197 protein-coding genes, 4 tRNA genes and 1 other RNA gene (2 of these 202 running past the window's edge) are annotated in these 230686 nt (G+C 39.3%); 120 read left to right on the top strand and 82 right to left on the bottom strand.

All coding sequences use genetic code 11. The features are described from left to right. Positions 1–325 carry the 5' end (the start) of a trimeric intracellular cation channel family protein gene (locus tag NYP54_RS09835; protein ID WP_283156359.1) on the bottom strand. Its footprint begins 344 nt before the window's first position, so 325 of the gene's 669 nt are visible here — the first part of the coding sequence; its start codon is at positions 323–325; its stop codon lies beyond the left edge, outside the window. A gap of 157 nt (positions 326–482) precedes the next feature. Between NYP54_RS09835 and metG the strand changes: the two genes are divergently transcribed. Beyond that, on the top strand, positions 483–2516 hold the full coding sequence (gene metG, locus NYP54_RS09840) for a methionine--tRNA ligase (protein WP_283156360.1): 2034 nt from the start codon (positions 483–485) through the stop codon (positions 2514–2516). Here metG and NYP54_RS09845 read toward each other — a convergent pair. Next, the gene (locus NYP54_RS09845) at positions 2513–3001 is read right to left on the bottom strand and encodes a retropepsin-like aspartic protease (RefSeq protein WP_117003319.1); all 489 of its coding nucleotides are present in this window, start codon (positions 2999–3001) and stop codon (positions 2513–2515) included. The two genes, metG and NYP54_RS09845, sit on opposite strands and share 4 nt — an antisense overlap. Positions 3002–3004: 3 nt before the next feature. Further along, positions 3005–3526, bottom strand: coding sequence for a ribosome biogenesis factor YjgA (yjgA, locus tag NYP54_RS09850; protein ID WP_117003318.1), 522 nt, complete (start codon positions 3524–3526; stop codon positions 3005–3007). Between the two features lie 91 nt (positions 3527–3617). On the opposite strand from yjgA, the gene glyA reads away from it, so the two are divergent. Beyond that, positions 3618–4895: a serine hydroxymethyltransferase gene (glyA, locus tag NYP54_RS09855; RefSeq protein ID WP_283157530.1), complete on the top strand. Its 1278-nt coding sequence runs from the start codon at positions 3618–3620 to the stop codon at positions 4893–4895. Between the two features lie 212 nt (positions 4896–5107). Here the strand turns inward: glyA and NYP54_RS09860 are convergent, their stop codons facing one another. The 7 genes from NYP54_RS09860 to NYP54_RS09890 form a co-directional block, all read right to left on the bottom strand. After that, a complete protein-coding gene (locus tag NYP54_RS09860; RefSeq protein WP_283156361.1) occupies positions 5108–6304 on the bottom strand; it encodes a polyamine ABC transporter substrate-binding protein in 1197 nt (398 codons plus the stop codon). A gap of 152 nt (positions 6305–6456) precedes the next feature. Beyond that, positions 6457–6531, bottom strand: a tRNA-Gly gene (locus NYP54_RS09865). 7 nt (positions 6532–6538) lie between these two features. After that, a tRNA-Arg gene (locus NYP54_RS09870) sits at positions 6539–6615 on the bottom strand. A gap of 147 nt (positions 6616–6762) precedes the next feature. Continuing rightward, positions 6763–8043 (bottom strand): aspartate aminotransferase family protein, encoded by a 1281-nt coding sequence (locus tag NYP54_RS09875; protein WP_283156362.1) that lies wholly within the window; start codon positions 8041–8043, stop codon positions 6763–6765. An 8-nt stretch (positions 8044–8051) separates the two neighbouring features. After that, the gene (locus tag NYP54_RS09880; RefSeq protein WP_283156363.1) at positions 8052–8855 is read right to left on the bottom strand and encodes a DUF1338 domain-containing protein; all 804 of its coding nucleotides are present in this window, start codon (positions 8853–8855) and stop codon (positions 8052–8054) included. 10 nt (positions 8856–8865) lie between these two features. Beyond that, the gene (locus NYP54_RS09885) at positions 8866–10356 is read right to left on the bottom strand and encodes an aldehyde dehydrogenase family protein (RefSeq protein ID WP_283156364.1); all 1491 of its coding nucleotides are present in this window, start codon (positions 10354–10356) and stop codon (positions 8866–8868) included. Positions 10357–10398: 42 nt separating this feature from the next. Beyond that, complete coding sequence (locus tag NYP54_RS09890) at positions 10399–11559, bottom strand: saccharopine dehydrogenase C-terminal domain-containing protein (RefSeq protein WP_283156365.1); 1161 nt, start codon at positions 11557–11559, stop codon at positions 10399–10401. Between the two features lie 260 nt (positions 11560–11819). Between NYP54_RS09890 and NYP54_RS09895 the strand changes: the two genes are divergently transcribed. From NYP54_RS09895 to NYP54_RS09915, 5 genes are all read left to right on the top strand, one after another. Then, positions 11820–13925, top strand: coding sequence for a DNA internalization-related competence protein ComEC/Rec2 (locus tag NYP54_RS09895; RefSeq protein WP_283156366.1), 2106 nt, complete (start codon positions 11820–11822; stop codon positions 13923–13925). Positions 13926–14143: 218 nt separating this feature from the next. After that, positions 14144–15058 (top strand): acyltransferase, encoded by a 915-nt coding sequence (locus tag NYP54_RS09900; RefSeq protein WP_283156367.1) that lies wholly within the window; start codon positions 14144–14146, stop codon positions 15056–15058. A 74-nt stretch (positions 15059–15132) separates the two neighbouring features. Next, positions 15133–15312 (top strand): rubredoxin, encoded by a 180-nt coding sequence (locus tag NYP54_RS09905; protein WP_117003344.1) that lies wholly within the window; start codon positions 15133–15135, stop codon positions 15310–15312. A 53-nt stretch (positions 15313–15365) separates the two neighbouring features. Next, positions 15366–16220 (top strand): 1-aminocyclopropane-1-carboxylate deaminase, encoded by an 855-nt coding sequence (locus NYP54_RS09910; RefSeq protein WP_283156368.1) that lies wholly within the window; start codon positions 15366–15368, stop codon positions 16218–16220. A 216-nt stretch (positions 16221–16436) separates the two neighbouring features. Further along, positions 16437–16874 carry a pilin gene (locus NYP54_RS09915; RefSeq protein WP_283156369.1) on the top strand — a complete coding sequence of 146 codons (438 nt, stop codon included), beginning with the start codon at positions 16437–16439 and terminating at the stop codon, positions 16872–16874. Positions 16875–16876: 2 nt separating this feature from the next. Here the strand turns inward: NYP54_RS09915 and NYP54_RS09920 are convergent, their stop codons facing one another. Both NYP54_RS09920 and NYP54_RS09925 read right to left on the bottom strand, forming a co-directional pair. Continuing rightward, a complete protein-coding gene (locus NYP54_RS09920; RefSeq protein ID WP_283156370.1) occupies positions 16877–18250 on the bottom strand; it encodes an O-antigen ligase family protein in 1374 nt (457 codons plus the stop codon). 430 nt (positions 18251–18680) lie between these two features. Next, complete coding sequence (locus NYP54_RS09925; RefSeq protein WP_283156371.1) at positions 18681–19169, bottom strand: DUF2062 domain-containing protein; 489 nt, start codon at positions 19167–19169, stop codon at positions 18681–18683. Between the two features lie 240 nt (positions 19170–19409). On the opposite strand from NYP54_RS09925, the gene aroK reads away from it, so the two are divergent. The 7 genes from aroK to NYP54_RS09960 all read left to right on the top strand — a co-directional run bounded on the left by aroK (position 19410) and on the right by NYP54_RS09960 (position 28754). Continuing rightward, positions 19410–19934, top strand: a complete 525-nt coding sequence (gene aroK / locus NYP54_RS09930) for a shikimate kinase AroK (RefSeq protein ID WP_117003305.1) — start codon at positions 19410–19412, stop codon at positions 19932–19934. Beyond that, positions 19931–21019: a 3-dehydroquinate synthase gene (gene aroB / locus NYP54_RS09935; protein ID WP_283156372.1), complete on the top strand. Its 1089-nt coding sequence runs from the start codon at positions 19931–19933 to the stop codon at positions 21017–21019. Before aroK ends, aroB begins: the two co-directional genes overlap by 4 nt. Before the next feature lie 151 nt (positions 21020–21170). Then, a tRNA-Leu gene (locus tag NYP54_RS09940) sits at positions 21171–21257 on the top strand. A 111-nt stretch (positions 21258–21368) separates the two neighbouring features. Then, entirely contained in the window at positions 21369–22367 is a 999-nt protein-coding gene (locus tag NYP54_RS09945; RefSeq protein ID WP_283156373.1) for a RelA/SpoT domain-containing protein, read from the top strand. A 104-nt stretch (positions 22368–22471) separates the two neighbouring features. After that, positions 22472–23233 (top strand): class I SAM-dependent methyltransferase, encoded by a 762-nt coding sequence (locus NYP54_RS09950; RefSeq protein ID WP_283156374.1) that lies wholly within the window; start codon positions 22472–22474, stop codon positions 23231–23233. Between the two features lie 96 nt (positions 23234–23329). Further along, positions 23330–24808 (top strand): ribonuclease G, encoded by a 1479-nt coding sequence (gene rng, locus NYP54_RS09955; RefSeq protein ID WP_224742223.1) that lies wholly within the window; start codon positions 23330–23332, stop codon positions 24806–24808. A 25-nt stretch (positions 24809–24833) separates the two neighbouring features. Further along, the gene (locus tag NYP54_RS09960; RefSeq protein ID WP_283156375.1) at positions 24834–28754 is read left to right on the top strand and encodes an AsmA-like C-terminal region-containing protein; all 3921 of its coding nucleotides are present in this window, start codon (positions 24834–24836) and stop codon (positions 28752–28754) included. Here NYP54_RS09960 and NYP54_RS09965 read toward each other — a convergent pair. The 5 genes from NYP54_RS09965 to NYP54_RS09985 all read right to left on the bottom strand — a co-directional run bounded on the left by NYP54_RS09965 (position 28748) and on the right by NYP54_RS09985 (position 35793). Further along, on the bottom strand, positions 28748–29485 hold the full coding sequence (locus NYP54_RS09965; protein ID WP_283156376.1) for a 16S rRNA (uracil(1498)-N(3))-methyltransferase: 738 nt from the start codon (positions 29483–29485) through the stop codon (positions 28748–28750). The genes NYP54_RS09960 and NYP54_RS09965 overlap by 7 nt on opposite strands. An 18-nt stretch (positions 29486–29503) precedes the next feature. Next, positions 29504–30718 carry an aromatic amino acid transport family protein gene (locus NYP54_RS09970; RefSeq protein ID WP_117002563.1) on the bottom strand — a complete coding sequence of 405 codons (1215 nt, stop codon included), beginning with the start codon at positions 30716–30718 and terminating at the stop codon, positions 29504–29506. A 134-nt stretch (positions 30719–30852) separates the two neighbouring features. Continuing rightward, complete coding sequence (gene ffh, locus NYP54_RS09975) at positions 30853–32253, bottom strand: signal recognition particle protein (protein WP_283156377.1); 1401 nt, start codon at positions 32251–32253, stop codon at positions 30853–30855. A gap of 23 nt (positions 32254–32276) precedes the next feature. Then, complete coding sequence (locus tag NYP54_RS09980) at positions 32277–32849, bottom strand: sel1 repeat family protein (RefSeq protein WP_283156378.1); 573 nt, start codon at positions 32847–32849, stop codon at positions 32277–32279. 229 nt (positions 32850–33078) lie between these two features. Then, positions 33079–35793 (bottom strand): Rne/Rng family ribonuclease, encoded by a 2715-nt coding sequence (locus NYP54_RS09985; protein WP_283156379.1) that lies wholly within the window; start codon positions 35791–35793, stop codon positions 33079–33081. A gap of 738 nt (positions 35794–36531) precedes the next feature. Here NYP54_RS09985 and clcA point away from each other — a divergent pair. The 7 genes from clcA to NYP54_RS10020 all read left to right on the top strand — a co-directional run bounded on the left by clcA (position 36532) and on the right by NYP54_RS10020 (position 44418). Continuing rightward, complete coding sequence (gene clcA / locus NYP54_RS09990; RefSeq protein ID WP_283156380.1) at positions 36532–37938, top strand: H(+)/Cl(-) exchange transporter ClcA; 1407 nt, start codon at positions 36532–36534, stop codon at positions 37936–37938. Positions 37939–38127: 189 nt separating this feature from the next. Further along, positions 38128–38352, top strand: a complete 225-nt coding sequence (locus tag NYP54_RS09995) for a lipopolysaccharide assembly protein LapA domain-containing protein (RefSeq protein WP_157968244.1) — start codon at positions 38128–38130, stop codon at positions 38350–38352. After that, entirely contained in the window at positions 38349–39362 is a 1014-nt protein-coding gene (gene tsaD, locus NYP54_RS10000; RefSeq protein ID WP_283156381.1) for a tRNA (adenosine(37)-N6)-threonylcarbamoyltransferase complex transferase subunit TsaD, read from the top strand. Before NYP54_RS09995 ends, tsaD begins: the two co-directional genes overlap by 4 nt. A gap of 123 nt (positions 39363–39485) precedes the next feature. Next, entirely contained in the window at positions 39486–40670 is a 1185-nt protein-coding gene (locus NYP54_RS10005) for an aromatic amino acid transport family protein (RefSeq protein ID WP_283156382.1), read from the top strand. A 277-nt stretch (positions 40671–40947) separates the two neighbouring features. Next, on the top strand, positions 40948–41631 hold the full coding sequence (locus NYP54_RS10010; RefSeq protein ID WP_283156383.1) for a DNA-binding protein: 684 nt from the start codon (positions 40948–40950) through the stop codon (positions 41629–41631). A 10-nt stretch (positions 41632–41641) separates the two neighbouring features. Then, an RNA gene (rnpB, locus tag NYP54_RS10015) (RNase P RNA component class A) lies at positions 41642–42043 on the top strand. A gap of 167 nt (positions 42044–42210) precedes the next feature. Beyond that, positions 42211–44418, top strand: a complete 2208-nt coding sequence (locus tag NYP54_RS10020; RefSeq protein ID WP_283156384.1) for a bifunctional (p)ppGpp synthetase/guanosine-3',5'-bis(diphosphate) 3'-pyrophosphohydrolase — start codon at positions 42211–42213, stop codon at positions 44416–44418. Positions 44419–44556: 138 nt separating this feature from the next. Here NYP54_RS10020 and trxB read toward each other — a convergent pair whose 3' ends face one another. Together trxB and NYP54_RS10030 are read right to left on the bottom strand one after the other, a co-directional pair. Further along, positions 44557–45507, bottom strand: a complete 951-nt coding sequence (gene trxB, locus NYP54_RS10025) for a thioredoxin-disulfide reductase (RefSeq protein ID WP_283156385.1) — start codon at positions 45505–45507, stop codon at positions 44557–44559. A 108-nt stretch (positions 45508–45615) separates the two neighbouring features. Then, positions 45616–46212: a hypothetical protein gene (locus NYP54_RS10030; RefSeq protein ID WP_283156386.1), complete on the bottom strand. Its 597-nt coding sequence runs from the start codon at positions 46210–46212 to the stop codon at positions 45616–45618. A gap of 272 nt (positions 46213–46484) precedes the next feature. Here NYP54_RS10030 and NYP54_RS10035 point away from each other — a divergent pair, with 272 nt between their 5' ends. The 4 genes from NYP54_RS10035 to dnaJ all read left to right on the top strand — a co-directional run bounded on the left by NYP54_RS10035 (position 46485) and on the right by dnaJ (position 51499). Then, positions 46485–47306, top strand: a complete 822-nt coding sequence (locus tag NYP54_RS10035) for a hypothetical protein (protein ID WP_283156387.1) — start codon at positions 46485–46487, stop codon at positions 47304–47306. Between the two features lie 158 nt (positions 47307–47464). Further along, entirely contained in the window at positions 47465–48052 is a 588-nt protein-coding gene (gene grpE, locus NYP54_RS10040) for a nucleotide exchange factor GrpE (RefSeq protein ID WP_283156388.1), read from the top strand. A 282-nt stretch (positions 48053–48334) separates the two neighbouring features. Further along, on the top strand, positions 48335–50275 hold the full coding sequence (gene dnaK, locus NYP54_RS10045; protein ID WP_283156389.1) for a molecular chaperone DnaK: 1941 nt from the start codon (positions 48335–48337) through the stop codon (positions 50273–50275). A 96-nt stretch (positions 50276–50371) separates the two neighbouring features. Continuing rightward, positions 50372–51499 (top strand): molecular chaperone DnaJ, encoded by a 1128-nt coding sequence (gene dnaJ, locus NYP54_RS10050; RefSeq protein ID WP_283156390.1) that lies wholly within the window; start codon positions 50372–50374, stop codon positions 51497–51499. On the opposite strand, the gene NYP54_RS10055 is transcribed toward dnaJ, so the two are convergent. Further along, entirely contained in the window at positions 51474–52427 is a 954-nt protein-coding gene (locus NYP54_RS10055) for an FUSC family protein (protein WP_283156391.1), read from the bottom strand. The two genes, dnaJ and NYP54_RS10055, sit on opposite strands and share 26 nt — an antisense overlap. A gap of 184 nt (positions 52428–52611) precedes the next feature. On the opposite strand from NYP54_RS10055, the gene NYP54_RS10060 reads away from it, so the two are divergent. Then, on the top strand, positions 52612–53292 hold the full coding sequence (locus tag NYP54_RS10060; protein WP_151193283.1) for a response regulator transcription factor: 681 nt from the start codon (positions 52612–52614) through the stop codon (positions 53290–53292). Here the strand turns inward: NYP54_RS10060 and fabV are convergent. From fabV to NYP54_RS10075, 3 genes are all read right to left on the bottom strand, one after another. After that, a complete protein-coding gene (gene fabV, locus NYP54_RS10065; RefSeq protein ID WP_283156392.1) occupies positions 53289–54482 on the bottom strand; it encodes an enoyl-ACP reductase FabV in 1194 nt (397 codons plus the stop codon). The genes NYP54_RS10060 and fabV overlap by 4 nt on opposite strands. Positions 54483–54554: 72 nt before the next feature. Further along, on the bottom strand, positions 54555–55613 hold the full coding sequence (gene dinB, locus NYP54_RS10070; protein WP_283156393.1) for a DNA polymerase IV: 1059 nt from the start codon (positions 55611–55613) through the stop codon (positions 54555–54557). A gap of 3 nt (positions 55614–55616) precedes the next feature. Continuing rightward, complete coding sequence (locus NYP54_RS10075; RefSeq protein ID WP_283156394.1) at positions 55617–56840, bottom strand: multidrug effflux MFS transporter; 1224 nt, start codon at positions 56838–56840, stop codon at positions 55617–55619. A 232-nt stretch (positions 56841–57072) separates the two neighbouring features. On the opposite strand from NYP54_RS10075, the gene tig reads away from it, so the two are divergent. The 11 genes from tig (at position 57073) to groL (ending at position 70379) form a co-directional block, all read left to right on the top strand. Beyond that, positions 57073–58389, top strand: a complete 1317-nt coding sequence (tig, locus tag NYP54_RS10080) for a trigger factor (RefSeq protein WP_283156395.1) — start codon at positions 57073–57075, stop codon at positions 58387–58389. Between the two features lie 146 nt (positions 58390–58535). Continuing rightward, positions 58536–59147, top strand: a complete 612-nt coding sequence (gene clpP, locus NYP54_RS10085) for an ATP-dependent Clp endopeptidase proteolytic subunit ClpP (RefSeq protein ID WP_117002513.1) — start codon at positions 58536–58538, stop codon at positions 59145–59147. Positions 59148–59228: 81 nt separating this feature from the next. Continuing rightward, positions 59229–60539, top strand: coding sequence for an ATP-dependent Clp protease ATP-binding subunit ClpX (gene clpX, locus NYP54_RS10090; protein ID WP_283156396.1), 1311 nt, complete (start codon positions 59229–59231; stop codon positions 60537–60539). Positions 60540–60550: 11 nt separating this feature from the next. After that, positions 60551–62902, top strand: a complete 2352-nt coding sequence (gene lon, locus NYP54_RS10095; protein WP_283156397.1) for an endopeptidase La — start codon at positions 60551–60553, stop codon at positions 62900–62902. Between the two features lie 133 nt (positions 62903–63035). Further along, the gene (locus NYP54_RS10100) at positions 63036–63341 is read left to right on the top strand and encodes an HU family DNA-binding protein (RefSeq protein ID WP_263478727.1); all 306 of its coding nucleotides are present in this window, start codon (positions 63036–63038) and stop codon (positions 63339–63341) included. 17 nt (positions 63342–63358) lie between these two features. Then, positions 63359–63434 (top strand) — tRNA-Val (locus NYP54_RS10105). A 138-nt stretch (positions 63435–63572) separates the two neighbouring features. Further along, on the top strand, positions 63573–65303 hold the full coding sequence (locus tag NYP54_RS10110) for a SurA N-terminal domain-containing protein (protein ID WP_283156398.1): 1731 nt from the start codon (positions 63573–63575) through the stop codon (positions 65301–65303). 19 nt (positions 65304–65322) lie between these two features. After that, positions 65323–66243: a tRNA (adenosine(37)-N6)-dimethylallyltransferase MiaA gene (gene miaA, locus NYP54_RS10115; protein ID WP_349293387.1), complete on the top strand. Its 921-nt coding sequence runs from the start codon at positions 65323–65325 to the stop codon at positions 66241–66243. 118 nt (positions 66244–66361) lie between these two features. Continuing rightward, complete coding sequence (locus NYP54_RS10120) at positions 66362–68140, top strand: hypothetical protein (protein ID WP_283156400.1); 1779 nt, start codon at positions 66362–66364, stop codon at positions 68138–68140. 158 nt (positions 68141–68298) lie between these two features. Beyond that, on the top strand, positions 68299–68586 hold the full coding sequence (locus NYP54_RS10125) for a co-chaperone GroES (protein WP_117002498.1): 288 nt from the start codon (positions 68299–68301) through the stop codon (positions 68584–68586). 146 nt (positions 68587–68732) lie between these two features. After that, positions 68733–70379, top strand: a complete 1647-nt coding sequence (gene groL / locus NYP54_RS10130; protein ID WP_283156401.1) for a chaperonin GroEL — start codon at positions 68733–68735, stop codon at positions 70377–70379. A 250-nt stretch (positions 70380–70629) separates the two neighbouring features. Here the strand turns inward: groL and NYP54_RS10135 are convergent, their stop codons facing one another. After that, complete coding sequence (locus tag NYP54_RS10135) at positions 70630–71865, bottom strand: MFS transporter (protein WP_283156402.1); 1236 nt, start codon at positions 71863–71865, stop codon at positions 70630–70632. A 285-nt stretch (positions 71866–72150) separates the two neighbouring features. On the opposite strand from NYP54_RS10135, the gene mraY reads away from it, so the two are divergent. The 13 genes from mraY to NYP54_RS10200 all read left to right on the top strand — a co-directional run bounded on the left by mraY (position 72151) and on the right by NYP54_RS10200 (position 92983). Further along, positions 72151–73242 carry a phospho-N-acetylmuramoyl-pentapeptide-transferase gene (mraY, locus tag NYP54_RS10140; RefSeq protein ID WP_283156403.1) on the top strand — a complete coding sequence of 364 codons (1092 nt, stop codon included), beginning with the start codon at positions 72151–72153 and terminating at the stop codon, positions 73240–73242. A gap of 12 nt (positions 73243–73254) precedes the next feature. After that, positions 73255–74799, top strand: coding sequence for a UDP-N-acetylmuramoyl-L-alanine--D-glutamate ligase (gene murD, locus NYP54_RS10145; RefSeq protein ID WP_283156404.1), 1545 nt, complete (start codon positions 73255–73257; stop codon positions 74797–74799). Positions 74800–74803: 4 nt separating this feature from the next. Continuing rightward, positions 74804–76009: a putative lipid II flippase FtsW gene (gene ftsW, locus NYP54_RS10150; protein WP_283156405.1), complete on the top strand. Its 1206-nt coding sequence runs from the start codon at positions 74804–74806 to the stop codon at positions 76007–76009. A 136-nt stretch (positions 76010–76145) separates the two neighbouring features. Next, the gene (locus NYP54_RS10155; RefSeq protein ID WP_283156406.1) at positions 76146–76706 is read left to right on the top strand and encodes a cytochrome b/b6 domain-containing protein; all 561 of its coding nucleotides are present in this window, start codon (positions 76146–76148) and stop codon (positions 76704–76706) included. A 31-nt stretch (positions 76707–76737) separates the two neighbouring features. Further along, the gene (locus NYP54_RS10160) at positions 76738–77802 is read left to right on the top strand and encodes a 3-deoxy-7-phosphoheptulonate synthase (RefSeq protein WP_283157531.1); all 1065 of its coding nucleotides are present in this window, start codon (positions 76738–76740) and stop codon (positions 77800–77802) included. Between the two features lie 18 nt (positions 77803–77820). Next, positions 77821–79329 (top strand): UDP-N-acetylmuramoyl-L-alanyl-D-glutamate--2,6-diaminopimelate ligase, encoded by a 1509-nt coding sequence (locus NYP54_RS10165; RefSeq protein ID WP_283156407.1) that lies wholly within the window; start codon positions 77821–77823, stop codon positions 79327–79329. Then, a complete protein-coding gene (gene murF / locus NYP54_RS10170) occupies positions 79322–80701 on the top strand; it encodes a UDP-N-acetylmuramoyl-tripeptide--D-alanyl-D-alanine ligase (protein WP_283156408.1) in 1380 nt (459 codons plus the stop codon). The genes NYP54_RS10165 and murF overlap by 8 nt, the downstream gene beginning before the upstream one ends. Further along, on the top strand, positions 80698–81216 hold the full coding sequence (locus tag NYP54_RS10175; protein WP_283156409.1) for a lipocalin family protein: 519 nt from the start codon (positions 80698–80700) through the stop codon (positions 81214–81216). The genes murF and NYP54_RS10175 overlap by 4 nt, the downstream gene beginning before the upstream one ends. Positions 81217–81371: 155 nt before the next feature. Next, positions 81372–83753 carry an AAA family ATPase gene (locus NYP54_RS10180; protein ID WP_283156410.1) on the top strand — a complete coding sequence of 794 codons (2382 nt, stop codon included), beginning with the start codon at positions 81372–81374 and terminating at the stop codon, positions 83751–83753. A gap of 35 nt (positions 83754–83788) precedes the next feature. Further along, entirely contained in the window at positions 83789–85036 is a 1248-nt protein-coding gene (locus tag NYP54_RS10185) for an exonuclease SbcCD subunit D C-terminal domain-containing protein (RefSeq protein ID WP_283156411.1), read from the top strand. A 43-nt stretch (positions 85037–85079) separates the two neighbouring features. After that, positions 85080–86291 carry a hypothetical protein gene (locus tag NYP54_RS10190; RefSeq protein WP_283156412.1) on the top strand — a complete coding sequence of 404 codons (1212 nt, stop codon included), beginning with the start codon at positions 85080–85082 and terminating at the stop codon, positions 86289–86291. Beyond that, a complete protein-coding gene (locus NYP54_RS10195; RefSeq protein ID WP_283156413.1) occupies positions 86288–89518 on the top strand; it encodes an SbcC/MukB-like Walker B domain-containing protein in 3231 nt (1076 codons plus the stop codon). The genes NYP54_RS10190 and NYP54_RS10195 overlap by 4 nt, the downstream gene beginning before the upstream one ends. 60 nt (positions 89519–89578) lie before the next feature. Beyond that, on the top strand, positions 89579–92983 hold the full coding sequence (locus tag NYP54_RS10200; RefSeq protein WP_283156414.1) for an AAA domain-containing protein: 3405 nt from the start codon (positions 89579–89581) through the stop codon (positions 92981–92983). 30 nt (positions 92984–93013) lie between these two features. Here the strand turns inward: NYP54_RS10200 and NYP54_RS10205 are convergent, their stop codons facing one another. From NYP54_RS10205 to purH, 3 genes are all read right to left on the bottom strand, one after another. Further along, positions 93014–93400 (bottom strand): type II toxin-antitoxin system VapC family toxin, encoded by a 387-nt coding sequence (locus tag NYP54_RS10205; protein ID WP_283156415.1) that lies wholly within the window; start codon positions 93398–93400, stop codon positions 93014–93016. Further along, a complete protein-coding gene (locus tag NYP54_RS10210) occupies positions 93401–93637 on the bottom strand; it encodes a type II toxin-antitoxin system Phd/YefM family antitoxin (RefSeq protein WP_151193431.1) in 237 nt (78 codons plus the stop codon). A gap of 81 nt (positions 93638–93718) precedes the next feature. Continuing rightward, entirely contained in the window at positions 93719–95290 is a 1572-nt protein-coding gene (purH, locus tag NYP54_RS10215) for a bifunctional phosphoribosylaminoimidazolecarboxamide formyltransferase/IMP cyclohydrolase (protein ID WP_283156416.1), read from the bottom strand. A 388-nt stretch (positions 95291–95678) separates the two neighbouring features. Between purH and vapB the strand changes: the two genes are divergently transcribed. Both vapB and NYP54_RS10225 read left to right on the top strand, forming a co-directional pair. Beyond that, positions 95679–95921: a type II toxin-antitoxin system VapB family antitoxin gene (gene vapB, locus NYP54_RS10220; RefSeq protein ID WP_283156417.1), complete on the top strand. Its 243-nt coding sequence runs from the start codon at positions 95679–95681 to the stop codon at positions 95919–95921. Next, on the top strand, positions 95921–96340 hold the full coding sequence (locus NYP54_RS10225; protein WP_283156418.1) for a type II toxin-antitoxin system VapC family toxin: 420 nt from the start codon (positions 95921–95923) through the stop codon (positions 96338–96340). The genes vapB and NYP54_RS10225 overlap by 1 nt, the downstream gene beginning before the upstream one ends. 197 nt (positions 96341–96537) lie before the next feature. On the opposite strand, the gene ettA is transcribed toward NYP54_RS10225, so the two are convergent. From ettA to NYP54_RS10255, 6 genes are all read right to left on the bottom strand, one after another. Beyond that, entirely contained in the window at positions 96538–98214 is a 1677-nt protein-coding gene (ettA, locus tag NYP54_RS10230) for an energy-dependent translational throttle protein EttA (protein ID WP_283156419.1), read from the bottom strand. A 142-nt stretch (positions 98215–98356) separates the two neighbouring features. Continuing rightward, a complete protein-coding gene (gene nhaA / locus NYP54_RS10235; RefSeq protein ID WP_283156420.1) occupies positions 98357–99496 on the bottom strand; it encodes a Na+/H+ antiporter NhaA in 1140 nt (379 codons plus the stop codon). A gap of 66 nt (positions 99497–99562) precedes the next feature. Next, positions 99563–100165 carry a TetR/AcrR family transcriptional regulator gene (locus NYP54_RS10240; protein WP_283156421.1) on the bottom strand — a complete coding sequence of 201 codons (603 nt, stop codon included), beginning with the start codon at positions 100163–100165 and terminating at the stop codon, positions 99563–99565. A 90-nt stretch (positions 100166–100255) separates the two neighbouring features. Continuing rightward, complete coding sequence (locus NYP54_RS10245; RefSeq protein ID WP_117003179.1) at positions 100256–100525, bottom strand: hypothetical protein; 270 nt, start codon at positions 100523–100525, stop codon at positions 100256–100258. A gap of 63 nt (positions 100526–100588) precedes the next feature. Next, on the bottom strand, positions 100589–101761 hold the full coding sequence (locus tag NYP54_RS10250) for a D-alanyl-D-alanine carboxypeptidase family protein (protein ID WP_283156422.1): 1173 nt from the start codon (positions 101759–101761) through the stop codon (positions 100589–100591). A gap of 81 nt (positions 101762–101842) precedes the next feature. Beyond that, entirely contained in the window at positions 101843–103585 is a 1743-nt protein-coding gene (locus tag NYP54_RS10255) for a TolC family protein (protein WP_283156423.1), read from the bottom strand. Between the two features lie 259 nt (positions 103586–103844). Between NYP54_RS10255 and NYP54_RS10260 the strand changes: the two genes are divergently transcribed. Further along, the gene (locus NYP54_RS10260; RefSeq protein ID WP_283156424.1) at positions 103845–104468 is read left to right on the top strand and encodes an NAD(P)H-dependent oxidoreductase; all 624 of its coding nucleotides are present in this window, start codon (positions 103845–103847) and stop codon (positions 104466–104468) included. Here the strand turns inward: NYP54_RS10260 and tsaE are convergent. Beyond that, positions 104465–104899, bottom strand: a complete 435-nt coding sequence (tsaE, locus tag NYP54_RS10265) for a tRNA (adenosine(37)-N6)-threonylcarbamoyltransferase complex ATPase subunit type 1 TsaE (RefSeq protein ID WP_283156425.1) — start codon at positions 104897–104899, stop codon at positions 104465–104467. The genes NYP54_RS10260 and tsaE overlap by 4 nt on opposite strands. A 153-nt stretch (positions 104900–105052) precedes the next feature. Here tsaE and NYP54_RS10270 point away from each other — a divergent pair, with 153 nt between their 5' ends. Then, positions 105053–105376, top strand: a complete 324-nt coding sequence (locus NYP54_RS10270; RefSeq protein ID WP_283156426.1) for a DUF4286 family protein — start codon at positions 105053–105055, stop codon at positions 105374–105376. Positions 105377–105529: 153 nt separating this feature from the next. Here the strand turns inward: NYP54_RS10270 and NYP54_RS10275 are convergent, their stop codons facing one another. Together NYP54_RS10275 and accD are read right to left on the bottom strand one after the other, a co-directional pair. Then, positions 105530–106750: a Mur ligase family protein gene (locus NYP54_RS10275; protein ID WP_283156427.1), complete on the bottom strand. Its 1221-nt coding sequence runs from the start codon at positions 106748–106750 to the stop codon at positions 105530–105532. A 2-nt stretch (positions 106751–106752) separates the two neighbouring features. Next, positions 106753–107616 carry an acetyl-CoA carboxylase, carboxyltransferase subunit beta gene (gene accD / locus NYP54_RS10280; RefSeq protein WP_117003185.1) on the bottom strand — a complete coding sequence of 288 codons (864 nt, stop codon included), beginning with the start codon at positions 107614–107616 and terminating at the stop codon, positions 106753–106755. Positions 107617–107755: 139 nt separating this feature from the next. On the opposite strand from accD, the gene NYP54_RS10285 reads away from it, so the two are divergent. After that, positions 107756–108775, top strand: coding sequence for a tryptophan--tRNA ligase (locus NYP54_RS10285; RefSeq protein WP_283156428.1), 1020 nt, complete (start codon positions 107756–107758; stop codon positions 108773–108775). 6 nt (positions 108776–108781) lie between these two features. Next, the gene (locus tag NYP54_RS10290; RefSeq protein ID WP_283156429.1) at positions 108782–109501 is read left to right on the top strand and encodes a phosphoadenosine phosphosulfate reductase family protein; all 720 of its coding nucleotides are present in this window, start codon (positions 108782–108784) and stop codon (positions 109499–109501) included. Positions 109502–109608: 107 nt separating this feature from the next. Here NYP54_RS10290 and NYP54_RS10295 read toward each other — a convergent pair whose 3' ends face one another. Both NYP54_RS10295 and NYP54_RS10300 read right to left on the bottom strand, forming a co-directional pair. Next, the gene (locus NYP54_RS10295) at positions 109609–111066 is read right to left on the bottom strand and encodes a MetQ/NlpA family ABC transporter substrate-binding protein (protein ID WP_283156430.1); all 1458 of its coding nucleotides are present in this window, start codon (positions 111064–111066) and stop codon (positions 109609–109611) included. Then, the gene (locus NYP54_RS10300) at positions 111044–112096 is read right to left on the bottom strand and encodes a methionine ABC transporter ATP-binding protein (protein ID WP_283156431.1); all 1053 of its coding nucleotides are present in this window, start codon (positions 112094–112096) and stop codon (positions 111044–111046) included. Before NYP54_RS10300 ends, NYP54_RS10295 begins: the two co-directional genes overlap by 23 nt. Before the next feature lie 196 nt (positions 112097–112292). Here NYP54_RS10300 and NYP54_RS10305 point away from each other — a divergent pair, with 196 nt between their 5' ends. The 6 genes from NYP54_RS10305 to NYP54_RS10330 all read left to right on the top strand — a co-directional run bounded on the left by NYP54_RS10305 (position 112293) and on the right by NYP54_RS10330 (position 119154). Further along, complete coding sequence (locus NYP54_RS10305) at positions 112293–112934, top strand: LysE family translocator (protein WP_283156432.1); 642 nt, start codon at positions 112293–112295, stop codon at positions 112932–112934. Between the two features lie 336 nt (positions 112935–113270). Continuing rightward, complete coding sequence (locus NYP54_RS10310; protein WP_283156433.1) at positions 113271–113906, top strand: DedA family protein; 636 nt, start codon at positions 113271–113273, stop codon at positions 113904–113906. Between the two features lies 1 nt (position 113907). Next, complete coding sequence (locus NYP54_RS10315) at positions 113908–114216, top strand: PilZ domain-containing protein (RefSeq protein WP_117003192.1); 309 nt, start codon at positions 113908–113910, stop codon at positions 114214–114216. A gap of 51 nt (positions 114217–114267) precedes the next feature. Further along, positions 114268–115623 (top strand): DNA repair protein RadA, encoded by a 1356-nt coding sequence (gene radA, locus NYP54_RS10320; protein ID WP_283156434.1) that lies wholly within the window; start codon positions 114268–114270, stop codon positions 115621–115623. Positions 115624–115709: 86 nt separating this feature from the next. Next, positions 115710–117881: an AMP-binding protein gene (locus tag NYP54_RS10325; protein ID WP_283156435.1), complete on the top strand. Its 2172-nt coding sequence runs from the start codon at positions 115710–115712 to the stop codon at positions 117879–117881. 19 nt (positions 117882–117900) lie between these two features. Continuing rightward, positions 117901–119154 carry an MFS transporter gene (locus NYP54_RS10330; RefSeq protein WP_283156436.1) on the top strand — a complete coding sequence of 418 codons (1254 nt, stop codon included), beginning with the start codon at positions 117901–117903 and terminating at the stop codon, positions 119152–119154. Positions 119155–119292: 138 nt separating this feature from the next. Here the strand turns inward: NYP54_RS10330 and NYP54_RS10335 are convergent, their stop codons facing one another. Further along, complete coding sequence (locus NYP54_RS10335) at positions 119293–120819, bottom strand: DHA2 family efflux MFS transporter permease subunit (protein WP_283156437.1); 1527 nt, start codon at positions 120817–120819, stop codon at positions 119293–119295. Positions 120820–121023: 204 nt separating this feature from the next. Here NYP54_RS10335 and NYP54_RS10340 point away from each other — a divergent pair, with 204 nt between their 5' ends. From NYP54_RS10340 to rpmE, 4 genes are all read left to right on the top strand, one after another. Beyond that, positions 121024–121779, top strand: coding sequence for a VacJ family lipoprotein (locus tag NYP54_RS10340; RefSeq protein WP_283156438.1), 756 nt, complete (start codon positions 121024–121026; stop codon positions 121777–121779). Beyond that, positions 121780–122349: a Maf family protein gene (locus NYP54_RS10345; RefSeq protein WP_283156439.1), complete on the top strand. Its 570-nt coding sequence runs from the start codon at positions 121780–121782 to the stop codon at positions 122347–122349. A 186-nt stretch (positions 122350–122535) separates the two neighbouring features. After that, positions 122536–123273, top strand: a complete 738-nt coding sequence (locus tag NYP54_RS10350; RefSeq protein WP_283156440.1) for a ferredoxin--NADP reductase — start codon at positions 122536–122538, stop codon at positions 123271–123273. A 135-nt stretch (positions 123274–123408) separates the two neighbouring features. After that, complete coding sequence (rpmE, locus tag NYP54_RS10355; protein ID WP_117003200.1) at positions 123409–123627, top strand: 50S ribosomal protein L31; 219 nt, start codon at positions 123409–123411, stop codon at positions 123625–123627. Positions 123628–123827: 200 nt separating this feature from the next. Here the strand turns inward: rpmE and NYP54_RS10360 are convergent, their stop codons facing one another. Further along, on the bottom strand, positions 123828–124577 hold the full coding sequence (locus NYP54_RS10360) for an endonuclease/exonuclease/phosphatase family protein (RefSeq protein WP_151193179.1): 750 nt from the start codon (positions 124575–124577) through the stop codon (positions 123828–123830). 2 nt (positions 124578–124579) lie between these two features. Further along, positions 124580–125971, bottom strand: coding sequence for a cardiolipin synthase (cls, locus tag NYP54_RS10365; RefSeq protein WP_283156441.1), 1392 nt, complete (start codon positions 125969–125971; stop codon positions 124580–124582). A 188-nt stretch (positions 125972–126159) separates the two neighbouring features. On the opposite strand from cls, the gene putA reads away from it, so the two are divergent. The 3 genes from putA (at position 126160) to NYP54_RS10380 (ending at position 131724) form a co-directional block, all read left to right on the top strand. Then, positions 126160–129621, top strand: a complete 3462-nt coding sequence (gene putA, locus NYP54_RS10370; protein WP_283156442.1) for a bifunctional proline dehydrogenase/L-glutamate gamma-semialdehyde dehydrogenase PutA — start codon at positions 126160–126162, stop codon at positions 129619–129621. A gap of 2 nt (positions 129622–129623) precedes the next feature. Continuing rightward, positions 129624–130346: a class II aldolase/adducin family protein gene (locus NYP54_RS10375; RefSeq protein ID WP_283157532.1), complete on the top strand. Its 723-nt coding sequence runs from the start codon at positions 129624–129626 to the stop codon at positions 130344–130346. A gap of 73 nt (positions 130347–130419) precedes the next feature. Continuing rightward, on the top strand, positions 130420–131724 hold the full coding sequence (locus NYP54_RS10380) for an MFS transporter (protein WP_283156443.1): 1305 nt from the start codon (positions 130420–130422) through the stop codon (positions 131722–131724). A gap of 215 nt (positions 131725–131939) precedes the next feature. Here the strand turns inward: NYP54_RS10380 and NYP54_RS10385 are convergent, their stop codons facing one another. Both NYP54_RS10385 and NYP54_RS10390 read right to left on the bottom strand, forming a co-directional pair. Next, a complete protein-coding gene (locus NYP54_RS10385; protein WP_151193184.1) occupies positions 131940–132359 on the bottom strand; it encodes a type II toxin-antitoxin system VapC family toxin in 420 nt (139 codons plus the stop codon). Beyond that, positions 132360–132623, bottom strand: a complete 264-nt coding sequence (locus tag NYP54_RS10390; protein ID WP_151193185.1) for a type II toxin-antitoxin system Phd/YefM family antitoxin — start codon at positions 132621–132623, stop codon at positions 132360–132362. It lies immediately after the preceding gene. 230 nt (positions 132624–132853) lie between these two features. On the opposite strand from NYP54_RS10390, the gene nadB reads away from it, so the two are divergent. Next, entirely contained in the window at positions 132854–134428 is a 1575-nt protein-coding gene (gene nadB / locus NYP54_RS10395) for an L-aspartate oxidase (RefSeq protein ID WP_283156444.1), read from the top strand. 18 nt (positions 134429–134446) lie between these two features. After that, positions 134447–135106: an HAD-IB family phosphatase gene (locus NYP54_RS10400; protein WP_283156445.1), complete on the top strand. Its 660-nt coding sequence runs from the start codon at positions 134447–134449 to the stop codon at positions 135104–135106. A 35-nt stretch (positions 135107–135141) separates the two neighbouring features. On the opposite strand, the gene NYP54_RS10405 is transcribed toward NYP54_RS10400, so the two are convergent. Further along, entirely contained in the window at positions 135142–136506 is a 1365-nt protein-coding gene (locus NYP54_RS10405) for a transposase (RefSeq protein WP_283156153.1), read from the bottom strand. 124 nt (positions 136507–136630) lie between these two features. Between NYP54_RS10405 and NYP54_RS10410 the strand changes: the two genes are divergently transcribed. From NYP54_RS10410 to NYP54_RS10450, 9 genes are all read left to right on the top strand, one after another. Beyond that, positions 136631–137473 carry a GyrI-like domain-containing protein gene (locus tag NYP54_RS10410; RefSeq protein WP_283156446.1) on the top strand — a complete coding sequence of 281 codons (843 nt, stop codon included), beginning with the start codon at positions 136631–136633 and terminating at the stop codon, positions 137471–137473. A 43-nt stretch (positions 137474–137516) separates the two neighbouring features. Further along, positions 137517–137807: a VOC family protein gene (locus tag NYP54_RS10415; protein WP_283156447.1), complete on the top strand. Its 291-nt coding sequence runs from the start codon at positions 137517–137519 to the stop codon at positions 137805–137807. 116 nt (positions 137808–137923) lie between these two features. Next, entirely contained in the window at positions 137924–138235 is a 312-nt protein-coding gene (rplU, locus tag NYP54_RS10420; protein ID WP_151193440.1) for a 50S ribosomal protein L21, read from the top strand. A 17-nt stretch (positions 138236–138252) separates the two neighbouring features. After that, a complete protein-coding gene (rpmA, locus tag NYP54_RS10425) occupies positions 138253–138519 on the top strand; it encodes a 50S ribosomal protein L27 (RefSeq protein ID WP_283156448.1) in 267 nt (88 codons plus the stop codon). A 248-nt stretch (positions 138520–138767) separates the two neighbouring features. Continuing rightward, on the top strand, positions 138768–139787 hold the full coding sequence (gene queA, locus NYP54_RS10430; protein ID WP_283156449.1) for a tRNA preQ1(34) S-adenosylmethionine ribosyltransferase-isomerase QueA: 1020 nt from the start codon (positions 138768–138770) through the stop codon (positions 139785–139787). Positions 139788–139799: 12 nt separating this feature from the next. Continuing rightward, a complete protein-coding gene (locus NYP54_RS10435; protein ID WP_283156450.1) occupies positions 139800–140336 on the top strand; it encodes a hypothetical protein in 537 nt (178 codons plus the stop codon). 330 nt (positions 140337–140666) lie between these two features. Then, complete coding sequence (locus tag NYP54_RS10440) at positions 140667–141542, top strand: DMT family transporter (protein ID WP_283156451.1); 876 nt, start codon at positions 140667–140669, stop codon at positions 141540–141542. Between the two features lie 2 nt (positions 141543–141544). After that, entirely contained in the window at positions 141545–142015 is a 471-nt protein-coding gene (locus NYP54_RS10445) for a MarR family transcriptional regulator (protein WP_117003217.1), read from the top strand. A gap of 102 nt (positions 142016–142117) precedes the next feature. Beyond that, positions 142118–142441, top strand: coding sequence for a helix-turn-helix domain containing protein (locus NYP54_RS10450; RefSeq protein WP_151193396.1), 324 nt, complete (start codon positions 142118–142120; stop codon positions 142439–142441). 137 nt (positions 142442–142578) lie between these two features. Here NYP54_RS10450 and NYP54_RS10455 read toward each other — a convergent pair whose 3' ends face one another. After that, positions 142579–143199 carry a sterol desaturase family protein gene (locus tag NYP54_RS10455; protein ID WP_283156452.1) on the bottom strand — a complete coding sequence of 207 codons (621 nt, stop codon included), beginning with the start codon at positions 143197–143199 and terminating at the stop codon, positions 142579–142581. A 323-nt stretch (positions 143200–143522) separates the two neighbouring features. Between NYP54_RS10455 and NYP54_RS10460 the strand changes: the two genes are divergently transcribed. Both NYP54_RS10460 and NYP54_RS10465 read left to right on the top strand, forming a co-directional pair. After that, positions 143523–144131: a MarC family protein gene (locus NYP54_RS10460; RefSeq protein WP_283156453.1), complete on the top strand. Its 609-nt coding sequence runs from the start codon at positions 143523–143525 to the stop codon at positions 144129–144131. Positions 144132–144250: 119 nt separating this feature from the next. After that, positions 144251–144997 carry a hypothetical protein gene (locus NYP54_RS10465; protein WP_283156454.1) on the top strand — a complete coding sequence of 249 codons (747 nt, stop codon included), beginning with the start codon at positions 144251–144253 and terminating at the stop codon, positions 144995–144997. A gap of 12 nt (positions 144998–145009) precedes the next feature. Here the strand turns inward: NYP54_RS10465 and ychF are convergent, their stop codons facing one another. The 10 genes from ychF to NYP54_RS10515 form a co-directional block, all read right to left on the bottom strand. Continuing rightward, positions 145010–146101, bottom strand: coding sequence for a redox-regulated ATPase YchF (ychF, locus tag NYP54_RS10470; protein ID WP_283156455.1), 1092 nt, complete (start codon positions 146099–146101; stop codon positions 145010–145012). A gap of 30 nt (positions 146102–146131) precedes the next feature. Continuing rightward, positions 146132–146737, bottom strand: coding sequence for an aminoacyl-tRNA hydrolase (gene pth, locus NYP54_RS10475; protein WP_283156456.1), 606 nt, complete (start codon positions 146735–146737; stop codon positions 146132–146134). A 104-nt stretch (positions 146738–146841) separates the two neighbouring features. Beyond that, positions 146842–149568 (bottom strand): bifunctional [glutamate--ammonia ligase]-adenylyl-L-tyrosine phosphorylase/[glutamate--ammonia-ligase] adenylyltransferase, encoded by a 2727-nt coding sequence (gene glnE / locus NYP54_RS10480; RefSeq protein WP_283156457.1) that lies wholly within the window; start codon positions 149566–149568, stop codon positions 146842–146844. Positions 149569–149642: 74 nt separating this feature from the next. Beyond that, a complete protein-coding gene (lnt, locus tag NYP54_RS10485; protein WP_283156458.1) occupies positions 149643–151130 on the bottom strand; it encodes an apolipoprotein N-acyltransferase in 1488 nt (495 codons plus the stop codon). Positions 151131–151145: 15 nt separating this feature from the next. After that, the gene (locus NYP54_RS10490; protein ID WP_283156459.1) at positions 151146–151994 is read right to left on the bottom strand and encodes a transporter associated domain-containing protein; all 849 of its coding nucleotides are present in this window, start codon (positions 151992–151994) and stop codon (positions 151146–151148) included. 6 nt (positions 151995–152000) lie between these two features. Beyond that, positions 152001–152474, bottom strand: coding sequence for an rRNA maturation RNase YbeY (ybeY, locus tag NYP54_RS10495; protein ID WP_283156460.1), 474 nt, complete (start codon positions 152472–152474; stop codon positions 152001–152003). Further along, entirely contained in the window at positions 152474–153454 is a 981-nt protein-coding gene (locus NYP54_RS10500; protein ID WP_117003669.1) for a PhoH family protein, read from the bottom strand. The genes ybeY and NYP54_RS10500 overlap by 1 nt, the downstream gene beginning before the upstream one ends. 4 nt (positions 153455–153458) lie before the next feature. Further along, a complete protein-coding gene (gene miaB / locus NYP54_RS10505; protein WP_283156461.1) occupies positions 153459–154814 on the bottom strand; it encodes a tRNA (N6-isopentenyl adenosine(37)-C2)-methylthiotransferase MiaB in 1356 nt (451 codons plus the stop codon). A gap of 211 nt (positions 154815–155025) precedes the next feature. Further along, positions 155026–156033 carry a thioredoxin domain-containing protein gene (locus NYP54_RS10510; RefSeq protein ID WP_283156462.1) on the bottom strand — a complete coding sequence of 336 codons (1008 nt, stop codon included), beginning with the start codon at positions 156031–156033 and terminating at the stop codon, positions 155026–155028. Positions 156034–156209: 176 nt separating this feature from the next. Then, positions 156210–156704: an FKBP-type peptidyl-prolyl cis-trans isomerase N-terminal domain-containing protein gene (locus tag NYP54_RS10515; RefSeq protein ID WP_283156463.1), complete on the bottom strand. Its 495-nt coding sequence runs from the start codon at positions 156702–156704 to the stop codon at positions 156210–156212. A gap of 176 nt (positions 156705–156880) precedes the next feature. Here NYP54_RS10515 and rlmD point away from each other — a divergent pair, with 176 nt between their 5' ends. The 9 genes from rlmD to NYP54_RS10560 all read left to right on the top strand — a co-directional run bounded on the left by rlmD (position 156881) and on the right by NYP54_RS10560 (position 166748). Then, positions 156881–158227, top strand: a complete 1347-nt coding sequence (gene rlmD / locus NYP54_RS10520; RefSeq protein ID WP_283156464.1) for a 23S rRNA (uracil(1939)-C(5))-methyltransferase RlmD — start codon at positions 156881–156883, stop codon at positions 158225–158227. Between the two features lie 125 nt (positions 158228–158352). Continuing rightward, positions 158353–159300 (top strand): anthranilate phosphoribosyltransferase, encoded by a 948-nt coding sequence (trpD, locus tag NYP54_RS10525; protein WP_283156465.1) that lies wholly within the window; start codon positions 158353–158355, stop codon positions 159298–159300. 265 nt (positions 159301–159565) lie between these two features. Beyond that, a complete protein-coding gene (gene aroA / locus NYP54_RS10530; RefSeq protein WP_283156466.1) occupies positions 159566–160846 on the top strand; it encodes a 3-phosphoshikimate 1-carboxyvinyltransferase in 1281 nt (426 codons plus the stop codon). Between the two features lie 53 nt (positions 160847–160899). Next, positions 160900–161499, top strand: a complete 600-nt coding sequence (locus tag NYP54_RS10535) for a class I SAM-dependent methyltransferase (RefSeq protein ID WP_283156467.1) — start codon at positions 160900–160902, stop codon at positions 161497–161499. A 125-nt stretch (positions 161500–161624) separates the two neighbouring features. Continuing rightward, positions 161625–162062 (top strand): hypothetical protein, encoded by a 438-nt coding sequence (locus NYP54_RS10540; protein WP_283156468.1) that lies wholly within the window; start codon positions 161625–161627, stop codon positions 162060–162062. Between the two features lie 185 nt (positions 162063–162247). Continuing rightward, positions 162248–163423, top strand: coding sequence for a hypothetical protein (locus NYP54_RS10545; protein WP_283156469.1), 1176 nt, complete (start codon positions 162248–162250; stop codon positions 163421–163423). 180 nt (positions 163424–163603) lie between these two features. Further along, positions 163604–163786 carry a hypothetical protein gene (locus tag NYP54_RS10550; protein WP_283156470.1) on the top strand — a complete coding sequence of 61 codons (183 nt, stop codon included), beginning with the start codon at positions 163604–163606 and terminating at the stop codon, positions 163784–163786. A gap of 14 nt (positions 163787–163800) precedes the next feature. Further along, positions 163801–166014, top strand: a complete 2214-nt coding sequence (locus NYP54_RS10555; protein WP_283156471.1) for a hypothetical protein — start codon at positions 163801–163803, stop codon at positions 166012–166014. Between the two features lie 398 nt (positions 166015–166412). Continuing rightward, positions 166413–166748, top strand: a complete 336-nt coding sequence (locus NYP54_RS10560; protein WP_283157533.1) for a zinc ribbon domain-containing protein YjdM — start codon at positions 166413–166415, stop codon at positions 166746–166748. A gap of 100 nt (positions 166749–166848) precedes the next feature. Here NYP54_RS10560 and NYP54_RS10565 read toward each other — a convergent pair whose 3' ends face one another. The 10 genes from NYP54_RS10565 to acpP all read right to left on the bottom strand — a co-directional run bounded on the left by NYP54_RS10565 (position 166849) and on the right by acpP (position 176324). Further along, entirely contained in the window at positions 166849–167844 is a 996-nt protein-coding gene (locus NYP54_RS10565; protein ID WP_283156472.1) for an NAD(P)H-dependent glycerol-3-phosphate dehydrogenase, read from the bottom strand. A gap of 21 nt (positions 167845–167865) precedes the next feature. Further along, positions 167866–168732 carry a bifunctional chorismate mutase/prephenate dehydrogenase gene (gene tyrA / locus NYP54_RS10570; protein ID WP_283156473.1) on the bottom strand — a complete coding sequence of 289 codons (867 nt, stop codon included), beginning with the start codon at positions 168730–168732 and terminating at the stop codon, positions 167866–167868. Positions 168733–168736: 4 nt separating this feature from the next. Next, positions 168737–169174, bottom strand: coding sequence for a D-aminoacyl-tRNA deacylase (dtd, locus tag NYP54_RS10575; RefSeq protein ID WP_283156474.1), 438 nt, complete (start codon positions 169172–169174; stop codon positions 168737–168739). Positions 169175–169532: 358 nt separating this feature from the next. Next, entirely contained in the window at positions 169533–170531 is a 999-nt protein-coding gene (locus tag NYP54_RS10580; protein WP_283156475.1) for a malate dehydrogenase, read from the bottom strand. 119 nt (positions 170532–170650) lie between these two features. Next, the gene (locus tag NYP54_RS10585) at positions 170651–171253 is read right to left on the bottom strand and encodes a CDP-alcohol phosphatidyltransferase family protein (RefSeq protein WP_283156476.1); all 603 of its coding nucleotides are present in this window, start codon (positions 171251–171253) and stop codon (positions 170651–170653) included. Positions 171254–171377: 124 nt separating this feature from the next. Beyond that, positions 171378–172250: an IS982 family transposase gene (locus NYP54_RS10590; protein WP_283155809.1), complete on the bottom strand. Its 873-nt coding sequence runs from the start codon at positions 172248–172250 to the stop codon at positions 171378–171380. Continuing rightward, positions 172247–173680, bottom strand: coding sequence for an FAD-dependent oxidoreductase (locus NYP54_RS10595; RefSeq protein ID WP_283156477.1), 1434 nt, complete (start codon positions 173678–173680; stop codon positions 172247–172249). The genes NYP54_RS10590 and NYP54_RS10595 overlap by 4 nt, the downstream gene beginning before the upstream one ends. Before the next feature lie 2 nt (positions 173681–173682). Then, positions 173683–174402: a TVP38/TMEM64 family protein gene (locus NYP54_RS10600; RefSeq protein ID WP_283157534.1), complete on the bottom strand. Its 720-nt coding sequence runs from the start codon at positions 174400–174402 to the stop codon at positions 173683–173685. Positions 174403–174491: 89 nt separating this feature from the next. Continuing rightward, on the bottom strand, positions 174492–175745 hold the full coding sequence (fabF, locus tag NYP54_RS10605; RefSeq protein WP_117003413.1) for a beta-ketoacyl-ACP synthase II: 1254 nt from the start codon (positions 175743–175745) through the stop codon (positions 174492–174494). Between the two features lie 342 nt (positions 175746–176087). Next, complete coding sequence (gene acpP, locus NYP54_RS10610) at positions 176088–176324, bottom strand: acyl carrier protein (protein ID WP_117003414.1); 237 nt, start codon at positions 176322–176324, stop codon at positions 176088–176090. 367 nt (positions 176325–176691) lie between these two features. Here acpP and NYP54_RS10615 point away from each other — a divergent pair, with 367 nt between their 5' ends. Then, positions 176692–177417, top strand: coding sequence for a response regulator transcription factor (locus NYP54_RS10615; protein WP_283156478.1), 726 nt, complete (start codon positions 176692–176694; stop codon positions 177415–177417). A gap of 79 nt (positions 177418–177496) precedes the next feature. Further along, positions 177497–178330 (top strand): 3-deoxy-8-phosphooctulonate synthase, encoded by an 834-nt coding sequence (gene kdsA / locus NYP54_RS10620; protein ID WP_117003416.1) that lies wholly within the window; start codon positions 177497–177499, stop codon positions 178328–178330. A gap of 85 nt (positions 178331–178415) precedes the next feature. On the opposite strand, the gene NYP54_RS10625 is transcribed toward kdsA, so the two are convergent. Both NYP54_RS10625 and dusA read right to left on the bottom strand, forming a co-directional pair. Beyond that, the gene (locus tag NYP54_RS10625; RefSeq protein ID WP_283156479.1) at positions 178416–179987 is read right to left on the bottom strand and encodes an ATP-binding protein; all 1572 of its coding nucleotides are present in this window, start codon (positions 179985–179987) and stop codon (positions 178416–178418) included. A gap of 57 nt (positions 179988–180044) precedes the next feature. Then, positions 180045–181022 carry a tRNA dihydrouridine(20/20a) synthase DusA gene (dusA, locus tag NYP54_RS10630; protein WP_283156480.1) on the bottom strand — a complete coding sequence of 326 codons (978 nt, stop codon included), beginning with the start codon at positions 181020–181022 and terminating at the stop codon, positions 180045–180047. Positions 181023–181184: 162 nt separating this feature from the next. Here dusA and gltS point away from each other — a divergent pair, with 162 nt between their 5' ends. Further along, positions 181185–182381 carry a sodium/glutamate symporter gene (gene gltS, locus NYP54_RS10635; RefSeq protein WP_157968304.1) on the top strand — a complete coding sequence of 399 codons (1197 nt, stop codon included), beginning with the start codon at positions 181185–181187 and terminating at the stop codon, positions 182379–182381. Positions 182382–182557: 176 nt separating this feature from the next. Here the strand turns inward: gltS and dacB are convergent, their stop codons facing one another. Beyond that, the gene (dacB, locus tag NYP54_RS10640) at positions 182558–183967 is read right to left on the bottom strand and encodes a D-alanyl-D-alanine carboxypeptidase/D-alanyl-D-alanine-endopeptidase (RefSeq protein WP_283156481.1); all 1410 of its coding nucleotides are present in this window, start codon (positions 183965–183967) and stop codon (positions 182558–182560) included. A 157-nt stretch (positions 183968–184124) separates the two neighbouring features. On the opposite strand from dacB, the gene NYP54_RS10645 reads away from it, so the two are divergent. The 7 genes from NYP54_RS10645 to fba all read left to right on the top strand — a co-directional run bounded on the left by NYP54_RS10645 (position 184125) and on the right by fba (position 192865). Next, complete coding sequence (locus NYP54_RS10645) at positions 184125–184490, top strand: dihydroneopterin aldolase (protein ID WP_283156482.1); 366 nt, start codon at positions 184125–184127, stop codon at positions 184488–184490. Beyond that, positions 184478–185785 carry a dihydropteroate synthase gene (folP, locus tag NYP54_RS10650; RefSeq protein WP_283156483.1) on the top strand — a complete coding sequence of 436 codons (1308 nt, stop codon included), beginning with the start codon at positions 184478–184480 and terminating at the stop codon, positions 185783–185785. Before NYP54_RS10645 ends, folP begins: the two co-directional genes overlap by 13 nt. A 77-nt stretch (positions 185786–185862) precedes the next feature. Then, positions 185863–187878 (top strand): transketolase, encoded by a 2016-nt coding sequence (tkt, locus tag NYP54_RS10655; RefSeq protein WP_283156484.1) that lies wholly within the window; start codon positions 185863–185865, stop codon positions 187876–187878. 37 nt (positions 187879–187915) lie between these two features. Further along, positions 187916–188929: a type I glyceraldehyde-3-phosphate dehydrogenase gene (gene gap, locus NYP54_RS10660; protein ID WP_283156485.1), complete on the top strand. Its 1014-nt coding sequence runs from the start codon at positions 187916–187918 to the stop codon at positions 188927–188929. Positions 188930–188987: 58 nt separating this feature from the next. Beyond that, positions 188988–190175 carry a phosphoglycerate kinase gene (locus NYP54_RS10665; protein WP_283156486.1) on the top strand — a complete coding sequence of 396 codons (1188 nt, stop codon included), beginning with the start codon at positions 188988–188990 and terminating at the stop codon, positions 190173–190175. Next, positions 190172–191605: a pyruvate kinase gene (gene pyk / locus NYP54_RS10670; RefSeq protein WP_283156487.1), complete on the top strand. Its 1434-nt coding sequence runs from the start codon at positions 190172–190174 to the stop codon at positions 191603–191605. The genes NYP54_RS10665 and pyk overlap by 4 nt, the downstream gene beginning before the upstream one ends. Positions 191606–191800: 195 nt before the next feature. Beyond that, positions 191801–192865, top strand: a complete 1065-nt coding sequence (gene fba, locus NYP54_RS10675; protein WP_151193359.1) for a class II fructose-bisphosphate aldolase — start codon at positions 191801–191803, stop codon at positions 192863–192865. 214 nt (positions 192866–193079) lie between these two features. Here the strand turns inward: fba and NYP54_RS10680 are convergent, their stop codons facing one another. After that, positions 193080–193934 carry a transporter substrate-binding domain-containing protein gene (locus tag NYP54_RS10680; RefSeq protein WP_283156488.1) on the bottom strand — a complete coding sequence of 285 codons (855 nt, stop codon included), beginning with the start codon at positions 193932–193934 and terminating at the stop codon, positions 193080–193082. Between the two features lie 27 nt (positions 193935–193961). Then, entirely contained in the window at positions 193962–195983 is a 2022-nt protein-coding gene (locus tag NYP54_RS10685) for a glycosyl hydrolase family 18 protein (protein ID WP_283156489.1), read from the bottom strand. A 413-nt stretch (positions 195984–196396) separates the two neighbouring features. Between NYP54_RS10685 and acs the strand changes: the two genes are divergently transcribed. The 3 genes from acs (at position 196397) to asd (ending at position 200374) form a co-directional block, all read left to right on the top strand. Then, positions 196397–198310 (top strand): acetate--CoA ligase, encoded by a 1914-nt coding sequence (acs, locus tag NYP54_RS10690; protein WP_283156490.1) that lies wholly within the window; start codon positions 196397–196399, stop codon positions 198308–198310. 6 nt (positions 198311–198316) lie between these two features. Beyond that, the gene (locus NYP54_RS10695) at positions 198317–199105 is read left to right on the top strand and encodes a beta-ketoacyl synthase chain length factor (RefSeq protein WP_283156491.1); all 789 of its coding nucleotides are present in this window, start codon (positions 198317–198319) and stop codon (positions 199103–199105) included. A gap of 177 nt (positions 199106–199282) precedes the next feature. Beyond that, positions 199283–200374, top strand: a complete 1092-nt coding sequence (gene asd / locus NYP54_RS10700) for an aspartate-semialdehyde dehydrogenase (RefSeq protein ID WP_283157535.1) — start codon at positions 199283–199285, stop codon at positions 200372–200374. Here asd and NYP54_RS10705 read toward each other — a convergent pair. Together NYP54_RS10705 and NYP54_RS10710 are read right to left on the bottom strand one after the other, a co-directional pair. Then, complete coding sequence (locus tag NYP54_RS10705; RefSeq protein WP_283156492.1) at positions 200348–201304, bottom strand: LysR family transcriptional regulator; 957 nt, start codon at positions 201302–201304, stop codon at positions 200348–200350. The two genes, asd and NYP54_RS10705, sit on opposite strands and share 27 nt — an antisense overlap. Positions 201305–201586: 282 nt before the next feature. Continuing rightward, a complete protein-coding gene (locus tag NYP54_RS10710; RefSeq protein WP_283156493.1) occupies positions 201587–202276 on the bottom strand; it encodes a TerC family protein in 690 nt (229 codons plus the stop codon). Between the two features lie 173 nt (positions 202277–202449). On the opposite strand from NYP54_RS10710, the gene NYP54_RS10715 reads away from it, so the two are divergent. The 5 genes from NYP54_RS10715 to NYP54_RS10735 all read left to right on the top strand — a co-directional run bounded on the left by NYP54_RS10715 (position 202450) and on the right by NYP54_RS10735 (position 208144). After that, entirely contained in the window at positions 202450–202893 is a 444-nt protein-coding gene (locus NYP54_RS10715; RefSeq protein WP_117003434.1) for a ferritin-like domain-containing protein, read from the top strand. Between the two features lie 102 nt (positions 202894–202995). Beyond that, on the top strand, positions 202996–204027 hold the full coding sequence (locus NYP54_RS10720) for an SIS domain-containing protein (RefSeq protein ID WP_283156494.1): 1032 nt from the start codon (positions 202996–202998) through the stop codon (positions 204025–204027). 3 nt (positions 204028–204030) lie between these two features. Next, positions 204031–205179, top strand: a complete 1149-nt coding sequence (gene nagA / locus NYP54_RS10725; RefSeq protein ID WP_283156495.1) for an N-acetylglucosamine-6-phosphate deacetylase — start codon at positions 204031–204033, stop codon at positions 205177–205179. After that, the gene (locus NYP54_RS10730) at positions 205179–206375 is read left to right on the top strand and encodes an NAD(P)/FAD-dependent oxidoreductase (protein ID WP_283156496.1); all 1197 of its coding nucleotides are present in this window, start codon (positions 205179–205181) and stop codon (positions 206373–206375) included. Before nagA ends, NYP54_RS10730 begins: the two co-directional genes overlap by 1 nt. A 266-nt stretch (positions 206376–206641) precedes the next feature. Beyond that, positions 206642–208144, top strand: a complete 1503-nt coding sequence (locus NYP54_RS10735) for an APC family permease (protein ID WP_283156497.1) — start codon at positions 206642–206644, stop codon at positions 208142–208144. Between the two features lie 44 nt (positions 208145–208188). Here NYP54_RS10735 and NYP54_RS10740 read toward each other — a convergent pair whose 3' ends face one another. The 3 genes from NYP54_RS10740 to rbsK all read right to left on the bottom strand — a co-directional run bounded on the left by NYP54_RS10740 (position 208189) and on the right by rbsK (position 211873). Continuing rightward, positions 208189–210060 (bottom strand): APC family permease, encoded by a 1872-nt coding sequence (locus NYP54_RS10740; protein WP_283156498.1) that lies wholly within the window; start codon positions 210058–210060, stop codon positions 208189–208191. 152 nt (positions 210061–210212) lie between these two features. Beyond that, the gene (locus NYP54_RS10745) at positions 210213–210962 is read right to left on the bottom strand and encodes a Nif3-like dinuclear metal center hexameric protein (RefSeq protein WP_283157536.1); all 750 of its coding nucleotides are present in this window, start codon (positions 210960–210962) and stop codon (positions 210213–210215) included. Then, positions 210962–211873: a ribokinase gene (rbsK, locus tag NYP54_RS10750; RefSeq protein WP_283156499.1), complete on the bottom strand. Its 912-nt coding sequence runs from the start codon at positions 211871–211873 to the stop codon at positions 210962–210964. Before rbsK ends, NYP54_RS10745 begins: the two co-directional genes overlap by 1 nt. A gap of 140 nt (positions 211874–212013) precedes the next feature. Between rbsK and NYP54_RS10755 the strand changes: the two genes are divergently transcribed. The 4 genes from NYP54_RS10755 to NYP54_RS10770 all read left to right on the top strand — a co-directional run bounded on the left by NYP54_RS10755 (position 212014) and on the right by NYP54_RS10770 (position 214834). Beyond that, a complete protein-coding gene (locus NYP54_RS10755) occupies positions 212014–212298 on the top strand; it encodes a BrnT family toxin (protein WP_151194339.1) in 285 nt (94 codons plus the stop codon). Next, positions 212270–212605, top strand: a complete 336-nt coding sequence (locus NYP54_RS10760; RefSeq protein ID WP_283156500.1) for a hypothetical protein — start codon at positions 212270–212272, stop codon at positions 212603–212605. The genes NYP54_RS10755 and NYP54_RS10760 overlap by 29 nt, the downstream gene beginning before the upstream one ends. Positions 212606–212978: 373 nt before the next feature. Next, a complete protein-coding gene (gene trmL / locus NYP54_RS10765; protein ID WP_283156501.1) occupies positions 212979–213440 on the top strand; it encodes a tRNA (uridine(34)/cytosine(34)/5-carboxymethylaminomethyluridine(34)-2'-O)-methyltransferase TrmL in 462 nt (153 codons plus the stop codon). Further along, positions 213437–214834: an MFS transporter gene (locus NYP54_RS10770; RefSeq protein WP_283156502.1), complete on the top strand. Its 1398-nt coding sequence runs from the start codon at positions 213437–213439 to the stop codon at positions 214832–214834. Before trmL ends, NYP54_RS10770 begins: the two co-directional genes overlap by 4 nt. Here the strand turns inward: NYP54_RS10770 and NYP54_RS10775 are convergent. The 3 genes from NYP54_RS10775 to NYP54_RS10785 form a co-directional block, all read right to left on the bottom strand. Continuing rightward, the gene (locus NYP54_RS10775) at positions 214822–214992 is read right to left on the bottom strand and encodes a hypothetical protein (RefSeq protein ID WP_283156503.1); all 171 of its coding nucleotides are present in this window, start codon (positions 214990–214992) and stop codon (positions 214822–214824) included. The two genes, NYP54_RS10770 and NYP54_RS10775, sit on opposite strands and share 13 nt — an antisense overlap. Positions 214993–215446: 454 nt before the next feature. Beyond that, positions 215447–215914 carry a hypothetical protein gene (locus NYP54_RS10780; protein ID WP_283156504.1) on the bottom strand — a complete coding sequence of 156 codons (468 nt, stop codon included), beginning with the start codon at positions 215912–215914 and terminating at the stop codon, positions 215447–215449. A gap of 205 nt (positions 215915–216119) precedes the next feature. Beyond that, on the bottom strand, positions 216120–217775 hold the full coding sequence (locus NYP54_RS10785; RefSeq protein WP_283156505.1) for a hypothetical protein: 1656 nt from the start codon (positions 217773–217775) through the stop codon (positions 216120–216122). Positions 217776–218487: 712 nt separating this feature from the next. On the opposite strand from NYP54_RS10785, the gene purF reads away from it, so the two are divergent. The 4 genes from purF to NYP54_RS10805 all read left to right on the top strand — a co-directional run bounded on the left by purF (position 218488) and on the right by NYP54_RS10805 (position 222949). Next, positions 218488–219999, top strand: a complete 1512-nt coding sequence (purF, locus tag NYP54_RS10790) for an amidophosphoribosyltransferase (protein WP_283156506.1) — start codon at positions 218488–218490, stop codon at positions 219997–219999. Positions 220000–220235: 236 nt separating this feature from the next. Then, positions 220236–220841, top strand: a complete 606-nt coding sequence (locus NYP54_RS10795; RefSeq protein WP_283156507.1) for a tRNA-(ms[2]io[6]A)-hydroxylase — start codon at positions 220236–220238, stop codon at positions 220839–220841. 162 nt (positions 220842–221003) lie between these two features. Continuing rightward, positions 221004–221204 (top strand): hypothetical protein, encoded by a 201-nt coding sequence (locus tag NYP54_RS10800; protein ID WP_117001638.1) that lies wholly within the window; start codon positions 221004–221006, stop codon positions 221202–221204. Between the two features lie 164 nt (positions 221205–221368). After that, the gene (locus tag NYP54_RS10805; protein ID WP_283156508.1) at positions 221369–222949 is read left to right on the top strand and encodes a peptide chain release factor 3; all 1581 of its coding nucleotides are present in this window, start codon (positions 221369–221371) and stop codon (positions 222947–222949) included. Between the two features lie 336 nt (positions 222950–223285). On the opposite strand, the gene NYP54_RS10810 is transcribed toward NYP54_RS10805, so the two are convergent. Then, complete coding sequence (locus NYP54_RS10810; protein WP_283156509.1) at positions 223286–223858, bottom strand: tetratricopeptide repeat protein; 573 nt, start codon at positions 223856–223858, stop codon at positions 223286–223288. Between the two features lie 30 nt (positions 223859–223888). Beyond that, the gene (gene folD, locus NYP54_RS10815; protein WP_283156510.1) at positions 223889–224746 is read right to left on the bottom strand and encodes a bifunctional methylenetetrahydrofolate dehydrogenase/methenyltetrahydrofolate cyclohydrolase FolD; all 858 of its coding nucleotides are present in this window, start codon (positions 224744–224746) and stop codon (positions 223889–223891) included. A gap of 339 nt (positions 224747–225085) precedes the next feature. Between folD and NYP54_RS10820 the strand changes: the two genes are divergently transcribed. From NYP54_RS10820 to NYP54_RS10830, 3 genes are all read left to right on the top strand, one after another. Beyond that, on the top strand, positions 225086–226132 hold the full coding sequence (locus NYP54_RS10820; protein WP_283156511.1) for an efflux RND transporter periplasmic adaptor subunit: 1047 nt from the start codon (positions 225086–225088) through the stop codon (positions 226130–226132). Next, on the top strand, positions 226133–229195 hold the full coding sequence (locus tag NYP54_RS10825; RefSeq protein WP_283156512.1) for an efflux RND transporter permease subunit: 3063 nt from the start codon (positions 226133–226135) through the stop codon (positions 229193–229195). Between the two features lie 128 nt (positions 229196–229323). After that, entirely contained in the window at positions 229324–229602 is a 279-nt protein-coding gene (locus NYP54_RS10830; protein ID WP_117001632.1) for a peptidylprolyl isomerase, read from the top strand. A 3-nt stretch (positions 229603–229605) separates the two neighbouring features. Here NYP54_RS10830 and NYP54_RS10835 read toward each other — a convergent pair whose 3' ends face one another. Both NYP54_RS10835 and NYP54_RS10840 read right to left on the bottom strand, forming a co-directional pair. Continuing rightward, entirely contained in the window at positions 229606–230340 is a 735-nt protein-coding gene (locus tag NYP54_RS10835; protein ID WP_283156513.1) for a hypothetical protein, read from the bottom strand. Beyond that, positions 230307–230686, bottom strand: the 3' portion of a protein-coding gene (locus NYP54_RS10840; protein WP_283156514.1) for a hypothetical protein. Its footprint extends 292 nt past the window's final position; the window shows 380 of its 672 coding nt (coding positions 293–672); the start codon falls outside the window, past its right edge — the gene reads right to left on this strand; its stop codon occupies positions 230307–230309. Before NYP54_RS10840 ends, NYP54_RS10835 begins: the two co-directional genes overlap by 34 nt.

The raw sequence follows: 230686 nt of genomic DNA on the forward strand, positions 1-230686 counted from the left end.
CAAAAGTAACAAGTCCTAATGCATCAACAATTAAGAAAAATTTATGACGCTTAACAATGTGGCGCGCGATAAAAATAGCTAAGATCGAGGCTATAAAAGTCACCAGAATATATTCCGGATACATCACCCAAGTCAAAGGGTAGTAACCTAGAAGTACATCACGCACAGTACCACCACCTAGTGCGGTAATGGTTGCAATGGTGACAATGCCAAAAATATCCATGTTTTTCTTGCCGGCTGAAATTGTGCCAGACATGCTTTCAGCGGTGATCCCGATCACATAAAGGATTTGAAAGACGATTACTTTATCAACAAGGAAGTACATTATTTGCTAAAGAGTTGTTTATGCCTAAATTGGTTTGCCATAATAAACCTAGATAATAAATAGGCAAAGCTTTTTTTAAATGCAAGAGAACAGCTCTGTAAAACATTACGCAAGTGGTATATAATCACCAGCACTTTCAGTATTCTATACAATTAATATGAGAAATATTCTAGTTACTAATGCATTGCCATATGCCAATGGTCATTTGCATTTGGGGCATATGCTTGGTTATATTCAATCAGATATTTGGGTGAGATTCCAAAAAATGCGTGGTAATCAATGCCACTTTGTCTGCGGTAGTGACACACATGGCACACCGATCATGCTTAAAGCAAAAAAAGAAGGGATTAAACCTGAAAAGCTAGTTGAGCAAATGTCGCAAGCACATCGCGATGATTTTATTGATTTTGAGGTTGAATTTGATAACTATCATTCCACTCATCATCCATTAAATCAGGAAATTGTTGAAGATATTTATTTAAAGCTTAAAGCAAATGATCTGATTAGCACGCGTGAAATTGCGCAAGCTTATGATCCAAAGGCTGAGATGTTTTTGCCGGATCGTTTTGTTAAAGGGACGTGTCCTAAGTGTAAGGCAGAGGATCAATATGGTGATAGTTGTGAAGTCTGTGGCGCAACCTATTCGCCAACGGATTTGATTAATCCCAAGTCGGTGGTTAGTGGTGAAACACCGATTCAAAAAAACAGTGAGCATTTCTTCTTTAAGATCAGTGAATTAAGCGAAGATATTCAAAAATGGATGAAGCACAACAAGGCATTGCAACCTGAAGTGCAGAATAAACTCAAAGAATGGTTTGAGTCAGGCTTGCAAGATTGGGATATATCACGTGATGCACCATATTTTGGTTTCCCAATTCCAGGCACGGATAATAAGAAGTTTTTCTATGTATGGCTTGATGCGCCAATGGGATATATTGCAAGCTTTAAAGACTTATGTAATCGCGCAGGCATTGACTTTGATGCCTATTGGCGTCAAGACAGCAAGGCTGAGCTTTATCACTTTATTGGAAAGGATATTATTTATTTCCATGCGCTTTTTTGGCCGGCAATCTTAAATGCCGTAGATTATCGAACGCCTACAGGTGTTTTTGCCAATGGATTTTTAACGGTTAATGGCAAAAAAATGTCAAAATCGCGTGGTACGTTTATCGCAGCCAGAACCTATTTGAATCACTTAAAAGCAGATTATTTGCGCTATTATTTTGCCAGTAAATTAACGCCTAGAATTGATGATATTGATTTGAATTTAGAAGACTTTGTGCAAAAGGTGAACTCAGATGTGGTCGGTAAAGTCGTCAATATTGCCAGTCGTTGCGCGGGCTTTATCAATAAGCGCTTTGATGGCATGTTATCTGAGCATATTCATGATCAGGAGCTGATTGAGCGCTTTCATGCGGTACATGAAGAAATCACGATGCTTTTTGAAAAACGTGATTTTTCACAAGCATTACGTGTGATTATGCAGCTTGCTGATCAGGCGAATCAATATGTTGATGCCTATAAACCATGGCAGTTGATAAAAGAGGAAGCTCAACTGCAAACCGTGCATGAAGTTTGCAGTTTGGCGATTAATCTCTTTAAAATCATTATTGGTTATTTGAAGCCAGTAATGCCAGAGTTAGTGTTGAAAGCCGAGCACTTTTTAAATATCAATCAATTGCAATGGGCGGAGATTCCAAACGTGTTATTGGGGCATAAGATTAATCTCTTTAAACCATTAATCGCACGCGTTGAGCCAGAAAAGATTGAATTAATTATTGAGGAGACAAAAAAAATGCAGTCAGAAGCAGAACAAGTAACAGAGGTTGCGCCTGAGACTGAAGTGAAAAACAGTTTAAATATCGCCAATGAGATTAAAATCGATGATTTCTTTAAAGTGGATTTACGTGTTGCTAAAATTATTGAAGCGGAGCATGTTGAGGGTTCTGATAAATTATTGCGTTTGAAGCTTGATTTAGGGCAAGAACAAAGACAAGTATTCTCAGGCATAAAAGCAGCCTATAATCCAGAGAATTTAGTAGGTAAATACACGGTAATGGTGGCAAACTTAGCACCACGCAAAATGCGTTTTGGACTATCAGAAGGAATGGTGTTATGTGCAGGTGATGGTGATTCTTTATATCTACTAGAGCCTGATCAAGGGGCAATTCCCGGGATGCGTATTAGCTAAATTTTCTGCTTTAAAATCAGCGTGTTGTTCTTTTGGATCATCTCAAGTTGTTTTAATGCGCTCATGCCCAAAAGAATGAAATCATCATCTGTTTGAGGGTTGATGCTAGCGCGAACATTGCTCAATGTGATATTGCCAATACGCAATTGATCAATCATTGTCTGATAAACGGTGATATTGCCATTAGCAGTACTGGCGCTATAGCCCAAGCCTTTTTTAAGTCCAATTTGCTTGGCAATATGCTCTGGAATGGAGACGGAACTCGCACCTGTGTCGACCAAAAATTTGACTCTGATGCCATTAATAAAGCCAAAGCTGACATAGTGATGATTGTAAGCATTTAATACAACTGTTTTTTCAAGCGCGTTTTGTTGTGATGTTGGTGTTAGATTTACTTTTTCTTCATGTTGTAAATAAGAATGCGCAAGATAGGTGATAAGAATAAAAATGACAATCCAAAAAGCATAGATAAAGCGCTTTTGCATTGTTTAACCTAGGGTTTCTTTTAGTAGTTGAAAAATCTGGCGATAGGATTTCCCGGGGTTTTGTTGAGATACTTCTTTGTGGTGATTACGAATCAGTTGACGTAATTGCTGAGTGTCAGTATGTGGGTGATCACTCATTAGTTTATCAAGTGCTGCCTTCATTGTATGATCATTCACAAGTGCATCGCGCAATTGCTCTAAACGATGAATCTTAGCAATTTCAGCCTGGTTTTTTTGTGTGTAACCATCGTAAGTGGCATAAGCTTCATGAAGATCAGCATTGCGCATTAGTTTACCAATGTATTGCAACTGACGTTTCAAGGCGATGCGTTGCATGGATTTTGCTTTGATGATTTCATCAATGATTTTTTCATCTAGCGGCATTTTTTTAATGCGTTCTTCACTTAGTTCAGTTAATTTCTTACCGAAGTCGGTGATATCATGCGCTTCTTTTTTTATTTTTGTGCGACTTTTTTCTTCAGTGAAATCATCACTGTTATGATCTTGGTAATATTCTTCAGTCATTGCCGTTTTTCAATAGGATTTTGTGATAATGATGTGTAGAATGATACACCAAATTCCTAAGTTATATAACCTTATCTTGGAGGATACATCGATGTTTGATCGCCACGTTACCGTTGCCCAATTTGATCCGGAATTATTTCAAGCCATTGAAAATGAAAATAAGCGTCAACAAGAGCATATTGAACTGATTGCTTCAGAGAATTACGCAAGTCCCGCAGTGATGGAAGCGCAAGGCTCACAACTTACCAATAAATATGCCGAGGGCTATGCTGGTAAGCGTTATTATGGCGGCTGTGAATATGTCGATGTCGCTGAGGAGTTGGCCGTTAATCGCTTAAAAGAGTTATTTGGTGCGGATTATGCTAATGTGCAACCGCATTCTGGTTCGCAAGCAAATGCTGCCGTTTATTTTGCGCTTTTGCAACCAGGGGATACCGTGCTTGGCATGTCTTTAGCGCATGGTGGACATTTAACACATGGCGCTAAGGTCAGTTTCTCAGGGAAATTATTCAATGCGATTCAATATGGTTTAGATCCACAAACTGGTGATATCGATTATGCAGAGGTGGCGCGTTTAGCGAAAGAGCATAAGCCCAAGATGATTATCGCGGGATTCTCTGCATTTTCAGGCATTGTTGATTGGGCGCGCTTTAGAGAAATCGCCGATGAGGTTGGTGCTTATTTAATGGTTGATATGGCGCATGTTGCAGGTTTAATTGCCGCAGGTGTTTATCCAAATCCTGTTCCTTTTGCTGATGTAGTCACCAGTACAACACACAAGACATTGCGTGGACCACGTGGCGGGATTATTTTAGCTAAATCAAATCCAGAGCTTGAGAAAAAATTCCAATCAATTGTTTTCCCAGGCACGCAAGGTGGACCATTGATGCATGTTATCGCTGCCAAAGCAGTTGCCTTTAAAGAAGCATTGCAACCTGAGTTTAAGTTTTATCAGCAACAAGTGGTTAAGAATGCTAAAAAAATGGCGGAAGTATTAATGTCGCGTGGTGTGGATGTTGTATCAAAGGGGACTGAGAATCATTTGATTTTAATTGATTTAATCAGCAAAGATATCACCGGTAAAGATGTTGAAGCAGCTTTGGGGCGCTCGAATATCACTGTTAATAAGAACTCAGTGCCGAATGATCCGCGTTCTCCTTTTGTCACCAGTGGGTTACGCATTGGCACACCTGCTATTACTACGCGTGGTTTCAAAGAAGATGAATGTGCGCAAATCGCACATTGGATGTGTGACATTATCGATGATCTTGGTAATGAAGCAAAAGAGCAGGAAATCAAACAAAAAGTTGTAGCACTTTGTGCTAAATTCCCTGTTTATTCAGAAGCTAAAGCAACTGAATTGGCTTAGGGATTGTCATTGTTTTTCTGTAATCCCTTAATTGTGTTGGCTAGGACTAATATTTACCCATAAATGCTCACCGTACCCTGAGCATCAGTTAAAGCGATGCACTGAGCATCCGTCGAAGTGGGTAAACTTGGGGAAATCACACGCTCATAGAGGCTTCGACTTACGCTCAGCCAACGTTTACACAATCAAAGTGGGCAGAATGGTTATAGTCATTATTTTTTATCAGGATGATAATACTTGGGGGTAAAGTTAATCCCATATTTTACATACATCCACATTTTGGAGACAAAGGCTTGTAGCTCAGGTGGATGCATACTTAATACATACATTTTCTTAATCATGGCCTCTGTTGGATTGACGTTGGGGTCTTTGAATAACTCATTCAAATATTGACTGTTATCAACAACACCATTGGGTTGATAAATATAATTACTATTCATTGCCGCAACATAAGGATCCATATTAAAGTTCAAAAAAGCATAGGCAGCATCAAGATTTTTGGCACCCTTAGGAATCATCAGCATATCAAACCAAATATTCGTTCCTTCTGCGGGTAATACGTATTTTAAGATTTGATCGGGATTAATGTCTTTAGCGCGCTCAACTGAACGGACAACGTCACCTGAGTAGCCCATAACGACGCATAAATTACCGGCAGTAAAGTCATTTTGATATTTGTTGCTGTCAAAATATTTGATATAAGGGCGCACATTTTTTATTAAATACAGCGCTGCTTTTTCATAAGCTGCCTTATCGGTAGTATTAGGATCAATGCCAGCATAGTAAAAATAATTACCAAATACCTGCTCGGGCTCATCAAGCAGTGAAACACCACATTTGGATAGTGTTTTAAGATAAATGGGATCAAATAAGTATTTCCAGCTGTTTGGTACAACAGGATGACCAAAGACTTTGGCGACTTCTTTGACGTTATAGGCAATGCCTGTTGTGCCATAGGTATAGACAATAGCATAATTATTACCTGGATCATTAATCTCAGAAATCTTATCATAAATGGCTTTATTGCGATGTGCCCAGTTGGGTAGTTTGCTTTTATCAAGCTGAATGAGCGCATGTGATTTGATCTCACTTGGTAGGTAAAGTGCACCTTGTTCAATAACATCAAACCCAGAGGCACCAGTCATGACCTTGGCGCGTGTCATATTGTCATCGGTGGTATAGCTTAAACGCACACGGGTATTAGAAAGCTTGCTAAAGCAGGGGATAAGATCCGGTGACATATAATCTGCCCAATTTGTAAAATTAAGCGTTTGTTTGGTTTTAAATGGGGTGATGGGTGAGCTTAATAATTTTTCATTACATTGAAAATCAGCAGCAGATAGTAAGCCAGAACAGCCAACAAATAGTGCAACAATATATGAAGTCTTTTTAAGTTTCGTCAATAACATAACAAAGCCCGTAAAGTTATAAAATTAAAATATTAGGCTATTGTAGCGATAAGTGATAGCACTTGATAGAACTTATTGTTTGTTATGCTGTTGAGTGAAAACATTTAGCAACTAAGTGATTTCAGTGGTGCTAATTAGGAAATTAATCTGATTGGAGCGGGAAACGAGGTTCGAACTCGCGACCCCAACCTTGGCAAGGTTGTGCTCTACCACTGAGCTATTCCCGCTTGAATATGGCGCACCCGGAAGGATTCGAACCTCCGACCGCCTGGTTCGTAGCCAGGTACTCTATCCAGCTGAGCTACGGGTGCGTATTGAGTTTTCAACTGTTTCGTGAAAACGAGGTGCATGATAGTGCTTTGCATCACCCCTGTCAATGTCAAAGTAAAGATAAATTAAAAATATTTGGCTTTTTTTGCTTTGAAATTAACAGCTGTTTTATTGTTGATCATTGCTGTTTAAACTTGCGCCACTAAACGCAGTTGATTCAGCACTTTGGTCATAATACTAAGTGCCTCTGTTAGTTCATGCTCACTAATATTTAAAGGACATAATAGACGCAAAACATGTTTATGACTTCCCGAGCTTAATAAAATCAATCCATGATGTAATGACTGATCAATAAAGCGCTTTAGCATCGTTGGGTTGGGTTGATTATTATGATCAACAAATTCAATACCAATCATCGCACCAAGCCCTCTGATATCACCAATAAAGTCACAGGTTTTCTTATGTTCATTGAAAAAGTCACGTAATACTTGACCAAGATGCATAGCTTGATCAGCAAGATTTTCTTCTTTAAATATTTCAAGAGAAGCAAGTGCTGCGGCACAAGCAATAGGATTGCCTGAATTAGTACCTCCCAAGGAGGCTGTGGGCATGTCTTTGAGCAGGGATTTTTTGATGGTTAGTGCACTTAATGGTAAGCCTGAAGCCAGTGATTTACCCATTACCAAAATATCGGGTGCACAATGATAATGCGACATCGCAAAAAACTTGCCGGTGCGACAAAAGCCACTTTGGATCTCGTCAGCAATCATCACGATGCCATGCTCATTGCAAAGGTGGCGCAAATATTGCATAGCTTCAATACTTGCCGGCATAAAGCCACCTTCGCCAAGCTCAGGCTCGATAATGACCGCAGCAATATCCTCTAACGCAACCTGATTAGCAATTAAATCATTGATTAATGATTTAAAGTGATTAAGATCACAATGCGTGTCAGGGTAGGGCAGACGATAGATGTTATTAAAAAGCTCACCAAAACCCTGTTTATAAGGTTTGACTTTGGCAGTTAAAGACATGCTCATAAAGGTTCGACCATGGAAAGCACCATCAAAGCAAAGCACGGCTTGGCGTTTCGTGGAGAAGCGCGCAACTTTAATCGCATTCTCAACTGCTTCAGCACCACTATTGCAAAGCATTGTCTGCTTTGCAAAGTCACCAGGCGTTAAGGTATTTAAGGCTTGTGCAAGCTTTAAGTAAGGTTCATGAATCATCACATGAAAGCATGGCTGGATGAATTCATGTGTCTGCTTGGTGATTGCTTCAACCACTTTGGGGTGATTATGTCCGATGTTCATAGCACCAATGCCTGCGGCAAAATCGACATAGGTTTTACCATCAACATCAGTTAAGGTCGCGCCTTGTGCCTTTTTAACACATAGCTTGGTATTATTACCAAGTGCTTGAGGAATCTCGCTTTCACGTAGATGCCATAATGACTCGTTATTCATCATAACCTCGATTATGCATTGACATTGGTGCTTTCAAAGATCTTATCCGCAGAAGCTGCTACAAATCCTTGATAAAGCTTACCGGTATGATCTGGGTAGCGTTTAGCAAATTCATAATAGCAGCATGGAATTTCTTTCGTGCCCTCAGTAAACTCCACTTTAATCATGCCTGATTTAGTACTTGATTGCTCAAGCAAATCGCGTGGTGTGCCTTTGACTTCACCGCCTGAGCTATTTAAATCAAAGCCGTGTTTTTTAAGGAAAGTATTGACTTCATGGACTTCATCAAATTGATCTAATGCATTGATGAAAACGGTAAAGTGATTCGCTCTAAAGCCAAAGACATAGAACCATGCTGCATATTCGGATTCAGCTAATAGCTTTTGGTAAACTTCATGACTTGGTTTGCCCCAAGAGTTGCCAGATAGTAATAGCTTTTGAGGATGATCAAGCAAGTCTTGTGGGATTTTGTTAATGCATTCATTAATGGTTTTTTGTGCGAAAGGACTTAACTCTTCAAGTAACAACTGGCTGATAAATATCTTGGGCTGTGATGTGTCGCTACATTCATAATGCTTGGCATAAAGTTTCTTGGCTTCAAAATGATAATCACCATTTTCAAAATAACCTTCATCAATAAAAGGTTTAGCTAATACGTCAAGATTAATGCGCGGGTCATTAATCGTGCGTAGTGCGATGTGGTCATTAATCACTTGTGCATTATGATCACAAAAAAGATCATAAATTTTTTGCACATGTGGGTTTGTGTCAACGTACTGTTGCCATAAGTCTTCTAAAATGATGATATGTGACATAGTTATTCTCCTACTCTGTAAGTGAAAATTTGATTCCTTGCGCAAGAGGTAACTCCTTGCTCCAATTCATAGTAACGGTTTGGCGACGCATGTAGGCTTTCCATGCATCAGATCCAGCTTCACGCCCGCCACCAGTGTGTTTTTCGCCACCAAAAGCGCCACCAATCTCAGCACCTGATGTACCAATATTGACATTGGCAATACCGCAATCACTACCGGCATAAGATAGAAATTGTTCAGAATGATCAATACGTTGCGTGAAAATGGCAGATGATAAGCCATGATCGACTTGGTTGTTGATTTTAATTGCATGCTCAATATCATCAAATGGCATCACAAAAAGGATAGGGCAGAAGTTTTCTTGATTAACAATATCCCAGTCAGGTTTAGCCTCAATGACTGTCGGCTCAACATAGTTGCCTGGCTTATTAATCACATTGCCACCAAAAAGGACATTGCCACCCAACTCTTTAGCGCGAGCAACTGCTTTTTGATAAATACCAACAAGATTTTGATCAATCAAAGGTCCCATAAGGTTTTTAGTATCTAATGGATCACCAACAGTGATTTGCTTGTAAGCATTTTGTAAGCGCTTGATAACATCTTGATAGATGTTCTTGTGCACCAATAAACGACGTAATGATGTACAGCGTTGTCCTGCTGTGCCAACTGCACCAAAGACAACGGCAGGAATCGCTAATTTTAAATCAGCAGACTCATCAATGATTGCGGCATTATTACCACCTAATTCAAGCAGTGATTTACCAAAGCGCTCAGCAACACGCGCGCCAACCTCGCGTCCCACGGCAGTAGAGCCGGTGAAAGACATAAGGGCTATGCGCTCATCAGCAACCAGTGCTTTAGAAACATCAACACTTTTTGAAACCACTGATGTGAAGACATTCGGGAAGTCATGTGCTTTGATTACGCGATCACAAATCTCTTGAATTGCTAAGGCACAAAGTGGTGTTTTTGGTGAGGGATTCCAAACAACTGTATTACCACAAATTGCGGCAATAAAGGCATTCCATGACCAAACAGCAACAGGGAAGTTGTATGCTGAGATCACACCAACAACACCAAGTGGGTGCCATTGTTCAAACATGCGATGATCTGGGCGCTCTGAATGCATTGATTTGCCATAAAGCATGCGCGCTTGACCAACCGCGAAATCAGCCATATCAATCATCTCTTGTACTTCGCCATCACCTTCTTGTTTGGATTTACCCATTTCAAGGGATACAAGGCTGCCTAATTGGTCTTTATGCTTTCTTAGCTCTTCACCAATTAAACGTACCAATTCAGCGCGTTGTGGCGCTGGGATCTTACGCCATTTTGTAAACGCATCTTGTGCTTCACTAATGGTTTGCTGTAAATGTGACACACCTAAGCTTGGCACTTTAGCCAATAACTTATTATTGGCAGGGTTGAAGCTTTCAATATATTCGCCGGTGTTGTGCTTGGCAGCATATTGGCTTAGTTGTTCTGTGTAGCTTGTCATGCAAGTCATTGTGTTGTGTTCTCCGATTTTCGTTTATTACATTTAGATATATTCTCTTTTGCTTGGATTAGTGCCAAGCTCAGGCTTTGGGTTGTCAGCGCAGTTATCTAAAAAATTATAGCGATAGTAGTGCCCGAAGCGATTATCCATCATTTGCGTTAAAGTGATATCTTCTTGCTTAGCAAAACCTGCTTTAAAATGCCCTTGTTTTAATGCAAGGTCAATAGTAACACATAGACCGCATGCTGTTGTTAGTTGCAAAGCACTCCACTTTTGCCCAAAGGCTTCTTGTGAGTGGTATTTCTTAGCAAAATGACGCTCACTATAAACGCCATTAATTGTGCCCTCAACAGAAACATAGACTAAGACCACATCGTCTTCAACGCGCGGAATAGCATTGTTGAATATCTCGCATAAAAGCTCTTGTTTGTCCTTAAGCTTAAGATCGTTGATTAAAAAGCGTAACTTCTCACAGTGCCCTGGGTAACGCACACTTTTATAGTTAATATTGCGCACTTTGCCTTTGTAGGTGTCTTTGAGTGAACCAATACCACCTGAGGTATTAAATGCTTCATACGTTAGCCCATCAATTTTAATTGTCTCAAGATCATCAAGTGGCTCGATCGTGACATTTTTGAAATCTTCAATCGCTTCACACGGCTTGACATATTCATTGATCAAGCCTTCAGTTGACCAGGTCAGTGCATATTGCAATGGATGACTGATATTAACCGGTAATGCTCCTACACGCATTTTGACCGTTTCAGCTTCATCGAAAAGCTTAACGAGATCATTAGTGACAACGCTGATAAAGCCAGGCGCTAGACCGCATTGTGGCGCAAAAACTTTGTCGCTATTTTGCGAAAGTGTCTCAACATATTTTGTTGTTTCGACATCTTCAGTTAGATCAAAATAGTTAGTATCACAAGCTTTTGCCATTTCAGCTACTTTTTTGGTTAAAAAGTAAGGAAGAGCTGCGGCTAGTGCCGTAATATTGTGCTCTTTGATATACGCTTTAACATTGTCTTCCTTCATAATGTCCAATACGCAGTGCGTTAGGTTATGCGCATGCTTACCAAGGGTTAAAGGCTTTCTATCGGCTTGAATATCAGCAATATGCACATGATAATCACCGCTTGATGCAAGCATAGCACCTGTAAGTAAGCCTACTCTACCACTACCAAATATAAGTATATTGATCATTAGAATCCTCCTTTTGCTTTGTATTTACGTTGCTTACCTTGAGTTTAAAGATAGGCTGTTTTAATGTTTTTGGTTAATAAATTTCATCTAAGCGCATCCGTTTCGCTGAAATAGTTATTAATGATACCTAAATGATGAAGTTATTTTACATATTGATAGTATTGTTGCAATCAAAATCCAGCAGAATTTTATAAGCTTTTTTCGTAAAAGCGCCTTATCTTCACTATGCTAAGAGCAGTGTTTGTTATTTGAACTTTTTTATGCATAGACGTTTGGGTTTTTCTTTGGTCATTATGTTGCTGTTGCTTATCACAATACATGGGCTTTGGGTGCTTTATGGCTATGCTAAGAAATATCCTGAGAATCAATTAAATAAGAAAATCATGATTGAGGGTGTTGTTGCTAGTTTGATTGATCGTGATAAAGCGGTCAGTAAATTTCTGTTTGCAACAAAGGATGGTTTGATTCGCTTGAGTGTTTATCCAAATAAAAACCTAAAACCATGGCAGTTAACGCCCGGTTCGCGTTGGCGCTTACATGTTAAATTACAAATGGCAAAAGGCTTTAGTAATCCGGGTGTTTTTAACTATGCCAATTGGCTTAAACGTCAGCAAGTTAAGGCAGTCGGTTATGTGAACACAACTGAAAAAGCACAATTTCGCGGGATAGATTATCGCTATTTTGTTGAGCGCTTGCGTTATCGGATTGAACGCATATTGCAAAAAACGATTAAAGATACACAATCAAGAGCATTGGCTAGTGCATTATTAATTGGCAATAAAAATGAGCTTACGCTTGAGGATAAGCGCCTTTTTCAGCAAACAGGCACATCGCACTTGATTGCGATCTCAGGGCTTCATATCGGCATGATTGCATTATTTGCTTTTTGTTTATTACGCGTTTTATGGTCTTGCTCAGTGCGCTTATGCCAGTGGTTGCCAGCGCAAAAGGCAGGATTGATTGCCGCTGTTATCAGTGCCTTTGGTTATAGTTTATTAGCCGGTTTTGCAATCCCTACGGAACGCGCTTTTATTATGGTGCTTGTTTTTTCTGTTGGGCTTTTTATCAATCGCAAGATCAATAGCTTTTATTTATTGCTTGTGGCGGGTGTTATTATTATCTTGTGGCAGCCTTTGTCGTTATTTGAACCAGGATTTTGGCTGTCGTTTATGGCAGTTTTCTTTTTAATTATAATTAATCGCAGCTTACTATCACTTGCTAAATTTAAGCGCTATCTTTTGATTCAATTATTATTAATGATTCTGCTAATTCCGCTGACTATTTTCTGGTTCCAAGGTTTTAGTATGGTTGGTGTTATTGCCAATTTGCTTGCAATTCCGTGGGTGAGCTTTCTAGTGGTGCCAAGCTTGTTTATTAATCTGCTGTTATCATTATTCGGCATAAATCTTTGGTTTATCAGTGCGTATTTAATTCAACTTTTAGTGCTATGGCTTAATTTCTTACCTATTGATATGTTGTTCTTTTATTGGCATAGCATCTCAATGTTAGCGGTGATTAGTGCAGTTATTGGCTTAACGTTGCTGCTTTTCCCTTTACCATGGTATTTGCGTGTATTAAGTATTGCACTCTTTCTGCCGATTTTCCAAAAAGCGCGCTTATCTTCAGATGTGGCGTTTAAAATGACCGTTCTTGATGTTGGGCAAGGTCTGGCAATTGTGATTCAAACGCCAGAAACGGTCGTTGTCTATGATACCGCGGGAAGTGACGGCAAAAAGTTTATCGTTGCTGAGCAAACACTTATCCCTTATCTTAAACATAAAGGTATTCATCATATCGATACACTCATTATTAGTCACAAAGATAAAGATCACAGTGGTGGTTTGCAGCATGTGCTTAATGAATTTACGGTAACGAATATATTCAGTAATGAAAAAATCAGTGATGTGAATGCAGAGATTTGTCACGAGGGTTTACAGTGGCAAGTTCATGGTGTGAGTTTTGAATTTCTGACTGCCAATCATCTTAAGGGTAACAATGGTTCTTGCGTGTTAAAGGTGAGTTTTAATGATCAATCCGTTTTGTTAACGGGTGATATTTACAAAACAGCTGAGCGTTATCTACTTAATAATCATCGCAGATTACTGCCATCGACTATTTTGCTTGCACCGCACCATGGCAGTTCAAGTTCGTCATCTAAAGTTTTTATTGAAGCAGTGAGCCCTAAATATGTTATTTTTAGCAGTGGTAAGCATGATGGCTTTAAACATCCGCATAGTGAAGTGGTGCAAAATTATCAAACTGCAGGTATAAAAATATTAAATACCGCACAAAATGGTGCAATCACGGCTATATTTAAAGATAATGGCGAGTTGGTGATAGAAACAAATAAAACTGAAGAAGAGTAAATAAGTGGAGTTGCGCATTTTTTAAAAAACTATGATTTAGAAACACCCCGTCAGTCTGCGACTGCCACCCCTCTTGCAAAGAGGGGAATTGGGCAATCGTGATTTTATATTCCCCTCTTAGAAAGAGGGGTGCCGAACTTGTGAGGCGGGGTGTTGAAATAGAAAAAATGTGGGGCTCCAGATAAAACAAAACTAAAATAAAAAACTGGAGAGCAGGTGTGAAAAGAATATGGCATATTGCAGTTGGGGTCGTGCTGTTGCTATTGTTAATCATTAATACGATTATTTTTGGGGCACCGGTGATTATATTGTCATTGTTAAAGTTAATTCCGCAAAAGGCATGGCAAAATACGGTGGGAAAAGTGTTAATGTTCTTGGCAACGTCATGGATGACAATTAACAATAAAGTCAGTTTATGTCTTTTACCAACAAAATATATTGTCAGTGGTTATCAAGATTTTAGTATGTGTCGCTCATATTTGATTTTAAGCAATCATCAAAGTTGGCTTGATATCGTCGTATTACAGCAGGTATTTTTAAATAAAATTCCCTTTGCCAAGTTCTTTATGAAAAAAGAGCTTATCTATGTGCCAATCATTGGTATTGCTTGTTGGGCGTTGGATTTCCCGTTAATGAAACGCTATTCAAAACACTATCTTAAAAAGCACCCTGAGAAAAAAGGTCAAGACCTGCTTGAAACAAGGCGTGCTTGTCAACGCTTTAAAAATCGCCATGTATCGGTTGTTAACTTTGTTGAGGGAACGCGTTTCACGCTACAAAAGCATGTCAAAGGTGGTAAGCAATTCAAGCACTTATTACAACCTAAAGCAGGTGGAGTGGCGCTTGCGTTAGATGTCTTGGGTGATAAGATCAAAGGGGTTTTAAATGTGACGATTGTTTATCCTGACAATTTCCCGAGTTTCTGGGATTTCCTATGCGGTATTATTAATGAAGTGCATATCCATATTGAATTGATTGAGCCAGAGGATATTCCGTATCAAAATTATTACCAAGACGATATAGCCAAGATGCGCTTTCAAGCTTGGATTAATGAGTTATGGCAGCAAAATGATGTCATGATGAGTAAAATATTAGAAGATAAATCACTTAACATTAACAACACAAAACAGTAAGATGTGCGCCATAATTTGGACGAACCCACTGTTACAGGTGTCAAATGTTAATTAGTAAGCCAAAGAGTCAAGAGATGTCAGAATTAGAATACAAAAGATATATGTGTGTGGTATGTGGTTGGATTTATGACGAGGCAGAAGGCTGGCCAGAAGATGGTATCCATCCAGGCACCAAGTGGGAAGATATTCCGGATGACTTTGAATGCCCTGATTGTGGCGTCGGTAAAGAAGACTTTGAGATGATGGAGATCTAATCATCATTCATTTCAATAAGCCGATCTTTGAGGAAGTCGAGGTTGATGGCTTAGTGTTTATTATTAAACGCGATGATTTAATTCATCCGCTGTTCTCAGGCAATAAGGCTTATAAGCTTTATTGGCTTGTTAAGTATATCAAGCGCAATCCACATATCAAAAAAATCGTATCGTTTGGCGGTGCGCAATCCAATTATATGTTGGCATTAGCGCAATTTTGCGCTTTATATAAGTTATCTTTTGAGTATTGGTTAAAACCATTGCCCAAAACACTGAAGAATATGCCGTTTGGTAATTATAAAGAGGCATTGTCACTTGGGATGACAGCACATTGTACTGATCAAGCATTAGCTTTAGCAAACATCAAAAGTCATTATAAAGAAGATTCAGATACCTTGTTTTTAGCACAAGGTGGTGCAGATGCTCGTGCTGAAGAAGGCTTAAAACTCTGTGCCATGGAAATTAATGATTATCTTACATCACGCAATATAAGCCAAACAAGTCAAGCGAGTATTGTTATTGCTTCTGGTACGGGAGTGAGTGCCTTGTATTTACAACAGCATATTGATCAGGCTTATCAAGTTTATACCGTGGCTTGCGTTGGTGATAAGGATTATTTATATGATCAAATGAATGCGTTGTCTCAAGGAAAATGGCGTTTACCAACAATACTATCACCTTTAAAGAAGTATCACTTCGGCGTTTGCTATCCTGAGCATTTGGCAATGTATTATAAGCTTAAAGAACAAACGGGCATTGAGTTTGACTTGTTGTATGACCCATTAACGTGGCAGGTAATGCTTGAGTGTTATCATGAATTGCCCCAACCCATTATCTATCTGCACTGTGGAGGTGTTAGTGGTAATGAGAGTATGCTTAAACGTTATTATCGATTATCTGTGCAATAATCAGGCTGTTGTTGTTAACGGATTATGGCTAATCTCGCACATTAGATGAGCTTATTTCGTTTTTTACTAAATTAAGCTTAAAAAACACTATTTTTTTCGATAACGTACTTGCGCAAAAAGCAACTGTGGGCTAGCTTTCTAATTACAAAAAGCTCAAGCGCTTATTGTGCCACCAACCAATATGAAATAATAAAGATAAAAAAGAGGAGAATAGTTATGGATATTAAGCAAATTAAAAAAATGAGAAAACAAAAAGGTTTCTCGTTAATTGAATTATTGATTGTGATTGCGATTATTGCGATTTTAACCGCAATTGCAATTCCAATGTATACCAGTTATACAGCTCGCGCAAAAACAGCTGAAGCCTATTCATTTATCGGTTCAGATAAAACGTATGTCGCTGAGCAGATTAACGCTAAAGGGATTACGAGCGGTACTATTTCAGGATTAGCGACAACAGGTGGTACCAAGACGGGTAAATATGGTGAAGTAGCATCAAATGCAGCAGGCGTGATCACCTATACATTTGGTACAGCTGCAGGTAGTTTAAATGGTAATACATTATTCTTTACCCCGTCAGTCGGAAGTGCAGGTGTAACTTGGGCATGCTCTTCAACAGGGACTTATGACTCAGCTCCTTGTGATGGTATCTAACTTTAAATAGCCGTCTGATATAAAAACGGTAAGATAAATAATAAAATAATCAACACAAAACAAAGTGCCATCACTAATAGATGGCATTTTTCTTGTATTCTATTTTTATTCTCTTGAGCATTCTTCATAAGCTCAGGCATAAAGGATAGTAACAGTCCCATAGCAAACACTAAGCTAAATTGACTTAATTGTAGTTTAAATATATTGCTTACTAGCGCATGCGTCATCCCGGCTAATACACTGGCAAAGGCAACAAAATATAAGGCCGATTGTTTATGACTCGGCATATATTCACACGCACGACGAAAAGCACGCAAACCAACGAGTAGAAAACACATCAGTCCAATAACACCCCACTGGCAGGCAATGGTGAGGATAATATTATGCGGATAGTCTTTAAGATAATACAACGCATTTAATTCACCAACACCAAGTAGTGGGTAATGTGCAGCTAATGCCAGCGATTTTGCCCATAAGCTCCAGCGATCCTGGTTGGCAAAAATATTGCGTGCGAGTACCGTCTCACCACCAACAATGTTGTGAATTATATAAAACAGTAGGGCGCCAATAATAACTGCCAAGACTTGCCAACCAAGAAAACGTATCAGTATTTTATGATTTAAAATGCCAAGTATAATCGTGATAACAATGTACTCGAGAATTAAAGCGCGTGAGCTATGTGCGATAACGACAAACCAAAGAGACGCCATGGCAATTAAGCTTAATACTTTAAATCCACGACTATAATTATGACTTAATAACGGCAAACATAAAATTGGCAAAAACCAAGTAGCAAAGTGATCGAAAAAACGTGGATTAGCAAAGTTAAATTGACGCAAGAAAAACTCAGGAAAGTTAAACTGTGCAATTTTCGGTGGGAAATAAAAGTGTGCCAGTAACACATTGAGTATCAGCACAAATAAGTAGCTAATAGCACAAATAATCACAACGCCAATAAGCCAACGAACATGATCGGGAAATCGACTAAAATAATGCGCTAAGAATAGCACGCTAAGTAGCAGTGTGATGTCGATTGATATGCCTTTAAAAGCAGTCGCCGGATGAAATGCTAAGCTTGCTGAGATAATACCAATGCAAAAGAATAAGATGATCAGACTTTTAATCCAAGTAGAAAGTGCATTAAATGTCGCTAAAATGCCATTTCGTGCATCATGACTTGCGGTAAATACAATTAAAATCACAATCCAACAAAAAAGTGCGGTAATCCCACGCCACACATAGAGCATTAATGTGTTTGCCATTGAGATCTTCACCATGCCAATTGGGTTCCAAAACACCAGAATGAGTCCAATAAGCATCACGCCATAGATGAAATGCTCGGTGTTATTGGATGAAAGAAGCTTTTTGTTTAGCATATTGTATATTTCCTGTCTTATGTTCCTACTTGTTTTTACTTATTGGAGTTACGCACTTTTTCTATTTCAACACCCCGCCTCGCAAGCTCGGCACCCCTCTTGCAAAGAGGGGAATATAAAATTACCGTTGCCTAATTCCCCTCTTTGCAAGAGGGGTGGCAGCCGTAGGCTGACGGGGTGTTTATAAAGTCATAGTTTTTCTAAAGTGCGTAACTTCAGTTACTTATTTAAAATTGTATATGCCTTGACTTAGGTGTAAGTTGGGGCCTTTATAAGCTAAGCTTTCTAATAATGATGAGTTAGTACCTATCCCCTTGCGGGATTGCTCGTACAGCTTAAGCTGTACGGGTGAGGGGCGATTAAAGCTCAACTTATTCCTAATCCTTTACCTTAAATATACCCTTCGACTTACGCTCAGGGTACGGTTATTTTAATTATGTTTACTGTTTTTGGGCTTAAACAAAGCAAATCCGAACCAGCTAATGCTTGCCAGTATGATTCCAAGGATCAAGCCGATAATCACGCACCCGGTAATTAATGGCATAAAAATACTGTGGATATGTGTGATCATCTGATGCCACTCAAAATGATCTTCATGAAAAAGTGGTGTTTTACCTAAAATAAAGCAACCAAACAAATAGGCACCATACATCATTGGCAACATAGTAATGGGATTGCTGATCCATACTAATGCAACGGCAATAATCAAGTTAGCACGTAGAAAAAGTGCCAAAATGGCGGCAGGCACCATTTGAAATGGCATCGGCATCATACACATAAAGCCACCAATAACACAGGCTTTGCTGACACTGCTTTTATCAAATTTCCATAAGAAATTATGATGCATGTGTTTGTGTAAAAAGCGCAACCATTTATGTTCTTTCAATTCCTCTTTGCTGGGCAGCCATTTGCGCTTCACGATGTATTTCCATTATTCATAAACTTCGGAAATCATAGCAAAAAGTGATGATAAAAGCTGTTGAACACCGGCAAAAAAATAAAAAATCTATCCGCGATGCCAAGATCTCTTTCGTGCAAAAAATCTTGATTAAAATGACTTTTTTGTGTATTTTGTTTTGGTTTTTTGAAGTGGATCATGCAAAGTTATGATCGTGTTGTGGGTCTATGTGTTAAACACATTAACGTAATGTAGAGAAAAATGATTATTACTCAAAATGTTTTCTTGATTGGGCCAGTTGGTGCTGGCAAGAGTACAATAGGTCGTCAATTAGCAAGCGAGCTTAAGCTTGATTTTGTCGATTCAGATCGTGAAATTGAGCAACGTTGTGGCGTTGATATTGATTGGATTTTTGATATTGAGGGCGAAGAGGGCTTTAGAAAAAGAGAGCAGGAAGTGCTAGGTGATTTAGCGACTCGTCAGGGTATTGTTTTGGCTACTGGTGGGGGTGCGATTATTCTGCCTGAGAATAGAACGCTTTTGTCATCACGTGGCAAAGTAGTCTATTTGCAAGCCTCAATTGAGCAACAATTAGAACGTACAGCCAAAGATAAAAAGCGTCCATTATTACAAGTCGATGATAAGGAAGCGCAATTGAAGAAATTAATGGCAGAGCGTGAGCCGTTATATCAAGAGATTGCCGATATTACCATTGAGACAAGTGAAACGACCGTGCGCAATGTAGTGCAAAAAATCACAAATCTATTAATGGAAGAGGCGGTGTGATCACCGAGGTTGTAGTTTCTCCTAAGGGTAAGCCAAGTTACCCTGTCATGATTTCGCCTAATATTGACTTTACAAAACTTATTTCCTATATCAACAACAAAGAAGTGTTGGTTGTCACCAACGCCACACTTGCTGATTTGTATTTATCACAATTGGATAAAGCCATTAAAGGTGAATGTTTTAAATATGCGCATTGTATTTTAGCCGATGGTGAAGCGTATAAAAACAGTGATTCTTTAGATACGATCTATCAACATTTGCTTGAGCGTAATTACACACGTAACTGTGTGCTTATTGCGTTAGGTGGTGGCGTTATCGGTGATATTACAGGCTTTGCAGCGGCTACGTATCAGCGCGGTACCAATGTTATCCAGATTCCAACGACTTTGTTATCACAAGTAGATTCTTCGGTTGGCGGTAAAACGGCAATTAATCACCCACTGGGTAAGAATATGATTGGCGCTTTTTTTCAGCCGCAATTGGTGATGACGTCAACGCAATTTTTAAAGACTTTACCTCAACTTGAATTTGCCGCAGGCATGGCAGAAGTGATTAAATATGGCTGTATTATTGATGCGGATTTCTTTGCATGGCTTGAGCAAAATGCTCAGCTATTAATAGCGCATGATCCAAATGCATTGATCTATGCGATTGCCAAAAGCTGCGAGCTTAAAGCACATGTAGTTGGTCTTGATGAAGAAGAAAAAACGGGTGTGCGTGCACTTTTAAATCTTGGGCACACCTTTGGACATGCCATTGAATGTTGTCAAAACTATCAAGGGTTAAAGCATGGTGAGGCGGTTGCCATTGGCATGGTAATGGCGGCAGAATTATCACAATCTTTAGGGTTTGTTGATGAATCGGTTGTTCAAAGAATACGCGCGCTACTGCAGTGCTTCTTACTACCTGTGGCGTTACCAAAAGGATTAAGTCAAAAACAGTTTATCGCCACAATGTTACGTGATAAGAAAAATACCACAGCAGGTATCACACTTATTTTGTTAGATGCGATTGGTCAGGCAAAAGTAGATAAATCTGTCTCGGAGAGTGATTTATCAGAGTTCTTATCAAGATATGTTGATTGATTTGTATTCTGGATGGCTTTGGATGCTGTCGTTAGGCTATAAATTATTAGAAAAGCCTTAAATAATATTTGACATCAGGTGTCCTTTAGCTAGAATAGCACCTGTTCTCGCGATGCGAGAAGCTCAATTTATCATTCACACGAGTTTGTGTGCCAGAGTGGCGAAATTGGTAGACGCAGTGGATTCAAAATCCACCGGTGGCAACACTGTGCCGGTTCGAGTCCGGCCTCTGGTACCAAAAAGATTTGCTAAATTAAAATTTTGAATATCCGTTATGCCATTAGACTATTTGTTATTTACTGTCATAATGGTTAAAAGAATTTGATATCATCAGTAAAGTCAGGACGTTATGGTTACAGACGAGCAAACAATCTCAAAAAGCCAGGCTGATAAGGCAGGAAAAATCCTGAGAAATCATGTAACAGATGAAGCTTTACAAGCACTATCTAACTGGAGGGCAATGCATGCACAGCCACTAAGTGTCGCCTATAAATTGCTAAAGCAGAAAGCTAAGATTTTGAATAAAGGTGCTATTTTGAGCCAACGACTTAAGAGGACTCCTTCTATTACTGCAAAGCTGCAGCGCTATTTAGAAATGAAACTCAGTAGAATGCAAGATATAGGTGGTTGTCGATGTGTCTTAGCAAATAAAGAACAAGTATTAGTGCTTGCTAATGAACTTACAAAAAAAGTAATGAAAATTGAGAAAAACTACTTCGACTCGCCAAAGAAATCAGGTTATAGAAGTTTGCACTTAAGCTATAAATATAACCCAACAAAAGAAGAAAATGCTAAATATCAAGGTTTGACGGTAGAGGTTCAATTAAGAACAAAGGTGCAGCATGCTTGGGCAACTGCTGTGGAAATTGTAGGGCTTTTTAATCGAGAGATGTTAAAAGCAAGTACAGGTAATGAAAAATGGTTAGAGTTTTTTGCCCGAGTATCGGATGAGTTTGCCAAGATGGAACAATTGCCAACGACAGGACTGTTTGGTGATAATAATGTTGATCAAATAATTAAACTTGACAATGAACTTAATGCACTAGCTACTTTATCAAAATATAGAGTAACGACACAATTTATAGACAAAAAAGCACCAAGTATTGGCGAGTATTATTTACTTATTTTGCAGGATCAAGAAATTAAAATTCAGCCTTTTACAAAAAATGGTTATCAAAGGGCGGTTGAAACTTATTTAGCTCTTGAAAAACAATTTAATGATGATCGAAACACAGATATTGTTTTAATTAATGCGCAACCTCTGAAGGAGCTTAAGAAAGCTTATCCAAACTACTTTGCCGATAGCCATGAATTTATTAGACTGGCAAAGCAAACCATCAAAAGGTGAAGGTTGTTGGGCTAAATCTTATAAGGAAGTTTGCTTGTCATTTTTGACGAATCTTGCGTTATTCATAATAATGAAACCTCAAACGGTCAGTTGAGGATAAAACAATGACAACACAATGGGATGTTAAGCGCTATACAACACAACATAATTTTGTCACCAATTATGGGTATGAGGTGGTTGAGTTATTGGCGCCTCAACAAAATGAAGTCATATTAGATTTAGGTTGTGGTAATGGTGAGTTAAGTTACGAAATTTCCAAAAGAAGTCATAAGGTTTATGGCATTGATTTTGCGCAGTCAATGGTTGAGCAGGCAAATAAAGATTATCCACATATTGAGTTTACACAGCACAATGCCGAGTTAGCTTTTCCTTTTGCCAAAGAAAGTTTTGATGCTGTTTTTTCTAATGCCGCCCTTCATTGGATGCACAATGCCGACGCGGTGATTAAAAATATCAAAGAAGTGTTAAAGCCAAATGGACGCTTTGTTTTTGAGATGGGTGGTAAAGGTAATGTTAATAATGTGCTGACTGCGATTGAAAAAGCTGCTAAGTCATATGGCATAACAAAGTTTAGTGCCTTTAATTTTTATCCCTCAATCGCTGAATATGCGACATTACTTGAAAGTAACGGTTTTCGTGTGAGTTTCGCTGTTCATTTTGATCGCCCGACCTTACTGCAAACAGCTGAGGGCCTACGCAATTGGGTAAAGATGTTTCGCAATGATGTCTTAAGTCAGATTCCAAATGACAGTCATGAAGATTATTTAAGCGAGGTTGAGTCGTTGGCAAAAGGCGCACAATATCAGGATGGTCAGTGGTATGCTGATTATGTACGCTTACGCATGGTGGCAATCAAACTTAAGTGATTAAAGTCCAAAAACACCGTAAAAACTACTGCTGTACCGAGTTAAATCCAGTAAACTGTGCATGGATAAATTATTTTGATTTTGGTAGTGGCTGTTATGGTAAAAGCAGAGATTTTAATGAATATAGCAGCACACGAAAAGCGGGTTGCCGTGATCGAAAACGGTGTGTTGCAGGAAGTGCATTTTGAGCGTGAGAATCAGCGCGGTATTGTTGGCAATATTTATAAAGGGAAGATTACGCGGGTTTTACCTGGAATGCAGGCTGCGTTTGTTGATATAGGGCTTGAGCGCTCGGGCTTTTTGCATGTTTCTGATGTTATGCCGATTGCTTCAGATGAAAGTGCCGGCATTGACTTAAACAGCAAAGAAGCTGATGTGCGTCATTGGCTGAGAGAAGGGCAAAGTATCTTGGTGCAAGTGCTTAAAGACCCATTAGGTAGTAAAGGTGCACGTTTAAGTGCGCATTTGTCATTAGCGTCGCGCTATTTAGTGCATATGCCAGATTTAGATCATATCGGTATTTCTTTGCGCATCGAAGCCGAGGAAGAGCGTGAGCGTTTGCAGCAAGTCATGAAAGAGGCGATTGGCTCTGATTATCCACGCGGATTTATCATTCGCACGGTTGCTGAGGGCTTATCTTCTGAGGAGCTTAGAAAAGATATTAATTTCTTGCAAAACCTATGGCAGGACGTCGTCGATTCAGCCAGTACTGTGACAAAGCCTGGTGTTGTTTATCAAGACTTAAGTCTGCTTATGCGTGCTTTAAGAGACTTTGCCAATGATAAGGTTGAGCGCATTCGCATTGATAATATCGATATGTATAGTGAGCTATGTCGTTTTAGTGATAAATTTGTGCCTGGAGTACGTGAGAAACTGGAGTTATATAGCTCAAATACACCAATCTTTGATATGTATGGTGTTGAAGAAGAGTTATCACGTGCGCTTGAGCGTAAAGTACCATTAAAATCTGGTGGGCATATTGTTATTGATCAAACTGAAGCTATGACAACGATTGATGTCAATACCGGTGGTTATGTCGGTATGGTCAATCTTGAAGAGACAATTTTTAAAACTAATTTAGAGGCCGTGCGCGTTTTAACAAGGCAATTAAGACTAAGAAATCTTGGCGGTATTATTATTGTTGATTTTATTGATATGTCTGAGGAAGAGCATAAAGCTCAAGTTTTAGAAGCACTTGAAAAGGCGTTGGAGCTTGACTATGCACGTACGACATTTTCACCGCTATCAGAGCTTGGCTTGGTTGAGATGACGCGTAAGCGCACGCAGGAAAGTCTGGCACAGTTTTTATGCGAGCCTTGCCCAATGTGTCAAGGAAAAGGTCGCATTAAATCAGTACAAAGCATTTGTTATGAGATTTTTCGCGAGATTAATCGTGAGGCAAATGCCTATCAAAGCAATGGCTTTTTAATTGTTGCTGCAAACTCGGTAATTGATGCTTTGCAGAATGATGAATCATTTGGTTTGGGTGAGTTAGAGATTATTATTGGTAAACCCATTAAACTTCAGCCAGAATTAAGCTATGCTCAAGAAATGTATGATATCGTGCTAATGTAATTATGGATCTAATGAGCAGCAATTTATGAAAAGAAGAATATTTATATTATGGTTAAGTTCAGTATTTGCTACTTTTCTTATTGTTGCGTGTATTGTTGGCTATGGTGTTTTAAGACTTTTACCTGCTTATCAAAGCTCGATTGAAGATGTGTTGTCAAAGGTAACGGGCTCTAGTGTTTCTTTAAAGGTAGAGTATGCCAGTTGGCATGGGATCAATCCTGTGATTGAAGTCAGAGATGTCAAGGTTAAAGATAGAGGGTTTTCTCTTAATATTCCTAGAATGACTGTGCATATTAATGCGTGGCAGTCGTTAATGAGTTGGCGCTTTGTGACCAAAAACGTCACTGTGGCAGCACCCAAGCTTGTCTTTTATTCCAGTGACAAAGGCTTCGATTATCGAATGTTGCAATCTTTATCAGTCGCGGAGATTGATGAAGTAGGCACTCGCTTGTCAAGTATCTTGGATTATCTATTACAGCAAAATAATCTTGAATTGCAGAATATGCGCGTTGATGTTTTTAAGAACGATAAGTCATTAGCAGAGCTTATTGTTAATGCAAATTATCAGCAGAGAACGCAAGCAAAGGGTGTTTTACGTTTGACACTACAACCGCAAAAAAAGCGTGATGAAAATAGTCAGCCTAGTCAAATTGATATTGTTTCTGTTGTTGAAGAAAAAGACGGAAAATACTATTTCGATAGTACCTTAAATGATAAGCATAATGTCTTGGCAACCTTAATTGATAACGTGACACAACAAGTAAAAATATCTCAGCTAATCGATCATCAGTTGGCATTGTCAGTGGTCAGCTCAGTTAAAGGATTAGATTCAGTGATGATCATGGGTGAATTATCAAAAGCTGAGTTTAAAACCAGTCAATTAGATGAGTCAATATACAGTAATATCGTATTTAATCTTAGATTATTTCGTTATCAAAATCGTTTTGTATTGGGTGCTAATCCGTTGTCTTTTGTGACGAATCATAAGCGATATACCTTCAGATCAGCTCTTTTTTCATTAGATCAACACCGTTTAGTGATGAATATTCCACGGCTTGATTTAGCGGATTTCTCGTCATTAGTACAGATGGAAAGCAGTGATTGGCGTAAAAACATAGTGCTCTCTGGCGTACTAAGCGATGTGAGCTTTAGTTTTGATCTTCAGGACTTTAGTTTAAGTGGTATGCAATTAAAGGCGCATTTTAATGATCTAGGCATCGCTAATAGCGATCATAATGTTGACTTTAAAGGTTTAAGTGGCAACGTTTGGTGGCGTGAGAATCATGTAAAACTAAGCATAGACTCGCCAAATTTTGATATGGCAGAGAATCATATATTTAGTCGTGATTGGCCTGAGCTTGCAGTTAAAGGAAATGTAGATATTATCAAAGAGTCTTCAAAAATCCGCTTTGTGATTGATAATTTAGCATTAACAAATGCGAATATTCATTTTACGACTAAAGGTTCCGTTGACGTGCCATTAACTGATCCTAAAGACTTTAATCTTGACCTTAAGGGTGAGGTAAATGGACAAAACCTCACAACTGAATATCAAGCCTTTTTGCCGCAAAAAGGAATCCCTAAACCGTTGTATGATTGGTTAATGCAGTGTTTATATGGTGCTAAAAAACTAGATGCAAGCTTTGCAATAAATGGCATTGCACGCAAAATTCCATATCCCAACAATGATGGCATATTTAAGATTGATGCGACGATTCAAGAGGGTAGTTTGTCGCCTTATTTTGGTTTAGGTGTCGCTCATCAAGTTATGGGGGCTTTGCATTTTGATAATGAGGTATTTACTGCTAAGGTTAATGGGGGATTTTTAGCTGGCATTCCGATCAATAATGTTGATTTGCAGATTGATAATATTGCGCCGGATGTGCCAGCGACTTTTGATATCAATGCAGATGTTGCCACCAATAGCCAACATGCCTATGCATATTTAGCGCAAACGAAATATGGAACCTTGGCACAAGAAATTAATCAATATGCTGAGTACCAAGGGGACATTAATGCCAAGCTTAATATTGATATTGCTCTGGGTGATCATACAAAAAAGGATCGCTTTACAGGTAAAGTTGAGCTTAAATCGGGTGTTGTTGATATTAAAAAACCGCTGTCTAAATCACTTTATGATGTTAATGCTGAAGTGCTGATTAATAATCAGACGCTCAAAATTCAAAATCTTTCAGGATTTTTGAATAGGAATATACCTTTTAATGTCAAGGGTATGGTAGATGTTGCGGATATTGACAATCCGAGTATTAAACTTGAAGGTGGAGCATCTATCGCATTTTTGCCTAGATTCAGTGCTGAGCGATTAGATTATGGGATATATCATGTGATGCAAGGCGTGTTGCCATTTGACTTTGCGATTAAAGGCAACATCAATGAAGGTATTTTGCAAGTGAGCTCTAATTTACTGGGTTGGCAAAATAACTTGGGTGAACCACTAACGAAAAAAAGTTTTGAATATACGCCATTGTTGTTAAAAAGCACATGGCAAAAAAATCAATCAGCAAAGAAGATAGCCTCATGGCATCTTAGTAGCAAGTTGGATATCAAGCATCAGGACAAGTTAACCATAAGTCTTAATGTCAATGATAAGGGTGTTGTATCTGATGTTGGCTTATATGGGCAGCTATCAACAATAAGTAGCCAGCTGATAGTCAATGCAATGCAAAGTATCAGTAGTGCTGATATTCTAAATGTAGCAAATAAAGAACAATGGCAGCAGGTTTTGCACTTAGATGTGCCGGTGGTTGATAAAGAATTGAGTCAAACAGGATGTTTTGTGATTGCAAATTATAATGACTGTGTTTATCGACAGCTTAATCAGTTACTGCGCCCAAAAGTGAGGCTCAGCATTGATCAGTTAAACCTTTTTGGGAGCAATTACCAAAATGTCACTTTGCAGACCAATAGGGCGCATAACTATACAAACTATATTGCACATGGAAAGCCGCAAAAATCATTGGTTATCAGTGTGCCTGATGCGTTAAGTGAACCGATTGAAGTCAGTGCAGATAATTTATTTTTTGCCTTGCCACAGAAGGAAAAAGAAACTGAAAATAAAAATAATAAAAGCAATGTAAATAATACGAATGACTTTATGACGATGTTAAACACATTATTATCATCTGATGTGCTACGTAAAACGCCCGATATGAATGTCAAGCTGACCAACCTGCAAGTAGGTGGTTACTCGATCCCAAATTTTCTAATGGCAACAACGGTTAGAGGAGGGGCGTTATTGATTCCGGTATTATCTGCCTATGATCCAAATGCCAAGTTATTAGCGACAGCGAAGCTTTCCTCGTATGGTAGTTATATTCATGCCAATGTCTTTTCATTAAATTGGGGTAATATGCTGCATAATTTTGGCTATGATGACTTCTTAAAAGGCGGATCTGGCAATGTCCAAGTGCAATTAAGCTGGTCAGATCTCATGCCAAACGTTTCGGCTATTTCAGGTAAGGCAACGGCTGATTTACTCAACGGTGTTGTGTTGTCGATTGATTCAGGGATTGCTAAATATATTGGTTTATTAAGTTTGGATTCATATTTCAAACGTTTATTTATGCCTTATGATGATTTTGAGCATCGTGGGATGGCGTTTAATAGTGTGATTGGTGCTTATACGCTTGATAATGGTTTAGCAAAAAGTAACCCTTCAGTGATTATTGATACCCCTAGCTTTGCGTTGGTGGTGACAGGTGATGTTGATATAACTAATAAACAGTTAAATCAGCGTATTAAATATCAGCCGCATTTCTCGGGAACAACCGCGGCAGTGGCAGGTGCTATTGGTGGTCCTGTTGTGGCTTTTGCGACTTACTTAGGCACAAAGCTTTTAGGCAATACGGTCTTTAAAAATATTGGTTTAATAAGTTTTGATGTGACGGGTAGTTGGGATAAACCAAGTCTTAAACAGGTTCAGTAATCACCCCATAAAGCTTGTAATATGGCGATAATTGCCAAAGGTGCAGTTTCTGTGCGTAGTATTCTTTTACCAAGTCGTATGCTGTGGCAGTCGTTTTTTAGTGCAAGCGCCTCTTCATCATCGCTAAAACCACCCTCAGGGCCGATATAAATAGCAAAACGTTTAGCATTTGATTGCTGTTGATAGCGATGGCTAATTGTCTCATTGCTATAAGGCGATAGAAATAACTTAATATCCGCATCGATCGTTAATGCATCAACTAAAGTTTGAGGCGTGTTAACTGTAGGCACAAATACACGAGCTGATTGCTCACTGGCACTTATGGCAATTTTCTGCCAATGATCTAGTTTATGCGCTATCCGATCCTGATTAAGCTTATAATCAACGCGTTCAGTCAGCATTGGCGTAAGTTCATTAACACCAAGCTCGGTGGCTTTCTGAATGACTGTTTCTAACTTATCGCCTTTAGACAGAGCCTGAAAAAGATGGATATGAATGGGTGATTCATTGTGCTTTTCAGTTTTAGATAATATCTGAAGTATCGCTTTTTTAGGATCTGCATGACTGATTTCAGCAAGATACTCAAGCCCATCAGTATTATTGAATAAAATAACTTGATGACCCTGTTTATGCCTTAATACACGAATAAGGTAATGACTTGTTTCAGCAGAAAGGGTGATCGTTGCGGATTGCGCCGAAATCTCAGGGTAAAATACACGAGAAATTCTCATATAATAACTCGCTTACGGTTAGGCAGAAAAATGAATCACAATGATGGCAATACCAGCAATAAATGAGATAAGCCACAATAGCGAGAACTGACTGATTTTATAATGAAAAACATGTCCTGATTTATTAAGTTTATAGGCAATAACAGCAGGCATCATGAGCAGTAAAACAGCAATACACACACCAACATAACCAATGGCACTAATAAATAGATTAGGGTCAAGCAAATTAACCAATAGCGGAATAATAAAGGTAAGAATAATTGCAATAAGAATCTTAAATTGAGCAGGCAGACGGTTTAAGCGATAGCTATCAACATTAAAGTGATAAAGTGCCAAGCTGACACCTAAGTAGGATGTCATCACTGAGATATCAGTAAAGACATTCATGCTGATATTAGCAGTTGTTGTTGTGATTTTTTCTTTTAACGCATGCAGGATATTACCGACATTCGCCTGATCAATGCTCATATGATCAAAAATAGAGCTCATAAAGCTGATCGGTCCATGCAAAGGTAATACGCCAAGTACTGCAATGAGCCACAAGAAATAAAGTATTAGCGGGATTAAGCTGCCGATAAAAATCACGCGGAATAATGCTTTAGCATCTTGATTAAGATAATCACTTAAAGTTGGCACAATAATGTGTGATGTGAATGAAGTAATAATAACGGGGATCGCAATTAATAATGTTGGTACTAAATCTACTGGGGAAACGGCTAAATTGCTAAAGTCAACGAAGTGCAAGAAAATCAAACAAACGAGTACTAGAAAAATAAGCTTAGCTGAGAGCAGTATGCGATTGATAACATCTACAGCGGATGTGCCAACGACAACGATTGCACCAAAAACAACGACGAAGATTAATGACCATGCGCTAGAGGAAATACTAGGTAGTAATGAATTAAAAGCAGAAGCAGCGCCTGAGATATACGCCACACTGATGCAGTACATCAAAAGTAAAAACGAAATCCAAGTGATGATAACACCAGGCAAACCTAATGTGCGCTTAGCAATAGAGGCGAAGCTCGCACCTTTTGGCATTGATAACGAGATATCAGCAATCAAAAGTGCGGTATAGGTCATAATGCACCACGCAATAAGCATGACAATGCTACTGATAAAAAAGCCAAGCTTGGCGGTGATTATGGGGAGCGCTAAAATACCAGCACCGATCTCAGTACCGGTGACAATCATCATGCAGCCAAGCTGCTTTGCCAATGAGTTATTTGCCATGAAAAAGTTTCCAGAAATTGAAGGTTTTGATTACTAAAACGTTACAGTACCTGATTTTCCTGCTGCATAAAAGTGAAAATAGTAGATAATTTATTTTTGAAGTTGATCAAATGAAGTTGAGTCAAACAAGCTATTTAGAATAGCTTGCCACCTTTGCCACCAGGAGGCATCATGCCTGGCATGTTTTTCATTTGCTTCATTTGGCGCATAGTCCCCATCATTTTGCCCATGCCGCCTTTGCCACTGATTTTCTTCATCATTTTTTGCATTTGTGTGAACTGCTTTAATAGACGATTAATATCTTGCACTTGTGTGCCAGAGCCTTTGGCAATACGCAGTTTACGCGATGATTTGATAAATTCAGGTTTGCGGCGTTCAAAAGGCGTCATCGAGTTGATGATTGCTTCCATTTGTATAAACATCTTATCGTTGACTTTATCCTGAAGATTAGCAGACATGTTACCCATGCCTGGCAGTTTATCGAGCATTGAGCCGACGCCACCCATTTTCTTCATTTGCTGCAACTGATTTTTGAAGTCTTCTAAGGTGAATGATTTGCCTTTTTTAAGTTTTGTTGCAAGCTCTTTAGCTTCTTTTTGATCGACTTTATGCTCAACTTCTTCAATCAAAGAAAGCACATCACCCATACCTAAAATGCGTGAAGCGATACGATCTGGGTGAAAGGGCTCTAACGCATCGGTTTTTTCACCCATCCCGATAAATTTAATCGGTTTGCCAGTAATCTCACGAATAGAAAGAGCAGCTCCTCCTCTGGCATCACCATCGGCTTTAGTCAGCACAACACCGGTTAACGGCAAAGCATCATTAAATGCTTTGGCTGTATTTGCCGCATCTTGACCGGTCATGCTATCAACGACAAAGAGCGTCTCTATAGGTTTCATCGCATGATGTAACGCTTTGACCTCATCCATCATTTCATGATCAATATGCAAACGTCCAGCAGTATCGAGTATTAAAACGTCACATACTTGTTGCTTGGCAAGTTGCAAGGCTCTTTGTGCAATATCAATCGGCTTTTCATCAGCTGATGATGGACAAAAGCTGATATCTAAAGACTCGGCTAAAGTTTGTAGCTGCTTAATCGCTGCTGGTCGGTAAACGTCGGCACTGACCACCATGACTTTTTTGTTTTGACGTTCTTTTAAGAACTTTGCAAGCTTTGCCGTAGTCGTTGTTTTACCAGAGCCCTGTAAGCCTGCCATTAAGATAACAACAGGTGGTTGAGCGCTTAGATTAAGTGTTTCATTTTTCTCACCTAATGTGCGTTCAAGCTCTTTTTTGACCATCGCAATAAAGGTCTGACCAGGTGTTAAACTTGTGCGGATTTTCTCACCCAATGCTTCTTCTTGAATGCGACTGATAAACTCTTTGACGACGGGGAGGGCAACATCAGCCTCAAGTAATGCCATACGCACATCGCGTAAGGCACTTTTGATATTGTCTTCGGTTAAGCGACCTTGACCTTTAAGTTTGTCAAGTGAGCCACCTAAGCGTTCGGATAAACTTTTAAACATATGTTTTACCTGTTTATTGTGCTTTAAGCATCTTTTTGTAATTCATGTTGATAAATGAGTTTCATGGCCGCAATGTTGCCATAATTAGCAGCCTTATTAAGCCAGATAAAGGCTTGGTGAAGATCGGTTTTTGTATAATACGGTTGATCTTTGCCAATATATGATCGACCTAATAAATACATCGCTTCAGTATTACCTAGCTTGGCTGAGTCAATAAGATAAGCATGGGCTTTTTCTGGTTGATTTTTAGCGTTGTAAATCAGTGCTAAAGCACGATAGGCATTGGCGCGATAGTCCCTGGGTTGTGCCAGATTTTTCTTATCAAGGAACTTATCAAAATATTTGATCGCCGTATCATAATTAGGTTTAACGGCAATGCCATAGGTGTAATAAGTCCCTAGAAAGTAAGGAGAGGTTGGGCAGCCGTTATTATAGAGATTGGTAAATGCAGGCACCGACTGGCTATATTGACCATGTTTAAACAATGCATATGCATCGTTATAGGCTTTGGAAAGACAAGCATTTGCTGTTTGAATGCTGAAACTTGCTAATAAAATACCACCAATAAAAAGTGCTTTAGATCTAAACTTAATCATCATTTGTCCTCACTTGTTTAACTTTATCGCAATCTAAAAAGAAAGTAATTATTTTAAGCATTCATGTTGCTTAATTTGCTCATTTCAACACCCCGCCTCGCAAGCTTGGCACCCCTCTTGCAAAGAGGGGAATAATACCAGTCCTTACTCAATTCCCCTCTTTGCAAGAGGGGTGGCAGCCGTAGGCTGACGGGGTGTTTTAATTTCTAAAGCACATAACTCCAATGAATTAGGTTTTAGTGATATAGCCTTGAGCGTTAACATCAACCGCAGGAGAGTATTCCATGTGCGCCGGTTTACGCGCTGATTTGCGAGGGCGCGGTTTTCTCTCTTGTTTGTTGTTATCGTCATGATCACTTGCTTCAACTGTTTCAAGTTCGCGATCATCAGTAGTGCTATCATCACTTTGCAGCGTGGTTTCGCCAATGATAATTCCAATTTCTTCAGCTTCTGCTGTTGATTCCTGTGCTTCTTTAGCCTGTTTGGCAAGCTCTTTTTGCTTAAGCTTTTCTTCTTTGGCAATTTGAGCAGTTAATGCTTGCGTATCCACCACTTCAAAGTTTAAGTATTTAACTTTGCGAGTTTGCGAAGCATGTGTTTCAACCTGAACAGCCTGATCACTGGTCAGTGTCGTAACTTCGGCTAAGACCTCTTTAACCATCACTGAAATTTTCTCTTCAGGTGTGGTTGAAATCGTTTTCATAATCGCTTTTTCTTTCGCTGCTTTTTGTGCTTCAGGTGAATCCTTCTTCAGGGCAGCAATGTCAACCATCTCTTCGCTTTGATGAACTTGTAGGCGTTGATTATTGCGGTTATTACTACGGTTGCCCTTATTGCCTCTATCACGATCGTTTCTATCATTTCTATCATTACGATTGTTGCGGTCATTACGATCATTCTTATTACCACGATCATTGCGATTGTCGTTGTTATCGCGTGCGTCACTAGATTTGTTGTGATGATCGTTACGCTCATCACTTTGTTGCTGATGACGTGGCTTATTCTCGTGCTGATTTCTATTGTTATTGCGATTATCGCGACGATTGTTATCACGGTCATTATTGCGTCCATCACGAGATTGAGGCTTATCGCGTTGATTATTACGCTCATTATTTTTGTTATCAGCTTTATCTTGCTGACCTTTTTTAGGTTGCGTAGATTTCTGTGATGGTTTTTGATCACGTGCATCACGCTCAGTGCTGGCTTCTTTATCGCTGAAGAAAAAAGCGCTTAATTTTGCCCAGAAACCCTTGGTTTCAGTCTTGTTATGCTTGGTTTCTTTGCTCAATTCTTTGTTAGCTTGTGGCTTATCTTCGGTTTTTTTGCTGTCACTATTGTGAGATGAGTTAGAAGGCTGATTATAATCAGCTGATTTTAACGCAGGTTGTTTTGATTTATCTTGTTTTGGTGCTTTATAAAGTTCAACATCTTTTTTATCTTCAATCAAATCATAGCTTGGGCGACTTGCCGTATAAGCATCACCCCAAATGCGTTGCACACTGTAATGTGGCGACTGCAAGTTAGCATTAGGGATTAAGGTAACCTTCGTGCTTGTACCTTCTTCAATCTGAGATAACTCATCGCGCTTCTCATTCAAAAGGAATGTCGCAACATCGATTGGTAATTGTACGCGTAACTCATTGGTTTTTTCACGTACTGCCTCAGCATGGACATTGCGTAAAATAGATAAAGCAAGTGATGGGATTGAGCGAATAAAACCGTGTCCTGCGCAACGTGGGCATGAGTGCATCACTGATTCACCAAGAGATGCTTGTAAACGCTGACGTGAGATTTCCACTAAGCCAAACTTAGAAATACGCGTCATTTGAATGCGCGCACGATCATGGAACAACGCGTCAACCAACTTTTGCTCAACGGCTTTTTGATTCGGGAAAAATGCCATATCAATAAAGTCAACAACGATCAAACCACCAAGATCACGTAGACGTAATTGTCGCGCGATTTCCTCAGCAGCTTCCAAATTCGTCGCAAAAGCGGTCTCTTCGATATTATCACCTTTGGTAGAGCGTGCTGAGTTAATATCGATTGCAGTTAATGCTTCTGTGGTATCAATCACGATTGAACCACCCGATGGCAATTGCACTTCACGTTTAAACGCGCTTTCAATTTGCTTTTCAATTTGGAAGGCGTTAAATAATGGCAGATCTTTTTTGTAAAGTTGTAAACGCTCAACAAAGCTAGGACGTAGCATACTTAATTGGCGCTTAAGATCTTCGTAAGATTCCTCATCATCGATAATGATTTCTTTGATATCTTCTTTTAAATGATCACGAATGGCGCGAATAGTAATGTCACTTTCTTTATGAATTAAAAAAGGCGCTTTACGCTGATAGGAAACACGCTTAATCGCATCCCAAAGTGTTGTCAAAGTGTCAAGATCCGCTTGGATTTCATCAGCAGAGCGATCAACACCTGCTGTGCGGATAATAACGCCCATATTGGCAGGGATGGTTAGTGAATCAAAAAGTGCTTTGAGTTTTTGACGCTCATCACCTTCGATGCGGCGAGAAATTCCACCAGCACTTGGATTATTTGGCATCAATACCATATAGCAGCCGGCAAGTGTGATAAATGTTGTTAAAGCCGCACCTTTTGAACCACGCTCTTCTTTAGCGATTTGCACAATCAACTCTTGACCGACATCAAGCAACTCGTTTAAAGATGTATCTTGGTCTTTAGCCGTTTTCTTGAAGTATTCAGGGGAGATTTCTTTAAACGGTAAAAAACCATTCTTATCTTCACCATAGTTAACGAAAACAGCATTTAAGCTTGGCTCAATGCGTGAAATTTTTGCTTTGTAGATATTGGCTTTTTTCTGTTCTCTGTCAACACTCTCGATGTCTAAATCCATCAGTTGCACGTTGTCGACGATTGCAATACGCGTTTCTTCTGCTTGACGCGCATTGATTAACATTTTTTTCATGTGTTGTTATCCTTTTAAATTCAGGTTGTTTAAAAGGTACAAAGGATGAAGTTAAGTGTGTAGATGATGTGTTTGCATGAAATAAAGCGCATGCTTGGCTAGTTAAAGCCCAATAAAAGCACGCTGTTATTGTTATTATTGTTATAAAAACAACCATCTTTTTTTGTGATTCCTATAGTTTTCTCATCTTGCGTTTGCGCCTATATGACCAAAAACGCAAATATTCTGCTATGGTCACTTATGCTCTTTGTCATAAGTGCTTACACAAATTAAGGACACTTAAACCTTGTCCTAATACCTTTGTGTGATTTAACGTTTAATGTGTGCAACCTTTGTAGGCAGACGCCCCAAGGTCGCTTGCAGTTGCCTTAGATAACTGCAGTTATTAATCATCTAAATCTGTTTTGCATATTTTATGCTTTCTCTTAAAAACACATAACAAAGACCCAAAGGTCAATACACTATGTGTGGCTGGATTTTAAAGCGTCATGTAGATGAATGAGTCATTGGCTAATTGCGCTAACGCAATTGACTTCTCCCAGTCGATGTACAATCGTCAAAATCCATATCAAATTGTCGTTTGTTATTGCGCTATAAAACTATTGAGCAAAAACAGCGGTATTTTAGCAAAAGGTCACTGTGAATGAAAGTTAAATTGTTGAATGCTTGTAATAATCTTAAAGAGTTTCTATGCTAATGCCTAGGATATAGAAAAATGAAATCATTTTAAGGACGAGGATGAATAAAATTCATTACCCAAAGGATGTATTGCGATCAACCGTCTATGGCGGTATTGTCGGTGTGTTAGTGGGAAGTATTGGCGCACTTTTTCAGTTATGTATCCATTGGATATTGGCAGGGCAGCAAGCAGCTTTTATTGCGCTACAAGACCATCTGTTCTTGCTGTGCCTATTTAGCATGTTCTTCTCCAGTGTATTTTTGATTTTATCGTTAGTTATTGTCAGATACATGGTGCCTGAGGCTTCAGGTAGTGGAGTCCAAGAAATTGAAGGGGCACTTGAAGGCGTGCGCGAGCTTCGATGGTGGCGTGTGTTGCCAGCTAAATTTATTGGTGGGGTGATGTCTTTATCAAGTGGTCTTGTCTTAGGAAGAGAAGGTCCCACGATTCAAATGGGTGGTGCGATTGGTCAGTTGGTTAAAAGTATCTTTAGACTGAATAATGATTATGCGCATGTGCTTATCGCGGCAGGTGCAGGCGCTGGTCTTGCAACGGCATTTAATGCGCCTTTAGCAGGGATTTTGTTTGTGATTGAAGAAATGCGTCGGCAATTTAAATACAGCTTTCAATCATTGCAAACGGTGATTGTTGCCTGTGTTGTTGCAGATATTTTGCTTGAAGCATTACTGCAAACAGGAGGGTATAATATTCGCCAGATGATGGATATCGATATGACGGCGTACAATGCGCCACCTTTGTCAAGTTTATGGCTTTTTGTCGTTTTTGGTGCAATTTTTGGTGCTTTGGGTGTGTTGTTTAATAAATATCTAGTGCATTCATTGAACTTTTTTGCTAAGCGTTCAGGCTTTGATTTTTGGAAGTGGATCATTCTCATTGGTGCGGCAACGGGCTTGCTCATTGTCTTTTTGCCGCATGTGGTTGGCGGTGGTTATAAAGTGATGCCCGATGCATTGCACGGTGAGATTGCTTTGTCAGCCTTAATTGCTTTATTTATTTTGCGCTTTGTCACGACTTTGGTTAGCTATGGCACAGGAGTTCCTGGTGGGATATTTGCCCCCATGCTAGCATTGGGGACGATTTTTGGTATGTTTTTTGGCATTGTTGCGCATGCGCTTTTTCCAGAGCTTATAACCAATCCACAAGTTTTTGCTGTTGCTGGCATGAGTGCACTTTTCACCGCAACGGTGAGCGCGCCATTGACAGGAATCGTACTTGTTGTTGAGATGACGATGAATTATGCGCTGATCTTGCCATTGATTGTGACTTGTTTTAGTGCAACGATTGCTGCAATTTTTATGGGAGGAAGCCCTATTTATAGCACGCTGTTGAGTCGAACACTTGTATTGGCAAAGCGTAAAAGGCTTTATTTGTCATTTAAGAAAAGAAAAATTGAAAAACATCCTGTTTATGAGCCGTCCCCTGAGCGAAGTCGAAGGGGTGGATAAAAAATGGCTTCGACTGACGCTCAGCCAACGTTTGTAAATTTGAAGTTATCGAAAATGGAAAGTTTGCTATAGCTGCATGCGCTATAGGTTTAGAACAAACAGAGAAGTTTTTAGGGGCGTATTGCATACGCCCACAAAGATATACTATCATGCACGGCATGAATTAATGCATATGCTATAGGAGATATGATGCGTTTATTGGGATACATAATCTTAGTGATTATATTTGTTTTGGTTGCGGCATTAGCAGTATTAAATGCGCAGGAAGTGACTTTTAATTATTTGATTGGGACGTTTCATTTGCCGTTGATATTGCTACTGTTGGTGGTTTTTGTCTTGGGGCTTGTTATCGGTATGGTTTTGATGTTACTGTCACGCAAAAGAAAACTGCGTGATAAGGCAATCAAGGAATGATTGTCCTTGGCATTGAAACATCATGTGATGAAACGGGCATTGCCATTTATGATGGCTCGAAACACAAACTTCTTGCCAATGCATTGTTCAGCCAGATTGATTTGCATGCGCAATATGGTGGGGTGGTACCTGAGCTTGCTTCGCGTGATCATGTAGCTAAACTCATTCCACTGACTAAAGAAGCATTAGCGCATGCAGGACTGACACTTGAGGATATCGATACCATTGCTTATACGGCAATGCCAGGGTTGGTTGGTGCGCTAATGGTTGGCGCAACATTTGCCAAAACATTAAGCTATATGCTTGATGTTCCTGCGATTGCGATTCATCACTTAGAAGGGCATCTATTGGCACCGTTATTAAGTGAAGAGGCTAAGCCTGAGTATCCTTATGTGGCATTATTGGTTTCAGGTGGACATACCCAGTTAATTGCCGTTAAACGCTTTGGGCAATATGAACTATTAGGTGAGTCGATTGATGATGCCGCAGGTGAGGCTTTTGATAAAACGGCTAAATTATTGGGATTGCCTTATCCTGGTGGTCCGCATTTGGCAAGCCTTGCTGAACAAGGGCGAGCAGGTGTTTTTACTTTTCCGCGTCCGATGTGTGATCGCCCTGGGTTTGATTTTAGTTTTAGTGGCTTGAAAACAGCCGTGCTTAATACTTGGCAGGCGCAAGGTGATAAAAGTGAACAAATTAAAGCGGACATTGCCTATGCATTTCAAGAGGCATTGATTGACACGATTGTCATTAAATGTAAGCGTGTATTAAAACATACCAGCATGAAAAATTTAGTCGTTTCAGGTGGCGTTAGTGCTAACAAGGGATTGCGATCAGCGCTTAGTGAGTTAGCACTTAAAAACCATTGGCAGGTTTATTATCCGCCTTTGGCGTATTGCACAGACAATGGGGCAATGATTGCTATAGCGGGCGCTTATCGTTTAGCAAATGGCTTTGTTGATCAGGATATGGTAATCAATGTGAAGCCAAGAGCATCTCTTAATCTATAGAGAATTATGAAACTATACAAGAAAATTAGTTGTCAGTTTGAATGGTAATGATAAGATGAGGCTTCGCTAATTTTTTGATTCAAAAACATGTTGGAAAATCATACACCGCATACGGTTTCAAGGATGAAAAAACTTGGGGGTATTTTGTTAATTGCCGGTACATCGATTGGCGCGGGAATGCTCGGTATTCCGTACGCTGTTGCTGCAGTTGGTTTTAAAAGCGCGTTGATCTTGTTGTTTATCAACTGGATTATTATGTTAGCAACAGCCTTGTTGATCGTTGAAGTCAATGTGCGCCAGCCATTAACGGCAGATCTAAATACCATGGCGTTTGCTACTTTGGGACGCTTTGGACAAGTTGTCAATTGGTTGGCTTATCTATTACTACTATATGCATTAACCACAGCATATATTGCGATGGGTGGCGGGTTGCTTGATCAATATGTGCTAGGGGTGAGTAACTCGGGCGGTTACGGGGCGCTGTTATTTACCGTGATATTGGGAGCGGTTATATATTTTGGCACCTCAGCAGTTGATCAGTTAAATAAACTGTTCTTTACCCTTAAAGCACTTTGTTTTGTTGGGATTATTGTGGTCGTCGTGCCATATGTGCAAACCAGTTTATTAAGCACGCAAAGCATGGGTGTTGGCTATGCGTGGTATGCTTTCCCTATCTTGATTACCTCTTTTGGGTTTCATATTGTGATTCCAACGATCCGTAATTATTTTAAAAATGACCATGAGTTAAAGCGCATTGTTGTTATTGGTGCGAGTGTGCCATTTATCGTCTATGTGGTATGGGTTATTGTTACTTTAGGTGTTGTCCCTGTTTTGGGTGAGTATGGGTTTAAATATCTGATGACACATGGTGTTGATTTAGGTAAGGCGTATCATCATCTACTGAATGTGCGTGCAGCCAGTGGCTTTATTGTTGGATTTTCTAATATTGCAGTCACAACATCTTTTCTTGGCGTGACGTTAGCACTTTTTCACTTTAATCAAGATGCTTATCGCTTGAAGAAATCGACGAAATCAAAGCTTTTAAACTTTGTGATCACCTATGTGCCACCATTGATATTTGCTGTTTTTTTCGTCAATGGCTTCTTGGCTGCATTAGGCTATGCCAGTATTTTTGTTTGTATTTTACTGATTATACTGCCGGCGTGTATGGCATGGTCATTAAGAAATAGTGAGGGGCGCAATACGCTACCCAGCAAAATATATTTATCATTATTGATCCTATTGGGTGCATTTATTATTGTGCTGCAAATATTAAGTAGTGTTGGTCTTTTAGCAGTATTAGCATGATTTCTCTTGAGCTTGAGCATATTTTTAGTCATAATTCAGCCGTTTTCATTTACCTTTAAAATGATTTTCTGCTAAAACTAAATTGTACGTATTCGATGGGCGTACATTTTTCATTTGCTATTAGGTGACTTGTTTAGGGATTGTTTCTATTTATTGGAATATCGAAACCTTTGGTGGGATTGAGTTAAGCTTAAAAGTAAATGCTAAGTAAGAAAAAATAGAAAAAGTTTAAAAAATTAAAAAATAAAAATATGAAATATCTTAATTAAGGGAATTCATGTCGGAAGATAACCAGATAACTTATGATGAACTTGCTGCAGTTGCCGAACGCCTAAGTTGTGAGGGGCGCAAAGTCACACTTGAATATGTGCGTCGCGAGTTAGGTAAGGGCACGCATGCACAGATCGCGATCCTTCTTGGTAAGTGGCAAAAAGAAAATGCGCAATTAATGCATGAAAATAAAAATGCAAGACCTAAATTTTCACAATCAAGATCTGATGATGAGAGAAATGCAAGCACTTCTTCTCTGCGTAGACCAGATATGAATGGCTTTAAATCAAAGAAATCTGTGCGTCAACAGCAATCTGCTCATGGGCAAAGCGAATACAGAAAATCTTATTCAAGAACGCAATTTATCGGTAATGGGAATTCTGATGAGTCTTATGAGGCGATTGCACCGCGCGAGTCATTAACCACGGAGCGCTTGCAGGCGGAGCCTGCGATTATCCAGAAGCTTTTTCAGGCATTAGCCATTATTAGAAGTACACGTTTGTTAGCACAAGAGCATTATCAAGCAGCACAAAATGAGTTACTTAATACGCGCATGACCTGTGATCAAGAAGTGCGTGATTTTCAAAAAAAGGCGAATGAGCAATTATTGGCATTGCAAACCGAGTTTAGTCGCTTGAAAACAACTTATGATCAAGAGATTATTGCCACTCGTCGTCAGTTAAGTATATAATTCTGCCCGCTAAGTTGATCAGACAGTCGCGTCTTACCACTTTTGGCAAATCAGAGTTTTTATAAAGAAAAAGCCTAGAGTTGCCAAAAGTGGTAGGACGAGGAAAGTCCGGGCTTCAAAGAGCAAGATGCCAGGTAACGCCTGGGAAGCGTAAGCTTACGGAAAGTGCAACAGAGAATAGACCGCCTGTGTTTTTAATAGACATAGGTAAGGGTGAAACGGTGTGGTAAGAGCGCACCGCGCTTTTGGTAACAAAAGTGGCATGGTAAACCCCATCTGAAGCAAGGCCAAATAGGGTTGTAATAGTGTGGCTCGCGCTGCAACCGGGTAGGCTGCTTGAGCATTATGGTGACATAATGCCTAGATAAATGACTGTCCACGACAGAACCCGGCTTATCGATTGACTTAGTATTTTTTTACCTTTTTTTACCTAACGCAAGATGTTTGATATTTATCATACTTTCACTAGGGTTTTTCACTGATTTTCGTTATCCTTAAATACAGCTTTTATTGATAGTGCATGCTTGAATCCCAAGCGTGGACTTCAAGTTTTTTAAGATGATTTTTGGATAGATAAGAATGGTGCAAGTAACGGACAAATATGCCTTAACCGATGAAGGGTTGATTGATTTTCAAAAATGGTTACCTTTGTTAGAAGACTTTTATCCAAAACAACGTTTAGCAACGATTGCCGGTGCAATTGATATTTTAGCGCAATACGGTGTTGATGAGCCTTCGGTGCATGGTGGTACTTGTTTTGGTTATGGTGTTGAAATGGCGGCAGTGCTTTTTGATTTGCAGGCGGATGAGGAATCCATCGCTGCCGCATTGCTGTTTGAGCTTCATTATAATCAAAAAATTTCGCCTGAGCTTGTACTTCAAGCTTGTGGTGAAGCGGTCTTGAAGATTCTTGATGGTGCGACAGCTATGTCGGCAGTCAGAGCATTGCAAAATGACAAACCTAACCAGGCGCAAATTGATACCTTTCGTAAGATGCTATTAACCATCGTTGAAGATGTACGCATCGTGTTGGTTAAGTTGGCAGATCGAGTATGCACGATGCGTGCGGTTAAGAACTGGACGGAAAGTTATAAGCAGACAATTGCTAAGGAAATCCTTGAGATATACGCACCATTGGCAAATCGTTTGGGCTTGTCAAAGACAAAGTGGGAGCTTGAGGATCGTGCTTTTGCCTGTTTATATCCTGTTGAATATAAGAAAATCGCCAGAGGACTAAAAAAGAAGCGCTTGCAGCGTGAGGCTTATATTCATGATGCGATGGAGATGCTTGCAGCTGAGCTTAAGAAAGAAAATATCCATTTTGAATTATCTGGTCGGGTAAAGCACATCTATAGCATATGGCGCAAGCTACGCAAGAAAGAGCGTAATCTTGATGAGCTATATGATATTCGAGCGATGCGTGTTTTGGTTGATTCGGTTGATGAATGTTATCGCGCGTTAAGCATTGTTAATCAATTATGGGAACCAATAGCCAGTGAATTTGCTGATTATATTGCCACACCTAAGCCTAATGGTTACCGCTCTGTGCACACCGTTGTTTATGGACCTGAGCATTTAACACTAGAGATTCAAATTAGAACACATCAAATGCATAATGAATCGGAGATGGGGGTGGCGGCGCATTGGCGTTATAAAGAAGGGGTTAAGCATGACCCAAGTTACGAGGCTCGCGTTAATTGGTTGCGATCGTTACTTGACTGGGAGACTGAGCTTGCCGATGAGTTAAAAAGCGAAGAGCTTAAAAAGGAGCTTGCCGGAAATCGGGTGTATGTATTCACTCCTAATGGTGATGTGATTGATCTTGAGTTAGGATCGACTGTCCTTGATTTCGCCTATATGGTGCATACGATGATTGGGCATCGCACTAAGGGTGCTAAAATCAATGGCAAGATTGTGCCGTTGACAACGAAACTTAGCACAGGGGATAAGGTTGAGATTCTCACTCACAAGGAGCCAAGCCCTAGCTTGGATTGGTCAAATGCTGGTAGCGGCTTTATTCATTCAGCGAAGATTCGCGCACGTGTGGCGCGTTGGTTTAAGCAGCTTAATAAAGAGCAAAATGCGGCCTTGGGTCGCGAGCGTCTTTTGGATGAGTTAAAGCATCATCGCTTAAAGTCCATTGATTATGCTGAAGTTGCTTCACATTTTAATATGGCAGATGAGGAAACATTGTATGCTGGTATTGAAACGGGATCTCTGCGTTTTAATCAGGTGGTTAATTATATCGTTGAACATTACAAGCTTATTGAAAAGTCAACGGTTGAAGAAGTGGCGATTAAAAGTGTTAATGTCACACAAAGTTTAAAAGACAATGCACGCAAAACGGATTTGACGATTTATGGTGTTGATAATTTATTGTCACATATGGCCGGATGCTGCAAACCGGTGCAAGGTGACGATATTGTCGGTTATCTAACGCATGGGCGAGGGGTGACTGTGCATAGAGCGGTGTGTCCTAATTTCTTACGTTTAAGCTTAAGCTCGCCTGAGCGGGTGCTTGATGTGCAGTGGGGAAAAAAGGATTTAAGACGTTATCAGGTTGATTTATTGTTGATTTGTAGCGATGTTGAAAAGGCGGTACACGAAGTTACCAGTATTTTGACGATTGAAAAGATAACGATTGCAGCATTACAGCCTTCGCATTCAGATAAACATAAAACGATCAAACTAAGCTTGATTTTGATGGATATGCAAACCTTAGATACGCTGGCTAAAAAGATGAGTTCAACAGCTTATGTTGAAAATGTCACACGTGTGATCGCGTAATCTTGTTGTTTAAGTACGTATGCAAATATGATTAGGTATTTTTTGGATTCTCGGATCAAGTCCGAGAATGACCGCAAATCGTCATATTCGGGCTCGCCCTGAATATCCATTGTTACTAAAAAACTATTGTTTAGCTGTTTACTTCAGCGCATCAAGATATTTCTCAGCATCAAGTGCTGCCATGCACCCCGTGCCAGCTGAAGTAACCGCTTGTTTATACACATGATCCATCACATCGCCTGCGGCGTAAACGCCTTCGATAGATGTTTGCGTGGCATTGCCAGCAAGACCGGATTTAACCGTAATATAGCCATTTTCCATTTGAAGTTGATCATTGAAGATCTGTGTGTTTGGAGTGTGACCAATGGCGATAAATACGCCATCAACGGCAAGCTCTTTGGTAGTATTTGATTTGACATCTTTGATACGTACACCAGTTACACCTGCATCATTACCTAAGACTTCATCAAGGGTGTGAAACCATTCAAAACGAATGTTGCCTTCTTTTGATTTTTTTATAAATTGATCAATCAAAATTTTCTCTGCTCGTAACTCATCACGACGATGAATTAATGTTACAGTTTTAGCAATATTTGATAAATAAAGAGCTTCCTCAACGGCAGTGTTACCTCCTCCAATAACCGCGACATCTTTGCCACGATAGAAAAAGCCATCACATGTGGCGCACGCAGAAACGCCTTTGCCCATAAATGCTTCTTCAGAGGGAAGTCCCAAATATTTGGCACTTGCTCCTGTGGCAATAATCAAGGCATCACAGCTGTATTGATCATTATCCCCAATCAATTTGAAAGGGCGATTCTTAAGATCTACTTGATTGATGTGATCGTAAATCATCTGAGTGTTAAAGCGTTCAGCTTGGGCTTGCAGCTTTTGCATAAGTTCAGGTCCTTGAATACCATTTTCCTCACCTGGCCAGTTATCAACGTCAGTTGTTGTAGTTAATTGCCCACCTGGCTGCATACCAGTAATAATCACTGGGTTTAAATTAGCGCGTGCGGCATAGATAGCTGCTGTATAGCCCGCAGGACCGGATCCCAAAATAATAAGTTTATGATGATGTTGTGCCATCTTTTTTGCTCCATAATATCAAACAATCAAACGATAACATGGTAAACGGAAAGCGCGCTGGAAGCTATTGCCGATTTGAAATTAGTTGATGTTGGGGAGTGGTGTGCTTTATTGTATTGTTAATGCATTACTGCAACCTTCAAATTGCCAGTAGACAAAGGGGAAATCATTGGAGTTTTCACTTTGGCTTTGATTACTTTTTTGTTTAGCATTAGCTTGTAAAATTCGTGGGTAGGTGGAGCTATTCACTCTATATGGCGTGAGTATAATTGTACCTTTTGGGTTATCCAAAGTAATACTCAAAGGGGTATATACGATAGTAGCGCTAAATGTCATTGAGAAATCAGATGAAATAAATTGCCTGCCATTATGACCGTCATCCTTGGCGTTTTGAAAACAAATTTTTCCACTATTACAGTCTTCTTGACCATTGTTATAAACACCTTCTATGGCATTTGAGTGAATGCTTTCCATAATTGCTTTGGATTGGCTAATATCAAGATAGAGTGTCGCCTGTGAGACATCAAAGCTAATGCTACCATTTTTAGCATTGCCTGGATCAAGGGTTGTACTTTTCCAAATCGAGACTTGGTTGTCTGCACATAAACTTACAATGCCTCCTTGCTGGTCTGCGTAAGCATGATTTATTTGGAAAAAGGCTAAGCAAATCAAGGATAAAGAGGTAAATTTTGTTGTTATATTCATAGATATATTCCTTTGGGTTAGTTGATCATTGCTAGGTATAGCAAAGGACAATAGATATATCAAATATCATGCAACTATACATGTTGATTGATCTTTGCAGTAACAAAACTAAGTGAAGTTATATTGCGATTGAAAATAATGTTTTTGCTCAAAATTTATTTAAATTTTATTTGACTGGATATGTTTTATGCGTTAATTTATTGCGCGAAAATAATACAAATTGTTTTCATTCCCCCTTCGATAATCAAATAAAATAGGAAGCAAACGTATTTATGACATTCCATAAAAAAACGATTCTTAAGGCATTTTCATTATTAGGTATATCTGTTGCAGCCTTGACACTAACTGCTTGTGGCGGTGGTGGCTCTGATGCTGGCACCGGTGGTTCTGTTACCCCTTTAAGTGTGAACCTAGATGCAGCATTTGCGCCTGGCGAGTCAGGACAAATTAGTCTGCAAACTTCATCTGATGTATCAAAAGTAGGTGTTAATTATCAGCCTGTAAATATTGCGCAAGTGATATCAAGTATCAAAACCTTAGCAGGCTCCGACTTTACGCAGCATTTTACAATTAGTAATGGTAATTGTGGTACTGAATTGCAGGCACAAGGTGGTGAGTGTCAATTGCAAATCACAAGGAATAATATTCCTAATGAAGGCATATCTACACAGTCATACACAAGCACAATTACGATAAATGGTGTTGAACAAAGCATAAGTATTAAATATGAATTAATTAATACGCGATTTACTATTCAAAGTGGTAATAATCTAACGGTGAATTTACACACAAATCCAGAAGTAGAAAGTGCTCCAATGTATTTTGCGCTAGACAATACGACAGCGCAGCTGGCTTTATCGCTAGGAAGCCAATCTTTTTGTTCGTTGTCAACCGTAAGTCAATCAGGCAACCCTATATACAAGCTAGTTAATAATTCTCAGAAGGATGAGTTGTGCACCTTGGTGGTAACAAATGCCCAAGATGGCACACAAATGCAAGCGTATTGGCAGTATCAAAATAACACGCCAGCAAGTTCGGTAGTTAATGGCAAATTTGTCATCAATAATAACGTTTTAACGCAAGAGACAAATTAAGCTTTCCCTAGTAAGAGCACAATGGATAGATCAGGATAGGGATGTCTTCTAGTAATAGCTAGATGATAATTTATTAAAATAATTTCTTGAAAAGCGCAAAAGCGCCCGCAATTGTTACGCCGTAATAAAAAACTTAAAAAATAATTTAAGGTGTATCAATGTCACATAAACATCCAAAACAGCACGAAGAAGATTTTGAGTTGATGGCAGGGGAAGCTGCTGATCAGGAAACTACTGAATCTCAAGATATGATTGATGAGGTCATTACACTTCGTAAAGAAAATGAATCCCTCAAAACAACGATTGACAATATGCAAGAAACTGTTGCTACTGCCGATGATAAAGTATTACGTGCCCATGCTGAGATGGAGAATATTCGCCGTCGCGCACAAAAAGATGTTGAGAATGCACATAAATTTGCTTTGGAAAAATTCGCTAATGCATTATTGCCTGTGCTTGATAGTATGGAGAAGGCAACTGAAGTTTCAGCTGAGTCTGAGGAAGCTAAAGCAATGTCTGAAGGCGTGATCTTAACGATGAAGATGTTGGTCGACACACTTGAGAAATTTGGTGTGACACAGCTTGATCCAGAGGGTGAAGTATTTGATCCAAATAAACATGAAGCGATGGCAATGTCACCTAATCCTGAGATGGATGACAACATGGTGATGAATGTCTTTCAAAAGGGCTATGAGCTGAATAATCGTGTCATTCGTCCGGCACGTGTTTTGGTTGTTAAAAACTAAGACCCTATATTCCCTACTTTGCAAATGGTGTAAACGTAGGGGCATATTGCATAGTAATCAATAGGAATTAAGTTGAGTTTTAATGATTCCTCTCACCCGCGCAGCATAAGCTGCAAGGCCTCTCCCGCAGGGGGAGAGGTGAGAAATGGAGCAACTCATTTCTTCATTGTTAAGTGCAAAAAGTGGAAAACTTAAGAAACAAACAAAATAAAAACAAATAAAAACTTGAAAAATAAAAACGCGTCAACATATTTTTGAGCGTTGAAATAAAAGGAGATCATAATGGGTAAAATTATAGGTATAGATTTAGGTACAACCAACTCTTGCGTTGCAGTAATGGATGGTAAAACAGCTCGTGTTATTGAAAATGCAGAGGGTGCGCGTACAACGCCTTCAATCGTAGCATACACTGAAGGTGGTGAGATTTTAGTAGGGCAAGCGGCTAAGCGCCAAGCAGTAACGAATCCACACAATACACTATTTGCTGTTAAGCGTTTAATTGGACGCAAGTTTGACGAGAAAGTGGTTCAAGAAGACATCGTTAAAAAGGTACCTTATAAAGTAATCAAAGCAGACAATGGTGATGCTTGGGTTGAAGTACTAAAAGATAAAAAGATGGCGCCACCGCAAGTATCTGCTGAAGTATTGCGTAAAATGAAAAAAACCGCAGAAGATTTTTTAGGTGAAACGGTAACAGAAGCGGTAATCACTGTTCCTGCTTATTTTAACGATGCTCAGCGCCAAGCAACAAAAGATGCAGGTCGCATTGCTGGCTTAGATGTTAAGCGTATTATTAATGAGCCAACAGCAGCGGCACTTGCTTATGGTATGGATAAGCAAAAAGCAGATCAAACGATTGCTGTTTATGACTTAGGTGGTGGTACATTTGACGTATCTATTATTGAGATTGCTAACGTTGATGGCGATAGCCAAATCGAAGTATTAGCAACTAATGGTGATACTTTCCTAGGTGGTGAAGATTTTGACGTCGCATTAATGAACTATTTAATTGATGAGTTCAAGAAAGACAGTGGTATTGATCTGCATAATGATACTTTAGCGCTTCAGCGTTTACGTGAAGCCGCTGAAAAAGCGAAGATTGAATTATCATCTGCGCAACAAACAGATGTTAACTTGCCATATATCACAGCGGATGCAACGGGTCCTAAGCATTTAAATATCAAAGTAACACGTGCTAAATTTGAATCATTGGTTGAAGATCTAGTTAAGCGCTCAATTGAGCCATGCAAAAAAGCATTACAAGATGCAGGTCTTAAAGTCTCTGAAATTACTGATGTATTATTGGTTGGTGGTCAAACACGTATGCCTAAAGTACAAGAAGAAGTTAAAGCATTCTTTGGTAAAGAGCCACGCCGTGATGTAAACCCTGATGAAGCAGTTGCAATGGGTGCTGCCATTCAAGGTGGTGTATTAGCCGGTGATGTGAAAGATGTATTGCTTCTTGATGTAACGCCATTATCTCTTGGTATTGAAACAATGGGTGGTGTGATGACTAAGTTGATCGAGCGTAACACGACGATCCCAACAAAGAAATCACAAGTTTTCTCAACAGCAGAAGACAATCAGCCGGCGGTAACCATTCATGTATTACAAGGTGAGCGTGAAATGGCGTCTGCAAATAAATCACTGGGTCGCTTTGACTTATCAGACATTCCACCAGCACAACGTGGCATGCCGCAAATTGAAGTAACTTTTGATATTGATGCCAATGGTATTTTGAATGTATCAGCAAAAGATAAGGCAACTGGCAAAGAGCAAAATATTGTGATTAAAGCATCAAGCGGTTTATCTGAAGATGATATTAACAATATGGTTCAAGATGCTGAAGCCAATGCTGAAACAGATAAGAAATTCCATGAGCTAGTTTCAGCACGTAACACAGGTGATAATTTATTACATAGTGCGCGTAAGTCATTAAAAGACTTAGAAGGCAAAGTCTCTGAAGATGAAAAAGCAAAAGTTGAGGCGGCATGTACTGATTTAGAGGCTGTGTTAAAGACAGATAATAAAGATAATATCGAAGCAAAAACTAAAGCATTAGAAGAAGCGTTTGCACCGATTGCACAAAAAGCCTATGAGCAAGCACAAGGTCAAGCGAATGCTGAAGCAAGTGCTTCATCTGAAGAACCAAAACAGCAAAAAGCAGATGATAATGTGGTTGATGCTGAGTTTGAAGAAGTTAAAGATGACGACAAAAAATAGTTAATCTCAAGAAACTATAACTTTTAACTTGAAAAATGCGGGCATGTCCCGCATTTTTTATAGCGTTTTGAATTGAACTAGAATAATGGTAGTACTATGCCTAGAGATTATTATGAAATATTAGGGGTATCCAAAAGCGCAACAGAGCAAGAGCTTAAGCGTTCATATCGTAAATTGGCGATGAAATATCACCCAGATAGAAACCCTAATGATAAGGATGCCGAAGCTAAATTTAAGGAAGCATCTGAAGCTTATGAAATTTTAAGTGATGCACAAAAGCGTGCCGCCTATGATCAGTTTGGTCATGCGGGTGTCAACCAAGGTGCTGGACATGGCGGCTTTGGTGGTGGACAACAAGGCTTTGGCGATATTTTTGGTGACATATTTGGAGATATTTTTGGCGGCGGTGGCGGTCAAAGATCTGGGCGTTCGTCACGCGCGCAAAGCAGGCGTGGTAATGACTTACAATACAATCTAGAAATCACACTTGAAGAAGCAGTACACGGTACAACCAAGAAGATCAAGGTTCCAACCTATGTTTCATGTGATAGCTGTCATGGCTCAGGAGGTTCTGGTAAGCAAACCTGTGGTACATGCCATGGCGCGGGTGCTGTGCGTATGTCACAAGGTTTCTTCTCCGTTGAACAAACCTGTCCAACATGTCATGGTAGCGGGCATACCATTAAAGATCCGTGTCGTGTTTGCCATGGTCAAGGACGCAAGCAGGATGTTAAATCACTTTCTGTGAAAATTCCAGCAGGTGTTGATACCGGTGATAGAATCCGACTATCAGGCGAGGGTGAAGCCGGTGAAAATGGCGCGCCAGCGGGTGATCTGTATGTCCAAGTACATGTTAAACAGCATGCGATTTTTGAGCGTAATGGTTCAGATCTATATTGTGAAGTACCAATTAGCATTATGACAGCGTGCTTAGGTGGTGAGCTTGATGTGCCAACGATTGATGGCAAAGTCAAGCTTAAGATTCCAGCTGAGACACAAACAGGCAAAATGTTTAGGCTAAGAGGCAAGGGTGTTAAAGCCTTGCGTGGTAATAGCATGGGTGATTTGATGTGTAAGGTCACGGTTGAAACACCGATTAATCTTAATAGCAAACAGCGTGAATTGTTAGAGGCATTTGGTGATTCAATTGGTGAGCATCAAACACATTCACCAAAATCAAAATCTTGGTTTGACAATGTTAAAGAGTTTTTTGCCGGGAATTGAGATAGCTTAAAACAGCGCTGCTTATCAAACCGATCAAGCCGCCAATAAACACATCAATGATTCGATCACTGCTGGTGTATAAGTAATGTGCGCCAGCAAAAGTGACAATAAAAAAACAACGGGTTGCAAAGGATGCTGTATAGTTGTTAATGCCTCGTAAACTGAAAATAATACCGATAAAGCTCAAGTTAAAAATCAATGGGCTATTAAGGTTAAACAGCAGTGTGACGATGATCCCTAATGATAAGCCAATACATGCGCCAGTGATGCGTTTTTGAATTTTATCTCGTGCTTTTTTAAAGCTAAGACTGGCGACGGATAGTGATGACCATAGCAGCCATTGTGGTTCAGATAGCTGCGAAAAATGCCAAACAAGCATGCTGATCAAAAGTGGCAGGAAATAAACACAGTAATGAATGCTGTGTTGTGACTGTAGCTGTAATGTGAAGTTTTGATAGCCCTTGGTTGCTTTTGTTGTGAGGCTCATAATAAAAACAATGGCAACACTCAACAGGCTAATGCCAAAAAGCTTAGCGATGATCGTAAAAGTGACCAGATCACCATATGCTCTTGTTTCAAAGGCCGTATAAATAATACCGATAAATAAATAAGCACCCATCGATTTGAAGCTTGGATTATAGGTCTCAACAATGCCGATCATAATCGCAATGATGGAGACGACACTGATAAAATAAAAGTCACTATGCATCAGCAGTTTGACTAAAACAAAGGTGATGACAAATAAAAAAATAAGCATCGCCAAGGCAATGCGCTTACTGGAATGATCACAAAAAGGAATAATTACTGCAGCAGCATATAAACCACACAATAGATAAATAGGTTGTGAAAGCAGGTAACTTAAAATAGCAGCAGGCAAAACCGCAATAAGCATTTTAATGATGGATGAATAATTGAAAATTCTATGCATATATACATCCTTTTTGTTATTGATGCTGAGATTATATTACAGCTCAATTAAACCTTACATTCATTTAGTCTAGTTGGTTGTTTAGAATATCTAAATTGATGAAAAGTTGGCGAAACATATCAACCTTTGGCATTGATAATGCTACTATTTCAAGCATTGTTGAGTAAATATAAGTGAATATTTCATGCGAATATTAGTCGTTGAAGATGATGAAATGTTAGGTGATGGTATTGTTGAGGGTTTAAGGCAGCACAATTATGCCGTTGATCTAATGCGTGATGGCAAAATGGCTGAGCTTGCCTTAGATACTGAGCCTTATGATGCCGTAGTAATGGACATTGGTTTGCCGCATAAGGATGGTATTGCCATTGTTAAGAGTATTCGAGCGAAAGGCAATGCGGTTCCCGTATTACTATTAACAGCGCGTGATGCGGTTGATGATCGGGTGCGCGGACTGGATTCAGGGGCGGATGATTATTTGACAAAACCTTTTGATTTATCTGAGCTTTTGGCAAGAATGCGTGCATTGGTGAGGCGCTCTGTTGGGCGCAGTGAACCTAAGATTAAGTTTGAAGCACTTGAGCTAGATCCTGCTGCACAAACACTAACGATTAATGGCGAGTTCGTTAAGCTATCTCGGCGCGAATTTGCGCTACTGGAGTGTTTATTAGAGAACATTGGTAAAGTGGTTTCTAAAACAAAGCTGCTTGAGAAGCTCTATGGTTGGGATGAAGAAGTTGACTCCAATACCTTAGAAGTGCATATTCATAACTTGCGTAAGAAAATCCAAAACAAATATATCAAAACATTGCGTGGCGTTGGCTATATTATTCAAAAACCACCGCAAGAAACATCAAATGGCTAAGGCTGCTTTGACTTTAACGTGTCAATATCGATAGAAGCGTCATAATCAACACCCGTAACATTAAAGCCATTGAGCTCTAAAAAATCCTGATAAAATCCCGCAAAGTCACTAATCTCTTTAAAGTTTTCAGAAGTCATTTTTGACATGATCGCATTAGTTAGGATTTGCGTGTTGTCATCCATTTCAAGGTTATCAGGACGCACACGCCCAACCTCATCGGTAATACGCTTATTGCCATACAGCATATCACGCATAAAACGATCGATTTGCTCGATAGTGTTCTCATGTGTGCCAAGTTCTTTCATGACCTTGAAAAGTGCGCAACCATAGAGTGGGAATAGCGGGATAAAGGCGCTAGCCTTAGTAACTAAGGCTTTGGCAACGGTAACAAATGCTTCACCTTGCAAATCATGTAATTCATTGTTAAGCGTTAACGCAGTCTTTTCTAAATGACGCTTAGCAGCACCAATCGTGCCTTTTTTATAAATAGCATCAGTGCCATCAGCACCATCATAGGAATAAGCGGTGGTTTTAAAGCCATCGGCTAAAACGCCTGCCTCTTTAAGTGACTCAATCCAAAGCTGCCAATCTTCACCACCCATGACTTTAATTGTTTCATCAATATCATGCTTTGTTGCTGCCATCATCTTGCCATCAACAATGATCTGTTTATTCAGATCAAGGGTAGGGGCGGCAATTTCACCAACAGTACTTTTCAATACGGAGCTATGTGTAATACCAGTTTTTGGATCTGTGCGTCTTGGTGAGGCAAGGCTGTAGATTAATATATCAATCTTGCCGTCAAATTCTTTTTTGATCATATCGATGGTTTGTTGTCTCACCTCATCAGAAAAAGCATCGCCAATAATGTTTTTAGCAATGAGTCCGTCCTTTTCAGCTTGCTCTTTAAACCAGATATTATTCCACCAGCCAGCACTGCCTAAGCGTTTGTCGTTAACGCCGGGTTCAAATGATACGCTAATCGTATCAGCATCAGCACCATAAGCAAGGGCAATGCGTGAAGCAAGACCATAGCCGGATGAGCCGCCAATAATTAGTGCACGCTTTTTATTAGAGAACTTTGGTAAGCTTTTCATATAATTAATTTGTTTTTCAACAACCGCTTTACAGCCTATTGGGTGAGGGTTCTTGACTAATCCGCCACGCATAATTTCAGGTTTTACAATCATGATATTTCCATGAGTTGAGATCTTAAAGTGTTGTTGATGATATTCAGCAGCTCTTAGCGAGTCAAGAGCTTATCACAAAGCCAAGGGAATTTGTTTAACAGGTTGTTCACTGAGTTTGACGCCAAGTCCAAGTAAACGAATAGGTTTAGTTTGTTTGTGATATAGGTTGTCAAAAAGCAGTAAATAGAGGTTAAGCTCACTGCTTTCTGTGTGGCGTTCAATACTGGTTTTATGAAATGTGTTATCAGTAATTTTAATAAAAATACCCTCAATACATAGTGTATGCTCAGGCTTGAGTCTTGCTAAAAGCTCTTGATGCAATTGTGTTAATGCCTTTAGACAGTCATCTTTTGTGGTTAGATCGTGTTGATAGGTGTGCTCAACGCCTAATGACTTGCGGATGCGTTTTGGGTTTACCAAACGTCGATCAATGCCGCGGCAATAGTCATATAGATTCGTGCCAAGCCTACCGAAATGATGCTCAAGTGCTTTGATATCAAGCTTTTGTAAATCAGCGCAGGTGTTAAGTCCCATTTTTTGCATTTTATTTTCCGTCACACTGCCAACACCAAAAAGCTTACCAACGGGTAGATCTTGAATAAATTTATCTACATCCTGGGGGCGAATAACGTATAAGCCATTGGGCTTGTTGATGTCACTTGCGATTTTGGCTAAGAGTTTGTTTGGCGCGACACCGGCTGAGGCGGTAAGCCCTGTTTGTTTCAGAATCTCTTCTTTAATAGCTTGTGCCATTAATGTCGCACTATTGGCGTGGCTTTTGATATTGGTTACATCAATGTAGGCTTCATCCAATGATAAGGGTTCAACGAGTGGACTGATGCTTTTAAAAATATCGCGAATAATATTTGAAATACGCTTATATTTATCAAAATCAGTGGGCAGCAAAATTAACTCGGGGCATTTTTGCAATGCAATACGTGTAGGCATTGCAGAATGCACACCATAGCTTCGGGCAATATAATTGCAAGTGCACAGCACACCACGCTTGATATTGTTTCCTCCAACAGCAAAAGGCTTATCACGAAGGGAGGGATTGTCTTTTTCCTCAACTTGCGCAAAAAAATAATCCATATCGATATGAATGATTTTACGCGCGGCAAAGTCACTCATGTTTTACGTCCTTGCTATGTTTTTGTTCTTTTTATTTAAAGAAAGAGTTAAGGCAACTAATAAGATTAAGCTAGTGATTGACGTTGCGAGCATTGTTAGTGCCAGCGGGTAAGAGGTATTTATCGCAAAGAGTGTTGCCACTGAGCCAACAACTGAACTACCACCTAATTCAAGTGCGCCAAACATTGCTGATGCTGCTCCTGGATAGGCGCCAAAAGGCTCAAGCGCGCCACTGGCACCTGAGCCTGCGGTTAATGCGCAGCCAAAAGTTGCAAGCATGCTTGGACCAAAGAATCCCCAAAGACTTAAACCAAAGAGTTGATAAATAACAATAAGTAAAATGCCTGAAAATAATATCAATATGGATCCAAGGATAGATGTCTTTAAAACGCCTAGTTTATGCACAATGGCGCCAGAGATGATTGAGCCAACTAAAAAAGCACCACCTGCCATGCCAAAGAAAACGCCGATTTGTGAGCGTGGCTCACCAAGCGTTTGAATAATGTAGGGGGTCATTGAGAAAAGTGTGAAAAAGGCAGAAACACCCGCGATCGCAGGCAAGGTATATGCCCAGAAGGTCAGACTCTTGCAAATGCTAAAATAACGACTAAATAGACTTAAATTAAAAGGTTTGCGATTATTAGGATGTGAGCTTTCTTTGACAAACAAGATGGTTAATGTCAGTGTGAATGCACCAAGTCCCGCTAGAAAATAAAACACGGCGTGCCATGGAAAATAAGCTGTTAATAATACACCGATAATGGGGCCCAAAATAGGTGAAATAGAGATCATGGCATTTAGAAAGCTATAAATCATCGCACTTTTCTTGCCGGAGAAGGCATCGCGAACAATCGCAAACGCGCTCACGGACATACCACAAGCGCCAAAGCCCTGAAGAATACGAAAGGCGATAAGCCAGCCAATATTATTTGATAGTGCGCATAATAATGAGCCGATAAAAAATAAGCTCACTGATATAAAGAGTATTTTATGGCGCCCAAATTGGTCTGAGAGTGGTCCTAAGATCAATTGACCAAATCCAGTAACAAGAAAGAATAAAGATAAGGTTAATTGCACCATTTCCTGAGAGGTGTTTAAAATGGCTTTCATTTCAGGAATCACCGGCATATAGGTATCTAATGCCAATGCAAAACTAAATACAACGGGTGCTAGTAAAAAGACCGTAATAACTGGTGAGTAAGGCCATTGGTAAGTTTTATGTGTCATGATATCTGTTTTGTTGTGGTGGGTGCTTGTCTTAATTTTGTTTTGTTGACAAGCATTTAATGCAAATTATTGTAGCTATTCTTAAGCTAAAGTCGAGCGCTTCTAATGACAAAATAAGCGGGCGCTTTAAATTCGAGCATTAAAGCGCTAGACAATTGAGCGGGCAAAATATAAACTCTGACCCTGAATTTTAAACCTTGAAAATATTAAAGAGTACAAATAAGGATTAGTAATGCAAGTATCTGTTGAAAAAAAAGAAGGCATTCATTGCGTTTTAAATATTGAGCTGCCAGCAGCTGAGATTGACACAGAGGTATCAAAGCGTATTCAGCGTATCGCTAAAACAGCGAAAGTAGATGGTTTTAGACCGGGTAAAGTACCTGCTGGTATGATCAAGAAAAAATACGGTGAGCAAGTACGTTTTGAAGTATTAGGTGATGTTTTACCTCATAAATACAGCAAAGCAATCCAAGAACAAAAGCTAAATGCAGCCGGTGTTGAAATTGAAATTCTAAATAACAAAGAAGGCGAGGCGCTTAAGTTTAATGTTAATGTTGAACTTTTCCCTGAAGTAGTTGTTAAAGATTTAGATAAAATCGCTGTTGAAAAGCCAGTGGTTGAACTAGGCGATGCGCAAACGGAAAAAATGATCAGTAACCTACGCAAGCAATTGGCAACGTGGAAAGATGTTGAGCGTGAAGTAAAAGCGGATGATCGTGTCACAATTGACTTCGTTGGTCGTGTTGATGGTGAAGTTTTTGAAGGCGGATCAGCTAATGCTTCTGAAGTGACGATTGGTTCAGGTCAGATGATTCCAGGATTTGAAGATGGCATCATCGGCATGAAAAAAGATGAAGAAAAAACCATCGATGTGACTTTTCCTGAAGATTATCAAAATGATGAGTTAAAAGGTAAAGCAGCACAGTTTGATATCGTCGTTAAAAACATCAAAGAAGCAGAATTGCCAGAGATTGATGACAAGTTCGTTGAGCAGTTTGGTATCAAAGGTGGTGTTGATGAGTTTTATGCTGAGATCAAGCAAAACATGGCGCGTGAGCTAAAAAACGCGATTAATAAAACGGTAAAAACACAAGTGTTTGATCAGTTGGTTGATATTATTGACTTTGATGTGCCTAAGTCTCTAGTCCAACGTGAAATCGATCGCTCTAAGCATGATCTGATTGAGCGTATGGGCGGTGCTAAGTCAAAAATGAAAGCTGAAGATATTCCTGATGAATTATTCAAAGCTAAGGCTGAGAAATCAGTCAAGCTAGGTTTAATTTTGCAAGCGATTGTGCGTGATCAGAAGTTTGAAGCGGATCAAGAAGGAATTGATGCTGTGATTGAAGAAATGGCATCTGTTTATGAAGATGCGCAAGAAGTACGTGATCACGTTAAAAATAATAAGAAAGAATTAGAAAACATCAAAAACGTTGTTGTTGAAAATAAGCTAGTTGATTGGGTGGTGGAGCAAGGTCAAGCCACTGAGAAAACAGAAGACTTCTTTGATTTAATCAAGAAAGTTTTACCACAAGGTGGCATGTTTTAATCAATGAATTAAAACAACGCAATTTGTGCCAGTAAAGCACTGGAGAAAATGAAATAATCAACTTAAACTAAGAGCCACGTTTGTGGCTTTTTTGTTATTAACTTGTCAGTGTAAACGCACTTGCAATATGGATATAAGGTGAAAATATGATTACAAATAATTTAGTTCCTATGGTTGTTGAACAAACATCGCGTGGTGAGCGCTCTTATGATATTTATTCGCGTTTATTAAAGGAACGCATCGTGTTTTTAAATGGCGAAGTCAATGATACATCGGCTAATTTAGTTATTGCTCAATTATTATTCTTAGAATCTGAAAATCCTGATAAAGATATTTATTTCTATATCAACTCACCAGGTGGCTCAGTCACTGCAGGGATGGGTGTTTATGATACGATGCAGTTTATCAAGCCTAATGTAAGTACGATTTGTATTGGTTTGGCAGCAAGTATGGGTGCTGTTTTATTAGCAGCAGGTGAAAAAGGCAAGCGCTATAGCCTGCCACACTCACAAATTATGATTCATCAGCCGTTAGGTGGTTTTAGAGGTCAGGCATCTGATGTTGAGATCCATGCACGCAATATGCTAAGAATCAAAGAGCGCTTGAATCATGTGCTAGCGCGTCATACCGGTCAGTCTTATGAGCAGACGGTGAAAGATACGGATCGTGATAATTTCATGATGGCGGAAGAAGCAAAAGAATATGGCTTAATCGATCAGGTGATTGAGTCAAGAGCGCATATTCCAAGTGCTAAATAAAAAATAAAAGCTTGAATTTCTGCATAATCGCCCGCAACTCGATGGGCGTTTATAATTTTGATTGTTTTTAGAGAGGAAAATATGCCAAGAAAAAGACGTGGCGATGGTGATAGTGGCAGTGGTCGCACGCTGTATTGTTCATTCTGTGGAAAGTCACAACAAGAAGTGCGTAAGTTAATCGCAGGACCTTCAGTTTATATTTGTAATGAGTGTGTGACCTTGTGTGAAGGTATCATTAAAACAGGTGGTTCACAAGCTTCAACACAAGAACCAGATTTATCAACAGCTGAAGGCAAACAAAGTTTACCTAAACCTGTTGATATTAAAAAACACCTTGATGAATATATCATCGGTCAAGATGCGCCAAAGAAAGTGTTATCAGTAGCGGTATATAACCATTACAAAAGAATTTATAACAAACAAAAGCAAGATGATGATGTGATGTTATCAAAGAGCAATATTTTGTTATTAGGACCAACAGGGTCGGGTAAAACCTTGCTTGCACAAACCTTGGCAAAAATGCTTAATGTCCCTTTTGCTATTGCTGATGCCACGACCTTAACCGAAGCAGGTTACGTCGGTGAAGATGTTGAAAATGTGATTCAAAAGCTTTTGCAAAATGCTGATTTTGATGTCAAAAAAGCGGAGCGTGGCATTATTTATATCGATGAGATCGATAAAATTGCGCGCAAATCTGAAAATCCATCAATTACACGTGATGTCTCAGGTGAAGGCGTTCAGCAGGCTTTATTGAAGTTAATTGAGGGTACCGTTGCCTCTGTTCCGCCAAAAGGTGGTAGAAAGCATCCTAATCAAGATTTAGAGCAGGTTGATACAACGAATATTTTATTTATCTGTGGTGGTGCATTTGCTGGTATTGAATCAGTTATTCAACAACGAACTGAGAAGTCAGGCATTGGTTTTGGTGCTGATGTTTTCGGTAAAAATGATCAAGCGTCACATAACCGTTTACTTAAGCAAGTTGAACCAGAAGATTTGGTTAAATTTGGTTTGATTCCTGAGTTGATTGGTCGTTTACCAGTAATGGCTATCTTGGAAGAGTTGGATGAAGAAGCGTTGGTCAAGATCTTAACTGAGCCGAAAAATGCTTTGATCAAGCAGTATACTAAATTATTTGAAATTGAAGAAGTGAGTGTTGAGTTTACGCCTGAAGCAATTAAAGCAGCAGCTCATAGAGCAGTTAAGCGCAAAACAGGTGCGCGTGGCTTGCGCTCAATTTTAGAAAATGCGCTGCTTAATATTATGTTTGAAGCACCATCAATTGAGAATGTTGAGAAGGTCGTGATTGATGAGGCAGCAATTAATGGCAAAGAAGAGCCATTAATTGTATTAAAAGATCAGGCGCAATTTAGATTAGCTTCAGCTCAATAAGGTTAACATGCATGCAATTATATTCTAATGATAAACAAAGTGTTGAAGAGTTAGTGCCGGTTGTGCCATTAAGGGATATCGTTGTTTATCCTTATATGGCTGTGCCACTTTTTGTCGGTAGAGAAAAATCGATTGCTGCGATTAGTGAAGCGCATGCAACAAGACAAAAAGTCTTACTGATGACACAAAAATCAGATGATATTGATAATCCAAAAGTTAAGGATTTACATACCACGGGAACTTATGCCAAGATTCTGCAATTGATGAAGCTACCAGATGGCACGTGTAAGGTGCTTGTTGAAGGCATTCGTCGTGCTAAGGTGCTTAAGTATTTTGAAGATACACCGTTTATCGCTGCTCAAATTCAGTTGATTGAGACAAAAAATGACTTAAATGATGTTGATGAAAGTGGATTTATCCGTGCGATTTTGTCGAGCTTCAAAACCTTGGCAGATATGAATGGGCAAATTCCCAAAGAAATTTTATCGTCAATTTTGTCAGATACTAATTTAACGCGGATTATTGACACCGTCGTGGCGCAAGCACATGCAACTGTCTCCAAAAAACAGGAAGTACTTGAAGCGGAAGGCTTGCAGCAACGCGCGTCACTTTTGTTAAAGCTATTAATGGCAGAAACCGATGTATTGGAGCTTGAGCGTAACATCAAGGATCGTGTAAAGTCGCAAGTCGAGCGTAATCAACGTGAATACTATCTTAATGAACAGATCAAGGCGATCTATAAAGAGATGGGTGATGCTGATGAGGCGGAAGAATTTGAGCAATTAAAAGGAAAAATTGATACGGCGAAAATGTCAAAAGAGGCGACTGAAAAAGCGTTGTCTGAGCTTAAGAAGCTTAAAACTATGCCGCCATCTTCGGCTGAGTCCTCCGTGTCACGTAATTATATTGAGACTTTAACGTCGCTGCCATGGTCAAAGCGCAGCAAAGTTAAAAAAGATTTAACGCAAGCAGAAGATATCTTAAATACGGATCATTATGGTCTTGAAAAGGTCAAAGAGCGTATTTTGGAATATCTAGCAGTGCAGCAAAGAATGCGTAAGCTTAAAGGACCTATTTTGTGCTTAGTCGGACCGCCTGGTGTTGGTAAAACATCCCTTGGGCAATCGATTGCTAAGGCGACAGGACGTAAATATGTGCGTATGGCATTGGGGGGTGTTAAAGATGAAGCGGAAATTCGCGGTCATCGACGTACGTATATTGGTGCGCTTCCTGGGCAAATTATGCAAAAAATCAATAAAGTACAGGTGAATAACCCATTATTTTTATTAGATGAAATCGATAAGATGTCAGCTGATTTTCGCGGCGACCCATCCTCTGCGATGCTTGAGGTATTGGATCCCGAGCAAAACAATACATTCAATGATCACTATTTAGATGTTGATTATGATCTATCTGATGTGATGTTTGTCGCCACAGCCAATAGTTTAAATATTCCTGATGCCTTAAGAGATCGCATGGAAATTATTTATCTATCGGGTTACACCGAAGATGAGAAAAAGAATATTGCTAAGAACTATTTATTGCCACGAGCAATTAAAGACAATGGTTTAAAAGAAGCTGAAATTGCTGTTACCGATAAAGTGATCGAGGATATCATTCGTTATTACACGCGTGAAGCTGGCGTGCGTCGTTTGCAGCAGGAGCTTAATAAGATTTGCCGCAAAGCGGTTAAGCATATTTTGTCTGCTAAAGATGGTAAGAAAGTCTCGGTTAACAGTAAAAACTTAGATAAATATCTTGGTGTTAGACGCTATGATTTTGGCTTAGCACAACAAGAGGATAAAATTGGACAAGTTACGGGACTTGCGTGGACTGAAGTTGGTGGTGATCTATTAACCATTGAAGCGGTAACAACGGCAGGTAAAGGTAAGCTTAAGACCACGGGTAAACTCGGTGAGGTGATGCAAGAGTCGATTCATGCTGCACTAACCGTAGTGCGTACGATGGCAAAAGACTATGGTTTGGATGATGACTTCTATGAGAAACGTGATTTTCATATTCATGTACCAGAAGGGGCGACACCCAAAGATGGACCAAGTGCAGGTATTGCGATGTGTACGGCGGTTTTATCTTCTTTAACTGGTATTGCTGTTAAAAAAGATGTGGCGATGACGGGTGAAATTACCTTGCGTGGTGATGTATTACCTATCGGTGGCTTGAAAGAAAAACTCTTGGCAGCACTTCGCGGCGGTATCAAGACAGTTCTCATTCCATTTGAAAATAAAAAGGATCTGCAAGAGATTCCACAAAACGTAAAAGATGGTTTGGAAATCATTGCAGTGAAGCGAATTGAAGAAGTTTTAGCGCATGCGCTGATGTCAAAAAAAACCAAGAAAAGCTAAAAAAAAGCTAAAAAAAATGGGAAAACATCAAAAAAACGTTAAAAAATCATGAATTAGCAATAAACCGTGTTGACGTGAGTTACTGTGCTTGCTATAACTTAGGCGAGTTAAGCGGCGGCAAGCCGCTTAAACAGTGAGTTATTCAACAACGAAAGAGGAAAGCATCGTGAATAAAAGTGAACTAGTAAAAGCAATCGCAGAAAAAGCTGACGTAACAAAGGATGTCGCTCAGCGCGCATTGGACGCGACAACTGAAGCGGTAACTGAAGCATTAAAAGCAGGTCAAACAGTGACGCTTGTTGGATTTGGTTCATTCCAAGTTCGTGAAAGAGCGGCGCGTGAGGGGCGCAATCCTAAGACAGGTGAGAAAATGAAGATCAAAGCTTCTAAATCACCTTCATTTAAAGCAGGAAAATTATTGAAAGATGCGGTGAACTAATATATAGTTCAGCTCGCGGGTGCTTAGCTCAGCTGGGAGAGCATCGCCCTTACAAGGCGAGGGTCGGGGGTTCGAACCCCTCAGCACCCACCACATCTTTAAAGGCATGCTTTTAGCATGCCTTTTTTGTTTTGGCTATTAAACACCGCAAAATGATTCACGAGCGGTATATCCCATGCTAAGATGTGATAATTTAATTTTAAGCTCAATGGAAGTAGGTAGTAGTGTCATATGTTGCAATCGATTAATGATAAATTTAAAGGTTGGATTACGTGGATTATCATCATCGCAGTGAGTGCGGTTTTTGTGTTAACAGGTATCAGTTACTTTTTTGTCTCAGGTGGTGTTTCACCACAGTCTGTGGCAAAAGTAGGAGACGTACAAATCTCGCAAAATAGCTATCAGCAATCCTTATCTCAAAATATGCAAGCGCAACCTTCACTTGATCAAAAAGCACTGCAAGAGAAGACATTAAATCAATTAGTCGATCAAGCACTATTGCAACAAGATGCTACGGCATCGCATATTGCCATCACACAATCTGCGGTATCCACTGCGATTTTCCAAAATCCGGCGTTTATTGAAAATGGACAATACTCGGCGAAACGTTTTGATGAGTTGGCTAAGCTATACGGTGGTGCCGGCAATATCAAAGCGCTGATCGCTAATAGCCTTTTGACCTCAAGTATTGTGACACCACTATTGCAAAGTGAATTTGTATTAAGTGATGAGCAAAAAACACTAAGTGCATTAATGGGGCAAAAGCGTGAAGTCAGCTATTATGATTTTGCTGCGAAAGATTATGCTAGTAAGATCAAGCCAACAGACAAAGAACTTCAAGCTTATTATGATGAACACAAAGTGCAATATGAGCAGATTGAGCAAGCCGTTGTATCTTATGTCAAACTATCATCTCAAGATTTTGTGAGTAAAGAGTCTGTATCTGAGAGTGAGATCAATAGCTATTATCAAGCCAATAAAGATGCACTTATGTCACCTGAGTTAAGATCTGGTGAGACAATTACTATTGATAAAAAGGCTAAAGATAGCAAAGCAATTGCTGAGAAGCTTAAAGCCAATCAAGCATTAACGGCTGATGAGTTAAAAGAAGTTAAAATTGAACAGATAAAGCCATTATCACAAGCAGATGCTTCAGGTTTTGCGCAGTTTGCGTTGTTTAATTTAACGCTTGAATCACCTGTTAAAGAAACATCGGATAATGAATTTGTTAAATTAACAAAAATCACAGCACCTGCTGAGATGTCACTGTCAGCGGCAAAGCCCGTGATTGAAAAGATTCTTAAAAATCGTGCGGCATTGACTAAGTTTAATGAAGTGTTAACAAGTATTAATAGCAATAGCTTTGACCAAGTAGTGAAAGCTAATAAATTAACGCCTGCCACGACAAAGGCATTTGATAAAAAGACGACAAGTGCAAATGTTGAAGGCAATGCCAAATTACAAGAAGCAGTATTTGATCACAATAAAACGCAAGGCTTTATTGCTCAGGGGCAAACCGATGGCATTATCTACAAAGTTGACAAGATGATTCCGAAACATACCTTAAGCTTTGCTGAAGTTAAAGATAAGGTCAAAACGGCGTATATTGCGACAGAGTCATTAGCGCAAGCGCAAAAAGCAGCACAAGATGCGCTTAAAGCTTTACAAGATAAAAAAGAAGTTAAAACGGTGAAAGCAAAAACCGAAACTATTTCACGCAGTGACTTCACCCTTGATCAAGACTTAAAAACAGCTATTTTCAGCGATGGTTTGAAGTCATACAAATTGGCAAAAAATGGCGAGTCTTATTGGGTATATGAAGTAGCAAAAGTCATTGATGGCACGGATGAGTTGCCAACGCAAGTGCTGCAAAACAACTATAGCAATATCGAGCTAAATGACTATTTGGCTGCATTAAAGAAACAATATAAAGTTGAGATTAATCATCAACTGATTCAATAATTATTTCCCCATGTCTGTGATTTCAAAAAAAGTCTATGCCTTAGCAGGTCCTACTGCCTCAGGAAAAACGTCTCTTTCCATTGAGCTTGCCAAAGAAATGAATGCTGAAATTATCAGTGTTGATTCAGCGTTGGTATACAAGCGATTAGATATCGGCTCAGCTAAGCCAAATCTCTTGGAAATGGAGGGTATTCCCCACCATTTAATTGACATTATCGAGCCGTGGTTTAATTACTCGGTCAATGATTTTATCAATGATACTAAGCGATTGATTCAAGATATCCATGCACGTAACAAAGAAGTATTACTTGTTGGTGGCACGATGATGTATTTTAAAGCATTGCAAGAAGGTATATCTAAGCTACCTGAAGCAGATGATAAAGTGCGTGACACCATAAAGTTACAAGGTTTGGCGTATTGGTATGACTTCTTGATGCATAAAGATCCTCTCACAGCCAACAAGCTTAATCCAAATGATCAACAACGGATTGAGCGTGCCGTTGAAGTGATATTACTTACTGAGCAACCTTACTCGCGCGTTATTGCTGAAAATGCCAAAGAGGGTGGTTTAGGTCAATCACTTAAGCTATGCGCGTTAGTTCCAAATGATCGTAAACATTTGCATCAGATGATTGAAAAGCGCTTTATGCAAATGCTAGATAATGGTTTTTTAAAAGAAGTTGAAGGGCTTAAAAATCTAGCGCTTATGCATGCTGATCTGCCATCGATGCGCAGTGTTGGTTATCGTCAAGCATGGCAGTATCTTGATGGCGAGTATGATTATAGTGAATTTATTGCCAAGGGAATTGCAGCAACACGCCAATTAGCCAAGCGCCAGTTAACGTGGATTCGCAATTGGCATCAACCGATATTTACGATTGATGCTAATTTAGAGTTTGATGAGAAGCTTAATCAAGCGTTGCGAGTCTTTAATTGCTAAATTACTCTACCCTTGCCTTTCTGATAAAGAGAGCTAAGCATTAAGCGTATCAAGCTTGAGTGAATATGCTTTTTAGACTACAGTTTGTTTTGAGAGTCGATTTAGAAAGGATATCACGATGAAATTTATCAAAAAGCTTATAGCGATTATTACGGGGCAATCCAATCCAATGCAGCTATTTTTAGCGGCGTTATTTGGTTTTTTATTAGGGTTTATGACAGGATTTCAATATTCGCCATTTATCTATCTTGTTGCCGTTTTGCTTTTGTTGTTATTAAATGTCAATTTGGTCGTAGCAGCGATTATTTTTGCGATTGCTGAAATTTTATCTTTTGTCTTAGAGGCGTTATCTTATCATCTGGGGGCTTGGTTATTAGATGGTTTCTTGCAACCTTTATTTAAATGGATGATTAACGCGCCAGTGTTAGCGTATGCTGGGTTTGATTATTATCTGGTGACGGGTAGCTTCATCTTGGCAATTATTCTTGGTGTGATTGTGGGCTTTGTGCTTACGCGATCTGCCAAAAATATCAAAGTTAAGATGGCTGCATTACAGACTGAAAAAGAAGCGTACAATAGAGTCATTAATAAGCGATCTATCAAAGTCATATCATGGGCTGTCTTTGGTAAATCAGCACATAAAATTGATTGGGTTCAGTTGCGTGATAAAAAACTCAAGCATCCGTTTCGTTGGTGGGGTGTGATTGTAACGGTTGTGATCGTTGTTTTGTTATTTGTTATGAGTAGCTTTATGCAGTCGCAAGTTGTCAAAAATATTTTAGTTACACAGCTAACCAAAGTTAATGGCGCGACAGTAGATATAGGTCAACTTGATATTGATGCTTTAGATGGAAAAATAGTGATCAAGGATTTGGCTTTTGCGAACCCTGATGATTTATATCAAAATAGTTTTTTTGCAAAAGAGTTGAAAGCTGAAGTCAATGTAAGCGCACTGTTGGCAAAACGCCTTGAGTTAAGTGATGTGGTTGTCGATAATGTATTAACAAATAGTAAACGTCAAAGTAAAGCGTCATTATATGCTAATACAAATACAGAAAGTGATACTATAACTCCAGTTGATGATAAATCAAAAACAATGGACTCAGCGGGAGATGTGAGCAAAGAGAATAAAACACAACAATTTGATGTGCGTCATTATCTTAAAAATGCCAACGAATATTATGATTATCTTGCTAAACTTGTGCGCGTGATTAAATGGCTGGCACCTGAGCCGGTTGCTCAGGAAGATAAAGCCATCAGTAAAAAAAATAACGATGTTATCCCCGTCTATCAATATGCACAAAGGCAGGCATTGCACCTAATTGAGCAATCACCAACGCTTGTGATTGCTAGGCTTATGGTCAACAATATTCGTTATAATGACGCCTTAGCGTTAAATGTCACGGCAAGCAATCTCTCAACGCAACCGTGGCTGACCATTGCACCGACAAAAATCCATATTGTCAGTGTCGATAAAACCATGAATGTTGATTTTGTTAGTGCGAATAACAGTCGAATTGCGCCAAGCTTTAGTTTAATGCTTAAAAGTATGCCTGCGGATAAACTCTTAAGTGATATCAAGCTTGGCAATAATTTCAATCTCACGGCTAAGACATATGATATTAATATGCAGGGGTCTTGGGGGTGGCAATCTGGTGATATTGAACTTAATGCGCCAGCAAATATTACATTTTATGATGCGAAGATTAACGCCGGTGGTGTCAATCAGTCATTGGCGAAGCTGCCATTTAAATTTACTGTTAGAGGTAGCCTTGGTAATCCTATGATTGAGATGGATAATGCTCAGCTGCAGAATATCTTAATCGAGTCAGGCAAAAGGGCTGTTAAAGATCGGTTAAAAGATGAGTTAAAAAACAGGTTGCCGATTGGTTGGTAACTCTTTGCTGTATATAAATAAATCAATTGTTCTGCTCTTAAAAAATAAATCAAAAAACTTTTAAAAAAATTCTTGAAATGCAAATTGCTATCACCATATTTTTGCCTGCAATAAACAACTAATGTTTAACAAATAGGTTAAAAAAAAGGAGTCTAAATATGGCAATTCGCCCTTTACATGATAGAGTGTTGGTTCGTCGCGCTGAGGAAGAAGAAAAATCAGCAGGCGGGATTATCCTAACGGATAGCGCTAAGGAAAAACCAATGCAAGGTACGATTATTGCAGCAGGTCACGGCAAGATTTTAACAGATGGCGGCATTCGTGCGCTTGATGTTAAAGTGGGTGATAAAGTATTATTTGGTAAGTACGCAGGCAATGAAGTTAAAGTTGATGGTGAAGAGCTATTAATGATGCGTGAAGAAGATATCATGGGTGTGATTGAATAATCTTTGGCGTGGTAGTGTTCTTGGTGAGCTTCTGTAGGGGCGTATTGTATACGCCCGATGCTAAGGATGATGCCACATCATATGATTGATTTTAAAAGCGAAATTTTTAATTAAGAATAAACAAAGAAATTTAAGAGGAAAGAAACATGGCCGCTAAAGAAGTAATGTTTTCAGATGACGCACGTGCTCGTATGCTAGAGGGCGTTAATACATTGGCTAACGCAGTAAAAGTCACTTTAGGTCCTAAAGGACGCAATGTCGTACTTGAGAAATCATTTGGCGCTCCTGCAATCACTAAAGATGGTGTATCTGTTGCTAAAGAAATCGAATTAAAAGATAAGTTTGCCAACATGGGTGCGCAAATGGTTAAAGAAGTTGCCTCAAAAACTGCTGATATCGCAGGTGATGGTACAACAACGGCAACTGTTTTAGCGCAAGCTTTATTAACAGATGGTTTGAAGGCAGTAGCCGCTGGCATGAATCCTATGGATCTTAAGCGTGGTATTGATAAAGCAACCATTAAAGCGGTTGATGCATTAAAAGCACTATCTAAGCCATGTGCTGATAACAAAGCGATTGAGCAAGTTGGTACGATTTCCGCAAACTCTGATGCGACAGTTGGTGAGCTAATTGCTAAAGCGATGGCTAAAGTTGGTCCTGAAGGTGTGATCACTGTTGAAGAAGGCAAAGGCTTTGAAGATGAGCTAGACGTGGTTGAAGGTATGCAATTTGATCGTGGTTACTTGTCTCCTTATTTTGCGACTAATCAAGAGAATATGACGGCTGAGTTAGAAAATCCATACATTTTAATCGTTGATAAGAAAGTCTCTAATATCCGTGACCTACTACCAGTATTAGAAGGTGTTGCTAAGTCTGGCAAGCCATTATTGATTATCGCTGAAGATGTTGAAGGTGAAGCATTAGCAACATTAGTTGTGAACAATATCCGTGGTATTGTTAAAGTCGCGGCTGTTAAAGCCCCTGGTTTTGGTGATCGTCGTAAAGCAATGCTAGAAGATATCGCTATCCTAACAGGTGCGACAGTTATTGCTGAAGAAGTTGGTTTAACACTAGAAAAAGCAACAGTTGAGCATTTAGGTACGGCTTCACGCGTGCAAATCACCAAAGATGATACAACAGTGATCGATGGCGCTGGTCAAAAAGGCAATATTGAAGCACGTGTTTCTCAAATCAAAAAGCAAGTTGAGGAGTCAACCTCTGACTATGATCGTGAGAAGCTTCAAGAGCGTTTAGCTAAATTAGCAGGCGGTGTAGCCGTAATCCGTGTAGGGGCTGTGACTGAAGTTGAAATGAAAGAGAAAAAAGACCGTGTTGACGATGCGCTTCATGCAACGCGCGCTGCGGTTGAAGAAGGTGTTGTTGCGGGTGGCGGTGTTGCACTACTTCGCGCACAAGCTGCTCTTGAGACGCTAAAAGGTGACAACGAAGATCAAGACCACGGTATCGCATTAATGCGCCGTGCGATGGAAGCGCCTTTGCGTCAGATCGTTAAAAACGCAGGTGGCGAAGCTTCTGTTGTTGTTAATAACGTTCGTGCTAAAGATGGCAGCTATGGCTACAACGCTGCAAATGATACTTATGGCGATATGATCGAGATGGGTATCTTAGATCCAACGAAAGTAACGCGCTCAGCACTACAACACGCGGCATCTGTTGCTGGTCTTATGATCACAACAGAAGCAATGGTTGGCGAGATCAAAGATGATAAAGCTGACGCAGCAGCTGCAATGGGCGGTATGGGTGGAATGGGCGGTATGCCTGGCATGATGTAATCATCAGTTATCCACAACTATAAATAATAAAAAAGGGGCGCAATACCCCTTTTTTATTGTTATCGTTTTTTAGGCTATGATCATATTCCTGCCCACTTTGATTGTGTAAGCGTTGGCTGAGCGTCAGTCGAAGCCTCTATGAAGTGTGATTACCCACTTCGACTGATGCTCAGTGCATCGCTTCGACTTACGCTCAGGATACGGTGAGCACTTGTGGGTGAATATTTAGTCTTAGCCTTTTTTTATTTTTTTATTTATCTAGTGTTTTGATATGCATTTTACTCGCCAGTAGAGCAATAATGGCGATAATAAAAACAGCGCTCATTAGATAAGCTGGTGAATTAGTATTTCCCGTGTGATGAATCATGTAAGTGGCAATCGCTGGTGTTAAGCCACCAAATAATGCGAAGCCGACATTATAGCAAAATGATATACCAGAATAGCGCACATCAGTTGGGAATAGCTTTGTTAAGTAGGCGCTGACAGCACCAGCAATGCCACCGGCAAAAATAGATACCAAGGTGTATGAGAACATCACAGCACCATGTGTTGACAAGCTATGATAAAAATAGATACCTGTTGGGATGAGCAATAGGGCGCTGATTAAAATAACAAGTTTTTGACCAATGCGATCCGAAATGGCTCCAGCAATAGTACAGAAAACTGAAAAAGTGAAAAGGTTAATAATTGTTGTATAGGCGATGACAGTATTATCATAGCCTCTTAATTGCATAAATGAGGTGATATACAAATAGAAAATACTGACAACAGCAGCTTGCGAGCCAACAATAAAAATCCCTAAAATGGCATTGCGCGCATGGTTCTTAAATAATGCCAGTATCGGTAATGTATGGCGTTTGCTTTCATTTAGGAAAAGTTCAGACTCCTCCAAACGTTTACGCAAGAAGTAGCTAATCACAGCAAGCACACCGCCAAAGATAAAGGCAATACGCCAAGCAATCGATAGGTCAACATGAATGAGTAATGCATGAGCAATATCCGCTAAGAAAATTCCAAGATTGATAAATAAGAAGATCACCCCACAGACTAGACCTGGGTGTTTGGGAATATGTTCACAAACAAAGGTAATAGCACCAGGGATCTCGCCACCAATAGCAATGCCTTGTGCCAAACGCAGCAAAATAAAAATAATAGTGGCAGTAACTCCCAATGTGCTAAAGCCAGGCAATAATCCCATTAATAGTGTTGCTAATGCCATAATGCTGATTGAGAGTACAAAGACTTTTTTGCGTGTGTATTTGTCGCCAAAATGACTAAACAGCATGCCGCCAAAAGGGCGCGCCAAATAGCCAATCGCAAAAGCAACAAAAGCACCAAGCATACTAAGCACGGGCGATGATGAAGGGAAAAAGGTCTCGCCGATAGCCATGGCAAAGACGGCAAATATCACAAAATCATAAAACTCGAGTGCGCCACCAAGGCTTGAAAGTAAAATGATTTTCCATTGTTTGCTATTTATGGGCATTTTTATTCTCCATTTGAGTCTAACCTTGCTCTTTATTCCTAATTGTTTTGAGCAATTAATATTGCGTATTTTTCCAGCTAGATGCAACTTAAAAAGTTCAATAAAATTGCAATATAGCGAATATAAAAAATATAGTAGCTTGCTTTAGAAAGGAAAACGCCAAAAAAAGTAATTTTAATGCAGCTTTGGTTGTGTTCTGCAATTAGGCTTACTAGAATACGTTGCATTTGTGGTGCACTGTTTTTCAACCGTGCAATTTAGGTAGTTAAGGCAAGGTTTTTTTAGATGTTATTATGGTTAACCGGTTGGTTGTCACAATATTTTACGTTTATGCATATTTTTAGCAGTTATGTGACTGTGCGTTCACTCATGGCAGCATTAACGGCACTTTTAATCAGTTTGTTTATTGGTAAACCGATGATTAATTGGCTAAGTAAAATGCAGATTGGGCAAGTGGTGCGTGATGATGGGCCGCAAACGCATCTGGTGAAGAAAAACACACCAACAATGGGTGGTTGCTTAATTATTTTTTCCATTGTTGTATCGATTTTATTATGGGCAAAGCTTAATAGTCCTTTTATATGGGTATTACTTTTTGTGCTTGTGAGCTTTGGCTTGATTGGTTTTTTAGATGATTTTCTAAAGCTCGTGTTAAAACACCCTAAAGGTTTGCGTGCCAAATACAAATACTTGATGCAGTCGGTTTTTGCAATCGTGGCAATGCTGTGGGTTTATGCCTTGTTGCGTAACTATATGGACTTTAGCTTGTCGATTCCCTTTAGCAAAGACTGGGTTATTCCGCTAGGTGCTTGGGTTATCCTGTTGGGATATTTTGTGATAACAGGAAGTAGTAATGCGGTGAACTTAACCGATGGCTTAGATGGTTTGGCTATTTTACCGATTGTGCTGGTGGCAATGGGGCTTGCTGTTTATGCCTATGTCATTACCAATAGTGCCTTTGCCGGACACTTGCTTTTTGATTATATGCCCAATGTTGGCATTGATGAGATTGTTGTATTTTGTGCTGCGATTGCTGGTGCGGGCTTTGGTTTCTTGTGGTTTAACGCGTATCCTGCAGAAGTATTTATGGGGGATGTTGGTTCGCTAGCATTGGGGGCAACACTTGGCACGATTGCGGTGATTATTCGTCAAGAGTTGGTGTTTTTTATTATGGGCTTTTTGTTTGTGATGGAAACGGTTTCAGTTATTCTGCAAGTTGGTTCATATAAACTAAGAAAAAAGCGTATTTTTAGAATGGCGCCACTTCATCATCATTTTGAATTAAAAGGTTGGCCTGAAACCAAAGTGGTGGTGCGTTTTTGGATTTTGACGGTTATTTTTGTATTAATCGGGCTTGCTGCGCTTAAAGTGCGTTAATGTGACGATGCAATGATCGAGTCAAAGCCTTTTTTCTATTATCAATCACAACACATCAAACGAGTCTTAGTCGTGGGCCTTGGTGTTTCAGGGATTGCGGTTGTTGATTATCTAAAAGCTTATGCGCTAGAGATCGATATCTTCGATCAAAACCTTAAAAACGTGAGTGTTATAGTTGATTACCAAAACTTTGATGAAATCAACCTTGAAAGTTATGATTTAATTGTCGTAGCTCCGGGCATTCCCGTCAATAAAGCACCATTTAATCAACTCTATCATCATTGGCATAAAGTCGTTGGTGATATTGAGCTATTTGCATTAGCTATCGCATCAGGCAATGACGAGAAAAACCATAAGCAAAAAAGGCAAAAAGTGATTGCGGTAACGGGTTCAAATGGCAAAAGTACCGTTGTCTCTTTGCTTTTTCATGTGCTTAAAAGCCTTGGAATGAATACTGCATTAGGCGGCAATATTGGCACACCTGCCTTAAGCCTTATCGATGAAAAGGTTGACGTTTATGTGCTTGAGATCTCAAGTTTCCAGATCGATTTATTAAAATACGCGCAGTTTGATGTTGTGGCAGTGCTTAATTTATCTCCTGATCATTTAGATCGTTACGCTGATTATAAGGCATATTGTGATGCGAAGTTGGAATTGTTCGCGCGTGGTAAATATTGTGTGATGAATGCCAAACAAAAAGATTTATTAAATCATAGAGTGGACGCTACTTTTTCATACTTTAATAATGAAGCTACTTATGTCGATGATGATAAAGCGATATTTCATCACGAGGTATTTTGTCGGCAGTCTGAGTTGATATTACAAGGTAAGCATAATCTTGAGAATATATTAGCAGTGCTGGTCGTTTTAGAAATGATGGCAAGTGCTTTAGTATATTCAAGGCAAGCTTGTGATTTTAAAAACACCACGCCAGTCTACGACGGTCACCCCTCTTATAAAGAGGGGAGTCAAGTAGACTCAGAGGTAGAAGTTCTCCTCGTTGCAAGAGGGGTGCCGAGCATGCGAGGCCGGGTGTTGGGAGAAGGCAGAAGCTTAGAACAAACTATAGGGTTGTCAGATAGTGAAAAAGCCAAGATTAAATCAGCGATTGCTACATTTAATCCGCTTGCGCATCGCTGCCGTTTGGTTAGAACGTTTAAAAATATTCTCTACATTAACGACTCAAAAGCTACTAATATTGCATCAACTGAAGCAGCTCTTTTCGGCTTAGGTAATCAAGAGACTAAAAATATTATTATTTTGTTAGGTGGTTTAGCAAAAGGTGCTGATTTTAGCGAGCTAGTGCCTGTGCTTAAAACCTATGTTAGAAAAGCAGTCGTTTATGGACAGGATCGTATGTCAATTTATCAAGCTATTGCTAATGAGGTTGATTGTACACTTTGTCAGAGCTTTGATGAGGCATTTAATGCTGCTACAACCCTCGCTTGTCAAAATGATATTGTGTTATTATCACCGGCATGTGCAAGCTTCGATGGTTTTTTAAGCTATGCTCATCGTGGTGAATATTTTGAAGAATTGGTTAATAAGCTAAGGTAACAGCGTGCTTTTTTTTATTCGTAATTTTTTTAGTCAGCGCAATAGCAAAAAGGTGCGCGTTCGAGCGACCATTGAGCTTGATATGGCATTTGTTTTTTTGGTGTTGGGATTATTAGCGTTTGGTTGGATTATGGTGACTTCGGCATCGATGGTTGATGCCAATTATGATTATGGCAATCCTTATTTTTATTGTGTGCGTCAAGGCTTCTTTGCCGTGCTTGGTATCGGTGCGATGATTTGCGCATTATTGGTGCCAACGGATAATTATCAGAAAATCTATAAACTATGGCTTATTATTGCCTTTGTTTTGCTCGTTGCTGTATTGATTCCGCATATTGGACGCGAGGTGAATGGTTCACGACGTTGGATTCCTTTGATTGTGATTAATGTGCAGGTTTCGGAAGTTGTTAAGCTATGTGCGATTATGTATTTTTCATCTTATCTCGTGCGTTTTGGAGATGTTGCCAGAGAAACATTCAAAGGTGTTGTTAAGCCATTGATTATTCTTGCAGCAATGGCAGGACTTCTACTTAAAGAGCCTGATTTTGGTGCGTCTGTTGTAATGTTTACCTGTGTTTTTGGCATTATGTTTATGGCGGGTGTCAAATTAAGATGGTTTATTATCTTGATTGTATTAGGAGGTGTGGCAGCAACGTTTTTAGTGCTGTTTGAACCATATCGTTTAGCGCGTTTAAATGGCTTTATGAATCCATGGGCGGATGCCAATAATACCGGTTATCAGCTAGTGCAAGCACTTATTTCATATGGTCGAGGTGGCTGGCTTGGTGATGGCTTAGGCAGTGGTATTCAAAAGCAGTTCTTCCTACCTGAAGCGCATACGGATTTTATTGTGTCAGTGGTTGCTGAAGAACTCGGTGCGGTTGGTGTTATTGTCCTTTTGATGGTTTATGCTTATTTAATCTGGAAAGGTATGCGAATTGCGAGTCTGGCTTATGTTCTCAATCGTCACTTTCAAAGCTATGTTGCCTATGGCATAAGTTTTTGGGTAGCTTTTCAGGTGATCGTTAATATTGGTGTAAATATTGGTGTTTTGCCAACCAAAGGCTTGACATTACCATTGATTAGCTTTGGAGGTAGCAGCTTACTTATTATGTGCTTTGCCTTGGGTATTTTGCTTCGGATTGACTTTGAGAATAAGATTACAGCGGATGAAATTATGCCGCGTTATGTTTATAAAAAGGCATCTTAAATAATGTAATGGTGAAAAAATAAGTTGCATCAACTATTACTTCTCCGCTTGTGGGAGAGATAGTGCAGCTTAAGCTGCGCGGGTGGGGGAATAGTTGCAACACAACTTATTTCTTATTCATTACTATGGAGTTTTTATGAAAAAACAAACACATCATGATGTATTGGCACATGTGATTCATTGGTTGTTTGCTTTAGCCATTATCTTTCAGATGCTATCAGCACAATGGATGCATCATAAAATAAAACCAGGTGTTGAACCGTGGACATTAAAGTTATTTCTATTTCATGAAATTTTTGGTGTCACTGTATTTTTCTTGTTATTAGCTTATTTATTACGTGCTGCGAGTTTAGTAGAAAAGGATAAATTCGGGCATCTTTTTCCTTACAATAAAAAAGGTTTGAGTCTCGTGATAGAGGATATAAAGATGTTGTGTCGTAGGCAATTGCCTGATCGCGATTTTGGTGGGTTAGCTGGGTTGGTTCAAGGCTTAGGATTTTTATTACTTTTCTTGGTTGCTTTATTAGGGACGCTTTGGCTTGTGATTCCTGCCAATTATATTGGTGCTTCATTGCTGCATGATATCAAGGAGCTACATGAGTTCTTTGCGCAAATTGTTTGGTATTATTTAGCAGGACATGTTGGCATGTTCTTAATTCATGTTATAGTGGATAAAATTTCAAAAAACAAAAAGTAAAAAAACAGTATAAAGTGGAGTAGAGAGCGTGATAGACATACACGATAAAACAGATAATACACGTATCAAAGACAAGCGCACCTTAGTGCCATCAGGGGTTATTCATGAAGAGCATCCGATTACCAAAGAAGCCACGGCAACGGTGATTGCTGCGCGTAAGGCAGTATCCAATGTTTTGCAAAACAAAGATGACCGTATGGTTGTCGTTGTTGGACCTTGTTCAGTACATGATATCAAGGCTGCGAAAGAGTATGCAGGGCTTTTGTTAAAAGAAGCGAAAAAGCATGCTGATGAGCTTGTAGTGATCATGCGTGTGTATTTTGAAAAACCAAGAACGACAGTGGGTTGGAAAGGTTTAATCAATGACCCTGATTTAGATAATAGCTTTAAAATCAACAAAGGCTTACGCATGGCACGCCAGTTGTTATTAGATATCTCAGATATAGGATTACCGTGCGCGACTGAGTTTCTAGATGTGATTAGTCCACAGTATATTTCAGATCTTATCGCATGGGGAGCTATTGGTGCGCGCACGACTGAGAGTCAGGTACATCGCGAGTTAGCCTCAGGTTTATCTTGCCCAATAGGCTTTAAAAATGGTACCAAGGGTAGTATTGGTATTGCGGTTGACGCAGTAAGAGCAGCAAAATCAAAGCATCATTTCTTAGGTGTGACCAAGCAAGGCACAACAGCAATTTTTGAAACAACAGGTAATGCTGATGCGCATATTATTTTGCGTGGTGGCAATGATGGACCAAACTATGCCAAAGAATATGTTGATGAAGCAGCTGGTGCGTTAAAAGAGCATCACTTGCCACACAAAGTGATGATTGATTGTAGTCATGGCAATAGCAGCAAAGATTACAAAAAACAATCATTGGTGATTGATGATATTTGTGAGCAATACAAAGCAGGTAGTCAGGATATTCTAGGGGTGATGATTGAGAGTAACTTAAAAGAAGGCAATCAATCAATTTTTGTAACACCACTAGAGTATGGCAAAAGTATTACTGATGCTTGTGTTGGTTGGGATGAAACGGTTGAGATGCTTGATAAACTAGCATCTGCTGTTAAAGAAAAGCGTCAATCAAAATAAACTTACTCCGTAATAATCGTGAAAACTATTGCTCAAATCAGAGCCTTTCTAATTGAAATTAATGCATTAAAACTAACTTCTTATCAAACAATAGATCTTAATCCTTTTTTTCTCATTGAAAACCTTTATCAAGATCATCGATTGGTCACAAAAAACGATGGCTTTATTGCGCTTAAAGGTCAAGTGCATGACGGGCATCGTTATGTCAATCAGTTGCGAGCCCAAGGCGTTCAATTGATCTTGGTCGAAGATATCGACTTAATTGATCCAAAGGATGTCCCTTTCGTTATTGAGATTCGGAATTTAAAATCAATTCTCGCAAGCTTGGCAAGTTGGTTTTATGATTACCCATCCGAGCAACAAAATATCTTTGCAGTGACTGGTACTAATGGTAAAACTTCAATTTGCCATTTCTTGGCGCAAAGTTTATCAAGACTTAAGCATAAGGTCGGTGTGCTTGGAACCATTGGTAATGGTATCTTTCCAACACTTGAAGATTCCGCTTTAACAACTTTGGATAATCTAAGCTTACAGCGGATGCTTAAGAGCTTTTATGATCAAGATGCTGATACGGTTGCCATGGAAGCGTCATCACATGCCATTAGCCAGCGACGTATTCTCAATGTCAATATTCAAACGGCGATTTTTAGCAATCTTGATGTCGATCATTTGGATTATCACCAGACGATGGAGCAGTATTTCCAAGCCAAGCGCCAGTTATTTAGGTTGGCAAGTGTCAAGAAATGTGTGATTAATATTGATAATGACTATGGCAGTCGTTTGTATGCTGAGTTGACTGAACAACAAGAAAAAGAGATTTTTAGTTTTAGCCTTATCAATAGCCAAGCTGATTGTTATATGCCAATAACATCGATATCGCCACAAGGTTTTGTGGTTGATGTGTTTTTTAGAAGTAACAAGGCAATAGATATTACGATCCCGATTATGGGTGAGTATAATGTCAGCAATATTGCCGCAGTCGTTTGTGCTTTATTGGCAAACGATTATCCTTTTGCCGAAACATTGAAAACTGTGAATGATTTACATAATCCCAAAGGACGGCTTGAAAAGCTCATACATGATGGAAAATCAACTGTTGTTATCGATTACGCACATACCGCAGATGCTTTAGCCAAAGCCTTACAAGCCGTGCGTGTGCAAACAAAGGGCAAGCTTTATTGCGTGTTTGGTTGTGGTGGTTCGCGCGAGCATAGCAAGCGCCCATTAATGGCAAAAGCAGCGCAGCAATATGCTGATTTTGTAATTGTCACAGAAGATAATAGTCGCACGGATGATATTAAGGATATTGTTCAAGATATCATCTCAGGATTCGATGATGAATTCACTGAATTTATCATAATTGAAGCGCGTAAAGAGGCAATAGAGTACGTGTTAAGCATTGCAAATGCTCATGATGTTATTTTACTTGCTGGTAAAGGGCATGAAACCTATTTAGATAAAAACCATCAAAAAACACATTTTGATGAACGTGAAGTGGTATTGGAGTTTTGGAGAAAAAATGATTAAGTCATTAAAGTCATTGGCTTTGCAATTAAATGATAGTCAATACATTGGGCAGGATGTAGCAATTACTGGTGCGCATATTAACTCAAAAGAGATTAGTCAAGGGCAACTCTTTGTCGCACTACAAGGTGAGCGTGATGGGCATGATTTTATTGAACATTCCATACAAAATGGGGCTGTTGCCGCTCTAGTGACACAGCAACAAGCTGATCTTAACGTGCCGCAAATTATCGTCAAAGATACGCGTAAAGCGCTGTTTGATTTAGCCCTTTTATATCGCAAGACACTTAATATGCCGGTGCTATCAATAACAGGAAGTTGCGGCAAAACGACCACCAAAGAAATGCTAGTATCCATGCTTAAAGCATTTGGTAAGGTGCATTATAGTCATGGTAATTTTAATAATGATCTTGGTGTGCCGATGACAGTGCTATCAGCTCCGCAGGATGCTGATTTTGTGGTGATTGAAGCGGGCACCAATGCCCCAGGTGAAATTCCGCATTTAACACAGTTAATCAAGCCAGATTATGCCGGCATTACCAATGTTTCAGCATCACACTTGGAAAAGCTAAAATCTTTAGATGGTGTAATGATTGAAAAGGGTGCTTTGCTCCAAGGGATACAGCCACAGGGTAAAGCGATTATTAACTTGGATGATCCAAGAATTAATGCTTTTGCTAAAGCTTTAGCGGTTGATCAAGTGACATTCTCGATGAATAACACGGCAGCTGATATTTATTTATATGCGCAACAAGAGTCAATAACCGCATTGAGCTTTACAGTGAGCGTGGCAAAGAAATGCTATGAAGCACAGTTGAATGTCATTGGTCAGCATAATATTCAAAATACATTAACAGCACTTTCGTTTATCTATGCCTTGCAATTAGATATTCAGTCATCACTTAATGCATTAGCAAATTATCAACCTTATAAAGGACGCTTCTCTTTAGTAACTTTAAATGATTATGTGACACTCGTTGATGATACTTATAATGCCAGTGTCCAATCGGTGAAAGCGGCAATTAATGATTTAGCGACATTTAAGGGTGACAAGTATCTTGTGCTTAGCAATATGGGCGAGCTTGGCGAGCATGCGGAGCATTATCATCAAGAGGTTGGGCGCTTGATTAAGCAATCAAGTATTGACTATGTCTATTTGTATGGCAATAAAGCATGGATGACATTACTGGCTAAAGAAGCAGGAGATCATGCACGATATTTTGAGCACAAGAATGCGTTAATTGAAGCGTTACAAGCGGATCTTAATAAAAATCAAAGTACATTTTCGCGCATTTTAGTTAAGGGATCACGTGCTAATCAGATGGAAGATGTGGTTGGTGCGTTGAAAAAGTATTATAAGGAAGCGGCATTATGAAAAGGATAAAGCAGTGGTGGTTGGTCTCAATGGTATTGTTAGTTGCCGGATGTGCGACGTATAACCCCATGCAGACAGCAAAGAGTGTTGATCTGCAAAAGTATATGGGTAAGTGGTATGAGATAGCTCGCCTGCCTAATAGCTTCCAAAAAGGTTGTCATTGCTCTACTGCTGAATATAAGGTACTAGATAAAGATACAATCTCAGTTACCAATACGTGCTATAAAGATGGCAAGTTAAAAGAAGCCACAGCAACTGCTTGGCGATCCAATGCCGATGATAATAGTAAGCTTAAGGTTAGGTTCTTTTGGCCATTTACTAGTAAGTATTGGATCTTATACGTCTCTGATGATTATCAGTATGCTGTGATTGGTGAACCCTCCAGAGAATATCTGTGGTTTCTAAGTCGCACAAAAAATATTAGTCAACAGCAGTTAGATTTGATGAAAAAGATAGCCATTCAACAAGGTTATAATCTAGATCAGCTGATTGTTGCTAATAATTTCAACTGCTAATAGCTGCTATTACCTACAAGCTGATCACTTACCTAAAAGCATCAAAAATTTCTTCGATACTAGACTCTAGCTATGGGCAATCATAGCTATAAATAATCGTTATATGTGATAGAATTGTTATCGGAAACTAATTGTAAAGGGAGTTCGTTGAGTCTATGACGTTGATAAAAAAGTTTAGTCATATCAATATGGCAATCTACCAAGATTTCGACTGGGATAAGATATGTGTTAATGAAAATAATGAGCCACTTGAGTTTAAGCAAGTTAATATCCTATATGGTAGAAACTACTCGGGAAAGACAACGTTATCTAGAATTGTGAGGGCATTTGAAACAGGGAAAGTATCAGACAAATATGAAACCCCAAGTTTTTCATTGTTATTAGATAGTGGAAATGAACTTACTCAGGCTAACCTTGATACAGCTTATAAATTTAGGGTTTTCAATGAAGATTTTGTACGGGAGAATCTTAAATTTATTCATAATCCTGAGGAGTCCATTGAGTCATTTGCAATTTTAGGTGAGGATGTAGAGTTAGAAGCAAAGATCACGAAATTAAGGACGACTTTAGGCAAAGATGATAAAGAGACTCCTACAGGTCTGTATAGTGATTTGGCAATTAGTGAAACAACTTATAAAGACCGTGATCGTCAATATGAAGAAGCAAAAAAGCGATTTGAGAAATATTTAACAAAAAAAGCAAATTCAGAGCACACCGGCATTAAGCATAACCCTTTGTACAGAGTTGCAACTTACAACAAAAGTAGGCTAGTGAAAGATTGTGATTATGTGATAGATCAAGAGTTAGAAAGGCTAAGCGAGGTAACAAGAGAAGAGAAAAAGCAAACGATTAAAGAGGATAAAAAAGACAATATTACATTTACCGAACCATCCCTTAGGTTAGATGAATTGATAATCAGAAGTCAGTTATTGGTTGAAAAAGATATTACTATCTCTGAACCTATACAAGAGTTATTGACCAACTCGTTACTCAACGAATGGGTGAGGGAGGGGGTGCATCATCATAAAGAGCGCGAAACTTGTGCTTTTTGTCAGCAAACTTTACCCAATGATCTTTGGGATAAGTTAAACAAACATTTTAGCCAAGAATCCGAAAAATTGCGTAGTGAAATTGAGGAAATCATTAAAGAAATTAACACTGAGAAGAATAATACAACAAATGGCTTAACTCTTGAAAAAAATCAGTTTTATAGTGCATTCCATGACCATTTTGAGAGCATGCAATCTGACTACACACGAGAAACTCAAGTATATAGTGAAGCTTTGGGGCTGCTATTTGATCAGCTTGAGAAGCGAAAAGATAATATTTCTCAGAAGCTAATTTTTGAGTCTCCTCAGTCTAATGTGAATCAAATAAAACAAATATATGGCAAGTTTCAAGCGTTATGCAAGAAATCAAATCAATATACGAATGACTTGAACGATAAACAAAAAGAGGCGCGTGACGCATTAAGATTGGATGAGGTTTGTAAGTACGTTGTAGACTCTAATTATCAACAAATAAAACAAAATATAAGCACCTTAGAAGAAGGGGCGGCTAGTGCGCAGGAAGCTAAGGATAAGGTTGAAAAAGAGATTAATGATATTCTTAAACAGATTGAAAAACTAGAAGCACAATTGGGTGGCGAAGCTGAGGGCGCTAAAAAAATTAACGAGTATTTAAATCATTTTTTTGGTCATCAAATGTTATCCCTTCAGCCAGTTTTAGGAGAAAGGTCGGTTCAAAAAAGTTATCAATTTGAAGTACAAAGAAATGGGATCAGAGCTCATCATTTGAGTGAGGGAGAATGTCGATTAATTGCATTTTGTTACTTTATGGCAAAATTGCATGATGCAAATACTAAAAATGAAAAGCCTATCATTTGGATTGATGATCCAATATGCAGTTTAGATGCGAATCATATCTTTTTTGTTTTTAGTTTGATTAAAGCAAAGATTATTAAAGAGAAAAAATATTCCCAACTATTTATTTCAACGCATAGCTTGGAGTTTCTAAAGTATTTGAAAAAACTTTCTGATGATTATAAGGGGAGAAAGCCCAATCAGGTATTAATTAGACAGTTCTTTGTTGTTGAGCGCTTAAATAATCAAAAATCGAACATATCGATAATGCCAAGTTATTTGAAAAAATATATTACTGAGTTTAATTACTTATTTGATAAAATTTATCAGTGTGCAAATAATTCAAACCTTAACCATGATCACGATACTGTTTATAACTTTGCTAATAACGCGCGGAAGTTTTTAGAAATATATCTGTATTATAAGTTTCCTAATGGAGAAGATAGAGACAATAAACTAAGTAACTTTCTTGATGAAAAAGATTCAATTGCTGAGAATACACTAAATCGAGTAAACAATGAATATTCTCATTTATGTGGTCTGTTTGAGCGCGGGTCATTACCTATTGATATTCCTGAGATGCAGAAAGTAGCGCAAAAAATTCTAGATAAAATCAAAGAAAAAGATTCTGAGCAATATCAAGCGTTATGTGAAAGTATTGGCGTATGTGAATAAATTAATGTTCAAAGCAAATCATTGGAAAAAACACCATGAAAATCCTCCACACCTCTGATTGGCATTTAGGGCGCATGCTTTATGGCAAGAAGCGTTATCCTGAATTTGAAGCCTTTTTAAATTGGTTAATTGATACTATTAAAGCTGAAGGTATTGATATCTTATTAATAGCCGGTGATATCTTTGATACCACAACACCGAGCAATTATGCTCAAGAGCTGTATTTTCAGTTTTTAAGTGATGTCGCTAGAAACACGGATTGCCAACATGTCGTAGTGATTGGTGGTAATCACGACTCGCCTAGTTTGTTGGAAGCGTCCAAAAGTGTGTTAAAAGCGCTTAACATCTACGTTGTAGGGGCGGCTAGTGAAAAACCACAAGATGAAGTCATTGTCCTTAAAAATGACAGCAGTATTCCACAAGCAATCATTTGTGCAGTACCTTACTTACGTGATCGTGATATCAGAAAGGTTGAAGCTAGTGAAACGTTGGATGATAAAAATAAGAAATTAATATCAGGCATTAAGCAGCATTATCATGAGGTGTGTCAGTACGCTAAAGAGAAACAGGTTGAGTTTTGCAAAACACATAAGCTTGAATATTTGCCAATGATTGGTATGGGGCATTTGTTTGCCGCCGGAGGCAAGACTGAAGTTGATGACGGTGTGCGTGAGCTATATGTTGGTTCGTTAGCACATGTTGATGCGAGTATATTTCCTGATTATCTTGATTATGTTGCCTTGGGGCATTTGCATGTGCCACAAATGGTGGCTAAAAAAGAGCATATTCGCTACAGCGGCTCACCGATTGCTATGGGCTTTGGTGAGGCTAAGCAGCAAAAGCAGGTGTTAATGATTGACTTTAAAGACGACAATAGCGTCATTACATCTATTGCTGTTCCGTGCTTTCAACCGTTAGTTAGTATTAAAGGTAATCTGGAAGGTATCTTGGCATCCTTGTCACAGCTAACAACTGATAAAAGTAATAGCTGGCTTGAGATTGAATATATAGGTAAAGAAATCATCAGTGATCTGACAGAGCAAATTAATGCTCATATTCAAGGCAGTGAGCTTGAGATCAGACGTATCAAAAACAAACGCATAATTGATAAAGCGATAAGCCAATCTCAAAGTAGTGAAACACTAGAGGATCTCGATGAAAGAGAAGTATTTGAGCGCTGCTTAGCTGTGCATGATATTCCAAAAGATCAGCAAGCTGTTTTGATGGATTGTTATCAAGAGATTATGATGCAGCTTGTTGAGGAAGATATGCAGGCAGAATAGAAGTTAATTGCCTAAGAGAGTGATATTTACGGAGTATGCATAAATGGCTGATGGTAAAGAGTCAAAAGAAACGATTCAGAATTGCAAAAGTAAAGACAAGAGTAAAAATAGCTCTTTTTTACCAAGGGAGATTGTATCAATTCAGTTTTTAGAAAAACTATGGTTAATTGGAAAGATTATTTTTATTTTCTCAATAGTTTTAGGCTCTTTAGTCGTCTTCCCCTATATTTTGATTACTGGGGTAAATGTAGGTAAGCTTGAGCTTTCAGATGTTTGTTATCTTATTGGAATATCCATGTGTATGGGGTTTTTATTGTTGCTGTTAATGTATTTGATGTATGTATTTATACAATGGCCACTTTATTTGTTGGGGTACTATTTTAAAAATTATCGGTATACTGATTTGTTCCTAGGGGAATTGGGGTTTGATAAGGGGCTATTATTTCTTTCAACATTAGTTTGTTTTATTCCATATCTAACTTTTTTATTATTTGGGGTGTTCTTTGCCTATAACGCTGATGTAGATCTATTTTATAGATGGTTTGTTATATTTATAATGATTATCCTTGTAGCTTTGGTTTTATGGGTAGTTTTCGTGTTTGGACTTAAGAAAGGACCCTATTGTAAAATCAAAAGACGAAGGAAGAAAATTTACCAATATTCTTTTGTTATTGTTTGTATTTACATTTTTATTTCTTTAGTTGCACTATTTGTCTTAATATTTGTGCTAATAGAGTCTTTAAAACAAGTAGATATGGTTACGTCTTTGGTTTTAACTGGTATTATTCTGTTTGCCATGTTGTTATTTACTTTGTTTTCTATATCTCCAAAAAGACTAAATCAAAATTTATTAGGTAGTATAAATATAAGGAGATTTATTGTATTTTTGCTTCCATTTAGCTTTATTTATTTGCTGTTTGTTACAGGTGTTGGGGTCCAACTGTTAAGTATTAAGCAAAGTAAGGTTGATGTTATTATAAAAAGAAGCGTATTAATACCCCTGATTAAAGTGGGAACCATAGAGAAAGAGGGGGTATTAAAAAAACATTTAGATTGCTCAAATAACTCACAGTTTTGTACACTGGTGAGCGTTGATATTCTATTTCAAGGTATTGGCTCTAATACTAAAATCAGAGTCCCTTTATTAAAAGATCGAGACATTGTTGTAACACTACCAAATTCCTCAATTATTGCTATTTATGATGCGCCTATAAAAGCTCATAATAAGACCGACACTAATAAGGACAAACCATGAAAATCCTCAATTTACGATTCAAAAATTTAAATTCTCTGTATGGTGAATGGTCAATTGATTTTAATGATCCTGATTACATAGATAATGGCTTGTTTGCAATTATAGGCCCAACTGGAGCGGGTAAATCAACCATATTAGATGCGATTTGTTTGGCGCTTTATGGTCAAACGCCACGTTTAGAAAAAATTACCAAATCAACTAATGAAGTGATGTCGCGCCAAACTGGGGAATGTTTTGCAGAAATTACATTTCAAACAAATGAAGGTGTCTATCAATGCCATTGGAGTCAGCGTAAAGCTCGCCGTAAAGCAGATGGTGATTTGCAACCATCGAAGCATGAGATTTCAGATGTTAACAAAGGAAAAGTATTAGAAACATTGGGCACAGAAGTCAAAAAACTTGTTGCTCAAAAAACAGGAATGGACTTTAAGCGCTTTTGTAAATCGATTTTGTTAGCACAAGGCGGCTTTACTGCCTTTTTAAAAGCGTCATCAGATGAGCGCTCTGAAATCTTAGAGCAAATGACGGGTTCTGAAATTTATAGTGATATTTCCAAAATGGTGTATGCGCGTGATAAGCAGGAAGCAGATAAAGTCATATTACTACAGAAAGAGCTAGAGGGTATTCAGGTATTATCACAAGAGAAGCTGACACAGCTAAATAATGATCTTGTCATTAATAAGTCATTGATTGAGCGATTAGATATTAGCGAAAAAGTCTTAAGTGATAAAGTGAATTGGCTTCAAACCATTGAGAAGCTTCAACATGAGGTGTCGCAACTACAAAAGCAATATGAGGATATACAGCAACAGCAAGACGCATTCAAACCAAAACAGCAGCAATTGATCCGTTTACAGCAAGTCAAAGAGATTAATCCAATTTATGAGGCCTATCAGAGTGTTTATGCTGAGCTAAACAAAGTGAAAGATCAGATTGATACTTTGCAGCTTAAGCGTCCACAGTTACAAAAAGATGCGGATAAATTTGTAGAAAAATCTAATGAGGCAAAAGCAGCTTGGCAGCAAGCTAAAGAAGCTCAAGGAGAACAAACTCCAATCATTAAAGACGTGCGCAAGCTTGATCATAATATTCAATATAAACAAGATCAAATGAATCAGCTTGAAAAGAGAGTTAATGCATTAAATACTGGCTTGACGAACCAACAGCAGCAGAGAGAAAGTATCCAACAAGATATCATTAAGCTTGATAAAGCCAATCAAACCAATACGCTATACACTCAGCAATATGCGGTAGATGAAGATTTAATCGCTGATTTTCAAGGTGTTCAATTACAAATCAGTTCAATTACAGATAAGCACAATGCACTTAATGGTTATTATACTGAAGTTGAAAAGACGCAGAAGCAACTAGATCAAGCTGTGCAGCAACAAGAGCAATGCCAACAAACGGCGAATATTGCTAATAATGATTTAGATCAAGCTAAGCAGTATTTGGCAACATTAAATCTTAATCTTGAAAGTATATTGGCAGGTAAGCAGCTTGAAGATTATGAGGAGACTTTAGAGCTTAAACTGCATATCCAAGAGCAGCAAAAAGTCATTATTCATTTAGAAAAAGAGCGTCACAAGCTCATTGATGGTGAGGCTTGTCCTTTGTGTGGTGCATTGGATCATCCTTATACACAGGGCTTACCAGTCTTTGATGCCGATGATGACATTAAAGCATTAAAATCACAGATTAAAAAAATAAAAGCATCGCAAAAAGAAGTTGCTGAACAAGAGAAGCAGGTCGCTCAAAAGGGGCAAGTGCATGGGGATTTAACGACACAGTTACGTGTGGCAGATGAAAAAGTAACAAATGCCAAATCAGCATTAGCTAAAGCAAAAGAGCAACTGTCACTAGCGCAAGAAAGCGTATCAAAGGCAATGTGTCAATTTAATGAAGTGTTAAATAAATATGGCATGGTAGTAACACATGTTAAGCAACTCTCTGAAGTCAATGATCAGCTGCAACAACGTTTGAATCAATGGCAAAAAACGCAACAGGCACTGCAAAACTATGAACAACAAAAACAACAGTCTACTGAGCAACTAAATCTTGTTGAACAGCAAATTAAGCAGAGCAATATGTCTATACGACAAGAGCAAGAAGCAATAGCTAATCTCAGTGAAGAAAAGAAAGTGCTTGTCCAAGATCGGCAACAGTTATTTGCAGATAAAAATCCCGATGATTATGAGCAGCAATTGCAACAAGCAGTTGATCAGGCTCAAAAGCAATATGATCATTTTGCTAAAGAGGTAAAAGCGATTGATGATAAAATACTTGAATTGAATACTCAATTAAGTACCTATCAGGCATTGCAAATAGAAAAAGATAATGAGTATAGGCAGCGGCAACAAGATTTTTATGAGCAGCTAAAGTCATACAATATGATGGATGAAGAGGCCTTTGAAGAGCTTTTAAAGCAAATAGATCAAATCAAGCCATTGCAACAGCAAGCGGAGCAATTACAAAATCATTGGCGTGAGATAGATAGTCAATTAAATGTTAAAAGGAATGAGTATAACCAACTTCATAATGCGCCATTGACAGAGGAAAAACTGGAAAATTTGCTGCAGCAGCAACAGTTTATCCAAAATGAAAAGCAACAAACGTATGAGAGCTTAGGGTCATTAAACACACAATTACAAGCACATGATAATGCCGTTCGGGCATTTGAAAATAAGCTAGCGAGTGTTGAGAAGCAAAAAACACAAGCGCAAAAATGGGCAAATCTTAGAGTGTTGATTGGTTCACAAGATGGCAAAAAGTATCGCAACTTTGCCCAAGGCTTAACGTTTGAGCTGATGGTTAATTATGCCAATCAGCAATTACAACAGATGAGTGATCGCTATTTGTTAGTGCGTGATAGCAATGAGCCTTTAGAATTAAATGTAATTGATAATTATCAAGCAGGAGAAATACGCACGACAAAAAACCTCTCAGGAGGTGAGAGTTTTATTATGAGCCTAGCTTTGGCACTTGGTTTATCCAAAATGGCAAGTCAAAAAGTTCGTGTTGACTCTTTATTTTTAGATGAAGGTTTTGGGACATTGGATGAAGATGCGCTAGAGATGGCATTGGAAGCATTATCACATTTGCAGCAAGATGGTAAATTAATCGGTGTGATTTCGCATGTCCCAGCACTTAAAGAGCGTATTAGCTCGCAGATCAAGGTCACTCCAATTTCAGGCGGGAAAAGTGTATTAAGTGGTGTGGGGTGTTGATGTGGTTAATAATTGGCAAGATACCCCTCATTTTTTGATGGATTTGAGTAGATAATCAATATGACAAAATTAGTAGATGTAACAAAGCAAGAACAAATTAATAATGCAATAGCAATATTAAGGGCGTGGCATAAAGTTGAGTTTTTTCAACCTTATAAAATTCCAGATGATAGTAACTACGAAAATAAAGGAGTTAAAATTACATTTGATGAACTACAAAGGCAGCAGGATGCTATTTTACCTTGGTTAGATACAAACGCCAGACTTCAGATAGGTCTTTATCCAGAACAGCATGCAATGTATACACTACATATCAATCTATTTGATTTAAACGAAATAAATACGATAGTTGATAATGTGTTTAATGAAGTATCAGATGGTTATCAAGAAGTAGAATGGGAAGAGCGCAAAGATGAAAATTTAACAGAAGGTTTTAGCTGTTATGCCAAGTTAACCGTTGATCAAAATGGAACGCCTTTGTTTGATACTATGTCAGTAAGTACATTGCCTTGGGCTTTGGGTAAGCTTTGTCAAAATGCTTTAGATCAACTTGTAATGACAGAGTTTGAAAAAAGTTGTGAGAAATTGCAAGAGGGCTTGTGTCGTATAGAAAATGAGCTTCCACTACATCCTGATAATGAGGGTTTAAAAGTTTTAAATTCAAGTTCATTATATAAACTTAGTAAGTTGCTAAATGATTGGGCTAATTTAAATCTGGAAGATAATCTTTGGCTTTTTAAAATTGATTGGAAAGAAATTAAAAGTAACAAAAAAGAAGAACAGCTAAAACTATTAAGACATGATGGTATGGAAGACGGTTCATCTCGAGATAACCTGTTATCTGATAGACGTGAGGAGGAGGAAGAGGAAGGTGCTCAAGAAGCTGATGAGGAAAATGATGCAAATGAATTTGTAATGCCTATTCTCAATAGCTTTTATATAGAAGATATCGAAAGAGTAATTTGCTTTTTATCAGCAGGCTTTGACCATAAGCCATTAATGAGCTATTTAAGCTTTGTTGATGAAAAACATGTTGATTTATACACTCCAAATGCGTTACCACTAATTGCAGATAAGTTGTCACCAGATATGACGCCAAGAGCAAGATGGCCTTCAAAAATATCACATCAGATGTCTTTAATGCAGCAGTTTGCTATCAATACGGTTTTTGACGAATTGCATAATGAGGGAGTGCTATCAATAAATGGACCGCCTGGAACCGGTAAAACAACGCTGTTGCGTGATATTGTTGCTGAAAATTTGGTTAATCGATCGAAGGTATTGGCTTCTTTTGATGATGTTAGAAAGTCATTGGATGAGCAGTTTTATCCTAAATCAGAGCTTTTTGGCTTTGAAATGGTTGTTGCATCATCTAATAACAAAGCAGTGGAAAATATTTCAAAAGAGCTCCCCTTGAGGAAAGACATTGATGGTTTATTTAGTGATTTATCCTATTTATCATCAGTTGCTAATCAAGTAAACGCTAAGAAAAGGAAAGGGCACTTGCAAGCAATGAATGACCAAGAGCATTGTTGGGGCTTGATTTCAGCAGCAGGTGGAAGCTCACGTAATAGAAAGAATCTAGTAGATAGAATGTTTTATACAAAGCATTACCAACCATATTCAGAGCAAGAAAGTAAACGTCCAATAGGATTTGATTACTTAAACTTTTGGCGCTGGCGAGATGTGGAGCAAGAAAAAATAGAAAGCTTTTCACAAGCAAAATATAAATTTAATAAGAAATATGATGAACTGGAAAGATATCGAGATAAGATTAAAAAATTTCAGGAGTTACAAGCATATTTTAAAGAATATAATAAAGATAAGGCAACGATAGAACAGAGGCAGGCACTAGATGTTGCTAAATTGGCTTATGAAGATTATGTTGCACTAAATGAGTCTATTGAGGAGAAATGCAAACGTTTTGAAGAAAGAATTAAGTTTATAGAGGACGAGCTTAGCCTTTATAAAAAACCTCATTGGTTATCATATCTTTTTAAAAGAGCAAAAGTTAAAGCCTACCAAAATCAGTTAAGCACCATAACCAAAGAGTTGCTTGAGCAAAGAAAATTGTACCTATCATTTAAAGATACGCATGTGGACTTTGATAGGAAAGTGAAATTAAATCATCTAAAAAACAATCTTGAAAAAGCTCAAGAAGCGCTTGGTAAAGCGGTTTTACAATTTAAAAACAAAGAAGCTTTATTTGAGGAATTAAATCAGTCATTAGTGGATTTGCGTATACCCTGTCATGCTCATAGTATTTATGATGTAGACACCCAAAGACAAAGTTATTGGCAAAGTGAGTATTTAAATTGTTTAAGATCTGAACTATTTGTTTGTGCAATGCATTTACATCAATCTTGGCTTTATGAAGCCAGTTGCTATGAACTATTTAGGCAAAATGTTTTGTTTGGGTTAAGTCAACTTTTGCAAGGAGGATGTCAAATAAGGCAGGAAACCTTATGGAAATCTCTGTTTTTGATGGTTCCCGTTTTATCTACGACATTTGCATCTGTTGGAAATATGTTTAGATCAATTGGATGTGCGCAGTTGGGTTGGTTAATGATTGATGAGGCTGGTCAAGCAGTTCCTCATGCAGCAGTAGGTAGTATTTGGCGTGCGAAGCGAACAGTTGTAGTTGGAGATCCTTTGCAAATTGAACCTGTTTTTACGACACCACAAAAATTAGTTGATAAGCTCATGGATAGTGTCTTGCCAAACTCATATCAAGATTGGTTACCCTACCAGTATTCTGTTCAGCAGGTAGCGGATCGAGCAAATCAATATGGCTGTAATATATCAATTAATAATCAGAAAACTTGGATTGGTATTCCTTTGTGGGTGCATAGAAGGTGCATTGATCCTATGTTTAGTGTGGCAAATAAAATAGCGTATGAAAGCCGGATGATCCATGGCTTTGAAAATGAAAAAATACAACCACAGCTTCATTCTAGCTTGGGGCAGAATAAATGGATTCAGGTCAGCGGTGTTTGTACGGTTAAGCAATATGTGCCAGAAATTGGAGAGCGAGTATCATATTTATTACAGGAGGTTACTAAAAATAGTAAGAGCGCACTGAGTAGTATATATGTGATTACGCCATTTAAGGCAGTAAAGAAGGAACTACAAGCATTGATGTATCGACTTATGAGTCAGTCTAGTATCTTTAATAATGTGGGGTATAAGGAATTGAGTTTTTGGATTAAGAATAATATTGGTACAGTTCACACTTTCCAAGGCAAAGAAAATGAGACGGTTATTCTTGCTCTGGGTTGTGATCAACAAAATGAAGGGGGTGCTTGGTGGGCTTCAGGTAAACCAAATTTACTCAATGTGGCAATTACTCGAGCAAAGAGGAATTTATATGTGATTGGGGATTGGAATATTTGGGGGCAAAAGAAATACTTTAAGGAGTTGTATCAGCAATTGGAGAGGAATAAACGCATCGAAAATGTTTGCTAATTGCTAGCTTAAAGTTTGGAAGGAACCCGTTCACAAATCCTTAATATGACGAAGCACATTGCTATATTCTAAAATCAGTCGATCTTGCGTGATTAAGGTGATTCCTTCAACAGCCGATTGAGCGATTAAAGCACGATCAAATGGGTCTTTATGAATATCAAGTGTTAACGTGCGTAACCAATTGGCGTGATCAGCTAGAAAGGGCAAAGATTGTAATCCGGATTCTTCAAGATGATTGGTAAAATCAGGAGCAACTTTGAGTTTGCCAATAGATTCTTTAATAGCGATTTCAAAGATACTCATTGCACTGAAAAAGATATCATTATCAGTGTTTTCAATGATTTTGGTCAGTTTGGCTGATAGTTTTTGAGGCTCATATAATAGCCAAATTAAATAATGGGTATCGAGTAAATACATTTATTCACCATAAAAGAGTTGGTCAATAGCATCATTGGGCGCGTCAAAATCTTCAGCCATGTAATATGCTGTGTTAGAAAGCTTTCCAATAATGCGTTTTTTCTTTTCCACAGGAATAATTTTAGCGACTAATTTTTTGTCGCGTGTAATTAAAATCTCCTCACCAGAGGTTGATACTAAATTAATCAGCTTGGGGAAGTTTTGTTTGGCATCGCCAATACCATAGATATGATGCATAAGACCTCGCTAAATTAAGTTATTCATTTGATCTTTTGCTAATATAGTTGAATATTCCCTACTTGTCCAAGTGTTTGTTATTTAATGCCTAAAATGCCTAATGCCAGTAAACACCATAGCTATACCATGCTCGTTAGCTGCATCTATGACTTCTTGATCGCGCATGGAGCCACCTGGTTGGATAATGGCGCTAACCCCTGATTTGGCAGCGGCATCTATGCCATCGCGAAACGGGAAGAAGGCATCTGATGCCATCACTGAATGCTCAATGCTTAAGTTAGCATCGTGCGCTTTTTCAATGGCAATTTTTGAGCTAAATACGCGACTCATTTGTCCGGCACCTATGCCGACAGTCATATTTTTTTTGGCGTAAACAATGGCGTTTGATTTAACAAATTTCACCACTTTCCATGCAAATAACAGGTCTTGTAACTGTTCATCAGTCGGCGCTTTATGAGTGACGATCTTTAATTCATTTTGATCTAGCTGATAAATGTCTTTATCTTGGACTAACAGTCCACCTTCAATTTTCTTCAATTCAAGCTCAGCAAGATTTGGTTTTTGATCATAACCACAAGCCAATACACGTACATTGGGCTTAGCTGCGAGTGCTTTTAGCGCTAAATCATCCACTTCAGGGGCAATAATAACTTCAACAAATTGTTGATTAATAATTGTTTGTGCAGTTATCGCATCAAGCTTTTGATTACAGGCAATAATGCCGCCAAAGGCTGAGGTTGGATCGGTTTGAAAGGCTTTTTGATAGGCTTCGGTTAATGAGCTTGCCACGGCAACGCCACAAGGATTGGCATGTTTAACAATAACACAAGCAGGTAAGTCAAAGCTTTTGACACACTGTAAAGCCGCATCGGTGTCAGCAATATTATTATAAGATAATGCTTTGCCTTGTAATTGTGTCGCCTGTGCTACTGAGGCATTAGGGTAATCAGGTTCAATATATAAGGCAGCTTGCTGGTGTGGGTTCTCACCATAGCGCATCACTTCGGCTTTGTTAAACTGTAGATTGATTGTATTGGGGAAGCTCTGTGCTTTCTCTCCAGTTGCTGGATTTAATGTGCCTAAATGATTAGCAATCATGCCATCGTATTGTGCGGTGTGTTCAAAGACCTTACATGCCAAGCTAAAGCGTGTCGCAAAGTCTAAAGCACCATGATTGTCATTTAGTTTTTGTGTAATGCCATTATAGTCATTAGGATCACAAATCACGGTAACATCTTGATGGTTTTTTGCCGCTGAGCGCAACATTGTCGGACCACCAATATCAATGTTCTCAATCGTTTCGCTGAAACTGACATTCGGTTTTTCGATCGTTTGTTTAAATGGGTATAAATTGACAACAACCAAATCAATATTCGGGATATCATGTTGCTGCATAACCGCTTGATCGATATCGCGTCTACCTAGAAGTCCACCATGGATTTTAGGGTGCAGAGTTTTGACACGCCCATCCATCATCTCAGGGAAGCCCGTGTAATCTGATACTTCAATTACGGGAATATTAGCGTCTGCTAATAGCTTGGCAGTGCCGCCGGTTGATAATATTTCAATATTGAGTTTTTGCAGTTGCTTGGCAAAGTCAACAATCCCTGTTTTGTCAGAAACACTAAGCAAAGCGCGTTTAATTGATCTCACGAGATTTCGCTCCAAAAGAGTACGTTAAAAGCGAGGTGATTGTATACTCATCACAAATCATTTTACAGTGTTTTTTGCGTTGTATAGCTAGTGCAAACCACTTTATAGTATTTCTGTCTTTAGACTTTTAGCGCTTTGACTTTACTCAGGGGGTGATTGGCATTATTGGCTGAGCGTTAGTCGAAGCTATCCAATGTCTTTGTATTTCCCTTCGACTTCGCTCAGGGTGCGGTAGAGCTTATTGGTTGAGCATTAGTCGAAGCCTCTTGTTGTTTTTATCCTTACCTTTTGACTTTGCTCAAGGTGCGACAAATAATGTAATATATCTTGATATATATCAATTTCGGCTCTATGCTTTATATAGGTTACTCATTAGAGGTGTTTTGTGATGATTCATACAGCGAAATTATTCATGAATGGGCGTAGTCAAGCCGTAAGATTACCTAGTAGTTATCGTTTTGACTGCAAAGAGGTTTATATCAGACGTCATCCTGAAACGGGTGATATTATTATTTCTAAAAAGCCAGGCTCGTGGGAGGATTTCTTTGAGATGAAAGAAGGCAAGAAGATCCCTAAGGACTTTATGGCTGATAGAGATGATGAAATGCCATCACAGAGAGATTTGTTCTGATGGTAAATACAAAGCGCTACATGCTTGATACCAATACAGCAAGTTATATTATTAAAGGTGATTATCCTGCACTTAAAACACATCTTATCAATGTGCCTATGTCGAGCATTTGCATCTCAGCGATTACTGAGGCTGAATTGTTATTGGGTGTGGCTAAAAAGCTGAGTGCAAAACATTTGCCGATGATTGTTAATGAGTTTCTACTGCGTGTCGAGATCTTGCCATGGACATCACAAGCGGCAAAAGTTTACGCAAAATTACGCGCAACCTGTGAAAAAGAGGGTAAGACATTATCATGCATGGACATGCTCATTGCAGCGCATGCAAAAGCTGAAAATGCAGTATTAGTGACAAAAGATGGAGCCTTTTATCATTTGTCAAAGCACCTTGAGCTAGAAGATTGGACAAACGATGAGTGAAAAAAATAGAGAATGAATAATGTGGTGAGCCTTACCGTGAAAGTGGGTCGCGGTAAGATATTCAGCCAACAATGCCAATTGCACCATGAATCCAGTCGAAGGTGAACGCAAAGGCAATAAGTGGCTTCGACTAACGCTCAGCCAGCGTATACAAGGTAGGGAAGAGAAGAGAAGAGATTATGTTAGTAGCCTGAGAACTACGCTGTAATTTTCTTGTACTTAATGCGATGTGGGTCAACTGAGTCATCGCCGAGGCGTTTTTTCTTATCTTCGATATAGGCCTCGTAATTTCCTTCAAACCATATGACATTACTTTCACCTTCAAAGGCTAAGATATGCGTTGCCACACGATCTAAGAACCAGCGATCATGCGAGATGATCATCACTGAACCTGGGAAGGCAAGAATGGCTTCTTCAAGTGCGCGCAATGTCTCGACATCAAGGTCATTCGTTGGTTCATCAAGTAATATGACATTGCCACCCTTGCGCAGTAACTTCGCTAAATGCACACGATTGCGCTCACCACCGGAAAGTTGGTGAATAAATTTCTGCTGATCAGAACCTTTAAAGTTAAAGCGTCCAACGTATTGACGTGAGGGAATCGTGTACTTGCCAACAGCGATGACATCGAGTCCATCAGATATCTCTTCCCAGACGGTTTTATTACCATCTAAGGTATCACGGGATTGGTTGACATAGGCAAGCTCAACCGTTTCACCGAACTCAACATTGCCCGCATCAGGTGTTTCAATGCCTGATACCATTTTAAAGAATGTTGATTTACCCGCGCCATTTGGTCCAATAATACCAACAATAGAACCCGCTGGGACTTCAAAGCCAAGCTGATCAATCAATAAGCGATCACCAAAGCCTTTGCTAATACCGTCAATATTAATGACCTTATTGCCTAAACGAGGTCCAGGTGGGATGTATAAGTCTTGCGTGGCATTACGCTCTTGGAACTCTTGAGAGCTTAACTCATCAAAGCGCGATAAACGTGCTTTTGATTTGGCTTGGCGACCTTTGGCATTTTGACGTACCCATTCAAGCTCTTGTTGCAATGCTTTTCTATGTGCTGTTTGTTTTTTCTCTTCTTGAGCTAGACGTGCTTCTTTTTGCTCTAACCAGCTTGAGTAATTACCTTTAAAAGGAATCCCTTCACCACGATCAAGCTCAAGAATCCATTCAGCAACATTATCTAAGAAGTAGCGATCATGGGTAATCGCCACAACAGTGCCTTTGTATTCTTGTAAGAAGCGCTCAAGCCAAGCGACACTTTCAGCGTCTAAATGGTTTGTTGGTTCATCTAGTAGCAGAATATCAGGAGATGATAATAGTAGTTTACATAGTGCAACACGACGTACTTCACCGCCTGAAAGCTTTGATACATCAGCATCCCAAGCCGGTAAACGTAGCGCATCAGCTGCAATCTCAAGTTTGCGATCAATCTCCCAAGCACCAGCTGCATCGATTTTGTTTTGTAGCTCACCTTGTTCGGCAAGCAGCTTGTTCATTTCATCATCGGACATTGGCTCGCAAAATTTCATGCTAATTTCATCAAAGCGTGTAACCAGTGCTTTTAAGTCAGCTAATGCTTCTTCAACATTGCCCTTAACATCTTTTGTTGGGTCAAGTTGTGGTTCTTGCGGTAAATAGCCGATTTTAACCCCCTTGCGAGGTGCCGCTTCACCGACGATCTCAGTATCAAGCCCTGCCATAATACGCAAAAGTGTTGATTTACCTGAGCCATTAAGTCCCAAGACCCCAATCTTGGCACCATCAAAAAATGATAGCGAAATATCCTTTAGAATATAGCGATTGGGTGGTACAACCTTACCAACGCGATGCATTGAATAAATATATTGTTCAGACATTTAAGAATCCTTAGTTTGTTTTGTAAGATGGATATAGACATAAACGCAGGCGATTGTATCAAAAAACAAATCGCCTTGGTATAGTGCTTGCAAACTGTTTTGAAATTCAAATGGAATTAAATCAACAACGATGGTGAATATGTTATTTACAGCATTTTCTAAGCACAAGATAGCCGGCAAATCCTGAAATTAATGAACCACCTAAAACACCAACTTTGACCATATTCATAAGCTCTGGTGTTGCAAAGGCGAGTGTGCCGATAAAAAGGCTCATGGTAAAGCCAATCCCACAAACCAAGCCAATGCCGTATAGTTGCCCCATAGAGAGTTGGCGTCCAATTGTGAAATATTTGGTTTTGCTAAAGAGATAAAGACTAATAAATATTCCGATTTGTTTTCCTAAGAATAATCCTAAGATAATCCCAAGTGATACCGGATGAACTAAATGAGATAAATTCATGCCACTAAAACTAATTCCTGCGTTCGCAAAGGCAAATAATGGTAAAACCATGAAGATGATCCACGGATTTAGACTATGCTCAAGTTTTAACAGCGGGGAGTTTTTCTCAGTGTGTGGAATGGTGAGTGCCAAAGCGACACCTGCAAGGGTAGCATGTACGCCTGATTGTAAAACACACAACCACATGATGACACCAACAATCATAAATGGTGCAAGTTTTCTTACACCTAAGCGATTCATGCTAATAAGTACTACAATACAGATTAGAGCGGCAAATAGTGATATAAGCGACAAGTTGCTAGTGTAGAATACGGCAATAATCACAATCGCGGCAATATCATCAAAGATAGCAATAGTGGTTACGAGTATTTTAAGTGATGTCGGAATGCGCGAACCAAGCAGTGCTAATATCCCTAAAGTAAAGGCAATATCTGTGGCTGTTGGAATTGCCCAACCATCGATATAATTTGGATTATGCTGGTTGATGAGAAAGTAGATAAGTGCAGGTACCAATAAGCCAAATAAAGCAACAATAGCAGGAATGATAATATTGGACTTACTGGAAAGTGTACCACCAACAAACTCGCGTTTTATTTCTAAGCCAACTAATAAGAAGTAAAGCGCCATAAATCCATCATTAATCCAATGGACTAGATTCTTCTGTAAAGCAAAATTACCAATGGATACGCCGGCATAAACGGTTTCTAACATATGATAATACGGACTAAGCCATGAGTTATTGACAACAATAGCAGCAACTGCCGCGGTAAATAAAATAATACCACCAATGACCTCAATGCTGAGCTTTCTCTCTTTGCTCATGAATGATTTTCCCCTTCTTGTTTTCGGATTTTTTAAACTGCTCTTTATGGTAGAGTGTTTTGAAAATTACTCAATGCGCTTTATAGCAAGTGTTTGAATAAGTGTTGATGTGATGGTGTCTTTATAAATGGAATATTCATCGTTGTTTTTAAAATACGCCTGACCTGTGCGCACGAATGGACCCAAAATAAGACCAAATACCATGCTGGTTACCGCCTCATCACTAAGTGTGCTGGTAATCTGACCTTTATTGCGATAAATCTCTAAGTAATCTAAGAGCGTTTTCCATTTACTACCTTCTGGTGCGTTACCCAGACCAAACAGCTGATTTTTACCACTTTCAAGGCGTTGCCAATCAAAAAGTCTTACAATATCAGGGTTCGCATATAATAATTGCAAGCGCATATTGATAAAGTGTTCTAGAAATTCAGCAAAATTACGGTCTTTATCCAGGTTGTGATCGCCCATCCAGCCACTATCAATCAAGAGACTAACTTTGACCTCTTGCCATAAGTGAACCTTATTCTCAAAGTAATGATAGATCAAAGATACAGGGACATTTGCTTTCGTCGCAATATCACGTAGTGATGTTCCATCATATCCTTTTTTTACGAATAATTTTTTGGCAGCATTAACAATCTTCTTTTGCCCTTTTTGTTTTTCTGTCACACATAAGCTCCTTGACGGCAATTAGAAAGCATTATACTTCTAATGGCTGGTTTTGCGAAGTCATCAAAGCATTTGGCATTCAATCTTTTTTCAATTAGGGTATAAAAACAAAATTTTATCGAGATTGATATTCATAAATTCACATTCGTTAATTGGTGAGCTATTTTCCTGTAAGTAAACTTTGACATTGCGTAAGGCAATAAATTTACCTGTTATTTCGCTATTGATGTGATCTGTTAGACGCACTCCTGTGCGTATTGATATTTCTCCTGTTATGATGTATTGATCTGTATGCACGGTAACCGGTACAAAATTACGTGTGCTATTTTTTGAGTCTGCTGCATTGTAATAAAACGGCATAATGTCATCCTTGAAAAATGTTATTGCACCTTGAGTATATACTACAATCTTGAAAAAGCGAGTTTAGCCAAACCAACGGCTAAAGAATCCAGCGCGTTCAATAGTATTATCGGCATAAACGGGAATTTCAATCACTTGGTATTCTCCCGCACTAATGACAAGTGTACCTACTTTTTGTCCTTTGTTGATGGGTGCTTTAAGCCCCGGTAGGAGTACAATTTTTTGAGTCAAGTGATTAACAAACGATTTAGGAATTGTTTTGGTGATGGTGTCTTTGCCAATGACGGTGAGTTTAGCATCTTTAGCGGCATCAGTAATAACAGTATCATCAAGTGAAATAACACTATCTTTGGTGTGCAGTAGTTGATCAGTGAATTTGCTGAAACCAAAATTCAATAGCTTTTCAGACTCCTGCTCGCGAACATAAGCGCTAGGTGAGCCAAGAATCACACTGATATAGCGCTGGTTATTCTGTACAGCAGAGGCAACTAGATTATAACCTGCTTTTTCGGTATAACCTGTTTTGATGCCGTCGGTTCCTTCAAACGTACGCAGGAGCTTATTGCGATTATGTTGAATAATGCCATTAAACGTAAACGTTTTTTCAGAATAGAGCTTATAAACTTTAGGGTAATGTTCAATAAAGCTGCGCGCTAAAATAGCCATGTCATAGGCTGTGGTGTATTGATTATCTCCAGGCAATCCATCAACTGTGGCAAAATTGGTATCGTTCATGCCAAGTGCTTTGGCAGTTTTGTTCATAAGATTAACAAAATTACTATCAGAACCGGCAATAAACTCAGCCAATGCAACGGCAGCATCATTGCCAGATTGAATGATCATACCTTTTAATAAATCATCAACGCTAACACGCGAGCCTTGCTTGACAAACATTTTAGAACCGGGTGTTTTTGCGGCGGTTTCACTTATTTTCACTGTTTGATCTAGCTTTAATGTGCCTTGGTTTAACTCACCTGCGATAATATAAGCCGTCATGATCTTGGTAAGACTTGCCGGCGCGCGTTTTTCATGCATGTTGTGATCGGCAATAATGTCGCCTGTTTCAAAATCCATCAGCAACCAACTCGCGGCATTGAGTTGAATTGGATGTGGTTTGATGATAATTACAGGTGGACTGCCTAGTGTGTTAGCAATTGAAAGTGCTGGTGTTCCGGCAAAAGCAAATATTGCGATAAAGGTACCAAAGAGTATTTTTTTAAAGTAGGTTAATTGCATTACAAGGTGTTTCCATTTCTCATGACAATGCTAGAAAGATAGCAATGAGTCTGAGCTATTTCAAGGGCTTATAGCGAAAGCTTATTTGGTATTCGTCGTATTTGCTGTTTTTCCTGCTTTTACTGATGAAGAACTTGTTGCAGGAGTAGTGTTACTAACCTTATTATCTTTACTGTCCTTGCTGTTAGCCGCTGGCGTTACATTAGTGGTCTTTGCAGCTTTTGTTGTTTGTGCTTTTTCTTCTGCCAGCATGTTCGCTTTAATTTTGTCTAAGGTTGGCTTGATATCGGCATATGCTTTATTAATTTCACTATTAAATTCGCCTTGACTTTGTGCTTTGAGCACTGTTGATACTTTTTTCTCAAGCTCAGCTAGCGGCATATTGCGCGCCTCAGCGGGCATAATGTCTAAACCAATGGATTGATAGAGCTTGGATAATGCCTCATGCGCACGCGCTAACGTGACATCTTTATCAAACTGTGCGGAAATCGCTTCAATACCGCGGCGGATGGTAATCTGCTCATTACCTTGATTGGCTTTTTCAAGCTTCTCAGCATGATCAAATAGCGCCATGGATACTTTGGCTTCCTGCACTGCATAATGTGCATCTTCTTGCCATAATAAATAGTTAGTATAGGCAATACGCACTTGCGTTAATACGGTAATGGTTGTGGCAATTTGCTTTAATTGTTCAAAACTATGGGTTTGATTGGCAAGACTAATGGCATATGGTCCGGTTAATACCGTTTGAATCAAGTTAAGAGATGCGCCGATATTGCCACCCCACCAGTATTGATTTTTCATAAATTCATTATTTGTAGCATTATAGCCAAAGGTAAAATCAATACCGGGCAGCATATTAATGATTGCTGCTTGAATGCCTTTTTTGGCAATTTCAGCTTGATATGATGCTTGGCGTAACTCTGGGCGATAAATCAACGCTAAGGTATCCATTTTTTCAAATTGTGGATTAATATCCGGTAGTTGCGCAAGATCCGTACCAGGGTTTGTCAGCTCAAATTTGCTATCAGGAGAAGCATTCATCAACCGCGCTAAGGTTGCTTTAGCATCGGCAATTTGTGCATTTAATTGATTGATTTTACGGATAGCTTTAATTAAAACTTGTTGATAATCAAGTTCAATTTGTGGTGTGTTTGCTTTGCTGCTTGCTGCTTCTTTGGAGCGTTTGAGTGCTAGCTCAGCCTTTTCTTTAAAGCGAGTTACCTCAGAGATCATCGTTTGTGCTGTCCATGCCTTCCAATATGCTGAAACGACTTCTTGGATAAGTTGTTGCGTGATTTTACGACGCTCTTCTTCAGCAATCATCACGCGATTGGCTTGTTGTTGCGCTCTGGTGTAGCTTAAACCAAGGTCTAATAAGCTCCACTGCAAACCATATGATTGATTAATCACCTCGCGTGGTGTGAAACTTTGCTCACCTGAAACCACCTGTCCATCTGAATTAACCAGGTTTTGGATTAAATCATTATTCCTAAAACTATAATCCACCCCAGCATTCAACGCTGGTAGCATTTCCATGTAGGCAGCTTTTAAATTGCCTGACTCGAGCATTAGCTGTGCTTGCTGTACCTTATGGTCTAGATTATATTTTAGCGTGCGCGCAATGGCTTCAGATAATGTGATCTTATGATCTATTGCTTGCTGCGCATTAAATGCATTATGCAAACCTTTGTAGGTGTTGTTAAGTTGAGTTTCATGATCAACTGCCTTTGGTGTAATGCTGCACCCCGTGATTACCAATGCCGCAAGTGCTATTGGTAAGAGCTTGATTGATCGAGTTAGTTTGTTTGCCGGATTATCCATAATTATCTCCACTCATTAATGTTGAATGCTGGGCATATAAGTTTTGCTTAATTAGAAAGCTAGTTGATAATTTTTAAAAAGCAAATATTTAAGAGATAAAGTTTTGATCAATTAACAAGTGCGGAGATGTTATAAAATAGCATTGACTGTGCTGAAAAAGGGCGGATCAAGCTGTTTGCTAAATTTTGCTATTTTGGCTATTTAGTGCACGCAGGAAATTGCTGTATACTATGCAAACTATTTCTCACTGTGAAAATCAATGAAAAAAATCTTAATTATTAATGCCAAGAAGCAGTTTGGACACTCCAAAGGGGCATTAAATCAATATATGTCTGATGTTGCGCAGTCACATCTTAGCGCTTTAGGGCATGATGTTCGTGTGACGACAATTGAGGATGGTTATAATATTGAAGATGAAATCAACCATATTCTGTGGGCAGATGTTGTTATTTATCAAATGCCTGCTTGGTGGATGGGACCACCGTGGACGGTGAAGAAATATATGGATGAAGTATTCACACATGGGCATGGAAGACTTTATGTTAATGATGGTCGTAGCCGTGATGACGTATCTAAAAAATATGGCTCAGGTGGGTTGTTGCATGATAAAAAATACATGCTATCTGTGACTTGGAATGCGCCAGCTGAAGCTTTTGAGGATCCTAAACAGTTCTTTCAAGGCGCTGGTGTTGATGGCGTTTATTTGCCGGTGCATAAGGCAAATCAATTTTTGGGTATGCAGCCGTTACCAACCTTTATGAGTAATGATGTCATTAAAGACCCACAAATTAACAAAGATGTTATACGTTATAAAAAGCATTTAGATAGCTTATTTTCCTTAGAAAGTGTACAAGCAGCGCAAAATGTTGTCGTAGAATATTAATCTGAAATAGTGATAGCACGTCCAGTATTTGCATATTGGATGTAAATTTCTTTTGTTGGGCGCGGTAGAAAATCCCCGCCTTTTTGAGGCCATTCGATTAGTGATATTGTGTCATTGGTAAAGTAATCACGAATACCAATCCACTCAAGCTCCTCAGGGTCGCTCAAACGATATAAGTCAAAATGTTGGAGAGTGATGTCATTAATAGGGTAGGTTTCAACGAGTGTATAAGTTGGACTTTTGACACTTCCGGTGAAGCCTAATCCTTGTAAAATGCCTTTGGTTAAAGTTGTTTTGCCCGCACCTAGATCACCGTGAAGATAGATCACATCACCTTTGTTTAAGCCCTGGCTAATTTGTTTGCCGAACTTAAGCATTTCAAGTTCATTTTCAATAACATGCTGTTTGGCTTTGTTTTGCTCTATCGTCATAGTGTGTAAATGGCTCGATTATGGTGGCTATTAATTATATGGCATTATGCGCCAGCTACTTAAAAGCTGCAATAAACGCACTGAGTTATTTTAAACATTAAGATGAAAGTGTTACTATTTGCCTATCATTTGTTGGTGATTTAAGGATTTAGAGTGGTCAAATATGAAGTAACACTTTATGTGAGTAAGGAAATTGATACTGTATTTTTTCAATGGTTAAAGCATCACGCTGCCGAGATGTTGAAATATAACGGGTTTATCAGTGCGAAACTGTATCAGCAACTTGAGTGTGAAGATAATAACAAGGTATTTGTTGCCTGTTATGAACTTGAAACGCTAGAGCATTTAAATGACTATTTGAAAAACCATGCACAAACTATGCGTGAAGATGGCGTGCGAAAGTTTGGAGATCAATTTAGTGCAACAAGACGAGTCTTGGCTTTAGAGGAAGCGCTAATTGCTCATACTTCAGTCTAAGACTAAGTATTCATCCATAAGTGCTCACCGTACCCTGAGCATAAGTCGAAGGGTAAACTTAGGAAAGTTACACATCACAGAGGCTTCGACTTACGCTCAGCCAACGCTTATGTAATCAAAGTGGGTGGAAATATGATCATAGCCATACTTCAGTTATTGAGAGGCAGTGATTTTATCCATATATTTATTGAGTTCGCCAATTAATACAAATGACCCAAAAACAATAACAAGATCATCAGCGTGGGCATTTGCTGTAATGTAATCAAATGCAGCAGTAGCATTATCAAAAAAGATACTGTTATTTGGAAAGCACGTATTTTTATGCTGATTAGTTAATGGCGAAAAACGCGGATCAATTATGCTTAAATCAGGAATAAGCCATTGATCAACAAATCCATCCCCGCATTCAAGAATATTGGTTATATCTTTATGCTGATTGGCGCTAAAAATAGCAAGTACGCGTGTTTTAGGTGTCTGCATTAATAAGGATTTAACCTGAGTGAAAAAGTGCGCCACAGCCTGTGGATTATGAGCAACATCGGCAATCATTAAGGGCTTATCTTGAATTATCTGAAAGCGTCCAGCAACGCGATAAGATCCTAAGTCATTAGGTAGCAAGAGTGTATTGTCAAAGTGTTTAATGGCAGTTAATGCGCAGTTCATGCTGTTAGGATGAATAAACGCATTATTTATATTGCTATCATGCTTGGCGTAGATAACTGTGGCATTAATCTGATGTAAATAATCAAGCGCACTTTTAGGGAAATTATCACCAATAATAACGGGTTTCTTCGCTCTAGCAATATGTGCTTTCTCAAGTGCAATTTCCTCAATTGTGTTGCCAAGCATTTCACAATGATCTAATGCAACAGTAGTAATAATGGCAATATCTGCATCAAATAGGTTGGCTGGATCTAATCTGCCACCAACGCCAACCTCAAGAATTGCGTACTTGGGTTTTTGTGCTTGAATATAAAGCCATGTACTGACAAAGCTAATGAAGTGGTAATGCAGTTTGATCTCAAGCGCTAAACACAAGCTATAAATTTGCTGTAAGTAGTTTAGTAAATCGTAATTACTAATGGGCTGTTGGTTGTAACTAATGCGCTCATTAAAAAAACGAATATGTGGCGAGGTATGACAAATATGATCAATAGCATTATGCTGCAAAATATGTGACAAGATGGCAACGGTTGAGCCTTTGCCATTGGTGCCTGTTACAGTAATAATATGTGGTACATAGTTAATATTTAAACGCTTAAGAAAAAGCTTTAAATCATTAAGTGTTGCCTGCGGAAAATCTAAAGAAGTAATTTGATCAATAGCTTGTTCAATACGCTGAGATAATTGAGTATAAACAATGCCGTTATGCACGGTTAACCCGCGTGGTTATGCTGCGTTGGCAGCAATTTATCCAATAGGTGACTAATGTCTTGTGGTAGGTGATGACGGTGAACGATGCGATCAACCATGCCTTTTTCAAGCAAAAACTCACTGCGCTGGAAACCTTCAGGCAGCTTCTCGCGCACGGTTTGCTCAATAACTCTGGGACCTGCAAAACCAATCAATGCATTAGGCTCAGCAATATGAATATCACCAAGCATTGCCAAAGATGCTGAGACACCACCCGTGGTTGGATCTGTTAATACCACGATATATGGCAGCTTATGTGCAGCTAATTTGGCTAGAGCGGCACTGGTCTTTGCCATTTGCATTAATGAAAACAATGACTCTTGCATGCGTGCACCACCACTGGCGGTAAAGCAGATAAGTGGTTCTTTCTTTTCAATGGCAAGATCAACAGCACGTACAAATTTCTCACCAACAACCGAGCCCATCGAGCCGCCTAAGAAGCTGAAGTCAAAAATAGCAGCAACGGCAGCTTTACCTTGAACTAAACCTTCAAACACTAAAAGGGCATCATTTTCTTTGGTTTTCTTTTGCGCTGCAGATAAGCGATCTTTATAGGATTTAGTGTCTTTGAATTTTAAAACATCTTTGGGTTTAACATCATTGAAATATTCAACGGCACTATCTTTATCAAAGAAATAGCTCGCACGTTGACGCGCATTTAAACGCATATGATGTTCGCAGTTAGAACAAACCAACATGTTTTCAATCAAATCGGGTAAATACAAAACGGCATTACAAGAAGGGCACTTGTGCCATACGCCTTCAGGAAGCTCTTTCTTTTGTGAATCTGAGCGTAATTGTGGAATAATTTTCGTTAGCCAACTCATGGTGTGGTTTATTACCTTGGTGCTTACACATAACGCATCATTTTATACTACAGTCATGCGAATTTACCAGTGTTTATTTAGTTTGAAGGAGGTTTTCTGTTACACTAGTGCCTCATTTTAGTATTTAGTTATAGAAAATATGAATAAAGCAAATAATCAATCAAAAAAGATCGTTTTAACAGGCATTACGCCATCAGGCACCCCGCACATTGGTAATTATATTGGTGCGATTAAACCCGCCCTTGAAATGGCAAAAAATCCTGAGTTTGATGCCTATTTTTTTATTGCCGATTATCACTCACTGATTAAATTGTGGGATAGTAAGCTAAGACAGCAATATATCTATGAAATCGCAGCCACCTGGCTGGCTTTGGGACTTGATCCCGAGCATGTCATGTTTTATCGCCAGTCAGATATTCCTGAGATTATGGAGCTTAATTGGATATTAACTTCAGTGACTGCTAAAGGGTTGTTGAATCGTGCGCATGCCTATAAGGCCGCAGTAGATGCCAATATTGCTGAAGGTGAAAAAGATGAAGAAGCGGGTATCACCATGGGGCTTTTTAATTACCCGATGCTGATGGCGGCGGATATTATTATGTTTAATGCGGATTTGGTGCCTGTTGGTAAAGACCAGATTCAGCATATTGAAATCGCGCGCGATATTGCTAATCGTTTAAACCATATCTATAAGTGCAATTTGCTTAAAGCGCCTGAAGCGATGGTTGATAAAGAAACGCAAACAATTCCAGGCTTAGATGGGCGTAAGATGTCCAAAAGTTATAACAATACGATTCAGCTATTTGCACCAAGCAAGCAATTAAGAAAACAGGTGATGAAGATTGTGACCAATTCTCAGCTACCAGAAGAACCAAAAGACACAGCAGAGTGTACGGTGTTTGCATTGTATAAGCACTTTGCCAATGAATCTGAGGTGGCAGCGTTAGCAGAGCGTTACCAGCAAGGTATTGGTTGGGGGGAAGCCAAACAGGCTCTGTTTGAAAAAATGGATGAAATATTAATGCCAATGCGCGAGAAGTATAACTATTTGTTAGCGAATAAGCATATTATTGATGAATACTTGGCAAAGGGTGCTAGCAAGGCACGCGTTGAAGCAAAGCACTTATTGGATAAGCTTAAACAACAAATTGGTATGTAATTTACGATGCACTGTATTATTGCAAACTTTGGTGATGATAGTGTCGCACTCATTCAGCAAGCTTATGAGCTTGGTTTACAAGAGGTGATTGTCTTGTCTGTTGATACAGGTTGGCAGGCAAGTGCTTGGCAGACGCGTGTTAATAGGGCAAGGTCATGGGTAGAAGAACTTGGATTTGACTCTGTGCATTTAAAACCTGAGCATGATTTTAGTGCATTGGTTAGGGCACGCAAGCAATTTCCATCACAACAGTTTCATTGGTGCGCGGGCTTTCTAAAGGGGATGGCAATTTTAAACTGGCTTGAGGTGCATGATGAGGATCTTGAGGCCGTTGTGCTATTAGCAAATCGTCGTACGATGAGTAAAACGCAAGCTGATTTACCTGATAATATTTTAGAATCTGAACGTTATGATGACCGAGAAGTACGTTATTTATTGGCGGATTGTGATGAAGTAAAGCGTAATAACTTAATTGAGAAAACACCCTTTAAAGCACCGTTAAATCATCGATCACTTGAATGTCAGCCATGTATACACTTAACCAAAAGAGATGTTGTTGCTTTGTCAGAAGACGATATTAAGCGGACGGTTGATCTTGAGCATGAGATTGGACAGGCGATGTTTGATAAAAACTTTGTTGAATATTTAAAGATTCTCGAAAAAAACACAAACTATTATGATGAGTTTGCCAAGACCTGCAGCTGGGATTATGGCTGCGGGTTATAGGTGTTTAGTTATGATGAAGAAATAAGTTACACGACGTTTTACTTCTCCCCTTGTGGGAGAGGTTGTGGAGCAGAAGCTGTACGGGTGAGGGGTGATTAAACTTGTGTTTACCACGCAGGAATAGCCGCATCATCAGGGTATAATTTCTCAGCCAGTTTTGCCACTTGTGGTGATTGATACGCTTTGACAAACTTCAGTAATAACGGATTGTTTTTGTCATTATCGCGAACAACAATAATATTGGCAAAAGGAGAGTCTTTTGGCTCAACAAATAAGGCTTGCTTTAAGGTCATATGTGCTTTAGGCAAGAAGTCATTATTAATCACCGCAAGGGTGACACTATCGAGATTGTTAGGAATCTGATCTGCTTGCAGTGGAATGATTTGTAATTTAAGTGGATTATCAATGATATCGTTTAATGTCGCTTTCCAAGTGACATCCGGCTTTAATTTTATTAAACCCGCATCCGCTAAAATCATCAAAGCACGTCCACGATTGGTAGGATCATTTGGAATCGCAACTTTAGCACCGATTGGTGTTTCTTTAAGCGATTTAATTTTCGTAGAGAAAATCCCCATCGGATATATAAATGTCTTACCAATTTCCATGATTTTGTAGCCAAATTCTTTGATTTGATTTTCTAAAAATGGAATATGTTGGAAAACATTGGCATCGATATCACCATTGTTTAGCGCGCGATTCGGCAGATTATAATCACCAAAGGAAATAAGCTTAACATTAAGCCCGTATTCCTCTTTGGCAACTTCCTGCGCCATTTGCATGATTTTCTGCTGTTCAGGCGACTGGGTATAACCCACGGTAATCATATTGGTATTTTGACTTGCTTCATAAGTGTTATACGTCACTTGAGCTGCCGATCCTGCCACTAAAATAACGACCAATGCCCAAATGCTGGTGATTTTTTTGCTGCCACTTAGATACTTGCCATAGGATTGGCATAGTTGTACTAAGATGATTAACAATACAACGCCACCGTAAAGTAGGAAGTAGTTGCCGTTGTTATAGCCTTGGAAGTAGGTTAGATCGCCAAGACCGCCACCGCCAACGATACCTGCCATGGCTGAATAGCCAATAAGACCAATTGTCGTCAAGGTCGCAGCATCCACCAATAAGGTTTTGGCTTCAGGTAATAATACCTTAAAGATAATCTGCCACTTTGTCGCACCCATGGCATTAGCTGCCTCAATCAAGCCTTTATCGACTTCTGAGATTGCTGATTCCGCGAGACGCGCGTAGAAAGGTAAAGCAGCAATGGCAAGAGGAACAATGGATGCAGTGGTACCGATCGTTGTGCCGACAATAATCTTGGTAAGCGGATAAAGCAAAATTAGCAAGATAATATAAGGGATAGATCGGGTGACATTGACAATAAAGCCAACAACCTGATTAAAAAGTCTTATGCCAAGGTTCTTTTGATTGTGAGATAGATGTAGTAATACACCCAAAATCAAACCACCAATAACCGCAATCACTGTTGCGATAAATACCATGTAGATTGTTTGCCATGTGGCAAGTACTAGATTAGAAAGCATCGATTGTAGCATAACCGATCACCTCAATTTTGATTTGTTGTTGATGTAAGAAGCTTAATGCTTTTTCCCAGTGTTCTTTCTCGCCAAGCATGTGGCAAATGGTGACCCCAACGGATTGTGCCTGAATACGCTCAATGTTGGCTTGGATAATATTGCAAGCCACTTTGAATTTGCTATTAAGCTCAGCAATAACAGGTGTGGTAATGCTATCCCCCAAAAAAGTCATTTTAATGACAGGGGTCAGATGCGGCGCGGTATATGGATCTTTGTGTAATTTATCTTTTATTTCATCCGGTAGATTTAAATGCATGCTTTTTTCAGTAAAGCTTTTGGCAATGGTTGTTTTTGGATTTAAGAATAGCTCAGTGACGGTACCTGTTTCTTGAATCAAGCCATCATCGATAATCGCTACTTGATCACAGATCTTGCGAATTACATCCATCTCATGGGTAATCAAAATGATTGTCAGATTAAGTTTGTGATTGAGCTCTTTTAATAGCTGCAAGATCTGATCAGTGGTCTCTGGATCAAGAGCAGATGTCGCCTCATCACACAGTAATGCCACGGGATCACACGCCAAAGCACGCGCGATAGCGACACGCTGCTTTTGTCCGCCGCTTAACTCATCAGGATAGGCTTGCGCTTTTTGCTCTAATCCAACAAGGTTCAGTAGCTCATTGACTTTAGCTTGGATCTTGGCTTTGCTGGCATGTTGTAACTCTAACGGGAAAGCAATGTTATCAAACACCGTACGCGATGAGAGTAAATTGAAATGCTGAAAAATCATGCCAATTTTCTGGCGCGCCTTTCTTAGCTTGTCTTGAGAAAGCTTGGTAATATCCTCAGCATTAATGAAAACATGACCCTCTGTTGGCTGCTCTAGTAAATTAATGCAGCGAATAAGCGTGCTTTTGCCCGCACCACTTTTGCCGATAATGCCAAAGATCTCACCATCTTTAATCGAAAGATTGACGTTCTTTAGGGCAATATGGCGAGCATGCTTTGATAGATACTCTTTTTTGAGGTTCTGAATCTCAATCATATTATTGTTCCCACTCTTAGTGCAGTAGTGCATCAGAAAAAATATAGTAACAATATTTTCTGCTACTCGTAAATCACTTTGCGTAAGTTTCATTGGATTGAATTCAAACGTATGAAAAATCAATTCTTTAGTTTGCTTTTAAAGCCTATGTGATAGAATTTTTGCTCTATTTTCTATCAAAGTGAGTTGTTATTAGATGTTGATTGCTGCGTTATTAAGTTTGTTACTATTGCAATTGTTAGGGTTGATGTTACCGGGTCCTGATTTTTTCATGGTGTTAAGATCATCGATTCGGTATGGGCGAAACCCTGCAGTACTTGTCGCACTTGGGATTGCTACAGGTGTGCTATTTTATGCAACCCTTGTGGTGCTTTTATTGGATTATCTGAGTGATAATTTTTTGATTATTGTGCATTGGATTGCTTTGTTCGGCGGATGTTATTTATTATATATCGCTTATAACTGCTTTAAGGCATCCAAAGGCAAACACTCATTAGAAGCAAATGTCAGTGAAGTCGTTAAAATATCAAAGCGTCATTTATGGCTTACGGGTTTTTTGTGCAATTTATCTAATCCCAAAGTGATTGTATTCTTTGTTAGTTTGTTGCCATTGTTTGTTTTGAAGTCCTCAGCGCTTTGGTATCACTTAAGCATTCTTGTTGTGATGTTTTTAAGTACGTGGATTTGGTTTAGTTTTGTTGCTTATGTTATGGGCTCTGAGCGCGTTAGAAATGTCTTTGTTAAACATATGGCAAAGCTTGAAATTATCTTCTCAGTCATTTTAACGATCTTTGCATTGTTACTTATTTATTCATTTGTAGAGTCAGTGATTTTGTAGTGACGATCTAATAAGCAAACTACTGGATTATTTAGATTAATTCCGTTATTTAGCTGTTTCACTTTGGCATATATGGCATCGATACGTTAGAATTTAGGCGTATTGAGGAAAATTGAGTAAGTAACTCTAGTAAATAACTTAAGTTACGCACTTTAGAAAAATTATGACTTTATAACACCCCGTCAGCCTGCGGCTGCCACCCCTCTTGCAAAGAGGGGAATTGGGCGACGGTGATTTTAATTCCCCTTTTTGCAAGAGGGGTGCCGAGCGTGCGAGGTGGGGTGTTGAAATAGCAAAAGTGCGTAACTCCAGTAAATAAAAATAAATGAGGTTTACATGTCACCAGAACATATTGCATTAATTCAACAATGGGGCTATTGGCTTATGTTTGGTGCGGCAATTATCGAAGGTGAAACTTTTTTAGTGCTAGGGGGTGTTGCCGCCGCCGCTGGTATGCTTGATTTTGGGTGGATTGTTGTCCTATCGATTATTGGCTGCTTGATCCATGATTGTTTCTTGTTTTATTTAGGGCGCTATTTGGGGCCTAAGATTTTAAAGCGTAAACCCAATTGGCAACCGAAGATTGATCGTATTAGCCTGATGATTGATAAATATAATTTTTGGCTCATTTTAGGCTTTCGCTTTGCTTATGGCTTAAGAACGATTATTCCTTTTGCTTTGGGCATGAGTAAGATTAGCAATATTAAGTTTATGGTGTTTGATACCATTGGTGCCATTATCTGGGTGCTGGTGTTTTTACTAGGAGGCTATTACTTTGGTAATGCACTTGAGGTTATACTGCATAAACTATCGCTCACACATTTAGTGAAAGAGTATTGGCATATCTCAATTATTCTCTTGTTCCTCGTTCTATTTACGGTGAGCTTTTTACTGGTAAGGCTAAGGAAAAGGCGTGCACGTAAGAAGCAAGAAAAGCAAAGTAAACAATTAAAACTTGATATGGAAGTATAATATGGCAGCAATTGAAATCACCTTAGCCTCCAAGCAGGCAGCATTAGAAAGTTACTTACCTTTTGTTAAGCAAGGTGCACTAACTGTTTATCATAGTAATGCGCTTGATTTTGGGCAAGAGACCGAGCTTGTAGTGCGTTTGCCTGAGTTAAAACAAGAGTTAACTTGTAAATCAAAAGTGATCTGGATTTCGGCAGATGACTACCAAAATGACAAAAAATATGGCTTTCAGCTATTGGGTGATGCTGGCTTTGAAATCAACCAGATACTTGAGAATTATTTGGTGGGTATGATAAAGCATGACGAATAAGGAAAGTAAGATAGTTCCACTCAGATAAATAAAATAAATAAAGGTGTGTGCATGGCAAAGCCAAAAACAAATTATGTCTGCCAATCGTGCGGTGCAATATCACCAAAGTGGCAAGGACAATGCCCTGATTGCTTGGAATGGAATACTTTAGTTGAAACTCAAATAAGCATCAAAAAATCAATAACCAACAAAGTGGGCTATGCCGCCGTTGAGGCAAAAGTGCAAAAGCTCAATGAAGTCGCTTTAGCGGATTATCCACGCATCCATAGTCCATTTGCTGAATTTGATCGGGTGATGGGTGGCGGTATTGTGCCGGGCTCTGTAACCTTAATTGGTGGTGATCCAGGAATTGGTAAATCATCGATTTTATTGCAAATTATGACGGTGTTATCACAGACTCACACAGCGCTTTATATCACAGGTGAGGAATCACTAGAGCAAGTTGCACTGCGTGCGCAACGCATGCAATTACCTAATGATAAACTACTGTTGATGAGCGAAACCAATGTAGAAGTGATTTGTCAGTATATCGAGACGCATCGCCCGCAATTAGTCGTTGTTGACTCGATTCAAACGATGCAGATTGAAGCCTTGCAATCCGCTGCAGGGGGTGTCGCTCAAGTCCGTGAATCAGCCAGCTTATTAACGCAAACGGCTAAACGCTTAAATTGCGCGGTTTTTTTGGTTGGGCATGTGACCAAATCAGGTGAAGTTGCAGGTCCTCGAGTGCTTGAGCATATTGTTGATAGTGTCATTTTTATCGAAGGGCAAACCGATGGGCGTTATCGTATGGTCAGGGCGATGAAAAATCGCTTTGGTGCGGTAAATGAACTGGGTGTTTTTGCGATGACCGATAAGGGCATGCGCGAGGTTAAAAACCCATCAGCAATCTTTCTTAATCGCGCTGAGGATGATATCTCAGGCAGTGTGATTATCGCAATATGGGAGGGCACACGCCCCATACTTGTTGAGGTTCAGGCGCTTATTAGTGAAAACGGCTACGCTCAGCCCAAACGTTTAGCATTAGGACTTGACCCTAATCGCTTAGCGATGTTATTGGCAATTATGCAGCGCCATTTAAGTGTGCAACTAAGTGATCACGATGTCTTTATCAATATCGTTGGCGGTATTAAGGTCAATGAACCCAGTATTGATTTAGCAATTATTGCCGTCATTCTCTCAAGCTTATATAACCGACCGATTGCCAAAGATTGGATTATCTTAGGTGAAGTAGGGCTCTCAGGTGAGATACGCGCGATCCCCTATGGGCAGGAGCGTTTAAGTGAAGCACAAAAGCATGGCTTTAAACAAGCAATTGTGCCACAGGGCAATATGCCAAAAAAAGATATTGGGATTGAAGTGCAAGCCATTAAGAAGCTTGATGAGTTGAAGGCAGTTTTGTTATAAATCACCATTAGACTTTTTAAGGCATTTTTTTTACTATACTGTTTTCTGCATATAAATGGAAAATCGCCAATGATGAGGTGGTATAGATGTTAATAGTATTAGGTGTGATTATTCTACTGATAATCGTTATTTTGGGTTCGCTGTATATCTGGCCAAATAAAACCTTAATTGCCGTTATGCAGTTAAAAGAGCGCCAGCGTTATATGTGTAACTTTCACCATGTCAACTATGTGCCAAATTTCAAACCGGCAGTGGTCATTAGTAATAATGTTAATTTATTTCTAGCGGTTTTATTGCAGCGAATTGCTCGACAAACAGTAACGGTGGTCATGGAGTGCCAAAACCCACCATCAAAGTTAGTGGATTATTTGTTGAAAAGAACGAGTGTTACGATTATTTCACAATCCTTTTTAACCTCATGGAATAAAGAAGGGGTGCTTTTGGTATCTCAAGAGCTTTATGCGGATGTAATAAAACTCAACAATGAAATTATCCCCATGCAGGTTTGTGGCTTTGAGTGTATTAAATATACGCGTGGACGCAATGTGCCGCAGTGGCTGCATCTAAGCTTTTTCGAGCCAATTGGTATCGCGCTGACTAAAAAAGAGCTATCGGATCTTTTAGCAGAGAAGAATATCTATGCGTGGGAGCGTTACATTTCCCTGATGCCATCGATTCCAGAGGTTTGGATCAAGCAAGCAAAGGCACGTAAGGGTAAAAAAGTCATTGCCGATTCAACGGGAGTTGAATTAAGCTCTGAGCGTTTATTGGTTGCAACGCTTGCGCTATCAAAATTACTTGAGCCAATTTTACGTGAACAGGAGCGTGTTGGTATTTGCTTGCCTCCAAGTGTTGGTGGAGCGATGGCAATGATGAGTGGCTTTGTGCTTGGTAAAACGCTGGTGAATTTAAATTATACAGCGTCTAAATCAGCACTTGATGCGGCTATTTCTGAGTCTAATATCAAAACGATTATCACATCAGGGCGCTTTATTGAGCAGTTAAAGAAAAAAGGCTTTTTCTTAGAGGAAGTATTTAGCAATTCAAAAATTATTCTTTTAGAAGATATGCGTCAGCAATTAGATAAATTTACTTTATTGAAGACTTTATTGCATGTAAAACTATCCTCTGCCGAGCAGTTGATTAATCACTATGTTACACGCGTGGCGACTGACCACACCGCAGCGATTTTGTTTAGTAGTGGTAGTGAGGGTAAACCTAAAGGTGTCGTGTTAAGTCACAAAAATATTCTAGGCAATGTTAAGCAATCGATGATTATCTTAGGCGCTAAATCGGATGACTCTATTTTAAGTATTCTGCCGATTTTCCATGCTTTTGGTTTAACAGCGACAACGATTTTACCTTTGCTTGAGGGCGTGTTTATGGTTTGTCATCCAGATCCTACCGATGCGGCGATGTTGGGTGAGTTAGCAGATAAATATAAACCAACGATTCTCTGTGGTACATCAACATTCTTTAGAATTTACTCAAAAGCACGTCAGTTGACAGCCGAGCAATTCTCATCATTAAACTTCGTTGTTGCAGGGGCTGAGAAGCTTTTACCTGAAGTCAGAGCTATGTTTGAGAAAAAGTTTGACAAGATTATTTACGAAGGGTACGGCACAACTGAGTTAAGTCCCGTGGCAAGTGTCAATCAGCCAAATGAAGGCGATAAGATCAATAATAAGATTGGTACCGTTGGCAGTTCGGTGCCTGGTGGGCGCTTTATGATCATTGATCCTGAGTCAAAAGAAGAGTTGCCGATTGGCGAGGCGGGTATGATTACTTTTGGTGGAGTCAATGTTATGGAAGGTTACTTGCATAACCCACAAAAAACAGCAGAGGTTATTTTCAAACGTCATCGCATTCGTTGGTATCAAACAGGTGACAAAGGCATGCTTGATGAAGAGGGCTATTTGACGATTTTAGATCGCTACTCACGTTTTGCTAAACTCGGTGGCGAGATGGTCAGTTTATCTGCAGTTGAAGAAGAGGTTATGTCATTGTTAGGTGCGGATAATGAAGAGAATGAGATATTAGCTGTGGCTACACCTGATCAGAAAAAAGGCGAATGTATATCGCTTTTATATACCATGGCAATGGACGCTAGCGATATTAAGCAGCAAGTCAATAGCGCTAAGATAAATAATTTATTGAAGCCACAAAACTATTTCCAAGTCGATGCCATTCCAAAGTTAGGTTCAGGCAAAACTGATTTTAGTGCGGCAAAACACAAAGTATTGGAGCTATTAAGGTAGTCTCAAAAATGGAGAGCTAATGAAAGCAAAAACACTGACTGTTGCATGGCTTATATGGCTTGTTGCAGCAATATTCTATGCGCTAGATTATTTCCAGCATACCGCACCTAGTGTGCTTCTGGCACCAATTGCACATTCACTTAACTTAGATATCAATCAAGTCGTTTCGGTGATGGCAATTTATTTTCCAATCTATGCAATCGCTCAAATTCCTGCGGGATTGATGCTTGATCGCTTTGGTTGTAAGTGGACATTATCATTATCCTGTCTTGTCATGAGTCTTGGGATCTTGGTATTTATCTGGGATCAATCGCTTAGCATGATGTGGATCGGACGGATATTGATAGCAATTGGCTCGGCATTTGCTTTTTTAGGTGCCCTTAAAGTCGCATCTGATGTGCTACCGAATAATGTTTTCCCGATTGCAGTTGGTTTAACAAATACGATTGGGGTGTTAGGGGGTATCTTTGGTCAGGTGCTATTGGCTTATTGGATTGAAAAGCTTACTTGGGAAGGAGCACTATGGCTTATTGGTTATATTGGCGTAATATTTTCACTGGTAATTTATCTTTGTGTGCGACCACGTGAGTTTGTCACACATAAGGCAATCTCGAGAAAACTATCAAAAGCGCATTTATACGTACTAAAGTCTAAAGACTTATGGTTGATTGCGATATATGCCGGCATTATGGTTGGTACTGTAGTTAATGCTTTCTCAGAGCTTTATGATGTGGTGTTTTTACAATATACCTATCAGTTTGATGCAACGACTGCAGCATCGATCAGTGTAATGATTTTTATTGGTATTGCCGTGGGCGGTCCCACGCATGGCATCGTTGCACGTCTGACAAATTCAAAAAAAGCATGGATGGTTATCACGAATGTCATGACGATTATTGTCTTTAGTCTGATTGTATTACTGCCTGATGTTTTTAGTATCAGCATGCTTTATGTGCTTTATTTTTTACTTGGATTTTTTGTCTCAAGCATGCTACTAGCCTTTGCTGTTGTCGATGATATTTTCCCCAGCAAAGTGCATGGTACTGTTCTGGCGGTGGTCAATATGACGATTGGCTTATCAGCTGCCCTTTTTCAGCATCTGGTTGATTATGTCAGCATGTGGATTAATGGTGGCGATTTAAAAGAAATTCATAACCCAAACGTTTTTACCGGTGCTTTTTTAGTGCTGTTGTTGCCTCTTTTCTTAAGTTTGATCTTGCTGATACTAACCAATGTCAAAGCAGGATTTGTGATGTTTCCTTTGAAAAAGTAAGCGATGATTGTATTTCTTACGAGCTTTACTGCGTGAGCGTTGGCTGAGCTTTAGTCGAAGCCATTTGCTACCAATAAACTTCCTTTTGACTTTGCTCAGAGAATGGTTGCTATTTTTTAATGATAATCAAAGAGTGCATTAATGATCCATACTAAGTCCCGTGTTAGCTGGTTTGCTTAGGAGCAAAATAAAAGGAATTGAAATGGCGAGCAATAGATAAGATAAATAAGCAACGTCATTAAAGGCAATAATATTCGCTTGAGTATTAATCGTTTGTGCGACAACGCCTAATGTTGTTGGATCTTGCGCGTGCCAGCCGGTATTTTGTAACCAAGTTTGATAATTTTGGTTAGCGGGGTTAATATATTTGATCATATTATTCCAAGCGACTTGCGCTTGCTGACTTAGTACGGTAATCATTACGGATGTGCCAACAGATGTACCTAAATTTCTAAAGAAACTAAACATACCACTGCCTTCGGCGAGATCTTGAGGGCGTAAGGTTTGCAAAGCCATTGTTGACACGGGCACAAAGAAAAAGCCCATGCCAATACCTTGGATAATGCCAGGATATGTTAAATTCCACGGATCACTCATTAGCGGAATCTGACCATATAGATAGTTGCCATAAGCAGTAAAAATAATGCCCAGAAAAATGATAATGCGTAAATCAATCCGTTTTGCTAAGGGAGCTATCAACATCATCGCAGCTGCTGCGGCAAGACCGCGAGGCATCATTAATTCACCTGAGAGTGATGCCGAGTAGTTCATAAACCCTTGCATTACTAATGGTTGTACGGTCATAAGACCAAATATGCCTGCAGTGTAAAAGACTAATAACATGCAGGATGCTGCATAATTGCGATCTTTAAATAAATGAAGGTTTAAGATGTTTTTTGGATTAAACCAACCACGGATAATGAAAATTAGACCCGTAATAACCCAAAATATTAGCATGGCAAGAATAAAGTGTGATGATAGCCAACCGTCGTTGTTACCGCGATCAAGAAAGATCTGTAAGGCGGCAATGGTTAATGCCATAAGCCCAAGACCGACCCAGTCAATATTCAGTTTCTCCCGCTTTGTTTCACGAATAAACATCAGTGCCATAACGATTGCGATAAGGCATACAGGAACGTTAATATAAAAAATCCAGCGCCAATTAATCCAGTCAGTAATGTATCCCCCTAATGTGGGACCCAATACAGGCGCTGCCATAATGCCAACACCCCAAACTGCCATGGCTTTAACTTGCTCTTTAGGTGGGAAAGTGTCACGTAAGACATATTGCGATAGAGGGACTAAAGAGGCGCCAAAGATTCCTTGCATAATTCTAAAAAATACCATCTCGCCAAGAGAACTTGATAGACCGCAGAGCATTGAGAAAATCAAAAACCCAATGATGTTGATCAAAAGCAGTCGCCGCCGTCCAATAGTGCGCACGAAAAACCCAGTAAGTGGCATGCAAATCGCAGAAGATACGATATAAGAAGTCACAACCCAGGATATTTCTTCAGTGCTCGCACCAAGAGATCCTGCCATGTCGGGTAGGGCGACGTTAACAATGGTTGTATCAATAATCTCAATCATTGCTGCGAGCATCACGGTAATGGTAATTAACCATTTGGTTGTAGGAGAGATTGTTTGTTGTGTGGTGTGTGTCATGGGTATTAGCTTAAATCAAAAATCAGACTTCATTGTAAAGTGCTTTATTCTTGTTGTATAGCATGGAGCATGTTAATTAAAAAAAACAAAATTTGCTGAATTTAGCGCTTGCAACAAGCATGTTTGCTTTTGTTTAAACAACTACTGACGACTTTTTGAAAAATCCGCTATACTTGCCAGCAACAGGAAAAAATCACATGAAAAATGAAATATAAAGTAATTGCTCTTTTAGCAGTCGTCGTTTTAAGTGGCTGTGCCACCCAACAGAATCGGGATCCTTGGGAAGGTTATAACCGTGCTGTCTTTAAATTTAACCAAGTGACTTATGATTATGCCTTAATTCCAATGGCAAAAGGCTATGATTATGTCGTGCCTGATCAGGTACAGTTAGGAATTGACAATGCCTATAATAATATTCTTGAGCCTGGACGCATTGCAAATGATTTGTTGCAATGGAATTTTGATTATGTATGGCGCGATACCGCGCGCTTTGTCGCCAATACCATTTTTGGTGTATTTGGTTTGTTTGATGTTGCTAAAAATATGGGATTACCACGTCGCGTACAAAACTTTGGTTTCACGATGGCAAAGTGGGGCTATCGTTACTCGCCTTATTTTGTGGTGCCAATTTTAGGGCCTAACACTTTTGGTGGTTCAGCAGGCGATCTTGTTGATACTGTTTTTAATCCATTAAGTTATAATGCTGTTGCGCCAAGGCTGGTTAGTTGGAGTGCTTATGGTGTGTATAAGGCAAACGAAGGTGTTCAATACCTATCTTTATATGAAAAATTAATGAATAGCTCAATTGACCCGTATGTCGCGGCACGTAATGCGTACTTACAAAATTATGATTATAACTTGGATAAAACCTTGCAAATTAAGCCAAGCAATACTGCAAAAACTCAACATTTTGATAGTGATGCAGAAGTTTTAGATCTTCTTGATCAACCGAGTAACTAAATGATTTATTTAGCATCACAATCTCCAAGGCGAGCAGAATTGCTGCGTCGTGAATCCATTGAGTTTAGCAAGTTTGCTGTAGATATTGATGAATCTTCGTTAGCTAATGAAAAGCCGTTGATGTATCTAGAGCGAGTCGTGAAGGCAAAGCTTAAGGCGGCGTTAAGCATAAGGTCACTAGATATACCTGTTTTAGTTGCTGATACCATTGTTGTGATTGATGAAGAAATATTGCAAAAACCGATAAATTTTAAGGTGTTTTGTGAATATATGCATAAGTTAAGTGGATGCTGGCATCAAGTAATTACTGGTTTTGCCGTTGGTGATGGCGAGTCAGTATGTTATGAATATAGAATAACCGATGTACTGTTTGCGTCATTGACTAATGAAGAAATAAAGGATTATTGGCAGACGAATGAACCATGTGATAAAGCCGGTGGATACGCCATTCAAGGAATTGGTCAGCGTTTTGTCAAAGAGATAAAAGGTGATTTTGATAATGTTGTTGGCTTGCCAGTTAAAGAAGTCAAAAAAGTCTTAGCCAAATTTACATTTCCGCATAGTAATTAATCAAAAGTAAGTTGCGTTTTAACTCCCCCTCACCTATACAGCTTAAGCTGCACGAGCAATCCCACAAGGGGAGAGGTACTAGCTGATGCAACTTATTTATACATCATTACATACAAAGTAATGGATTATTGATAATAACACTCGTAAACTGTTGCCCATTATTGATAAATGATCATTCTAAATTTTATGGCAATTGAAAAATTTGAAGCAGAGTTAGTTGAATCAAAACAAATTGCACCTAATGTTAAGCACTTAACGTTTAAAAAAGCAGATGGCAGTGCATTTAACTTTGTTCCTGGGCAGTTTATTACCTTCTTATTTGATCATGAAGATGGCAAAGTAAGGCGCCGTAGCTACAGTGTCGCAAGTATTCCTGAAGATACAGACTTGATTGAAATCGCCATTTCTTATGTTGATGGTGGGATTGCTTCAGAGCATTTGTTTAATATGAATGTTGGTGATAAGTTCAATGCTATGGGTCCTGCCGGTCGCCTAGTATTAAAAGATGGCGAGAAAATCCGTAAGCTTATATTGGTGGGCACTGGTACGGGTATTGCGCCATATCGTGCGATGTTGCCAACGATTGAAAAAGCTTTAGCTGAAGATGTCAAAGAGGTTCATATATTGCTTGGTGTGCAGTATAAGGCAGATGCGATTTATGCAGAAGATTTCCGTCAGTATGCAGACAAGATAAATTCGCTACACTTCAAAGCATGTTTGTCTCGTGAGCAAGAAGCTTTAGCTGCGGATGAGCAAAAAGGCTATGTGCAGCATGTGTTTGACCAATTGGATTTAATGCCTGAAGAAGACGTTGTCTACCTGTGTGGTAATCCAAATATGATCGATGATGCATTTGCTTTATTAACAGATAGTGGCTTTGATGCTAAACGAGTACGTCGTGAAAAGTATATTTCATCGAATTAGTAAATTAGCTAATTTAATCAAGCTAAAAGCTTGAGAGATGATACGCTTTGCGCTATGATGTGCAACGTTTTTACTCTGCGGTGCTTAAGATGGGCTTAGGTGGCGGCAAGAATATATTTAAAGAGGTAAATAAAGATGAATTTAGAGATTCAACCAAAGTATGAAAAAGTTTCAGTAAGCTGCAGCTGTGGCAATACATTTGAAACGCGTTCAACGAAGTGTCAAGATATTCAATTGGATGTGTGCTCAATGTGTCACCCATTTTATACTGGTAAGCAACGTGTGGTTGATACAGCTGGACGTGTGGATAGCTTCCAGAAGCGTTTTGGCAGCTTAAAGTCTCGTAAACTATAAGCTGTAGCATTGCTCAAATTGATGAGCAATTTTGATAATAAAAAGGGCACCTAAGGGTGCTTTTTTTATATCCATAGAAATGGTGGGAAAATAAGTTGCATCAGCTAGTGCCTCGCCCCTTGCGGGAGAGGCCGTGCAGCTTACGCTGCGCGGGTGAGGGGGTAATTGCAATAGAATTTGTTTTTATTCATTCATAGTCATTAACCCCGACGAAATTTAAGTAATAATGGATTGTGATCTGAAATTTTACGGCTATCGATTGCCGTGGCGTATTGGCAATTAAGGTTACGATACATGACAAGATCAAGCGGATGCTTGGCAAAGCGTTTGATATGTTTATCTTCTTCAAATTGTGCTTGCGTTAAGTTTAGTGCGCGGCAGAACTCATGGATCAGCGAATTACGTTTTTTATTCCAGCTGTTAAAGTCACCAGCAATAATAACGGCAGCTTCTTGATAGTTGGTAAGATAGTCATGCAGTTGTAGAATTTCTTCAGCATAGATACGTGAGTTATTAAAATTAATCGCATGTACGTTGATGATGATCAGTGGTGTGTTGTCAGCAAATACGTAGTGATTGGCAAGACTTGACTTATGTGTTTTAAATAAAATTTCTGTTTTCTTGGATAAGATTTGCTGTGCTTTATGACTCATAATGCTGCTTGCGGTCATCACACCGTAGGCATGCGACTTAAGTTGCAGATTAGGTGCAAAGTGCAAGCAAAAGTCATCCAACGGAAAGCTTGCACTATCGCTATGTTTTGCTTCTTGTAGGCAGTAAAATCCAAGGTTATAGGCTTGTTGTAAACTCTTGATAAAATGTTGAAACTCAACAGGATCTTTATGATTAATCTTGTAAATGTTCCAACTCAAAATGCTAAAAAAATCAGGGACAAAAGCAGATTTAACCTGATTTTCACAGCTTAGGGTAATTTGCGGCGGCTTAAACATAACTATAATAAAGGGGATAAGACTTTAACCATACTTTCCCCTAACTTACGTGCTTTTGATGGTGCTGGCAATGTCTTGCCAGCATCTTTTAGAAATTCGTTCATCCACTCATTCACTTGTTGGATAATGCTTGCCTCATAAGCATAGGTCACGACTTCATAATTTAAAAATAAACTTCTATTATCAAGATTTACTGAACCAAGCATAACGGCTTTATCATCAAATAACACGGCTTTTGCGTGAATCATCTTCTTGTCAAATAAAGCGATTTCAATACCTGTTTTTGCAAGTTGGCGCATAAAATTACTACGTGCTAAATCGGCAATCAAATGATTGGACACTTTTGGGGTGATGAGTTTGACATCAACACCACGATGATAGGCAATTTGTAGCGCTTCAAGCAATGAGTCAGATGGCACAAAATAGGGAGTCACAATCCAGATGCGTGTCTGTGCGGCATAAATGCCGGCAATAAGTGAGTCATATAAAGCATCATTAGGGATATCAGGACCTGAGGGAGCTACTTGAATTAAGTTTTGACCATAGTCTTTTTTCAAACAAACTTCGGTCATATGATCAAGGTGCTCTTTTGCCGAATACTCCCAATCAGAGGCGAAAATATTATGAAAGTGACAAATTGCATGGCCTTGAATTTTAAACAAAATGTCATCCCAGCGCTTATTGCAAGGGATGGGACCCATGTACTCGTCGCCTAAATTCATACCACCTGTCAGCACGGTGTAATTATCGAATAAGTAGATTTTTCGATGATTTCTAAAGTTAATATAATTACGAAAAGGCATTTGAATAATTGGCATAAAAAAAGATACTTTGCCTCCGGCTTTGCGCAAGCGTTTAAAAATACGCTGATTGAAGTACACTCGATATGAGCCTAGAGAATCAATAAGAAGCTTAACGGTGACACCTTGTTTGGCTTTTTCAGTTAATGCGGCAAGAAGTCTTAAAGTTACATGATCATTTTGAAAAACATAGGTGCTAATATAAATGTTTGTTTTGGCTTGGTGAATTTGATTAATCAGTGCCTCATAGGCATGAATGCCATCAAGATAAAGCTCAAAGTGATTGTTGCTGGTGGGTGCTGGAATATCCTGATTAATGAGCACTGTGCGAATAGGGTGTGGGTTGAAAGTATCAATATGATCGATTTTACGTAAGTTAAACTCATGTTTATGGCGTTTGCGCTTACGTTTGCGAATGCCAAAAATAAAGTAAAAAGGTACGGCAACATAAGGTAGTAAAATAATCGCCAGAAGCCATGCCATCATACTGGTTGGTTTTTGTTTCTCAGCAACCATGCGTACGACAACGATTAAAATTAAAATCTCACAAATAACTAAAAATGTATGTAGCTCTAGAAAATTAAAAATACTCATTTATTTCCTTCTATCCTTAGATGAGGCTTGGCAAGTTCTGTAACAATAATAGCATGGCTTTGATAAATGGACAGTGTCAAAGCTTGATAAAAATTACAAGCATTTTGAATCGCTAGTTTTCTTTACGTTTTTTTTATCTTTTATGCTAGTATAGCCGCCATCTTTGCTGTGATTAAGGGGAAAGAACGATGATTGTTGAAAATGAAAATGTGACGGATCAAGAAGTCTTGTCACGCCTGCGCTGGGCAGCAAGAAGAGGGATGCTTGAATTAGACCTTATTCTTTCGCCATATATAGAGTTCGCTTATCTAGCAGCACCACAAGCTGAAAAAGAGGCATTTCATGCATTGCTTAAATGCGAAGATCAGGATCTTTTTAATTGGTTTATTAAATCAAAACCAGCAGATGATGCTCATCAAATGATGGTTGATAAAATGTTGTTAGTCAAAAAACAAATAGCTCAACAGCAAGCAAACAATACAAGTTTGCCTTCTCAGGAATTAACGATGATTTTAGATAGAAATAACAAGTTTGATCAATCTGTCTTGATGCAAGAAATATCAAAGCACTGGTTGTGTGATGAACAAATGATTGTAGAGAAGCTTGCCAAGCAAGCGGCACTCACAGATAAAGAGCGTTTATCTGTGCAGGATATTGCCAGTGGTTTGGTCGCGAATGTACGTGAAACACGCTTAAGTAAAAGCGGATTAGATGCTTTTATGACTAAGTATGACCTTTCAAGTGATGAAGGGATTGTGCTGATGTGTTTGGCAGAAGCCTTATTGCGTATTCCAGATAAGCATACGGCAGATAAACTCATTAAAGATAAATTAACGAGTGCTAATTGGCATGAACATGTTGGTGATAGTGAGTATCTATTTGTGAATGCGGCTACTTGGTGTTTGATGTTAACTGGTAAGATATTAAAGCCAGGTCAATATCAAAATAAGTTCAAGGGCGTACTAAAAGGCTTCTTAGATAAGCGCTCACGTCCGGTTGTGCGTCGTGCGGTAATGCACGCGATGAAAGTTCTTGGTCAGCAATATGTCATGGGTGAGACCATTGATAAGGCCTTAAAGCGCGCTCAAGAAAAAGAAGCGATGGGCTTTACCTATTCATATGATATGTTGGGTGAGGCGGCAACGACCAAAGCTGATGCTGAATATTACTATAATGAATATCGCCAAGCGATTGATGCCATTGGATTTGCAGCGACCAAAAACAGTGTGCGCACGAATCCTGGGATTTCAGTTAAATTATCGGCCTTGCACCCACGTTATGAAGTAGCACAAACAGATCGTGTGCATGCTGAGATGTATCCTAAGTTATTAAAATTAGTTGAGTTAGCGCAGCGTTATAACATTGGCTTAAACATTGATGCTGAGGAAACTGAGCGCTTAGAGTTGTCTCTTGAATTGGTGAGTCGTTTAGCACATGAGACGTCTTTACAAGGCTTTGAAGGAATTGGTATTGTCGTTCAGGCGTATCAAAAACGTGCCAGCTTCGTACTTGATTACCTAATTGATTTGGCAGAGCGCACAGGGCATCGATTTATGATTCGTTTAGTCAAAGGGGCTTATTGGGATTCGGAAATTAAACATGCGCAAGTTGAAGGGCTAGAGGGTTATCCGGTATTTACCCAAAAATGTTATACCGATGTATCGTATCAGGCATGTATTAAAAAACTCTTTGCCAATAGCAAACATATTTATCCGCAGTTTGCGACGCATAATGCCTATACAACGGCATTGGTTATGCAATTAGCAGGAGATTATCGTGATTATGAATTCCAGTGTTTACACGGCATGGGCGATGCGCTATATGATCACGTTGTAGGCAAGGAGAATTTTAATATTCCATGTCGTATTTACGCGCCAGTAGGGACGTATAAGCATCTATTACCTTACTTGGTTAGACGACTATTAGAAAATGGTGCCAACTCATCGTTTGTCCATCGTATTGTTGATGAGCAAACACCGATTGAAAGTTTGGTTGAAGATCCTGTTGAAAAAGCCGAGCGTCTGGGCTTTAAAGCGCATCCGCAAATTGCGTTACCTGTGAATATGTTTGGAGAAGAAAGAATGAATTCAAAAAGTTATAACTTAAATGACACGCGCACATTAGAAAAACTAGCACTACAAATGAGTCAATTTGATCGTGATGATTATGTTGCTAAACCGTTAATAAAAGGCGTGGATACCTCAAAACTTACCGCGGAAAATATTTTTAACCCAGCAAATAATCAAGTATTTGGCAAAGTCTATCATGCGGATAAAGCAATGGCCGAAAAAGCCATGGAAGTTGCGCATAATGCATTTGACGCTTGGAGTCTGGTTGAGGCTGAAAAACGTGCTGACGCCTTGGATAAGTGTGCCGATTTATTAGAAGAAAATATGCCAAAATTTATGGCAATTGCTGTGCGTGAAGCCGGTAAAACCTTGGCAAATGCGGTTAATGAGATTCGTGAAGCGGTTGATTTTTGTCGTTATTATGCCGCACAAGCGCGTGCTGAGTTTGCAGCACCTAAAACCTTAGCGGGTCCTACAGGGGAGCTTAATCAAATTAGTCTACATGGTCGTGGTGCTGTAGTATGTATCAGTCCGTGGAACTTTCCTTTAGCTATTTTCTTGGGCGAAGTAACAGCCGCATTAGCCGCTGGAAATACAGTCGTTGCCAAACCTGCTGAGCAAACACCTATTATTGCCTATGAAGCGATTAAATTACTGCACCAAGCGGGTATTCCTGAAGAGGTATTACAATTTGTGCCAGGCACAGGTGAAGAAGTCGGTAGTACCTTAACACAAGATCCACGTGTTGCTGGTGTGATCTTTACAGGATCTACTGAAGTAGCCAAAATTATTCAGCAAACGCTATCAGCCAAAGAGGGTGCGATTGTACCATTTATTGCAGAAACAGGTGGTCAAAACGTGATGGTTGTTGACTCATCATCCTTACCTGAGCAGGTAGTGCGTGATGTGATATCCTCGGCTTTCGATAGCGCAGGACAACGTTGCTCTGCTTTGCGAGTTTTATATCTACAAGAAGATATAGCAGATAATGTCATCACCATGCTAAAGGGTGCTATGGATGAATTAAAGGTACATGATCCAGCGTTTATTGAAACCGATGTTGGTCCTGTGATCGATCAGGAAGCGCAAGCTAATCTTAAAGCACATATCAACAACATGCGCCAATCAGCAAAGCTTGTGCATGAGATGAGTGAAGATAAGGCACTTGAAAAAGGCAACTATATTTACCCTGTCGTGTTTGAAATCGATAGTATCCATGCGCTTAAGCGTGAAGTATTTGGTCCAGTTCTGCACATTGTGCGCTTTAAAGCGACTGAGCTTGATAAAGTTGCTAAAGATATTAACTCAACTGGTTATGGTTTAACGTTTGGTGTGCATAGTCGCATTCAGGAAACCGTTAATTTCTTCAAAAAACATATTCGTGTTGGCAATATTTATGTCAATCGCAATATTGTTGGTGCGGTTGTTGGCGTGCAACCTTTTGGCGGTCAAGGTTTATCCGGTACAGGACCTAAAGCTGGGGGTCCTTTCTACTTACATCGTTTGGCTGTTGAGCGCACGATTAGCATTGATACCACCGCATCAGGTGGTAATGCCTCATTGATGAGCTTAGAACAATAAGGATACGCTTTAAAATGACTGATTTAGAGCAACAACTGCGTGAGGATCTCGCGGCAAGTCACCATGTAGTCTACCACTATGGCTGGGATGATTTATTAGCAACGCATCTAAGTGTGCGCATACCACAATCAAATGCGGTGTTAATTACGCCACATAATGTCCCCTTTGAAGAAGTGAGCGCGGAAAACCTCGTTAAAGTTGATCTAAATGGACGAGTTTTATCACAAAACAGCTATACGGTAATGCCGCAAGCATTTAATATTCATGCTGAGATTTACAAAGCAAGTAGCAGTATTCATAGTGCGATGCATACCCATAGCACTTATGGTGTTGCGGTATCATCGCTGAAATCAGGTTTGCTATTTTGTAATCAGCAGGCGTTACGCTTTTATAATGATGTTGCCTATCATGATTACAATGGTCTTGCATTAGCAAATGAAGGGCATGAAATCGTTCAAAGTTTGCAGGATAAAAAAGTCATGATTTTACGTAATCATGGCTTATTAACAACCGGCAAAACGATCTATGAGGCGTTTTACTTGCTCTATTACCTAGAGAAAGTGTGTGAATTGCAAATTAAATTGCAAAGTGTAAACGACTCACTGATTGAATTAGATGAATCCGTGTGTCTAAAAACCAAGGCGCAGTTTGAGCGTATTTTAACGCCGGAAAAGGAATTTGCTGTGCTTAAACGCCGAGTGCAGTATTTAAGCCAAAATAAATAATAGGAAATCCGTTAATTAATTTTTAGAAGTTTGTTAGACTCAGCGCGGGATAAGATAAAAGGTAATTAATCGGATGACAAAAAAGATAACGAAGGCGAGCACCAAGAAAACGGTTGCTATTACGACTTTGGGTGCAGCCTTAGAGTGGTTTGAGTTTAGTTTATATGGTTATTTGGCGACTTACTTAAGTATTTTATTTTTTCCCGATGAAAATAGAACTGTCGGCTTGATTACTGTTTTTGGTATCTTTGCGGCGAGTTACTTTATGCGTCCATTAGGCGGTTTTATCCTAGGTTCTATTGGTGATCGACTTGGGCGACGCTATGCGATCACGCTGAGCATTGGTCTTATGTGTATTCCGATGTTTATTATGACGATTATGCCAACGTATAATAGTTTTGGTATTTGGGCGGTAGTTATTTTAATTTTAGCGCGTATGATTCAGGGTTTTTCGGTTGGTGGTGAGTATACAGGAGTGTTGATTATGCTAGCTGAAAGTGCGCCAAAGCAATATCGTGGGTTTGCAACAGCTTTAGCGGCAATGTCATCACAAGTTGGTACGATCCTAAGCGCGGTGGTGGTTGGTGTGTTAGCCACAGTTTTTAGCAAAGCACAAATGCTTGAATACGGTTGGCGTGTGGCATTTTTTATTGGATTTGTTTTTGCATTAACTTCAATGTTCCTGCAGCACTCAGTGCGTGAGTCACCATTTTTTGAAGAAGTTAAGAAATCTAAAAAAGCCTTAAAAAACCCATTAATGACGGCGCTCAAGGGTCCAAAAATGCCGCTTGTATGGGTATTTGTGTTAACCGGTTATATCGGTATTGCTTATTATATGATGGCGACTTTTTTGCCGAATAACTTTATCGCAACGCGCCATTTAGATGTCAGTATTGTGATGTGGATTACTGTCGTTATATCTGTTGTCTATGCTGTATTCTCGCCATTGTTTGGCTGGTTTGCCGATTTATGGGGGCGCAAAGTAATGCTAAACGTCCCAATTTTCTTATTGCTCATTCTCGCTTATCCGATGTTTATTTGGCTTAATTATGGTGGCATTGTTCAGATCTTAATTGCTGAGTCGATTTTTGCGTTATTAGTGGCAGCGATGACAGCATCTTTTCAAGTGGCAATTAGTGAGCTTTTCCCAACGGAATGCCGCTATAGCGGGATGTCGGCAGCCTATAATGTAGGAAATGCCTTATTTGCAGGTACCACACCGATGATCTCATTAATGTTGGTAGATGCTTCAGGTTCACATTATGCACCTTGCTATTACTTAATTATTACGTCAATCATTACTTTGTCAGTGATTTATAAAATGCCAGAAACACGTACTAGTAGGTATTTTGAGTTAGGTGAGAATTCATCAAAATAAGTTGCACCAGCTAGCACCTCTCCCCTTGTGGGATTGCTCGTGCAGCTCAAGCTGCACGGGTGAGGGGTAAAACGCAACTTATTCTTGATTCATTACATCAGGTGTTTTTTTTGATTTTCGGATCAAATCCAAGAATGGCAGCAAAACGGTGAGTGATCATATTTGAGCTTGACTCGGATATCTATACTTACTAATGAAACTATTATTTATACTTGTTACTCATCCCAAGGGTTGAGTAGTGTTATGCCCATGTCTTTAAAATCAATGATATTACGCGTTACCAGAGTCATTCCATGAGTAATTGCACTTGCTGCAATCATGGCATCGCGATCTGATTTTGGGTTAGGAATATGCAGTTGGGCACAACGTTTGGCAGCAAAGAGATCAAAAGCGATAATTCGATTGGCAAAAGCAGCCATAACGTGGTTATCCATCCAGTTGCGTAATATATTACCTTGTTTAAAATCTCTTCGATGCACGGATAAAATACCCATCTCCAGCTCAAGTATGGTGATGACTGAAATAAAAAGCTCAACAGGACTAATGGATGAAGCCCAGTTCACCACATTGGGGTCTGCTTTGTTTGAGCTTGCTTTTCTTAATTCTGAAATAACATTGGTATCCAGTAAATACATCTAGAAAATGTCCTTTTTAAATAAATCTTGCCCAAGCTTAGTTGGTTCAAACTCGATGTCTTGATCATTTTGCATTGATAACATATCAACAATATTGGTTTGCGGTATATTGACCTTCTGCAATTTATGATATGCATCAACACTCAGCAAAACATGTGAAATCGTTCCGCGCTCAGTGATGAAAACGATACTGTCTTTAGATGCTTTCTTTGCTTTATTTGGATTTTGATTAAACTCTCTACTTGTAAAGGTGTTAATGTTCATTGTCGTAAACTCCAATACCTTCAGGTGTCACTAAGTATAGTTTTGTAACTACATAACTACAAGTGTGTTTTGGATAATTCTTAAATCGATAACTCAATCAATCACCCAAAGGGGTGTGAAATTCAATGGCAGACATGCTGCAAAATGGTTTGTGAGCGGTATATATTAACACATGGGCTTAGAATCACGTATAATCGCTTTAGTTTTGACGGAATAGTGAATGAATTAACATGCTTGAACAAACAGATGTATTAATTGTCGGCGCAGGTACCGCAGGACTGACAGCTGCTCTTAATTTAGCGGATGAGTGTAACGTGGCGATATTGTGTAAATCAGCCTTGGGTGAAGGTTCTAGCCTTTACGCACAAGGTGGGATTGCCGCAGTGATGGACAAAGGTGACTCATTAGAGGCGCATATTGAAGATACGCTTATTGCTGGTGATGGTTTATGTGATAAAAAAGCGGTGCGTTTTACCGTTGAGAATGCTAAATCTTGCGTTGAATGGTTGATTGATCAAGGTGTGCACTTTACGCTAGATAGTGAGCATGAAAATTATTACCACTTGACGATGGAGGGAGGACACTCTTATCGACGTATTTTGCATGCTGCCGATGCCACTGGTAAAGAAGTACAAACGACATTAACAGCTTTAGTTAAAAATCATCCGAATATAAAGGTCTATGAATATTACAACGTGGTTGACTTGATTTTACAGCAACAGCGTTGTGTTGGCGCTTATGCGTTGAACCTTAAGTCAAACAAGATTGAAACTTTTGGTGCGTGTGCTGTTGTCTTGGCATCAGGAGGTGCATCACGTGTTTATCAATACTCTACAAACCCCGTGGTTTCAAGTGGCGATGGTATTGCCATTGCTTATCGTGCTGGGTGTCGTGTGGCAAATTTGGAGTTTAATCAATTTCATCCGACTTGCCTTTATCATCCAAAAGCTGGATCATTTTTATTAAGTGAAGCATTGCGTGGTGAAGGTGCATATTTGCGTCTACCTAATGGTAAGCGCTTTATGCCTGAGATTGATGAACGTGCTGAGCTTGCACCACGTGATGTGGTTGCACGTGCTATTGACCTGCAGATGAAAAAATATGGCTTAGAATGTGTTTATTTGGATATTACACATAAGCCAGAGGCGTTTATTAAAGAACACTTTCCGATGATTTATGAGAGTCTGTTGAAATATGGGCTTGATTTAACTAAAGACCAGATTCCCGTCGTGCCAGCGGCGCATTACACTTGTGGTGGTGTGGTGGTTGATGATAAGGCACGCACCGATGTTGTCGGACTGTATGCTGCAGGAGAGGTGACTTATACAGGGCTTCATGGCGCTAATCGCATGGCAAGTAATTCGTTATTAGAGTGTCTTGTATATGCTTTTGCTGCTGCTAAGGATATTAAACAAAATCTCTCAAAATTAATGCCAATGTCAGATATTCCACGCTGGGATGACGCTTTAGTCACTGACTCAGATGAAGAGGTTTTTATTCGCCATAATTGGCGTGAGATTAGACGTTGCATGTGGGACTTTATGGGAATTGTTAGAAGCAATAAACGCTTAGAGCGCGCAATGCATCGCATTAAGCTGTTGCGCCAAGAGGTTTTTGATTATTATTCTGATTTTACGGTAACTGCTGATTTGTTGGAGCTTAGAAATTTGGTGTTAGTTGCTGAATTGATGGTTGAGTCAGCAATGCGCAGGAAGGAAAGTCGAGGGCTTCATTTTACCTTGGATTATAAGCAAAAAGATCCACGGTTTTTAAAACCTACTATTTTGCATCCAGCTAAAAATTAATAAAACGGACGGTGCACTATGTGTAAGTACAATAATGTGATTTTTGATTTTGATTCAACGCTGATTCGCTTTGAATCACTAGAGGTGATCATGGCTAAGTTGCTTCAAGGGGATCAGTCTAAAATACAGCAAATTGAAATCTTAACGAATGCCGGCATGAATGGTGAGATAAGTTTTCGTGATAGTCTGGAAGCGCGTTTACAAGTAGCAAAGCCAGCAAAGGCGACAGTAAATGAGTTTGTTGCTCAGCATTGCCCTAGCGCATTAACTATAGGTATCAAGAAATTAATTGAGCAACTGCATGAGCAACATATCAAAGTATGGATTATTAGTGGTGGTTTTAGTGAGCTTATTTTACCTTTTGCTGAGTATCTGGGCATTCCAGCTTCACGCGTTTTTGCGGTGAATTTAGATTGGGATGAGCATGGATACTTTGAACGCCTTAATAATGACAATGGCTTTTGTGACTCAAAAGTTACTGGTGCTACAAAAATCCAAGATCAATTGACTGGCAAAACCGTAATTGTTGGCGATGGTTTTACCGACTATGAGCTTTATAATGCTGGGATTGCGAATGAGTTTATTGCCTATATTGAACACGTTCGGCGAGATAAAGTTTTATCTGTTGCTAGGCTTCGTGCGAAAAATGTTAATGAGCTAGAAAAGCTTATTTTCTGACTAAATAGATAAAAACTGAACTTTCCCAAGTTTTGTTAAGCGGCAAGCCCAATAATCATTTGAATCCATGAATTTCTATGATTTTTTAGCTCAGATTCACCATTTTGACAAACCCTGAGTTTATTCTGACGCTTTATCAACAACTTTCGTGCCGCAGAAAAGGTGTATTGCGGCTTAGTGCCATTATGTGTTAGCTCATTGACTGCATCACTTGGAAGATGCATGACAGCGATCCAAATAATCGTAATGGCAAGCATGCACATATTCAAGTGGTTTATCACCGAATGCTCCAATCTTACTTGGGCTTTTTGGCTGCCGATGTCATGTTTGAGCTCTTTGAAACCAGACTCGATCTTCCACCGTGCGCTATAGTACTCCAATATCTGCGTTACGCTTAAGCTTAAGTCTGTTGTTGCTAAAGCAACGAAGTGATTTTTGTAATAGGCAAAGACAACTTTTATCGGGCATTTAAAAGCTTTAGACATGAAGTTTTTCTCGTAGACAAGCATGTCACGCTTTTTACCATAAACAAAGCTTGTGACTTTTTGGGCTTTAGCTTTATATTCATTTGCCAAATCCCTAACAGAACCTGCTTTGGCACCATATTTTGCAGGACGCCCACATGTTTTACCTTCGATAACCTCAGGAAAACCGTATAAAACACTGTTTTTGCGTAACATGGTGAGGATATGGACTCGATTACCTAGTTGATCTTTTAACGGGTTGTACAATTTACCATTACCAAACCATGAATCAGTCACAATAAGAATGGGGGATTTTGTCCAGGTGCTAAGCTTAAGAATCATTTGGCAGGCCAGTGTAATTTTACTGTTAAAACACTCAGCCGCTGCTTTGTTGCTAGAGTGATAAAATCGCGTCAACAATGGCAAAAATGCCCAACGGGTATGAATGAACTTTAAGAGCCCCAGTTGAACAAAGCACTGTGACCAAGGGTATTTACTTTGATTGTGCTTGGCTGCATGATCAAAGAAATGCTCACAACCAAATATTTCCTTACCGCTTTTAGGCGTGGTAGAGTCATCTAAGGCTATGATAAGGCGTCCATCAGTCAATGGTAATGGAATCAGTTTGAATATAGCTTTCCAAATCACATCCCAGTTAAAGCATTTACTTGCCATAAAGCGATAAAAGCGTGTTCTGCTAAGTGAGTAACCTATTATCTGAACGAGTTTACGATAAATTTGACTACTGATACCAGAACCGATAGGTATAATCATTGCTAAAATCACTGCACTAAAAAGCCGTCCTTTTTGAGTGCTTCTTTTAAAAAGTGCTTGCAAGTGATTAAGTAAAGGTTGTAAGGTATCCATCGATGAGTTGCTCCTGTTTTTTAGCAACCCTAAGATATAGGGATAAACTTTGGTCTGCAGCTCATCCATAGCAAATTCTTACAAAATTCGGGAAAGTTCAGGATAAAAACTGTAATTAGCAAGAATGATCAAAAAATTAGAAATAAACTGACTTATCATAAACCTCAGTAAGTAAGCGAGGTTAAGTTTGAAAATGAATGATAAATTACAGAAAGTGATTACTTATATTGCCAAGCATCTTGATGAGAAACTTAGCTTGGATCAATTAAGTGATATTGCATGCATTTCCAAGTACCATTTTCACCGTTTATTTACTGCTCATGTCGGTTTGTCTGTACAGCAGTACATTCGCTGGTTGCGCTTAAAAAGGGCAGCTCATCAGTTGATTGTTGAATCGGATAAGTCAATTATTAATATTGCAATTGATGCAGGTTTTGAATCCCATGAATCATTTACCAGAGCCTTTAAGCAGACTTCAGGTATTAGTCCAAAGGCATTTCGCATGCAAAAAGACTGGTCTTTATGGGAAAAAGCACCTTATCAGTTATCTCAAGAAGGAATAAAGGAAATGAATGTTGAGATTAAAGAAATGAAGGCAAGACGTTTAGCAGTGGTGGAGCATAGAGGTGATCCAAAGTTTATGGGCGCTAGCGTCAATCAATTAGTCACTTGGGCAAAAGCGCAAACGATGGATTTAAAACCTAAGCCTGGAGAGGCTTTTGGCTTTGCTTATGATGATCCAAAGACAACGCCTGTCACTGAGTTTCGATTTGATTTGGGTATTACCGTGCCTGAGAGTTTAAAAATGAGTCAGGATGTTATAGAGAAATATTTACCAGCGGGGCGCTATGCGACAGCTTTGCATAAAGGCTCACGTGATAATATTGACCAGCTAATATATGCACTTTATAGAGATTGGTTGCCAAACTCAGGTGAGGAGCTTGCTGATTTGCCGTGTATATTTTGCTATTACAATTTTGACCATGAAGTGGCTGATACAGAACTTTTAACGGAGTGTTGGCTATTGCTTAAATAGTTTTTATACTAGAGACAAGATTTTATAAGTAAAGGGCGATGAAATGGATAGAATTGATCATGTTGCTATTGTGGTCAAAGATTTAGAGGAAACACTTACATGGTATTTGTCGCACTTTAATGCCCAACTCATCTATCAGGATGATACGTGGGCAATGATTGAATTTCAAAATATAAAGCTTGCGTTTGTTGTGCCGCATCAGCATCCGCCGCATATTGCGTTTAATTCTGAAAAAGCAGAGAGTTTTGGCAAGTTGAAACAACATCGCGATGGCACTCTATCATGTTATGCAAAAGATCCATCAGGCAATATTGTTGAATTTATTAAGCCATGAATATTGCTATTTGCTACAAAAAACAATAGAATTTGCGAGCTTTTTAAAAAGCGCTTTAAATTATGATAACAAAAAGTCAAGCGGCATTATGTCAGCTTGAGCATTCGGAGAATACTATGTTCGCAATTATTAAAAGTGGCGGTAAGCAGTACAAAGCCAAAGAAGGTGGCGTACTTAAGCTAGAAAAAATTGAAAAAGGCGTTGGTGAAACGATTGAGTTCACTGATGTGTTGATGTTGCAAAATGGCGATGAGATCAAAGTTGGCAGTCCTGTTGTTGATGGTGCCAAAGTGGTTGCTGAAATCGTTGAGCAAGGTCGTCATAAGAAAGTTCAGATTATTAAGTTTCGTCGTCGTAAGCACAGCATGAAACGTCAAGGTCATCGTCAGTATTTTACGGCGGTAAAAATCACAGCAATTCAAGGTTAATTTAAGGGGTATAAAACATGGCTCATAAGAAAGCAGGCGGTAGTACTCGTAACGGTCGCGATTCCAATCCTAAGTACCTAGGTGTTAAGCGCTATGGTGGTGAAACTGTTAAAGCAGGTTCAATTATCGTACGTCAACGTGGTACAAAATTCCATGCTGGTGTTAACGTTGGGTGTGGTCGTGATCACACATTGTTTGCAACAACTGACGGTGTTGTTAAATTCCACACAGGTGGTCCTTTAAATCGTCAATTTGTTTCAATCGAAGCAGTTGCTAACGTTTAATTATCGATTAGCATAAGCAAACAAATAAAAAAGGCGCCGGATTGGCGCCTTTTTTATTTGTTTTATATAAGGTGGTCGTATGCAATACGCCCCTACAAAGTTGCTTGTGATAAATGTAAGCGGTAGAGGCATATGCAATACACCCTTGCAAAGTTACCTGTGATAAATGTAAGCGTAGGGGCGTATTGCATACGCCCTTGAGACGTTTAACTCATTAAATTGTATTGTTTATAGAGGATGTGACACTTGTGAAAACAGAACTTTTTGATTATGAATTACCTGAGCATCTTATTGCGCGCTATCCAGCAAAAGAGCGTGATCAAAGTCGTTTATTGGTGCTTGATAGGCAAAAACAGGCATTAACTAATCATATTTTTAGTGAGATTATTGATTATATACAAGCAGGTGATTTGGTTGTTTTTAATAATTCACGGGTGATGGCAGCGCGTCTTTTTGGACAAAAAGAAACCGGTGCTAAACTTGAATTTTTGATTGAAAAAGTAGTAAATGATAAGTTTTTTATTAGTCATATTCGCGCTAATAAAGCACCTAAACTAAACTCAGTGGTTGAGATCGCGGATGCTAAAGCGCGTGTGATCGAGAAAAATGACGGGTTATATCATATTGAATTAATTGATGGCAATGTTTGGCAGTTAATGGCTGAGCATGGTCATATGCCGCTGCCCCCTTATATGAAACGCCAAGATGAAACCTTTGATATAGAACGCTATCAGACGGTTTATAGTGAGCTTCTTGGCTCTGTTGCAGCACCAACTGCGGGGCTTCATTTTACTAAGGAAATATTACAAAAAATAAAAGATAAAGGTGCTGATATTGCTTATGTCACATTGCATGTCGGCTCTGGTACCTTTAAGCCGGTGCAAACAGATGATATCCATGAACATGTGATGCATAGTGAATTGATTGATGTGCCACAAAACGTATGTGATCAGATCAATAAAACCAAATCGCAAGGCGGGCGTGTGATTGCTGTGGGTACAACCTCAGTGCGCTCACTGGAAACAGCGGCAGCTAATGGCAGTGGTGAGATAAAGGCATTTTATGGTGAGAGTGATATTTTTCTATATCCAGGGAAAACATTCCATGTTGTTGATGCGATGGTTACCAATTTTCATTTGCCAAAATCAACATTAATTATGCTCGTGAGTGCCTTTTCTTCGATTGATATGATAAAAAAAGCATATCGCCATGCAATAGATGACAATTATCGCTTTTATAGTTATGGTGATGCTATGTTTATTCATTAAATGTATATAACGATGAAGAAAATAGCTCTTATTTCATTATTATTTGCAGGTTCTTGTGTGGCTTTGCCAGTGTTTTCAGCAGCGCAAACAGCAGCTGCTCCAGTGCAGGCATCTACGTCAGACTCACAAACTCAACAGCAAGCAACGATTGTCAGTGACACATCGCAAACAGGTAGTCGAATGAAGGTTATCTCTCCGGGAAATCAATCGATGTCTTTGGAGGATCAGCTAAGAGGTGTGCAGGCACCGCAAGCCATTATGCCGGAGAATCCTGTTGCAGTTTCACAAACAGCACAAATTAGTTATCCAGTGACAGTTGGTAATGAAGGACAAATTAATCAACTACAAACAGAGCTTAGCAATATGTTTGTTAAAGCGGACAAAAATGCAGATGATCTCACGAAATATCAGCAATATAGTTTATATCTAGCCTATAAACAGGCACAGCAAAATCAGTTGCTACTTGAGCAAAATAATAAAATTATTTTAGCTTTAGAGAAAATTTCGTTACAGAATCAGTTGCTGCTCGCACACCAAACTTCAAAATAATTATTTCAACTCCCAACACCTAACACCTAACACCTAACACCTAACACCTGACTCGTGCGCCGTCTTTTTATATTTAAAATGTAGGCTATGACCATATTCCTGCCCACTTTGTTTGTGTAAGCGTTGGCTGAGCGTAAGTCGAAGCCTCTATGAAGTGTACCTACTTCGACTGATGCTCAGTGCATCGCTTCGACTTACGCTCAGGGCACGGTGAGCACTTGTGGGTGAATATTTAGTCTTAACCAGAAAGCCAAAATGTAAATATTGCATTTTAAAAATTAAAAATTATAATAATCATTAATTATAAAATATATACTTAGGTTAAATCCAATGAAAAATAGTTATTTAGGGGTTGGTTTCACACTGTTAAGTGCATTCATTTATGCATTTCAAGCCGCCTTGATTAAGAAGTTTAATATCGGGTTAAGCGTGCCTGTAATTGTATTTAGTCAGAGTTTAGTTGCGTTGATTCTGATATTGCCAATTATCTTGTATAAAAAGCATCAATGGCAGGTCAATTTATTGAAAACACAAGTGCCGTGGCAGCATTTAGCAAGGACGGTGTTTAGTTTAGGAATAAGCTATTTTCTATTTATCGCAATTATGCATGTGCCATTAGTCGATGGTGTGTTATTGGCAAATACTGCACCATTTTTTGTGCCCTTTATCTTATTTATTTTTATGCGACAAAAGTTTCAGCATGCGTTATGGTTGCCGTTAATTATTGGTTTTGTTGGTGTTATGATGATTCTAAAGCCTGACGCTGAAATCATGAATCCTTACGCCATTGTCGCTTTGGGTGCGGGCTTATCCATGGCTTTATCAATTATTATGGTGCGTAAAATTTCAAGCTATGATAATGGTTTGACGACTATTTTTTATTACTTTTTATTTTCAAGCATTATTGCTGGAGTTGTAAGTATTCCTTTCTGGCAAGAAATATCGTTTTATGCACTTTTAATACTCGTTGTAATTGGTGTGTTATTTTTCTTTGTGCAATATCTTTTGGTGTTGGCATTAGGCTATATTCCAGCACAAAGTTTCTCTGTGCTGTATTACGCCAATGTTATTTTTGCAGCACTCATTGGCGTCTTTTTTTTCGCAGATCGTTATGACTGGCTGACACTTGCGGGAATAGTGCTGACAATTATGAGTGCCATTGTTATAATCCAGCTTCAGGCACAACGTCAAAAGGTAATAAGCTAAGCATGTCAGATGCGACAACACAACTGTTAGAATTTGCGATTTGCGATACAGGATTGTTAATTCGTAAGATTTATAATTTTCATGCAAAAGAATTAGGTTTAAATGTTTTAGATCGACGTGTACTGGTGCATGCAAGGTTTCGTCCAAAGCTTACTCAAATTGAGTTAGCAGGACATCTAGAAATCGAGGCACAAAATCTTATTCGCGTGCTTGATCGCTTGAGTGATCAAGGTCTTGTTGAGCGCATTGCACATGAGAGTGATCGTCGTGCAAAATGCGTTATTGTTACTAAGCGTGGACTTGCTGTTTTGGAAGAGCTGGATAAAGCAGTAAAACAGCATTATGCGCAGATCTTAGTTGGCGTGGATCTAGATGAAAAAAATGCGCTTATCGCGACATTGGATAAGCTGAAAATTAATCTAGCAAATACGCTAGAGGATATGCAAAGTCAAGATGCACAAACTCAGGCATAGCTTTTTGTTATGTGCTTGATTATTTTATTTTATTGGATTGATCAAGTGTTCTATGTGACAATTCATCTTGTGTCGAGAGAATTGTTCATATAGGAGCACAAAATGCCAAATCAATATAGCAATAACTTTGAGTTAAATATTCTTAAAAAATATGGCAAGCCCGCTGAGAAAGTTTTAAATGATTTACATGACCAAGGCGTTTCTTACAGTGAAGCTTCTGAACTGATGGGTTATCAAGTCTGGACGGTTAAGCGCTGGTGCCGTCGCTATGGAATTAGTCTTGCGCAGAAAGAGCTAAATACTGAGATCAATAATCGTGAGTTTATGAATAAATTCCATGAGCAAGAGTTAAATAAATATAATATTTTAAGTCGCAAGTGGGTTATATACCGCCCGCAAACCATTTTACAGAATTTCTATCATTGAATTTTTCGCCCTTCTGAATGATTGGATTTTGCTAATAGTCCTAGCTATTACCTGTAATCCAATCATTCAGAAGCATCAAAAACTTCTTTGACATTAAACACCGCAAAATGATTAACGAGCGGTATATTGCATTAAGCCTATTCGTTAAATCCAGAAATTTGTTTAGCCGTTGGACTTTTGGCAACGTCATTACGTTCTTTAAATGTGCCAAAACATAAATCACCTAAATAGTTAGTAATACCCCAACAGTAGTTTTCATTATGAAAGTGGTGGCGCATGTGCGCGCGTTTCAATTTGTGTCCAACCTGCGTTTTGGGTTGATAGGCAGGGGTGTGATGCGCCAAATGCATCCATTCATAGAAAAGATAATATAAAATGCCAAATGTAAATGGCACAAGTGCTACACTAAAGCTCCAAGTAATAAGTGCAAACAAAAGGTAAGTCTGAATAAGATGCAAGATAATGGCTGACCATGGTGCAAATAATAGCTCAACATCTTGTGGATATTTATGATGACCATGATGTAGCCTTATTTGGAAATTGCGGAAAACCCCGTGTTTTTCAGTAAGCTTGGCATGCAATAAATATTTATGGGCATACCATTCATAAAAAGGTGCAATGATAATCGGTAAAAATAACCACCACCAGTGACTGCCAAATACACCTATAAAAATACTAAGTGCTAAAAAGGCGAAAAAAAGCACCCAAAGAACCTGTACGGTGCGATGCGTAAAATAAACCTTAAATACTTCCTGCATAAGTTTGTTTTTTTGATCAGTTCAAAGATGGTGTGATTGTAGCAGCTGGTGAATTTCACTGCTATTAAAACAATCGATGAATATAAATTTAGGCTAAAATTAAATATTCACTCACAAGTGTTCATCGTGCCCTGAGCGTAAGTCGAAGGGGAAATTTGGAAAAATCACACTTCATAGAGGCTTCGACTTATGCTCAGCCAGCGCTTATACAATCAAGGTGGGCTGTAATATGATCATTATTGCCTAAATTTATTGAATGCTTTAATGAAAAAACTCTGCTAATAAGCTAGGCTAAATAGATTAAGAGAAAATAAGGAAAGCCTATGTTAAGTTTTGCCATCGCGCTAATCGTCATTATGAATCCTATTGGTAACTTAGCCATTTATATTGGATTGATTACGGGGAGAGATGAAGAGGATTGCAATAAAACCGCTAAAATTTGTGCCATTGCTATTTTTGTCCTTTTGATGATTTCATTATGGATTGGTTGGCCGGTTTTAAATTTCTTCGGGATCAGTATTGGCGCATTTAAATTAGCGGGTGGTCTGATTGTTTTACGCATTGCTTTATCGATGATTCAAGGTGGCAATCACACACATAAAAAGGGTGAGAAGAAAATAGCTGATGAAAAACAACCATCTATTGCTGTGGTACCAATGGCAATTCCCGTCATTGCAGGACCAGGCGCTATGGCGGTTATTATTACCCATGCACATGATTTTACTTTGTGGCAATTTTTGATGGCGAGCATCATATGTGCCGTGGTTTCAGTCTTGTTTTGGTTATTATTAAAATTCACACCTAAGCTTGCACGCTTTCTTAGTGAAGAAGCGTTATCAGTAATATCGCGTGTTATGGGACTTATCCTAGCGGCGATCGCCATTCAGATGATGGCAGGTGGAGTTACGGCACTTTTTCCCATATTGAAGTAAATACATTTGATCAAAAAGCCTAATATACCCATAAAGATATTTGATTGTATTTAAGACATTAAGTGTAAATATAATGATTTTGCAATTAAAGCAAATTTTATAGACACTTAGGAGAGAAAATGCAAATAAGAACATCTATTTCAATTTTAATAGGTTTAGGTGTAACCAGTCAGGCATTTGCAGGTTGGGGAACAGGTTGGAATGTTGAGATGACAAATCTAACCCCAAGAGATATGCAGGTATACCCTTATAACTGTAAGGCAAATAGCAAAGCAAAGAATGATACTATCACCATTAAGCTTAAGAATGGGGATACAAGAATATGTTCTTGGAAAGAGAAAGATACATCAAGTTGTACCGTACCATTGGGTGGGGAAATTAGTGGTTATTGTGCGGCAAGTGTTTTTCATCAAGCATCTTTGCAAGTAAGGTCAAAAAATTTAAGTTTTCCTCTATGGGCTACAATTGCCGAGTTTAGAGTACCTAAAATAGGGACAACAGCATTATGGTTTCACTCACGTGGTAATAATCCTGACACATACCGACCTGATAATGCTTATGTTTCATGGTGGGATTATATGAAGAATAATACTAAGGAAGGTCGAGATGAAGGAATATGGGAAATTAAGCATTATGCAGACAAGGAACAACACAACTTATCTGGATATCGCTATTCTGCTTCAGAAGGTATATATGATGGAGTTGAAGCATATGCCTCTTATATCCCCGGATTTCCAACTTTCTCTCTACCTTTTGCTGTCGCATGGACAGAAAATAAGGAAGGAGGAAGCAAAAACAACTTCTTTATGGCTGAGTTTGGAGCATATGATTTAGATAGACTAAAAAATAAAGCTTATAACAAGTAAAACTAAATCGTTTTAAACATTAAACCTAAAATGAACAACATCACCATCGTGGACAATATATTCTTTGCCTTCTAGGCGCGCTTTACCAGCGTCTTTAGCACCTTTCTCACCACTGTATTGAATATAATCATTAAAGCCAATTACTTCAGCACGAATAAATCCACGCTCAAAATCAGTGTGGATTTTGCCAGCTGCTTGCGGGGCAGTGGCACCGACAGGAATGGTCCATGCACGCACTTCTTTTACCCCTGCGGTAAAGTAGGTTTGTAATTGTAATAATTTATATCCTGCTCGAATCACGCGATTAAGACCTGGTTCATCTAAACCAAGGTCACTTAAAAACTCCATTTTTTCATCATCGTCAAGCTCAGCAATTTCAGATTCAATGGCAGCACATACAGCAACGACATCTGCGTTATCAGTTTTAGCAAATTCAATGACTTTATCTAATAACGGATTGTTATCAAAACCAGACTCATCGACATTAGCGATATAAAGCGTGGGCTTATGTGTTAACAATGGCGTTTGTTTGATCCAGGTATTTTGCTCATCACTAAACTCGAAGCTGCGCGCTGGCTTTTCAGACTCTAAATGCTCTTTGAGACTTTGGTAAAACTCAAGCTGTAATTTGGCTTCTTTGTTGGCACTTTTAGCAAGTTTTTGCACACGTTGAATGATTTTGTCAACGCTTTCGATATCGGCAAGCAAAAGCTCGGTATTAATCGTTTGAATATCATCAATAGGATTGACTTGTCCGGCAACGTGGATGACATCATCATTGTTAAAGCAACGCACAACATGAGCAATGGCATCGGTTTCACGAATATTGGCTAAGAACTTATTACCTAAACCTTCGCCCTTGGAGGCGCCGGCAACAAGCCCTGCAATATCAACAAACTCCATCGTTGCAGGTAAAACGCGCTGTGGATTGACAATATTAGCCAATTGATCCAAACGTGGGTCAGGTACTGAAACCATGCCGACATTTGGCTCAATCGTACAAAATGGATAGTTCTCTGCTTGAATGCCCGCTTTTGTTAATGCATTAAATAGTGTTGATTTGCCGACATTAGGCAGTCCAACGATGCCGCATTTAAAACCCATATAAAACCCTTATTTATTGTTATTTTATGTTTATTTTTGGTGAAGCTCATTCATCACACTTTGATAATTGCCCTGTATTATATCGCCTAGATGAGAAATCGCACGTGTAATGCTGTGATCAATCGCAATTTTATCCTCAAGAGATGGCTTGCCTAGTACATAGCCCACGACTTTATTGCGATCACCTGGGTGATCAATGCCAATGCGTAAACGATGATAATCGCGTGTGCCAATAGATGCATCGATATCTCTTAAACCATTATGCCCACCGTGTCCTCCACCTTTTTTAAGACGGATTTGCCCACAAGGCAGGTCAAGCTCATCATGTGCTACTAATATCTCATCGGGCATGATTTTATAAAATTGAGCTAATTTAGATACCGCTAAACCACTTTTATTCATAAAGGTATGGGGATATAAAAGCCAAAGCTTATGGGCGCCAATTTGCGTTTGTGCTGTAGCGCCATGAAATTTACTATCACTTGTAAGTGTTAAGTTTAACTTATCGGCAACTGCCTCTAAAAACCATTGACCAGCGTTGTGACGCGTGCCTTCATATTGGCTGCCAATATTGCCAAGACCAACGATGAGTTTAATCTGTGTCATGTTTATAATGCCTTTAACTGACGTCATCATTTAAGATGAGTCATAAATATCTAAATTTTAATGCCGCTGATTATACTCGTTATGGATATTGCCCTCAAACCATTTTACAGACTCTCTGTCGCTGACTTTATTGGCTAAAAGAATAGTCTATGCCAGATAACACTGATTTCATCTGCTTGGTGCTGGCAGCTACTAAGTGGCACAATACTTGGTTGTTTATCAAGATAGCGTTTAAATCCTAAATCGCGAAAATAACAGTAATGCTCAATTAAGGTATTAGCGGTTTCAATATCGATTAAACGCGCACTTTCCATGGTTTGGATAATGCGGATACTATCGCTGTAGTAGCAGACAAAAGGTACTTTATGACTATAAAAAAGTGCAAAAAACTGAGCAATAAACTCAATGTCGACCATGCCGCCAATGCTTTGTTTAAGGTCAAATTCTTGCGCATTAACTTTGAGTAGATGCTCACGCATTCTATGACGCATATCAATAATATCTTTTTTAAGCTGTTCTAGATCACGTTTTTGATAAATCACATCAGATCTAAGTGCATTGAATTTATGTGTTAAATCGTCAGATGCGTAAATCATGCGTGCGCGCGTTAAAGCCTGATGTTCCCATGTCCATGCCGAGGTTTTTAAGTAGTGGCAGTAAGAATCAAAACTTGGCACAATAAAACCATTGTCACCTTCAGGGCGCAGTCGTAAATCAATCTCATATAAGGTGCCGTGATAGGTTTTAATTTGCATGAAATGGACAAATTTCTGCACCGCGCGCACAAATAAGCGTGGAGATAGCTCAGTACTCATACGATCATGAACAAAAACTAAATCTAAATCAGAGGCAACACTAAGCTCAAGCCCACCGAGTTTGCCATAAGCAATTACACCCAAAGACTGTTTATATAAGGTTTGTAAATTTTCAGTGATATCACTATATTGAAACACTTCTCGCCACGCGCCATCGAGCACTGCTTCAATGATTACTGTGGCTAGATGGCTAAAAAGATCACTAGATTCCATCAAGGAAATATGTCCGCGTGACTCGCTGACAATAATATTAAATACTTGTTCTAAGCGAAAGCGTCGTAAACTTTCTAAAAAGTCTTCGATATCTTGAATGTCGATTGCTTGTAAATAAATACGTAAGCTATTGCGCAAATAATCAATATCTAAGTAAACATCATCATGCGCCTTATAAATCAACGCGCGCTCTAATAAAAAAGGGTGTTCAGTGAGCATTTCAATAATTCGCTGTCCTTTGTTGAGAAGCTCTAAGAAATCTAAGTGACGTGCTTGATGCTCTAATAGCAGAAACAAGTAAGTTTGGCGTTTACTTAAGTTGTTAAGAAGTACTAATATATCTTTAATAAGATGAGGGTAGGTGTGTAAGCATAGCTGTAATAAGTGCTTAATGGCTGGCAGCACATCTTCAGATATTTGGCTTTGATATTTTAAGAAAAACTGATCTATTTCAATTTGTTTAGCGTTATCCTCATTAATCTTCACTGTTATATCAGTCGCTTTTTCAAGATTGGCGATAGGTATGGTGGTAGTGTTATTTGAGGTTAATGTATTAAAGCGTGTTAATTCATCAAATAATGAGCTTACATTTGCACGTGTTGATTCTATTTTGTGAGTTAATGTTTGCCAGGAGTCGTAACCAACTAAGCTGGCAACATTCTTTTGTGTAAACTCTGTATCAGGCAATTGATGTGTTTGTTGATCGTCAAACATTTGTAGCGCATTTTCAACATCGCGCAAAAATACATAGTGTGCGTATAATTCAGTTGTTTGAGCCGCGGGGAGAATATCGGCTTTTTGCAAAGCATCTAGCGCTGCTGCCAACTGATTGGTTTGCAAGGTGATATTTTGACCACCATAAACAAGCTGATAACACTGACAAATAAACTCAATCTCACGAATGCCACCTCGTCCTAGTTTGATGTTATTTTTTAGCGTGCTAGATTTCATCTCCGTGACTATCTTGTGCTTCATGTCACGAATGGCATTTAGCATGCGATAATCGTGATAGTGGCGATACACAAATTGATGAATATTATGCTTGAGATCATTCGTAAAATGAGTGTTGGGGTGTAAAATATCTGCTTTGATATAAGCATAGCGCTCCCAATCACGTGCATGATGAATAAGGTAATGTTTAAAACTTTCAAACTCAGTGACTAAGGGTGCGCCATCACCAAAGGGGCGTAAACGCATATCAATGCGATAAACAAAGCCATCAATCGTGACATCATTAAGTAGTGCAATCAAACGTTGTCCAAGTTCGGTATAAAAACGCATGGGGCTATATTCGCTGCCAGATTGTCTTAATAGTGGCAAGTTGTTTGTTTGAATAAATACAAGGTCAATATCAGAGGAGAAATTAAGCTCATTGCCGCCTAACTTCCCCATGGTGATAATAGCCAAAGGATCTGGCGTTTGGTGAAGTTTGCGCTCGAGGGTGATTTGCTGTCGTAAATATTGCTCAGTTTGACGCAGAATTTCTTTGGCAGTCAATGAAATAATTTTGGCAATTTGTGTAAATTGAATGTATTGATGTTGCTGCTGAAAAACAAGTTTAGCATGGATGCGTTGACGTAATAGGCGTAAAGCTTTGGGCAATGATTCATTTGTCTTATTTATCTCAGATGCTGAAAACAAGGCAGTAATGTCATGAGTAATATCTTCTAAAGTGTCGACTTCAAGCCAGTTGATGTTAATAAAATACTTAGGATTTTGGCTAAGAAAACGCGCAAAAAAAGTGCTGCTATTAAAGGTGATAAAGAGTTTGTTTAAAAGATCAGGTTGAAGATCATATAAATGAAACTGATCACAAAAATGTTGTTGGTTCATCAAAAATAGAAACTTTACCGATTGATGATGTTAAGTCTATATCAGTATGAAAAAGTTTAATAGAATTTCTGCTGTTAACTACGCTTCCTTTGGTGTAGGTAAGCAATAAGTGTCATTAGCAGAAATAATAAAGATAATAGTGTAACAGGTAATAACCCATAAACCATCCACGGTGTTTGTCCTTCTATACCATAAACCTTACCTTTTAATACGGCTTGTTCATTGCGTGGAAGGCTGGCGATGGTTTGACCCTCAGGGTTAATAATCGAGGTGACCCCATTATTGGTTGCTTGAATGACATAACGTCCAGTCTCAATCGCACGCATTTGTGAAATTTCCTCGTGTTGCCAAGGGGCAAGGGAATCACCAAACCACGCATCATCACTGATAACGGCAGTAAGATCAGCATTTTGTAGCTGATCACGTACCTCAGATGGATATGCAATCTCATAGCAGATAAATAACGCGACACTTAAACCGTTCATTTTAAGTAAAGGCTGTACTTCGCTACCTTTGGTGAAGCTTGACATTGGGATATTAAAATACGCCATAAAAGGTTCAAGAAAATAAGCAAAAGGATAGTACTCACCAAATGGCACTAAATGGTGTTTGTAATAGTGACCAGAGCCTAAGCCATAGACAAAGGCTGAATTGAAGTATTGTTCTTTAGCGTTTAATGCAACGGTGCCAACCAAAATGGCACTGTGCTGTGTGTCACCTAAGTCATCTACTTGACGTAAAAAAGGTTCTATAAATGTTTTAAATGTTGGAATGGAGTTCTCAGGCCAAAAAACCAAATCAGCTGGGTTGTCTCTGGTGGTGGTATAGTAATAATTGATAATCGTTTGCAGCATGCTAGGATCCCATTTCTGATCCTGAATAAAATTGCCTTGGAGGATGCTGACACTTTTTTCAATGCCGTCACTTTTCGTCCACTTGATTTGCTGCAAAGACCAAGCAATAACTAAGGTGACAATAATGCTGATCATCATTGAAATCACAATCTTCGGTTGACGGATATGATTGATCATTTCACTTATGCATATTGAGATAAAGCATATGATAAAACCCACCAGAAAAACGCTGCCAATCGGGGCAAAACTTGCTAAGAAAGTATGTGTTTGTGAATAGCCAAGTAACACCCATGGAAAGCCGGTAAAAAGGTGCGTGCGCAGGAGCTCTAGTATCAACCATACAACGGGTAATAACAAAACTCTGTAAATGAAGTGATGATTTTTAAGTTTGGCATAAGCATAACCAAACGCTAAAAAGAATAGACTTAAGAATAAGATAAAAACAATGGTCAGTGTGACACCTAAAAACACTGATTGACTAAAGGCATGGATGCTGACGTAAATCCACGAAATACTTGAGCCAAAAAAACCGATGCCATAACAATATCCAAGCCAAAGACTTTGACGTATGCGCGGTTGCCTTTGCAGAATCTGCATAAAAAGTATAAGTGAAATAAAGGCAAAAATACTAAAGCCAATCGGTGAAAATGATAGGGTTAAAAGTGCACCAGCAATGAGTGCTAAAAGTGTATTTATAATGAAAGGCATATTATAACAGTGAGTTTAGTCTTGATTGATAATCACATGCAGCGCACGCACGCGACGCTTATCAGCAGCAGTTACTTTAAAGGTGAACTGACCAATGCTTACTTCCTCACCCACCTCAGGCAGATGCTCTAATTTATTGATAATAAGTCCACCAATCGTGTCAAATTCAGTATCATCAATATTGGCATCGAAGAAATCATTAAAGTCCTCGATTTCAGTCAATGCATCAATACTAAACTCGTTTTCGTTGATTTTAAGAATCTGTGTTGCTTCTTGATCAAACTCATCTTCAATATCACCAACAATTTCCTCTAGAATATCTTCAATCGTGACAAGTCCTGAGATGACACCATACTCATCAACAACAATAGCAAGATGATTATGACTGGTTTTGAAATCACGTAAGAGTGCGTCAAGCTTTTTACTTTCAGGTACAAAAATCGCACTGCGTAATATTGGTTTTAAATGATCAACACAAAGATCCTTGTGCTCAAGTACTACCTTGAGTAAATCTTTGGTATGGAGTATTCCAAGAATGTCATCACGATTTTCCGAGAATACGGGCAAACGTGTATGGCTTGAGTTAACAATGGTTTGAATGATTTCCTTGCTGGTCATGCCCGCATGGATCGTCGCCATTTGCGTGCGTGGAATCATGATATCACCAACGGATGATGAGGCGACATTTAATACCCCTTTAATCATGTCACGCGATTCGCTATCGATCGTACCTTTTTTGACAGCAAGATTTACAAGACCTAAAAAGTCAGAAGGGCTGTGCGGCATTAAGATGGTTGCGGCTATTTTTTCAAGCCAGGTTTGAGAATGTTCAGCGTTATCGTTTTTCGTCTGTTTGTCGTCCATTGTTTACTATTTCTCAACATAAGGGTTATCAATACCAAGCTCTGCCAATAAAGCGATTTCTATGCTCTCCATCTCCAGGGCATCCTCTTCATCGATATGGTCATAGCCAACTAAATGCAGTATGCCATGGATTAGAATGTGGCACCAGTGAGCATCGAGCAATTTATGCTGCTCTTTTGCTTCTTTTTGCAAAACTTCAGGACATATTATTAAATCCCCTAGAAAATGCTCAGTTTCATTGTCCTTAGGTAGTCCAGGCGGTGCCTCAAACGGGAAAGAGAGGATATTGGTTGGCTTATCTTTGGCGCGATAGTTATTATTGTAATGTTGCATCTCATCAGCATTAACAACTTCAATACTGATAATCGCTTGAGCTTTGTTAAGAAATGTTAAAGTGTGCTCTGCCCAAGTATTGAGTTTATTTTCAGCAGGAAGATAAAGCGCACGAGGATTGTTAATATCAATTTCAAGCATTGTCATTAATAATCCTGACTATGATGTTGCTCATAGACATCATAAGCAGCAACAACGCGTTGGACGATCGGGTGGCGTACGACATCAATCGTTTCAAAGAATGTCATGCTGATTCCTTCAACGCCGGCAAGCACTTCAATAGCATGACGAAGTCCAGGGGTAACACCTTTGGGTAAGTCAACCTGAGTAATATCACCGGTGACAATTGCTGTTGAGTTAAAGCCAATACGTGTTAAGAACATTTTCATTTGCTCTTTGGTCGTGTTTTGACTTTCATCAAGAATAATAAATGAATCATTAATCGTGCGCCCACGCATATAGGCTAAGGGTGCAATCTCAATGATTTGTTTCTCAATTAACTTGCCAACACGTTCAACACCCATAAGATCATATAATGCGTCGTACATTGGACGTAAATAAGGGTCAACTTTTTGCGCTAAGTCACCGGGTAAGAAGCCTAATTTTTCACCTGCTTCAACCGCAGGGCGCACAAGTACCAAGCGTTTTACAAGACCTTTTTCAAAGGCAGCAACAGCACATGCCATTGCCAGATAAGTCTTACCAGTACCCGCCGGACCTATGCCAAAGTTAATATCATTTTCCTGGATGCGCTTTAAATAACGTTCTTGGTTAACCGTGCGCGGGTTAATAGGACGCGAACCAATCATCACTTGAAATTCAGGGATGAATTTTTCTTTTTTATCTGCTTGTTCTCTTTTGGCAAGTGCATTAAGTGCGATATTGAGCTCTTTGTTATTAAGTTCAAACTGGACATCATTAACAAGTTTTTCGTAAAGTTCTTCTAGAAATTCTCGCGCATCTGTAATTGCGGTCTTAGGACCCACGATGCGGAAATTATTACCGCGTTGAATGATTTCAACGGCTAAATATTTTTCGATTAAGTGTAAATTTTCATTTAAATTGCCACAAAGCTTCGCAAGCATTTGTGCGCTATCTGGCTCAAGATAAAATTGTATTGATTTCATGAAGCTAAATAATTTCTCCGCGTAGTGAATGTGGTAAAGCTTCAATGATTTTAACATCAATTAATTGACCAATTAAACTAGAATCACCAGCAAAGTTGACGATGCGATTGTTTTCTGTGCGTCCTGCGAGCACTTTATCATTTTTCTTGGAAATTCCTTCCACTAGAATACGTTGTGTTGAGCCAACCATTTGGCGGCTAATGACCATCGCATTATGATTAAGCTGATCTTGCAAACGCTTTAAACGCTCTTTTTTAACCTCAACAGGTGTGTCATCTGCTAAGTTGGCGGCAGGCGTTCCAGGGCGTTTGCTATAGATGAAACTAAAAGACTGATCAAATTGAACATCTTTAACAAGATCCATTAATTTCTCAAAATCTTCTTCAGTTTCACCTGGAAAGCCAACGATAAAGTCAGAGGAAATGGTAATATCGGAGCGAACTTTGCGAAGCTTACGAATTTTTTGTTTGAATTCTAAAATCGTGTGATTGCGCTTCATGGCTGTTAAGATGCGATCAGAGCCATGTTGAACCGGTAAGTGTAAGTGATTTGCTAACTGTGGCACCTCAGCATAGGCATTAATGAGGTTGTCTGAAAACTCAACTGGATGAGAGGTGGTAAAGCGAATACGCTCAACGCCGTCAATCGCTGCAATAAAATGAATAAGTAACGCCAAATCAGCGGTGTCACCTGAAGCCATTTTACCAAGATAATGATTGACGTTTTGACCTAAAAGCGTGATTTCTTTAACACCTTGTTCAGCCAAAATAGCGCACTCTGCTAACACATCTTCAAATGGGCGGTTAACCTCAGGCCCTCGGGTATATGGCACGACACAATAAGAGCAGTATTTATCGCAGCCTTCCATAATCGAGACAAATGCTTTAGCGCCTTCAGCTTTTGGTGCTGGCAGGTGGTCAAATTTTTCCACTTCAGGAAAAGAAATATCAACTTGCGAAATATCAGTTTTTTGTTTTTGTTTAATCAAATCAGGTAAGCGGTGAATGGTTTGTGGACCAAAAACGATATCCACGAAAGGCGCGCGTTTAATGATGTTTTCGCCTTCTTGTGATGCGACACAGCCACCAACGCCGATGACAAGTTCAGGGTTTTTGCTCTTAAGGTTTTTCCAGCGTCCTAGCTCGTGAAAGACTTTCTCTTGGGCTTTTTCACGAATAGAGCAGGTATTGATAAGAATGATATCTGCTTCAGTATAATCTTCCGTTTTACTGGTATTAAAATGTTCACCTAAAACTTCATTCATGCGTGATGAATCGTATTCGTTCATCTGGCAACCAAGTGTTTTAATATATACTTTTTTATGTTGTTTTACGGGATTTTCAATCACGCTGTCTGTCATTTTTAGTTACCTGATTTTATTTATTGTATGATTTGTATTTATTGCTAAGCGTGTTTGATTTGTAATAGATCGTTTATTAGCCTAGCAAAAAGTCAAAATAGGGTAGCGTTTTTTGTGTAAAAAGGCTAGTGAAATATCAGAGTTGATACAAAACAAGTCATGAGAAAATAATTGAAAAACTTAAGAGGCGTATTGTCTACGCCCAATAGAGTTATTTTCCTTGCGCTTTATTAATTGCTGCTTGAATGGTGTCTTGTTGTGCAAAGCCAGGGATAACTGTTGTATTAGCAGCGGTCGCACCTGATAGAGGCATAACGATAATTGCTGGTGTACCTTGGATGCCTAACTTATCAAAGCCAAGTTTCATGTCTGCTGCAATATTGTCAGTGACTTTTTTCTCTTTGATTAGGCTTTCAGCTTTAGCAACATCAACACCTACTTTTTTCGCAGCGTCATTAACATCTTTAACGGTTAATTTACCTTCATCAACGCCACTAGCGAAAACGGCATTGTGATATTTCAAATAGCCTTCAGCGCCATTTAGCATATAAGCAGCAATGCCCATTTCAGCAGCATATTGTGACGCTTCCCAACGTTGACCAAAGATTGGGAATTCTTTAAAGATATATTTTACATTTGGATTAGCGTCCATTACTTTTTCCATGATTGGCGCTACTTTATGGCAGAATACACACTGGTAATCAAAGAATTCAATCACTGCAACCTTGGCATCTTTTGGTCCAATGGTAGGTGTTTGCTCATTTGAAAGAAGTGCTTTGGCATTCTCTAGAACAGAGGTTACTTGTTTTTTCTCTTGTGCTGCCATTAAGTCTTTTTGGAATGTTTGCATAATGGTTTGCATTTGCTCTTGTGAGAACTTACCTTGCTCATTTGAAATACCTGCTTTAAAGCCAGCAAGAACTTGCGCGTTATCCAAAGTTGCGCCTTGTGCTTTTAATTGTGCACTAACGTTGCCTGCAACACTATAGCCTAAGGTATAGCTTACATTGTTGATAAGTGTCGCTTCACTTTGCTGAGCATCAGCAGCAGTTACTGGCTTTGCAGTTTCAGTTGCTGTTGGTTGTGTTGCAATGGTTTTTGTTACCTCAGGGGTCGCCTTTGCTGAGTCCTTTGAATCAGATTGTGAACAACCTGCTAGAACAGTGGCAAAAAGTGCAGCGCCTAGCGTGCTTACGATGATTTTTTTTGACATACGCATTATGAATAAAGCTCCATGTTTTTCAGTTAATAAAAATAATCTTTCCGAACTATAACAAAGTTGTTGCTAAAAGGAAAAAGGTTCATGCTCAAATAGTAATTTTCTTCCATAAAAAAGCCCCAACAGTGGGGCGTGTAGATATCTATTGATGTTTTGGTATATTAATTAGCTAATGCTTAATTTGCTGCAGCACTTGTTGCGTCAACTGCTTTTTTAGCGCTATCAGCAGGCGTCTTTGCTGTATCAGCTGCAGTTGTTGCAGTTTGTGCTTTTGCTGCGTCAAGTTTGGCTTTAGCTCTAGCAGCCTCGGCTTCAGCGGCTTCTTCATGCGCTTTCATTTTAGCTTCCATTTCTTTTTGGAAGGCTTGCATTGATTGCTCCATTTGCTCTTGGCTTAGCTTGGGCTTACTACCTTCAATACCAGCAACAAAGCCTTGTTGAAGATCATCAGTGTTTAGGCTGACATTTTGTTGCTTTAATTGCTCAGTCATGTTTTTGCCGATTGAATAACCAATCGTGTAACTTGCATCTGCTGTGTTATTTTGTGCTGTTGCAGCTGTTTTGGCTGGTTGAGCAGTAGCAGGTGCCGCTTTAGTTGCGTCAGCAAAAGCGCCAGAAACTAATGCGCTGCCTGCTAAAAGTGATAATGCAATGGTGGTTAACTTCTTCATATTTACTCCATATTTTAATGATTAATGTGTTAAATCGAACCTCATTAGCTTAAACAGCACCTTAGCAAAGAACAAGCGTTTTACAGTGAAAAGCATTAAAAATATCAAAAAACAATGACATTTTATATACAGTTGCTAAACTAACGCACATTTAAAATTATGCTTATTGCAACCTAATGCCAAGACGAATTAAGAAAAACTTTCCTAGCGGGGTATTCAATGCCACTATTTCCAACCTGTCGCATGAAGGGCGTGGAATCGCTAAAATTGACGGTAAAACAACCTTTATTCCATTTGCTTTAGAAGGCGAAGAGGTCGCGTTTGAATATACTTTATCAAAATCAAATTATGATGAAGGTAAATTGGTACAAGTTCTAAAGCCAAGCGCTAAGCGTGTTGCTCCGCCATGCGAGTATTTTGAGGTGTGTGGCGGTTGTTCTTTTCAACATGTCGCACCTGATGCGCAAATTGCCTTTAAAGAAGAAACATTGCTGAATCATTTTAAACATTTCGGACAAGGTCTTGAACCACTTGCGCGTATAGCTCCTTTACGCTCAAGCTCGCACGAGGGTTATCGTACTAAAGCACGATTAGGCGCGCGCTATGTGCATAAAAAAGGCAAAGTGCTTGTTGGCTTTAGAGAGCGCGATGGGCGGTTTCTTGCTGATATTAATCACTGTGAAGTATTGCACCCAAGTGTAGGCAAAAATTTAACTTTGTTACAGGATCTAGTGTTTAGTCTTTCAAACTACAAAGAAATTCCGCAAATTGAAGTGGCAGTAGATGATCAGGTAACCGCATTGATTATCCGTCACTTAAGTGCATTTACTGACGAGGATTTAGCTAAGTTAACTGACTTTGCTAAAGCGCAGCAGTTTTGGATATATTTGCAGGCTAAGGGACCTGATACGATAACACGTTTATACCCAGAGATAACGCAAGAGCCACAGTCGCTGTCTTATCATTTGACGGATTATGGTGTAACTATTTATTTTGAGCCAAATGACTTCACACAAGTTAATCATGACATTAATCGTAAAATGTTAAAGCAAGCGATAGCGTTATTGGAAGTATCAAATAATGATACCGTACTTGATTTGTTTTGTGGTTTGGGTAATTTTAGTTTGCCACTGGCAACAAAAGCTAAATTCGTTGTGGGTGTCGAAGGTGATGAGGCAATGACGATGCGTGCTATGGAAAATGCTAAGCGCAATAACATAGATAATGTCGCTTTTTATCCTGTGAATTTGTTTGAAGACATTTCAAAACATGAATGGATTGTGGAAAATGAGTTTAATAAGTTACTATTGGATCCGCCACGAGCAGGGGCTGAGATGGTGTGCAAACAAATTGAAAAAATTAACCCTGAGCGTATTGTCTATGTGTCCTGTGATCCAGCAACGTTGGCGCGTGATGCTGGCATTTTAGTTAATGAAAAGGGTTATAAACTGCTTTCAGCAGGTGTAATGGACATGTTTCCACATACGACACATGTTGAGTCTATTGCGGTTTTTGAAAAATAAAAGCATAGTGATATATTGAAAGTGTAGGGGCGTATTGTATACGCCCCAAAAGCAGACGAAACAAATTTAAAGCTTTAGAATTGAGCGTAAAGAATAAAAAATAAAAAATAAAAGAAGGTGAGGTTGTGGAGATTGAGTCATTAGTCAATCAGCTGCTAAGTGATGAAACAAGTGAAGATCAGCAGTATCAAATCATTCAGCAGATAGATGCTGAGCTATATGAAGAGCAAACACTTTTTGAATTAGCACGGACATTTCTAAATTATAGTATTAGGGTGGAAAATCCTTTTGCTGAAACAGTCGATATTGTTGGTACGGGTGGCGATGGTTGTCGAACCTTAAATTATTCAACACTAAGCGCATTAATGGTGCATGAGTTAGGTGCTAAGGTTGCCAAACATGGTAATCGTTCGGCAACGTCAAAGTGCGGTAGTTTTGATTTCTTGCAAAAGCTTAATGTGGAAATTCCTGATAACCCAGAAGCGGCATTGAACTTGTTAAAAGAACAAGGAATGGTGTTTTTGTTTGCGCCATTTTTTCATCCAATTTTTGCCAAAGTGGTTAATGTGCGCCAGCGCTTTGCTAAAGAGGGTAAGCGCACCTTTTTTAATGTGTTGGGTCCATTGTTAAATCCGATGCAGGTCAAAAGAATCGTGGCAGGGGTTTATGATGAGCGTTTGCTTAAGCCGTATCTTTATGCACTTAAAAACCTAGGTGTCACGCATGCCTATGTTGTATATGGTGATGGAATGGATGAATTTTCAGTTTGTGGTGCCAATAAAGTGATTAAACTTGAGCATGACGAAGTTACTGAATTTAGCTTACATCCAGAGCAACTAGGATTTGTGCGCGGCAGACTAGATTACTTAGAAGCAGGTGATTTGTATCAGAATTTGGCGGAATCAAAATCGTTATTAAATAATGAAATGTTAGGTGCTAAGCAAGATACGCTGATATTAAATGCAGCTGCCTCTATGCATGTCGCTAGTGGTTTTGTTGATACTTTATCAGTACAAGTTAAGGTGATTAAAGATGCGCTATTACAAGGGAAGTTTGCACATTTAATCCCCTAGTTAATTACATGCTGTATGGGCGAAGCTGAAATTAATAAACTGGCATGCATAAAACTGGATCGCTTGAAGGATGTACCACAGCATGATGTACCGAAGCTCAATGACAAATTGGTGAAGAAAGTGAGATTGTTAAGAAATCTGCGTTTTTGAATGAGCTTGAGCGTATTGTCAAAGAAAAATAGCTTGAATGCCAAATTTATAATGACAACTCAATGTGAGGATATAAACTTGTTTAATCGTTATATTTTTTTGATAATCACATCGTATGACTCAACAATCGCTACCATTGGCAACAAAGAAGATATCAGCAGAGGTATCATTACCTGGTTCAAAAAGTTTATCCAATCGCGTATTACTTATTGCGGCAATGGCAAAGGGTGAATCGTTGATTGATAACTTACCGTTAAGTAAGGATGTATTAGCCGGTGTTGGTACATTAAAAGCTTTGGGTGTTTCACATCAATTTGATGAGGCATCAGGGCGCATTATTATTCAGGGAGCCAATGGTTCTTTCCCTAACAAAGACGCACGCATTTTTTGTAATGAAGCAGGGACATTGACGCGCTTTATTATTCCATTGTGTGCTGCACAAAAATCAGGTGAGTATTATATCTATGCCGCTGACAGAATGATGGCGCGGCCCATTGCTGAGCAGTTATCTGTATTGAACTCTTTGGGTATGCAGGCAAGCTATGAGCAAAATCAATCATCATTGCCTATGACCATTTTGGCAGAAGGTTTAAAGCAGACAAGTAGTGTCAGTATTGATGGCGCTAAGAGTAGCCAGTTCTTGTCAGGTTTATTAATCGCATCCCCCTTGATCGACGGTGGCTTAAGTATTCATTCAGATACAGATCATCCACAACCTTATGTGCAAATGACAGTGGATATGATGCGTGATTTTGGTGTGGTAGTTAACGTTGAAAATAATCTTTATAAGATACAAGGCAATCAAAGCTATCAAGCACGATACTATGCGATTGAACCAGATATTTCAACAGCATCGTATTTTTGGGCATTGGCGGCAATCACACAGGGTGATGTTAAAGTTAAGCACGTAACACGCGATGCCAAACAAGGGGATATTCGTTTTCTAGAAGTGCTTGAAAAAATGGGCTGTCAAGTGATTGCCGAAGAAGATGGAATTCGCGTGATCGGTGGTGAAGTATTAAATGGTGTGACAGTAGATATGCGCAATTTCTCCGATACGTTTATGACTGTTGCGGCAATTGCGTGCTTTGCCAAGGGGGAGACGCATATTACAGGACTTGAACATACGCGTTTACAGGAGTCAGATCGTGTCAGTGCTATGGCTGAGGGCTTAACACGCTTAGGTGTTAACGTCACAACAGCGAAGGATAGTATCCATATTTATCCTGAAAAATCAGCGCTTAGAGCAGCTACTGTCGAAGGGCATAATGATCATCGTATTGCAATGTCATTGGCGCTTATTGGTTTAAGGCAGGAAGGTGTTATTATCAATGGTGCGGAGTGTGTCAGTAAAACATGCCCTGATTACTTTGAGCGGATGGCGAAAATTATTTAGTTCATGCGCAAATCACGGTAAACTACAGCCATTTTGGAGAGTAAGGACGATTGATGCAAGATAGGCAGCTACTGGATTTAGAGGTGATGTTATCGCGCTTTAGTGTCAGGCGTGCTTTTTATCTAGGAAAAGTTAAAAAAGCTTATTTTGAGCGAGTTTCTGCAGTGCATCATTATGCAACAAGTGGTTTTATTTATGATGCGCAGATATTTGGCGCAAGCTTTAATGCCGGCAATTGGCCGTTTGCGAACAAAAGCTTTGATCTGATTGTGCTTGATAATGTGTTATTAAATCCTAATGATCTACATAAGATTTTAATGGAAGCCATTCGTGTGCTCAGTGATGATGGTTGCTTGATTGTGGCGCAATACAAAAAAAATCAAGGAACAGCCATTCCATTTCGTTACGTTAATAAAGAAATAAAATCTGAAGGTTTACATAAAATTGAAAGCCATTATTATGATGTGTTTAATGTCAAAGACTTCAATAAATGGTTGCCGTGTTTGTTGCCTGAGAGCTTTTCTTGTGAGTATATTGCAAGCTTTAGCAAACAGGTTATTCCGCTAAGCCCATTGTTCTCTGAGGCAACGGAAATGGTTAAGTTGCCTGGGAAATATGCCATTGGTATGAATAAAGTGTTGAAAGTGAAATGAATAGGGGTGTATTCGTAAATACAATAGCCCTACAGGCTGCATGATGTGTGTAGCAATAAGAGTTTGTAGAAAACTGTGTTGACACTTTGGTATAGTACAAAATAAAAAAGAAAACGAGAAAGTATATGTTTGAAATAAGTGAAAATATCGAGAATTATTATGAGTTAAGCCAAACAGTGCGTGAGAAAATGCGCATGATTGACGATATGGCAGATCAGCTGGGTGAGCTTTTGGATTGGAACTTGACCGTTGACTTTCAGATTATCAATCAAGATGATAAATCATCATTATATGGTGTATCCATTATTGCAGGGGAATCGGATGACGACGAGGCGCCGGTGTTTTTCTCAACGGCATCAGCAGATGAGGCATTAATCCGTTTACAAGTCTATTTGGAGTTGATGGAGAAATTTGAGATTAGCAATTTGGCAAGATCTCAGGAATATTACCAACAATCGCTGGATAAGCTTGCACATTATTACAATGACTCTTGTGATGATTTGTTGCATCAAATCGTGCTTGAGAGTTTCTTTGAGTTTAATGAGAGGTTAGTCGATAATTAAATGTAGGGGCGTATTGCACCAGCTAGCACCTCTCCCCTTGCGGGAGAGGTCGTGTGGCTTCAGCTGCGCGGGTGAGGGGTGTGTATACGCTCAAATTTGAATTTGCTAATTTTCTTAATTACCCCTAGGCTTAAATGGATTTTAAATAGCGGAAACACTAAACGAATGACAAGGATGGTGGCAGTATGAGAAAAAGTCTTTATTTTTATATCCTTTATATTTTTTATACATTGATAGTGGCTGCAACCAGTGTGAAACTAGCCTATCCGGCAGCAAATAGTTATAAGCAGATTGTGCCACTTAACTCATGGATGATACAGCAGCAAGAAAAGTGTAAAAAAGATCAAGATCAAGCATTAACGACCTTATGCGCTTTGAATAGTTGGTTGTCTCCCACATTAAAATCGCAAATTGCCCAGTCGACTATGAGTCTACATCTTAAAGCGCTTGACGCGCATAAATCACAAGTTCAGTTGATTGTTGCTAAAGAGACCAACGCGCCTTATGTCAATATGGATTTATTTTTAGAACAATTGGGTTTGTGGCAACAGCCTGTGGATTGGCAAGCGTATTTAAACCCATCAATCCTTAATAAGGGCGTAATAGAAATCTCCTACCCATTAATGATTGCTAGTCGTCAAATCATTGAATTTATCGGACTGCCTGCACAGACACAGTTTATGCCGCGACAGTTAGAGAAAGTATATCCCGCGCAATTAACGGCAATGATCACTAAAAAGAAGCAAGTTATTGATATTGATATCAAGCTTGATATCGCAAAGCTTGCACTTGTGCATATGAATTTCCATGCTCAAGTTGATGGTGTGCTATCGCTTAGCCCATTATTGACAAATTTTACAGAACAAGACATCCACAATAGTCTTAAAAACAAAGTTTATCCCAGTGAATTTACGCTTAGTTTAACTAGTACAGGGCTTATTGAAGATATTATGCAGGAGTTATTGGGCGATCAATCATTGATATATTTACCCATGCTATTGATGCATTTATCGGACTATTTCACGCAAATTGCCTTATTGCAACGTGATCCGTTATTAAAACGAGGGTTTATCAGTTTGGCTGATTTTATTGTGCTACCCAGAAGCTTGAGTGTAAAGGCGGTGAATAACTATGGGCAGCAACAAAGCTTTAGCTTATGGCAAGATATGCTTGATTGGCTTAACTTTGATTATCAATGGCAGAGGCTCATACTTAAACAGCAAGAAGATAAAAGTAGTGCACTGCAACAAAAAATATTCAAGATCAATGCACAAAGAGTTAAATATAAAAATAAGCTGTTAGCTCTCTTTAAGACGGGTTTTTCTTATCAGTTTTTCAGTAATGATGTTGAAGTAAAATAAGCTAAAAAAGATAAAGTTTTTAAATATTACGTACATTACTCGCAAAAAAATCAATATTCACTATGTTTACAATACTGCTTACTGCTGGTTAGCAGTCAGGTGAATCAGGAATTCGTTAAAACTTGGAAGTAAAAGAAATAAAAGAAGTAACAATAAACAATAAACAATAAAGGTGATGATATGCTAGGAAGGTACTCAAAAAATCTATTTGCACTCGTTGCAATCAGTTTCATTATATTATTAAGCGCTTGTGGCGGAGGTGGTAGCTCATCAACTGCAGCTGTAGGTACACAGACGGTGAATTGCCCACAGGGGTCAACTTGCGCACCTGAACAGGTGTCAATGGTTGAAGCTCAATCATAATCAAGGAGGATACGATGAAAATCAAACGATTGAATATACATTATCTTGCGTTATTAATGGGGGCGTCTGTGTCGGCATCATATGCTGTGCCGACATCAGGCGATTATGTGAATGATCTGCCACAGACCTATACCAATAATTTCACGCAAGAGACGATGGATCAGATTAATGGTATTTTGTGTGTGTTTACACAGACGAATTATCCTGAGTTTACAAATCAAGGTGCTTATCTGTCAAAGGTTGATATGAATGCCTGTAATATGGGCGATGAGCGAAGTGATAACAGTGTGCCGATTTTGTCTGATATTGTTGGTGAGTCAACGAATATCAACGGCGTGCAAACGGTGACTTTCTGGATTGATGGCTTACAAGTGGGTGATGGTGACACGGTATTGATTGAAGGCAAATTAGTGGCAACAGAAACACCAACAACACTTAATCCTTATGGTGTGTTTAGTTTAAATTATGTGTCTTATCCGTATGTTAGCGGGGTGTTAAATCGCACAACGCCGCAGTTTAGAGGGTTTATTAGTGCTTCACAGGCGACCAATGGACGTGCCTTGGTGAAATACTTTGAAACGGAAAGCAATGGCAATAATAGTCGGAATGTCGCTTTAGCCTTTATCCAAACCGCTGAAAATACAGGCTACGGTCAGATCTCAAGTGTTTTTAATCAAAGCTCGATGTTGGCAAAAATTGCTTTTAATAGCAGCCATTTAGAAAATCTGGTCACACGTGCCGATTTAACTAATGGTCAGGCTGAGATTTGTTATGATCGCAATAATTATACAACGAGTGTTTATCGCTATGGTTTATATAATGCTGATGGTAGCCGCGTTAATCGTGATTCCGGTGGTTTCCCCGTTGAGATGACAATTAATAATGAAACAAAACGTGGTTGGTTAAGTTTTTATGGGTTATGGTTGCCTGGTAACCCAACGGTTGCTGATGGCACAGCTGCCACGAAAAAAGACATGCAAACAGGCGCATCAACTGCTGGTACCATTGAAGTGGGACCTGGCAGACTTGAGCTGCAAACTGCGCGTTCAATTACTTTAGGTCAGTTAGCAGGGACACGTTTACGCTTACATGCATTTAATCAAAATCAAGCGACAGCGATTGTATTATGGAATTCAACTAATCAGCAATTTGATAAAGTGGGTGAGGATAGTTGCACCCAAAATGGTTGTAGCTTTACCCCTGTAACACCCGCAGTAGCTATTTCAAACTCAGAGCTGCAAACGAGCTATCTAGGTCAACACTATAGTTTGAATGTATCGATTGATGGTGTTGGTGGCGGTGGCTTTACCAATATTCCAATGCGTGATCAAAATAATCAAGTTGTGTTACCGACTAATAGTACACAGTTAGTCGTATGGACAAATGCGCTTGTGGCACCAACAGCAGCAGATGATATATTAACACTTCATTGTTATAACAATTGCCCAGTATGGAATAATGGTTTAGGACAGTGGGAAACCAAGTACCCAGCATGGGATAGCTCAGGATCTCCTAATCTCTATTTAACCTATACGATCAATAAAAATATTCTTGCGACTAATAATGCTTATACTTTACTTGATCCTAACAACGTGCCGGTGACCTCAACAACCGATAATTTATGGGTTGGTGAGATGGTACCAAATACAGTTAATGTTGGTACGAATATTGATAATTTATACAATGGCACCATTACCCAAAAGTACACTTGGCAAAGTGGACCACAACCGTGGAATAAGTTCTACACTTTCAAAGCAACCAGTGACAATAGCATCAGTAGTTTTGAGCCACCGATTAGCTTAACCTACAATGATGGTCAGGGTAGTCGCTTTATCGAGTATGAATCCTTTGGGCAGTTAAACGGTATTCCAGGTAAATGTTATAGTCGCTTAGATAATACCTTGCAGCCGCAATGTGGTGGTAATGATCAGATTTGGGTACCTGATTATAATGTGCCAACAGGGGCTGAGCTTACACAAACAGCAAATGCCAATGTCAGCTATTTTGTTAAGCAGTTGGGTATTGCGCAAAACTTACTTCCCCTTGCAGTAGGGGCTGCAAGAGATGCGTGTATCAGTGATCTACAAACACTAATTACCCAAGCAGGCACCGATAGCAATGTCACCTTGCCAACATTGAGTGATTGGGTTGATCCAAATATTGGTACGATGCCAAGCGTTGGTGATATTCCAAAGGTAATTGCGGGTGTGACACAACCTCAAACATAGGTGTTAGGTTTTTAGAATCTTTGCTATACTAGCGACACTTAAGAATATGAAAGCTCTTTTGATTAAAAGGGCTTTTATTTTTGTTGCAACTAAACCCTCGTCTTAAAAGCATTCAGCGTTCCCTGAGCGGTGTCGAAGGGTAGAGTATACTCTGTTTTTGATGTTTATTAGGGGGGTAATTAGTTGCAGTTATGTTGTTATAAAATAATTGAAGTTTGTATTTTAGAAAAAAACTATGACTTTATAAACACCCCGTCAGCCTACGGCTGCCACCTCTCTTGCAAAGAGGGGAATTGGGCGACGGTGATTTTAATTCCCCTCTTTGCAAGAGGGGTGCCGAGCTTGTGAGGCGGGGTGTTGCAATAGAAAAGTGTATAACTACAGTAAAATAAGGAAAAATAATGCAATTACCTCATTGCCCACAATGTCAAAGTGAATATGTTTATCAAGATGGTGAAATGCTTATCTGCCCTGAATGTGCTTATGAATGGCAAATCAATGCCGTTACAGAAGAAGCCACTGATGTCAAAAAAGATGCGTATGGTACGCCTTTACAAGATGGTGATAGCATTACAGTCATTAAAGATTTAAAAGTGAAAGGTTCATCATTAGTTGTTAAAGTTGGCACTAAAGTCAAAAATATTCGTCTAGTGGATGGTGATCATGATATCGATTGCAAAATTGATGGTATTGGTGCGATGAAGTTAAAGTCGGAGTTTGTCAAAAAAGCATAAAGTACTCAGTAGCGATACAAGTATTATCAGCTGTATTGTATATTATTAGATCAAGTCCTAAAATGACGGCGGATTGTCATATTCGGGCTTGATCCAAATATCAGTTTTCTGCCTTAAGGGACCTAGTTAATAGCGCATGAGCTGTTGTGCGCATATCTTGATTTTCGTGGAGAATGCTATAAACCGCTTCAACGATTGGCATTGACACATTGTGCTTTTGTGCCAACTTATAGACAGCATTGGCTGAAGCAATGCCCTCAACGACTTGTTTGACTTCGTTGCAAGCCTCATCAATGCTTTTGCCTTGACCGACAAGTACCCCAAAGCGGCGATTACGCGATTGGTTATCAGTGCAGGTTAATAGCAGATCACCAAGCCCGCTTAAGCCGTAAAAGGTTTCAAGCTTACCACCTAGCGTTAGACCTAATTGAGTGAGCTCATTAAGTCCACGAGTAATTAAGCCCGCACGCGCATTAGCACCAAAGCCAAGACCGTCTGAGATACCACAAGCAATGGCAAGCGCGTTTTTAACAGCCCCACCGATCTCAGCACCAGTGACATCTGTTGAGGTATAACAGCGAAAATTATCACTATTAAAAAGCAGTTGAATATGTTTGGCATAATCATTGCGCTTAGAGGCAGCCAAAATGGCAGTAGGTAAGCCTTTAGCGACTTCTTTGGCAAAACTGGGTCCCGTAATTAAACCAAAGGGATTATCTTTTAGGATATCTTCAGCCATTTGATCTAATAGCTGATAACTATGATGGCAAAAGCCTTTTGTCGCTGAGATCACACCTTGTGTGCTCGTTAAATGTGGTTTGATCGCTTCGAGTGTTTTCACAAAGCCAACACTTGGTGTTGCCATTAAAATGTCATCACATTGATGTATAACACTTTGCCAATCATTGATGGCAATTAAATTTGCTGGGAAATCAACATCCGGTAAGTAGCTGTGATTATGTTTATCACGAATCATTTGTGTGTTGTGTGTATCTTTCCATGAATGGATATAAACCATATGTCCAACGCGTGCTAGTTGTAACGCGAGTGCTGTGCCCCACGAGCCGGCACCCATGACAAGAATTGTATTATTCATAAAAATAGTAACTCCAGTTGTTTATGCTAATGGCTTAATACCAAGTAAGCGATCACTTTCTTGATAGGCTTTATCAGCAAATTCGCCCATCCATTCTTTCACATCGTTAAACTGCTGACTAAATTCAAATTTGCCATTGGTTGACTTTAATTGCTCTACTTGCTTTAGAATCAATTGGGCATAATCATGAATGCTATTTAAGCGCTCATGGTCAGAGGCAATAATATTGGCATATAAGTCAGCGTCTTGGCTAAAAAGACGTCCGATAATATTAAGCTCCATTTTGTAAACAGGGCTTGAGATTGCCATTAATTCTTCCAAATGGATATTATGTTGTTTTAAGAACATTCCCATGCAAAATACGGAGAAATGTTCGATGCCTTGGATAAATGTCATTGCTTGGTCATGTGCGCTTGCGGCCATTTTTTTCAGTGTAAATCCTAAGGTTATAAGGTCATCGATGAACCATTGATAATGTTGAGAGTCGCGCCCATCGCAGTAAACAATCACCTGTTTATTGCTGTTGGTAACGGTTGGTCCAAAGATCGGGTGAAGTCCAATAACAGCACCATGATGTGCGCTGAGCATTTTGGTCATTGGTGCTGATTTAATGCTTGTTAAGTCCGCAAGTATAGTATTAGAGCTAATATACTCGGAAGTTTTTGCAATGATTTCATCAGTGAGCGCAATGGGGGTGCTGATAATCACCATATCTTGTTTTTGCAGAAGTGTTTGTGCCTCTTGCCAATCATCTTCACCAAAAAGGGTAATTTCATAATGCGCAAGTTGCTTAAGAAAAAAAGCTAAGCATTTTCCCATGGCACCATGACCACCAATAATGCATAGACGGCGTGTTGGCTCTTTTGTCATTTCCTTCATTTCTGTCATGATTTTATACCTTTAGCCATAATGTAATCGGTCCATCATTGGTGAGTGATACTTGCATATTGGCACCGAATTGCCCTTGCTGAATGCGTGCATATTTTTGCGTAATATCAGCGTGAAATTCAGCAAATTTTGCTTTGGCAATCCGCGGTGGGCATGCTCCAGAAAAGCTTGGACGTAAGCCGCGATCAGTATCAGCAGCCAGTGTGAATTGCGGCACAAGTAATAACTCACCATTGATATCAATAAGACTTTTGTTAAGCTTGCCATGATCATCTTCAAAAATGCGTTGATTTAAAAGCTTGTGCGCCATTTTGTCATATTCTTTTTTTTCATCTTTTTCTTCGATACAGATAAGTGCCATAATACCTTGGGCAATATGTGCAATTTGATCATTGTCGACGGTAACAGAAGCGTGAGTGACACGCTGTATAAGGCTTAGCATATTGCTTGGTGTATTTAGTTCCGAAGTGACACTAGCATATACTCATCACAAAGCATTTTACAGAATTTTTTGCGTTGTAATTTGTGAGGATACAGTGATTTTATGATGGGTCATTATGCTTACGCATCAAGAAGATAGGTTAGCACAAAGAAGTATGCTAATGAGGGCTTTAGTTAACTGTGTAGTTGTGAACTTTTTTATTTCAACACCCCACCTCGCAAGCTCGGCACCCCTCTTACAAAGAGGGGAATATAAAATAACCATTGCCTAATTCCCCTCTTTGTAAGAGGGGTGGCAGTCGTAGACTGACGGGGTGTTTGTAAAACCATAGTTTTTTCTAGGGTGCGTAACTTTAGAGTTAAATTAATCCAGCCTCTTTGACAATATCGCGCTCGTGGCGAAGCTCTTCTAATGTTTTATTGAAAGCTTGTTTTCCAAAGGCATCTTGCGTAATACCTTCAACAACTTTAATTTCACCATTCTTAACGATGCATGGTACTGAGAAGATAAGTCCTTTGTCGACACCATATTCACCATTGGAAACTTTTGAAATTGAGACCGTTTCACCTGCTGGCGTGTCAAAAATAATTCCTCTAACACTAGTGATAACGGCATTCGCTGCAGAAGCTGCGGAAGATGCGCCACGCGCTTTAATGACAGCCGCGCCACGTTGCTGAATCATTGGTGTGAATTCTTCTTCTAGCCATTTGCGATCAGTAATGACATCAGTTGCAGGTTTGCCTGCAATTTCAGCATGGGCAAAATCAGGGAATTGTGTTGCTGAGTGGTTACCCCAAATGGTCATTTTCTTCACTGCAGTAACATCAACACCGGCTTTAATTGCAAGTTGCTTACGCGCGCGATTCTCATCAAGTGAAATCATCGCAAAGAAGCGATCATTAGGGACATTCGCGGCATTCATCATAGTGATCAATGCATTGGTATTACAAGGGTTACCAACGGCTAAAACGCGGACATCTTTAGCAGCATGTTTACTGATAGCTTCACCCATTGGTTTAAAAATCTTACCGTTTACACCTAATAAGTCAGAGCGCTCCATACCTGCTTTGCGAGGAACTGCACCAATCATCAATACCCAGTTGGCATCTTTCACCGCTTCATTAACATCTGCCGTGCAAGTCACACTTTTTAATAGTGGGAATGCGCAGTCATCAAGCTCCATTTTAACGCCTTGCAATGTTGGCAATGTTTGCTCTAATTCCAATAAATTAAGGTGTACATTAACATCTTTACCAAACATTTCACCTGAAGCAATTCTGAAAATTACTGCATAACCAATATTACCAGCTGCCCCTGTTACCGTAACGCGCACACTTTTATTTGAACTATTTGACATGAATTATTTCTCCTTATGATTTAACGAGTAGATTTCGTAGTATTTTCACCCGCAAGATAATAACAATTTTGCCTGCTATCGAACAGAGGCATTAGCATTATTTGTGGTATAAATTAAATTTATTTACTCTCGTTGCTTTGTTTGTAAAATTGATACACGCGAACGCCTGTTGTCCATAATACTAAAAGCGTGAAAACAATACCGATGATCAGGGCAAGTTGGTTAAAGATAATCATCGCGATAAAAAAGATAAAAGCCTCGGCACGCTCCATAAGCCCAGGGCTATAATAAAAGCTTTTTTCCGATTTGTTTTCCTGTTTTTCCGAAAAAATGCCAACCAATAGAAAACTACTGACACAGACAAGCATCGACATCATCATTAATAAACACACAAAGGCTAAATTGGGATCGCGGATAAAAAGGGCAATTACGATAAATGACTCAACCAATCGATCACTGAGAATATCAAGAACGGTTCCAAAATGTGTACTATTGTTTTGCATACGAGCAACTGAGCCATCAAGGATATCTAGGTAACCTGAAATAAGCAGCAACAAAATAGCCATGAAGTTAAATTCAGCACTTAAAAAGAAAGCGCTGATAAAGCCTGTAATTAAAGAGGTAACGGTAATAGCATTAGCAGGTAGGTGGCGCGCGCCGATATGCAGAAGTGGTTGAATAAAAACTCTTTGAAATAGTGGGCGCAGACTTGATTCGATCATCGTTAAAACCACCTCATTAAAAACTGCACAAGTTTGCGTGTTTTAGCGCTATAGAGCTTAGGGGTATAAAAACTGCCTGCAACACGTTTATTGATTTCACTTAACCTCAGTTCGGAATTACGGTTCATAAAACACTCAATCTTTTCTGGCCCACAATAGAGATAGGATCGATAACCCATGCAGCTAAGCATGCCATCAAATGTGTGCATGCATTTACAGGTGAGCGATGCCTTGTATGCCACAACATTAAACTATTTTTCAAATGATCAAATAGAGTTTCAATCATACCTCTATGCCGTAACAATTGCTTTTCCTGTGGAGTCCTAAATAGCTTTTTCATATTCTTTTTGAGCGTAGTAATCAATTTAAGCCCTTGCTCTGCAAGGCATTCTGCTTTGGCTTTGGATACATAACCACGATCGCCAAAAATCATCCCTTGAAGTTCCTTACACATATCCAACAATGGCGTCCTATCATCAGTGTTGCCACGAGTGACTCGAATGCTAACAAGCTCACAAAGATTATTAACCACAAGATGCAATTTCAGCCCAAAAAACCAACCTGTACTCGTTTTGCTTTTACCTGCTAGTCCCTCAAAAACCTTATGATTTTTCTCGCGTAAGTTATGACAAACTGGCAGTTTTGTTGCATCAACATAATAAATACCAGTGCGCTCACCTTGATGATAAGTTAAAAAGTAAGACAACGGTAAAATCGCTTGACTCATCAGCTCTACAAAGCGATTATACGATGGCGCTTGAGGAAAATATTCATGCCAATAAACTTTGATAAACTCGTTGTAATATGTTTTGAAATTGCGATATTGAGTTATCTGAAACATAATAAGAATTGTCATAATTTCACTCACTGCTAACTGTTGCGCTTTGCCATATTTTCTGTTTCTATCCATGCCAATTTGTTTGAGTTTAAGTTGCTTTTCATAGATAATGCAAAAGTCGTCTATGCGGCAAAATGTTGAAATAAGTAGTTCTATCATGTTGATCTTGAGAAATTACCATAAGAATTACTTATTTTAACACCATAAAACCCTTTTAAATCAAGGATTTTAATTCCGAACTCAGGTTCACTTAAAGTCGGGTAGGGGGTAATAAGGCTTGCCATATGTTTAATCCGTAAGTTGTTTTTGATTGCCAATGTCCATGGTGAGATGAGCTCACCGGCGTTTTCACCCACAATTGAGACACCTAAGATCTGACCTTTATGACTAACGGCAACTTTAATCATCCCGTCAGTTGCAAGTGATGCTTGCGCGCGATCATTGTCTTTAAAACTGAGTGTTAAAATCTGAAAGTTTTGCTGTTGTGCTTCTTGAATTGCAAGACCAGTGTGCGCGATCTCTGGTGTGGTATAGACAACCCAAGGGAAGCTTGAGTAATCAACTTTTGCTGGTAGTTTGAATAATATGTTTTGAATGACAATACCAGCGTGATAGCTTGCCATGTGTGTGAATTGTAAAGGACTCGCAATATCACCAATGGCGTAGATATGCTTATGATTGGTGCGTAAGCGTGCATCAACAGTGATGCCACGCACTGTGTGATTGATGTTGGCTTGATCAAGATGCAGCTTTTCAATATTGGGGGTGCGACCAGTAGCAATCAATACATGGGATGCGGTGAGTTTAAGATGATGATTGTCGTGTTGATAGTGAATGTATTTTAATCCGTCACTATCTTGGCTAAAGCTATCAATTTTGACCTCAGTAATGACATTGATCTTAAGATCATTAAATGCTTTGATAACAACGGTTTTACAATCTCTATCGGCAGCTCCTAGGATTTCAGTGCTAGCTTCAAGTAAAGTGACTTTAGTGCCTAAAAGTGCGTAACTTTGGGCGATCTCGCAACCAATGGGACCGCCGCCAACGATTACAAGATGTTCAGGTTTTTCGCTAAGATCAAAAATGGTCTCGTTAGTAAGATAATCAATCTGACTGAGTCCAGAAATAGGCAAAATGCGGGCACGCGAACCAGTGGCTATGACAATATATTTGGCATGAATAAGATGCTCACCTGCTTGAATGGTTTTGCAGTTAATAAAGTGTGCATAGGCTGAGATAACTTTCACGCCTAATGATTCAAAACGTTCGATAGAGTCATGCGGCGCAATCGTTTCAATCACGCGATGGATATGTTGGTGTATTGCCTTAAAATCAATAACTGTTTGCCTGTCAATGCCGAATTGCTGAGCTTTCATGATATGTGCCATGCTGCGCGATGCTTCAATCAAAGCCTTTGATGGCACGCAACCTGAGTTTAGGCAATCTCCACCCATTTTATTACCCTCGCATAATATGACATTTGCACCCATCTGCTGAGCTGCTGCGGCCACTGAGAGACCACCAGATCCAGCACCAATAATGCAAATATCACATGTTAATGGTTTTAAATGTTGAGTATTTGACATAATCACTCCTTATGTGGGTTATCTTGTAGCGTGCGGCTGTTTTTGAGTTTTTTATAAATAATCGGCACTAAAGATAATAATGCCAAGGCACAGATGGGTAATAGTATTTGTGGCGAGAAAATGATTTTAAGATTAAGCACATGTCCTTGTTCAAGCGCAAAACCAAGACCACTGCCAACCCAAGCATAAATAAAGGTGCCAGGGATGATACCTAGTAATGTGCCTATAAAAAAATGGCGTAGACTCACGCCTAAGACTCCCGCGGCAATATTGATAATAAAAAATGGGAAGATAGGTAAGAGCCTTAAAAACAATAAATAATTAAACTCATTTTTTTGAAAGCCATCGCGCATTTTGGCAATACTGCCCGAAGCTTTATGTTTTAAACTTTCAGCAAACGCCATACGTACGGCTAAGTAGGTAATCGTTGCACCAATAGTAGCAGCAAGAATGGTCCAAATAGCGCCAAAGAAAACACCAAAAAGAAACCCTCCTAACAGTGTCATAATCGTCGCTCCTGGGATTGAAAACGCAACGATAATGATATAGCTGAGCATAAAAATAAGCACACTTAGAAAATAGTGTTGCTGGGTAAACGCTTGTAAGTTTTGATAATGCATCGCTAAGGTCTCAAGGGACAGATAATGCTCGCCACCTAAAGCAAAAAAGATGATTAAACCGATAATTAAAAGGATAATAGGAAACAAACGCTTTAAGGACATCTGCAATCACTCTCCATGTCATTGTCTGAAGGTGCGTAGAGGATAGCAGATAAAAAATAAATCCAGTAGATATGTTTGGTGTGTCTGTTTTAGATTTTCTTAAACACAAGCGTGCCATTGGTGCCGCCAAAACCAAATGAATTAGACATGGCAATGTCAATTTTCATTGGTTTTGCTTGGTGTGCTGCATAATCTAGGTTACAGCCCTCATCAACGTTATCAAGATTGATCGTTGGCGGTGCGACCTGATCACGAATAGCAAGTAACGAGAAGATGGCTTCAATCGCGCCAGCTGCTCCTAGCATATGTCCAGTCATTGATTTGGTTGAGCTCATGACGATATTTTTAGCATGATTACCCATAAGCTTTTCAGCTGCTTGGCTTTCTTTAACATCACCAGCTGGCGTTGATGTGCCATGCGCATTGATATATTGCACTTGATCAGCATTGATACCTGCATCTTCAAGGGCTAATTGCATACACTCATAGCCACCTTCGCCACTTGGGCTGGTGATGTGAAATGCATCAGCATTCATGGCATAACCAATAAGCTCACCATAAATTTTAGCACCTCGCTTTTTAGCGTGCTCGTATTCTTCTAATACAACAGCCGCTGCACCATTAGATAGCACAAAACCATCACGATCTTTATCCCATGGGCGTGATGCGCCTTTTGGATCATGGTTGCGCTCAGATAACGCACGAGCTGCCGCAAATCCACCGATTCCAATAGCAGTATTGGCTTTATCAGCACCACCGGCAATCATCACATCAGCATCGCCATAAGCGATCATACGTGCTGCCATACCGATATTGTGTGCACCCGTTGTACAAGCAGTAACGATTGCGGTATTTGGACCTCTTAAATTGTGCTTAATCGAGAAATTACCAGAAATCAGATTAATAATCGTTGCTGGGATACAAAAAGGGGAGATACGCTTAGGGCCTTTGGTATCGATAACAACACGTGTTGCCTCAAGCTCACCGAGTCCACCAATGCCTGAAGACATCGATACACCGATGCGGCGGCAATTCTCATCAGTTACTGTAATACCGGCGTCTTGCCATGCTTCTTCGGCAGCCACAAGACCATACTGCATGAAGGGGTCGTATTTTTTGATTTCTTTCTTATCAAAATGTGCTAAAGGATCGAAGTTTTTAATGGTGCCACCAATGGTGACCTTAAACTCAGAAATAGAAGGTCCGTGCTCGAGATCAAATTCAGGTAATTGTGTAATACCGCTTTGACCTTTTAAAATCGCATCCCATGTGCTTTTGACATCATTACCAAGCGGGCTTAATGCACCAAGTCCAGTAATGACAACGCGTCTTGCTGATTTCATGATTTCATTATCCAAATGTTTATACCGCTCGCAAACCATTTTGCAAAATTTTTATCATTGAATTTCTCATACTTTTGAATGGTTGGGTTTTGCTAATAGCGAATGCGTTAAGAAACAATGAATAGTTTCATTGTTTTAGCAAATGAGCGCCCAAAGACTCCGTCAAGGGCTGCTATTACCTGCAATCCAATCACCCAAAAGTATCAAAAACTTCTTCGATATTAAACACCGCAAAATGATTTACAAGCGGTATGGTTATACAAATAAAAAATCAGCATTAACCTTGCGACTAATGCTGATTTCTCATAAATTCATCAGTTACTTTAAAGAAGCGATGAGTGATTATTTGTTGTGTGCTTCGATGTAAGTGTAAACGTCTTGCACAGTCTTGATTTTTTCAGCTTCTTCATCTGGAATCTCAGTGTCAAATTCTTCTTCTAAAGCCATGACTAATTCAACAGTGTCAAGAGAGTCAGCGCCTAAATCATCGATAAAAGATGCTTCTGCTTTTACATCTTCAGGCTTAACACCTAATTGTTCAACGATGATAGCGTTTACTTTTTCTTGAATTGCGCTCATTTTGTTTCCTTAAGTTTTTACTTATTAATATTTATAAAACTGTCTTTAAATTTATGGCATCTGCCAACCGAGTAGACATTGTAGTGAAATGTGACTTATTTGCAATAAACTTACAACAAAATTCTGCTAAAACTGGCGGGGCTTACTATTTATTGAGCAGATATCTCTGCTAGTTATCAACTTGGCTGTTATCGTTGCAGCGTAAGAATAAAGGATATTGCTTTGCATCATCGCTAACCTAATTATGATTTCTGCGGCAAAGCACAAAAAAATCAACCTAGAAAGTCCGCTATTTATAATTGAATCAGTATATTGTTGGTCTATACTTTCCTTATCAAGGAAATAATAACCATGGAACTCAAGTGCGATGCTGGATGTAAATGAAATATTAATTGTTGATGATGAGCCGGTTATTTGCGAGCTGATTGAAAGTATTTTGCAGTCGAAGGGCTATATGACGCACAGTGCATACAATGGCAAGGCGATGCTTGAGTATTTGAGTCAGAAAATCCCAAGCTTAATTATTTTGGATTATCAACTGCCAGATTTAACAGGACATAGTCTATGTCAAAAAGTGCGCCAAAAATCACAAGTTCCGATTTTGATGGTGACGGCACATGATAGCCAAGCCAATCTAATACGTAGTTTTGAGCTTGGAATCGATGACTTTCTGGCAAAGCCATTTGATCCAAAAGAATTATTATTGCGCATGGAAGCAATTTTGCGCCGCAGTCGCAAGACACAAATCGCATTGTCTCAATCAACACAAGAAGATCAAATAAACTACCGATTTGATCGTTGGCATTTTGAACCGTCAACTCTTAATCTGGTTGATAAAAATAATATTAACAAAAAACTCAATTTGACTGAGTATGAGGTGAAGCTATTGAGTTTGTTTTGCGCGAATGCTGAGCGGATTATCACGCGTGAGCAGATCCACAAAGCTTTGGAGAGTCATGCCGATGATGCGTCATTACAAGCGATTAATGTTTATGTCTATCGCTTACGCAATAAGATCGGTAAAGATTTGATTCAATCGATTCGCTATAAAGGTTATAAATTTTTGGCGGATGTTCAGGTGATTGCATCGTAAATTAATCCTGTGAAAGCCCTTTCTATTTAAGTTCTCGCGCATTAAACTACTTCAAGTTTTAGCCAAATTGGATCATATGATGAAATTATTAGACTTTGAAGTGGGAATGGATAAGCCATTTTTTTTAATTGCTGGACCTTGTGTTATTGAATCAGAAGCACTAGCCATGGATACAGCAGGTTATCTCAAAGAGTTAACCGACGAATTAGGTATTTCGTTTATTTATAAATCTTCTTTTGATAAAGCGAATCGCTCATCGATTAATAGCTTTAGAGGTCCTGGAATTGACAAAGGGCTTGAGATTTTGCAAAAAGTAAAAAAAGAAATTAATGTTCCGATACTAACTGATGTGCATGAAGATACGCCATTAGCTGAAGTTGCTAGTGTTGTTGATGTATTGCAAACGCCAGCTTTTTTGTGTCGTCAGACAAACTTTATCGTACGCGTATGCGAGCAAGGCTTGCCCGTTAATATTAAAAAGGGGCAGTTCTTGGCACCTTGGGATATGAAGCAGGTGATGGAGAAAGCCAAATCAACGGGGAACAAGCAAGTGATGGCATGCGAAAGAGGGGCAAGCTTTGGTTATAACAATCTGGTTTCAGATATGCGTTCATTAGCGGTTATGCGTGAGACAGGCTGTCCTGTTGTTTATGATGCGACACATTCAGTGCAGTTGCCAGGTGGGCAGGGTAATGTCTCAGGCGGGCAACGTGAATTTGTGCCAGTACTAGCGCGTGCGGCAGTCGCAGCTGGGATTTCAGGCATATTTATGGAAACACATCCAGATCCAGCCAAGGCCTTAAGTGATGGACCAAATGCGTTGCCAATTCAAAAAATGAAGTCATTATTAATGCAGCTTCAACAGATTGATCGCATTGTTAAATCACAACCCCTATTAGAAAACACACTTTAATCAACATAGCTGATTGTGCATAAAAAAATCATTCAGCTGTCGCTTCCTTTAATCCTTGCCAATATTAATTTGCTACTGTTAGCTGTTAAGATGATGAACGATATTGCTCAAAAGCAATGTCAGCAACATTTTTGTTTTCAGCATCAAAACTAATGCCTAAGAGATAAATTTTTCGAGGGTCTTGAACGTATTTTTTGGCATAGTCTTTGGCTTTAATTTGTTTTAATGCATCTTCAGCACTTCCATATTTGTTTAACTTAAACTCAATAATAATGATCTTATCATGCATGATCAAACTAAGGTCAATACGCCCATGATTGGTTGTGTCCTCAGGAATAACGTCATAGCCAAGTGCCACAATAAAGCTATAAACAATACTGGCATAGAATCCTTCATAGTGGTGAATGTTATTATTGCGATACCAGTCATGTGGGATGGATGCAAAATGGCTGCTTAGGATCACTGCAAGGCGTTTAAAGTCATTCTGCTCAAAGGCATTAACTAAGTGATCAATCACCTGATTTTTAGCACTTTCATTTGAAGCGATGACGGCAAGGCTCTCATTTAAACTGCATTTAACTTCATAGTTGGGGTAGCTTAAGCGGTAAGCCATACGATTGCCGCGCATGGTAATTTCTTTAATTGTCAGGTAACCGGTTTGAAATAGCAGAGTTTCAACAGGCATGCTATCGATGTCAAATTTTGAAAGCATCGTCTCGCTCACGACAATATCTTCTAAATCAGGGATGAAGTAATGATTTTTTTCAATAGCTTTGATTAGAAAGCTTGGCGTTGCTGTTTCAAACCAATAGTTTTGATAGCGAAAACCTTTATTGATAAAAAGTAAAATATCAAATGGGTTGTAGACTTTTTGTGATTCGTTTCCAGCAAAGTTATAACCGTTATACCATTTTTTCAGTAAGGGATAATCAATATCTTTTTGTTCAAAGTAAGGATTAAAATAATGTTCTAATTCGGTTTGTGTATAACCGCAGATATCGGCGTAGTTAGGGTCAAGTGTGATATCATTGAGATTGTTTAAATCACTAAATAAACTGACTTTGCTAAAGCGTGATACGCCTGTTAATAAGGCAAAATGAACATCACTGTCATGCTTTTTGATATAGGCATATAACCCACCTAAGATATCGCGCATGAGTCTGGCTTGTGCTTTGTCATCAATATGATCTAAGATGGGTTTGTCGTATTCATCGATTAGAATCACGACTCTTAAGCGTGTCTTCTCGTGTAGCCGTCTAATGAGCTCACCAAATTTGGCACCATAATCTGTTTGAATTAGTGTAATTTCATAGGTTTTTGCAAAGATATCTAAAGTCTCATGCACATCAGCAAAAAAGCGCTCAATGCTATTAAAACTTGAGCTTGAGCCAAAATTAAAATGAATCACAGGGTGTTTCACGTCCCAATTCCAATGATGTTCCAAAAATAGACCAGTAAATAATTGCTTATTGCCGAGAAATGCCTGTTTAAGTGTGTCAATTAGTAATGACTTGCCAAAACGTCGCGGGCGCGAAAGGAAGTAATAACCGCCACCTCGCTGGAGTAGGTTATAGATGTGTTTGGTTTTATCCACATAGAGGCACTCATCAGCGATTATTTTCTCAAATCCTGAGATTCCAATAGGAAGTGTTTTCATCGTGCGGCACTTAAACTTTTGTCAATGTCCCAGAGTATAGCACCATTACAATCAGTTTTAACCTTTGACATAGCTCAATGCTTCTTTAAAGGTATGAACGCCTGCCTCGGGATGTGTGGCATGCTCACTTAAAAATCGGCGATAAAGACGAGCGTTAGGGTAACTATTAAATAAATTAAGCGTATGACGCGTAATATGATTAAGCTTGCGATCAGGAGACTTTAGTTCTGCTTCAATATAGGGAATTAAACGCTCAGCAACGTCAAAAGGGGTGATGTCATGACTTTTCTCATTATAAAAAAGCTGATCAACATCTTTAAATAACATCGGGTTGTGGTAAGCTTCGCGCCCAATCATCACGCTATCCACATATTGTAAATGCTGGTTGATGTCATCTAAGGTTGTTATACCACCATTAATGCCCATTAACTGCTTGGGAAATAATTTTTTAATTTGATAAACCGTGTCATATTGTAAGGGCGGGATTGTACGATTTTCTTTGGGGCTTAAGCCATTTAACCAGCCTTTTCGCGCATGAATACATATAAAATCAGCCTTAGCATCAACAATACCTTGGATAAAGTGTGTAAGCTCTTCAAAGCTATCTCTATCGTCAACGCCAATGCGGCATTTTACTGAAATCGGGATGTTAAGCGCTTGCTTTAAGGCGTTAACACACTCCGCAACGAGCTCAGGCTTATACATTAATGATAATCCAAAATCACCACGTGAGACGCGATCACTAGGGCAGCCGACATTTAGATTGATCTCGCTATAACCTAAGTCTTCAGCAAGTTTGGCGCAAAAGATAAGATCATCTGGGTTGTTACCACCTAATTGTAATGTCAGTGGATTTTCCTCTGGCGAGTACTGCAATAAGCGCGCACGCGGTCCATGAATGATTGCATTAGCTGTAATCATCTCGGTGTAAAGCATGGTTTTTTTGGTGATTAGCCGCATTAAATAACGATAATGCCTATCTGTCCAATCAATCATTGGGGCGATACAAAGGGTGCGATTAAGTGGTTGTGTCATCGGTATTCTATTTATTCAAAACTTAAGGAGGCTATGGTAAAACATTCCGTGTAATTGTAAATGAAATTGGCGATTTATTTGCCATAAAGACTGGTTTTATCAAATTGTATTTTATATGCTCGATGCGTTTGGGAAAAATGGGAAATGATAAAGGGGGGCGAAATGCTACTACAAGTCAATAATTTATTAACGGTTGCCATTGCTATTTTAGTGCTATTGGTTGGGATCTTTATTCAAAAGCGTGTGAATATATTAAGTCGTTTTTTTATACCTGCCCCCGTTGTTGGTGGGTTGCTGTTTTCAATATTGGTCGCAGTACTTAGTTATTTTGATTATATGCATATCAATTTTGATGCATCAGCTCAACAATATTTCATGTTGATATTCTTTGCAACGATTGGTTTTGCCGCAAGTTTGCGCTTTTTGTTTATTGGTGGCAAGGCGGTATTGATCCTATTTGCCTGTATGTGCTTGTTGGTTGTTTTACAAAATAGCCTAGGTGTGTCATTGGCGATGTTGCTTGATATGCCGACAGCTTTTGGCTTGGCTAATAGCTCGATTACGATGATCGGTGGGCATGGTACAGGATTGGCGTTTGCGGGGACTTTACAAAATGACTTTGGTTTGCAAAATGCAGCAACGATTACGGCGGCGGCGGCGACGGTAGGACTGATTGCAGGCAGTTTATCGGGAGGACCTGTGGCAAAGTTTCTGATGCGTAAATATAAGCCAGAAGTCACGGGTGCAAAAATGGATGCGGAAAGTCTAAAAAAACTGCAACTACATAAACCAAGTAAGATTTCTCAAGAGGGTATCTTCAATGCAGTGATTATGATTGCGTTAGCCATTGGTTTTGGCAGTATTTTTTCGGCGTGGTTTAAGTCACTTAATATTATTTTACCGGATTATATTGGTGCGATGTTGGCAGCAGCTATTTTGCGTAACTGCTCAGATATGACCGATTGGTATGAGATTAGTCACACTGAGTTACAAGTGCTGGGTGCTATTTCACTTTCTATTTTCTTATCGATGGCATTGATGCAAATGAAGCTATTGGCACTTGTGAACTTAGCGATTCCAATGTTAGTGATCTTACTTGCGCAAGTCGTATTAATGGTGCTATTTGCCATTTTTGTGATTTATAAATTATTAGGCAAAAGCTATGATGCGGTTGTCATGACTTGCGGAACAGTTGGATTAGGAATGGGTGCAACACCAAATGCGATTGCCAATATGGATGCTTTTGTTGCTAAAAATCGCCCAGCACCACAGGCGTTTTTTGTGGTGCCAATTGTCGGCTCTGTATTGATTGACTTCTTTAATGCCGGAATGATTACGGCATTTTTAAATATCTTTTAAACTGAAAACTTCCTATTTTTTATATAGTCAAGTTTTAAAGGTCGCCATCCTGGCAAACTGGATTGTCGACTTCCCTATCGACAATGACGTCATTGCCGCAGGAAGCAGGCAATCCATAACCATGGATGGTAGGCTTAGCAAATTCATACTGTTAGTTTTTTGGGGAGTTTTCAGTTTTAAAGATTCTCATAAAACACTTTAATAATGCCATCTTCAAGCATGCGCGCTTTAATGCGCTGTGAACGCGTCAGATCATTTATCATAATCGAGAAACTCAATAGGTGATTACGTTTTGTTAAAAGATAGCCAGAAAGCGTTGAGACACCTGCTAATGTACCAGTTTTGGCATGAACGCGACCTTGTAGCTTACCACCCATGCGATAAGCCAATGTTCCGTCTTCACCAGAGCTAGGCAATGCACTATATAGGCGTTTGCCAATGCTGCTGTTATAGACATTGGTTAATAAACTGACCATAAACTGAGGGGTTACCGAATCAAGCTTGGAAAGACCTGAACCATCTTCCATGTGCAGCTCTCCAGTATCCACTTTATATGTTTTGCGGATAAGGGATTCAACAGCTTTGGTACCAGCATCATTACTGCCTTGACCTGCTTGTGTATAACCAATGGTACGCATAAAACTTTCGGCATATAAGTTATCAGACTTCAATAGCATATGCGTAAGTAAGGCATCTATAGAGTCGGATGAGGTACTCGCAACTTCAATTAAGCTTGACTTACTAGGTAATTTGCCAAATAAAGTATTTCCACGGTGTTTGATGCCAACTTGTGAGATGAAATCATCAATCGTTTGCTTGGTTTTTAAGGCGGGGTTAGCAATCGCAAGATTAAGGTAAGTTTCTGCTTTTGCTGGAATACAGCCTGAAAGATTAAGAACATTGTTTCGAGTCATGTCAATGTCAAACTTGCATTTGCCACGATCCTGAGCTGTAGCTAATCGAGTTGTATTGTTAATCGTAATATTACTGGTATTAGAAAGTTCTTTGACTTTGGTATTTGTGCCACTTGTGTTGATAAGCTTAATCACAAAACAATTTTTATTCATATTTAAGCTTGACGCAGGTGCAGCGAAGCAGTAAGGGGTGTCATTCTTGGACCAGCCGTTAGGCACATAATCGCCAGAGAAGTGATTGGCTATTAACACCACATCACCATTGATGCGCTTGATACCATGTTGTTTGGTTTGTGAGATCAGATTATATAACGCGGCACCGGTGAGACTTGGATCACCGGTAAACTCAATGTACAGGTTGCCATTTAAGGTACCATTTTTATATTGTGATTTTTTATAAAAAACAGAGGTTGTGAACTGAAAACTCTTTGGCAGTGCCGTTAACGCAGCAACTGCTGTAAAAACTTTGTTGTTACTTGCAGGTGTGAAGGGACGGTCTTTAGCATATTGATAGAGTAGCTGCTCTGAATTAACACGCTCAACGGCAATGCCGATAGAGACGTCAGATAAGCGGTACATCTTAACTAGTGTTTGAATCTCACTGCGCACGGAAGCATGCGCAAACGTAATGGTGCTTATTAAAGCATAACCTAGTAAAATAAATTTTTTCACAGTGAACGCTATTTAAAACTATCGATTTTTAACGATGTCGTCGATAATACCAACTTTTGGAAGCGAATGTCATTACTGAATTGGCATATACCGTTTGTAAATTAATTTTGCGGTATTACGTGTCGAAGAGATTTTTGACGTCTTTAGGTGGTATATTATGTATAAACTGAAACTCACTGAAGTCATCTTGGATGTCTATCTGGGTGTCTATGATTTTGAGCAAGAACAATTGCAGCAAGTTAAATTAGATCTGATCATTAGTTATCATAAAGCACCAGTAGGATGTGTCAGTGATGATCTTAACGAGACGATTTGCTATGCAAGTATCAATGAATTATTGTTAAAAACTGCACGACAAAAGCGCTATCAATTAATCGAGCATTTAGCGCAATCACTGCTTGACGCGCTAAAAAAGATGCTCGAAGCATATAAAGTGGATATTTATCTTGAGTTACATAAAAAGCCGCCGCTAGATAATGTCGCATTGGCAAGCTTTTGTGTGGAGTATGTATGTGCGAGGTAGTCTTGGGGCTAGGCAGCAATGTTGGTCATAAGTTATCAAACTTGCGTCAAGCGGTTGATTGGATTGCAAAGCGTATTGGTCAGGTGCAAAAAATCTCACCCATCTATCAAACTAAAGCGCTTTTGCCAGCTAATGCACCACCAAGTTGGGATATTGATTATTATAATTTAGCCGTTTTGGTACAGACGGATTTAGCGCCTGATGCGCTGTTAAGTGAAATAAAAAGAATCGAAACAACGCTAGGGCGAGACCCTGAGCATGCCTTTTGGTCGCCACGTGAAATCGATATTGATATTTTGTGCTATGAAGATTTAAGCTATCAAAATGAGTATTTAACGATTCCGCATAAGGAATTATTGAAACGTAACTTTGCGTTAAAACCTTTGTTGGATGTTTATCCTTGTTGGCGCCATCCTCAGTATTCGGGTGATCTGTATCAATATATAAAAAATATAAAAAAAATGCCAATGCTTGAGTTAGCACCCTTTACCTTAGCAGGTAGTCAAATTATGGCGATTGTCAATTTGTCGAGTGATTCTTTCTCGCAACAAGGTGAAGAGGTAATACCACTTGAGCAGTTTGAACAATATATTATTGAGCTTGTTAATGAGGGTGCTCAAGTGATTGATTTAGGCGCTGAGAGCACCAAGCCGGGTGTAAAGCCAATAACTGCAGAGGTGTATTGGCAGAGATTAAAGCCTTATTTAGAGATTGTCGAGTCATTGGTGAATGCGCACGTGTTACCTTTAGATCTTAAGGTTAGTATTGATACTTATCATGCTGAGGTGGTAGCAAAGGCGTTGAATTACAGTTGTGTCAATATCATTAATGATATTTATGGGGTTGAAGCAAATCTCATTGCTGCCTTAATCAAAGACAAAAATATTGACTATGTTTTTATGCATCAATTAGGTGTTGCTGGTGGTAAGTATTTGTCAGGTGATAGTGATCCAGTATCTGAGGTTATTGCTTTTGCTAAAGAAAAGATACAAATACTTTTAGATGCGGGCATACGCAAGGAAAGACTCATTTTTGATATGGGTATTGGTTTTGGTAAAACAGCCTATCAAGCACAACAACTACTTGATGGCGTTGCTGAAATTAAAGAGTCTCTTGGTGTTAAAATACTCGTCGGACATTCACGTAAATCATCTGTCATGCCATATGTTGCAACCAAAGACAATGCCGAAAAGGATCTGGCTACAGCAATGATTTCTCGTGATTTGATAAAAAAAGGTGTTGATTATCTGCGCGTGCATAATGTTCGATTAACCGCGATAGCGAAGCATATTTAATGACGGAAGGTCACTGCATTTAGCAAATAGTTATGTTACACTTTTGCCCGCAAACATTATTAACTTTTGGAAGGCAGATGAATTCAAACATAACTCTTGCAAATGCTATTCGTTTTCTCTCAATGGACGCTGTACAGAAAGCAAAATCAGGACACCCAGGTATGCCGATGGGCATGGCAGATATCGCGACAGTACTGTGGCGTAAATATCTAAAACATAACCCTAAAAACCCACATTGGCTTAATCGCGATCGTTTTGTGTTATCAAATGGTCATGGCTCAATGTTGTTGTATTCTTTATTGCATTTGACAGGTTATGACTTATCAATTGATGATTTAAAGAATTTCAGACAATTACACTCAAAAACCCCAGGGCATCCTGAGTATGGTTACGCGCCAGGTATTGAGACAACAACCGGTCCTTTGGGGCAAGGTATTGCAAACGCCGTTGGTATGGCACTGGCAGAAAAGCTATTAGCCGATAGCTATAATCAACCGGCACATGAGATTATCAATCACTTTACCTATGTATTTATGGGTGATGGCTGTTTGATGGAAGGCGTATCACATGAAGTAAGCTCTTTAGCGGGCACGTTGAAATTAGGCAAACTAATCGCTTTTTGGGATGATAATAGTATTTCGATCGATGGTGACGTTCAAGGTTGGTTTACAGAAGATGTTGCTAAGCGTTATGAAGCTTATGGTTGGCAGGTTATTAGGCATGTCGATGGTCATGATTTTGACGCCATTGATGCTGCCATTGCTAAGGCACAAGCGGAAAGCTCAAAGCCCACATTGATTTGTTGCAAAACCAAGATTGGTCAAGGTTCACCAAATAAAGCAGGTAGCCATAGTGTGCACGGTGCACCTTTGGGCGATGAGGAAATTGCCAATACTCGTAAAGCGCTTGATTGGCATCATGCACCTTTTGAGATTCCAAGTGATATTTATGCAGATTGGTCAGGTACCGAAAAGGGTTCAACACTTGAGCAGAGCTGGAATGAACAGTTCGCTGAATATCAAAAAGCATATCCTAATGAGTTTAATGAATTAAATGCGCGCTTAAGCAAAAGCTTACCGCAAGACTTTGCTGGATTGATAAATGACTATATCAATAAGCTACTTAATGACAAGCCAATAGTAGCAACGCGCAAAGCATCACAGATGGCATTAGAAGAAATCTGTAAAGTATTGCCGGATATGTTTGGTGGCTCAGCAGATTTAACAGGCTCCAACCTAACCAACTGGTCGGGCAGCAAATGGCTTAACAATCATGAAAAGCATGCCAACTACTTATCTTATGGTGTGCGTGAGTTTGGCATGGCAGCAATGATGAATGGTATGTCGCTTTATGGTGGCTTTAGACCGTATGGTGGTACTTTCTTAGTGTTTAGTGATTACGCACGAAACGCCATTCGTATGAGTGCGATTATGAAGCAACCAGTAGTTTATGTGATGACACATGACTCAATTGGTTTGGGCGAAGATGGTCCAACACATCAGCCAATTGAACACGTACCAAGCTTGCGTGTGATGCCTAATTTAAATGTGTGGCGTCCAGCAGATGTTGTTGAAACAGCGATTGCATGGCAGTGTGCGGTTGAAGAGCAAAGCACACCATCATTATTGGCACTTTCTCGTCAAAACCTACCAACTTTAGTGGCAAGTAATAGCCAAGCACAACTGGTGAAAAAGGGTGGTTATTTATTAAAAGAAACCCAAAATGCTGAGATTACCTTGATTGCTACAGGTTCTGAAGTAAGTATCATGTGTGATGCGGCGGAAATATTAGCTAAAGAAGGCATTGCTGTAAACGTTGTGTCTATGCCTTGCGTTGAGAAATTCATGCAACAAGATGATGTATATCAACAATTCGTGATAAAACAAAATATTCCTGCAGTAGTCATGGAGGCGGCACAAGGTGATTTATGGTATCGTTTATTGCCAAAGACAGGTGGAGATGTGATTAGCTTAAATCACTTTGGTGAATCAGCACCGGCTGAAAAATTATATGAGGCATTTGGTTTAACCGCACAAAACGCTGTGGCTAAAGCCAAAACGCTTCTATCTAAAACAACGGTTGAAAGTTTATAAGCCATATACGGCTAGTTTAAAAAAGGAGAAATAAAAGATGGCAATTAAAATTGCAATTAATGGTTATGGTCGCATCGGTCGCTGTGTATTACGTGCGATTTATGAAGCTGGTTTAACAAACGAGTTTAAAATCGTTGCCATTAATGATTTAGGCAGCCCTGAGGTTAATGTTCATTTGACAAAGTATGATACAACACACGGGCGCTTCCATGCAGATGTTTCTTTACAAAATAACGAAATGGTGATCAATAACGATCGAATTAAAATCTTAGCTGAGCGTAACCCAGCTGATTTACCATGGAAAGCGTTGGATATCGATGTGGTCTTTGAATGTACTGGTTTATTCACATCAAAAGAGAAGTGTGGCGCGCATATCCAAGCGGGTGCTAAAAAGGTTGTTATCTCAGCACCTGGTGGCAAGGACGTTGATGCAACGATTGTTTATGGTGTCAATCACAATGTATTAACCTCGGATATGACGGTTATTTCTAATGCGTCGTGCACGACAAACTGTTTGGCACCTGTAGCCAAAGTGTTAAATGATAGCATTGGTATTCAAGAAGGTTTGATGACAACCATTCATGCTTATACTAATGATCAGAAAATCGTTGATAGCTACCACAGTGATTTGCATCGTGCACGCGCTGCAGCACACAATATGATCCCAACCAAAACGGGAGCCGCTGCTGCAGTAGGTTTGGTGTTGCCTGATCTTAAAGGGCGTTTAGATGGTTTTGCAATGCGTGTGCCAACGATTAACGTATCAGTAGTTGATTTGACATTCACTGCTAAAAAGCACACTTCTGTGGAAGAAGTTAATGGTTTATTAAAAGCCGCTTCTGAAGCAGGTAATTTAAAAGGTGTGTTAGGTTACAATACTGAGCCGTTGGTATCTATGGACTTTAACCATAACCCTCATCCATCGATCTTTGATGCCACACAAACGCGTGTGATTGGCAATCTAGTTAAAGTCCTTTCTTGGTATGACAATGAGTGGGGCTTCTCAAATCAGATGCTAAGAACCACTAAAGCGTGGTTTGCAGCTAAGTAAAAGAAGTAAAAAAGTATTTAAGGCGTGAAGGCGCCTTTTTTGTTTTTAAGGATTAATAATGAACTTTTTATCAATAACCGATGTGCCGTTAAAGGGCAAAAAAGTACTGATGCGCGTTGATTTCAACGTGCCAGTTAAAGATGGTAAAGTCACCAGTTTCGTGCGCATTGATGCCGCATTACCAACCATTAAATATGCATTAAATCAAGGTGCCAGTGTGATATTGATGTCACACTTAGGGCGTCCTGAGGAAGGTGAGTATAATGAAGAATACTCACTAAAACCCGTAGCGGAATGCCTAACACAAAAGCTAGGTCAGTCGGTAAATCTTATCAAAGACTATCTCTCTGGTGTTAACGTTAATGCAGGTGATGTGGTGATCTGTGAAAATGTACGCTTTAACAAGGGCGAGAAAAAATCAGATGACGCATTATCACGGAAGCTTGCGAGTTTATGTGATGTCTTCGTGATGGATGCCTTTGCAACAGCGCACAGAGCGCAAGCCTCGACTTATGGTGTCGCCAAATACGCACCAGTTGCCTGTGCTGGTCTTTTATTAACTGAGGAATTAAACGCACTTAAAGCAGTACTAAAAAATCCACAAAAGCCATTAGCAGCAATTGTTGGTGGGTCAAAAGTATCAACTAAATTAACCGTGCTTGAGAATTTAATTGATCAGGTTGATCAATTGATTGTTGGTGGTGGTATTGCTAATACGTTCTTAGTTGCGGCAGGCTTTAATGTCGGCAAGTCATTGATAGAAGCAGATCTTGTTGATACGGCACGTGCCTTGATCGACAAGGCGCGCGCAAAGGGGGCTGATATTCCATTACCTATTGATGTGCGAGTTGCAAAAAGCTTTAGCGAAGAGGCTAAAGCTCAAATTAAAACCATCGAATCGATTGAACCGGATGATATGATTTTAGATATCGGTCCTTTGACAGAGATAAAACTCGCAACAACAATTGCTAAAGCCAAAACCATTTTATGGAATGGTCCAGTAGGTGTATTTGAGTTTCCAGAGTTTGAAGCAGGGACCAAAGCGATTGCCAAGGCAATTGCCGATTCAGATGCTTTTTCAGTTGCAGGAGGTGGCGATACCATTGCTGCGATTGAGAAGTTTAATATCAAAGATAAAGTATCGTATATTTCAACCGCAGGGGGTGCCTTTTTAGAGTTTATTGAGGGCAAAACCTTGCCTGGTGTTGAAGTGTTATGTGAACGTGCACAAGAGGTGAAAGCATGAGAAGGACGAAAATCTTAGCAACCATAGGTCCTGCGAGCGAATCCAAAGAAGTGCTAAGTAAAATGGTCGATGCCGGATTAAATGCGGTACGTTGTAATTTCTCACACGGTACGGCGGATGATCATCGTAAACGTGTGCAACTGATTCGTGAAGTTGCCAAAGAAAAAGGCGTTTATATCGGTATTTTAGCGGATTTACAAGGTCCTAAGATTCGTGTGGCTAAGTTTAAAGATGGCAAAGTGATCTTAAAAAATGGTGACACATTTATCCTTGATGCTGAAATGGATAAGGCAGCAGGAGATGAGAAATCAGTTGGTATTGATTATAAAGAGCTGCCAAATGATGTTAAAAAAGGGGATGTCCTACTGTTAGATGATGGCAAAATTGTGTTAACGGTTGCCAAAGTTGAAGGTGCTAAAGTGCATTGTAAAGTCACTGTGGGTGGCAAGCTTTCTAATAATAAAGGCATTAACAAAAAAGGTGGCGGCTTAACCGCACCAGCATTGACTGAAAAAGACAAAGAAGATATCAAAACCGCTGCAGCACTTGAGGTGGATTATGTGGCAGTTTCTTTTCCACGTGATGCCAAAGATATGGAGTATGCGCGTAAGTTATTGCTAGAATCAGGCTCAGAAGCAGGTGTTGTTGCTAAGGTTGAGCGCACTGAAGCTGTTGCTAATATCGAAGAAATCATCAAAGCATCCGATGCGATAATGGTCGCTCGTGGTGATTTAGCCGTTGAGATCGGCGACGAGAATGTGCCAGCGGCTCAAAAGATGATTATCCGCTTAACGCGTGAATTGGATAAAGTGGTCATTACGGCAACGCAAATGATGGAATCGATGATTACAAGCTCAACACCGACACGTGCTGAAGTGTCTGATGTTGCTAATGCGGTATTAGATGGTACTGATGTGGTTATGTTATCAGCCGAATCCGCAGCAGGAGATTATCCTGTTGAAACAGTTGCTGCAATGTCACGGGTGTGTGAAGCGGCTGAGAATAGCAACTTAGTGCATATCGTCTCTAAGGATAATGTGACGCGTCACCATGATCGTGTCGATGAAGCAGTAGCGAGTGCTGCTGTGTATTTAGCAAATCATGTCGATGCTAAAGCGATTATTTCATTAACTGAGTCAGGCTCTACTGCGTTATGGATGTCACGTATTAATACTCATCTACCGATTTATGCGTTATCACGTAATCGCATGACTTTGGGCAAAATGACGCTTTATCGTGGGGTTGTACCGATTGAGTTTGACTCAACACGTATGGCGCGCTTTTATGTGAACCGTGAGGCATCGCTTGAGCTTGAAAAGCGTGGTATTGTCAAGGCGGGTGAGTGGATGGTATTAACCAGTGGTGATCACATGGGTGTTCATGGCGGCACCAATAAGATTAAGGTTATTCAAGCCGGTAATGTGGTATAAATAATTGGAGTTACGCATTTTAGCGAAATAAAACACCCCGTCAGCCTGCGGCTGCCACCCCTCTTGCAAAGAGGGGAATTAGGCAAGGGTAGTGTACATTCCCCTCTTTGCAAGAGGGGTGCCGAGCTTGCGAGGTGGGGTGTTGAACTGAAAAAAATGGCGTAACTTCCGTAAATAAAAAATAAGGATAAGAAAATGGCATTAGTATCATTACGTCAATTATTGGATCATGCAGCAGAACATCGTTATGGTATTCCTGCATTTAATGTGAATAATTTAGAGCAAATTCGTGCGGTAATGGAAGCCGCAAGCAAAGTTAAAGCACCGGTTATCTTGCAGGCTTCAGCAGGTGCTAGAAAATACGCAGGGGCACCTTTTATTCGCCACTTAGTATTAGCTGCAATTGAAGAGTATCCAGATATTCCAGTATGTATGCATCAAGATCACGGGACATCGCCAGATGTTTGCCAGCGATCTATTCAACTAGGCTTTTCATCGGTGATGATGGATGGCTCATTAAAGGCAGACGGCAAAACGCCAGCAGATTATGCCTATAACGTTGATGTGACTAAGCGTACTGCTGAAATGGCGCATGCTTGTGGTGTATCCGTCGAGGGTGAGTTGGGTTGTTTAGGCTCACTTGAAACAGGGCAAGCCGGTGAAGAAGATGGCGTAGGTGCTGTTGGCACGTTGTCACATGATCAAATGTTAACTGATCCAGAAGAAGCCGCGCAATTTGTCAAAGAAACGAAAGTGGATGCTTTAGCCATTGCGATTGGGACAAGTCATGGTGCGTATAAATTTACCAAGCCACCGACAGGTGATGTCCTAGCAATCTCACGTGTTAAAGAGATTCACGCGCGTATTCCGGATACTCATTTGGTGATGCATGGTTCATCTTCAGTGCCACAAGATTGGCTTAAAATCATCAATGAATATGGCGGCGATATGGGTGAGACTTACGGTGTGCCTGTTGCTGAAATCGTTGAAGCAATCAAATACGGTGTCAGAAAAGTCAATATCGATACGGATCTACGTATGGCAGCTACTGGTGCGATTCGCAAATTTATGGCAACACATCGCGCGGAGTTTGATCCACGCAAGTATAATGCGGTTGCCAAAGATGCGATGCGTGATATTTGTCAAGCGCGTTATGAGGCTTTTGGTGCTGCGGGTATGGCAGATAAAATCAAGCCAATCTCTTTAGAGAAAATGTATCAAATGTATCAAACGGGTGAATTAGATCCGCGCGTTAAATAACTGAAGCTACGCACTTTAGAAAAACTATGATTTTATAAACACCCCGTCAGCCTACGGCTGCCACCCCTCTTGCAAAGAGGGGAATTAGGCAACGGTGATTTTATTCCCCTCTTTGCAAGAGGGGTGCCGAGCTTGCGAGGTGGGGTGTTGAAATAGCAAAAGTGCGTAACTCCAGTTAAATAATAGGGTTATGCACTTTGTGATTTTTTTAAGACTACACCGTCTGCTTTTTGTTGACTAAGGATAACGTTTGAGCGAAGTCTTTAGTCAATGCCTCTATATTTTGATATTTGTCATTACTGAATGTGGATTTTTTAGAAAATACCGTGTAATACGTTTTACTAAAAATTGGTGTCGGATGAATAACAATACCCTCAAGTTTAATGTCTTTATCTAAGTGCTCTACAACTTCGGGAATGGCTGGAATCAGTTGGACTTTGTTCATAATTAACATTCTTAAGGCTTGCTCAAGCGTGTTATATGTTTGGATATGCTTGGCATTATATGATTTGGCGAGACAGCTTAATAATTCACTTGAGTAGCTGTTATCTTTGACAAGTCCAATGGTAATATTAAGTGTGCTAAGATTTGGGCATAGATCAAAATATTGTTTTTGATGGTTTTGGTTGGTAACCCAAGTGTAATTGAGATGTGCTGTCGCTGTCTCTGGATAATAGACATAAGGCTCACGAGCTTTCTTTTTAGAAACCATCAAAGCACCATCCATTTTACCTTGTTTGACAAGTTGCCAGCATTGCTTCCATGGCATGATATAGACTTGTGTTGTTACATTAAGTTTCTTTAGTACTTGCTTATTTAACGTCACATCAGAGCCAAGTACAGTATTGTTGTGTTTGTAGTCATAAGGAGGCCAAGGCTCGGCGCAAAACTTGAGTGTTGAGAGACTTTCTTGTGCTTGGCTTAGTGCTGGTATGGCACAGATACCAAGCACGATTATCTTGGTTATTTGTAAATAGTGTTGAAATAGCCGTTTACCTTCCATGTTGTGTTTCCTTCCTGTTGCTGTAATTACCGCATTAACATTAGCATTTATCGTGTTAGAAATCATCCATGATTACAGTTTGTTTGTCAGAATTTAATTTTGCACGCTATCACAATTATCCGCAAAGATTGCATTAACGAATTTGTAACCATTAGCAGCGTCTTGATTAATGCTCCAACTCATCGCACCACCAAATTGTGGGTCATTAAAGACACTGGGTGTTTGGTATGCTTTGCATAGCTCACTATAAGCACGATCTTTGTAAACACCATTGTAAACAGTAGCGAGTCCTGCTGCGGTTTTATCCGAAGGTTGACCTGGGACAATTTTAGTGCTCTCTGGGATAATTTGCTTTAAGCGCACAAAGCTATTAACCACAAATTGAGGATGCATTTGGTTAATATTTGTTTCACTGGCACCACTGCATGTCGAGCCAATGCCAAATTGATCAATGCAGTAGTGTCCGGTGTTATACTCTTGAATAAAGATATAATCAAACAAACCAGCCGCGACAGATTTTTCATAAATACGCTGTGTGCCGGTATTTACAAGATGTACTTCACCATTGTCAATTAGGTTAAACTGAGGTGCAGCAGTAATGACAAAATCAGCATCGATTTGTTTAATGGCTTGGATGGTTCTATAGATATCGGACTCCATTTTCTTTTCATCAATGCCGCCTAAATTTTCAAGGTCAAAATCAATCCCATCGGCACCCAATGACTTTGCATAGTTAACGATGTTTTGTGCAACAATTGCTGGATCCGCACCGTTTGGTTTAAAGGTATTATGTTCACCACCAACCGATAAGATCACATGCTTTAATTTGCCACTTTGCTTAGCAAGCTCAATATCTTTGCGCATATTATCTTGCCAGTTGCCACCATTTTGCCAATCAGCATAGATATTCCATGGTGAGTGCATGTCAACATTAGTGCCATCAACCACGGCAAAGGCTAATACAATTGTGTTATAACCACGATCAACTGCCTCGCTAATTTTTAGTTGTTGGTTCCAGTTAGTCAGATAGCCTACCATGAGTGGCTCATCTGCTTTTGCTTGATATTGTAATTTTGCATCTCCTTGGATAACGCCATCAATAATGCTAATCGGTGTTGCACTGTATTTTAGACCATCCATAGTGAAGCTTTCGCCTTTGATTTGATAGCTACCAATGCTTGGTACTTTAAATGCATTATTGCCTAACTGTAAATGCTGTGCATCTGATTGGTATTGATTGCCATTAGTGCCTGCTATTGATGCCTTTGGATATGCCATTGGTGCGGCACCATTGAAATTAACATCGATATTAAGTGTACTGTAAGGTATTTCTTGAACATCAAAGTGAATATCAAGTGCGTAGTGCGCTTTGTCTTTGGCATCAATGCTTGATGTACTTAGTTGTGCAACGTAGATATGTCCATCTTCAAAGTCAATGATATCATTAACACTAAAGCTATGTTCGCCTTTGCTTAAGCCAATGGTTGTGCCTGAAAGTGGGATCATATGCAACTTATCACCGATCATTAAAGCAATTTGATGATCATCGGCGATGCCGTGGGTGTCTCCACTTATCGTAACTTTAAGATCAGCCACTATGTGACCTGCGCATACCTGCCAAGCACTTGAGGTGCCAGGCACGTCATTTGTCCACCAAGAGTTACTAGCAACTTGCCATATTTGATCATCGTGTAGGACAAAGTCACCTTTGCTGTAGCCACCCCAATATCCATCATTAGCGCCCTTGTACACTTGTGGATTGCTTGGGATCTCGCCCATGCACTGTCCAGGCACTGGCGTTGGTTCAGGTTGTGGATCAGGCGTTGGATCTGGGTCTGGTGTTGGCTCTGGGTCTGGGCTAGGTGTGCTTGTCTCTTGCCAAGCAGATTGCCACCAATGTTCAAGTCCGGCAACACCAGGTTCATTATGCGATTGTGTACACCAAGCGCCACCAATACACTCATAAGTTTTACCGTTATTTGCCACGCTATCGCCCATTTGATAATTGGCAATATTTTCAGGGTAAGTAAAATGTGCACTATGCGCAACACCACTTAATCCCGCACTCATAATGCTAGCAATAATGACTTTCGATAAGGTTTTTTTATTTTTCATGCTTTCCTCGATAGATGGTTAAACTGTTTTGTTTTCGACAGGGAAAGCATAAGTTAAAAGATGCACTTAGGCGATAAAATGAGCATCAAGCGTTGTTATTTGGATATAAGATATGCTAATGAGAGCTGCACTGTTGACCAATGGTAGGTTAAGCATAATTAGGCTATGACTATATTTCTGCCCCTTTGATTGTGTAAGCGTTGGCTGAGCGTAAGTCGAAGCCTCTATGGAGTGTGATTTCCCCAAGCTTCCCTTCGACTGATGCTCAGGGAACGGTGGGCACTGTGGGTGAGTATTTAGTCTTAGCCCGTACTATGACAAGAGACATTCTATGCATAACTGTTAGGAAATTGATGGCTTTTTTGATACTCTTTTTTAAGGAATCAAATTGGAAGGTTAAGGAATCATAGATTATGTCAAAAGGCTGGTTGACAGAGTACGCACAAAGTATCGAGCAAACGGAAGCGTTTTGGGCAAAGAAAAGTCAGATTATCGATTGGATAAGCCCGTGGCAAACTGTTAGTAGTGGTAGCTTCAAAGAGGGAAATATCAAATGGTTTGAAGAGGGTGAGTTAAACGCCTGTTACAACTGTGTTGATCGCCATCTTGAAAAGTATGCCGATAAAGTTGCTTTTTATTGGGAGGGTGATAACCCTGAGCATAGCCAGTCGATAAGCTATCAAACACTTTATGAACAGGTGAATCGTTTTGCCAATGTCTTAAAGTCGATTGGTGTTAAAAAAGGTGATGTGGTCTGTATCTATTTACCGATGATTGTTGAAGCCCCTGTTGCGATGTTGGCATGCGCGCGCATCGGCGCGATACATTCCGTTATTTTTGGTGGTTTTTCACCGGTTGCTATTGCTGATAGAGTCAATGATGCTCAATCAAAATTTATCATTACCGCTGATGGTGGTTTTAGAGGTGGTAAAGCCGTGGCACTTAAAGCCAATGTTGATGAAGCATTGAAGCACTGCCCAAGTGTTGAAAAAGTATTAGTTATTAAATACGCCAATAATCCAATCAACTGGAATGATGTGATTGATGTTGACTACAAAGCGCTTCTTGATAAAGTGCCTGCCATCTGCCCTGTTGAAGTGATGAAAGCTGAAGATCCATTGTTTATTCTGTACACATCAGGCTCAACAGGTAAGCCTAAAGGTGTGGTGCATACTACCGCTGGTTACTTGGTCTATGCAGCGACAACACACAAACATATTTTTGATATTCAGAGTAATGATGTCTATTGGTGTACGGCAGATGTCGGCTGGATTACAGGGCATTCGTATGTGGTGTATGGACCACTTGTTAATGCGACTACGAGTGTATTATTTGAAGGCGTGCCAAGTTATCCGCAAAAATCACGGTTTTTTGATGTGGTTGATAAGTATAAAGTCAGTATTTTTTACACGGCACCAACGGCGATCCGTGCACTACAAGCCGAAGGTGATAATGCTGTTTTAGCTCAGACTACGCGTGATTCTTTACGTATTTTAGGCAGTGTCGGTGAGCCGATTAATCGCGAAGCGTGGCATTGGTATCATGAACAAGTCGGCAAAGGACAATGCGCTATTGTCGATACGTGGTGGCAAACTGAAACCGGTGGCATTATGATTAGTCCTGATTTTAGTCATCAGCAGAAACCAGGCTCAGCAATGACGCCATTTTGGGGTGTTGATGTGGCTATTTTAGATAAAACCTCAGCTAAAGAAGTCAAAGGTGCATTAGAGGCGCATGATTATGGTGCATTGGTAATTAAAAAACCGTGGCCTGGCATGATGCGTAGCTTATGGGGTGATCATGAGCGCTATATGCAAAGCTATTTTAATGTTTATCCTGGGTATTATTTCCCCGGTGATGGCGCTTATCGCGATCAAGATAATCATTATTGGATCTCTGGACGTTTAGATGATGTGATTAGTATTGCCGGACATAGAATTGGTACGGCTGAGGTTGAAAGTGTCATCGATTCACATCCAGCGGTTGCTGAAACTGCGGTTGTAGGGATTCCTGATAGTATCAAAGGTGAGGTGATCTATGCATATATTACCTTGGAAAAGGGTATTCATCCGGATGATTCACTTAAAAAAGAGATTATTCAGTGGGTTAGGAAAACCTATGGACCAATTGCCAGTATTAAGGTAATCCAATGGGCGCCAATGCTGCCTAAAACAAGATCAGGTAAGATTATGCGCCGCATTTTAAGAAAGATCGCCCATTTTGAAGAGCAACAAATCGGTGATACCTCGACGTTGGCAGATGAAAGTTGTGTTAAAGATTTGATTCTACATCGTGTAGACTATCGAAAAACAGAGAGTATGTCTTAAGAATTTATGACCAGCTTTACTTTTAACCTGCGCCATTTTAGTGGAATGGCACCGACACTTAACACGGTAGATGAATGGCAGAAATGGCATGCATGTAAACAAGACCTGCCAAACTCAGGTGAGATTGCAACGACGCATATACCTGCTAGCTTAAAGCGTCGCTCAAGCTTAGGTGTCAAGCAAGCACTAGAGGTGGCTTTAGCTTGTTTTGCGCAATCTGAAGAAAATCTCGAGATTAATTATACGGTGTTTGCCTCACAGCATGGTGAGATTAATCGTGTGCAATCGCTACTTAGGCAGATTGCCCAAAAAGAGCTGTTATCCCCTATGGATTTTTCGCAATCGGTGCATAATACAGCCTCTGGTCTTTTGTCATTATCTCAGGGTATTAAAACCAATATCAACTCAATTGCTGGTGGCAAAGATACCTTTTTTATGGCTGTTATTGAAGCATTGACTTATTTACAGCTTAATCCGCATTCACAAGTATTGCTGGTGATCTATGATGAGCCATTGGCAGAGAGTTACAAATCCTATAACTGTGATTATGATCAGCAATATGCTTGTGCTTTTGTGATGGATAATTATGCGCATACAACAAAAGAGGGCTTCACCTGTCGCTTGGACTTATCACCAAGCACTAAAGCCGAAATAAAGAAAGACATAGCCGCGCAAACTGCTGTCTTTCCACCTGCTCTTGTATTCTTAGCGTGGGTTTATGACGAGTTTGATAATAACCTTAAACAAGACAGTGCATTTTGGCAGTTTAATTGGTATAAAAATAATGGGGAGTAGAGTACGGAAATACGTGCTTAAACAATAGTTTATTGGTAATCATGGATATTCGAGTCAAGCTCGAATATGACGATTCATTGTCATTCTCGGACTTGATCCGAGAATCCAAAAAATACCTGATAATATTCGCATAGTTACTTAGATAAAGTTGATGAGGGAAATATGATTAAAAAACAAATGAAGAGCGTTGGCTTTATCGGTTGGCGTGGTATGGTTGGGTCAGTGTTGCTTGAACGCATGCATCAAAATAATGACTTTGCGTCATTCAATCCTGTTTTCTTTAGCACATCACAAAAAGATCAACAAGTGGATGTCCTTGGTGTTGGCACTCAACGATTACAAGATGCATATGCCATGGATAGCTTGATGCAAATGGAGATTATCGTCACATGCCAAGGTAGTGATTATACCGCTGAGATTCTACCTAAATTGAGAGCTAACGGTTGGCAGGGGTATTGGATTGATGCAGCTTCTCATCTGCGCATGGATGAGGATAGTGTGATTGTATTGGATCCTATTAATCGTGATGTGATTGATCACGCTTTAGCAAGTGGAGTTAAAAACTTTGTTGGTGGTAATTGCACCGTGAGTTTGATGATGCTAGCGATTCAAGGCTTACTTCAAGAAGATCTCATTAATTGGATTTCCGTCATGAGCTATCAGGCGGTTTCTGGTGCCGGTGCTAAGGCGATGATTGAGCTTGTTAAGCAAACGTCTTTAGCTAATGATGTTGATATGACAGATAGTTTGAAGCTTGAGCGTAATATTCACACTAAAGTGACTGCTAGTAATTTTCCATGTACGGAGTTCTTGACCCCGATGGCATATAATATTCTGCCCTTTATTGATGCACCATTGGCAAATGGGCAAAGCAAAGAAGAGTGGAAAGCGCAAGCAGAAATGAACAAGATTTTGCAGCGATCATCGACCTTGCCAATTGATGGCATTTGTGTGCGCGTCCCTGTGTTAAGAGCCCATAGCCAGGCGCTGACGATTGAACTTAAACAAGCGATTGGTTTGAAAGAAATAGAACAAAAAATAAAAAGCGCCAATGAGTGGGTGCGTTTTGTTGACAATGATCCTCAACAAACTGCGAAGCATTTAACGCCGATGTCAGTGAGTAATACCTTGGATATTGCGGTTGGGCGCTTGAAAAAGACGAATCTTTCAGATCGACATATTCAGCTTTTTACCGTGGGCGATCAACTATTGTGGGGGGCAGCTGAACCCTTAAGAAGAATGTTAAATATTTGTCTTACCCACATTTAAATTAGCTGAAGTTGATAACTCAAACAGCGCTTGAATAAATTCACGCATTACCTTATTGATCGGTTTATCCAAGTGATAGGCTAAGTAGGCAGTAAATCCCTTCATGGTGACTTTTTGTAGATCATTGGTAGAGGCACCCTTGGCTTTTAATGCGTCAGCAATACGAATCAAACGACCATCTTTAATTTCCTTTTGCAAAATAAAGTCAGGCAACCAACCGATACCTAAATTAGCAACAATGGCTTTTTTGGCAACTTGCGCATTTGAGAAAATCGAGATGTCTGTGTTTTTGGGTACGGACTTTATTGTTTGCTCATAAAGTAGCGATTGCAGTTTAAGCGTAATAAAGGTTTGTTTGAAGATATTATCAATGTTTAAGTTATTTAATAATTCATGATTGTCACTTGAGCAGACTAGCGAGTTTTCTAAATTGCAGACTTTTTCGTTGTAATATTTTTTATCCAAAATATCACGTGAGGCAATGATTAAATCACCATCGTAACGCTCATACAATGCCGTGTAATCAAGGGTTGTAAAGTTGATATTATAATTTAACTTAGGGTGTGATTTTTTCACTTGCTTTAATATCTGAATAATCCATTCATCATAAATAGGTGAGACAACAAGGTTCAATTTATAGTCTTTGTTTTCATGCGATAAATGATATAGCAACTTTTTAAATGACGCTTGAATTTCGCGCGCATAGGGCAGAAAGCTTTCTCCCTCGGCGGTTAAGAGTGACTTGCGCCCATTAAAATAAAAGAGCTTCTTGCCAACGTCCATTTCTAAGCTTTTGATTTGTTTGGTGACGGCAGGTTGCGTTAAGTGGAGTAAGTTGGCTGCTTCCGTTAGGTTTTCTGTTTCAACCACTTGTAAAAAAATTTGAATTTGTTTGTAGGTTAAGTTATACGCCATTTTATTGGTTTGCATTGAGCCGAGGATCTAATGTAGACGTATTATAAATAGCTTTTAGATTAATGTCATCGAGTGTTTTTATGGGAGGGTTTTGAGTGAGTGTAGGTGCAAGCAAGTCAGAAAACATCCGTGTGAATCACGCTAGGGGGAGTGCGCTACTGCTTGTTTTTCTCTGGCACCTACGGTAGCTAATACTATAGTGTTTAAAAGCTTAATGCAAGCCGTTGATTTCTGATTAACCATAAGAGATCAGCGCATACTCTGCAGAGATATAAGGTAAATATATGGGCATTTGGTTTAAGTTTTCTTTTTAAGAGATGTCTGAAAAATGAAAATAACAATAGAAAAGCCAAGCGCTACCAAAAGATATGATTTGTCGATGACGATGTCTATGCCTGCTGCCATTAGGATCAAGCCTATAAAAATAAGTGAAGTCAACGCGATTAATTTCAGTTGTAGTGAATGTGTTAATTTTATTAAAAAGCGTGAAGCTAATAACATAATCGCGCATGAGGCAAGAATAGATACTGCGATCACAAAAATATTGTCACTTAAACCAATCGCAGTGATCACACTATCGATTGAAAAAACTGCATCGATTAAAATAATCTGCGCAATTGCGCTTAGTATGTTTTTGGCAACCTGTGTTGAGACTGTTTTAGGGCGGTATAACAGATAGATTTCATGTAGTGCTTTACACAGTAAGAACAATCCACCGATGATTAAAATCATATCTTTAATGCTAATGCCATTACCAAAAATGGAAAAAATCGGTATTGTCCACTGCATGATTAGACTAATAAAAAGTAATGAGACGATACGCATTATTGCTGCCAATGAAATAGCAGTTATTTGCGCTTTACGTTGTTGGTGAACGGGAAGTTTGGCAGTTACAAGATAAATAAACAGTAAATTATCAATCGCTAAGATAGTCTCAAGTGCGGTGATGGTTAAAAAGCTTGTAATAAGTTCCAGCGGAACGTCCAATCTAGGTATCCTCTTTAATGTATAATGACGGCACAAATGATAAATGCATATGGCATTATATGTAAACTTGCTACGGCAATTATTTTTAAGTTATTTTAACTTGTTTTTAGCAATGCGCTTGTGGCAGACTTTGAAAGTGCAAGAATACAACTAAAATACACAGGAGAAACACAATGGAATTAATTGCTGCAAAAAAGGATAAAATTTTTCAAGCTTTAAACGCAATCCTTGAGCATGAGATGGCAGGTGTTGTTCGTTATACGCATTATTCATTAATGATTATTGGTCATGGCAGAATTCCAATTGTCAGTTGGATGCGTGCGCAAGCGCAAGAGAGCTTAACGCATGCAACGCAAGCCGGTGAGATGATTACCCATTTTGGTGAGCACCCATCACTTAAAATCGCACCTTTAACCGAAACACATAAGCATAATATTGATGAGATTTTAACGGAAAGTTTAGAGCACGAGCATGGTGCGTTAAAACTATATCGTGAGCTTTTAGCATTGGCAGAAGAAGCAAAATCCATCATTTTGGAAGAGTATGCACGTGGTCTTATCGTTGAAGAAGAGACGCATATTGGTGAAGTTGAAAAGATGCTTAAAAGACCGTTTTAAAAAGCGCGAAAAATGCCATACAAAAAAACTCTGTAAAATGTTTTGTGATGGCTATGTTTAAATTGCTACAATAGTTTCTCTTATTATTAAGGGGGAAGGTTTATGTCTAAAACAATTATGTATCAAGAGGCGTTGTCAGCGCCTTCAAAAGTTGCCGAGCAATTAAAGTACAATACAAAAATTTGGCAAGAAATATGCGCGCATCTTAAGAAATATCCGCCAGCATTTGCAGCAACCGTTGCGCGCGGCAGCTCAGATCATGCAGCAACCTATGCCAAGTATTTATTAGAAAGTAAAATAGGATTGGTTACGGCATCGATTGCGCCATCTATTTATACGATTTACCAAAGTCAAACAGCGGTGGCAAATAGTCTTTTTTTAGGTATTTCACAATCAGGTAAAAGCCCTGATTTAGTGCAATCATTTTCAAGTGTAAAAAATCAGGCAACGACTGTCGCCTTAGTTAATGTCGAAGGCTCACCACTGGCAAATGCAGCAAGATTTGTCGTGCCACTTTTAGCAGGGGAAGAAAAGGCGGTTGCTGCAACCAAAAGTTATATTTGTGCGTTGACTGCTTTGGCACAGTTTATCGCTATTTATACTGAAGATAAGATATTGCAAGAAGCGCTTAATGCATTACCTGAGTATTTGTCCTTAGCGGCGAATCTTGATTGGCAAGTGGTGATTGATGCGTTAAAAGATGAACAAGATGCCTATGTTATTGGGCGTGGTTATGGTTATGCAATCGCTCAAGAAGCCGCTTTGAAGCTTAAAGAAACAGCATGCTTGCATTCAGAACCGTTTAGCTCAGCTGAAGTGTTACATGGTCCATTTGCTTTGATTAAAAAAGCATTCCCAACCTTGGTTTTTGCACAAAATGATGCATCAGCTAAGGGCACAATCGAGTTGGCGCAAAAAATGCATCAAATGGGCGCTAATGTGATGTTTGCGATGCCTGGATCACAGCATGTTGATACTACGCATAACCTTCAAACAACCAAAAGTTTGCATCCGTTGTTGGATCCGATTTTATTGATTCAAAGCTTTTATACCATGACAGCAAAGCTTGCTACAGAACGCGGCTTAAATCCAGATCAGCCAGAGAATCTCAATAAAGTGACACAAACGGTGTAAGTGATGCAAAGTTATCGAATAACAGGCGCCCAAATCGTCATTAAAGATGCTGTTCTAGAAGGCGAAATTGCCGTTGAATGTGGCAAAATCATGGCAGTTGGTGAGCCACACTCGAGCTTTTCACATTTGCCAATCGTCGAATACCACCAAAGTGATAAGGTGATTCCGGGATTTATTGATACCCATATTCATGGCAGTTGTGGCTGTGATGTGATGGATGGTGAAATTGAGTCCTTAAAAGTGATTACATCATCCTTGTATCGCCAAGGGGTTACTTCATTTTTGGCAACGACCATGACCCAAACTGAAGCCGCAATTAGTAAAGCACTTAATAATGTCGCTGACTTTAATAAGTCGCATGCTCATGGTCGACACTTTGCCAATATCTTAGGTGTGCATTTAGAGGGACCTTTTATTTCACCAAATAAAATTGGTGCGCAAAACCCTGAGTTTTTACAGGAATCTTCGATTGTTAAGCTTAAGAGCTGGCAACATAAGGCGAATAATCTTGTTAAAAAAATCACACTTGCACCAGAGATGTTGGGTGCTAATCAGGTGATTGATTGGTGTGTTAGTGAGCAAATGATTGCTTCGGTTGGACACACCAATTGCACAGCAAAAGAAGCACTAGCAGCAATTGACCGAGGTTGCTCTCAAGCGACGCATTTATTTAATGCGATGAGTGGCATTGATCACCGTAAACCAGGAGCTGCAACCGCTTTATTAATGTCAGAGAAGGTTGTTGCCGAGCTGATTGTTGATGGCGTGCATCTAGCACCTGAAATTGTTGATATGGTTTATCGCGTAAAAGGAGCTGATGGTATTTTGTTGGTCACTGATGCGATGTCAGCACAAGCCCATGGTGAGGGTGTGTTTGATCTTGGTGGGCAGAAAGTGATTGTCAAAAATAATGAAGCACGACTAGAAAATGGTGTATTAGCCGGTAGTGTGCTGACCATGAATAATGCATTAAAAAATATGCTCACATATAGTGACTGCAGTTTGCCGGAAATTGTTAAGATGACGAGCTATAATGCCGCAAAGAGTCTTAATATGCATCATTGTAAAGGGGATATCAAAAAAGGGGCGGATGCTGATTTGGTCGTTGTTGATAAGCATTTCCAGATTAAGCAAGTATTTAAAGCGTCATAATGAAAGTCGATGTTATTGTTATTGGGGCGGGTGCCTCAGGACTTATGTGTGCGATTGAGGCGGCGAAAAGAGGGCGCAAAGTATTGGTTCTTGATCATGCTAATAAGGTTGGGAAGAAGATACTTATGTCAGGTGGCGGACGCTGTAATTTCACAAATTACTATGTTGAGCCGGCGCGCTTTTTATCACAAAATCCGCATTTTTGTAAGTCTGCCTTAACGCGTTATACGCAATGGGATTTTATCGCATTGGTTGACACTTATCAGCTGAATTACCATGAGAAAACATTGGGACAACTTTTCTGTGACGGTAAGTCACATGAAATCGTTGATATTTTGCTAAATGAATGCCGTAAATATAAGGTTGAAATTAAACTAAATACAACAGTTAATCAGCTGCGCCAATGTGATCAAGTTGCACCAGCTGAGCTTGGGTTTTATGTTAAAACAACCGCAGGTGATTATCATGCCGAGTCTGTCGTTATTGCTACAGGAGGGCTCTCAATCCCAACGATGGGTGCCTCAGGCTTTGGCTATGAGATTGCGCGCCAGTTTGGTCTTCAAGTGCTGCCAACTTCAGCGGCATTGGTGCCCTTTGTGCTTGGTGAACATGATAAATTAAAATATGCCGAGCTTTCAGGCGTTTCTGTATTTACTGAGGTCAGTTGTAATAATCAGAGTTTTCGTGAGAATCTACTCTTTACACATCGCGGCTTAAGTGGACCTGTGATGCTGCAGATCTCATCTTATTGGCAGCTTGGAGACTATTTGCACATCAATTTATTGCCAGAAATAAACTCATTAAGTGAATTGCTTCATGTGCACAAAAAATCACAAGGTGTTTTGCTCTTAAAATCACTGTTAGAAAATTACCTACCTAAAAGACTGTTGCCTTTATTTGTGGATGAACTATTACTTAATAAGAAGCTTGCAGATCTTTCTAATAGTGAGATCGAGCAGATGATGCAATGCTTACAATCATGGCAGATAAAACCGTGTGGCACGGAGGGATATCGCACAGCTGAGGTTACCAAAGGTGGAGTGAGTTGTGATGAAATATCTTCAAAAACAATGGAAACTCACAAAATTAAAGGGCTTTATTTCATTGGCGAGGTCGTTGATGTCGCCGGATGGCTTGGTGGATATAACTTTCAATGGGCATGGGCATCAGGGTGGGCTGCTGGTCAATTCGCATGATTCTGATTCATAAATAATCAACCTGATTTAAAGTTAATCATTTTGAAATAGTTAATTTATCTATTACATATTGTTACATATTTACAAGCAATAAAAATAACGCTATAGTCTGTCGGCTTGGGGCGGCATGTATTTAACAAAAATAATGCTGTATTTTAAAACATATATCTATCGTCAATGCTCGTTAAAGGAGGTTTGTGGCACTGTGATATTTATAAGGTATAAAAACGAATGTAAATAATAGAATTAAAAGAGGGAAGAGGAATATGGGTGCAGAGTTCACACCAAAAAAATCAGGCGTATCACTATTAAGTGCGACTTTATTAAGTGCCACTTGTATGGTTGGCTCAGGCTGGCTTTTTAGTGCGCAATTAACCGCAAAAATCGCAGGAAACTGGGCGTTTCTTGCATGGATTCTAGCCGCTATTTTAGTCTTATTGGTTGGCTTATGTTTGGCAAAGGTTGTTGCGGTTTATCCAGTGCGTGGTGCGACAACACGATCAAGCGCGTTATCACACAATGGCATCTTTGGTATGCCGTTTGCATTTGCTAACTGGTTTGGCATTATGGTGGTGATTGCCACTGAGGCACAAGCAACAACACAGTACTTATCTGCAGCGATTGGATCTGATGCGTTGATGCAGAATCATGTATTAACTTATGGTGGTAAATTTTTAGCTTTAGGTATTTTATTTGTCTACTTGGTCGTGAACTTTTATGGCATTAAGCTGTTAACACGAGTAAACAATGTGGTCACTGTGCTTAAGGTTTTCACGCCATTATTTGCCATCGCTGTTTTTTTGATTGCCGCATTTGATCACTCAGGATTGAGTAACAACTTTAATTTACCAACAAATGGTGATTATGGCTTTAGCAGTGCTGTGATGGCAATTATTGGTGCGGGATTAATTTATTCATTTAATGGTTTTCAGATTAGTGTTTCGTTTGCCAGTGAGATTAAAAATCCAAAACGTAATGTGCCGTTGTCCATTATCTTGTCGATCTTTGTTATTTTGATCGTTTATATGGGCTTACAATATGCGTTTATGGCAGCGGTTCCACATGAGCTTTTGGTTAAAAATGGTGGTTGGCAAGGCATGAATTTTTCATCACCATTATTAAATTTAGCGATGCTATTAGGTTTGAATTTCTTAGCTATTTTGTTATTGGCTGATAGTGTGGTCAGTCCATCGGGCACGGGATATACCTATCTTGGTGCTTCATCGCGCATGCTTTATGCAATGTCAGCAGAAGGGCAAATGCCGCGTTGGATTGCGAAGCTTGATCCAGTATACAACTTCTCAAAGCGCTCAATGATGATTAACTGGGTATTAGCAGCAATTGTCTTATTTAATGCCGAGAGCTGGGCAGCGTTGATGGTTGTGGTCACTGGTTATCATGTTGTTGGATATATGGCAGCACCGATTAGTATGGGAGCAATTGCGCCTAAAACACGTTGGTTAGGGTTGGTCGTCTTTGTGATTTTAGGGCTTATCATGCTGACGATTCCAAGTCATGATCTGATGTTAGTTAATAGCTCATTAACTATCTTGTTGATTATCTATGCTTTCGTACAGCACAAAGTTGGCGTGCAAAAACTATTATTGTTTATCCTGCCATTTATTGCTTACCTATGGTTATTATACATCGTGCCAAATATCTGGTTTGTTGCGATTATATCTGTCATTTTTTATATCTTAATCACGACTAAGTCTTATGTTGCAATGTGCAAAGAGCATGGTGATTTAAATCGAGTGATTGAAGATTAATAATATATCTGGGCGTATACAATACGCCCCTACAGAAAGCTGTGCTAAACAGTTAGTTGATAAGGAACTTCAACAATGATGCGTGCTTGACCTTTGGTCTCGGTTTTACTGACACTTTTTAAGCCCCAACGTAACAGAGCGGTTTTTTGATTATGCAGGAACGTATGCCATAGTTTGGTGGTTTCTGCTTTAGGAAGAACCAAGACAGCCAATCCCCGCTCAGGCTCAGTTAAATCCGTGCGGCGAATAAACTTGATAAGTGGTCTTGATAGCGATTGATATTGCGAATCTAAAACAACAAGCTCTTCAGGGAAGTTTAATTCACTCCATTGTTTTTGTAAGCGTGCGGTTTTTTCAGGGTTGATGTTGATGGTCACCGGTGTGATATCAGGCGATATCTTGCGCGCAAAACTAAGCGCTGCAATCGTGCCTTTATGTAATTTTGACACAGGCACAATCACTTTTAATTGTGTGTCTTTTTGTAATGAGGTTTCAATCAAACCAGTATCAGCACTTAATGACAGCTCTTGATCGGCTAAACGATAATGGTGAGCAATACGATAAAACATCAGAATTAATAGCGGCAAAGCAATGATGATAATCCACGCACCTTCAAAAAATTTAGACTCAATAACGACAATTACAGCAATGAAAGTACAAAGACAACCGAAGCTATTGATGCTTGCTTTGATCCACCAGCTTTTGACCGTGCGACGACGGTTATACCATACGCGTACAAGACCTGCTTGGCAGAGGGTGAAGGCTAAAAATACACCAATGGAGTATAGTGGAATAAGCGCACTGGTATTGGCTTGAAAGACAATGATTAACACGCAAGCAAAAACAGCAAGTGCCAAAATCCCATTACTAAAGGCTAAGCGATCACCAACGTTTTGTAGTTGTCTCGGTAAGTAACCATCTTTACTAATCATTGAGGTTAGGAGTGGGAAGCCCGCAAAAGAGGTATTGGCTGCGAGTAATAAGATCAAACAAGTGACTGTTTGCAATAGATAGTAAAATACACCGCCGCCAAAAATATTGTGTCCGATTTGCGATAATAAACTCTGATCGGTTAAAGGCTGTAACTCTAGTTTAGATGCAAGAAATGAGATGCCTAAAAACATCGAAATCAAGAGTACGATCAATACCATTAAGGTGATCGATGCGTTTTTAGCGCGTGGTTGTTTAAATGACATCACACCATTAGCAACCGCTTCAATCCCTGTCATTGCTGAACATCCTGATGAAAAGGCGCGCAGAATGAGTGTCAAGGTTAAGACCCCTGTTAATGGCGCCATAAGGTCTGTCGCATGTGAGTAATCAACAGGAGGTAAATTGCCAGTGAGATAGCGATAAAGTCCAATGCCAACCATCGATAATATAACGACAACGAAAGCGTAAGTTGGCCACATAAAGGCAGAAGCTGATTCTTTCATGCCGCGCAGGTTCATCCACATGATAAAAATAATCGCGATAACAGCCATGAGCTCAGCATGTGATTGTGCTTCAGGAAAAGCCGAAGTAATTGCTAAAATGCCTGCCGAGACACTCACCGCCACCGTTAAAATATAATCAAGCATTAGCGCACCTGCGGCAAGAAGCCCCATAAAGGTGCCTAAATTCTCGCGTGCCACAATGTATGCGCCACCGCCTTCAGGATAAGCATCAATAGCTTGTTTGTAGGATACGCCAACAACAACAATCAAAATGGCAATAAAAATAGCGATATGCATTGACATCGCTAGGGCTGCGGTACCTGCTAAGATAAGCACAGTTAAAATCTCACCAGTTGCATATGCTACGGAGGATAGTGCGTCGGAAGAAAAAATAGCTAATGCATGTTTTTTTGATAAAGCATGCTCTTCAGCCTGGGCTTTGGGAATAGGGTCGCCAAAAAAAATGCGTCCTAATTTCATAAGTGAAATCCATCGTGTTTCTCATCGGTTAAGTCCGCGAATTTACACTATTTTTATTTTTTAGGCAATGTTGGCAGAATATCTAAAAAGACAGAGAAAGAGAAAAAGTAAAAAAAGTAAAAAAAGTAAAAGAAGCAAAAGAAGTAAATGACTTAAACTGGGTTATCAATATCAATAAAGTGGTGGGTTAAGTCAAAGTGCTCAGCAAGATGCTGACCAAGGGCTTTAATACCGTAGCGTTCAGTAGCATGGTGACCCGCAGCGATATAGGTGATACCTAACTCACGTGCAATTAAGGTGGTGCGTTCAGAGATTTCACCTGAGATATATACATCAGCACCAGCATAATAGGCGTGTTCAATAAAATCTTGCGCGCCACCAGTGCAAATGGCAATTTTTTGAATGTTTTCATTCATCTTGCCGACAATAAGAGGGGTGCGTTTCAATTTGTCAGTAATAAGATGAGTAAGCTCAGCTAATGTGATGTGATGATCACAGATAATCCCGTAATTTGGTGTGGTGCCTGTATCAAATTCAGCGCTCACATTAAGACCTAGAAGTTGAGCTAATTGTGCGTTATTGCCCAGTGTTGGATGAACATCAAGTGGCAAATGATACGCAAACAAATTGATATCATGCTTGATCAGTGATTTGATGCGTTGGTATTTTATGCCGGTAATGGCTTGGTTCTCGCCTTTCCAAAAATAGCCATGATGCACAAGAATGGCATCTGCCTTCTTAAGAGTAGCGGCTTCTATTAGCTCAAGGCTGGCACTAACACCTGTGACAATGGTGTGAATATCTTTTTTGCCATCAACTTGTAGACCGTTAGGGCAATAATCCTTGATCATATCAACATTTAATAGTTGATTGAGATATGCTTTAAGCTCTTTTTGATCAATCATATGTGACTCGTTGAGTGTGTGATTTCATCAAGATAAGGAATAGAGCTTTGCGCACCTAGTTTGGTGACGGAGAGCGCTGCTGCTTTGTTAGCAAATGCAATAGCCTCTAGCAAGGTATTATTTTGAGCAAGTGCACTAACCAAAGCGCCATTAAAAGTATCCCCTGCTGCCGTGGTATCAATGGCAGCTACTTTGTGTGTGGGAATAAGCTTTGCATTATTGCCATCATAGAAGAAAGCACCTTTTGCGCCCATGGTGATAATAACGTTACTAACCCCACGATTAAAGAGCACTTTGGCAGCCATAAGCGCTGATGACTCATCTGTAACTTCAATGCCCGTTAAGAGTGCGGCTTCTGTTTCATTAGGTGTGATGATATCGATCAGTGGGTAAAGCGTATCAGGTAAGCTTTGCGCAGGTGCTGGATTAAGTACAAATAAGCACTGATTGCTTTTGGCTAATTCGCCAGCACGCATAATGGTTTCAATGGGGGTTTCTAATTGTGTCAGGACAATTTGACTATGTGCAAATTGCGCAGTGAGTTTATCTAAATCTTGAGGTGTTAATAAAGCGTTAGCGCCAGGAGCTACCGCAATCGAGTTTTCACCATTTTGGGCAACATAAATCATCGCAACACCCGAAGGCGAAGTGCTGCGCTTGATATGTTTGATATTGATATTATCTTTGCGGTAATTATTGATAAGTGTTTCGCCAAAGCTATCCTCACCGACACAGGAAACAAAGCACACATCACTGCCTAGGCGCGCGCTTGCAACCGCTTGATTAGCACCCTTGCCACCTGAGGCTGTTAAAAATTGTCCACCTAAAATTGTCTCTCCTGGGCTTGGAATGTGTTCAACCTGTATAATCAGATCCATATTGGCACTACCAATGACCATTATTGTCATAATCACTATCCTTAACTTTTGGTCTTATAAATATATAAAGTTAGGCTATCGTATCATATTTTAAATGAGTAAATCTATTTTCTTGAAATCAAAACTAAGTGCATTATAATCATCATTATAAGGTGACTAGATGGTTTGTGATGAAATTTGACTGGGACAGTGTTAAAGAGCAATTGAATCTGGAAAAACATGGCGTTAGTTTTACAGTTGCTAAACAAGCTTTTTATGATGAACAACGTCTTATTGCTAAAGATGTTGAGCATAGTGTAATTGAAGATAGATATTACTGTATTGGCAGGGTGGAAACTGGCGGTATCTTGACTGTTAGGTTTACATTTAGGGAAGACGTAATAAGAATATTTGGTGCAGGTTACTGGAGAAAAGGTAAAAAAGCATATGAAAAACATGAAAAAAACAAAAAATGAATCTATTAAAGAGAGTGCGAAAAATAAAATAACCGCAGAAAATAAGGTGGCGATAAGTTACAGTGATGAGCCTATGGAGTTTATGTTGATAGACGATTTTCTGCCTACACCTAAACAGTTAATGGCAGCGAATGAGCTAGAAAGAGTTTCCTTGAATATCAGCAAAGAGAGTAAAGAATTTTTCATTAAACTTGCTAAGGCAATTCATGGTGATAGAGAAAGAGCAGGCTATCAAAAACTTATGCGTGATGTTTTGGATGCTTATGCAAAAGCGCATACTAAAGATCTCAAGCAATTAAGGCATTGATGATTTTAATTACTCCCTTCATTTATGAGTAGTAAGTACCTAAACAATGATTTATTGATAGTAATGGATATTCGGGTCAAGCCCGAATATGACGGATCGTAATAAATCAAGAATAAGTTGCATCAGCTATTACCTCTCCCCTTGCGGGAGAGGTCGTGCAGCTTAAGCTGCACGGGTGAGGGGAATAATTAAAGATCAACTTATTTTTGAATTGTTACATCATTCTCATTCTCGGACTTGATCCGAGAATCCAAAAAAAATACCTGATAATATTTGCATGGCTACTTATATCATTACTTAGAGCATGTAAAGCCTGCAAAAGTCTTGTGTCTGGTATACAATACTGCGCAATGCATCTCTAGAGTTTTGAAAAATGATTCATATTGCGCTATATGAGCCCGAGATTCCGCCTAATACTGGAAATATTATTCGTCTGTGTGCCAATGCTGGGGCAAAGCTGCATTTGATTGAGCCGTTGGGTTTTGATCTGGATGATAAAAAGTTGCGTCGCGCTGGATTGGATTATCATGAGTTTGCCGCAGTGCTTAGATATAAAAACTTTCAAAGTTTTGTTGAGGCGCATGCTTATAAGCGAATATGGGCATGTACAACAAAAGCCAATCAATACTATCATCAAGTTGAATTTCAAAAAGATGATATCTTACTTTTGGGACCTGAAAGTCGAGGACTGCCGCAAGAAGTCAGAGATCAATTGAGTCAAACGCAAATCAAATTGCCGATGCTAGCAAATAGTCGCAGTTTAAACCTATCTAATGCTACAGCAATTATGCTGTTTGAAGCATGGCGACAATTAGGATTTGAAGGTGCACTATGAGCGATCAAAAGCCTTTTGTGGCGTATGCAGTTGCTATTGTTATGCTCATGGAGCTCGTTGATGGCAGTGCGTTAAATACCTCCTTGCCACAAATGGCGGCGTCATTTGATGTTAATCCGATTAGTTTAAAAGTTGCTATTACCGTTTATTTGTTAACTTTGGGGCTGTTTGTACCAGCGTCAACGTGGGTGGCTGAACGCTTTGGTACAAAAAGAATATTACTCATCTCAGCTATAGGGTTTATTCTATCTTCTGTACTTTGTGGTTTATCGACCAATTTGACAATGCTTGTGGTCTCTCGTGCATTACAAGGCTTTTTTGGTGCGTTTACGATGCCAGTAGCGCGGATGATACTGGTGCGTGTCTATAAGAAAAATCTGTTATATGCAATGACGATTATGGGGAGTATTTTAACCATAGGACCTATGCTTGGACCTTTGATTGGTGGCGGGATTACTACTTACCTTAATTGGCGCTATATTTTCTTTATCAATGTGCCTATTGGCTTATTTGCATTAGTACTTGCTTGGCGATTTATCCCTAAAATCGATGGCAAAAAACAAGATTTTGGATTTGATTATCTGGGATTTATCTTGCTTGGTATGGCTATCGCATTTTTTATGTTTGTATTAGATACCGTTATTGATCATTCGATTTCAAATAGCCTGAAAGGCGTGGTTCTAATCTTTGCTATTGTGTTATTGCTGTTGTATTTGATCTATGCGCGATATAAAAGGCAAGGTGCGATTGTGAACCTTAATATTTTTCGTCATCAAAGCTTTAATGCGTTAGTATTAGTAAGTGTTATGGTACGCTTATCAACGATGGGACTCATGTTTATGCTGCCATTGTATTTGCAAATTCATCATGGTTTTAGTGCCTTTGAGGCAGGGCTTGCTTTTATGGCGTTTATGATCCCTGCATGGCTTGTTAAGCGTATGGTTAAGCCGATTTTAAAAGCGCTTGGGCTATATTGTTATATGCTTATTATCATTGGTCTTATGTGTTTTAGCTATCTAGGGTTAGCCTGGATGTTTAGTCATTTTGATTTTGTACTGTACTTAGGCTTGTTAGCAGTTATTGGTGCTTCATTTGGTTGTTTTACGATGGTCACTAACTCCAGTATTTATAGCACAGTAAGTGATGATGAAGTCGGTGTTAGTAGTGTCATTATGAGTGCGGTTATTCAGCTATCAAGTGCTTTTGCGGTTGCGTGGGTGGCAACTTTGTTAGCAACGTTTTCCAATGTGTTTGAGCTCAGTGCTCATTCTACGATTACGCTTCATGCGTTTAGTTATGTTATGATCTTTTGTGCGCTAGGCATGTTTATGACAGCTATTTATTTGTTTTTTTGTCAGCAAACACATCGCTTAAGTGGTATTCAATTAACGTAAAAACTAATTGTGCTAATTTTAGAGTCAACTATTTTGACGTATATGGGGTAGAATAGTTTTTTAAAATCAGCAACTAAAAGCATATATAGTTTGGTTGGATCTTCCAGCCAAGGTGCAACTAATTCTCTTAAATAATCAGTTCTTAATTGTTTAAACATTTTTTATTACCCCCTTACTTAAATTTATTTTTTATTGAAGAGGTGCAAGTAACTGTAATTTCCACTAGAAAAATTAGGTATTTTTAGCGTTGTGTCAATTGCGTTTCTGATTATGTCCTCATCTACTTCGGCAGGAGGAATCATTAATACACTCTCTTTAGGGTGATTAAGAAGATCAATAAGATAGTTGGCACTGTTGCATTTGCTAAACATTTTTGTAAGTTTTTCAGTAGCAAGTGTACTGCAGTGTTTATGGTATAGATTGATCAGACATATCAATGCTTCTCGTAGCTTTGTCACTTTTAGTAGTTTCGGAGTAGTATTGATGTCAAAATATAATACTTTGAATTGCTCTATCTGCTGAATTGCTAGGGGTGTTTGATTTATATCAGTAAGTGTTTGCATAGGACGTAAGTAGTACTCATCATAGACCTCTTGTCGCGAGAGGGCCCTGTTATTTAAATTTAGTTAGATAGTCCCTGTGCTTACTGTATTTCCTACCGTCAAAAAGCCGAGTATCAAAATTGTCCATCATAAGAAACTCATAATTGCTTGTCATCATCGCAAGAGATAGTTTTTTTGTGCGATATATCGCTTCTTGTAGATCCCATTGATTGCGCTGAGTGTTTTCCAGTCTATACGTAGAAAAAAAATTATTTATCATCTGATTAGCATTATCTTTAAGATCAGCGCTAACGTGAAGCTCTTCACATATATCGCTAAGTGCCTGACTCGTATTGGTATGTGCTGATGCGATGTAGTCGAGTACTAGCATCTTCATGATTAGGGGTCTGTATTTATCCTGTGTAATAATTGCTTTATATATTGCTTTGTTAGTCAGAAGCAAGTTGGTGATGTCCTTTATTTGCAAGTGTTGACATATTATATGTAAAATGTCACTGTTTTGTTCTATTGATTTCATCTTGAAATTACCTTTTTTAGCATGAAACCTCCATTGAGTGCGTAGATTTATAGGGGGGGATTTACCCTAATTGTTTCAAAATTGTAGTTATTTAATGTATATGCTCAGCTTATGGCATGTATTAAACGGAAGAAGCAGCCATAAACTAAGTGTGTTTTTATTACAAATGACAATCAGCGTAGCTTACATCATTAATGCATCAAAACTAAAGGGCTAATAGCTCAGTATTTATATTAGGATTTACGCCATTATCCATCCCAATTTCCTTATTAGTTATCGCATCAAACATCACTGAAGTTGATACATCAATATACTTAGCGTACTGTGCAAGCTTACTGGCATAGGTTTCAGACGCTACCTCATAACTTACTAAAAAGCGGTTGCCATCAGCAAGCTTAGTAATAGTAGGTGTTGGAGAAGTTTCTTGATTATCAGCAATTTTCATAAAAGCATATTTTGGTTCTGCACTATCATCAAAGGAGTAGCTTAAGAGATTAGTGACATAAGTATGACTTTCTGAGTTTGTTGATTGATCCTCAACATAGGCGTAAACAATGCTGTTATTATTGCTATTAACATAATCAAAATCACTAATAGCATAGCTTGTTTGATCCGTTCCTGGGATCTTGTCACCATTTTTCAAGAGAGTAATTGTTTTTGCAGTACTACCATCTGTGGCGCTTGCTGAGATCTCAGTCGCCAATAATGATCCATTGCCTGTTTTGCTATCAATCGCTGAGCGATAGCTTAAAACAAAATAACCATCATCTAAAAATGACAGACCAATGTTATCATTGCCCTCTGCACTTAATACATTTTGTATACTACGCTGAAATGTTAGTGTCTTTTTTATATCATCAACTTTAGCAATATAAATAGACAGCTGTTTATTATTTGCTGAGGAAACCAAAAAGGCAATTTGATTGTCTTTGGTATGCATATCGACAATAGCGGCTTGTGGTGCTTTATAGATTGTAAAGTCTGCTTCATTTGGAAACCCTACACTTTCTATAGATTGTGGATTACTAATCATAATCTCAGCATTGGTATTTTCTGTGTATTTTGTTGTAAGTTGGGATAGCGTGAATTTATTTATTGTGCTATCAAAGCCAATGATGTCATTATTGTTTTTTAGTCGCGCATACTTTATATCCTCAGGAAGATAATTAAAAATCAGATTACTGTTTGAGGATAACGGATCATTATTTGCTGTGGTATCGTAAATAGAAGCATAGTTATATTTATAGATAAAAAGAACAGCAGGCTGCGTCACTTCAGAAAGCAAATAACTAAATGATTGTGTCACTTTCTGATCGGTTTGAGACAGAGAAAATATGAGGTTATTTGTGTCAAGCTTTTTATAGGCTTTCACGTCATCGATAGCCGCGGCAGGTGTCGAGAATGTGATATCAATTTTGCAGCGTTGCCCGGTAGTCATCGTATCAGTTGGATTATCATCACATGTCATGTGTTCGGCGCTAATGACATCGTTATCAGATGTAACCGTTATTTGGTATTTGATGGGCTCGTCACCTATAGATTTCAAACTATCCTTATTTGGTGCAAGATAGATCCAGTAAGATGCGTTATAGCTGCTATTGTAAGGTAATATAGTATCACCTGGTGTTTGTGCCTCAGTTACTTCAAGGGTTGGCGGTGTAGGTGTTGGAGTAGGTGTTGGAGTAGGTGTTGGAGTAGGTGTTGGAGTGGGTGTTGGAGTGGGTGTTGGAGTGGGTGTTGGAGTAGGTGCTGGATTGACCCGAGAGCCTGATCCACCATGATTTCCTCCGCAAGCACTCAATAATAGTGTGCTAGTTACTCCAAGACATATGACGAGTGATTTCAAAGATGTTTTTATCATAGCAAACTCCTTTTTTGTGTTTTTCATATTTTTATTTTTCATGATTGATGCTTAACCCATAGTTGCTGACATCAAGGATAACTATCCCGATAGATCTCATATGGATTTACTTAATTAGTGTTTAGCTAAATAAGTTGACCTTATTGTAATAAGAGATTTGATAGAAAACTTTAGTTAAAATGTTTAAATTTCAGTGTTTATATGAGCTATTTTTTACAAATATTTAACATCTTTGGCAGGCGCTATTAACCAATCCCTCAACACAGCGATGATAAGGAAATGTATTGCTTGATTGGTGTCGTTACAATTTCACAACACTTTTCAGAATGACAAAAAAATAAAATTGTGGTTGGCGGGAAAAGTTAGGCGACAACTAGCTTGACAGCTACCGGAAGTGTCAAGGTTTAGGCAAAATATTGCCTTACAGTAACCAGTCAAATGAGAAAATCATCGTGTACACAGAGGGAAATTTTGTAAAATGATTCACAAATGCTATATACCCATCACAAACCATTTTACAGTATTTCTGTTATTGAATTTCTCGCGATTTCAAGTGATTGAATTTTGTTAATAGTCCTAGCTATTACCTGCACTCCAATCATTTGAAATAATCAAAAACTTCTTCAACATTAAGCACCGCAAAATGATTTGCGATGGGTATATCACTAGTATAGAATAGCTCGGTCTTAAAACAGCAAGAAGATTGAGAACTATGTGCGGTGTTGTTGGGATTATTGGGCATGAGCCTGCAAATCAAAAGTTGTTTGATGCATTGACGATGTTGCAGCATCGTGGACAAGATGCTGCAGGTATTTTGACCTGTGATGGTTATCATATGTCGCTACGCAAAGACAAAGGGCTTGTCGTTGAAGCGATTCGTACGCGCCACATGGAGCGTTTACAAGGCAATTTGGGTATTGGTCATGTGCGCTATCCAACCGCAGGATCCGACAGTGTTTTTGAATCGCAACCTTTTTATGTCAACTCACCTTATGGCATTGCCTTAGCGCATAATGGGAACTTGATTAATACCACGCAAATTCGCAAAGAATTGTTGGAGCATGATTTTCGCCATATTAACACAAGCTCGGACTCGGAGCTTTTACTTAATGTATTAGCCTCAGAGCTGCACAAAGCCGAAGTGTCACTCACTAATTTTTCAACGGATATCTTTTTTAATGCATTAGCTAAGCTTTATCAACGCTGTATTGGTGGCTATGCCGTTGTTGGTGTGATCGCGGGGGCTGGTTTGTTTGCCTTTCGTGATCCGCATGGCATTCGTCCTTTGGTGTTGGGTATAAAAGAAGTCGATGGCAAAAAAGAATATATGGTTGCCTCTGAAACCGTTGCATTAGATTGTGATGGTTATGAAGTGATGGGTGATCTGGGTGCTGGTGAGGCAATCTTTATCTCTCTTGATGGAGAACTTAAGCGTAAAGTATGTGCTCCTAACGCGAGCTTATCACCTTGCATTTTTGAATATGTTTATTTAGCGCGCCCTGATTCTGTGATTGATGGCGCCTCTGTTTACAGTGCACGTTTAGAGATGGGGCGCATTGCTGGAAAAAACATCCTAGCTGAATTACCAGAACATGATATTGATGTAGTGATTCCTGTGCCTGATTCAGGGCGCCACGCGGCACTGCCATTATCGCGCGTCTTAGATGTGCCATATCGTGAAGGTTTTGTCAAAAATCGCTATGTTGGACGCACTTTTATCATGCCTAATCAAGCAGCGCGTCAGAAATCTATTCGCAAGAAGCTCAATACGATTGACCATGAGTTTAAAGGTAAGCATGTGCTGTTGGTTGATGATTCTATTGTGCGCGGTAACACCTCAAAGTTGATTGTTGAGATGGCAAGAAAAGCAGGGGCGCGCAAAGTCTCAATCGTATCCACAGCACCAGTGGTTAAATATCCTAATGTTTATGGTATCGATATGCCAACGCATGATGAGCTTATTGGGCATAATCGCAGTATTAATGAAATTCGTCAGTGGATTGGTGTGGATCATTTATTTTATCTAACAACCGATGATCTAGTTGCTGCCGTGCGTAAACAGGCACCGCACTTGCAAGATTTTGATACCTCAGTGTTTGATGGCAAGTATGTTACAGGTGGAGTTGATGATAGTTATTTTGCAGCATTGTTAAATCATCGCAAACAACAAGCGGAAAATACGGCACCAAAACTAGGTGCCGTTGATATGCATAATCAAGAATAATATGAGATTATAATAAGAGTTACGCACTTTAGAAAAAACTATGATTTTATAAACACCCCGTCAGCCTACGGCTGCCACCCCTCTTGCAAAGAGGGGAATTCGGCAAGGGTTGATTTTTATTCCCCTCTTTGCAAGAGGGGTGCTGAGCCTGCGAGGCGGGGTGTTGAAATAGAAAAAGTCTGTAGCTCCGTTTATAAACCTGAAATTAAAACAGAATAATAGTGTAAGTTTTTAGAATGAATTATTTTAATCAGGCAACGATTGATACATTTTTGCCATGTAAAACACCCAAAGAGTGGATAGATAAAGCACTCAAATCGATTGATATCCTATTGCTAGATCATGCGCATTGTGAGAAAAAGGCGGCATCTGCTGCCATTAGCTTTATGTATCGCAAATCAACTGAGCATCCAGAGCTTCTGCTGAGAATGTCAAAAATTGCCCGCGAGGAGCTAGTACACTTTGAACAGGTGCTAGGTATCCTTAAAAAACGCAATATTGAATATCGTCTACTGTCAGAGTCACGCTATGTCAAAGAGCTAAAAAAGCATGTGCGTACGTCAGAGGAAGGGCGTCTTGTTGACACACTTATTATTGGTGCCTTTATCGAAGCACGGTCGTGTGAGCGCTTTGGTGCTATTGCGCCTTTTTTAGATGAGGAGCTGCAAAAATTTTATTTGGGATTATTAGCATCAGAGCAGCGTCATTTCACTATTTATCTTAAATTTGCACAACAATTTGCCACAGAGGATATCAAGCACCATATTAAGCGCTTTTCTACAGTAGAGAAGCACTTGATAGAATCATCAGATACAGAATTTCGTTTCCATAGTGGGGTTTAAGCCCCACGGGTTTTTTCGGGTAAAGTTGCTTTTTTGAATATTGTATTTTAGTCAGTTCCTATCTATCATTACCAAGATTAAGAGAGAAAAAAAAGTAAGTTTGGATTCAAGCTTATGGGGTATCAGTACGATATTGATATCTTGTGTATGGAGGAGACAATCATGCAAATAAATGATAAAACCAAGCGATGGTTGTTTGATATGTATAATAAACAAAGCATTGTGACGGTTAAATCACATAATATTCGTTATGTCGGGGTGCTTAAGCATATTTCAGCTGAGCATGTGATGATCGATATGCCTTTTGGTGTTAAGAAAATAAGTTTTACAGAAGTGGATAAAATTATTGAACATAAACGCTAAGTTAGAATATTATCTGTTAGTAGTCATAAGAAAAATCGAGTTGCCAATGTAGTTTTTAAAGCATTATTTTTTCATAAAGTTTTTACATTTATCAGTAAAACAGGTAGGCTTTGCCCTTTGCAAGGGCAAAGTATTTTTAATTTTGATTTTTTTGAGGAAAAATGATGTCTGAATTTCTACAGGCGCTAAATAAGCGACGCACATTTGCGATTATTTCGCATCCGGATGCCGGAAAAACTACGTTAACTGAAAAGATGTTGTTATTTGGAAATCTAATTCAATTAGCAGGTACGGTAAAGGGTAAAAAATCAGGTCGTCATGCGACCTCTGACTGGATGGAGCTTGAGAAGCAACGCGGTATTTCAGTCACCACATCGGTGATGCAGTTTCCCTATAATGATTGTGTGGTTAATCTTTTGGATACTCCAGGACATGAGGATTTCTCAGAAGATACCTATCGCACATTAACCGCAGTTGACTCAGCCTTGATGGTTATCGATGGCGTTAAAGGGGTTGAGGCGCGTACCATTAAATTGATGGAAGTGTGCCGCTTAAGAACAACACCAATCATCACCTTTATCAATAAGTTTGATCGTGATACACGTGATCCAATGGAGTTGATGGACGAGGTTGAAGATGTGCTTAATATTCAATGTGCACCGATGACTTGGCCAATTGCTTCAGGTAAGGAGTTTAAAGGAGTTTATCATCTATATAAGGATGAGGTGATTTTATTTGAAACTGGTCACGGTCACCATATTCATAACTATAAAGTAATCAAAGGGTTAGATAATAGCGAACTTGATGCAAAAATTGGATATTTGGCAGATGAGCTAAGAGAACAGGTTGAGCTTGTTAAGGGCGCCAGTCACGAGTTTGATCTTGAGAAATATCGCCGCGGTGAGCTAACCCCTGTATTTTTTGGTACGGCATTGAGTAACTTTGGTATTAAAGAGATGTTAGACACCTTTACCGAATGTGCGCCATCACCAACACCAAGGACGACTGATGTGCGTGAAGTAGTGGCAGATGAAGAACCATTAACCGGCTTTGTTTTTAAAATCCAAGCGAATATGGATCCACAGCATCGTGATCGTATGGCATTTTTTAGAATTTGTTCGGGTAAATATACAAAAGGTATGAAATTGCAGCATGTGCGTATTAATAAGCAGGTGCAAATCTCTAATGCGTTAACTTTTGTCGCTGGTGAGCGTGAATCCCTAGAGGAAGCCTATCCAGGGGATATTATTGGCTTGCATAATCATGGTACGATTCAAATTGGAGATACATTCACGCAAGGTGAAATACTTAAATTCACGGGTGTTCCTAACTTTGCCCCTGAGCTTTTTCGACGTGTGCGTTTAAACGATCCATTGAAGATGAAAGCGCTTTTGAAAGGCTTAATTCAATTATCTGAAGAAGGTGCAACTCAAGTATTTAGACCGTTGAATAATAATGACCTGATTCTTGGCGCGATTGGTGTACTACAGTTTGATGTTGTCGCCCATCGCTTGGAAAACGAATATGGCGTTAAATGCAGTTATGAGCAGGTCAATGTTGTCGCATCGCGCTGGATAGAGGCAAATGACAAGAAAAAACTGGAGCAATTTAAAAATAAATATGCAGATAACTTGGCATTAGATGGTGGTGATCATTTGACTTACTTGGCAACGACGCGTGTTAATCTGCAGATGGCACAAGAGCGCAATCCAGATATTCAATTTCTGGCTACAAGAGAGCACTAAGTATCCCCAACATAAAATTCTCATAAGCTGTATTCCCGTCCACTTAGATTGTGTGGGCGTTGGCTGAGCATAAGTCGAAGCCTCTATAAAGCGCGACTTTCCCAAGCTTACTTGGTGAACACTTTTTGGTGTATTAGGTGAATATTTAGTCTTAGCCAAAAAACAGAAAACAAACAATCGACGAACCACTAGATCTATTCAAGGAGGGAGGAGGGAGGAAGTTGATGCTAGCGACCCGTCGAAAGAGAGCGCCACTATACTAGGGTTTTTGCATGATGAAAAGGTGTTTTTGTAAATATTTACAAAAAATTTACAAATTGGCAATAGCTTAAGCGCTTAGAAAAATGGCAATGCATCTAAACTCAGATCAATACCATTAGCGCGTGCTTGGCGTAACCAGTAGTTTGATTTAAAGAGATTAGTTGACACGCCAATGCCTTTTTTATACATATACGCCAAATAAATTTGAGCTTCGGCATAGTCGTTTTTAGCGGCTTTTTCAATCCAGTAAAAGCCAACAGCAGGGTTTGATTGCACGCCTAACCCTTGAAAATACATTAATCCAAGCTTAAATTGCGCTTCAGCATATCCTGTGGCAGCTGAGTACTGAATATAATCAACTGCTTTATCGATATTGTTACCACCTGATTTACTGATTTGTTTGCTGTATTCAACCCCTTTATCATAGGCAGCTTTTGGACTTAGTCGCGTGTAATTGATAGGCTCATTATCTGAGGTGTCTTTAGCTTTTTCGGGCTTATCATTACTAACGTTAGCTGTATTTTCTAATTTGCTGCTGATAATAGCATGTGCGTTATTATGATAAAGTGCCGTTGTGCCTAGAATAATAGCCAATAGGGCAATGATGGCACCAACCCAAATTGAAAGATGATTTTTAATAAGCTTCATGTATGTTCGCTCCAAACTTCTCGCGAAACATTATGCCTTGCTATGTAAATACTCACAAGCGAATAACGTATTTTCTAGTAAAGTGGCAATGGTCATAGGCCCAACACCACCTGGGACTGGGGTGATAAAAGCGGCATTTTCCAAGGCACTGTCAAAATCAACATCCCCAACAATACTGCCATCATCCAATCGATTGATACCAACATCAATGACCACAGCACCTTTTTTTAGCCAAGACCCGTTGATAAAGTGCGGTTTGCCAACGGCGGCAACTACAATATCCGCGCGTGATAAGTGCTCAGCTAGATCGTTGGTAAAACGGTGACATGTAGTGACCGTCGAACCCGCTAACAAAAGCTCCATTAACATCGGGCGCCCAACGATATTGGAAGCGCCAACGATAACCGCGTGTTTGCCTTTAAAGTTATCAATCACCGATTCAAGTAATGTCATCACCCCTTTGGGCGTGCAGGGGCGCAACAGGGGATTGCGCTGCATCAATTTACCAATATTATAAGGATGAAAACCATCAACATCTTTATCAGGGAGAATGGCTTCAAGCACCTTCTCAGCATTGATGTGCTGAGGCAGTGGCAATTGCACCAATATGCCATCAATCGTTGGATTGTTGTTGAGTTTATTAATGAGGTTGAGTAATTCATCGTTACTAACGTCTTCATTAAGATCATAATTTAAGGATAAAAAGCCAACTTCTTCGCAGGCTTTACGCTTGTTGTTAACATAAATTTGCGAGGCGGGATTGTTGCCAACAATAATTACCGCAAGCCCTGGGATACGTTTTTTTTGCTCTTTTAGTTGATCAACTTGTGATTTGATTTTTAATCTGATTTCTTGCGCTTTTTTTTTGCCGTCAATAATTTGTGCCATAGCATAGGTTCCTGTTTTCTACTTTTTTACTTTACTATTTTTTATAGGCTTAAATTGGTAGTACATGATATACCCATCATAAACCGTTTTACAGAATTTCTTGCTTTGCATTTGCTGCTCCTTTACAAAGTTGAATTTTGGCAATAGCCCTAGCTATTACCTGCAATCCAACTTTGCAAAACCCTCACCAACTGCTTTGCAACTAAATACCGCAAAATGATTTACGATGGGTATGGACAATTCACGTGTTATTTTAAACAACATTTGTTAATGTTCTTGAATCGTACCAAAAGATCGTCTAGTTTAAGCAATAGTGCTTTATATCATTGGTTTTGATGGATGAAAAAACATATTATTTTTGGAATTATTACGGCAATCTTGTTATTGGTGGTTATTTATTTTTTGTTTTTAGCAACTGCTAAGAAAGAGATGAGCTTTCACGTTGAGCCAACAGGGGTAATGATGGCAACGGTTAATGAGCGCAATATTCCGCTATCTGCCAAAGGTACAGGGCTACTGGTTGCGCCAAATACGGTGACACTTAAAGCGCAGATTGCAGGGATTGTTAGCAGTATTGACTTTGTCAGTGGTCAATATGTCAAAGAAGGGCAGTTATTGATGACTTTGGATGACACCAAGCAAATGGCAGATGTAAGCTCTGCATTGGCTGATTTTACAAAATCAGAAGCGCAATATAAGCGTACAGATACTTTGTATAAGGAGAACAATGCTGTCTCACAAAGTGAGCTAGATAATGCCAAGGCAAGCTACATGCAGACAAAGGCGCAATATGATGCGGCATTATACCAGCTATCAAACACTAAAATTGTTGCACCTTTTAGTGGGTATTTGACATTAACGACTTTAGCCAAAGGCAGTTATGTCTCAGCAGGAGACACCTTGGTATCCTTAGTGGATAAGGAGAATCTACAACTGCAATATGCATTACCGGAATCCTATGCCAGTAGTATTAAGCTTGGGCAAACGGTTGATTTTAAAGTCGATGCATTTCCAGGACAGGTCTTTCATGCCAAGGTGGATTATATCTCGCCAGATGTTTCAGACGATAACTTGACCTTTACGGCACGTGCGATTTTTAAAAATACGGATAACCTGCTAAGTCCTGGTATGAGTGTTTATGTCTCACAAATTATCAAAGAAAACAACATGGTATTGGCGGTGCCTGAAAGTGCATTAAGTGCGCAAAGTGGTGGTTTTATCGTCTATGTGATTGTTGAGGGTAAAGCCAAAATGGTGCCCGTGCAAATTGGGCAAATCGATAAAGATTATGTCAGTATTTTAGAGGGCTTAAGTAAAGGGCAAGAGGTAATCGTATCTGCCGAGGGTAATATTTCAGATGGTGTTGCCGTTAAGGTGGAGAAATAAATGAAGCTGCCTGAGATTTGTATTAAACGCCCCGTACTGTCGTTTGTACTTAATGCGATATTGGTATTATGTGGTTTGTTAAGTTTTAGTTATGTTAAGTTGCAATTTGAACCAACGGTGTTTAAACCAGTATTAATGATTCAAACCAATTATCCAGGGGCAAGTGCTGATGTGGTGCAAAAAGATGTCACGCAACAGCTTGTTGCCGCAATTTCAGGGACGGAGAATCTAAGCTACATCGAAGCGACCTCAATGCAAGATCAAAGTCAGATTAAATTGAACTTTGGCAATATTGATCAAGAGAAATTCATTACCGCGCAATCTGAAGTCATGCGTGACATTGCAGGTGTCAATTTGCCGCAAAATGCGCAAACACCGCAGATTAAACAACGTGGTGATGGCTCGCAAGTGATGCTAATTGGTTTTCAAGATAGCAATCGCTCAACGGAAAGCTTAACATCCTATATCAATGATACGATCACCAAGCAATTAGCACAGATTCCAGGCGTTGGTGATGTGCAAGTTTATTCTGAAGGCTCAGCACTACGTATAGAGCTTGATCCCAAGGCAATGGCGATTTTAAAAATTTCAGCCATTGATGTTGTTAATAAACTAGAGCAGCTTAATCGCAATGTCTCAGCGGGACAGCTTATTACCAATAACAATACCTATACGATTAATGTTGATAGCGCATTAGATAGTATCAGTAAATTTGAAAACCTAATCATTGCGAAACATAATGGCAAGCTGATTTATTTAAAACAAATTGCCAAGATATACTTGGGCAATTTATCACTTGCCAACGGTTCCATCAGTATTATTGATGGCAAATCTGGTGTTGTGGTTAATGTCTCTCAAACCAGTGATGCTAACCCGATTGATGTTGCCAATGCCGTTGAAAAGGCCGTTAAACAAATGCAAGGTTCATTGCCGCCGGGCATGAAAGCCAGTGTGCTCTTTAATGTGGCAACCTCATTGAAAGCCTCTTTATATGAAGTTATTAAGACAATTATTGAAGCCATTATCTTGGTATCATTAATTTCTTTATTGTTTTTAGGGCGCTTTAGAGCGGCATTGGTGCCTATTGTCACCTTGCCGGTGTGTTTAATTGGCGTGTTTGTGATTATCTGGCCACTAGGCTTTAGTATCAATATGATGACATTACTTGCCATTGTACTAGCCGTAGGACTTGTGGTTGATGATGCGATCGTTGTCCTTGAGAACTGCTATCGCTATATGCAAAAGGGCTATAATGCGTTTGATGCCGCGATTTTAGGCAGTAAAGAAATTGGCTTTGCGATTATTGGTATGACGATTACGCTAGTTGCTGTCTATATCCCGATTGCCTTTATGAATGATAAATCAGCCGTTTTCTTTCGTGAATTTGCTTTTACCTTGGCTGCGAGTGTTTTAATCTCAGGCTTTGTCGCGTTGACCTTGTCACCGACCATGTGTGCACATACTTTGGGTAAAGCAAAAGAAAGTCGCTATGAGAAATTTGTCACCAAATTGTTTGCAAACTGTGAAAAAGCATATAAAAAATCACTCTATTTCGTGTTACAAGTCCGCTTTTGGGTCATCGCTATTTTTGTAATTTTAATTATTGCAGGGATCGGTTTGTTTCGCTCAATGCCAACAGCATTGCAACCGAATGATACCATTGGCGTGGTTGGTGTCAATATTGTCGGACAAAGTAACGCAAGCTCAGATTTTATCATGCAAAAGTTGGATGAAATCCAAGATAAATTACCCAGTAAGGTGTTTGATCACTCATTTGGTTTTGTTGATACGCAAAGTGGTCAAACCTCAGGGTTTTCAATGAATATCTTAAGAGAGGATCAAGTCACTAATGCTTACAAGGTGGCGCGCGAATTAAATGGAATTATTAAAAATACTCAAGGCATACAAGGTAGTAGTTGGGTATTTCCATTATCAGGGCGTAATCAATCAGGCGATGGTGACATTCAAATGTATATATTGAGTATGGATGATTATCAAACACTTTATAAGAAAGCCAGAAGTTTGGTCACGATGCTTGAAAAATTGCCAACTATTTCACATGCAGGTGTTGGCACTGCAGTAAATAGTGGACAATTTGATATGAATATTAATTATACCAATGCTGCTTTGTTGGACGTTGATCCTGCTAATATCCAAACGATCTTAAATATTATGTTTGGGGGGTGGCAGTTATCGCGTGATTATGAAACCGGAGGTGAGAGCTTCCCCATTTATGTACAATTGCCAAAAAAAGATCTTAAGAGTTTTAATGTGTTAAATCGTTTATATATCAAAACTGATTCAGGTGGTTGGGTGCAGTTAGGACGCTTAGTAAGTATCTCACCAGTGGTAAAAATTCCTTATTTGACGACTTATAACCAAATGCATGCGATGGAAATGGATATTAACTTACAACCAAATGCTTCAATGGGGCAGGTGGTCGAGCAAATCAAGGCAATTACCGAACAACTATTACCCGGTACAAGTTTGGCATTCAAAGGGGATGCCAAAGATATGCTTGAAGGTAATAACAGTATGATTATTATCTTTATTGCGGGGCTTTTATTTATTTATTTGGTGCTTGCTGCATTGTTTGAGAGTTTTATTGATCCATTTATTATTTTATTGACAGTGCCTTTATGTGTGATTGGCGCTTTGCTTGGACTTAAACTCATCGGAGGGACATTAAATATCTATACAGATATTGGTTTAATCACCTTAATTGGATTGGTATCAAAACATGGTGTGTTGATTGTGCAGTTCTCTAATGAGTTATTAGCTAAAGGTGCCTCGTTAAATGAAGCGGTGATCAAAGGAGCCGCAACACGTTTGCGCCCAATTTTGATGACATCAGCGACGATGATTTTAGGCGCTATTCCATTATTATTAAGCACAGGGGTCGGCGAGCATGCCCGCCAGCAAATCGGTATGGTTATTGTTGCAGGATTGTTATTAGGATCACTGTTCTCGTTGTTTATTGTGCCGGTGGCGTATCAATTATTAAAATCCATTAGGACAAATAAACCATCAAAAACTTCTTTGACATTGAACACCGCAAAATGATTTATGAGCGGTATAAATGTGATTGAATTCATTTGTCTGCAACTTGCGCGCTTTTTCATTGTTTTTTAATGATTGATTGGGTACACTCCACTGCGTGTTAATTAATAGAAACTAATATGGAGAACAATATGAAACAAGCGTCAGCACGCCACATCCTCGTTCAAACAGAGGCAGAATGCGAAGCTTTAAAAAAAGAGATTGAAGCAGGTACAGACTTTGCAAAAGCAGCAGCAGAAAAATCACTATGTCCTTCAGGTAGAAATGGCGGTGATCTAGGTTCTTTTGGTCCAGGTCAAATGGTTCCTGAATTTGATAAAGTGGTTTTTTCTGAAGAAGTTGGCAAAGTTCACGGACCAGTTAAAACACAATTTGGTTATCATTTAGTTGAAATCACATCTCGTTCATAATCTTTATTTTTTATAATATTCACTCATTTTATGTTCATATTTATTATTTTTGTCATACCCATCAAGAGAACCTTCAAGACCGTAGTAGCGCATTTTTCTGATTGTATCAAATACAGTACGAAGTTCGTCTAGTTGCCTATTTTTTGGATTACGTAGTAGCTCTAAACATTTGTTTGCTAGTTGGCTAACGTTTGCTGTCTTAGTGCTAAGTTTGGGTGAAAAAAGACACCGTAGAAACTCTCTAATACTATTGGCATTCTCTAGTTTATCAATGGCTTCAACATCTTTATCTGTAATTCTCTGGTATCCTAAGGACCTTTTATTATCAGAGTTAGCATATAATAACTTAGACTTTAGAAAATCTAGCGCAGTAGGTGGAAAAATGGCAACAATCTTGTATTCAATTGAAGTTAGCTTCTCTGACCAATCATTATAATCTTTATTGCATGTATAAAAGACGATAGAAACGTCATAGGAGTAATACCTCTTAGCCAATTGGATCTTCTTCTGAATTTCTTTGATATTCATATTTTCGCCATTTTTTATCTGAATAAAATGTAGATTTGCAACTCCCGAAAATGGGGCTTCTTGATGACTTGGTAAATACTCAAACTCATTGTTGTTCGATTGTTGAATAGAAAATGAAAGCGTACCGTTTTTTATTGATATTTCTAGATAGTTAGATATGGTGCTTAAAGGCTCATTTAAATTATATTTTTTGTAATTGCATTTAAGCATATCCCCCCCCCACTTTTAAGCAGTTGTGTGTGAAGCTTATTATCAGTCTCTGCATACGTTATATTAACGAATTGCTTTTCCTTATTTGTACCTAAAGGTAGGTAGTAATGTTTTATATACTCAATGATTGTCATTTCAATACGTTGTTTATTCCTTTGATTAAGAGAGTACATTTGTCGTGACTTCATTGAGTCAAATACATCATTATTATTACTACCACTATAATTGTTACGCTCTTTGCTAAGCAATTGAACGAAAATATCTACAGGGTTGTGAAAATAAGTGAAGCATTGTTTAAATTGTGCCTCTGAATTTCCAATCCATGTATTTCTATCAAAATGTAAGT

The organism is Cysteiniphilum sp. QT6929 (genome assembly GCF_030035755.1).
GTDB classification, from domain to species: Bacteria; Pseudomonadota; Gammaproteobacteria; order Francisellales; family Francisellaceae; genus Caedibacter; species Caedibacter litoralis.

Coding starts and splice junctions, on each gene's coding strand:
- metG (WP_283156360.1), top strand. CDS start 483: ATGAGAAATATTCTAGTTACTAATGCATTGCCATATGCCAATGGTCAT.
- NYP54_RS09845 (WP_117003319.1), bottom strand. CDS start 3,001: ATGCAAAAGCGCTTTATCTATGCTTTTTGGATTGTCATTTTTATTCTT.
- yjgA (WP_117003318.1), bottom strand. CDS start 3,526: ATGACTGAAGAATATTACCAAGATCATAACAGTGATGATTTCACTGAA.
- glyA (WP_283157530.1), top strand. CDS start 3,618: ATGTTTGATCGCCACGTTACCGTTGCCCAATTTGATCCGGAATTATTT.
- NYP54_RS09860 (WP_283156361.1), bottom strand. CDS start 6,304: ATGTTATTGACGAAACTTAAAAAGACTTCATATATTGTTGCACTATTT.
- NYP54_RS09875 (WP_283156362.1), bottom strand. CDS start 8,043: ATGATGAATAACGAGTCATTATGGCATCTACGTGAAAGCGAGATTCCT.
- NYP54_RS09880 (WP_283156363.1), bottom strand. CDS start 8,855: ATGTCACATATCATCATTTTAGAAGACTTATGGCAACAGTACGTTGAC.
- NYP54_RS09885 (WP_283156364.1), bottom strand. CDS start 10,356: ATGACAAGCTACACAGAACAACTAAGCCAATATGCTGCCAAGCACAAC.
- NYP54_RS09890 (WP_283156365.1), bottom strand. CDS start 11,559: ATGATCAATATACTTATATTTGGTAGTGGTAGAGTAGGCTTACTTACA.
- NYP54_RS09895 (WP_283156366.1), top strand. CDS start 11,820: ATGCATAGACGTTTGGGTTTTTCTTTGGTCATTATGTTGCTGTTGCTT.
- NYP54_RS09905 (WP_117003344.1), top strand. CDS start 15,133: ATGTCAGAATTAGAATACAAAAGATATATGTGTGTGGTATGTGGTTGG.
- NYP54_RS09915 (WP_283156369.1), top strand. CDS start 16,437: ATGGATATTAAGCAAATTAAAAAAATGAGAAAACAAAAAGGTTTCTCG.
- NYP54_RS09920 (WP_283156370.1), bottom strand. CDS start 18,250: ATGCTAAACAAAAAGCTTCTTTCATCCAATAACACCGAGCATTTCATC.
- aroK (WP_117003305.1), top strand. CDS start 19,410: ATGATTATTACTCAAAATGTTTTCTTGATTGGGCCAGTTGGTGCTGGC.
- NYP54_RS09945 (WP_283156373.1), top strand. CDS start 21,369: ATGGTTACAGACGAGCAAACAATCTCAAAAAGCCAGGCTGATAAGGCA.
- NYP54_RS09950 (WP_283156374.1), top strand. CDS start 22,472: ATGACAACACAATGGGATGTTAAGCGCTATACAACACAACATAATTTT.
- rng (WP_224742223.1), top strand. CDS start 23,330: ATGGTAAAAGCAGAGATTTTAATGAATATAGCAGCACACGAAAAGCGG.
- NYP54_RS09960 (WP_283156375.1), top strand. CDS start 24,834: ATGAAAAGAAGAATATTTATATTATGGTTAAGTTCAGTATTTGCTACT.
- NYP54_RS09965 (WP_283156376.1), bottom strand. CDS start 29,485: ATGAGAATTTCTCGTGTATTTTACCCTGAGATTTCGGCGCAATCCGCA.
- NYP54_RS09970 (WP_117002563.1), bottom strand. CDS start 30,718: ATGGCAAATAACTCATTGGCAAAGCAGCTTGGCTGCATGATGATTGTC.
- ffh (WP_283156377.1), bottom strand. CDS start 32,253: ATGTTTAAAAGTTTATCCGAACGCTTAGGTGGCTCACTTGACAAACTT.
- NYP54_RS09980 (WP_283156378.1), bottom strand. CDS start 32,849: ATGATTAAGTTTAGATCTAAAGCACTTTTTATTGGTGGTATTTTATTA.
- NYP54_RS09985 (WP_283156379.1), bottom strand. CDS start 35,793: ATGAAAAAAATGTTAATCAATGCGCGTCAAGCAGAAGAAACGCGTATT.
- clcA (WP_283156380.1), top strand. CDS start 36,532: ATGAATAAAATTCATTACCCAAAGGATGTATTGCGATCAACCGTCTAT.
- NYP54_RS09995 (WP_157968244.1), top strand. CDS start 38,128: ATGCGTTTATTGGGATACATAATCTTAGTGATTATATTTGTTTTGGTT.
- tsaD (WP_283156381.1), top strand. CDS start 38,349: ATGATTGTCCTTGGCATTGAAACATCATGTGATGAAACGGGCATTGCC.
- NYP54_RS10005 (WP_283156382.1), top strand. CDS start 39,486: ATGAAAAAACTTGGGGGTATTTTGTTAATTGCCGGTACATCGATTGGC.
- NYP54_RS10010 (WP_283156383.1), top strand. CDS start 40,948: ATGTCGGAAGATAACCAGATAACTTATGATGAACTTGCTGCAGTTGCC.
- NYP54_RS10020 (WP_283156384.1), top strand. CDS start 42,211: ATGGTGCAAGTAACGGACAAATATGCCTTAACCGATGAAGGGTTGATT.
- trxB (WP_283156385.1), bottom strand. CDS start 45,507: ATGGCACAACATCATCATAAACTTATTATTTTGGGATCCGGTCCTGCG.
- NYP54_RS10030 (WP_283156386.1), bottom strand. CDS start 46,212: ATGAATATAACAACAAAATTTACCTCTTTATCCTTGATTTGCTTAGCC.
- NYP54_RS10035 (WP_283156387.1), top strand. CDS start 46,485: ATGACATTCCATAAAAAAACGATTCTTAAGGCATTTTCATTATTAGGT.
- grpE (WP_283156388.1), top strand. CDS start 47,465: ATGTCACATAAACATCCAAAACAGCACGAAGAAGATTTTGAGTTGATG.
- dnaK (WP_283156389.1), top strand. CDS start 48,335: ATGGGTAAAATTATAGGTATAGATTTAGGTACAACCAACTCTTGCGTT.
- dnaJ (WP_283156390.1), top strand. CDS start 50,372: ATGCCTAGAGATTATTATGAAATATTAGGGGTATCCAAAAGCGCAACA.
- NYP54_RS10055 (WP_283156391.1), bottom strand. CDS start 52,427: ATGCATAGAATTTTCAATTATTCATCCATCATTAAAATGCTTATTGCG.
- NYP54_RS10060 (WP_151193283.1), top strand. CDS start 52,612: ATGCGAATATTAGTCGTTGAAGATGATGAAATGTTAGGTGATGGTATT.
- fabV (WP_283156392.1), bottom strand. CDS start 54,482: ATGATTGTAAAACCTGAAATTATGCGTGGCGGATTAGTCAAGAACCCT.
- dinB (WP_283156393.1), bottom strand. CDS start 55,613: ATGAGTGACTTTGCCGCGCGTAAAATCATTCATATCGATATGGATTAT.
- NYP54_RS10075 (WP_283156394.1), bottom strand. CDS start 56,840: ATGACACATAAAACTTACCAATGGCCTTACTCACCAGTTATTACGGTC.
- tig (WP_283156395.1), top strand. CDS start 57,073: ATGCAAGTATCTGTTGAAAAAAAAGAAGGCATTCATTGCGTTTTAAAT.
- clpP (WP_117002513.1), top strand. CDS start 58,536: ATGATTACAAATAATTTAGTTCCTATGGTTGTTGAACAAACATCGCGT.
- clpX (WP_283156396.1), top strand. CDS start 59,229: ATGCCAAGAAAAAGACGTGGCGATGGTGATAGTGGCAGTGGTCGCACG.
- lon (WP_283156397.1), top strand. CDS start 60,551: ATGCAATTATATTCTAATGATAAACAAAGTGTTGAAGAGTTAGTGCCG.
- NYP54_RS10110 (WP_283156398.1), top strand. CDS start 63,573: ATGTTGCAATCGATTAATGATAAATTTAAAGGTTGGATTACGTGGATT.
- NYP54_RS10120 (WP_283156400.1), top strand. CDS start 66,362: ATGAAATTTATCAAAAAGCTTATAGCGATTATTACGGGGCAATCCAAT.
- NYP54_RS10125 (WP_117002498.1), top strand. CDS start 68,299: ATGGCAATTCGCCCTTTACATGATAGAGTGTTGGTTCGTCGCGCTGAG.
- groL (WP_283156401.1), top strand. CDS start 68,733: ATGGCCGCTAAAGAAGTAATGTTTTCAGATGACGCACGTGCTCGTATG.
- NYP54_RS10135 (WP_283156402.1), bottom strand. CDS start 71,865: ATGCCCATAAATAGCAAACAATGGAAAATCATTTTACTTTCAAGCCTT.
- mraY (WP_283156403.1), top strand. CDS start 72,151: ATGTTATTATGGTTAACCGGTTGGTTGTCACAATATTTTACGTTTATG.
- murD (WP_283156404.1), top strand. CDS start 73,255: ATGATCGAGTCAAAGCCTTTTTTCTATTATCAATCACAACACATCAAA.
- NYP54_RS10155 (WP_283156406.1), top strand. CDS start 76,146: ATGAAAAAACAAACACATCATGATGTATTGGCACATGTGATTCATTGG.
- murF (WP_283156408.1), top strand. CDS start 79,322: ATGATTAAGTCATTAAAGTCATTGGCTTTGCAATTAAATGATAGTCAA.
- NYP54_RS10175 (WP_283156409.1), top strand. CDS start 80,698: ATGAAAAGGATAAAGCAGTGGTGGTTGGTCTCAATGGTATTGTTAGTT.
- NYP54_RS10180 (WP_283156410.1), top strand. CDS start 81,372: ATGACGTTGATAAAAAAGTTTAGTCATATCAATATGGCAATCTACCAA.
- NYP54_RS10185 (WP_283156411.1), top strand. CDS start 83,789: ATGAAAATCCTCCACACCTCTGATTGGCATTTAGGGCGCATGCTTTAT.
- NYP54_RS10190 (WP_283156412.1), top strand. CDS start 85,080: ATGGCTGATGGTAAAGAGTCAAAAGAAACGATTCAGAATTGCAAAAGT.
- NYP54_RS10195 (WP_283156413.1), top strand. CDS start 86,288: ATGAAAATCCTCAATTTACGATTCAAAAATTTAAATTCTCTGTATGGT.
- NYP54_RS10200 (WP_283156414.1), top strand. CDS start 89,579: ATGACAAAATTAGTAGATGTAACAAAGCAAGAACAAATTAATAATGCA.
- NYP54_RS10205 (WP_283156415.1), bottom strand. CDS start 93,400: ATGTATTTACTCGATACCCATTATTTAATTTGGCTATTATATGAGCCT.
- NYP54_RS10210 (WP_151193431.1), bottom strand. CDS start 93,637: ATGCATCATATCTATGGTATTGGCGATGCCAAACAAAACTTCCCCAAG.
- vapB (WP_283156417.1), top strand. CDS start 95,679: ATGATTCATACAGCGAAATTATTCATGAATGGGCGTAGTCAAGCCGTA.
- NYP54_RS10225 (WP_283156418.1), top strand. CDS start 95,921: ATGGTAAATACAAAGCGCTACATGCTTGATACCAATACAGCAAGTTAT.
- ettA (WP_283156419.1), bottom strand. CDS start 98,214: ATGTCTGAACAATATATTTATTCAATGCATCGCGTTGGTAAGGTTGTA.
- nhaA (WP_283156420.1), bottom strand. CDS start 99,496: ATGAGCAAAGAGAGAAAGCTCAGCATTGAGGTCATTGGTGGTATTATT.
- NYP54_RS10245 (WP_117003179.1), bottom strand. CDS start 100,525: ATGCCGTTTTATTACAATGCAGCAGACTCAAAAAATAGCACACGTAAT.
- NYP54_RS10250 (WP_283156422.1), bottom strand. CDS start 101,761: ATGCAATTAACCTACTTTAAAAAAATACTCTTTGGTACCTTTATCGCA.
- NYP54_RS10255 (WP_283156423.1), bottom strand. CDS start 103,585: ATGGATAATCCGGCAAACAAACTAACTCGATCAATCAAGCTCTTACCA.
- NYP54_RS10260 (WP_283156424.1), top strand. CDS start 103,845: ATGAAAAAAATCTTAATTATTAATGCCAAGAAGCAGTTTGGACACTCC.
- tsaE (WP_283156425.1), bottom strand. CDS start 104,899: ATGACGATAGAGCAAAACAAAGCCAAACAGCATGTTATTGAAAATGAA.
- accD (WP_117003185.1), bottom strand. CDS start 107,616: ATGAGTTGGCTAACGAAAATTATTCCACAATTACGCTCAGATTCACAA.
- NYP54_RS10285 (WP_283156428.1), top strand. CDS start 107,756: ATGAATAAAGCAAATAATCAATCAAAAAAGATCGTTTTAACAGGCATT.
- NYP54_RS10290 (WP_283156429.1), top strand. CDS start 108,782: ATGCACTGTATTATTGCAAACTTTGGTGATGATAGTGTCGCACTCATT.
- NYP54_RS10295 (WP_283156430.1), bottom strand. CDS start 111,066: ATGCTACAATCGATGCTTTCTAATCTAGTACTTGCCACATGGCAAACA.
- NYP54_RS10300 (WP_283156431.1), bottom strand. CDS start 112,096: ATGATTGAGATTCAGAACCTCAAAAAAGAGTATCTATCAAAGCATGCT.
- NYP54_RS10305 (WP_283156432.1), top strand. CDS start 112,293: ATGTTGATTGCTGCGTTATTAAGTTTGTTACTATTGCAATTGTTAGGG.
- NYP54_RS10310 (WP_283156433.1), top strand. CDS start 113,271: ATGTCACCAGAACATATTGCATTAATTCAACAATGGGGCTATTGGCTT.
- NYP54_RS10315 (WP_117003192.1), top strand. CDS start 113,908: ATGGCAGCAATTGAAATCACCTTAGCCTCCAAGCAGGCAGCATTAGAA.
- radA (WP_283156434.1), top strand. CDS start 114,268: ATGGCAAAGCCAAAAACAAATTATGTCTGCCAATCGTGCGGTGCAATA.
- NYP54_RS10325 (WP_283156435.1), top strand. CDS start 115,710: ATGTTAATAGTATTAGGTGTGATTATTCTACTGATAATCGTTATTTTG.
- NYP54_RS10330 (WP_283156436.1), top strand. CDS start 117,901: ATGAAAGCAAAAACACTGACTGTTGCATGGCTTATATGGCTTGTTGCA.
- NYP54_RS10335 (WP_283156437.1), bottom strand. CDS start 120,819: ATGACACACACCACACAACAAACAATCTCTCCTACAACCAAATGGTTA.
- NYP54_RS10340 (WP_283156438.1), top strand. CDS start 121,024: ATGAAATATAAAGTAATTGCTCTTTTAGCAGTCGTCGTTTTAAGTGGC.
- NYP54_RS10345 (WP_283156439.1), top strand. CDS start 121,780: ATGATTTATTTAGCATCACAATCTCCAAGGCGAGCAGAATTGCTGCGT.
- NYP54_RS10350 (WP_283156440.1), top strand. CDS start 122,536: ATGGCAATTGAAAAATTTGAAGCAGAGTTAGTTGAATCAAAACAAATT.
- rpmE (WP_117003200.1), top strand. CDS start 123,409: ATGAATTTAGAGATTCAACCAAAGTATGAAAAAGTTTCAGTAAGCTGC.
- NYP54_RS10360 (WP_151193179.1), bottom strand. CDS start 124,577: ATGTTTAAGCCGCCGCAAATTACCCTAAGCTGTGAAAATCAGGTTAAA.
- cls (WP_283156441.1), bottom strand. CDS start 125,971: ATGAGTATTTTTAATTTTCTAGAGCTACATACATTTTTAGTTATTTGT.
- putA (WP_283156442.1), top strand. CDS start 126,160: ATGATTGTTGAAAATGAAAATGTGACGGATCAAGAAGTCTTGTCACGC.
- NYP54_RS10380 (WP_283156443.1), top strand. CDS start 130,420: ATGACAAAAAAGATAACGAAGGCGAGCACCAAGAAAACGGTTGCTATT.
- NYP54_RS10385 (WP_151193184.1), bottom strand. CDS start 132,359: ATGTATTTACTGGATACCAATGTTATTTCAGAATTAAGAAAAGCAAGC.
- NYP54_RS10390 (WP_151193185.1), bottom strand. CDS start 132,623: ATGAACATTAACACCTTTACAAGTAGAGAGTTTAATCAAAATCCAAAT.
- nadB (WP_283156444.1), top strand. CDS start 132,854: ATGCTTGAACAAACAGATGTATTAATTGTCGGCGCAGGTACCGCAGGA.
- NYP54_RS10400 (WP_283156445.1), top strand. CDS start 134,447: ATGTGTAAGTACAATAATGTGATTTTTGATTTTGATTCAACGCTGATT.
- NYP54_RS10405 (WP_283156153.1), bottom strand. CDS start 136,506: ATGGATGAGCTGCAGACCAAAGTTTATCCCTATATCTTAGGGTTGCTA.
- NYP54_RS10410 (WP_283156446.1), top strand. CDS start 136,631: ATGAATGATAAATTACAGAAAGTGATTACTTATATTGCCAAGCATCTT.
- NYP54_RS10415 (WP_283156447.1), top strand. CDS start 137,517: ATGGATAGAATTGATCATGTTGCTATTGTGGTCAAAGATTTAGAGGAA.
- rplU (WP_151193440.1), top strand. CDS start 137,924: ATGTTCGCAATTATTAAAAGTGGCGGTAAGCAGTACAAAGCCAAAGAA.
- rpmA (WP_283156448.1), top strand. CDS start 138,253: ATGGCTCATAAGAAAGCAGGCGGTAGTACTCGTAACGGTCGCGATTCC.
- NYP54_RS10435 (WP_283156450.1), top strand. CDS start 139,800: ATGAAGAAAATAGCTCTTATTTCATTATTATTTGCAGGTTCTTGTGTG.
- NYP54_RS10440 (WP_283156451.1), top strand. CDS start 140,667: ATGAAAAATAGTTATTTAGGGGTTGGTTTCACACTGTTAAGTGCATTC.
- NYP54_RS10445 (WP_117003217.1), top strand. CDS start 141,545: ATGTCAGATGCGACAACACAACTGTTAGAATTTGCGATTTGCGATACA.
- NYP54_RS10450 (WP_151193396.1), top strand. CDS start 142,118: ATGCCAAATCAATATAGCAATAACTTTGAGTTAAATATTCTTAAAAAA.
- NYP54_RS10455 (WP_283156452.1), bottom strand. CDS start 143,199: ATGCAGGAAGTATTTAAGGTTTATTTTACGCATCGCACCGTACAGGTT.
- NYP54_RS10460 (WP_283156453.1), top strand. CDS start 143,523: ATGTTAAGTTTTGCCATCGCGCTAATCGTCATTATGAATCCTATTGGT.
- NYP54_RS10465 (WP_283156454.1), top strand. CDS start 144,251: ATGCAAATAAGAACATCTATTTCAATTTTAATAGGTTTAGGTGTAACC.
- ychF (WP_283156455.1), bottom strand. CDS start 146,101: ATGGGTTTTAAATGCGGCATCGTTGGACTGCCTAATGTCGGCAAATCA.
- pth (WP_283156456.1), bottom strand. CDS start 146,737: ATGATGACGTCAGTTAAAGGCATTATAAACATGACACAGATTAAACTC.
- glnE (WP_283156457.1), bottom strand. CDS start 149,568: ATGAACCAACAACATTTTTGTGATCAGTTTCATTTATATGATCTTCAA.
- lnt (WP_283156458.1), bottom strand. CDS start 151,130: ATGCCTTTCATTATAAATACACTTTTAGCACTCATTGCTGGTGCACTT.
- NYP54_RS10490 (WP_283156459.1), bottom strand. CDS start 151,994: ATGGACGACAAACAGACGAAAAACGATAACGCTGAACATTCTCAAACC.
- ybeY (WP_283156460.1), bottom strand. CDS start 152,474: ATGACAATGCTTGAAATTGATATTAACAATCCTCGTGCGCTTTATCTT.
- NYP54_RS10500 (WP_117003669.1), bottom strand. CDS start 153,454: ATGAAATCAATACAATTTTATCTTGAGCCAGATAGCGCACAAATGCTT.
- miaB (WP_283156461.1), bottom strand. CDS start 154,814: ATGACAGACAGCGTGATTGAAAATCCCGTAAAACAACATAAAAAAGTA.
- NYP54_RS10510 (WP_283156462.1), bottom strand. CDS start 156,033: ATGCGTATGTCAAAAAAAATCATCGTAAGCACGCTAGGCGCTGCACTT.
- NYP54_RS10515 (WP_283156463.1), bottom strand. CDS start 156,704: ATGAAGAAGTTAACCACCATTGCATTATCACTTTTAGCAGGCAGCGCA.
- rlmD (WP_283156464.1), top strand. CDS start 156,881: ATGCCAAGACGAATTAAGAAAAACTTTCCTAGCGGGGTATTCAATGCC.
- aroA (WP_283156466.1), top strand. CDS start 159,566: ATGACTCAACAATCGCTACCATTGGCAACAAAGAAGATATCAGCAGAG.
- NYP54_RS10535 (WP_283156467.1), top strand. CDS start 160,900: ATGCAAGATAGGCAGCTACTGGATTTAGAGGTGATGTTATCGCGCTTT.
- NYP54_RS10540 (WP_283156468.1), top strand. CDS start 161,625: ATGTTTGAAATAAGTGAAAATATCGAGAATTATTATGAGTTAAGCCAA.
- NYP54_RS10545 (WP_283156469.1), top strand. CDS start 162,248: ATGAGAAAAAGTCTTTATTTTTATATCCTTTATATTTTTTATACATTG.
- NYP54_RS10550 (WP_283156470.1), top strand. CDS start 163,604: ATGCTAGGAAGGTACTCAAAAAATCTATTTGCACTCGTTGCAATCAGT.
- NYP54_RS10555 (WP_283156471.1), top strand. CDS start 163,801: ATGAAAATCAAACGATTGAATATACATTATCTTGCGTTATTAATGGGG.
- NYP54_RS10565 (WP_283156472.1), bottom strand. CDS start 167,844: ATGAATAATACAATTCTTGTCATGGGTGCCGGCTCGTGGGGCACAGCA.
- tyrA (WP_283156473.1), bottom strand. CDS start 168,732: ATGACAGAAATGAAGGAAATGACAAAAGAGCCAACACGCCGTCTATGC.
- dtd (WP_283156474.1), bottom strand. CDS start 169,174: ATGCTAAGCCTTATACAGCGTGTCACTCACGCTTCTGTTACCGTCGAC.
- NYP54_RS10580 (WP_283156475.1), bottom strand. CDS start 170,531: ATGTCAAATAGTTCAAATAAAAGTGTGCGCGTTACGGTAACAGGGGCA.
- NYP54_RS10585 (WP_283156476.1), bottom strand. CDS start 171,253: ATGATCGAATCAAGTCTGCGCCCACTATTTCAAAGAGTTTTTATTCAA.
- NYP54_RS10590 (WP_283155809.1), bottom strand. CDS start 172,250: ATGATAGAACTACTTATTTCAACATTTTGCCGCATAGACGACTTTTGC.
- NYP54_RS10595 (WP_283156477.1), bottom strand. CDS start 173,680: ATGTCAAATACTCAACATTTAAAACCATTAACATGTGATATTTGCATT.
- NYP54_RS10600 (WP_283157534.1), bottom strand. CDS start 174,402: ATGTCCTTAAAGCGTTTGTTTCCTATTATCCTTTTAATTATCGGTTTA.
- fabF (WP_117003413.1), bottom strand. CDS start 175,745: ATGAAATCAGCAAGACGCGTTGTCATTACTGGACTTGGTGCATTAAGC.
- acpP (WP_117003414.1), bottom strand. CDS start 176,324: ATGAGCGCAATTCAAGAAAAAGTAAACGCTATCATCGTTGAACAATTA.
- NYP54_RS10615 (WP_283156478.1), top strand. CDS start 176,692: ATGCTGGATGTAAATGAAATATTAATTGTTGATGATGAGCCGGTTATT.
- kdsA (WP_117003416.1), top strand. CDS start 177,497: ATGAAATTATTAGACTTTGAAGTGGGAATGGATAAGCCATTTTTTTTA.
- NYP54_RS10625 (WP_283156479.1), bottom strand. CDS start 179,987: ATGAAAACACTTCCTATTGGAATCTCAGGATTTGAGAAAATAATCGCT.
- dusA (WP_283156480.1), bottom strand. CDS start 181,022: ATGACACAACCACTTAATCGCACCCTTTGTATCGCCCCAATGATTGAT.
- gltS (WP_157968304.1), top strand. CDS start 181,185: ATGCTACTACAAGTCAATAATTTATTAACGGTTGCCATTGCTATTTTA.
- NYP54_RS10645 (WP_283156482.1), top strand. CDS start 184,125: ATGTATAAACTGAAACTCACTGAAGTCATCTTGGATGTCTATCTGGGT.
- folP (WP_283156483.1), top strand. CDS start 184,478: ATGTGCGAGGTAGTCTTGGGGCTAGGCAGCAATGTTGGTCATAAGTTA.
- tkt (WP_283156484.1), top strand. CDS start 185,863: ATGAATTCAAACATAACTCTTGCAAATGCTATTCGTTTTCTCTCAATG.
- gap (WP_283156485.1), top strand. CDS start 187,916: ATGGCAATTAAAATTGCAATTAATGGTTATGGTCGCATCGGTCGCTGT.
- NYP54_RS10665 (WP_283156486.1), top strand. CDS start 188,988: ATGAACTTTTTATCAATAACCGATGTGCCGTTAAAGGGCAAAAAAGTA.
- pyk (WP_283156487.1), top strand. CDS start 190,172: ATGAGAAGGACGAAAATCTTAGCAACCATAGGTCCTGCGAGCGAATCC.
- fba (WP_151193359.1), top strand. CDS start 191,801: ATGGCATTAGTATCATTACGTCAATTATTGGATCATGCAGCAGAACAT.
- NYP54_RS10680 (WP_283156488.1), bottom strand. CDS start 193,934: ATGATTTCTAACACGATAAATGCTAATGTTAATGCGGTAATTACAGCA.
- NYP54_RS10685 (WP_283156489.1), bottom strand. CDS start 195,983: ATGAAAAATAAAAAAACCTTATCGAAAGTCATTATTGCTAGCATTATG.
- acs (WP_283156490.1), top strand. CDS start 196,397: ATGTCAAAAGGCTGGTTGACAGAGTACGCACAAAGTATCGAGCAAACG.
- NYP54_RS10695 (WP_283156491.1), top strand. CDS start 198,317: ATGACCAGCTTTACTTTTAACCTGCGCCATTTTAGTGGAATGGCACCG.
- asd (WP_283157535.1), top strand. CDS start 199,283: ATGAAGAGCGTTGGCTTTATCGGTTGGCGTGGTATGGTTGGGTCAGTG.
- NYP54_RS10705 (WP_283156492.1), bottom strand. CDS start 201,304: ATGCAAACCAATAAAATGGCGTATAACTTAACCTACAAACAAATTCAA.
- NYP54_RS10715 (WP_117003434.1), top strand. CDS start 202,450: ATGGAATTAATTGCTGCAAAAAAGGATAAAATTTTTCAAGCTTTAAAC.
- NYP54_RS10720 (WP_283156494.1), top strand. CDS start 202,996: ATGTCTAAAACAATTATGTATCAAGAGGCGTTGTCAGCGCCTTCAAAA.
- nagA (WP_283156495.1), top strand. CDS start 204,031: ATGCAAAGTTATCGAATAACAGGCGCCCAAATCGTCATTAAAGATGCT.
- NYP54_RS10730 (WP_283156496.1), top strand. CDS start 205,179: ATGAAAGTCGATGTTATTGTTATTGGGGCGGGTGCCTCAGGACTTATG.
- NYP54_RS10735 (WP_283156497.1), top strand. CDS start 206,642: ATGGGTGCAGAGTTCACACCAAAAAAATCAGGCGTATCACTATTAAGT.
- NYP54_RS10740 (WP_283156498.1), bottom strand. CDS start 210,060: ATGAAATTAGGACGCATTTTTTTTGGCGACCCTATTCCCAAAGCCCAG.
- rbsK (WP_283156499.1), bottom strand. CDS start 211,873: ATGACAATAATGGTCATTGGTAGTGCCAATATGGATCTGATTATACAG.
- NYP54_RS10755 (WP_151194339.1), top strand. CDS start 212,014: ATGAAATTTGACTGGGACAGTGTTAAAGAGCAATTGAATCTGGAAAAA.
- NYP54_RS10760 (WP_283156500.1), top strand. CDS start 212,270: ATGAAAAACATGAAAAAAACAAAAAATGAATCTATTAAAGAGAGTGCG.
- trmL (WP_283156501.1), top strand. CDS start 212,979: ATGATTCATATTGCGCTATATGAGCCCGAGATTCCGCCTAATACTGGA.
- NYP54_RS10770 (WP_283156502.1), top strand. CDS start 213,437: ATGAGCGATCAAAAGCCTTTTGTGGCGTATGCAGTTGCTATTGTTATG.
- NYP54_RS10775 (WP_283156503.1), bottom strand. CDS start 214,992: ATGTTTAAACAATTAAGAACTGATTATTTAAGAGAATTAGTTGCACCT.
- NYP54_RS10780 (WP_283156504.1), bottom strand. CDS start 215,914: ATGAAATCAATAGAACAAAACAGTGACATTTTACATATAATATGTCAA.
- NYP54_RS10785 (WP_283156505.1), bottom strand. CDS start 217,775: ATGATAAAAACATCTTTGAAATCACTCGTCATATGTCTTGGAGTAACT.
- purF (WP_283156506.1), top strand. CDS start 218,488: ATGTGCGGTGTTGTTGGGATTATTGGGCATGAGCCTGCAAATCAAAAG.
- NYP54_RS10795 (WP_283156507.1), top strand. CDS start 220,236: ATGAATTATTTTAATCAGGCAACGATTGATACATTTTTGCCATGTAAA.
- NYP54_RS10800 (WP_117001638.1), top strand. CDS start 221,004: ATGCAAATAAATGATAAAACCAAGCGATGGTTGTTTGATATGTATAAT.
- NYP54_RS10805 (WP_283156508.1), top strand. CDS start 221,369: ATGTCTGAATTTCTACAGGCGCTAAATAAGCGACGCACATTTGCGATT.
- NYP54_RS10810 (WP_283156509.1), bottom strand. CDS start 223,858: ATGAAGCTTATTAAAAATCATCTTTCAATTTGGGTTGGTGCCATCATT.
- folD (WP_283156510.1), bottom strand. CDS start 224,746: ATGGCACAAATTATTGACGGCAAAAAAAAAGCGCAAGAAATCAGATTA.
- NYP54_RS10820 (WP_283156511.1), top strand. CDS start 225,086: ATGAAAAAACATATTATTTTTGGAATTATTACGGCAATCTTGTTATTG.
- NYP54_RS10825 (WP_283156512.1), top strand. CDS start 226,133: ATGAAGCTGCCTGAGATTTGTATTAAACGCCCCGTACTGTCGTTTGTA.
- NYP54_RS10830 (WP_117001632.1), top strand. CDS start 229,324: ATGAAACAAGCGTCAGCACGCCACATCCTCGTTCAAACAGAGGCAGAA.
- NYP54_RS10835 (WP_283156513.1), bottom strand. CDS start 230,340: ATGCTTAAATGCAATTACAAAAAATATAATTTAAATGAGCCTTTAAGC.